Below are 230,686 nucleotides of genomic sequence, written 5' to 3'. Positions count from 1 at the left end.
GTACGCGGCATGCCCGCGCCCAAGGAGAACACCCGAGCCAGGCTCCTGCTCCGCCGCCACTGGCAGCCCCCGGAGGAGATCCCCGCCGAGGTCGGCGGCGGTGGCCACGGCGGCGGGGACAGCGCCATGCTCACCTCCCTGTTCGGCGGGGCCGACGACGGCATCCGCCCCGACCACGCCGACGGCGGCAACGCCCTGCTCACCGGACTGGCCGCCAACGCCTCCATGGCCTCCGGCTCACCCGTACGCGTGGCTGACCTGCTCTCCGGGAACTCCTGATGGCCCGTCCCCTGACGAACCGCCCCCTGAAGGACCGCACCGGCGACACCGCGCCGCTGCCCCTGCTGCTCGTGGGCGTCCACGGGCACGGTCGCTCCCACCTGCGCACTCTCCTGCCCCTGGCCAAGGCCGGAGCGATCCGGCTCGTCGGCGTCTGCGACCGCAGGCCCCCCGCGCCCGACGACGACCTGGAGGGCCACGGGGCCGTCCCCTACTTCGACGACCTGGCGAGCGCCCTGAAACGGACCGGGGCCCGCCTGACCGTCCTGGTCACCCCGATCCACACCCACCTGCCCCTGGCCACCGTGGCCCTGGAGCACGGCTCCCACCTGCTGCTCGAAAAGCCCACCACCCCCTCCCTGGCCCAGCTCACCCAGCTGGAGGAGGCGGTCAGCGCCTCCGGCCTGGCCTGCCAGATCGGGTTCCAGAGCCTGGGGTCGCAAGCCATCGGCGAGGTCGACCGGCTGGTGCGCGAAGGCGCCCTGGGCGAGCTGCGCGGGATCGGGGCGGCAGGCGCTTGGAAACGCGCCTCCGCCTACTACGACCGCGCGCCCTGGGCCGGGCGGCGCAGGATGGACGGGCACGAGGTGGTGGACGGTGCGCTCACCAACCCCTTCGCCCACGCCGTGGCCACCTCCCTGGCCCTGGCCGGGGCCGAGTCGGGCGCGCCCCGCTCCCTGGAGCTGGAGATGTACCGCGCCCACCCCATCGAGAGCGACGACACCTCCTCCCTGCGCCTGCGCACCTCCGGCGGCACCACCCTCACCGTCGCCGTCACCCTGTGCGCGCCCCACAGCCAACCCCCGGCCATCACCCTCCACGGCGACCGGGCCAGCCTGACCCTGGAGTACACCCTGGACCGGCTCACCCTGCGCCAGCCGGGACAGGAACCGCGCACCACCACCCACGGGCGCACCGACCTCATGGAAAACCTGGTCGCGCACGTGCGCGAAGGGGTCCCGCTCCTGGTCCCGCCCGAACGGACCCGGGGCTTCACCCACGTCCTGGACTCCGTGCGCACCGCACCCGATCCCAGGCCCATCGCCGCCGAACACCAGGAGGTGGAACGGCTGGAGGGGGTCACCCACCGGAGCGTCCCCGGCATCACCTCCCTCGTGCACGAGAGCGCGCGCTCCCTCACGCTGTACTCCGAACTCGGCGCCCCCTGGGCGCGCCCCGCCCGGACCAGCCCGGCCAGCACGACCAACACGGAGGCACACCAGTGAACCTGTCGGTCGGCCGCACCCCCGTGGCCACCCACGACAGCGGAGACCGCGTACCCGCCGAGCTCTCCCCGCGCCCCTACCTGCACCCGGTTCGCACCCTGGCGGGCACCGAGGTCACCGAGGCCTTCCCGGACGACCACCGGCACCACCTGGGGGTCAGCGTGACCCTGGCCGACGTCGCCGGGACCAGCTTCTGGGGCGGGCGCACCTTCACGCGCGAGCACGGCTCGGTCATGCTCGACAACCACGGCCGCCAGGAGCACCTGGCCTGGGACGACCGCTCCGCCGGATGGACCACCGAACTGCTCTCCTGGGTCAGCCCCGAAGGCACCGAGCTGCTCCGGGAGGAGCGCACGACCCGGGCCCTGCCGCTGGACTCCACGACCTGGGTCCTGGACCTGCGGTCGTCACTGCGCAATACCTCGGGCCGCGAACTGGGCATCGGCAGCCCCGCCACCAACGGCCGCCCCGGCGCCGGGTACGGCGGGGTGTTCTGGCGGGCGCCGATCGGGGACCAGCCGCCCACGGTCACCGGACCCGACGGGATGTCGGGGGAGGAGGCCCTGCACGGCTCACGGGCCCGGTGGCTCGCGCTGTCCTCGACAACCGCTCGGGGTTCGGTGTGGACACTGCTCTTCCTCCAGCCCGGCCCGCGCACCGACCCCTGGTTCCTCCGGGCGAAGGAGTACCCGGGCCTGTGCCCGGCCCCCGCCTGGGACACCCGACTGGACCTGGCCGCGGGCCAGACCCTGGAACTGGGACTGCGCACCGCCGTCACCGAGGGCCCGGTGAGCGACCACGAAGCACTGGCCAAAGCCTGCGCGGCCCTGGTCTGACCGCTCACAACACCACGCACACCCCGCACCGGGGACTGGAAAGGAACCGCACACATGCGCGTGCTCGTCACCGGAGGCTCCGGACGGCTGGGGCGAAGCGTCGTGGCCGTGCTCGCCGCACGCGGACACGACGTGACCTCGGTGGACACCGCCGAACACCCGTGGCCCGAAGGGATCACCCCGGCCGTCTGCGACCTGCTGGACAGCGAGGCCCGAACCGAGCTGTTCGCCCGCGCGGCCCCGGAGTCGGTGGTGCACCTGGCCGGGATCGCGGTCCCCTTCGCCCGGCCCGACGCCGAGACCCTGCGGGTCAACACCACCCTGGCCTGGGAGGTGCTGACCGCCGCCGTCCGGGCCGGGGCCCACAGCGCGGTCGCCGCATCCAGCCCCACCGTCTACGGGTACAACACGCCTTCCTGGAAACCGCGTTACCTACCCCTGGACGAGGACCACCCGGTCGCGCCCTGGCACGCCTACGGCCTGAGCAAGGCGGTGGTGGAGGAGACCGTCCGGGCCCTGGCCCGCACCGCCGACAGCTGTGTGCTGTCCGCGGTGCGCCCGGGCTACGTGGTCTCCCCGGAGGAGTGGCGGGGGGCCACCACCCAGCAGGGGCACACCATCGCCGAGCGCTTGGACGATCCGGCCCTGGCCGCGGGCTCCCTGTTCAACTACGTGGACGCCCACGACGCCGCCGAACTGTTCGCGCTGATCGTGGAGAACCCCGAGCGCGTCCCCGGCGGCAGCGTCTACAACGCCGTCGCCCCCGACCCCCTCTCCCACGGTCCGGTCGACGCCGACCTGGCCCGGCTGCACCCCGCCACCGCCGAACTCGCCCCGGCGCTGGCCGACGGACGGGCGGTGTTCTCCTCGGCAAGAGCCCACCGCGACCTGGGCTGGAAGCCCAAGCGCACCTGGCGCGACCACGTCGACCCCGGTGAACGCCCCGACCACAGCGAGCGCGGCGATCACACGGAAGGGATCTAGGTGGGCACGCAGGGAAACCCCCTCCCCTCCGCTACGCTGGGAAAGAGTTTTCCCAGCGGCGGCAGGAGGGGCAGGGGAGTGGATCCCGGTTACGTGACTCTGGAACAGGTCGCCGAGCACGCAGGAGTCTCCCTGGCGACCGCCTCGCGCGTGATCAACGGGAGCACACGCCAGGTGAGCCAGCGGCTCAGGGAGAAAGTCGAGGCCAGCGCCCACGAACTCGGCTACCTGGCCAACGCCTCGGCCCAGACCCTGGCCCGCAACAGCAGCTCGCTGATGGGACTGGTCGTGCACGACATCGCCGACCCCTACTTCTCCCAGATCGCCGCCGGGGTCACCCGGTACGCCGAGGAGCTGGGACTGGTCCTCGTGCTGGGCACCACCAACCGCTCACCCCAGGCGGAGACCCGCATCCTCTCCGCGTTGCGCTCCCACCGCGCCAAGGCGATCGTGATCGCCGGTTCGCGTACCACCAGCGAGGGGACCGACTCCCGCCTGGCCAAGGAGATCGAGGCCTTCGGACGCCAGGGCGGCCGGGTCGCCCTCGTCTCGCAGGCCACCCTGCCGGCCGACACCGTCAGCCCGGACAACCACGCCGGGGCCGCGGCCCTGGCGCAGCACCTGGTCGGCCAGGGGCACCGGCGCTTCGCGATCCTGGCCGGGCCCACCAATCTGCGGACCGCTCGCGAACGCCTGGACGGCTTCCACTCCGCGCTCTCGGCCGCCGGTCTCGAACTCGCCCACCACAACGTCGTGCACGGTGACTTCACCCGCGACGGCGGCTACGAGTCCACACAGCGGTTGACGGCCCTGGGCACCGACGCCACCTGCCTGTTCGCGGTCAACGACGTCATGGCCACCGGTGCCATCGCCGCGCTCCGCGACATGGGCAAGAGCGTCCCGGACGACCTGTCCGTCGCGGGCTTCGACGACATCCCCACCCTGCGCGACCTCACCCCCGCCCTGACCACGGTGCGCCTGCCCCTGGAGGAGATGGGCGAGCGCGCCGCCGCGCTCGCCCTGGACACCGAATACCAGGGGGAACCGCGGGTGATCAGCGTCGAGGGCACGGTCATGTCCCGGGAGAGTACCGCCCCGCCCAAGAGCTGAAAGGTCTGAGCTGACCGGTGGGCCCGGCCCACCGGAACCGAAGCCGCGGCGGCGGCCCCGCACCGGGGCCGCCGCCGTCTCTCGCCCCACCGGCGAACCCGGTGCTAGGGGAGCGGGGCGAGGTCGTCCGCGAACACCAGACCGTGGCCGGGCCCGGTCCGCGCGGACAGGTGGTCGCCCGCGAACTCCACCCCGCTGGGGGCGGCCAACGCCCCCAGGGCGGCGAAGGAGGCGTGGTCGATGTCCTCGACCATGGCGACCCGGGGCAGGCACAGGGCCAGTTGGCCGGACAGCTCCGGCAGCAGGTGGGGCGCGACCGGTACTCCGCGCCGGGCCACGGACTCGGCGATCCGCAGGAACGGGGTGATGCCCCCGACCCGCACCACGTTGGGCTGGGCCACGTCGCACACGCCCTCGTCCACGAACCGCTCGAACTCCGCCACCGAGCGCAGGTTCTCACCCAGCGCGAACGGCAGACCGGTGCGTGCGCGCAGCCGGACATGGGCCGCCAGATCCTGGGCGGGCAGCGGCTCCTCCACGAAGTGCGGGTCGAAGGGCTCCAACCGGGCCAGCGCCCGGGCCGCCTGCGGGACGTCCCAGCGCTGGTTGGCGTCGACCATCAGCAGCCGTTCCGGGCCCAGGAGGTCGCGCACCGCGCCCACCCGTTCCACGTCGCGCTCGACCGGGGCCGAACCCACCTTGATCTTCACCGCGCGGTGCCCCCGGTCCACCCAGCCCCGGACCTGGTCCAGCAGGGCCGGGAGGTCGTAGTCCAGGTTCACGCCGCTGCCGTAGGAGGTCACCCACTCGCGGCGCCGCCCGAGCAGATCCACCAGGGGCACGCCCAGGGAGCGGGCGTGCACGTCCCACAGAGCGATGTCGACCCCGGCCAGGGCCATCAGGGTCAGCCCGGTCGTACCGGCCTCGCGCAGGTGCCAGAGCGACTCGTCCCACAGGGCGGGGTGCGCCTCCCGGCCCAGCAGGAACGGGGCGAGGTCATCGTTGACCAGCGCCTCCACGGCCCGCGCCCCGATCAGCGGGGTCCAGGAGAACCCCGTCCCCACCAGGCCCTCGTCGGTGCTGACCCGGACCACGACGATGTCGTTGCGGTCGACCCCGCCGTCCCAAGCCCTCCGCAGCGGGAGCCGGTGGGCGCGGGCCGTCACCGCGGTGATCCTCACAACACACACTCCACGTGGCGGCGGGCCATCGTGGCGATGACCTCGTCGCCGTCAGCTGACCACACGTCCTCGTTGAAGACCTCCCACTCCACGTCTGCCTCGTAGCCGGCGGCCAGTACGGCCCGGTGCAGTGAGCGCACGTCGATGTGCCCGTCACCGACCATGCCGCGGCCCAGCAGGGAGTCCACCGGCAGCGGGGTGATCCAGTCGCAGACCTGGAAGGAGGCGATCCGGCCCGCCGCCCCGGCGCGGGCGATCTGCGCGCGCACGTGCGGGTCCCACCACACGTGGTAGGTGTCCACGACCACGCCCACGGCATCGGGGTCGAAGCGTTCGGCCAGGTCGAGCGCCTGTCCCAGGGTGGACAGCACCGCGCGGTCGGCGCAGAACAGCGGGTGGAGGGGTTCGAGCCCGAGCCGCACGCCGCGCTCGGCGGCGTAGGGGGCCAGTGCCCCGATCCCCGCCGCGAACCGCTCCCGGGCGCCGTCCAGGTCCCGGTCGCCCTCGGGCAGCCCGCCCGCGACCATGACCAGGACCGGCGCGCCGAGTTCGGCGGCCTCGTCCACGGCGCGCCGGTTGTCGTCCAGGGCATCGGTGCGCGCCGGGTCGGTCAGGAAGCCGCCCCGGCAGTAGGAGGACACCCGGAGCCCGGCCCGGCGGATCAGGCGCGCGGAGTGTTCCAGTCCCATCTCCTGGACGGGTTCGCGCCACAGGCCGATGGCGGGCACCCCCGCGCGCAGGCAGCCGTCCACCGCCTGGGTGAGGCTCCAGCGTTTGACGGTGGCCTGGTTGAGCGAGAGCCGGGCCAGCCGGGGGTCGCCCGGGGCCGGGGTGTCCGACGCGGCGGGGCGGCCGGAGGGGACGTCCACCGGGGCCGGGGCCACGGCGGCGTGAGGACCGCTGGCGGTGGTGCTCACTGCGCCACCCCCGAGACCTCGAGCAGGGCGCGCATCCGCCGCGCGGCCAGGTCGGGGTCGGACAGCACCCCCGCGGTGTCCGCCAGGCGCAGGGTGTGCGCCAGGTGGGGGAGGTCGCGGGCGCTGTGCAGGCCGCCCACCATGTGGAACCCCTTCTGGTGGCCGTTGAGCCAGGCCAGGAAGGCGATCCCGGTCTTGTAGTAGTAGGTGGGCTCGGAGAACAGGTGGCGGGCCAGCGGCACGGTGGGCTCCATCAGCGCCAGGTAGCCGTCGGTGTCGCCCCGGTCCAGGGCCGCGAGCGCCCGGGCGGCGGCCGGGGCGATGGCGGCGAAGACCCCGAGGAGGGCGTGCGAGAAACCCTCCTCGTCCCCGAGTACGAGTTCGGGGTAGTGGAAGTCGTCCCCGGTGTACAGTCGGACGCCGTCCGGAAGCAGGCGCCGCAGGCGTACCTCCAGTGCGGTGTCCAGCAGGGAGACCTTGATCCCCTCGACCCGGTCGGCGTGCTCGGCGATCAGCTCCGCGACCGGTTCCACCGCGTCGGCGGGGGAGTCGTAGCCCCAGTAGCCCGCGAGGGCGGGGTCGAAGGCGGTGCCCAGCCAGTGCAGGATCACCGGGCGGTCGGCCCGTTCCAGGACGGCGGAGTAGACGCGGGCGTAGTCCTCGGGCCCGGATGCCGCCGCGGCCAGGGCGCGCGAGGCCATCACGATGGGCGTGGCCCCGGCCTCGCTCACCGCTTCCAGCTGTTCGCCGTAGGCGGTGATAGCGCTTTCCAGGTCGACACGCGAAGAATCGAGCTGATCGGTGTTGACCCCGCAGGCCAGGAGGGCGCCACGGCTCCTGGCCTCGGCGCCGGTACGGCTGATCAGTTCGGCGGTGGCGGCCCAGTCCAGGCCCATGCCCCGCTGGGCGGTGTCCATGGCCTCGGCCACGCCCAGGCCCTGGTCCCACAGGTGGTGGCGGAAGGCCAGGGTGGCCTCCCAGTCCAGGACGGCCGAGGCGCCCGGCGCGTTGGGGGCCAGGGGATCGGCGACCACGTGCGCGGCCGCGTAGGCGGTTCGGGCCGTGGCGGGGGGCAGCGGCGCGGCGTCGGCCGCGGCCCCGCTGAGCGCGTAGGGGGCGACGGTACCGTCACCGGAGGGAAGGTTCAGGGTGTTCACGTGCTCGAGACCTCGCCGAGTTCGACGGTGCGGCCGGTGCGGGAGGAGAGCAGCCCCGCCTCGGCCATCTGGATACCGCGCGCGCCGGAGAGGAGGTCGTGGTGGAAGGGCGTGCCCAGGACCACGTGGCGCAGGTAGTCCTCCCACTGGGCGCGGAAGCCGTTGGTGAACTCCCCGTTGTCGGGGACGTGCGACCAGTCCTCGCGGTAGCGGACCGGGTCGGCGGCGTCGGGGTCCCAGACGCCCTTGGGGGTGACGCTGCGGTGCTGCACGCGGCATGAGCGCAGCCCGGCCACGGCGCTGCCGTGGGTGCCGTCCACCTGGAACTCCACCAGCTCGTCGCGGTCCACGCGCACGCTCCAGGAGGAGTTGATCTGGGCGATGATCCCGTCGCCGACCTCGAAGATGCCGTAGGCGGCGTCGTCGGCGGTGGCCTCGTAGGGCTCGCCGTGCTCGTCCCAGCGCCGCGGGATGTGGGTGGCGGTGCGCGCGGTGACCGTGCGCACCGGACCGAAGAGGTGCTCCAGGACGTAGTGCCAGTGCGGGAACATGTCCAGGACGATGCCGCCGCCGTCCTCGGCGCGGTAGTTCCAGCTGGGGCGCTGGGCGGGCTGTCCGTCTCCTTCGAAGACCCAGTAACCGAACTCCCCGCGGATGGAAAGGACTTTTCCGAAGAAGCCGCTGTCCAGGAGCCGACGGAGTTTGATCAGGCCCGGCAGGAAGAGTTTGTCCTGCACCACGCCGTTGCGCACCCCGGCCTGCTCGGCGAGCTTGGCCAGCTCCAGGGCGGCGTCCAGGGTGCTGGCCGTGGGCTTCTCGACGTAGATGTGTCGGCCCGCGGCGATCGCGGAGCGGACCGCGGCCTCCCTGGCGTGCGTGATCTGGGCGTCGAAGTAGACGGGGACGCCGTCGTCGGACAGCACCGAGTCCAGGTCCGTGGTCCAGCGTTCGATGCCGTGCTTTTCGGCGATGTCCCGCAGCTTGCGCTCCGAGCGCCCCACCAGTACCGGTTCAGGTATGACGCGCGAGCCGTCGGGCAGCTCCACGCCTCCGGCGTCCCGGATGGCCAGCACCGATCTGGTCAGATGCTGCCTGTACCCCATGCGTCCGGTGACGCCGTTCATGGCGATGCCCAGTACTCGATCACCCATGGATCGTTACCACCCTTTCTGTGAAAGCGCTTTCCAGCGTAGAGCAAAGCTACCCCGCCACGCCAGAGGCAGTGCGGGGCAGAGTGGCAGAATCTGGCCCCCGCCCAGGCAGATCAACCCAGCGTGACCTCCTCCAGCGGCGGCAGGTCAGCCAGCGCGGCCACCTCGTGAAGATGGTGGACCCCGGCTGGCAGGTTCTCGGTCAACCCGGTGGCCCAGGCGCTCACCACCGCCGTACCCCGGGACTGGTTGCGCCCGCGTGCCCAGCGGCGCCGCCCGGCCGAGGTCGCGACCAGCACCCACTCCTCGGAGCCGGGCAGGCGCGGCACCCGGCGCACCCCGCGCAGCGCCCCGGTTCCGGGCAGGCGGGCGAGCACGCTCAGGGCGCGGGTCGCCGCAACCGAGTCCAGTCCGAGGTGCGTGCGCACCGGCCGCCCCAGGTCCCGGGTGAGCGTGTGCTGGTCACTGAAGTCGGCCCGGTACAGGCGCCGCCGTCCGTCGGGCAGGTCCAGGACGCGCCCCCGGGTGAGGTTGCGGACGGCCTCTCCGGTCGCCGGGTCGGCGAAGGAGCGGCCGAGCAGGCCCAGGGACCAGGCGGTGGCCGCCGCCCCGTGCCGCTCCCCCGAGCCCAGGACCACCCCGAGATCGATCGGCTCCCTCCCGGGCAGGTCGGCGGCGAGCAGGTTGGTCAACCCGGGAGCCAGGCCGACGCTGAGCAGGACCGGGGCGCGCGGCTCCAGCTGTTCGATTCGTTTGACGTATCCGGGGGTGGCGGTGGGGTCGACGAAGGCCTTCGCCTGGCCGGTGGCGGCCGTGACCAGATCCGGGTCCTCGGCGCCGGAGGCGTTGACCACCGCGTCCACTCCGTCCAGCGCTTCCCGGTAGCCGAGGAGCCCCGGCTCGGCCAGGTCGACCACCCGCTCCGCACGCCGGGGGTCGCGTCCGGCGACCACACAGCTGTGCCCGTCCGCCCGCAGCGCAGCCACCGTCGGCGCCCCCACGGCTCCGTATCCGCCCAGCACGAGTACCCGCATTCCCGCCCACCTTTCTGTAGTGACACTCAAATTAGATATGTGTAGTGGCACTACAGTCAAGGCGTAGGATCGTGAGCATGGACGCACAGCCCGCCGACGGCCGCACCGCCCGCTCCCTCGCCACCCGCGCCCGGATCGCCCGTGCCGCGACCCGCCTGTTCACCACCGACGGCTACGCCGCGACCAGCATCACCAGTGTCGCCAAGGAGGCGGGGGTGGCCGCGCAGACCGTCTACAACACCTGCGGCACCAAGGCGGGGCTCCTCAAGGAGGCCTTGGACCAGGCCGTCGCCGGAGACGCCGAACCCGTCGCCACCCTGGACCGCCCCTGGGTCCGTGAGGCCCTGTCCGCCGAGGACCCCCATGAGCTGATCCGGCTCCAGGTGCGGGGCACCGCCCAGGTCATGGCCCGCGTCGCCGCCCTGATCGAGGTCCTGCGCGGAGCGGCCGCCTCCGACCCCGAGCTGGCCGCGCTGTGGCGCATCAACACCGAGCAGCGCCGCACCGTCCACACGGTCTTCGCCCAAACCCTGTCCGACCGGGGCACCCTGCGCCCGAACCTGAGCCCGGAGGAGGCAGCCGACACCCTGCTCGGCCTGCTCAGCCCCGAGCTGTACACCCTCTACACGGCCCAGCTCGGCTGGAGCCCTGAGCGCTGGACGCAGTGGGCCGCGGACGCGGTCACCCGCCAGCTCCTCGAGGGCTGAGGATGAAGGAACCCGTCAGGCGGAGGCCATGCCCAGGCGGGCCACCAGTTCGGCCTCGGTGATGATGTCGATGCTCTGGCCCTTGGCGATGTAGGTCTCCGCCTGCTTGTGTTTGGAGGTCTTGCCGCCGTGGTCGCTGTCGCCCACGACCAGGACGTCCGTCTTCTTGGTGACGTTCTTGGCGGGTCGGCCCCCGGCTTCGGCGATGCGCTTCCACACCTCGGGCTTGTCCATCGCGCGCAGGTCACCCGAGACGCACACCGTGCGTCCGAAGAGCGGACCGGCCGGGTCGGCGTCGGGGGAGGGCTCGGGCAGCGGGGACTGGGCGGCGCGCTGCCAGCGCCCGTAGCGGTCCTGCGGGGCGGGGGCCGCCGGAGCCACGGGGGCGGCCACCGGGACGGCGACCGGCTGGATCGCCTCCAGGCGGCCCAGGCGCAGGCCCGCGGCGCGGGAGAGCTCGGGCAGTGAGCTGGTGCCGTAGCGGAGCATGGCCGCGATCATGATGTGCGCGGCAGCCTCGGCGTCGGCGTCGGCCCGGTGGTGCTGGGTGATCTGGTGGCCCAGGTGCGCGCACACCGTGGGCAGCCGGTGGTCGGGCAGGTCCCAGGTGCGGCGGGACAGTGCCAGGGTGCAGGCGTAGTCGAAGGCGGGCAGCGCCTGGCCGGTGTGGGCACAGGCCTGGCGCAGCGCACCCATGTCGAAGGGGGCGTTGTGCGCCACCAGCGCACCGCCCTGGACGAAGTCCACCACCTGCTCGCGCACCTTCTCCCAGGTGGGAGCCCCGGTGACATCGGCGGCGGTGATTCCGTGCACGGCGGTGTTGTGCCGGGAGAAGAAGGACACCGGCTCCGGCGGGCGGATGAGGGTGCTGAAACGGTCGACCACACGCCCTTCGCTCACCTTGACCAGACCGACGGCGCACACGCTGCCGCGGTCCTGGTTGGCGGTCTCGAAGTCGATCGCGGTCCAGGTGAGGGACACCCCGGCTACCTCCGTTGTGCTGGTGCGGAACGGGTCGAGCGTACCGGTGCGCTCACACCGCCGAGGTCAAAACGGGTCGAAGGAACCGATCGCGTGGTCGCGCCACCGCGCGTCACCGGCCCAGTGCTCCTCGCTGGAACTCCAGGCCAGCGTGTAGTAGTCGCCCGCGGTGACGGCGATGTTGCGCGCCAACAGGCGCCAGGTGCCCGCGCCCCGGTCCCAGCTGAACTCCCAGTCGGCGGCGGAGGCGAAGGAGGTCTGGTCGGTGACGTCCTCCAGCCGGATCCGCTGGTATCCGGGCAGCCGGTTCTCCGCGATGGAGTTGCTCTCCTGCTCCAACACGTGCGCGTACTCGTCGTCGGTGGAGTGCGGGGTGCGGTCGATCTGCAGGTAGGCGTTGCTGGTGGGGGAGTCGTAGTAGACGCTGGCGCCGTCGACGCGGCGGACCCAGCCGTCGGGGACCAGCATCGCGAACCCCTCGGGGTCCTCGGTCCAGGTCATGCCCTCGGCGACGGGTTGCTCGACCGCTTGCTCCTCCGGCCCCTGTTCCGAACCCTGCCCTGTGGCCTCCGGCCCGGGGGAGTGCTCCGGCCCGGGGGAGTGCTCAGGGGCGGGGGAGGTGTCCGCCTGGGTCTGCGGCCCCGCCTGATCGGTCTCCTCCCCTCCCTCGGCCCAGGGGTTGACGATGACGAGGGCGCCGGCCACCAGCAGGGCGGACAGCCCCAGGGTGAGTGCCACGAACGGCCATGAGAGGCGCAGGGGGCGCCACGGCTCGGTGTGGACGGCGGTGGCCCCGGCGATGGGGGCGAGCGGCGGACCGGCGGAGGCCGCCCCCGGAGGGACCGCTCCTGTCGGAGGATTCACCCCTGTCCGGAGGGGCGCTCCTGTTCGCGGGGGCGTTCTCCCCGGTGCGGTGGGCGGCAGGTGCGATCCGGTCGCCTGTCCGCCCCGGGCCGCCTCGCCCAGGAGTTCCCGACAGCCTCGGGCGTCCAGGCGCTGGAGCGGATCCTTCACGAGCATGCCGCTGATCGCCGCTCCCAGCGGCCCGGGCAGGCTCTGGGGCGGGTCGAGGCTGAGTACCGCGTGCAGGGTGGCCGGGACGCCCTCGCGCTGGAACGGGGACACTCCGGTCACCGCGTGGTACAGGGTGGCGCCCAGCGACCACAGGTCGCTGGCGGGGGTGGCCGGCTGGGAAGCGAGCCGTTCGGGGGCCACGTAGGCGGCCGAACCCATGACGCCGGCGGTCTGGGTGACCGCGGCGGTGTCGACGATGGTGGCGATCCCGAAGTCGGTCAGCACCACCCGCCCCGAACGGGTGACCATGACGTTCTCGGGTTTGACGTCGCGGTGGGTGATGCCCTGCTCGTGCGCGGTGGTGAGCGCGTCAAGTAGGTCCAGCCCCCAGGCCGCGGCCCGCTCGGCCGGGACCGGGCCCCGGTCGCGCATCAATCGGAGCAGGGAGTCCCCGTCGAGGAGTTCCATGACGATCCAGGGGCGGCCGTCGTCCTCGACGATGTCGTAGACCGTGACGATGTTGGGGTGCTGGCCCATCGCGGTGGCCTGCGCCTCGCGGCGGGCGCGGGCGGCCATCCGGTCGCGGTCCCCTTCGTCCATGCCCGGCCCCAGGAGGATCTCCTTGACCGCCACCGTGCGGTTGAGGTGCGTGTCGTGGGCATGCCAGACCCGGCCCATACCGCCGTGGCCCAGCTCGGCGTGGAGTTGGTAGCGCCCGCACAGGGTGCGCAGAGGTTCGACCTCCATGGACGTCCTCCGAGGAGAGGGCCGCACCGGACCGCGGTACAGCGATGCCGGTCACCGTGCGCGGGAAACCGTGCACAGGCCGGGGCACTCATTCTAGGAAGGGGAGGGTTGGAGCGGACAAAGAACAGGTCAGGAGCCAGATGACCCGGTGGACCGAAGGCGCGGGAAGCGAATCCGGCGGGGGTGGTGGGAGCGGCGCCGGATCGAGCGGGGTCCCAGGCCGGCGCGTGCCCCAGAGGGAGTCCTCCGCCGGACCCGCATCTCGCCCCGGGTGCCGGGCATCATGCGAGGACACCGTGGCGCCGAGGCACTCCCGGCGCTGGTCGCGCTCACGGGCGTCCCAGGCCCGGCCGCCGGAGGTGGGAACGCGGGCGCCGACCGGCCTCCGCGCAAGTACTCCAATGCGCAGTTTGGCCCTCTTGTGGTAAAAAGTTAGGCGTGCCGAACTTTATAGATGGGTCCTCTTCAAACACCTGGCCGAAGGTGATCCCGGCTCTCGCCCTCACCCTCGCTCTCAGCGCCTGCTCCACCTCGGCCGGACAGACCCGCGACGACGCCGACCGTGACTCCGACCGCCTCCTCGTCCTGACCACGTTCACCGTCATCGCCGACATGGCCGAGAACGTGGCCGCCGACCGCGTGGACGTCGCCTCCCTCACCAGGCCCGGCGCCGAGATCCACGGCTACGAGCCCACCCCCGACGACCTCGTCCGCGGCCAGGGCGCCGACCTCATCCTGGAGAACGGCCTGGGCCTGGAGGCCTGGTTCCAGCAGTTCACCGACCGCGTGGACGCCCACACCGCCGTCCTGACCGAGGGCATCGACACCATTCCCGTGGCCTCGGGCGGCTACGAGGGCGCACCCAACCCGCACGCCTGGATGTCCCCCGACAACGCCCTGGTCTACGTGGACAACATCCGCGACGCCCTCACCGAACTCGACCCCGAGGGCGAGGCCGAGTTCGCCGAGGCAGCCGAGGCCTACAAGGAGGAGATCACCGAGGTCGGCGCCTACCTGGAGGCCGAACTCGCCGAGGTCCCCGAGCCCGCCCGCGCCCTGGTCACCTGTGAGGGCGCCTTCTCCTACCTGGCCCGCGACGCCGGGCTGACCGAGCAGTACCTGTGGCCGGTCAACGCCGAGCGCGAGGGCACACCCCAGCAGATCGCCGCGGTCTCCGAGTTCGTCCGCGACAACGACGTACCCGCCGTGTTCTGCGAGAGCACCGTCAACGACAGCGCCCAGCGGTCGGTGATCCGTGAGACCGGCGCCGCCATGGGCGAGACCCTCTACGTCGACTCCCTCTCCGAACCCGACGGCCCCGTGCCCACCTACCTGGACCTGCTCCGCCACGACGCGGAGGCCATCGTCGCCGGACTGACCGGCGCGTGAGGACCACCGGCATGACACAGGACAGCGCGTGAGGGCGCCCGACAGGAAGGGGGACCTGGCATGACAGCGGCCATCGAGGTCACCGGAGCCACCGTCCGCTACGGCGACGTGCTCGCCCTGGACGACGTCCACCTTTCCCTGGAACCCGGGCGCGTGTGCGGACTGCTCGGCATGAACGGCTCGGGCAAGTCCACCCTGTTCAAGACCGTGCTCGGCCTGGTCCCCGTCGACCGCGGCCAGGTCCGGATCCTGGGCATGCCCAACACCGCCGCCCGCCGCAAGGGGCTGGTCGGCTACGTACCCCAGTCCGAACAGGTCGACTGGGCCTTCCCCGTGCGCGTGCGCGACGTGGTCATGATGGGCCGCTACGGGCACATGGGGCGCAGACGCCGCCCCCGCCCCGCCGACCGCGAGGCCGTCGAGCACGCCCTGACGCGCACCGACCTCACCGAACTGGCCGACCGGCAGATCGGCGCGCTCTCCGGCGGCCAGCGCAAACGCGCCTTCGTGGCGCGCGCCATCGCCCAGGACGCCGACGTGCTCCTGCTGGACGAGCCCTTCGCGGGCGTGGACAAACGCTCCGAGGCCACCATCACCGATCTGCTCCTGCAACTGCGTCAGGCCGGGCACACCCTGCTGGTGTCCACCCACGACCTGGCCCAGGTGCCCAAGCTGTGCGACGAGGCCGTGCTGCTGCAGCGCCGGGTGATCGCGCAAGGCGCACCCGAGGAGGTGCTGGAACCAGACGTGCTCCTGGAGGCGTTCGGTATCCACCCCAGTGAGGAAGGACGCTCGTGGACAGCCTGATCGCGCTCGTCGAGTGGTTCACCGTGCCCATGCAGTTCGAGTTCGTCCAGCGCGCGCTCCTGGTGAGTGTGGTCGCGGGCGTGGTCTGCGCGGTGCTCTCCTGCTGGATGACCCTGGTGGGCTGGTCGCTGATGGGTGACGCGGTCTCGCACGCGGTCCTGCCCGGCGTGGTGCTCTCCTACATGTTCGGGCTGCCCTTCGCCCTGGGCGCCCTGGTGTTCGGCGCCGGTTCGGTGGCGCTGATCGGCGTGGTCAACCGCACCTCCAGGGTCAAGGAGGACGCGGTGATCGGCGTGGTCTTCACCGCCATGTTCGCCCTGGGCCTGGTGATGGTCTCGCGGGTGCCCAGCCAGACCGACCTCAGCCACATCCTGTTCGGCAACGTCCTGGGGGTCTCCGACTCCGACATCCTCCAGGTGCTGATCCTGGCCGCCGTGGTGCTGGTGGTGGTCTGGTACAAGCACCGCGACCTGACCATGTACGCCTTCGACCCGGTCCACGCCCACGCCATCGGCGTCAACCCGCGCCTGCTGGAGACCCTGCTGCTGGGTCTGCTGTCGGTGACGGTGGTGGTGGCGCTGCAGGCCGTGGGCATCATCCTGGTCGTGGCCATGGTGATCATCCCGGGTGCCACCGCCTACCTGCTCACCGACCGCTTCGAGCGGATGCTGATGATCTCCGCGGCGGTCGCCTTCTTCGCCGCGGTGGCGGGGGTGTTCACCAGCTTCCACCTGAACGTGTCCACCGGTGGCTGCATCGTGCTGGCCCAGGCGTTCGCGTTCACCCTGGCCTACCTGTTCTCGCCCCGCCAGGGCGTGCTCTGGAAGGGGCGTGCCGTCCGGGCCTTCAGGGCCCGCGGGAGTCGCGGGACCCGCGCCATCGGCTGAGGTCGCGGCCCGCGCTCGCCCGGGAAAGGGCACACTCCAGTGTTTGAATGACTTGTTTGCTTTAATTTGTTGACAACACAGAGTTGGGAATGCACGGTGGGGTCATGACGCAGACACACAATCCCTTCACCCGGCCCGACCCCGAGAAGGCCCGGCGCCAGCGCGCTCACGAGGCCCTCTTCCGCATCACCGAGCGCCACGCCACCGGCCAGGCCCGCACCCGATGGGCGGAACGGCGCATGCCGATGCCCCCGCACGAGGCGATCGCCCGCGTCTGCGACCTGGCCGCGGGCAGCGCCCTGCCCGACGAGGGGGCGCCCGACGTCGACCAGGGCGACCTGACCGCGGCACTGACCCTGGTGCCGTGGGCCCGCGCGGAGTTCGACCAGATGGAGGCGGGTCTGCTCACCATGGCCAAGGGCCGCGGTATGACCTGGCAGGAACTCGCCTTCGGCCTGGGCCTGGGCACCGCCCAGGCCGCCCGCCAGCGCCACGAACGCCTGGTCAAACGCACCGGCGACGAAAGCTGACCCTGGCCCGAAGCCGATTGGGGAGAGCGGCGCCCACCGGGGCGGAGCAAGCCAGGGCCGGTGGGATCAGGGGACTTTGGGTACCGCCCGAAGACCGCCACCCCGGCGTCAGGAAGCAGGCGCAGCCAGGAACGCTGGGAGATCGACGAGCCGTCACGCCCCGAAACCCGCCGCGCCTGCCCAGCCGTGCGGCGCCCAACTCAAGCACCACTCCGCGGCGTCCAAGCCCCAGTGGTCCGCCACCCTGCCGTGAGGCTCGCGCATCGCGGCGACGGCCCGTGTGGCTGGCACCCGGGTCCCCTTCCCCACACCTGAGCACAGGGTGCCAGCATGGTCATATGGCCGATCTGCCCTGGGATGACGTGAAGGACCTGTTCGACCCGCGCACCATGGGCTCGTTGCCGGACCTGCGGGTCCCCGGCACCGCGGTGAACGACTGGCAGACTCTCCTTCACCTGGTCGTCGAGCGCGGGTGGAGGCACCGGTACTCCGAAGGTGATGTCGTGGCGCCCCTGCCACAGGCACAGGACGTGCTGTCCCGCCCTGCTGGCGCCGAGTGCCCCGAGTTACGGGTGTGGCCGAGTGAGAAGGTGCTCGCGATCTTCCGCTTCTACGCTCCGGAGGAGATCGACTTCGATGTGGACCTGCGTGAACTCCAGGGACAGGAGCGGCTGGACGTCCTGTGCGGCTTCCTCGCAGAGATCGGGCGACGCCTGGGCAAACCTGTCCTGATGGATCCCGAAGGCGACTACGGTCATCCGGTCCTGGCGTTCGACGTTCGCGCCGACCGCGTCATCCGCCTGGCCGAATCGCAGTGACCGGGCCGTCCTGTTGACCTCCTCCTCGTGAACGAGAAGGATTTCCACCTGAGACGCCCCCGCACGAGCTCATCCGGCAGCATCCCGCCATCGTCGGCGTGTTGGCCGGGCACGCCCGCACCGGAGCGGCGGGCCAGCTCGCCGGACGCCCCGTGTTCCTGGTCCCCGGCCTCACCTCCAGGCTGAACATGACCTGGGAGAGCGCGACCGGCCTCACCCGACCCCAGCCCCCGGGCGTGGCCTTCCGCGTCTGACCGAGGACGCCTCCCTGACCACCCGCTTCCGCACGGTGCCCTGAGCCACTCGTAGTCGCCCCGCGCCCGTCTGTAGGCTGCCCGGCAGCTGGCGCAGGGTGCGTCATCGGATCGAAAGGGACTTCATGAGTGTCGCCCCAGCCCGGATCACGGCCGAGGCAGTGGTCGACGGGGTTATGCCCCTGGACCCGGTGGTCTCCCCGGACGGGCGCTGGGTCGCCTACGCCGCCACCGCGCTGAGCGGTGACGGCCCCCGGCCGACAAGCACCCTCTGGGTGACCGCCGCGGACGGAACCAGCCCACCGAGACAGCTGTCCGACGGAGCCTGCCGGGAGCACCGGCCGCGCTGGGCCGCGGACTCACGACGGCTGTACTTCCTCTCCGACCGGGCCGAGGCTGGCGAGTCGGGTTCGGTCGCCGAAGACAGCACAGCCCAGCTGCACCAGATCAACGCCGACGGCTCCGGACACCGGGTACTGACCGGTGTCGAAGGCGGGGTGGTGGATCACCTGCCGCTGACTGGTCAGGCGCTGGTGGCGGTGGTGATCTCCGATCCCGATCACCGGGGCAGCGCTCCGCGGGTGTGGGGAGGGCCCGAACCCCGCGACCGGATGGCCTTGCTCGACACGGGCACCGCCTCCCGGCCCGCCGACCAGCCGATCCCGATCACCGGCCTGGGTGAGCGCCACGTCCAGGAGATATCCGCACGCCCCGACGGCCTGGTGCTGGCGGTGATCACCCGGCCGAGCCCGCACCTGGACCCGGTCCACCCCCGCTGGGAGCTGCACCTGGTGGACACCGGCACCGGAAAGGTCCAGGACTTGGGCGCTCTCGGCTGGGACGCCCACTCACCCGCCTGGTGGCATGACCGCCAGCGCTGGCACCTGTCCTACCTGGCGATGCAACCGGGCCCGGACGGCGGCCAGGCCGTCTTCGACCTGATACCCGGCAGCGGGCAGGCGGCCCCCGCCGATCTCACCGAGGGCCTGGACCGTTGTCCCCTCGAACTCGCCCAGGTGGCGCAGGGCCCGCCGCTGGCGCTGTTCGCGCACGGACTCGACACCGAGATCCACCGTTTGGACCCCCGCACCCGAAGCTTCACCCGGCTCGCCACGTCCCCGGGCCTCCTTGAGTCCCTGACCTCGGGCCACACCGGAGCCCGCGTCGCGGTTCAGGCCGCCAACGCCACCCACCCCAGGGAGGTGTACTCCGCGGACGTCGGGGACCCCGCCTGCCCGCTCACCCGGTTGACCCGGCTGCGCCCCGAACTCGAACGCTTCGACTGGGGTGCTCGGGAACGCCTCTCCTACCGGGCCCGGGACGGCCTCACCCTCGACGGGCTCCTGGTGACCCCGATAGGAGCAACGCCCGAAGACGGCCCCTTCCCCCTGGTCACCTGGGTGCACGGGGGACCCTACGGCCGCTACATGGACCAGTTCACCCTCGACCCGCACGCGCCCGCCCAGTGGCTGGCCCACTCGGGGTACGCGGTGTTCCTGCCCAATCCGCGCGGTGGTGAGGGGCACGGTCAGGCATTCGCCGAGCAGGTGGTGGGCGCGCTCGGGGCGGGGGAGTGGGACGATATCTCCGACGGCATCGACCTGCTGGTCGAGCGCGGCGTGGCCGACCCCGACCGGCTCGGGATCGGCGGGTGGAGCCACGGCGGAACCATGGCGGCCTGGGCGGTGGGGCACACCGATCGGTTCCGCGCGGCCGTCGTGGGCGCGGGCGTCACCGACTGGGGCATGTTGGCGGCCACCGGCGAGTACGGCGCCAGCGAGGCGGGGCTCAGCGGGAGCGTCGGTTGGGAGGGCCCGGGGCCGCACCCGCACGACGCGGTCAGCCCGATCTCCTTCGCTTCGCGTATGTCCACACCGGTGCTGATCGTGCACGGTGAGTCGGACACCAACGTTCCCCTGAGCCAGGCGGTGTACCTGCACCGGGCTCTGCGCCACTACGGCGTGGAGCAGGAGTTCGTGGTCTACCCGGGCGCCGGGCACGGCTTGGCCCGCCGCGACCACCAGATCGACCTGCTCGAACGTACCCGCGCCTGGTTCGGCCGCTGGCTGGGGAGCGGCCAGTGGGCGAGTGAGCGCTGAGAACCGCTTCCGGTTCCGCGCCCCTCGGCTTCTTCCGAAGCTCCGTGCTGTTGATTCCTCCGGGCGGATGGAGCGTGCTGCTCAGATGATGTGGTGCCGTAGGGCGAATCCGATGCGTACTACTTTTCGGACTTAAAGGGCTAGTGCGACTTTTTGGCCCTGTGGGTTGTTTTTCTCGTGTGCGTATTCGAGAGAAAGCCCGGCGAACTCTTGTTCGTATCGCTAGTTTGGATCGCGACAAGAAAAACCCGACCCGGTGTTGACAGCACCTGGTCGGGTTGTGGCCGACGCCTGCACAAACAGGTTTGTCGACTCTGCCACCTCCCTGCACTCACCAGGAAAGCGACTCGTCATGGAGTCTAACGCCTCGACCCCCTCCAGCGCAGCCGAAACCCCGAATCCGGCCGGGTTCTCGGCGCCCCGCAAGCGCCCCAAGGGCGCACTCAAGGGCATCGGGTTCATTCTGGCCATCTGGGTCCATCAGGTCTTCAGCAAGGGCCTGTTGACCAAGCCTCGTTCGGTTTTGGCCCTGATGGCCATCGCCGATGCGGTGGACTCCGACGGGCGCTGGTGCTACTTCCGGTTGGAGAGCCTGGCCAAGAGTATGGGCTGGCTCCTCAGTATCAGCAGCCTCAAGCGCGCCATCGACGACCTGGTCGAGGCGGGCATCGTGCGCAAGCTGACCCGCTCGGAGACCATCGGGTTCTTCGCCGAGGACATCGATCAGGGCCGCTCCGCCTATCAGTTGCCGTGCGTGTTGGAGCTGCTCGTTCCGGCTCAGGACTATCCCGAGCCGGTGTTGGCCGACATCAACGCCTGCCGTGCGCAGCTGGGGGAGGAGCCCCTCACCGTGCACAACCGGCCCCCGTTGAAGCGCCGCCCGACCCCAGTTCACGTTGAACCCGCCCCCAGGTCAGATCGACCTACAGACTGTTTCCCTGGGGACTGTTCTGAGAGCGAGGTGGATAGTTCCGTCCGTGACACCTCAAGTACAGGAGAGCAAAACCGGCAAAAGCTACGGAGCGGAATCTTTAGCCTCATCAATCGCATACCCAACTCATTCCTGGCCTCCCCGGAGGCAGACCGGAACCTGTTGGCACTGGCGGTGGAGAAACTCCTGCGCCAAGGGCTGAGCGAAACCGACGTGCGCGCTTTGTTCGCGGGGATGGACCGGGTGCGCCGGCCATTCCCGGTGCTCATGCTGCGACTGCGTAACCTGAAGTGCGCCCTGGACTTCCTGAACGGCTCGCTGGGTCGAGGCATCCACATATCGCCCCCGCGGACAGCCCCGTGGCCCGACCCGTCGGACGGGGGCGAGGCATCCGCCCCGCCCGAGGGCTTCCGGACGGACAGTCTCGGGCAGGCCACCGGCACCTGCCCCGAGCACGAGAACACGCGCAACATCCCCGGTGGCAACTGCAGGATCTGCGGTGAGCTGTGCCGCTCGGAGCCCGGCCAGGTCATGGAGCGGCCCGACACGGAAGCCGGTACACCAGCCCAGGGCGGCCCCGAGAGCGCGCCTGCACCGGAGCCATCCGATCCCCCTCCTGGCCTGGAAGAGAACCTGAACCCGAAGCTGCGGGCGCGGATACTCGACTCTCTCAACGGTGACGACCGCGCACCCGACGCCGAACCGGAGTCGAAGAGCGAGGTCCGGCCCGCCCACGGCTCGGGGGTCTCACCCAGAACCCGGGCGCTCCTCGACCAGTTGCACGAGCGACTCAAGCGCCCCCGGCGACCCAACGGCACAGACCAGAAGCATCATTCGCCGTCATTCGGGTGAACAGAGGACCTCTCGTCGACTACCCCGGACCGGGACGGAAAAAGCGCGACGGGCCGCGACCCGCTGGGAGCCGCGACCCGGAGAGGGTGCGATGGAACCGAACAGGTCAGAGCAGCATGGCCAGCTGGCGGGCCTGGGCGACCAGGGTGCCCTGGCTGTCCCAGATCTCCATGTCCTCCTCGTGGAGGCTGTTGGAGACGTGCTTGGTGAAGACCCGGCATGCCAGCCAGCCGGGGGCGGGCCTGGCGCGGACGTGGGTGGTCAGCTCCACCGTGATGGTGCTGAACTCGCCGATCTCCAGGACCGCCGGGACGGCGAAGTCCACCATGGCGGGCAGGGAGTGCACGTCGGCGTCGCGGCCGTCGGCGAAGCGCATCCAGAAGTCGGTCTGGGGGCGACCGTCCTTGTGGCCGTCCAGCCATCCGGGACGCTGGGGGTAGCGGTACTCGATGCGGTGGGCGATGGTCACGCCCTCCGGCCTTCCGGCGAACTCCGGGGGCACGTGGCAGTCCTCGGGGGCGGGCAGCTCCGGCGGGCCCTCCAGGTGCAGCTCCCGACCTTCGGTGGTGAGGTCGCCGTAGGTGGCGGTGGCGCGCACGATCTCCTTGCCGCCCTGTTCCATCACGACGGCGCCGGTGGCTGTGCGGCGGCCCTCGCGGATGGTCTCGGTGCGCAGCAGCGCCTGGCCGGGGGCGGCGGGGCGCAGGTAGAAGGCGGAGACCACGAGCGGGTCGGGCTGGGTGAGGGTCTGGCCCAGGGCGTTGAGCGCCGCCCCCAGGACGTAACCGCCGTTGGGGTGCGAGGTGAACGTGGTCCAGCCGTCGGTGAGGGTGGCTGTGAACTCGCCGTCGGCTCGCTTCTCGACCCGGGTGTCCTGGTCGAACTCGTAGCCCTCGGCGGGGTGGTCAAGGCTCATACAGTCATGTTACTGACCAGTAGACACGTCGGCTACCGCAAAACAGAATCTCATTCGGTTTTGTGAGCGCGAACACACGCCGCCCCGGCCACCGGAACCTCCCGAACCTCCGCTTGACTCTGACGCGACGTCAGGGGCTAGCGTCGTCAGCGCGACACCGAGACCGTCCCCCACGACGGGCCCGCAACCCGGCACCAGACCCGCATCCGAATCCGCCTCCGCGACCGAACCGTCCGACAAACGGGCCACCGACAAGAACGAAGGACCAACCGTGGGCCACACCGTCGGCGAGAGCGCGCGGCTCACCGGACAGACCGTGCGCACCCTGCACCACTACGACCGCATCGGGCTCCTCGTCCCGGCCGAACGCACACCCTGAGGGACAAGGGCTCCGGTAGCACGCGCGGTCCTCAACAGTGGAAGGGGCGGCAGAGCAGCCGGGAGTCCGTGGTCAGTCCCACCAGAAGATCCCATCACCCGCCGGCCGGCTGCTCGGCGTCGACCTCCAACGGGTGGTCAGCGTCGCGCTGCCAGGCGTTGTCCGGGCAGGACGCGAAGTGCTCTGCCGCCACCCGCGAAGCCCCCGGACCTGCTGGCGGGCAGCACACTGCTCCGGGGGCGGCTGTCGTCCTCGTCGGCCACGCTGTACTGACGCCACCAGCCAGTGAGCGCCCCCGGGGGGGGGGCGTGCTGCGCAAGGGGACCCATCCCTTCGAGCACGAGCTCACCCGGCTCCCAGGGGCACAGCCCTTCCCCGGAGGCGACCGTCCGCCCGGGGCAGAAGTTGCGTGTCCAGCTGGTCCTGGGGATTCCTCGGGGCTTCCTCCGCCGGTGTGGATACGGGCTGCCTGCGCCCCCTGAGACCACGCGGCCGAGGTTACGGACCACCCCTGACAATCGGACACCGCCGCACCGGCTTCCGGCCCCGATCCACCCCACCGGGTTGCACCCGAGGGGCACCCGCCCTGACACAATGAGGCGCCGCCACTCCCTCCCGGCGGCCGCTGTACAACACCCCCTTTTTCCGCCCCTCGGCCCTGTCCTCAACAGATCCGAGGTGCCCAGCCGTGCCCTGCCCTCTCGACCCTCTCCTGGCTGCCACCATGCACGTCCTCCGCCATGCCTACGACACCTACCTGCGCGGTCATCTGCCGGTCCCGCCCAAGGCCGGAGCGGTTCACCTCCAGGATCCGTACCTGACCAGTGCCCGCCTGGTCCGCTCCCACTTCGGCACCCACGGCAGTGTCGACCACGGCCCCCTGCCCCCGGAGACGGACCTGTCCGCCCTGGTAGCACGCCAACAGGAACGGTTCGAGGCGCACACCGAACCCGCCCGCTGGCCGGTGCACGCCCACGACCCGCCCGCGCTGGCCCCCGCCCTGCACGCGGCCGGGTTCGTCCCCGGGCCGGAGCGCTCCGTCCTGGTGGCCGAACTCGCCGACATCCCCTCTGCTCATCTCGCCGCCGAAGAGCGCTTGCGGGAGAACGACCGGGTCACCAGCAGCGCTGTCCGCCAGCTGGCCACGGCCTCCGGGCCGCACCGGCGCTCTCTGGTCGAGCACGAGTCCGACGGAACCACCTTCGAACACCGCACCCTGGCCCTCGTGCACCGGGCACAGGTGCGCGCGGCCAGCTGGGCCGTCCTGCGGACCGGAACCCCGTTCGTCGTCCTGGAGGGGATGACCGCACCCCGCCCAACGTTCCTCTGGGAGTGGGCCCACCGAGCGGGAACGGTCCGCCCCAAGTCCGGATGGTGGGTGTGGGACCAGGCCCAGGCCCGCCTCATGGCCGCCGAGGTCGACCCCCAGGCCCAACCCGACCTATACGAGATGCTCCTGGACTCGGGCTTCCACGAGATCACCACCGTGCGCACCCACACATGGGAGCCGTCCGGCGCCCCCGCCACAAGCCGCCCCGTCACCGAGCTCTTCGACGGCCCCGAGCACGACGACATCTGGGACCGGTTCACGTCGCGCTTCTTCTTCGCCCCCAGCACCACGCTCTTCCCCGGCATCGTCGAACCCGCCGCCTCGGTGACCTGGTCGCTCCACCGCGCCGACGAGGACCCCGAGCACCGGACCGAACTGGACCGGACGGTACGACAAGGCCTGGCCGCGAGCGTCCCGGAGGGGGAGTCCCTGTACACCCTGGACTGGCAGCACATCGGCCACCGCTACGACCCGCGCCGGGTCGGCGGCCCCGAGCAACCGCGCAACCCGGCGTTCGCCTTTCCCAACGGCGACTACTACATCAACCTCACCAAGGACCTGCGCCTGGGTACCTTCGGCCACCCCTGGGAGGAGGGACCGCACGGTCAGGGAACCCTGTGCGTGTTCGGCACAGAGCTGCTGGCCCGAGTCGAGGACCGTCTCACCCGGCTGCTGGGCCCTCCGATCCGCAGGTCCGGCCGTCCGGTGCGCTGACAAAAGCGGTTGCCCCGCCCATGGGCGGCTGGGATGGTCGGCCCATGCCCGATACCCGTGCCCGCGCCCTGGCCCTGTGGGAACACTTCGCCACCACCCGGGCCGAGGGGGCGCTGACCGTGGCGGTCGCCCCGGATTCCCGCCTGTGCCCGCCGGGCTGGTGCGGCATCGTCCGCCTGGACGGCACCACCCTGGCCACGGCGCCCACCACCGGACAGGCGAACCTCCTGCGCGCCGCGCTGGCCGGTGTCGAGGCGGCCGAACACACCAGTCCCCGGGCGCTGAAGGCAGCGCTCCCGATCACCGGCGCCCTGGGCCCGGCGACACTGGCCTACCTGACCGAAACCGACTTCCACCCCGTGCCCGCATCGGACGCGACCCGCCTACCAGCTGAGAGCGCCGCCGCCGAAGCGCTGTTGCGGAAGGCAGGCCCGGAGGAAGCCGAAGAGAGCGGCTTGGCCGGGCTGAGCATCCCCTTGTTCACGCTCACCGAGGGCAGCGAGGCCATCGCTGCCGCCGGCTACGAGGTCCTACCCGGGAACGTCGCCCACCTGAGCGTGCTCACCGCTCCCACGCACCGGGGTCGGGGCCTGGCAAAAAGGTCTCCTCCGCCGCCGTGAGCGACGCTCTCGCCCGGAACCTCCTACCCCAGTGGCGCGCCCGCCCAGAGGAGTCCCGCAGGGTTGCGCTAACCCTGGGGTTCAGGGAGCTGGGTTCTCAGCTGAGCCTCCACCTGAATTGAGCGGGTCGCGCGCCGGGGCCAGCGCTCCACCTCCGCTCAGCTCTTGCGGCGGCGGTCACCGTAGTCGTGCTGGGTGCCGATCACGTCGCCCTTGGCCTTGATGCCGCGCATGTCGATGTGGTCGCCCTCGTACTTGGTCTCGTGCTGGTGCACCCCGCCGTGGATGTTGCCTCCCTGAATCAGGATTCCGTGCACGTCACGGGCGATGTTCGTGACGTTCTGGGTTCCGCGCTCCGGGGCCACCCCGTCGAGGATCGCGCGCAGTTCGGCGGCGGCCCCGGGGTCCTCGCGCAGAAGGCGGCGCAGCTGGGTCTTCCAGTTCCGCTCGACCTCTTCGGCTGACAGGGCGTCCGCGCCGTCCGCGGTCAGCTCACGACGGGACTCCTCCAGTTCCTCCAGAGCCTTCTGCTTCTTGACCTCGTTGCCCTGGAAGACCTGGGTGATCCACCCCCGGACCACCGTCCAGCTTCCCTTGGCCACCTCCTGGGTCAGGGTCTTGGCAGCTTCCTCGACCAGATCCACCGAACCGTCCTCCACGCCGTCGCACCGCCTTGTCCGCAGGGCTTCCCGGACTTCGGAAAGCCCATGGATGAGACACCCTAGCCAGCGGTACGGTTCCCACAGGAGGTCCGGGCAACACGAATCCGGAGTGAACGCTCCCACCTCGGGGAACACCCAGGTTCCTGATAGCGTTGGCCCTCGCGGAGCCGGGAGTCGGCCGCGTGGACCCACCTGGGGTGAGTTGATGACTGTCAATACCGGCGCTGCCGTGAGCAGCGCCCTCGGTCCTTCCCACCTTCGGGTCCCGGCCCAGAACGCTCAACGGGACCCCTGAGATCCAAAGGTCCTTGACGTTGTCCACTTCCGCTCACGCCTGGTCCACCCGACCCGAGACCAGCGCTGACACCGCCACCATCCACGCCGTCAACAGCGCCGCCTTCGGGACCCCGGCCGAAGCCGACCTCGTCGACGCCCTGCGTGCCGACACCGAAGCGTGGATCGAGGGCCTGTCCGTCGTCACCGAGTCCGCTGACGGCGCCCTCGTCGGGCACGCGCTCTTCACCCGTTGCCACGTCGACGGCCACCCGGCCCTGGCGCTGGCTCCGTGCGCGGTGCTACCCGAATACCAGGGCACCGGCGCCGGTTCGGCCGCCATCCGCGCCGGGTTGGAGTCCGCCCGCGCCATGGGTGAGAACCTCGTCCTGGTGCTGGGGCACGCCGACTACTACCCGAGGTTCGGGTTCGCCCCGGCCTCCGGGTTCGGGGTGCGCGCCCCGTTCGAGGTTCCGGACGAGGCCATGATGGCTCTTTCCCTGGACCCCTCGCGCGAGACCCCGCGCGGCACCATCCAGTACCCGGCCGCCTTCGGTATCTGAACGCTGATCCGCTCTTCCGGGTGGAACGGCGCCCCCGCCACGCGAGTTGGCGGCGGGGGCGCTTCGTCGTACCGGCCCGTGCCGGGCCCGCTCAGCCGGCCAGGGACAGCCTCCCGGTCAGCTTGTTGACGTCCTTCTTCGGGCCGAACACCGCCAGCCCCACGTACTCCAGCTGTTCCGGGGCGGTCTGCGCGAGCCGGTCCAGGTAGTCCACGTAGGTGCGTGAGCCGCGAGCGACCTCGTTGAAGCCCACCACCGTCAGGTCGCGCTCATCAGCCAGGGCCTTGATCCGGCGCAGCTGCTCTCCGGTGGCGGCCAGGGTCGGCACCGGGTGCGGGTTGATCCCGGCGTGCAGGTGTCCCCGCGCGTCTTTACCGTCGGCCCCCAACGAGTTCTCCAACCGTGCTCCCAGGGCGAGCCCGAGCACCGCACTGGCGTTGGCGGCCACCGCGAGCTCCAGGTCCGAGCGCAGGACGACGACCAGCTTGGTGGACATGCTCATGAATTTCTCCCCGTTCATATGTCGTGCGAACCAGGAAGAAAGTAGCTGGAGAAGCAGCTCTATGGGTGGTTTGCCGAACACTATTCTGCCATGACACCAAACTGGCCACCATGGGTGAACGTGGTTCGGTGATCGTGCGGGACCTCCGACAGGATGCGCGGGGCGAGGAAGCCGCCGCGGTCAGGGAACCCGAGGAATGTTCAGCACGTCCGATGACGGACGGCAGGCACAAGGCGCCGAGGAACACAGGGGAGAAGGCGGATGGGCGAGAAACCAAGCCAGGGCACCGGGATCGCGCTCGGGTTGGGCTTCGGAGTCGTCTTCGGGGCGGCTTTGGACAACCTGGCCCTGGGCATCGCGCTCGGGCTGATCTTCGGTCTGGCCTTCGGCGCCCGGGAGCCCCGCGAAGGCGAGGAGTAGCCCCGCCCTGGGGCCCGGGCCCCAGGCCTCGGGCGCCTCAACGCCCGGTCAGGTCCTCCTCGACCAGGTAACGCCCGCCAGCCAGCTCGTAACGCAGTGCCCTGTTGAGCTCCAGCATCGCCGTGTTCCCCTCGTCCACGGCCACCGCCATCCTTCTGACGTGTGGGAACAGGTCGTGTACCCGCAGTGTCTGATTGGCCTTGACCCGGGTGGCCAGTCCCCGGCGCCGATGGTCCGGCGACACCGCGGTCACGTACTGCCTGGCGACCAGCGACTGACCCACCGTGGTGGCCGTGGCCGCGACCACCTGGTCCGAGGTGCGGTCCAGGGCAGCGCACACCACCAGCTGCGACCCGTCCTGGACGACCTCGCGTTCCCATTCGCGTACCTGCTGCGGGGCCCATGCCCGCTCAACCAGGGGCCGTGCACCCTCGATCGCGTCGATCGAGTACACGGCCACCTGCCCGAAGGAGGCCACCAGGTTCTCGGGTGCCGTGCCCTCCCAGTGGGTGACCAGGTAGCCGCGCGCGGGGCGTGCCGCCAGGTGCCAGCAGTGTTCCAGGGTCTCCTCGTCCAGCTGCTGCTCCTGCACCCTGAACGGGATCAGGGTGCGCGGGCGCCCGTCGGAGCGGGCGAAGGCCTCCATCTCCGGTCCGGTCAGGGTGTGGCTGCGCAGACGCTCCATTCCCAGGGCGCGGGCCCGCTCCACCGCGGCCTCGCGCAATCGGGTCCCCATGCCCCGTCGGCGGGCCGGTTCGGCAACGTACAGGCGCAGCAGCCCGACCTTCGGGTTGTAGGGCTGCCTGCGCAGCTCGGCCACGCCCTGGATGGGCTCGCCCGGCGCGCTCCGGGCCGACCAACACCAGTTCTGGCCCGCGCGTTTGGTACGCAGCTGGTCGGCCAGGTCCTGGGGGCGGGGCGCGCTGCCCATCAATTCGTTCATACCGTGGCTGTGCAGCGCGGTCCAGGCGGCCAGCTCCTCGGCCGGGGCCGTGCTGGGTTCGAGAACTTCCACCACTGAGCTCACGACACCACGTTGCCACACCTGGGCCCGGACTGTCTCCCACCACACAGTTCAAATCCATGCCGATTCACCCCGGCTCTCACCAGCGGAGACAGCCCATGAGCCAGGTCCTCCTCCGCTTGCACGGGCATGAGCCGCCCCTGCTGTTCAGGGCCGCGACCGCAGCGGTCGGACCGGCCGGTGGCATAGGCCACAACGCAGGCCGCCAGGTCGGGGATCGCGGTCGTGACAGGATCAAAGGCCTCGAAGGTGAGGGCTCACCCCGCAACCGTGTCGCACCAGGGCGTTCCCATCCCCGAACCGTGACGCCTCAGGGCCTCCCGTCCCCCGTACGGGCACGCCCGCTCCGGCACCGGAGCTCATCTCACCGTGCCCGCACCCGCCGGGTGAGACAGGTGTTTCCCGTGTGTTACGGCCCGACACATTCAGGCAACGACCCCTGCCTACCTTCGGTTATGTCAGCACCCGTCGAGCAGGAAGGCCTGGTCGTGACCTCCGAGACCGGAACACGCGTGCCACGCACCGGACCGAGCTGGATCTCCCGTTGGGACCCCGAGGACCGGGAATTCTGGGAGAGCACCGGACGCCCGGTAGCCCGCCGCAACCTGTGGGCCTCCATCGCCTCCGAGCACATCGGTTTCTCGGTGTGGTCGATCTGGTCCGTGCTGGTGCTCTTCATGATCCCCGAGCACGGTTTCTCCACCACACCCGAGCAGAAGTTCCTGCTGTTGTCGGTGGTCACCCTGGTCGGGGCCGTGCTGAGGGTGCCCTACACCCTGGCGGTACCGATCTTCGGCGGCCGCAACTGGACGATCATCTCCACCTTCCTGCTGCTGGTACCCACCGCGGCCGCGTTCTTCCTGGTGCAAAACCCCGACACCCCGTTCTGGCTGATGATGGTGCTGGCCGCCACCGCCGGCCTGGGCGGCGGCAACTTCTCCTCCTCGATGGCCAACATCAACTCCTACTTCCCCGAACGGGAGAAGGGGTGGGCGCTGGGGCTCAACGCGGGCGGCGGCAACATCGGCGTGGCCACCGTCCAGCTGGTGGGCCTGGCCGTGATCGCCCTGTTCACCACCTCGGCCGGATACCTGGTCCCGCTGTTCTACGCCCCGCTGATCCTGCTCGCCGCCTGGTGGGCGACGCGTTCGATGAACAACCTGGTCAACGTTGGCAGCGACATCCCCGCGCAGCTCTCGGCCACCAGGGACCGCCACTTCTGGATCATGTCGGTGCTCTACATCGGTACCTTCGGCTCCTTCATCGGCACCGGCTTCGCCTTCGGTCTCCTGCTGCAGTCCCAGTTCGGGCTGGTGCCCATCCAGGCTGCCGCCATCGCCGTCCTGGGCCCGGTGATCGGCTCCCTGATCCGCCCGGTCGGCGGCCGGATGGCCGACGCCCTGGGCGGTGCCCGCGTGACCCTGTGGGTGTTCCTGGCGATGGCCGTGTGCGCCACGGTCCTGGTGCTGGCGGTCCAGGCCGCACAGCTGGTGCTGTTCGTGGGCGCGTTCGCGGTGATGTTCACGCTCACCGGGTTGGGCAACGGCTCCACCTACAAGATGATCCCCTCCATCTACGCGGCCAAGGCCGAGGACGCGATCGCCGCTGGTGAGCCCCGTGAGCAGGCGCTGGCCCGTACCAAGCGCACCGCCTCCTCCATGCTCGGGCTGATCGGCGCGGTCGGCGCGCTGGGCGGGGTGGGCATCAACGTCACCTTCCGTGAGGCCTTCGCCGCCACCGGCTCCACGGCGCCCGCCTTCGCTGCCTTCGGGGTCTTCTACCTGGTTTGCGCGGCCATCACCTACCTGGTGTACCTTCGTCGCCCGGCCACCGCCGCACCCTCCACCGCCACCGGTGCCGGGACCACCCCGGGCGCCGCCCAGGAAACGGCCACCCGATGAACCCGCCCAGCGCCTCGACCCGCACCCACTGCCCCTACTGCGCCCTGCAGTGCGCCATGCACCTGGACACCGGGGCCGACGGACGCCTGTCCGCCCGCCCCGCCGACTTCCCCACCAACCGGGGCGGGCTGTGCCGCAAGGGCTGGACCTCCGCCGACGTCCTCACCGTCCCCGACCGCCTCAACCGCCCCCTGCTCCGCAAGGACCGCGACTCCGACCTGGTCGAGGTCGACTGGGACACCGCCCTGGACCACATCGCCGAACGCCTGCTGGCCCTGCGCGCAGAGTCCGGCCCCGACACCGTCTCGGTCTTCGGCAGCGGCGGGCTCACCAACGAGAAGTCCTACGCCCTGGGCAAGTTCGCCCGCCTGGCCCTGGGCACCTCCCAGATCGACTACAACGGCCGCTTCTGTATGTCCTCCGCGGCGGCCGCGGGCATGCGCGCCTTCGGACTGGACCGGGGCATGCCCTTCCCGCTCACCGACGTCGGCTCGGCCGAAGTGGTCCTGCTGGCCGGGGCCAACCCCGCCGAGACCATGCCGCCGATGATGGGCCACCTGTCCGCACCCGCACTCATCGTCATCGACCCCCGCCGCACCGCCACCGCCCGGGTCGCACTCGACAACGGCGGCCTGCACCTGGCCCCGCGCCCGGGCACCGACCTGGCCCTGGCCCTGAGCCTGCTGCACGCCGTCCGCGTCCAGGGCTGGGTGGACACCGACTACGTCGCCGCACGCACCAGCGGGTTCGAACCGGCATGGGAACACGCCGCGGCCTGGTGGCCCGAGCAGACCGAACTCCTCACCGGGGTGCCCGCCGAGCAGATCCGCGCCGCCGCCGACCTGCTCGGAAAAGCCGCCCGCAACCACTCGGCCTACATCCTGACCGGGCGCGGCACCGAACAGCACGCCAAGGGCACCGACACCGTCTCGGCCTGGATCAACCTGGCCCTGGCCCTGGGACTGCCCGGCCGCGCGGGTTCGGGCTACGGGTGCATCACCGGGCAGGGCAACGGCCAGGGCGGACGCGAACACGGCCAAAAGGCCGACCAGCTGCCCGGGTACCGCAAGATCGACGACCCCGCCGCCCGCGACCACGTGGCCCGGGTGTGGGGCGTGGACCCCGACTCCCTGCCCGGACCCGGACGCAGCGCCTTCGAACTCCTGGACGCCCTGGGCACCCCCGGCGGTCCGCGCGCCATGCTGCTGTTCGGCTCCAACCCGGTGGTCTCGGCCCCCGACGCCGGGCGGGTGCGTGAGCGCCTGGTCGGCCTGGACCTGCTGGTGGCCGCCGACTTCGTGCTCTCGGAGACCGCCGCCCTGGCCGACGTGGTCCTGCCGGTGGCTCAGTGGGCCGAGGAGTCGGGCACCATGACCAACCTGGAGGGGCGAGTGCTGCGCCGCCGCCGCGCGATCCCGCCGCCCGAAGGCGTACGCACCGACCTGGAGGTGCTCTCGGCCCTGGCGGTGCGCCTGGGCCAGCCCGCCGAACGCTTTCCCACCGAACCCGACACCGTGCTGGCCGAGCTGGGCGCGGCCTCGGCCGGGGGAGCCGCCGACTACTCCGGCGTCACCCCCGAACGCCTGGCGGCGGGGGAGGCCCTGCACTGGCCGGTACGCGCGGGCCAGGAGCCCACGCCCCGCCTGTTCCTGGACTCCTTCGCCCACCCCGACGGCCGCGCCCGGTTCACGGCCGTGGCCCACCGCCCCGCCGCCGAGGAACCCGACACCGAGTTCCCGCTGATCGCCACCACCGGGCGGCTCATGGGCCACTACCAGTCCGGGGCCCAGACCCGCCGGGTCCCCGAACTCAACAGCGCCGAACCCGAGGTGTACGTGGAGGTGCACCCCGACACCGCCGCCCGCGCGGGGCTGGCCGCCGGTGACCTGGCCCGGCTCACCTCCCGCCGGGGCCACACCAGCGCCCGGGTGCGCCTGGAGCCCACCGCCCGCCTGGACACGGTGTTCATGCCCTTCCACTACGCGGGGGCCCAGGCCGCCAACAACCTCACCCACCCAGCCCTGGACCCCACCAGCCGCATGCCGGAGTTCAAGGTCAGCGCCGTGCGGTTGGAACCCGAACCCGACCACGACCCCGCCACCGCAGCGGGCCGCTAGGGCGGCACAGCCGACTCCCCACGACAGCTTCACCCGGCCGACGCCGCCCGGGCAGGTACCACCCCACAGCAGGAGGCAGTAGTTGAGCACCGATCAGCGTGTGAGCGAGCAGAGCGTGTCAGCGCGTCGGATCGTGGTCGTGGGCAACGGCATGGTCGGGGCCCGCTTCGCCGAGGAGGTAGCCCGGCTGGACCCCGAGGGTGAACGCGTCCACGTCACCGTGGTGGGCACCGAACACCACCCGGCCTACAACCGCGTCCTGCTCTCGGGGGTGGTCGCGGGCGACTACACACCCGACCAGATCAACCTTCCGGTACCGCGCACCCCCGGGGTGAGCGTGCGCACGGGGGTGAGCGCCACCGCCCTGGACACGACCGAACGCCGGGTGGACCTGGACGACGGCACCCATCTGCCCTACGACGAGCTGGTCCTGGCCACCGGCGCCCGCGCCGCCTTCCCGCCCATCCCCGGGGTCAGCGCCTCCGACGGCGTACCAGGGGAAGGGGTGAGCGCTCTGCGCGACCTCGCCGACTGCGAGCGCCTGCTCTCCCTGGTCCGTCCCGGCGCCCCCGTGGTGGTCCTGGGCGGCGGTGTCCTGGGTTTGGAAGCCGCCCGCGGACTGGTCGGGCGCGGGGCCCGGGTGTGCGTGGTGGAGTCCTCGCCCTGGATCATGCGCCGGCAGATCGACCAGAGCGCGGCCAAGGTACTGGCCAGCTGCTACGAGGACCTGGGGGTGAGCGTCCACTCCTGGCGGGTGGCCTCGCGGTGGATCCCGGGTACCGGTCTGGAGCTGGATGACGGCCGGGTCCTGCCGGGTGACGCCCTGGTGGTCACCGCTGGTGTGCGCGCCAACGTCGAGCTGGCCAAGGCGGCCGGGATCGAGGCTGAGCACGGGGTGCTCGTGGACGACGCCCTGGCCACCTCCGACGCCCGCGTGCACGCCATCGGTGACTGCGCCCAGCACCCCGGAGGCGGGGCCGGGCTGGTCCAGCCCGGGTGGGAGCAGGCCTCGGTTCTGGCTCGGCGGCTCACCGGGGCCGCGCCCCAGGCCCGTTACTCGGGGGCGCGTCCGCTCACCCGGCTCAAGGCCCAGGGCATCGAACTCACCTCGTTCGGTCTGGTGCAGGAGGACGACTTGGGGCCCGAGATGGAGACGGTGACGGTCAGCGACCCCTACGGGCGCCGCTACGCCAAGCTCACGGTGAGCGAGGAACGGGTGGTGGGCGCGGTCCTGCTCGGGTTCGCGCAGGCGGCGGCCACCCTGTCCCAGCTCTACGACACCGGCGCCCCGGTGCCCGCCGACCGGCTGGCCCTGCTGCAGGGACTGCCCACCGCCCCACCGGTGGATCAGGCGGGCCAGGGCACGGGCGCCCCGGCCCTGGTGTGCCGGTGCAACGCGGTCAGCCGCGAGGACATCGAGCAGGCCTGGCTGGACGGTGCGCGCACCCGCGAAGGCATCGCCGAGCGCACCCGCGCCACCACCGGCTGCGGGGGTTGCGTGCGGGACGTGAACGCCTTGCTGTCGGGGATGGAGAGCGGCCGCAGCGCCGAACCGGTGGGCTGACCGCCCTGGTGCGGGCCCGTCCCGAACCAGGGCAAGGGGCGCCCCGGCACCCGGGCCGCCCGGCAGTCCGGGCCGCCTGTACGCCACCGGGGTCAGCCGGTGACCAGGGCCACCACCGCGCAGACCAGAGCCGCCGCCGAGGCCAGCGAACGCAGGTGGTTCCACCGCACCCACACCGGCTCGAAGGCGGCGCGCACCGCCGCCGGATCCTGGATCCGTGCCGGAGCGCCGGCCCGCTCCAAGGCGTCGTTGCGGGGCACGTTCACCGCGAAGGTGACCACCACCGTGGCCGCCATCAGCACCAGCGCCGCCCCCGACCACACCGCGGAGCCATGCGCTCCGGCCGCGAAGAACAACGCCGTCGAACCCAGCGCCGCCACCGGGGCACCCACGAACACCAGGGCGAACACGGGGTTGAGGATGGCGGTGTTCATCCCCCGCATGGCCTCGACCATCACCCGGTCACCGGCGCGCGCCAGCCCGGGCATCACCGCCATCGAAAAGGCCAGGAACAGCCCCGCGAACAGCCCTGCCAGCACGGCGGCCAACACCGGCACGACCCCCAACACCATCTCCGCCATCGGAACGTGCCCTCCCCCCCCCGGCCGTGCCGCCCACGCGGCACGTCACGCCTCCCACCGAAGCACCACCGGGGCCCGGACGCCATACGCCGGAGTCCACCGCACCTACGGCACCGTCTGCGCCCGACCGGCGACCCGTTGAACGGCCCGTCCGAAACCGGTCACCAACGAAGCCGATACGTAACTTCTCTCCCTCTACCGCGAAGCCCACCGTGCCTATACCGTGACCGCGTGTGCTCCCCCCCACTCGTCGGGCGCGACACGGAACGACGGCAGCTGCGCAAGGCAGCGGTTCCCGGCACCATCGTCCTGTTGTCAGGGACAGCCGGAACAGGCAAGACCCGCCTGGTCCAGGAACTGCACGAGGCCACCGACAGCACCGTACTGACCGGACACTGCCCGCCCCGCACCGACCCCTTCCCCTACGCGCCCGTCGTCGAGGCCCTGCGCCACGCCCCGATCCCGGCCGGGCTCAGCCCGCTGTGCGGCGCGCTGGCCCTCCTGATGCCCGAGCACGGCGACCTGCTGCCCCCACCGCCGCCCCCGGCGGACCGGGCCGCCGAACACCACCGCACCTACCGCGCCCTGACCGAGCTCCTGAGCGCCCTGGGGCCCACCACCCTGATCCTGGAGGACGCGCAGTGGATCGACCCGGCCACCCGTGACCTGCTCACCTACCTGACGCCCCGGCTGCCCGCCAACCTCACACTGGTTCTGACCTACCGCCCCGAGGAACTCCCGCGCGCCTTCCCCGCGGCCGCGCTGGCCGCCCGCACCCCGCCAGGCACCGAGCACCACGAAATCACCCTGGGCCCCCTGCCACCCGAACACGTCCACACCCTGGCCCAGCGCCTGCTCACCGCCGAGGCCTCCCGCGAGGACGCCGAGCACCTGCACGCCTGGACCGGCGGCCTTCCCCTGGCCGTGGTGGAGACCCTGCGCCACCTGGCCCAGCCCCGCGGTGCCCCGGGCGAGGCGGTCGTGCCCGCCACCCCGCCGATCCCCGCCCCCCTGCGCGACTGGCTCCTGGACCGCCTGCGCTCGGTGGACCGCAACACCCGCCGACTGGTCCGCGCCGCCTGCGTCCTGGACCAGCCCGCCACCGACACCCAACTGGCCCGCGTGGCCGCACTGTCCACCGCCCGCGCCGAAAAGGCCCTGGCCCGAGCCCACCAACGCGGCCTGCTGCGCTCCCTGGGCCCGGCCACCCTGGAACCCCACACCCCGCTGCTACGCCAGGCCTGCTACACCTCCCTGCCCCGCGACAAACGCCGCCAGCTGCACCGGGCCGCCCTCCAGGTCCTGGGCGAACAGACCGAACCACCGCACGCCCGCATGGCCCACCACGCCCGCGAAGCCGGGCTGCTGGACGCCTGGACCGACCACGCCGAACTCGCCGCGGACCAGGCCCTGGCCCGCGGTGAGGACACCACCGCCGTCGCCCTGCTGCGCGACGCCCTCACCCGCCGCTGCCTGCCCCCGCGCCGCCGCTGCGACCTCGCACTCAAACTCGGCCGCGCCGCCCTGACCGGTATCTCCGCCGAACACACCATCGCCCTGCTGCGCGACGTCCTGGACACCCCCGGCCTGTGCTCTGCCGAACGCGGCGAACTACGCATGGAACTGGGCCTGCTCCTGCTCAACCAGGCCTCCCGCAACCGCTCCGCCCGCGGCGAGCTCGTCCGCGCCGCCGCCGAACTCTCCTCCCGCCCCGCCCTGGCCGCCCGCGTCATGTGCGCCCTGGCCGTGCCCCGCTCCACCCCCGACTCGGTGGCCACCCACCGGCGCTGGATGGAACAGGCAGTCCAGGCCGCCCAGCGCAGCCAGGACCCCGCGGTGGACCAGACCGTGCGCGTCAACCAGGCCACCCTTCTCGCCCAGATCGGTGACCCGGCCGCCTGGGACGTGGCCCTGCCCCGCCCCGACGACACCCCGCCCCACCGCAACCCCCAGGCCCTGGCCCGGCGCCGCGAGTTCTCCCGCGCCTCACTGAACCTGGCCGACGCCGCCGTCATCCTGGGCCACTACGACCGGGCCGACCGCCACCTGGCCGATGTCACCGGCGCCTGCGACCCCTACATCCGCGAGAGCGCGCGGGTGCTGCGCCTGATCCTGGACTGGAACCGCGGCCACTGGTCCGACCTGGCCGAACGCACCGAACACGACCTGCGCTCGGGGCGACTGGCCCACCTGCACTCGGTCACCGCCGAACTCGCCGTGGTGCGTGCCGCCCTGGCCCTGGCCCACGGCGACCCGGCCACCACACGCACCCACCTGGACCGGATCCTGCCCGGCCCCGCCAACCCCGGGCCCACCACCACTCACCACAGCCCCACCGACCGTGCCGGACACATCAACCACACCGGCCCCACCGGCACCGCGACCAACCACGTACCCCCCGACCACGCGACCCCTGACTACACCGTGCCCGTGCGCGCCTTCGCCGCCGGACTACTGGCCCGCATGGCCCTGGCCCAAGGCGACGCCAACGCCGCCTGGCAGCGGGTGGAAGGCCTGGTCTCCCTCGTGGCCAGCAAGGGCATCTGGGTCTGGGCCGCCGACCTGGTGCCGGGCATCGAGGCCCTCCTGCTGTGCCGAAGACGCGCGGTGGCCCAGGACCTGAGCACCCGCTTCCGCGCCGGACTGCGGGGCACCAGCGCACCGGCCGCCCAGGCCGCCCTCATCCGCCTCGAAGCCGCCCTGGCCCACCACAACGGCCAGCACGACCGCGCCCTGCACCTGTACACCGAGGCCGAGGCCGCCTACCGGGACATGCCCCGCCCCTACGACGCCGCCCAGGTCCGCGAGGCCTCCGCCCACACCCACCTGGCCGCTGCCAGCGGCCAGGGCCCCGGACTGGGGGTGACCACACTCCAGGCCGCCCTGGAGCAGTACACCGAACTCGGCGCCACCTGGGACGCCGCCCGCGTACGCCGCCTGCTACGCGAGCACGGCCTCAACCCGCCCCCGGCCAGAACAGGGGGTTCGGGCAACGAGCGCCTCTCACCCCGGGAGAACGAGATCACCGCCCTGGCCGGGCGCGGACACACCAACCGCGAGATCGCCGCGCTCCTGCACCTGTCCCCGCGCACTGTGGAGACCCACGTGGCCAACGCCCTGGCCAAACTCGGCCTGCGCTCACGCCGCGACCTGACCCCGCCCGCCGACCCCTGAGAACGCCACAGAACCGCACGCGCCCCTGGGCCCCAGGGCACACCCGGCCCCTGGACCACCCCTGCGGCACTACGTAGTCGCCACCCCCGGCCCGAACTACGTAGTGACTACGTATTGCCTGGCTCCACCGAGCGACACATCATGACTCTCGGGTGGCCACCCTTCCACAATCCCCCAACCCCCCGCAGTTCCCCGCCACAGAAGGGTCCCCGCACACATGCGCAAGTTCGGTGCAGTGATCGCCGCCGCGGCCTTACTGCCGATCCTGGCCGTAGGCCCCGCCGCAGCCGACCCCGACCTCCCCTCCTTCCTCGACACCACCGACCCCGCCGAGCGCACCTACATCGTCGTCCTGGACGAGAGCGCCGACCCCGAAACCGTCGCCGAACGCCACGGGGACGACCCCCTGGGCGTGTACGAGCACGCCCTGACCGGCTACGCCGCGGACATGACCGCCGCCGACGCCGCCGAACTGCTCCAGGACAGCGACGTGGCCTACGTCCAGGAGGACCAGGTCGTCGAAGCCTTCGACCAGGACATCCCCAACGGCATCGCCCGGGTCTTCGCCCCCGACAACCCCAACCTCCAGATCGACGGCCAGGAGAACTACGTCCCCGACGTGGCCATCGCCGTCCTGGACACCGGGGTCGACGGCAACCACCCCGACCTGAACGTGGTGGACTCGGTCAACTGCACCAGCGGCACCTGTGTGCCCAACAGCGCCACCGACGGCAACGGCCACGGCACCCACGTGGCCGGCAGCGCCGCCGCCATCGACAACGACCTGGGCGTGGTGGGCGTGGCCCCCGGCGCCGACGTGTGGAACGTCCAGGTCCTGACCGCGAGCGGCAGCGGCAGCCTCGCCGGGATCGCCGCGGGCGTGGACTACGTCACCGCCAACGCCGGCCAGATCGGCGTGGCCAACATGAGCCTGGGCTGCCAGGGCTGCACCGACCAGGCCCTGACCCAGGCCATCACCAACTCCGTCGCCGAGGGCGTCGCCTACGCCGTGGCCGCGGGCAACAGCGCACGCGACGCGGCCAACTTCTTCCCGGCCAACCACCCCGACGTGCTCACCGTCTCCTCCATGGCCGACTCCGACGGCGCCCCCGGCGGTATCGGCGGCCCGCTCACCTGCCGCGCCGACCAGGACGACACCCTGTCCACGTTCTCCAACTTCGGCGCCACCATCGACATCGCCGCCCCCGGCTCCTGCATCACCTCCACCATGCCCGGCGGCGGGTACGGCACCATGAGCGGCACCTCCATGGCCGCCCCGCACGCGGCCGGCGGCCTGGCCCTGCTCGCGGTCGGCGACGCCAAGCCCACCGACCGCGCCGGTGTCCTGGCCATCTACGACACCCTGACCAGCGCGGGCAACTACGACTGGAACGACACCTCCGGCGACGGCATCCACGAGCCCCTGCTCGACGTGGGCGACCCCGACGTCTTCCCCGCCGACGGTGAGACCACCCCGCCCCAGGGCCCGGTCGCCTCACTCGCCCACTCCTGCGACGACACCACCCTGACCTGCTCCTTCGACGGCTCCGGCAGCGCCGGTGAGGTCACCGACTGGACCTGGGAGTTCGGCGACGGCAACGGTGGCACCGGCACCACCACCGAGCACACCTACGCCGCCGAGGGCGACTACACCGTCACCCTGACCGTCACCGACGACGAGGGCCGCACCGACTCCGCCCAGGCCGAGATCTCCGTGGGCGCCCCCGACCACGTCGCGCCCACCGCCGACTTCAGCGGCTACTGCTACACGTTCTTCTACTTCTGCGAGGTGGACGCCTCCGGCTCCAGCGCCGGGGACGCCCCCATCACCTCCTACCGGTGGGACTTCGGTGACGGCGGTACCGCCAGCGGCTCCAGCGCCTGGCACTTCTACTCCGGACCGGGCACCTACACCATCACCCTGACCGTCACCGACGAGACCGGCGCGACCGGCTCGCTCAGCAAGACCGTCAGGCTGTAGCACCCGTAGATAGCCACCACACATCCCCCAGCGGCCCCCGCCCGATCCCCTCGGCGCGGGGGCCGCATCCGTGCCACAGTTAGACTCCCCGAACCAGCCGGCCACGCCAGGCGTCTGAGCCGCTGACGAACCATCCCGGCACCCCAGCCGGAACACGGCACCACCGCGAGGGAGTCCCCCGACCATGTCCCAACGAGCCCTTGGCGTGACCAGCGCGGTCCTCGCGCTGAGTATGGCCCTCAGCTCCTGCGGTCTCATCCGCGACCTGACCTCCGAAGAGGGCGAGGAGGGGAGCCCCACGGCAGAGACCGTGGAGGAGGTCTCCGCCGAGGACGTCGAACTCCCCTTCGTACGCACGGGCCGCATGTTCGTCGAGGGCGGCAACGACGTCGCCGTCGAGATGACCATCGACGCCCTGGAGCACAACGGCGAGTACCTGATGCTCGACATCAGCCGCAACATCCTGGAGTTCATCACCGGCGAGGAACTCAAGTACGCCGGCGCGCCCCTGCGCCTGGTCGACCCCGTCTCCGGCGAGGTGCTGGAACCCATCACCAGCGAAGAGCACGGCGAGCCCTACGGCACCTACTTCATCGAGGGCAGCGACCTGGACCCCATCCACGAGACCCTGCCCCAGCCCATCCGCCGGTACTTCCCCGCCCCCAGCGAGGACGTGGAGTTCCTGACCCTGACCGGTGCCACCGCCGGCCACGTGCCCGGCATCCCGGTCAGCTACGTCGACGAGTTCACCCCGTTGCCCGAACCCGACGTCCACGACTACATCGACCCCGAAACCTGGGTGATCATCCGGGACCTGCCCGAGGACGAGATCGTCTACCCCGAGAGCCCGCCGGAGCCGGGCCTGGAGACCGACGGGTTCGTCATGTCCATGGAGAGCTTCGTGGACAGCCCCACCGCCTCCACCACCCGCGCGGGCGACGAGGAGGTCATCGCCCTGCACGCGGACAACATGTTCGAGTTCGACGAGTCCGACCCCACCGACGAAGCCGTGGACACCATTCAGGAGGCGGCCCAGTCCATGCGGGAGAACCTGGGCGAGGGCACCGAGATCACCGTCATCGGCCACACCGACGGCAAGGGCGCGGACGACTACAACCAGGGCCTGTCCCAAGAGCGCGCCGAGGCCGTACGCGATCTGCTGGAGGAGGAGCTGGGTGCGGACTTCACCCTGACCACCGAGGGCCGGGGCAGCGACGAACCGGTCGCCGAGGAGGGCGGGGACGACGACGAGGAGGCCCGCGCCCGCAACCGCCGAGTGGAGTTCCAGTACGAGGTCCCCATGTCCGACACCGACTCCGAGGAGGGCGAGTCGGGTCTGGACGCGGCCAAGCGCCACGTGGGGCCGCCCGCGCCCTACTTCGAGGAACTGGACCCGTTCACCACGGTCACCCATGAGGACCTGGACCTGAACGTCTACCCGATGGTGCGCGACGGCGCCTACCTGTTCCAGATGGTGGGCTTCCAGAACTCCACCCTGTCCGACCTCGAAGCCGACCTGGAGGGCGACGAGGCCTCCCTGCCCGGCAGCCCCCAGCAGTACACCGAGGGCACCATGGGCGGTTTCCGCCTGGAGGAGCCGGGCAACGGCCTGATCCGCTACGTGATCCGCATCCGCGACGGTGAAGGCGAGTACGAGGACTTCGCCGACGAGATCTTCACCCTCTCCCCGGGCGAGGAGTACCTGGCGCTGTCGGTCTTCCCCGCCCCCGGCCCGGAGGTCGAGGAGATGACCCTGTACGCGGGTGCCTTCGGCGAGATCCCCGGGGTCCCCCTCCAGTAGGTCCCACAGCTCCCCTCAGGTAGAGCCAGCACACGGCAGAACGGGGGCGGCGCCCCTTCCCCCGCGGGGGAGCGGGCGCCGCCCCCGTGTCGCGCCGGAGCGGTGTCGGGCAGCCGGTCAGCGCTTGCGGGGCAGGAGGGGAGGCGCCGCCACCGGCCAGGCCTCGGGCAGGCCCCGCCCACACGCTCCGCACTCGGCGCGGCGGCGCACCGCGTAGGCCGCGGTCGCCACCGCCAGAGCCGCGCCCCACAGCGGCATCGCGCCGAACGCCACCGCGTGCGAACCCATTCCGGGTTCGACCCCGCCCAGCTGCCAGAACTGCACCAGGACGCTGCGCCCCATCCCCACCAGGGCCATCGCCACCAGCGTCGCGGGCAGCACCGCCAAGGTCACCGGCACCCGGCGACCGGCCAGCCCCACCATCCACCGGGGGAAGCGCACACCCCACCCCTGGACCAGGCCCAGCATGAGCACGGCGCCCAGCACACCGGCCGCCCCCAGTCCCAGCCCGGTCATCATCGCGGTCGGGTCCGAGGAGACCGCGGCGAAAGCCTCCTCCGCCATCCCCATGGAGTATCCGAACAGCCACGGCAACCGCAGCGCCGGGTAGAACAGGGCCAGGACGAGGGCGCCGACCACCGCGACCCTGCCCGTGCGCAGCGCCCGCCCCCGCAGCGCGCGTTCGGCGTCGGGGGTCCAGGCCGTGGTGCGTGCGCACCGCACGCATCCGCCGAGTCGCCGTCTGCGGTGGGTCAGCGACGCCCACGCCCAGATCCCCGCTCCCGCGGTGAAGTACAGCGTCTGGAGCAGGTGCGCGGACAGGGTCAGGGCGACGTAGTCCACCCCCAGGGCAGGTTCGACCCACACCAGCACCGGCATGGCCAGGCCGTAACCCAACCACACCAGCAGGGTGGAATCGATGTAGGCCAGCAGCAGTACGGCGAACACGGTCCAGGCCGAGGCCTCCAGCAGGCGCGGCGCGCGAGAGCGCGGCAGGAGCAGGGCGATCACCACTCCCAGGGCGCCGACCAGGAAGGTGACCGAGGCAGCCACCCCCAGGTGGCCGGTGGTGAGCAGGGCCCCGAAGGCGCTGGCCTCGGACAGCCCCGGGGGCACCACCCCGGTCAGCCAGCCCAACGCCATGCCCAGGGCCGCGGCCGACCAGGCCAGCGCGGCCCCGTAGGGCAGGGACCAGGCGGGCGGGTGACGGGTGCCGGGGGAGTGGTCGCGGCCGCGGGGAGCGGAACGCGGGTCGCAACCCACCGGTCCAGTAGCAGCAGCGGCGGTAGCGGACTGTCCAGCAGCAGCCGGAGTGGAACCGGTCGGGTCGGTACTGCGCGGGGCGGACATGAGCGGCTCCTTCGCGGGTGGGCGAACCTTCACCTCCACCCTGGCTCCAAAGACCGCCGGGTACCTCCCCAACAGGGGTGGTTCGGCCCCCTCGGCCTCCCCCGCAGGGGGGAGCCGGGCTCACCCCGAGTAGATGCTGTTGGCGAATCCGGGTGGGGGTCCGGGCTGTAGTCACCGTTTCCCACCGCTCGATGGCTGCCGTTTCCTCCGCGGGCGTCGAGGTCGTCGCCGTCGCGGCTTCGCCGAGCCATCAGGCGCTCCGGCTTGCCCCGCTTCGCTGCGACGGCGGTGGGCGGCTATAGGGAAACGGGCAGGAGTGGTCGGGTAGCAGACGGGCCCCAAGAGGCCCAAAAGCCAACGGCAACTGCCAACTGCGCGGCCTTGGGCCGGAGCCCTCCACCGGCCCGGCGGGAACCCCCTACCCGGCCCGGTGAACAGACCGATCGAAGCGCCACCCCGGCCGGTTTCGGCCCCTCCTTCCAGCGTGATCTTGCTACCAGGAGCGAGTTCGGCGCCGAACTTGCTCCTGGTAGCAAGATCACCGGGGACCTGACGGTTACGGAAGCAACGGACACGTGCCAGTCCGGGTTCCGGACACCTCCACCCACCCCCAAGCCCTCGAACCCGCTGCCGGAAACCACCCCCGGACCCCACCCGGATTCGCCAACAGCATCCGAGTACTGTTTCGTGCCGGGTGTGATGGAGGCTCTCAAACCTGGGAAGGATGAGAGACATGCCAGCACCGAGGAAATACCCCGATGAGCTGAGGCAACGTGCCACCCGCATGGCCGTGGACGCTCGCCGGGACCCGGCCAGCCGCAGCGGTGCCATCGCCCGTATCGCCGACCAGCTGGGCATCAACCGCGAGACCCTGCGCAACTGGGTCACCCAGGCCGAGGTCGACGCCGGAGACCGCCCCGGCACCACCACCGACCAGGCCCAACGCCTGGCCGAACTTGAACGCGAAGTGCACGAGTTGCGGCGAGCCAACGCCATCCTCAAGTCCGCGTCGGCTTTTTTCGCGGCGGAGCTCGACCGCCCACACATCAGATAGTCGCGTTCATCGACATCCACCAGCAGGAGTTCGGGGTCGAGCCGATCTGCCGCGTCTTGCAGGTCGCCCCGTCCACCTACTACGCCGCCAAGAACCGGGCCCCGTCACTGCGCTCACGCACCGATGAGGTCACCACCGCCAAGATCCACCAGGTACACGCCGACAACTACGCCGTGTACGGGGCCCGCAAGGTCCACGCAGAGCTGAACCGCCAAGGCCACCGGGTAGCCCGCTGCACGGTCCAACGCCTGATGAAACGGGCCGGGCTACGCGGCATCTCCCGCACCAAGGGACCCCGCACCACGGTCGGGACTACAGCCTCGGACACCCGCCCTGACCTGGTAGAACGCGCGTTCACCGCTGATGCTCCCAACCAGCTGTGGGTTGCCGACATCACCTACATCCGCACCTTCGCGGGCTGGGTCTACGCCGCGTTCGTCATCGACGTGCACTCGCGCCGGGTGGTGGGCTGGCAGGTGGCGAGGTCGCTGCACACCAGCCTGGCCCTGGACGCGTTGGAAATGGCCGTGTGGAACCGGTCCCATGTCGGTCGGCGCATCGACGGTCTGGTCCACCACTCCGACCGCGGCGTGCAATATCTCGCGGTGCGCTACACCCAACGCCTGGCCGAGGCGGGGGCGGTGGCCTCGGTCGGTACCACCGGCGATTCCTACGACAACGCTCTGGCCGAGGCGTTCCACTCGCTGTTCAAGGCCGAGTTGATCCGTAACCGCGGGCCCTGGAAGGGGTTGGACGAGGTCGAGATCGCGGTGGCCGAGTACATCGACTGGTTCAACCACCGCCGTCTGCACGGCGAGATCGGGCTGGTGCCGCCAGCGGAGTTCGAGGACCACTTCTACCCCCGGCTATTCAGCGGAATTGGGAGGACCGACCCCTGACAGCACGAAAGGTGCCCCTACCTGCAAAGATGTGACTGTCTAGGAAACATCACAGCAGAATCAGGAGCACCTTTCTGGTGCACGAGCCTACCTGGGACCACCGCCTGTCCGTGACCGCCAACAGCACCAACCTCGTCGGGCATGCCGGAGCCGTCCTGCTCCGCCAGCTCGCCGACCGCACCGGCCTCACCCGGGCCCTCGCCACAGCCTTGCCCACCAGCACCGCCAACGGCTGGCGGGACCGGGCCACCACCCTGGTCCACCTGGTCATCGCCATCGTGCTCGGCGCCCGCAACCTCTCCGAAGCCGAACGCCTGGGCCTGCACCACCGGCCCGTGTTCGGCCCACCCACTTCCGACTCCACCCTGCGCCGCGCCCTGAACGTCCTCGACGAGAGGGCCCTGGCGGCGATCGCCAAGGCCCGGCGGCAGATCCGCCGCCACGTGTGGACGCTGCTGCACCTGCGCCCCGGCGGGTTCCCCCAAGTGAAGGTCGCGGGCAAACCCCTGAAGGGATGGATCGTGCTGGACGCCGACGCCACGATCATCACCACCACCTCCAACAAGGAAGGGGCCGCACCCACCTTCAAGTCCAGTTTCGGGTTCCACCCCCTGGCCGCCTGGTGCGCCAACACCGGCGAGTGCCTGGCCATGCTGCTGCGCCCCGGCAACGCCGGAGCCAACACCGCGAGCGACCACATCAACGTGCTCACCTGGGCCCTGGATCAGGTCCCCGGCTCTTCCCGGGCCAAGATCCTCGTCCGTATCGACGGAGCCGGCGCCACCCACGACCTCCTCGAGTACCTGGAGAAGCTGAACACCAGCCGCAGGACGGTGCGCTTCACCGTCGGGTGGAAGATCACCACCGCGGACGAGGAGGCGATCGCGAAGATCCCCGAGAGCGCGTGGGAGAGCGCCGTGGACCAGAAAGGCGACCTCCAAGAGGGCTATGAGGTCGCCGAACTGACCGGGCTCAACACCCGCGAAGGCTGGCCCAAGGGGATGCGGCTCATCGTCCGCCGGGTACGCCCCTCCCGCCGCCACACCGCCAAGCTCACCGCCATGGAGAGGAAGACCGGTTGGCGCTACGCCATCTGCGCGACCAACATCAAGCGGATGCATCGGGTGCCGGGCTCCCACCAGGCCCAGTTTCTGGACGCGCTGCACCGAGACCACGCCGAGGTCGAGGATCGGGTGCGCACGAACAAGGCGATGGGGCTCGCGTTGTTGCCGTCATCGTCCTGGCAGGTCAACCAGGCGTGGGTGCTCGCGGCCAACCTGGCCGCGGATCTGGACGCCTGGCTGCGGTTGCTCACCCTGCACGATGCGGAGGACCTCGCGGATGCCGAGCCTGAGAGCATGCGGTTTCGGATCTACCACCTGCCCGCCCGTCTGGCCCGCCACGCCCGCCGCCGCTTCCTGCGTATCGAACGGTCCTGGCCCTGGGCGGAGGCGTTCACTACCTGCTGGCAGCGGTTGACCGCTCTGCCGACCCTCACCTGAGGATCGGGACCTGATCCGACGAGCAGCAGGAAGGAGGGAGCACGCAGTTCCGGGGTTCGTGGAGCCCGGCGCGCACCGCGGCGTCACGCGAGGGCTCGTTCCTGCCCGGACCAGGGACACCATGGGCGAAGTGCCGGATCAGAAGACGCGATCAGACCCCTGACGAATCCGGGCTACCGGCAGGAATCGGTGTCAGCACACGACGAAGCGTTGGTTCCGAGCCTCTAAAGAACCCGGCACGAAACATACTCCGGGCACACGAAAGGGACCGGCGCCCGCACGCGGCGCAAGGCCGGTCCCTGAGTCGGTTCCCGGGTCTGCCAGAGCCCCTGGCCGTTCCCTGGGCGGTCAAGCCTTCTGGGCGTAGGCCTTCTCCAGGGCCGCGGTGAAGACCTCGAGCGGTTGGGCCCCCGAGACACCGAAGGCCCGGTCCATCACGAAGAACGGCACCCCGGTGGCGCCCAGCTGCTGGGCGGTGCGGATGTCGCTGTGGACCTCGGCGGTGTAGGCGTCACCGGTCAGGACGGTGCGGGCCTCCTCGGTGTCCAGGCCGATCTCCCCGGCCAGCTCCACCAGGGTGTCCACGTCGTCCAGGACGCGGGCCTGCACCAGCTGGGCGCGCATCAGGCGCTCATGGGCCTGGTCGCCCAGCCCCTTCTCCTTGGCCAGGTGGGTGAGCCGGTGGGCGTCGAAGGTGTTGACCATGACGGCGTTCTCGAACTCGTAGTGCAGCCCCTCCCGCGCCGCCACCTGCTCGACCTGTTCGGTCATCTGCCTGACCTGGTCGGGGGTGGCGTTCATCTTCTTGGCCAGGGAGTCATAGACCGGCTCGCGAACCCCCTGGGGGAAGGCGGGGTCGAGCTGGAAGCTGCGCCAGAGGAGTTCGACCTCGTCGGCGTGCTCGAAGCTCGCCAGGGCCTTCTCCAGGCGCCGCTTGCCGATGTAGCACCACGGGCACACGATGTCGGACCACACTTCGATCTGCACTGCCGTTCCCCTCACAAGCAGATTCCGTCCGAGCACGCGGGCGCGTCCTCGGATCCCAACGCCACCAGGCCCCTGACCGCGGGCAGGGGCTCCTGGCCCCCGCTCGCCCCAGGACCGCCCTCAGGTGCGTGCACCGTCCGCGGTTCCAATTCCCGCGCTCTGTCCGGCTCCGAGCCGCTCACACTGACCACCGACCCTTACATACTTATTGTGCGTAACCCTATTATCAGTGAGTATGTAGGGAGGAAAGGCTGGCCACAAGGAGGAACTTTCATGTCAGAAACGAACACCCGTGTTCCCCTGACCGAACGCCAGCTCACCCAGAACCCCGAGGACTGCCCGGTTCGCGAGGTCCTGGACCGGGTCGGCGACAAGTGGAGCGTGCTCATCATCGTCATGCTCGGCCAGCGCACCCACCGCTACAGCGAGCTGGACCGCGCCATCGACGGCATCAGCCAGCGCATGCTCACCCTGACCCTGCGCGCCCTGGTCCGGGACGGCCTGGTCGAGCGCACCGTACACGCCAGCGTCCCGCCGCGAGTGGACTACACACTGACCGAACTCGGGCACACCCTGCTGGAGCCGCTCACCGCCCTGGACCGCTGGGCCAACGAACACCGCGACGACATCCGCGCCGCCCGGGAACGCCACGACCGTCAGGAACAGGGCTGAACCAGCCCTGGACACAGCGCTCCGAACACGGCACGGCCCCCGTGACGACACCGGGGACCGTGCCCCTGCTCCCGCCCCCGCTGAGCCGGAATCGCGATGAAGGGCCGCATCACCGCTCCGGTGGGCGGTGGCGGGCGGCGGCCCGATCCCTGGCCAGGGACAGCAGCTCACACACCCGCTCGGAGGTTCGCGAACCCGGGTTGAGTACCGCCACCCACCCCTGGGCGGCATAGACCGGGTGCGGCAGGAGACGGTCCAGCCCGGTGTAGTCCAAGCCCTCGCGGTGCCCGGCGTGCGCCGCCGGAGTGTGGCCTACCACCTCCTCGAACAGAGCGCGGCCCACCGCGATGTTGACCCGGAACACCCCGGGCCGATCAAGGTCGCAGTCGCTGTCGAAACCCGGGTAGTCCTTGGTCACCAGGGTCGCGAACGGGGTGAAACCACTGCGCTCACGCGCCCGCCCGTCAGGGTCGTACAGGAAGAAGGAGTCGCCCCAGGCGATCTCGGGTGCCCCGCTCTCCCGACTCGCGGTCATCACATCCACCTGGCCCAGCCCGGCCACGAAGTGGATGATCTCGTCCTCGGTCATCGCGCCCCCTGAAGTCGTTGGGGTGTCCTTCCTGGTCACCCCCGCTTCAAGTGTGTCATTGGACTGCTTTGTGAGACTTCACCCGAAAGGATCCCCGTGGGTGCGCTTTCTCGAGCAGCAACCCTCAAATCCCACCCGTACACTCAACCACCGGACCCAGGAACACCACCGCGACCCGTTGCACACCCGGGGCCAAGCCCCGGCACCGCCGAACACCCCGCCCGGGTCGCCGAACCCACCGCCTGAGGGCACAAGGTTGGACAACACACCTCCAAACCTGCGCCAAGGACGCGTGTCCTGGCCACCGGACCGTGCGACACTCACCGCATGGCCGCACCATACCCGGGCCCCTACGGGCCACCGCCCCAGCCAGACCCCCGTGAGCTGCGCCCCTCCCGCATCTGGTTCTGGATAGGCGGCGCGCTCATCCCGATCTCGATCGTCCTGGGCGTCGTGCTGTTCGTCGTACTGCTGTTGCGGGGCCTGGCCCTGCCCGAGTTCGAGGCCCTCACCCAGGGCACCCAAAGCACGACCTTCACGGTCAACGCCCAGGAACACCCCGAGTCGGGGTGGCTGCTGTACGGCTCACCCCCGAACGTGGACCACACCGCCTGCGCCCTGACCGGCCCCGACGACCAGATCCTGAGCTTCGCCTACCCCACCTTCAACCACGAGGCGCAAGGGCAGGACGGCGCCTGGGCGATGGTCGGTATGGCCGACCTGACCGAACCGGGCGAGTACACCCTCACCTGCCAGGCCCCCGACAGCGTCCGCTTCGGGATCGCCTACGCGGGCGACACCACCGGCAACATCGCCACCGGCGTGCTCGGGGCTCTGGGCTCCCTGCTGTTCATCCCGTTCCTGGGCGTGGTGGGCGGCATCATCCTGATCGTCGTCACGGCGGTACGCCGGAACCGACACCGCCAGCAGCTCACCAACGAACGCACCGCCCAGGGCCCGCAGCCCGGGCAGTACCCCGGCCCGTACCCGGGGCAGCGACAGCCACCCCCGCCGGGCGGCTACCCGGGCCAACCGCCCTACCCACCGCAGGACGGCCCGCCATCAGGCCCGCAGGGCCCGGGATCACCACCGGGCCCCGGCCCCCAGCAAACCTGACCGGCACGAGCACCTGACCCTCGGCGCCCGCACACACCAGGCGCGGGCGCCGAGGCACATCATCAGGAGGCGGCGGCCAGCGCCCAACCGGGCAATGACTCGGTGCGCCCGGACCACTCCCGCGGGATCGCCCCTTCCGGCAGGCCCGCCCCCAGGATGCCCGCCACGATCGCGCAGGTGGTGTCCATATCCCCGCCCGGGACCACCGTGGCCCACAGCGCCGCGGCCAGCCCCGACCGGTACCGGGCCGCCGCCCACAACGCGAAGGGCACCGTGTCCAGGGCGCTGACCCCGGACCCGTTTCCCAGCTCCGCGGCCACCCCCAGCGGGTTGGAGGTGATCAGCAGGGCCCGGGCGTCGCGCACCGCCTCACGCACCCGACCCTGGGGCAAGTGCTCCACCACCCGGTCCAGGAACGATCCGGCGCCCATCGTCTCGCGTCGCGCCACCAAGGCCGCTGCCACCGCCACCGCGACCGCGCCGTCCACCGCCTCGGGGTGGGTGTGCGTGACGCGCGCGCTCACAGCGGCCTGCTCGACCACCTCGTCCAGGTCCTCGGCGTACCAGGCACCCAACGGCGCCACCCGCATCGCCGCCCCGTTACCGAAGGAACCCGCCCCCTCGAACGGCTCCGAGGCCAACGACCGCCAGTCACCGCCCTCACGCACCAGCCGCAGCATCCGACCGGTCGCGGGCCCATACCCGCGGTCGAAGTCGTGGTGGCGGGCGAAGGAAGCCGCCAGGCGATCGGGATCCACAGCCCCGCCGCGCACGACCTCGGCGTAGACCGACGCCGCCATCTCGGTGTCGTCGGTCCACTGCCATGGGCCGGGCGGCAGCTCCCGCCCGGTCAGGAAAGGGCGGTTGCCGGGAACGAAGAACTGGGAGCCGAAGGCGTCGCCCACGGCCAGAGCGGACAGGGAGGCAAGAGCGCGCACCGGGCGCGCGATGGCGATGGTGTGCATATCGCCTCCCATCCTGGACAACCCGACCCCGGCTGTCCATGCCCCCATGCCCCGCCTGTGCGCGCCCCCAGCCCCCGCCACCGCCCCCTTGGCACCCCAGACCGGGCACCGATTCCACGCCACCCCACACCGATCACGCGCTTTTCACCTGCGGTGACAGCACAACGAAACATCCCCGACACCTACCCCCAACCCACGGGTAACACCCTGCCGGTTACCTGAAAAGCGTCCGACCCCGCAGCCCGCAGGAGGAGCCGCCCCATGGAAGAACTCGTCGTCATCGGTAACGGCATGGTCGGCCACCGGCTCGTCGAGGCGCTCCGCGACCGCGACACCGCCCACCACTGGCACATCACCGTGGTGGGCGAAGAACCCCGCACCGCCTACGACCGGGTGGCCCTGTCCACCTACCTCGACGGCGCCAGCGCCCAGGACCTGTCCCTGGGCGACCTGCGCGGCCCCGGCGTGGACGTGCACGTCTGCGAACAGGCCACCGCCATCGACCGCGCCGCGCGCACCGTCACCACCGCCTCCGGCCGCGTCCTGCCCTACGACCGCCTGGTCCTGGCCACCGGATCCACCCCCTTCGTGCCCCCCATCCCCGGCCACGACCTGCCCGGCTGCCACGTCTACCGCACCATCGAGGACCTGGACGGCCTGACCGCCGACGCAGAGAACGCCAAGACCGGCGTGGTCATCGGCGGCGGACTCCTCGGACTGGAAGCGGCCAACGCCCTGCGCCTGCTGGGTGTGAGCGCCCACGTCGTCGAACTCGCACCCCACCTGATGCCCGCCCAGATCGACCAGGGCGCCGGAGCGCTGCTGCAGAACCTGGTCACCGACCTGGGCGTGAACGTGCACACCGGCACCGCCTCCACCGCCGTCCAAGCAGGCCCCGACGGTCGCGCCGCCCGCCTGGCCCTGGCCGACGGCAACCACCTGGACGCCGACATGGTCGTCTTCTCCGTGGGCATCCGCCCCCGCGACGACCTGGCCCGCGACGCCGGACTCACCGTCGGCGAACGCGGCGGCATCGTCATCGACGACACCTGCACCACCAGCGACGCCCACATCCACGCCATCGGCGAAGCCGCCCACCACCGCGGCACCGTCTACGGGCTCATCGCCCCAGGCAACGCCATGGCCGAGGTCCTGGCCGACCGACTGGTGGGCGGAGCCGCCACCTTCACCGGCGCCGACACCTCCACCAAGCTCAAGCTCCTGGGCGTGGACGTGGCCAGCTTCGGCGACGCCCACGGCCGCGCCCCCGGCGCCCTGGACGTGGTCGTCAACGACGCCGCCAGCGGCCGCTACGCCAAACTCGTACTCTCCGACGACGCCACCACCCTGCTGGGCGGCATCCTGGTCGGCGACGCCTCGGCCTACGCCACCCTGCGCCCCCTGGTGGGCTCACCCCTGCCCGGCGACCCCCTGGCCCTGATCACCCCCGACGGTGAAGGGCTCAGCACCGACGCCCTGCCCGACTCCGCGCAGATCTGCTCGTGCAACGCCGTCACCAAGGGCGAGGTCAGCGAGGCCATCTCCTGCGGCGCCCACGACGTGGCCGAACTCAAGTCCTGCACCCGGGCCGGCACCACCTGCGGCTCGTGCGTGCCCATGCTCAAGCAGATCCTCACCCAGGCCGGCATCACCCAGTCCAAGGCCCTGTGCGAACACTTCACCCAATCACGCACCGAACTGCTGGAGATCATCCGCGCCACCGGCACCACGACCTTCTCCGCGCTGATCGACGCACACGGCACCGGACACGGCTGCGACATCTGCAAGCCCGCGGTGGCCTCGATCCTGGCCTCCCTGGGCGGCGGCCACATCCTGGACGGCGAAACCGCCACCCTGCAGGACACCAACGACCGCTACCTCGCCAACCTCCAGCGCAACGGCACCTACTCGGTGGTGCCGCGCATCCCCGGCGGAGAGATCACCCCCGACAAACTCATCGTGATCGGAGAGGTCGCCCGCGACTTCGACCTCTACACCAAGATCACCGGCGGCCAGCGCATCGACCTGTTCGGCGCCCGCCTGGAACAGCTGCCCGCCATCTGGACCCGCCTGGTCGAGGCCGGGTTCGAGTCCGGCCACGCCTACGGAAAGTCCCTGCGCACGGTGAAGTCGTGCGTGGGCACCACCTGGTGCCGCTACGGCGTCCAGGACTCCGTCGGACTGGCCATCCGCCTGGAGGAGCGCTACCGGGGCCTGCGCTCACCCCACAAACTCAAGTCCGCCGTCTCCGGATGCGCCCGCGAATGCGCCGAGGCCCGCGGCAAGGACTTCGGCATCATCGCCACCGAGACCGGCTGGAACCTGTACGTGGGCGGCAACGGCGGCTTCACCCCCCGCCACGCCCAGCTACTCGCCGGTGACCTGGACGAGGACACCCTCATCCGCTACATCGACCGCTTCCTGATGTTCTACATCCGCACCGCCGACCGCCTGCAGCGCACCGCCCCCTGGATCGAGGCCATGGAGGGCGGCCTGGACCACCTGCGCGAGGTCGTGGTCAACGACAGCCTGGGCATCGCCCAGGAGCTGGAGGAGGCCATGGCCCAGCACGTGGACTCCTACACCGACGAATGGGCGGCCGTGCTGAACGACCCCGACAAGCTCGCCCGCTTCGAGTCCTTCACCAACGCCCCCACCACCCCCGACCCCACCATCAGCTTCACCACCACCCGCGACCAGCCCGTGCCCGGCGCACCCACCCCACTGGGCATGCCCACCCCCCGCACCAGCAAGGAGAGCACCCGATGAGCGTCCTCACCCACACCGCCACCGCCCAGGAGCCGAGCGAACCCACCACCGGCTGGATCCACGCCTGCCCGAAGCACCGCCTCGAACCCGGCATCGGCCTGGCCGTCCTCCTGCCCGACGGCCACCAGGTCGCCCTCTTCACCACCCGCGACCACCACCTGTACGCCGTGGACAACCTCGACCCGCACACCGGCGCCACCGTCATCTCCCGCGGCATCGTCGGCGACCGCGCCGGAGAGCCCACCGTGGCCTCACCCATGCTCAAGCACGTGTTCTCCCTGACCACCGGCCAGAGCCTGGACGCCCCCGACGTGCGCCTGAACACCTGGCCGGTACGCGTGGACGGCGAGAACGTACAGATCGCCACCACCCCGCACCCCACCCAGAACGCTTGCGCCCCCGCCCAGAGCACCACACGCGCCGAACAGGGGACCCCATGACCACTGCCGTGCCCGCCTCACCGCCCACCGGCGAGGCCACCACCGCACCCCTGGCCGGGTTCACCGTCGCCGTCACCGCCGCCCGCCGCGCCGAGGAACTCACCGCCCTGCTCCACCGCAAGGGCGCCCAGGTCATCGCCGCACCCGCCCTGCGCATCGTCCCCCTGAGCGACGACCAACGCCTGGCCTCGGTCTCCGAACAACTCACCCGCACCCCCGCCGACGTCGTCATCGCCACCACCGGCATCGGCTTCCGCGGCTGGGTCGAGGCCTGCGAAACCTGGGGCATGGCCGAACCCCTCCTGAACAGCATGAAATCCTCACGCCTGCTCGCCCGCGGCCCCAAAGCCAAAGGCGCCATCCGCGCCGCCGGACTCACCGAGGAATGGTCCCCGCCCTCCGAATCCTCCGCCGAGGTCCTGGACTACCTCCTCGAACGCGGCGTCCAAGGCCTGCGCGTGGCCATCCAACTCCACGGCGAACCCCTGCCCGACTTCACCGCCGCCCTGCGCCTGGCCGGAGCCGAAGTCATCGAGGTCCCCGTCTACCGCTGGACCCAACCCGAACAGACCGAACCCCTGGACCGCCTCATCGAGGCCGTCACCACCGGGGGAGTGGACGCCGTCACCTTCACCAGCGCCCCGGCCGCCGCCGGACTCCTCGCCCGCGCCCACACCATCGGCCAGCAACACGCCCTCATCGGCGCCCTGCGCGGCCACGTGCTCTGCCTGTGCGTGGGACCGGTCACCGCACGCCCCCTGATGGCCCGCGACATCCCCACCGTGTGGCCCGGCCGCGCCCGCATCGGCGCCCAGGTCCGCAAACTCACCGAAGAACTCCCCGCCCGCTTCCCCACCCTCAACGTCGCCGGACACCGCCTACGGCTGCGCGGCCACGCCGTCCTGGTCGACGGCACCGTCCACACCCTCTCGCCCACCCTGATGCGCCTGATGCGCGCCCTGGCCCACCGCCCCGGCCAGGTCCGCGACCGCGCCCACCTGCTCACCTGCCTGGGCGAGGACGCCGACGCCCACGCCGTCGAAACGGCCGTGGCCCGCCTGCGCACCGCCCTGGGCGACCCCAAGATCATCCAAACGGTCGTCAAACGCGGCTACCGCCTGGCCCTGGACACCCACCCATGCTGAACCCGACCCGCGTACCCACCCTGCTGCTGGTCCTGCATGGCACCCGTTCACCCCGCGGCACCGCCATCGCCCACTCCCTGGCCCTGCGCGTGGCCGAGGTGGCCCAGCGCCCCACCCGCCTGGCCTTCGCCGACGTCACCCACCCCAACGTCACCGAGGTCGCCGCCCACACCCCCGGCCCTTTGGTCGTGGTGCCCGCCTTCCTGGCCTCGGGCTACCACGTGCGCACCGACATCCCCGACCAACTCCTCCAGGCGGGCCGTACCGACGCCGTCATCACCCCGGCCCTGGGCGACCACCCCGCCCTGCTGGCCACCGCCCTGCGCCGCCTCACCCAGGCCGGGTACCAGAGCGGCGACGCCCTGGTCCTGGCGTGCGCGGGCACCTCCGACCCGCACGCCCAGGCCGAACTCGACCAGGCCGCCCAGCGCCTGTCCCAACGCACGGGCCAGCCCGTCCACCTGGCCTACGCCGCCACCAGCAGCCCTTCGGTGGCCGACAAGGTCGCCGAGCTGCGCGCGGCGGGGGGTGTGTCAAGTTAAGGGTGTAACTGTTGTTCTTGGTCAGCGGCGTGTCGCGGTCAACCGGCCATCAAAGGTCAGATCGAACGCGTTCAGCGCCTTCTTCCAGCGCGCGCTCCACTTGGCCCGCCCGGTCCCCTTCGGATCCAGAGCCATCAACGCCATGTAGACGCACTTGAGCGCGGCCTGCTCGTTGGGGAAGTGCCCCCGAGCCTTGACCGCGCGGCGGATCCGGGCGTTGATCGACTCGATCGCGTTCGTGGTGCAGATGATCTTGCGGATCTCCACATCGAAGGCCAGGAACGGCACCATCTCCGCCCAGGCGTTCTCCCACAACCGCACGATCGCCGGGTACTTGTCCCCCCACTCCTCGCAGAACTCGGAGAACCGCTCCAGAGCGGCCTCCTCGGTGGCGGCGGTGTAGACGGGCTTGAGCGCCTTGGCGACCTTCTCCCAGTCGGCCCGGGAGGCGTAGCGGAAGCTGTTGCGCAGCAGGTGCACGATGCAGGTCTGCACCACCGTGCGCGGCCACACCGACTCCACCGCCTCGCTCATGCCCTTGATCCCGTCGGCCACGAGCATGAGCACGTCGGCCACACCACGGTTCTTGAGTTCGGTGAACACGTGCGCCCAGTACTTGGCGCCCTCCGACCGAGAGTTGGGCAAGGGGCATCTGGCCCGAATCTGGGAAGAGCTGACCGGCGATGGCCGTGAGGCATGGAAGCGGGAAGTCGCCGAGCTGATTGATGCTGCCACCGCCGTCTACGAGTACCTGGTGCTCGTGTGGCCGGCCCACCTCCAGACGGAGGCGTAAGCGCACGCTCTCATCAGATATGGCGCCCAGTGGCTATCGGCGGATGAGGTCCGTTCCCGGGCGCGGGACAGAGCGGTGCACGCGCAGCGGCTCACGGATACAGAGCAACCGCGACTGTGGCTGGTCGCTGACGAGGCACTTCTGTACCGGCGCTACGGCGGGTCGGAAACCACGCGCGAACAGCTGTCGCTTGTCACTGGATTGGTGGAGAGTGGCAGGGTCACCTTGCAGCTGACCCCATGGACGCACCCCCACACCCCAAGGCCTCTGGTCCCTTTAAGCTGATCACCACGAAGTCTCTCCCGGATGTCATGTTTGCCGAAAGCGCTCGTGAGGGCCAGCTCGTCACCAACACCACGGAGACAGCGAACCGGCGGATGCAGTTCGCCGTCCTACAGAGAACGGCGATGGGTCCTGAAGCCACCTTGACGAGGCTGAAGGCGGAGCTTAGGAAGTTGGACGATGAGTAAATCCACCTGGCATAAGAGCACCTACTCTGACGGTGGGGCCAACTGTGTGGAGGCTCGGCAGGGCACTGCCGGTGCGGATGTTCGTGACACCCAGAACCGTGAGGCCGGGCATCTGAGCTTCGCTTCGCAGGAGTGGGCGGCTCTGCTCGGCGGGGTGCGTTCCCAGACCCGTTGACCTCAGATCCCCCGGCGGTCCTTCGTTTCGACGGAGGGCCGTTTTGTGCGGAAGGGGCGCTTTCGCACAACGGGCCGAGTGGGGCGAGTCCCGCGTTTTGGGCTTGCGGATTGTTCCTCGGATCTCTCGCGTGAGCGGATTTGAAAGAAAGCCCTGCGAACTCTTGTTCGGCTCGCTAGGTTGAACCGCCACAAGAAAAAACCCGAACCGGTGCTGACAACACCTGGTCGGGTTGTGGTCGGCGCCTGCGTAAACAGGTCTGTCGACTATGACTATCTGCCTGCCCAAAGCAGGAAGGCGACTGGTCATGGAGTCCAACGCTTCAACCCTCTCCAGCGCAGCCCGAACCCCGAATCCGATCGGGTTTTCTCCGGCCCGAAGCTGGCACCCAACGCCCAAGCCCTGGCCGCCTGGGCCCGTGAGCGGATCAAGCAGGCCCCCAAAGCCACCGGCCCCCACGCCCCCGCAGGAGAGCTGGTTATCCACAGCCCGGCCCGCCCACGGTGGCGGAACGACCCGGTTCTGGTGTCTCCTTGATTTCGGGAAAAGCTCCGTTGGCGCCCGCCTCAGCATGCCCCAAGCGCCCCCGCCAGCCCGGAGCCCGGATGGAAATCAGGGGCGCGCACCCGCTTCAGGACAACGAACGCAGAACCCCGAAGTCCGGCACCCGGGGAACATCGAGCGCGCATCCACCCCACGGCCCCACCCCTTCCAAGAACCAGAACCCCAGGAGAAGCCATTGCGCCCACCCCCCTCACCCCGACCCGCCCCTCCCGCCCTCGCGCGCACCGGCGACGCCCCCGCCATCCACGCCCTGCGTGAGTCCCTGGCCCGCTGGCAGCAGAACCAGGGCATCACCCAGTGGGTTGCGGGGGAGGTGGACCAGGCACAGATCACCGAACAGGTCCGCAGCGCCCAGTGGTGGGTGCTGCGCCCGGTGGCCCCCTGCTGGCAGCACTCCGCCTGCTCACCGAAGACCCGCAGATCTGGCCCGACTCGGACTCAGTGCGCGCCACCTACGTGCACGGGCTCATGGTCGACAGATCCGCCTCCGGCCAGGGCCTTGGCGCTCACCTGCTGGCCTGGGCCGAGAGCAGGGCCAGCGACCACCACCACACCTGCGTGCGCCTGGACTGCGTGTCCACCAACCACCGGCTGCGCGCCTACTACGAACAACGCGGCTACCACCCGCGCGGGCAGGCCACTTTCGGCCCGGGTTGCACCTGGCACCCGGTCACCCGATACGAAAAACCGTTGCCATAGGAAACCCAGGCGGCCCGGTGGACGCTGTCCGTACTCACAGCGCGTGGGGCTCCTGCCCTGCGACCTACCCCGCCGTTGGCACCGGGGCCCCGAGGGCAGGGGCGTGGCGAGCGGGCGGTGCCCGCTGGGACCGCCGAGTGCACACCTATGGCCACAATCGGCAACAATCAGCCATCCACGGGCAAAATCCACCTCTACAGGGAAGACCACCGGTGGGCCCGGCCCGGCCCCGCCCCGGTCGGCCCCTCCCCACCCGGTCTCACCCCCTTCGTAGAGGACAGCCGTGCTCTCAGCACCCACCCCCTCGCGCCCTGTCGAGGAGCCCACCCACGACCGCGCCGTCGGCGCCCTGCTGGGTGCGGTGGCCGCCGCGGCCCTGGTCGGCGCCCCCACCGCCCTGGCCCACCGTTTCACCGCCGCCGCCCTCGCCCCGGGCACCCCCGGTCGGGACGAAGCCGCGCTGCTGGCCCACCTGACCCGCACCGCTCTCACCGCCACCGCCCCGGCGACCAACCCGCCCACCGCCTTGACCACCACCGCGGCCGCCCCACCCCTGACCCCGGCCAACGGCCCCGATGCCGGTGTGGCCGACCCGGTGCACCGCGCCTGGGTAGGGGTGCTGGGCTCGCTGGTGCTCACCGCCACCGCGCCCGCCACCCAACCCGAGCTGGAACACACCACCACCAACGACCCCCTGGGCGCCTCCTGGCAGGCCCTGACCCGCACCCCCCAGCCCGCGCACGATCCCGCCCAGAGCTCTTTTGCCTGCACGCACCTGGTGGAGGCCGTCTGGTCGGCCTACCACGCCCGCGGTGACCTAGCCGCGATGTACACCGGAGCCCTGGCCGGGGCGCGGTGGGGGTGCTCGGCCCTTCCTCTGCAGGCCCTGCGCAGGCTGAGCGAACACACCGATCCGCACGCGCTGACCAGCGCCGCCCTGGTCGCTTTGCAGGGCCCTCATCCCGACCGGTGGCCCCAGCGGCCCATCCGGGACCGGCCCGAGCAGCGCCTTCCGCCCTTCGCCGTGCCCCACCCGTTGGACCCCCAGGTGCTGCTCGGAAACCTGGACTACCTACGCACCCACCCAGGCAGTGTGGACGCGGCCGTCTCGCTGTGCCGCACCCACCCCGGCGACGCACCCCACCTGGCCGGACCGGACTGGGTTCGGGTGTGGCTGCACGACACCCCCGGCAAGAACTCCAACCTGCACTTCACCCTGGACGAGGCCGCCGCGGCGGTGGCGGGACTGCGGGCGGAGGGCAAGCGGGTGCTGCTGCACTGCTGGGCGGGCGCCTCGCGCACCCCGGCCGTGGCCGCCCGCTATGCCAGCGCCGCCCTGGGAGCGCCGCCCCTGGCCAGCATGACCACGCTCATCCACGCCGTGGGCGGGCACCTGGACAACCCCACCCTGTCCAGGGCGGTGGCCGAGCTCAGCGGTCTGGAGCTGCCCGATCCGGCGGCGGTCCTGTTCCCCCAAGGGATTCCCCCGCGCCGCCCTGAGCTGCGCAAAGTCAAGGTCAGCGGGTGACAAGTTACACAAAGCGGCACTTTCCGGTACCGTTACTCTCGCGTTACCCCTAGGCTCTGCGCTCAGACCCCGTGCGATGCCACCGGCGGTCCCAACTCCGGCGCGCCCGGCCCCACCCTTCACACGGGGCCCGCACCACCTGGCGCACCACGCCCTGCCCGGCACCACGCCGGGAGGCGACCGCCACGCCCCTGTTCCCGTTCGAAGGACTGTGTTGTGGGCAAACACGAGCCCCAGATCCCACCCGCTGACGGCCCCCAGGCCCACTACGAAGGCGACCACGAGGCCGAGTACGCGGCCGAGTACGAAGCGGCCACCGAGGCCGCTCACGCCGTGGGCCCGCGCCAGGCCGCGGCGCGCTCACGCTCGCGCAAGAAGCGCGCCCTGGTCGTGGCCTCGGCCGCCAGCCTGACCCTGGTCGTGGGCGGCACCGCGGCGGCGGCCGTCATCGTCTCGGGCGGCGATCCGCAAAGCGCCACCAGCGCAGCCGGGATCCCGCAGGCCCAGACCCAGACCCTGAGCGTGCAGGACATCGAGGAGGCCCCCGAGCCGGCCGAGGGCACCGAGGAACGCTCCCAGGCCGCGGCGCCCCAGGCCCTGACCGCCTCGGGCTCAGGCATCCACGAGGAACCCGAAGAAGAGCAGGAGCCCGAACCCGAGGCCCCCTCCAACGACTCGGGCACCTCCGAGGGCGCATCCGAGGGCACCGGCCAGGGCGGCACCTGTGAGGCCTCCTTCTACGGCGACGGCTTCCACGGCGCCACCACCGCCAACGGCGAAACCTTCGACACCTACGGCATGACGGCCGCGCACAAGACGCTGCCCTTCAACACCATGGTCAAGGTGACCAACCCCAACAACGGCAAGTCGGTGACGGTACGCATCAACGACCGCGGCCCCTTCATCGCCGGTCGTTGCCTGGACCTGTCCACCGCCGCCTTCGACGAGATCATCGGCACCGGCGCCGGTGTGGGCACCGTCGCCTGGGAGGTCGTGGGTTAGCCACCCGCACACCACGTACGCGCACGCGCCCCGGACCACCCGGTCCGGGGCGCGTCGTCCTCTCCTGCACCTGCCCTCCGCACCACCCCCGGCCCACGGGCGAGACACCGCCGGGTGGGTCGACCCGCTGTTCCACGAGGCACCGCCCCCCCTGCGCGGGCCCAACACCTTGCCCCGCCCCGATCCCACCTGCGCCGATCAGCCACCACCTCCCGCACAGCCCGCGTAGAATCCAGCCCCAAGGCCCACACCCGCACCCCACACCACCCCCTGCCCACCCGCGTGTGTGAGCCCCCGCACGTCACCCGGGCGTGGCACAATCCCCACCCATCACCACCGCCACAGGCCAAGCAGCCTCCGCGACCACCACACAACCAAGGGGAGTCGGGCGTTGTTCCGCACCACCACCGGCTGGGTCGTCTCGCCCACCGACCTCGTCGACACACTGGAGTGCGACCACCGCAGCGCCCTCAAGAGCGCCCTGGCCGCGAACCTGACCGGGGCACCCCGCCCCGAGAAGGTCGACGACCTCATCGCCCGCCACGGCGACCTGCACGAGAAAGCCGAACTCGAACGCCTCACCGCCCTGTTCGGCGACGACCTGATCCGCGTCGAGGAACCCCGACCCGACGACCACTCCCTGGCCCGCGCCGCACACCAGACCGCCCAGGCCATGAACGCCGGCGCCCCCGTCATCTACCAGGCCTCCTTCCACCACCCCCTCACCGACGGTGTGGCCTTCCACGGGCGCGCCGACTTCCTCATCCGCTCCGATGTGGACCCCGCCACCGGCGACCCCCGCTCCCCAGCCCCCACCCCCTTCACCTACGAACCCTGGGACACCAAACTCGCCCGCCGCCCCGGCCCCTCCGCCGTGGTTCAACTAGCCGCCTACGCCCAGGCCGTGGCCGTCCTGCACGGGCGCACCCCCCAGCACATGCACCTGCTCACCGGCGACAGCCGCACCCACACCCTGCCCACCGCCGAGTTCACCCCCATCCTCACCACCATCACCGACCGCCTGCTGGCCCACCTGGCGACCGAACCGGCACTGCCCACCCCCACCTGGGGCCAACCCCGCCCCGCCTGTGAGGGCTGCGGCTACAACACCTGGTGCTCCCAGGGACGCACCGCCGCCCGCCACCTGTCCCTGGTCGCAGGGCTGCGCACCGACCAGGCCGCCAAACTCACCGACGCCGGCCTGACCACCATCGACGCCCTGGCCTGCGCCCCCGACCAGGCCCGCCCCGCCACCCTGCCGCGCCGCTCCTTCGACCAGCTACGCGCCCAGGCCGCCCTGCAGGTGCGCCAGGACACCACCCGCACCCCCGCCAACCCCCAGGGCACCGTCACCGCCGAGGTCTTCGCCCCCGACGGGCTGGCCGCCCTGCCCGCCCCCAGCCCGGGCGATGTCTTCTTCGATATGGAGGGCTACCCCTACCACTCCCGCCAGGGCGAGCGCGGCCTGGAGTACCTGTTCGGCGCCACCACCGAGGACACGAGCGGCCACGAAACCTTCCACGCCTTCTGGGCCCACGACCGCGCCCAGGAGAAAAAGGCCCTGGAGGACTTCGTCGACTTCGCCACCGCACGCATCGACGCCGACGAGAACGCGCACATCTACCACTACGCCTCCTACGAGGTGGACCGGCTCAAGCACCTGAGCTCGGAGTTCGACACCCGCACCGAGCAGGTCGACCGGCTACTGCGGGAGAACCGCCTCATCGACCTGTTCACCGTGGTCAAGAAGAGCCTGCGCGTGTCCCAGCGCTCCTACTCCATCAAGTACCTGGAACCCCTCTACCTGGACACCTCACGCCAGGGCGGGGTGACCACCGCCACCTCCAGCATCGACGCCTACGCCGCCTACCTGGCCGCCCGCGAGGCCAACGACATCCGGGCCGCCGCCCAGGTGCTGGCCGACATCGCCGACTACAACCGCGACGACTGCCGCTCCACCGCACGCCTGCGCGACTGGTTGGAGGACAGGCGCACCGAGCAGGGCATCACCGACCGGCCCCTGATCCAGTTCGAACTCTCCGAGGAGGAGGCCGAGCGCGCCCAACGGCGCGCGGACAAGGCCGCACGCCACGCCGCCCTGACCGAACCCCTCCTGGACCAGGTGCCCCAGGACCCGGCCCAGCGCACCCCCGAGGACCACCCCCGAGCCGCGCTAGCCGCCCTGGTCGGCTACTACCAGCGCGAGAACACCCCGCCCTGGCGCGAACACTTCCAACGCCAGAGCGCACCCCTGACCGACCTGGAGACCGACAGCAACTGCGCGGTGCCCTGGCAGGTCCACGTGGGCGAGTGGGAAGAACCCACCGGCCGGCGCAAGAACGCCCGCCGCGAGGTGGCCATGCGCCTGGACCGCGCCCACCCCAACCCCTTCACCCTGGGCGAGAGCGTGCACCTGCTCCACCCCGGCGCCCCCGGCCAGGGGGCCACCACCCGCCCCGCCAAGGTCACCAAGGCCGAACCCGACTCCCTGACCCTGCTGGAGACCGCAGCCCCCGAGGACGTCTCCTCCCGCGCCCCCGTCGCGGTGCTGCCCGGCTCACCGGTGGACCCCAAACCCAAGGACGGCGCCCTGGAAACGGTCGCCCACACCGCCGTGGCCGAGCTACCCACCTGGCCCCGCCACCCGGGCCTTGACGCCCTGCGCCGCATCCCGCCCCGCCTGAACCCGCCCGGCCCGCTCCCCGAAGCCGCCGAGGGCGACCTGATCGGCGCCGCCATCAGCGCCGTGGACCGCCTGGACCACTCCTACCTGGCCGTCCAAGGCCCACCCGGAGCCGGAAAGACCTACCTGGCCGCCCAGCTCATCACCCACCTGATCAAGGAAGGCCGCAGCGTGGGCGTGTGCTCCACCGGCCACAAGGCCGTGGAGAACGTCATGAGCGCCGCCCTGCGCGCCGCCGGGCAGCAAGGCCTGAACGTGGCCGCCGCCAAACGCCCCCGCGGCGGCAAGAAGGACCCCGACGCCCCCTGGTACCAGCCCTCCAGCCAACAGGTCCTGGCCAACTGGCGCACCAAGAACGCCGCCCAGGGACAGCCCGTACTGATCGGCGGCACCGCCTGGGGCATGTCCGGCGCCGACACCATCGCCGACCCCCTGGACGTGATGATCATCGACGAGGCCGGACAGTTCGCCCTGGCCGACACCCTGGCCGTGTCCGCCTCGGCCCACAACCTCGTCCTGCTCGGCGACCCCCAACAACTGCCCCAGGTCGTCCAGGGCGTGCACTCCGAGGGCGCCGACGCCTCGGCCCTGCAACACCTGATGGGCCAAGCAGCCATCATCGACCCCGCCCTGGGCTACTTCCTGGACCAGACCCGGCGCATGCACCCTGCCGTGTGCGCCCCGGTCTCGGCCCTGTCCTACCAGGGCCGCCTGCAAGCCCACCCCTCCACCGCCCACCGCACCCTGTCCACCCTGACCCCGGGCGTGTACACCGACCCCGTCCACCACAGCGGCCGCACCACCCACAGCCCCGAGGAGGTCGAGCAGGTGGTGGCCGCGGCCCGCCGCCTGGTCGCCGAACACCTCACCACCGACCCCGAACAGGGCCCGCGCCCGCTGACCGGCCAGGACATCCTGGTGGTGGCCCCCTACAACCTGCAGGTGCGCACCCTGCGCCAGGCCCTGGCCCGCGCCCAGCAGGACACCCCCGCCCTGGAGGGGGTACGGGTGGGCACCGTGGACAAATTCCAGGGCCAGGAAGCAGCCGCCGTCATCTGCTCCATGACCACCTCCAACGCCGCCGAGACCAGCCGCGGCCCCTCCTTCGTCCTGGACCGCAACCGCCTCAACGTCGCCCTCTCCCGCGCCCAACTCCTAGCCCTGGTGGTGCACTCACCCGACCTGCTCACCACCGCCCCGCGCACCATCGACGAACTCCGCCTGCTGGCCTCCTTCACCGGGCTGGTCAGCTCCGCCCGGCCCTGGCCCGACCACTGACCCGAGCACGGGCAACCACGCCTGGCCCACCCCCTCCCAGGGTTTCGGACACCTCCCAGGTGGAGTACGTTTTAGGGAGCACCAAACGCCCGACCGCGAGCGCCCGCGCGCCTTTCGCGAGCGGGCTGTGCCCTGCCCCACAAGGCCCGCCCCGCACCCGAAGAGCGGGGCCAGGCCGCCCTGGTCCGCCACCCGTTCTCGAAAGGCACCACGGCCCCCGTGTCTGAACGTCCCTCCCCGCCCGGCGGTGGCCGCAACACCCGCCACCCCACCGGAATCCGTGTCGTCGTCGCCATCCTGGCCCTGTTCGCCCTGGTCCTGGGCCCCCTCGGTTACCTGATGGGGATCGACGCCGACTCCCATGCCGGCTCGGCCGCCGAATGGTTCACCCTGGCCTTCGGCGCTGCCGTGGGCATCCCCTTCCTGGCCGCGGCCGTGGCCACCGTGGCGGGCGACCGCAAGGCCGCCCTGTGGGCGCTGGCCCTGCTGGTCTGGCCCGTGGTGTTCGTGGTGGTCATCCACCTGTTCGGGCTGGCCGGGTAGGCTCCCGGGCGTGTCACCCAAGAAACGCAACCGCCGCAAACCCCAGCAGGGGACCCCAAGGCCCGCTCCGGGCGCCGAGCACCAGGGCGACCCCCCGCAGGCGGGCCGCCTCGAACCCGGGCAGACACCGAAGAAACGGCCGGTGAGCCGTACCCCGGTCGCCCTCACCGAACCGCCCGACCGGCGCGTCACCGTGCTGTGGGTGACCCTGTGGGTGCTGTGGGCCCTGGGGAGCCCGCTGGCGCTGACCGCCCTGCTCTTCACCGCGCTCAACGCCTTCGAGATGGCCGCCGACCCGGCCATCATGGAGCCGGGCGCGATGGTCGACCCGGCCCTGCTCGCCGAACAGCAGGCCGAGGCCGTGCGCGCCATCGGCACCGCCCTGGTCTGGTTCCTGATCATGGCCTGGCTCGTCCCGGCCGTGGGCGCCGTCACCGCCGCCGTGCTCCGCCGCAAGATGGCCGCGATCGCCTTCACCGTGGCCCTGGCCCTGTCGGTGGGACTACTGCTCCTGGTGGTGCCACCCGTGGAACTGTGGGAAGCGCTCAGCGCCCACCTGCTCGGTACCGTCGCACCCGCCCCGGACTGATCCGGCCGCTCCGACCGCAGCCGCGGCACGCAACCCGCACCGGACACCGGTACCGCACAGCACCTGCGGGGCCGCACCAGAGCCCACCCGAGTACGCCCCGCCCGCCCCGCCTGCCACTCGCGGGCGCGGGCACCGGTCACAATGGAACCCGTGGACACCACCGACCCCGACGACCCCGCAGCGCCCCGGGCCCAGCTCGCCCTGCCCGCACCCGTACGCGCCCGCCTGGAGCACCTGGATCACAGCGTGCTCGTGGACACCCGCGCCCTGGCCAGGGTCCGCGAACGCTTCGACACCGAGCAGGCCCAGACCCTGGGCCGATTCTTGACCAACGCCCAGTCACCGGCGACCCTGCGCGCCTACCGCGCCGACTGGACCTCCTTCAGCGCCTGGTGCCTGAGCGAGGAGCGCACCTCCCTGCCGGCCGACGCGGTGGACGTAGCCGTCTACCTGGCCGCCTGCGCCGAACAGCGCACCGAGGACGGCGCCCGCTGGGCCCTGTCCCCGGCCACCCTCAAACGCCGGGCGGCGGCGATCGCCGCGGTCCACGGCGCCCACGGCCTGGACTCGCCCACCCGCGCCGAGGTGGTACGTATGACCCTGCGCGGCATCGCGCGCACCCGCAAGGCACGCCCGCACCGCAAGGCCCCTGTGGTACTCAGCACACTGGAGACGCTGCTCGCGGTGCGCCCGGCCGAGGGGTACCCCGGGGGAGTGGCCCGCAGGCGCGACGCCCTGCTGCTGCTGACCGGGTTCGCCGGGGCGCTGCGCCGCTCGGAACTGGCGGGGCTCAGCTTCGACGACCTTCAGCTGCGGATCGACCCCGACTCCGGAGCGCCTACCCTGGTGATCTCACTGTGGGCCACCAAAACCGACCAGGAGGGGCGGGCCAACCACCGGGTGGCCCTGCCACGCGGCCGCCACCGCGCCACCTGCCCGGTGTGCGCCCTGGCCGACTGGTCGCAGCTGGTGGTGGTGCACCGCGACGGGGGAGCGGGAGCGGTGCGCGAGTGGTTGCAGAACCTGCCCGCGCCCGAGGCCGCACCCGCGCACTCCTGCCAAAGCCTGGGGCGCCTGGAGCTGTCAGATGGAACCGGACGCCCCCTGCTACCGGGGGTGGACCGGCACGGACGCCTGGCCGAGCGCCCCATGTCCGCCAAGGCCGTGGGGGACCTGGTCAAACGCTACGCACAGCGGGCCGGGCTGGACCCCAAGGACTTCGGCGGGCACTCGCTGCGCGCCGGTTTCGCCACCCAGGCCGCCCTGGGCGGGGCCACCGACCGCGAGATCATGCGCCAGGGCAGATGGACCAACGCCCAGACCGTCCACGACTACATCCGCACCGCCAACCCCCTGGAGGACAACGCGGTCACCCGACTGGGGCTGTGAGCCCCCGCCAGGGGAGGTGGTCCGGCAACTCACCGGCAACCGCCCCATCTCGAATCACCAACAAACACACCAGTAACACCTGATACAGCCAGTTAAAGTGCGATCCTTCCCTGATGAGACATTAGGTTGGTTGCGTGAGAAAGGGGACGGACCCATGGTCGACGAGTTTCGCGCGGCTTTCCAAGAACTGATCGACGCCTCCGTCGCCACGGACCCCCAACAGTTCCCACCAGCCGTCCACAAGGTCTACCTCCTGGCCTCCCAGATCCCCGCCTCCGAACGGGAACTGGCCCTGGAGGCCCTCACCCCCCTGCTCTCCGGAGACCACGCCGCCCCCGGCATCATCGCCGACCTGTCCGTGGTCGCCGGCGCCCTAGTCGAAATGGGCACCGACCCCGGCCCCGCCGGCATCGAGACCCTGCACCGCCTACGCACCATGGGCAAGGGCGCCATCGTCTTCGTCCGCGCCTGGGAACGCACCGGCGGCGGCACCCCGCCCGACCCCGACGCCGTCACCGCCGACGCCGAAGCGCGCGTGGCCGCCGACCTGGGCCCCGACGCCCCAGCCGCCACCATGTGCTGGTGGACCATCCGCCGCCACGGCCTGGCCGCCCGCACCATGCTCAGCGAATCCAGCGTGCGCGCCCACATCCGCCGCGACCCCTCCCTGCACGCCGAACTCGTGGCCATCGCCAACCAGCTCAGCGACCTGCTCACCGAGTTCGACGAGGTCCGCGCCCTGCTACGCATGGCCGAGGCCACCTCGGCCCTGGTCATGGACCGCGCCTCCAGCCGCGCCTTCCGGGTGCTCTTCGACGGCATCGGCGACAACTTCCAGCTGCACACCCTGCTGGCCGACGCCCTCATCGGCCCCAACGGCCAGGGCCTGAGCGGCGAGGCACCCGACCCGCGCTGGACCGCCTCCTTCCGCGACGGCCCCGTGGACCCCACCGCCCAAACCGTGTGGGGCTGGTGGAACATGGTCGCCCACGACGGCTCCTGGGTGTGGAACGAGGGCGTGCCCGCCGAGATCCCCACCGTCGACGGCGAACACGTCCTGGTCCTGGACGAACAGCCCTACCCCCGCTCCTGGACCGCTGGCCGACGCCACATGCACGTGCGCGGCTGGCTGGAAGTGGAATCCGAACTCAGCCGCGAGGAAGCCGAGCTGTGGTGGAAGCGGGTGGCCCCGGCCGAGCCCGCCATCCCCGACCCCGAGGACCACACGCCCCTGCCCGAACCGGTGGTGCTCCAGCCCCCCGGACCGGCCCCCGACGCCCAGCGCGTGCGCGGCTTCCTACCCGAGGCCAAGGCCCAGGCCGCGCAGGACCCCCAGAGCGCGAGCGAGGCGGCAGGCCCGGCACCGGCGACACCCGAGGCCCTCAACCCTGATGCGGTCAGCTCCGCCACGGCGGGTTCCGCCCAGGCCAGCGCCGAGCACGCTGAGGACCAGGCACCGCTCCAGACTCCACAACCCCTTGTCGAGCCGCCCGCGGCCGAGCAGACCCCCGCGCCCGAAGGGGCCGGGGACGCCCCACCCCAGCCCGAGCCCGAGCCCGACATCGCGGCGCCTGCCCCGGTCACCACCGGCCCCGAGTTCACGTTCGAGGACCGCGCCCGCCCCCAGAACCCCTTCGAAGCCGCTCACGAGACCGGTGGGCAGCCAGGCGACGGACTGACCGCCCAGATCCCCGTGGTGGCCGATACCGAACCGGACCCTGACACCGCAGAGGCCGAGGAACCCGAAGGGCCCGAAGGCCCCGACCCCGAGGACACCGGCGCTCAGGCCCCGCCCGCCGCCAACCCGAACACGACCTCCACCGGGCTGCCGCGGATGCCGCGCGGGGTCTCCCAGAGCTCGGCCTGGGGCCCCACCTGGCGCTGAGCCCAGCACCACGGGCACCCGCACCTCACAGGTGAGGGGCCCGGGAGCAGTTCACGGTGCTGTGGCGGATCCGCGGCGTTGGGGCCCGGAGAAGTGACGGTCCCGGTCTCCCCAGGCCCGCGGGGATCGGGGCGGGTGTCGCGGCCGGTCATGCGTGCTGGCGAACACCACCAGCGGCCCGGCCGGGCCCCTGGGCCCGGTTTCGGCCCTCTTTTCGAAGATGATCTTGCTACCAGGGGCAAGTTCGGTGCCGAACTTGCCCCTGGTAGCAAGATCACCGGGGGTGAGGGGGGGTTTGGAAGCAGCGGACACCCCCAGGTGTGGGTGACGGACACCCCGGCTGGCCCGGGGCCAGGGCCCCAGCGCTGAACTCCACCCTCGCCACCGGCTGGTCCGATGGCACGCGTGACCGGCCGCGACACGCGACCCGGTCCCCGCGCAGGTGAGGAGCCCGCTGCCGTCGCTGCCGCTTTCCCGTCCGGGGTAGTGAGCGGCCGCGACACGGCCAGCCGCTGGGCACCGGGCTGGGGAGGGCACCGGCCGAAGTCCGGGGCAGTTACCGTTGCCGTTGGTAGTTACCGTTGGGCCCCTTTGGGGGCCCGTTGGCCACCCCGGATCGCACCTGTCCCGTTTCCCGACAGCCGCCCACCACCGTCGCAGCGAAGCGGGTCAAGAAGGTGGAGCGCCCCACCGCAGCACCGCAGTTCACCCCCGGGCCCCTCGCCTGTGAGGCGGGATCAGTGGTCATCCTCCAGCCGGTGACGCGGCTCGTGGTGGGCCGGGACCGGCTCGGCCCGGGTGGAGCTGCGGGGACGGGCCCCGCCCTCATCGTCCTCGTCGTAGAGGCCGTCGAAGTAGTCCTCATCCGTAGGGCCCTCCTCCTCACGGACCCAGCGGGTGCCCACGAACAAGGGGGCCAACAGCACCAGCGTCAGGGGCACGAACACACCCAGGGGCAACAGCGTCAGGGCGCCCTCCGTCCCGGGCAGGACCGGCAACCGCTCCAACAGGTGCATACGAACCAGAGCGGTCCCACTCGCCCCGCCCAGAACCAGCGCGGCGGCGAAGGGCAGCATCGGGGTCATCCGCGGCGGAACCGTGACCAGGGCCACCAACAGGCCCAGGCCCACCAGGCCGGCCAGCGCCACCGGGCCGCTGCCCTGCAGCACACTCGTACCAGCCGCGTGCAGGCCCCGCAGGTGAGCGAACGCCCAGCCGGTCACCAGTAGCAGCATTGGACCCAGGATCAGGCCCGACAGGAAGCCGACAACATGTCGCACGGGGGTGCTCCTCTCAGGGGTTGCGCAGAACCTTAGCGACAAAAACCAAGATCAGCACTATGAGCCCCACATCGGCCATCTCGGACACCAGTGTGCGGCACGCCCGCACCACCCGCCTGGCAAACCCCCGGAACCGCACTAGGCTGCCCAGCGTGAGCCAACCAGAACACGACCCCGAGGTCATCGAACTCGCCACCCGCCTGTTCGGCCACGCCCGCGCAGGCCACGCCCCGAAACTGGCCCCCTATCTCCAGGCAGGGCTGCCCGCCAACCTGGCCAACGACCACGGCGACACCCTGCTGATGCTGGCCGCCTACCACGGCCACCTGCCCGTGGTGGAACTGTTGCTGGAGCACGGCGCCGACCCCGACCGGCTCAACGACCGCGGCCAGTCACCCCTGGCCGGGGCGGTCTTCAAGGGCGAGGACGAGATCGTGCGGGCCCTGGTGCGAGCAGGCGCCGACCCCGACACAGGCACCCCCTCGGCGCGCGAGAGCGCCCGCATGTTCGGCCAGCGGGAGCTGTTGGAGCTGTTCGGCAACGACGTGCCCGCCAGGCGCGCGCACCGCGACCCTGAACCGGGCGCCTGAAAGGTCACCGGACTCGCGTTGAACGCACCGTGGCGCCGCCCCCGGGTGGGGGACGGCGCCACGGGTGTCCGTCAGGGCTCTGGGAGGTGTTTCCTCCCCTGGCTGTGGGAGCCCTTGGTTGTGGGAGCCCCTGGTGGGGGAGCGGCCCCGGTGGGTGGGGCCGGGGGGTGTTGCCCTAGCGGTCGGGGGAGTGCCCGGCCCCCTCACCGTCCGGGCCGCCGCTGTGGCCACCGTCGGCGGCCGGGGCCGCCACGGCTGCGGCCCCGGTTCCGGCGATGCGGTCCAGTTCCTCGGGGGTGGCCCGACCCTCCACACCCAGCACGTGGCGGCTGGGCCTGGTGGATCCGAACAGGCGGCGTGCCTCGTAGGCCAGCACCGCGATCACGATGGAGGCGATGGTCGCCCACAGGGCCTGGCGGTGTTCGGGCAGGGTGGCCATGGCCAGGAAGATCGCCGCCAGCCCCAGCAGAGTGGCCCAGGTCAGGTAGGGGAAGCCCCACATGCGCAGGGTGATCCGCTCGGGGGCGTTGCGGCGCACCCGGGAGCCCACCACCAGCTGCGAGGCGCAGATGGTCAAGAACAACACCAGCAGGATCGCGCCGATGGAGGCGACCAGGAACGGGAAGACCTGGCCGGGGAAGAGGTAGTCGGCGACCACCGCGGCGTAGCCGACCACGGTGCCCAGCAAGATGGCGCGCACCGGCACCCCGCGCCGGTTGGTGCCCTTGAGCACGCGCGGGGCGTCGCCCTGGCGGGTGAGCATGAACAGCATCCGCGAGGAGGTGTACATGGCGGCGTTGAGCACGCTCAGCACCGCGATCAGGACCACGATCTCCATGATCAGTGCGGCACCGGGGATACCCACGGTCTCCATGACCACCACGAAGGGGCTGCGGTTGAGCTCGGTGGAGTTCCACGGCACGACCATGACCACGACCAGGATGGAGGCGACGTAGAACAGGCCGATGCGCCACAGGACGTTGGTGATGGCCGAGGCCACCCCGCGCTCGGGTTCAGCGCTCTCACCGGCGGCGATGGTGATGATCTCCACGCCGCCGAAGGCGAACAGGACGACCACGGTGGCGCCCAGGACCGCGATCCATCCGTTGGGGGCGAACCCGCCCAGCTCCCACAGGTTGGTGACCGTGGAGCCATCGGAACCGGCCCACAGGCCGAAGGCGTACAGGCCGCCCACCAGCAGGAAGGCCACGATGGTGGCGACCTTGACCAGGGAGAACAGGGATTCGGTCTCAGCGAAGACCTTGACCGAGATCAGGTTGGCCACGGTCATGGTCAAGAGCACGGTCAATGCCAGGGCCCAGCCGGGCACATCCACCCACTGGCTCAGGATGGCGGCTCCGGCCACCGACTCCGCGGCCACCAGGACCGCGTACATCCACCAGTAGACCCAGCCGATGGTGAACCCGGCCCGGGGCCCGAACGCCAGGCGGGCGTAGTCGGAGAAGGAGCCTCCGGCCGGAACCGACACGACCATCTCGCCCAGAGCCCGCAGTGTCAAGAAGACCAGGGCTCCAGCCAACGCGTAGGAGAGAACCGCCGCGGGTCCCGCGGTCTGGATCACCGCGCCTGAGCCGATGAACAGCCCGGCGCCCACCGATCCGCCGATCGCGATCAGTGCCATGTGTCGGCGGCGTAGCGAGTGTGCCAGCCCCGACCCGTTTTCTGTTGGGGTCGTCTCTTCGGACGACGTTTCACTGCGTGTCACGGGCCCCACCATAGGACGAAAGGTTCATCACATTTTTCACTGGCCCCAGCAAAAAGCCCATGAACCTACGAATGTGAGCTAGGTCATCCACCACACCCGGGGGCAGAAAACACCATGAAAACCCCAAGTGTGTGTCGCGCCTGGTGCAACACCACACCACCCCCACCCCATCCCCAAGGTGACCAAACCCATCCGCCGCCACGCCCTCCCACCCCAGGGGGAGGCGCACACCCACCCGCCCGTGCCACGATCCACCCATGCGCCACCTCACCACCCCCCTGACCAGAACACTCCACCCCCTGGTCAGCGCCCACACCTACCAACGCTGGGCCTACCTGATCATCGGCGGCGCACTCCTGATCCCCTACCTCATGGCCGCCCTGGTCCTGAGCACCCTGCTCACCAGCCCCAACCCCACCACCGCAGCCCAAGCCACCGCCGACCCCACCCTCTGGGCCCTGACCCTGCTCATCGGCACCACCCTCATCACCGCCACCGCCCTGATCACCGCCACCCGCACCGGCCAACTCCACCTGGCCCGCGCCCTCCTCACCCCCCTGGACCCCACCCCCACCACCAGCCGATGGCGCACCACCGTCTGGCTCCACCTCCACCTGACCCTGGGCATGGCCGCCTGCCTGGCCACCATGGTCGCCCTCACCGAAGCCGCCCTGTTGGCCATCGCACCCCTGGCCCCCCAACCCCACCCCATCGCCCAAGGCCCCTTCACCCTCTTCGGCTACGGCCACCTCACCCACCCCCTGTGGGGCCCACCCCTAGCCCTGACCTGGGTCCTCGCCCTGATCTACACCATCGCCCTGACCGGCCACCTACTCACCAAAGCAGCACCCCACCTCCTCGGCCCCACCCCCACCGACCGCCTGGCCGCCGCCCACACCCACGCCCACCGCCTGGCCGAACGCAACCGCCTGGCCCGCGAACTCCACGACTCCCTGGGCCACGCCCTGTCCGTGGTCACCCTCCAAGCCGCCACCGCCGCCCGCCTGATCGACACCAACCCCGACTTCGCCCGCCAAGCCCTGACCCACATCGCCGACACCGCACGCACCGCCACCGCCGACCTCGACCACGCCCTGGGACTCCTACGCCAAGACACCCCCACCCCCACCGCACCCCCACCCGACCTGGGCGACCTCACCCACCTGACCCAAGCCACCCAACACACCGGCACCGACCTGACCTGCCACATCCACGGCGACGCAACCCGAGTACCCGCCCTGCTCTCACGCGAGACCTACCGCATCGCCCAAGAAGCCCTCACCAACGCCCTACGCCACGCACCCCACCAACCCCTCACCCTCACCCTGCACACCACCCCCGGGCAACTCACCCTCACCATCACCAACCCCCTCCCACCCCGCACCACCAAACCCCACCGGCGCCGCCGCACCGGCGGCCGCGGCATCCAGGGCATGCAAGAGCGCGCCCACCTGATCGGCGGCACCCTCACCACCCGCCCCACCACCACCCACTTCCACACCACACTCCACCTGACCTGGAAAGAGACCCCGTGATCAGGATCAACCTCGTCGACGACGAAGCCCTCATCCGCGCCGGCCTAGCCGCCCTCATCAACGCCGAAGACGACATGCAAGTCACCGGACAAGCAGCAGACGGCGCCGACGTACCCGACCTGGTCCGCCGCACCCGCCCCGACCTGATCCTCATGGACGTGCGCATGCCCGGCCTGGACGGCATCCAAGCCACCCACACCCTCCAACGCTCACCCCATCCACCCCGCGTCATCGTCGTCACCACCTTCGACAACGACGACTACGTCTGGGGCGCACTCCGCGCCGGAGCCCACGGCTTCCTCCTCAAACGCACCCCACCCGAAAACATCCTGGCCGCCATCCGCCTGGTCCACCGCGGCGACACCCTGCTCTTCCCCACAGCCCTACGCACCATGGCCGCCACCCAACCCACCCAACCCACCCCCGCCGCCCAAGCCGTGGCCACCCTCACCGAACGCGAAGCCCAAACCCTCACCCTCATCGCCCAAGGCCTAACCAACGCCGAAATCGCCACCCACCTGCACCTGGGCCTCCAAACCGTCAAAACCCACGTGTCCAACACCCTCACCAAACTCGGTGTCCGCGACCGCACCCAAGCCGTCATCGCCGCCTACGACTCCGGCCTCATCCGCCCCGGCAACCCCCACCACCCCTCCTGAAAACCACGACACACCCACCAAAGCACCAACACACAGCAACCACACTGTTACGTTCAGCACTCAAAGGCGGTTCAGACCAGCACATCCGGGGGAGAACACCATGTCCACCGCGCCCACAGCCATCGACCTCGACCTCATCCGCACCCTCTACCGCACCCACCGAGACGACCTGGCCAAAGTGCGCGACCAACAACGCAGGCTCCACGCCGACGCCGACCCCGCCATGACCCCCCAACTCGACGACCTCGAAGCCGAGATCACCTACTTGCTCCTACGCCACCACCAACCCGCCAACGTCGTCGAAATCGGCACCTACTACGGCTGGTCCACCTCCTGGATCCTCTCCGCCCTCCGCGACAACGGCACCGGCCACCTCCACTCCTTCGACATCGTCGACCACGCCACCACCCACGTCCCCGAACACCTGGCCGCCGACCGCTGGACCTTCACCAAAGGCGACGTCCGCGCCAAGATCACCCACATCCCCACCGACACCGACTACCTGTTCATCGACGCCGCCCACAACGGCTGGTTCGCCCGCTGGTACATCCACCACCTGCTGCCCACCCTGCCCGCCCACATCCCCGTCAGCGTCCACGACGTCTTCCACCAGCGCTACGCCCTGCCCTTCACCGAAGGAGCCGTGGTCCTCAAGTGGCTGACCAACAACACCACCGACTACTTCACCGCCTCAGCCGCCCGCGCACCCCACCACCACCAAGCCCTGAACGACCTCAAAACCGAACTCGGCCTGGACACCCCCGTACGCACCTCCCCCCACAACCCCATGATCTTCTTCCGCCTGCCCGAACGCCCCCGCCCCGGACAGGCCATCGCCGCCCCACCCCGCCCCCGCACCCACACCGACGACCCCACCCACCAACCCTGAACCCCACCCACCACAAAAAAAGGGGGCGGCGGGCCCCACGGCCCACCGCCCCCTCATCGTCCATCCGCCCCCGCATGCCCCAGGCACCGACCGGTCAGGGCCCCTCAGGATCCACCGTGGCCACCGAGTCCACCCCGGCCGCCACCTCATCCTCCACATCCGAGGGCGGCGAATCCACCACACCCGGCACCTGAGCGCCCGGCTCCAACCCGGCCCTCGCCTCACGCACCCCCACCACGTCAGCCGCGTCGGAGACGATCCGCGAGAAGTTCACCGGCTGGTCCAGACTCACCATGTGCCCGGCCCGCGGCACATTCACCAACCGCCCCTCAGCACACGCGTCAAAGAACGCCTTCTCATGGATCCGAAAGTGGTCCCGCGCCCCGTTGATCAACCACACCGGCCCCGGATAGGCCGACAACGCCGACAACGCATCGATCGTGGCCAGCTCATCGATCACCGCCGTCGCCGACTCCACCGCCAACCCGCCATCAACCACCGCGTCAGCCGCACCATCACGCAACGTCAACCGGTGAAAACGCTCATTGACGGCCGCACCCTTGTCCGGCAACCGCTCCATCAACACCGACGGGATCCGGTACACCTGCGCCAACGACTGGTCGGGCTGAGCCGTGCAACTGGCCGCCACCAGCCCCGCGATCCGCCCCGGGGCCGCACCGGCCGCCGCGATCGAGACCAGACCACCCATGCTCAACCCCACCAACAGGGCCCGCCCACCCACCGAGTCGATGGCCTCCAGCACGGTATCCACCGCGCGCCCCACCGAGAACTCCTCACCCCGACGCGACCCGTGCGCGGGAAGGTCAGGGGCCACCACCGTGCGCCCCTGCGCCTCCAAGAACTCCACCTGCGGCCGCCACATACTCGACGAGGACCGCAACCCGTGAGCCAAAACGATCGGAACACCCATGACCTGCCCCCTACTTCCCGATCCCGTAGGCCACCGTCACCGGGGCGTGGTCGGACCAACGCCCCTCACGGCTGGGATAACGCTCCACCCCACCCGACAGCGCCCGCCCCGCCAACCCAGGCGTGGCCACCTGGTAGTCGATACGCCAACCCGTGTCGTTGTCGAAGGCCTTACCCCGGTAGGACCACCACGAGTACGGGCCCTCCTGGTCCGGAAACAGCGAACGCACCACGTCCACATACCCCGCCTCATCGAAGACCCGCGACAACCACGCACGCTCCTCGGGCAAAAACCCCGAGTTCTTCTTGTTACCGCGCCAGTTCTTCAGATCCGCCTCGGTGTGCGCGATATTCCAGTCCCCGCACACCACCAGAGACCGCCCCCGCTCCTCCACCTGAGCGCGCCGCTTGACCAGATAGGGCAAGAACGCCTCCATGAAGCGCTCCTTCTCCTCCTGACGCGGAGTGCCCACCTCACCCGAGGGCAGGTACAGGCTGGCCACCGTCACCTCACCGAAGTCCGCCTCCACATACCGGCCCGCGTCCGCGAACTCCTGCTCACCGAACCCGATCCGCACCTCATCCGGCTCAGCACGCGCATAGATCGCCACCCCCGCACGCCCCTTCGCCTGCGCCGGACACAACACCACATGCCACCCCTGGGGTGCGAGCACCTCCGCGGAAAGCTGATCAGGCTCAGCGCGCGTCTCCTGCAAACACACCACGTCCGCCTCCGTGGACGACAACCAGGAAACGAACCCCGGCTCCTTCTTCGCGGCCGCCCGCAACCCGTTGACGTTGACGCTGGACACTACAAAACTCGACTGGTTCACGCCCCTCAGCGTAACCACCACAGCACCCACACCAACCCCCAGCCGCCGCTCACCCCCGCTCACCCACCACCCTGGCCCGCCGACCCCTCACCACCCACACCATCAGCCGCCAGACGCCGCAACACCCCATAGGTCCGATTCGACGAAGCCGCCTCCCGCTGCGCCCTGGCCGTCACCTCGATATAGGCCTGCGACGACGTCACCGACGAATGCCCCAACAAATGCATGATCTCGGTGACCGAAGCACCATCCTCCGCCAACCGCGTGGCAAACGTGTGCCGCAACGCGTGCACCAACGTCCCCCGCGCCACCCGGTCATTGACCCCCGCATACCGGTAACACTGCTTCACCAGATACTGCAACCCACCCCGACGCAACCCCTCACCCCGGTTGTCCACCAACAACGGATCCGCACCCCGCACCGGCGCGTCAAAACGCACCCGACGCGAAGCCAGATACGCCTCCAACAAAGCCTCCAACGGCACCTCGATCGGCAAGACCCGCTCACCACCGCCCTTACCCACCACCCGAATCCGCCGCTCCCCGGGCCGCCCACCCAACGACTCCACCCGCAACGACAACATCTCCGCCGACCGCATCCCCGTCAACAACGCCAACGCCAACACCGCAAGATCGCGCTCGGGCCACGGATCCCGCGCCCGCCGCGCCCCCCGCGCCAACGCCTCCAACAACCGCTCAGGAGTGTCCTCACCCATCAACGGCTTGGGACCCGAAGGCTTCACCCGCGGACGCGGCACCGCCGACATCGGATTACCGGCCACCACCCGCTCCGAGACCCAGAACGCGAAAAACCCGTTCCACGTCGACCAGGCCCGCAACACACTGGAAGCCGCCCGCTCCTCAGCGAACTCCGCGAACGCCTCCCGCAACACCCCCGCCTCCAACTCACCCAACCCCACCCCGGCAGGCTCACGCCCCAACACCTGGCCCACACACCCCAAAACCCCCACCAGGTCACGCCGATAGGCCGCCACCGTGTGCGGCGACGGCTTAGCCGCCCGCCTGGCCACCAGATACCGCTCGATCGCCTGCTCCACCGACACACCATCACCACTCATACCCCCAGCATTCCCGATCCCGGCCCCCACCGCGCGCACCCGGGCACATCGAAAGGCTCACCAGAACAGCGGGGGAGCGGCCCACACTCGAAAACACCGAAAAATCCCACCCCAGGCGCTAACGTGCGCCCATGACCCTGCTCATCGTCGGCGCCACCGGCCTACTCGGCACCGAACTCCTGCGCCACACCACCGCCCCCACACACCCAACGCCCACGCCCCGCAGGAACACCCCACCCGACCCCCGACCCCACAAAAAAAAGGGGGGCGCCACCCCCTCGGGCAGCACCCCCAGGCACCGGATCCACCAACGACAGACCCCGGACCCTACCGCTCCCCGGACAACACCGACCGCACCCCCCGGGCGATCTCCACGTCCTCACGCGCCCGCACCACCACGGTGCGCACCCGCGCCCCCGCAGCCGTGATCTCACCCTCACCCTCAAGACCCTCGTTCAACGCCTCGTCCACCCCCACACCCAAGAACCCCAACCCGTCCGCCGCCCGCCCCCTGATCTGCGCCGAACCCTCACCCACCCCACCGGTGAACACCAACGCCTCCACCCCACCCAAGGACGCCACCATCGACGCCGTCAACGCCCGCAACCGGTGCAGATAAACCCCCACCGCCACCCGGGCCACCTCATCACCGGCAGCCTCACGCTCGAGCACCGTGCGCATGTCCGCCGACCCGGCCAACCCCAACAACCCCGAATCGTGCTCCAACGACCACCCCACATCGGCCATCGCCACCCCCGCGTGCTCGTGCACCCACAGCACCAACCCCGGATCCACACTCCCCGAACGGGTAGCCATCACCAACCCCTCCAAGGGGGTGAACCCCATCGTGGTGTCCACCGACCGCCCACCCAGCACCGCCGACAACGACGCCCCCGCACCCAGATGCGCCACCACCACCCGCTCCGCCCCCGTCCATTGCCCAGCCCTACGCGAGGCATAGGCGTGCGAAAGCCCGTGAAACCCATACCGGCGCACCCCGAACTCCTCACGCCAACGCGCGGGCACCGCGTAGGTGGAGGCCTCCACCGGCATCCGGGCGTGGAAGGCGGTGTCAAAGCACGCCACCGCGGGCACCCGCGGCAGCGCCTGCTCCAACGCCTCGATGCCCGCCAACGACTTGGGCTGGTGCAAGGGCGCCAAACCGCCCAGGGCCCGCAGCCGCCCCACCACGAAGGCGTCCAACCGCACCGGCTCCACGAACTCCCGACCCCCGTGCACCACCCGGTGCCCCACCGCGTCCACGGCCGGGAACCGGCCCAGCGCCTCCTCCAGGGCAGAGCGCTCCCACACATCACGCTCCACCGGGATGTTGCACTCGTCCAGCACCGCGTCATCAGGATCGAGCACACTCAGCTTCAGACTGCTCGAGCCCGCGTTGACCACCAGAACCCGCATCAGTAGGGCCACACCCACTCACGTACCGACGCGGGGTCCTCACCGAACTCCCGCGTGTGGGCCCGGTGCCGCGACCGCTCGTCCACCATCCGCTGCCGCACGTGCGCCGCCCGCTGCGCCAACCCCGGCACCCGGTCGATCACGTCGATCACCAGATGGAACCGGTCCAGGTCGTTCAACATCACCATGTCGAACGGCGTGGTCGTGGTCCCCTTCTCCTTGAACCCCCGAACGTGCAGGTTCTCATGGCCCCTGCGCCGATACGTCAACCGGTGCACCAGCCACGGGTACCCGTGGAAAGCGAAGATCACCGGCCTGTCGGTGGTGAACAACGCCTCGTACTCGGCGTCGGGCAGCCCGTGCGGATGCTCACCGGCCGGCTGCAACCGCATCAGGTCCACCACGTTCACCACCCGCACCCCCAGCTCGGGAAAGAACTGCCGCAACAGGTCAGCGGCGGCCACCGTCTCCAACGTGGGCACATCACCCGCACACGCCAACACCACGTCCGGATCGGCCCCGCCCCCGGTACTGGCCCACTCCCAGATCCCGATCCCACGCGTACAGTGCGCCACCGCCTCATCCATCGACAGGTAGTCCAGAGCGGGCTGCTTGCCAGCCACCACCACGTTCACGTAATCACGCGAACGCAGACAGTGGTCGGCCACCGACAGCAACGAGTTCGCGTCCGGCGGCAGGTACACCCGCACCAGCTCCGCGGGCTTGTTCATCACCACATCCAGGAACCCCGGATCCTGGTGCGTGAACCCGTTGTGGTCCTGACGCCACACATGCGAGGACAACACATAGTTCAGCGACGCGATCGGCCACCTCCACGCCAGGTGACGGCTCACCTTCAACCACTTGGCGTGCTGGTTGAACATCGCGTCCACGATGTGCACGAACGCCTCATAGCTGTTGAACACCCCGTGCCGCCCGGTCAGCAGATACCCCTCCAACCACCCCTGGCACAGGTGCTCACTGAGCACCTCCATCACCTGACCGTGCCGACCCAGGTGCTCGTCAGTGGACAGCACCTCCTCCTGCCACACCTTGTCCGTTGCCTCATACACCTCCGAAAACCGGTTCGAAGCCGTCTCGTCAGGGCCCATGATCCGGAAATTGTCCGGGTTGGAACGCACCACATCACGCAGGAAACACCCCAGCACCCGTGTGGCCTGACTGGTGTGCGTCCCGTGCCCGTCGAACTCCACCGCGTAGCGCCGAAAATCAGGCAACACCAGGTCCCGCAACAACACACCACCGTTGGCGTGCGGGTTCGCACCCATCCGCCGCTCACCCTCGGGCGCCAACGCCACCAGCTCCGCCACCGGCGCACCCGAGTCCCCGAACAACTCCTGCGGCCGGTAGGAGCGCATCCACTCCTCCAACTGCCGCAGATGCCCGGGATCGGACCGCACCCCCGAAAGCGGCACCTGGTGCGAGCGCCAAGTCCCCTCCACCGGCAGCCCGTCCACCTCCCGCGGCCCCGTCCACCCCTTGGGGGAGCGCAGCACCACCATCGGCCACACCGCACGCTCAAAGGACCGGCCCGCGCGCCCCGCCCGCTGACGCGCCTGCCTTTGGATGGCGGCGATCCGGTCCATCGCCTCGTCCAGGGCCCGGGCCATACGCTGGTGCATGGAGGCGGGCTCGGAGCCGCTGACGATCAGCGGCTGGTACCCCATGCCCTCCAGCATCTTGACCAGTTCCTCCTCGGGGATTCGGGCCAGCACCGTGGGGTTGGCGATCTTGTACCCGTTCAGGTGCAGGATCGGCAGCACCGCGCCGTCGCGCACCGGGTCCAGGAACTTGGTGGAGTGCCAGCTGGCCGCCAGGGGACCGGTCTCGGCCTCACCGTCACCCACCACACAGCTGACCACCAGGTCGGGGTTGTCGAAGGCCGCACCGAAGGCGTGCGCCAAGGAGTACCCCAGCTCTCCGCCCTCGTGGATGGAGCCGGGTGTCTCGGGCGCCACGTGGCTGGGGATCCCGCCGGGGAAGGAGAACTGCCGGAACAGGCGGCGCATGCCCTCCTCGTCCTGGGACACATCCGGGTAGACCTGGCTGTAGCTGCCCTCCAACCAGGAGTTGGCCACCGCCGCCGGACCGCCGTGGCCCGGCCCCATCACGTAGATCATGTCCGCATCGCGCGCCCGGATCACCCGGTTCAGGTGCGCGTAGCAGAAGTTCAGCCCCGGGGTGGGGAGTGTAAAGGTAGGGGTGTAACTCCAAGGGGGTAGGAGTGCACCATGAGTGACAAGACGCAGGTCAAGGCCGATACTGGCAGGTCGGACGAAGAGTTCGTCCAGGAACTGAAGACCAAGGCCGAGGCCGAGGGCATCGAGCTGGTCGGCGAGAACGGGCTACTGGCCCGCCTGACCAAGACCGCCCTGGAGAACGTCCTGGCCGCCGAGATGGACACCCACCTGGGCTACGCCAAGCACGAACGCTCCACCGAGCCCGGCGGCAACACCCGCAACGGCACCCGGTCCAAGACCCTGACCACCGAGGCCGGACCCGTCGAGCTCGACGTGCCCCGCGACCGCGACGGCTCCTTCGAGCCCCAGATCGTCCGCAAGCGCCAGAGGCGGTTGAACGGGGTCAACGGCATCGTCCTCTCACTCTCAGCCCGCGGCCTGACCCACGGCGAGATCTGCGCCCACCTGGCCGAGGTCTACGACGCCAACGTGTCCAAGCAGACCATCTCCAACATCACCGAGGCGGCCATGGAGCGCATGGCCGAGTGGCAGAACCGGCCCCTGGACCAGGTCTACCCGGTGCTGTTCGTGGACGCCATCAACGTCAAGATCCGCGATGGCCAGGTCGCCAACCGGCCCATCTACGTCGTGCTCGGCGTCACGGCCGAGGGTGAGCGCGACATCCTCGGTCTGTGGGCCGGCGATGGGAACGAGGGCGCCAAGTACTGGGCGCACGTGTTCACCGAACTCAAGAACCGTGGTGTGGCCGACGTGCTCATGCTCGTGGCCGACGGGATCAAGGGCATGAGCGAGGCGGTGGAGTCGGTGTGGCCGCGCACGGTGGTGCAGACCTGCATCGTGCACCTGCTGCGCAACAGCTTCCGCTACGCCTCCCGGGCCGACTGGGAGAAGGTCGCCAAGGCGCTCAAGCCCGTCTACACCGCCGCCACCGAGGAGGCCGCTCTGGAGCGGTTCTCCGAGTTCTGCTCCGAGTGGGGGGACAAGTACCCGGCGATCGTGCGGTTGTGGGAGAACGCCTGGGCGGAGATGGTGCCGTTCCTGGCCTTCGATGTGGAGATCCGCAAGATCATCTGCACCACGAACGCGATCGAGTCGATCAACGCCCGGATCCGCCGCGCGGTCAAGGCTCGGGGGCACTTCCCCAACGAGCAGGCCGCGCTCAAGTGCGTCTACATGGCGTTGATGGCTCTGGATCCGAAGGGGACCGGGCGGGCCAAGTGGAGCGCGCGCTGGAAGAAGGCGCTGAACGCGTTCGATCTGACCTTTGATGGCCGGTTGACCGCGACACGCCGCTGACCAAGAACAACAGTTACACCCTTAACTTGACACACCCCCGGGGTGGTGCCCCAGTGTCCGAGCAGGCGCGGCTTGATGTGCTCGGGTTGGAGGGGCTGGCGTAGCAAGGGGTTGTCCAGCAGGTAGATCTGCCCCACCGACAGGTAGTTGGCCGCCCTCCAGTAGGCGTCCAGCAGTTCCAGTTCGGTCTGGTCCAACCGGTCCGGGGCCATGAGCCCACTCTCCTTAGGCCGAGAACGTTCCCGTATGCGCCGCGGGGCCGACCGACCGCACCGGGCCTGGGCCAGGTGGCGGACCAGGCCGGGGGAGGGCACACCCGGTCCAGGCCACCGTAACCGCCCGCCCCCGGGCCTTTCACGGCCATTGGTCCCGTGTCTTGGTGCCACTGCGCCCGCGTTGCTGTTACGCACAGTGATTGCCGTGGGGTGTTCGTGGCCCTTCGTGCTGGCTCGGGTAGGGGAGTGGTCCCAGCGGACGGTTTCCAGGGGAGCGGTGTGATGCGTACAGGCATTCGACGCGCATCCCGACGGCCGTCTCCGCGAACTGGTGTTCGACTCAAGGGCGGGTGCGCCGGGGTCGCGGGGCGAGGGTCCACGCCGCGCGGACGACACCGGTGCGGCCAGACCCGCATGAGAAAACAGTCATGTGTTGCCAAACAACCACAAAAAGATGCATAACACCGTTTATGCATGAAACATGGAGACACCAGCGCCCGGAAGGGGCCCGGCCCCCACCCGCCAGCCCCGGTGGAAACCCCAGCCCAAAGCACCCGAGCCCGCCAAAGACACCCTGGGGGGCGCCCCGCGGGCTTCCCACAGCCCAGCTTCCCGCGCCCCGGGGGAGCATCGACCGCCCGCCAAGGACCGAGGAGCCCCGGGGCCCGAGGAGCGCCAGAGCACCAACGACCCGAGAAACGCCACCCACAGGCACTGAACCCGACCCCGCCGTTCGCGACTCCGGCGGGACAGGCTCGGCCCCGGGGACCCCAGGTATCGCCGGCGGACACGCACATCACCCGCGCAGCGACGCCGACCCGACGCCGCCCGCCAACACCCGACCCGCCAGACCAAGCCCCTCCGACACCGCGGCCGCGCCTGCGAGAGGCACACCGGCGAGCCCCTTGGCCTGCCAGCCCCCGGCGAGCCACACGCCCCGGGGGCGCCTCACACACCAACCACGACCCGCCCAAAGCGCGAGAACCCCTTCCCCACAGGCCCTCCCGAAACGCCGATAATGCACATTATGTCAAGTAGATCATTCGGAGGCCTCCCCTCAACCACCAACACACCCCCACGCCCCACCCGCGATCAGTCGAACACCACCCGCACCCGCACCACTCCTAGACTGGGAGCACAGCCCTCGAACCCGAAACAGCACCCGCACGGCCCCACCACACACCAGTCCCACCCCCGGGCCCGCAGAACAACGACAGGTGACGACAGGTCATGGACCAGAGCCCGCACACCGGCCAGCACCGCTTCCTCGCGACGCTGTCGCTGCGCCGCACCCTGAACGCCCTCCACTCCCTGACCGACGGCGCGCACTCCCCCAACTCCCCCGACTCCCCGCCTCACCAGCGCAACCGAGGGCTGCCCCTGCCCCTGATCGTGCTGGGAGCGGCCATCGCCGTGGTCGCGGCGAGCACCACGGTGTGGGCCCTGAGCCCGTGGCTGGAGCTGTGGCCCCTGCTCGCCCTGGCGCTGACCATGGCCGGGGCGGCCATGGTCAGCGGAATCATCGCCATGACCCCGTTCATGGTGTCCATGACCTGGTCAGCCCAGGGCTCCCCCACCGGACGGGCCTGGGTTCCACCAACAGCTCTGACGTTCGCGGCCTGTGCCCTGCCACTGCTCTCCCCGTCGCCACCGTGGTGGAACGCCCTGGGTTTCTGGGTCCTGCTGCTGAGCGCGGCCCTGGCCAGCGCCTACCTGGCGCTGCCCGCGCTGGGCCGTGACATCGAACTGGACCAGGCCCGAAGCAACTGGGAGGCCCACCAGGGCTGACCCCCAGCCCCACCACGAGCACCCGCCCGCCACACGCCACCCCGGCACGTTCCGGTCCCCGGCGGCACCCCGACCCCGACGACACCGAATTGACCTCCGGGTAAGTTACCAGTGAGTCAATTCGGTGGCTAGACTCCCCCCGTGGCCACCACCAAGAACCACCGCACCGGAACCAAGGGCGTCCCCCGCGCCCAACGCGAACAACTCATCCTGGACGCCGCCGCCCACGAGTTCGCCCACCACGGCTACGCCACCGCCTCCGTCGCCGCCATCGCCCAACGCTCAGACATCTCCAAACCCCTGGTCTACGCCTACTTCAACTCCAAAGAAGGCCTCTCCCAAGCCTGCCTGCACCGCGCCGGAAAACCCCTGGTCCAAGCCGTCACCGACGCCCAACTCCCCGCACCCGCCCACATCCGCGCCGCCGCCACCCTCCAGGCCATCTTCACCACCCTGCAACCACGCCCCCACGACTGGTCCGTGCTCTACGACCCCACCCTGCCGCCCGGTACCCCCACCACCACCGCACAGCACTACCGCCAACGCCTCAACGCCCTGGGCGCCACCGGCATCAGCCAAATCCTCAACCACCACGGCGACCACGACCCCCACGACCACGACCTCCTCACCCAGGTGTGGTTCTCCACCGTCACCACCGCCGTCACCTGGTGGCTGGCCCACCCCGAACACAGCGCCCAGGACATGACCCACCGCTGCCAACGCCTCCTGAACACCCTGCTCACCCACCCCACCTAAAACACCGAACAGGACCCAACCAGCCCACCCCGCTCACCCCGGGGCACCGAACCTGGCCACGTAGTGCCACACCCGCTTCAACGACTGCGAACCCCACTCCCCCGAGCGCGCCGCATCACCCAAGACCTTCGGCGTCAACCACCCACCCACCGCCAACCGCTCCCCCAGCTCCACGAACTCCCGCCCCCGATAGGTGGGATGACGCCGCAACTCCCCCACCGACAACCGAAAACCCCCGTGCCAGGACAGCGCACACCCCAACCCCCGAGCGGCCTCCTCCACCGCAGTACCGCGAAAACTCGGATCCAGCACCAACTCGTCCACGTCCACGCCCCAGCGGACGGGCCCGTGCACCTGAGCCTCCACGTACTCATCCAGGACGTCCCGGCCCGCACCACCCTTGACCGCCCCGCGGGCCAGTTCCACCAGCCCCATGCGCTCACCCACCCCAAAATCACAGGGCTCGAAAGTGCTGTCGGGGTAACAGAACGTGCTGCGCCGGGCCACCTGCGGCCCCAACCGGAAGAAACACGACCCGAACCGGGGCGCCGCACCCACCTGGCTGCCCGCCCAGTCCAAAGCCCCGTACACCGGCCGAGAACACACCGGAGCCCGGTCATAGGCCCCACCGAACATGCGGCTCTCCCACCGCCACCGGTCCCCGCCCTGGAACGCGGTCAACCCGCCGTTGCTGATCCCGGTCACGAACTGGGACCGGTACACACCCTCCAGGGCCATGCGCTCGACCACGGTGTGCCCACCCACCCGCCGGTCGGGGTGGAAGTTCAGCGTCACCGACCACCCGGACTCGAACCCGCCGCCCCAAGAACGCCTGCGCACCCACTCCAGCGCCCGTTGGGCCGCCAGCTGCCCCCGGGCCCCGTCACAGCTGCCACCGCACCCGCACCCGTGTGCGCTCAACTCGTGCATGGCCCCGATCCTGCACCACCACCCGGACCCGAACCCACCCGTTTTCCACCCCGCCCCGTGCCCGAAGCCCGGCCCCAACCACTCCCCCAGCCCTGCGGGGGGCGCACCAGCCAGACCTCGACCACACCCCACCACCCATCAACCCCGCCAACCTCACCCGATCCACCCCCACCACCCACCCCACACCCGTACCCTGCCCCCATGCTCATCCGCGCCCTGTGCCGAGGCTGTCTGGGCAGCGGCACACAGATCCAGATCCTGCCCTACACGCCCCGACACCTCCCACCAGCCCAGACCCTCATCCCGCGCCCCTGCCCCCACTGCGCGGGCAACGGCCACCACCACCTGGCCGCCACCCACCGCCCCACCCCTGACACAGACGGGATTTAACCCACACACCGGATACCGACATGTATACGTAACGGTCGGGCACGCCACGCGAAACACCCCGCCCCCAGCCTCCTAGGTGCACCCCCGAACAGCACCCGACCCAAGGAGGTGGGCATGGCCCGCTCCCGCCCGAGCGCCCTACCCCAAACCCTGGCCGCCGCCCTGGCCCTCACCCTGGCCGCCACCGCCTGCACAGGCAGCCAAACCGCCGGGGCCGACGACGACACCGTCACCGTGGGCATGCTCCACTCCCTGTCCGGCACCATGGCCATCAGCGAAGTGACCGTCCGCGACTCCGTCCAGCTGGCCATCGACGAGATCAACACCAACGGCGGCGTCCTGGGCCGCCAGATCCAACCCGTCCTCGAAGACGGCGCCTCCGACGAGGCCACCTTCGCCGAACGCGCCCAAAAACTCCTCCAGTCCGACAACGCCGTCGCGGTCTTCGGCGGCTGGACCTCCGCCTCCCGCAAAGCCATGCTGCCCGTCTTCGAACGCAACAACGGCCTGCTGTTCTACCCCGTCCAGTACGAAGGCCTCGAAGCCAGCGACAACATCGTCTACACCGGCGCCACCACCAACCAGCAGATCATCCCCGCCCTGGACTACCTGCGCGAAGAAGGCCACACCAGCATCTACCTCGTCGGCTCCGACTACGTCTTCCCCCGCACCGCCAACCAGATCATCACCGCCTACGCCGACCACCACGACATGCAGATCACCGCCGAGGAATACACCCCCCTGGGCCACACCGAGTACTCCACCATCACCAACGACATCGCCCGCACCCAGCCCGACGCGGTCTTCAACACCCTCAACGGCGACTCCAACGTCAGCTTCTTCCAACAGCTGCGCTCAGCCGGAGTCGAGCCCGACGACGTCCCCGTACTCAGCGTCAGCGTCGCCGAAGAAGAAGTCGAGGGCATCGGCGCCGCCAACATCGCCGGTCACCTCACGGCCTGGAACTACTACCAGACCACCGAAACCGACACCAACACCGGTTTCGTACAGGCCTTCACCGACACCTACGGCGCCGACCGCGTCACCTCCGACCCCATGCAGTCGGCCTACAACGGCGTCTACCTGTGGAAGGAAGCCGTGGAAGCCGCAGACAGCTTCGAGGTCGACCACGTGCGCGCCGCACTGGAGGGCATCAGCATCGACGCCCCCGAGGGCCCCATCACGGTGGACGGCCAAACCCAGCACGTGGTCAAGACCGCCCGCATCGGCCAAGTCAACGACCAGGGGCTGATCGACGAGATCTGGGCCTCCCCCGACCCCATCGTCCCCGACCCCTACCTCGAGGGCTACGACTGGGCCGCCGACCTTACCGGCTGAAAGCGCGCACACCCACCCCAGCAACACCCCGACAGCACGGGTGCGGCCGATCCCACCCGCACACGACCCACCAACCCCAGGCACCCCACCCCACACACGCCTGCCCGCAGCCACCCCGCACAGGAGCCGGCCGCACCCGCCACCGCGCAGCCCCCACCCACACAGAAAGGAGCAGCGATGGACGCCATCATCAGCCAACTCCCCACCGGCCTGGCCATCGGCGCCGTCCTCCTCCTAGCCGCCCTGGGCCTGAACTTCACCTTCGGCCAAATGGGCGTCATCAACATGGCCCACGGCGAACTCATCATGATCGGCGCCTACACCGCCTACGTCCTGCACGCCTGGGTCGGCCTCAACCCCGCCTACTCACTCCTGATCGCCCTCCCCGTCGCCTTCACCGTCACCGGAACCCTGGGCTGGCTCCTCGAACTCGGCCTCATCCGCCACTTCTACGGACGCCCCCTGGACACCCTGCTCCTCACCTTCGGCATCGGCATGATCCTCCAACAAGCCGCCCGCGACACCTTCGGCGCACCCAACGTCGACGTCCCTGCACCCGCCTGGCTCACCAGCGGCATCACCCTGGCCGACGGCATCCGCATCCACTACTCACGCCTGTTCATCCTCACCCTGGCCCTCGTGTGCGTGGCAGCCATCGCCTACTACCTCAACCGCTCCCGCCAAGGCCGACAGATGCGCGCGGTCATCCACAACCGCGACCTGGCCGCCATCAGCGGCATCAACACCCGCAAAGTCGACGCCACCACCTTCTTCATCGGCTCCGGCCTAGCCGGCATCGCCGGAGTCGCCCTCACCCTCATCGGCCCCACCGGACCCACCCTGGGCACCAACTACATCGTCGACGCCTTCCTGGTGGTGGTCGTGGGCGGCCTGGGCCAACTACGCGGCACCATCCTGGCCGCCTTCGCCCTGGGAATCCTCAACGCCACCGTCGAAGCCTGGGCCGACGCCTCCCTGGCCAAACTCATCGTCTTCGCCACCATCGTCGCCTTCCTCCAGGCCCGCCCCCAGGGACTGTTCACCGTCAAGACCAGGGCCCTCACATGACCCCCACCACCGCCACCGAAACCGCACCCACCCTGCTCACCCGCCTGCGCGGCCCCGCCACCTTCGCAGCCCTACTGGCCGCCGCCCTGCTCGTGGCACCCCTGGTACTGGAACCCTTCCGCCTCAACCTGCTCGCCCAATACCTGTGCTACGCCATCGTCGCCCTAGGCATCGCCCTGGCCTGGGGCCGCGGCGGCATGCTCACCCTGGGCCACGGCGTCTACTTCGGACTGGGCGCCTACGCCATGGCCATGCACCTGACCCTGGCCCGCGCCGAACAAGACCCCCTCAACCCCAGCGGCCTCCCCCCATTCATGGTCTGGTCCGGGCTCACCGAACTCCCCTGGTTCTGGCAACCCTTCACCAGCCCCACCGTGGCCGTGCTGGCCGCCATCCTCATACCCGCAACCCTCGCCGCGCTCCTGGGCTGGTCCGTCTTCCGCCAACGCGTACGCGGCGCCTACTTCGCCATCCTCAACCAGGCCCTGGCCGCCGCCTTCGTCATCCTCCTCATCGGCCAACAACACCTCACCGGCGGCTCCAACGGCCTCACCGACTTCCCCGTCTTCGCCGGACACAGCCTCTACACCCCCACCGCCCAAACCACCCTGTACGCCATCACCGTCCTCACCCTGGCCGGCGTCTACCTGCTCTTCCGCCACATCACCCGCAGCCGCTACGGACAACTCCTCATCGCCATCCGCGACGGCGAAGACCGCGTCCGCTACCTGGGATACGACCCCACCTGGGCCAAAACCCTCGCCTACGCCCTCTCCGCCATGGCCGCAGGCCTAGGCGGAGCACTCTTCGTCCCCATCATGGGCATCATCTCCCCCTCCCTCATCGGCGTCATCCCCTCGATCATGATGGTCCTGGCCGTAGCCATCGGCGGCCGCTACTCCCTGGCCGGAGCCGCCCTGGGCGCCATCCTCGTCAACGCCGCCCAAACCACCTTCTCCGAAAACTTCGCCAGCGGCTGGACCTACCTCCAAGGCGCCCTGTTCATCATCGTCATCGCCCTGGCACCCCAAGGCCTGGCCGGACTCACCCAACAGATCAGCGACGCCCTGCACACCCGCCGCCAACGCACCCGCGACCGCTCACCCCAGCAGACCACCACCGGGAGCACCCCATGAGCCTGCTGCACATCCACGGCCTCACCGTCACCTTCGGCGACTTCACCGCCCTGGACCACATCGACCTCACCCTGACCGAAGGCGAACTACGCTTCCTCATCGGCCCCAACGGCGCAGGCAAGACCACCCTCATCGACGCCATCACCGGGCGCACCCGACCCACCTCAGGCACCATCACCTTCAACAACCAGACCCTCAACGGCAAAGCCGAACACCGCATCGTCCGCGCCGGCATCGGCCGCACCTTCCAAACCAGCGTCGTCTTCGACGAACTCACCGTCGCCGACAACGTCGACCTGGCCGCCTCCCACCGCCTCCACCCCTGGCAGCTCCTACGCCGACGCCGCACCCTGCCCCCAGCCCTCACCCACATCCTGGACCGGGTCGGACTCACAGCCCACACCCACACCAAGGCCGCCACCCTCTCCCACGGCCAACGCCAATGGCTGGAAATCGCCATGCTCCTGGCCCAACAACCCCGCCTGCTCCTCCTAGACGAACCCGTCGCCGGAATGAACACCCAAGAACGCACCCGCACCGGCGACCTGCTCACCGAGATCGCCACCGACCACACCATCATCGTCATCGAACACGACATGGACTTCCTACGCCGCTACGCCAGACAGGTCACCGTCCTCCACGAAGGACGCATCCTCACCCACGGCGACGTCCACACCGTCCAGAACGACCCCCGCGTCCAAGAGGTCTACCTGGGCCACACCCCCCAGAAAGCCACCCCATGACCACCACCCCCACCACACCCCACCTGAGCGTCCACAACCTCCACGCCGGCTACGGCCGCGCCCGCGTCCTATTCGACATCAACCTCACCATCCACACCGGCACCATCGCCTGCATCATGGGCCGCAACGGCGTCGGCAAAACCACCCTGCTCAACACCATCACCGGACTCATCACCCCCACCCAAGGCACCATCACCCACACCACCACCGACATCACCCACCTACCACCCCACCAACGCACCCGCCGCGGCATCGCCTACGCCCCCCAAGGCCACGACACCTTCGCACCCCTGACCGTCGCAGAAAACCTCCACGTCGCCCACCAAGCCACCCAACGCGGCGGCCCCCACCTCATCGAAACCGCCCTCGAACGCTTCCCCCGCCTCAAACCACTCCTGAACCGCAAAGCCGGACTCCTCTCCGGCGGCCAAGCCCAACAACTGGCCATCGCCCGCGCCCTGGTCACCAACCCCACCCTGCTCATCCTGGACGAGCCCACCGAAGGCATCCAACCCAACATCGTCGCCGAGATCGAAACCGCCATCACCGCCACCGCCGCCCAAGGCATCACCATCCTGCTCGTCGAGCAGTACCTGGACGTGGCCCTTCGCCTGGCCGACACCATCACCGTCATCGACGCCGGACGCATCGTCCACACCGGCCCACGCACCGAACTCACCCACGCCAGCGCCCACGCCCTCATGGCCATCTGAGCCCAGCGGCCCGGAAAGGCCACGGCAACCGCACCGGCACCGACACAAAAAAAGGGGGCCGCCCACCCGGGCAGACCCCCTTCGCCACACCCCCTTCGCCACACCCAAGGTCAGGGCAAACGCAACCACCCCGTGCACACCTTCAACCCCTGCCCCGACTCCAACCGTTCCACAGCCGCACGCTCCAACCGGGTACGCCGAGGAGCCCGCTCCACCTCCACCCGCGGCATCCCGAACACGAACCGGAACACGTCCCCCTCACCCGGCGACCCCTCACCCACCAAGGTGAACCTGCGCTGGAACCGCACGATGTTGGACTCCTCCCCCAACGCCTGCCCCCACCAGGGATCCAACAACCACGAGGTACACGTGGCCACCACCGCGTCCACCCCCAGCTGCTCACGCGCGAAAGGCCGGGCCCGCTCCAACGCATCCTGCACCGACTCCGGCCCCAACCCCCCGGACGGAATGTGCAGCCGCAGCACCGGATCCCCCACCGCGAACCCCGCACCCAACGCCCGCGCCTCCTCGGGCGGGTACCAACCCACCGGACCCTGATCCCCGAGCAGCGCGGGCTCCAGCTGCAAACCCCCCACCCAGAACAACCGGTCCCGAAACTGCGCCGCCACCCACGCCGACGTCTCCACGCTCAAGTGCCCGAACAACCGCCGCGACCGCAACACCTGCACACCCACATCGGCCAAAGTCGCCACCGTCACCGAACGGTCGATCCCCCGCCGGGCGTGCCGCCGCAACTGCTCGGGCACCATCGCCGCGAACGCCCACAACGACGCCGCCCGCACCCGCGCATCCTCGGCCTGCACCAACTCCGGCCAGGGCCGCCACACCCCCGCGGGCAGATCCACATCCGCCCACAACCGCCGGTACATACACCCCACCAGGTGCCACAACTCCTGCGGCCACTCACCCCCAGGACCGTCCGCGCCCGGCCACAGCGCCTCCAACTCCGCGCGATCATCCTCGGCCAGCACGAACATGTCGAGCACCTCGGCCGCCGCCGACCCCGTGGGCACCTCCAACGCGACCCCCGGCTCAGGCAACCCCTCACAGGCCGCCAACCACTCCCCCACACCCGCATCCAGCCCGAACCGCTCCACCACACGCGCACTATCCATGCGCACATCCTGGCGCCCCCACCCGCCCCAAGGGAAGAACCACACCACACACAAACACCACAAAGCCAACAAAAACCACACTCAGGCGGTCCAAACCCACCCACCGCCCAGTGAGACCAGATCCACAGGTGGGCATAGTGTTAAAAGCAACCCGCCACCCACCGAAAAAGAGGAACACCACCGATGTCCGACCCAGCGCAGAACCTGCGCGACTGGATCGCCACCTACAACTCCCCCACCACGTCGGTGGCCCACCTCCTCTGCGACCGCCACGACCCCAACACCACCGCCACCACCGAAATCGGCCCCACCCTCGAACCCACCACCCTCACCTACGGCCAACTCAAAGAACGCTCCCAAACCCTCGCCACCGGCCTCGCCCACCAAGGCATCCAACCCGGCGACCGCATCGCCACCCTCATCCCCAAAGGCATCGACCTCACCATCACCGCCCTGGCCACCTGGCGCCTAGGCGCAGTCCTGGTCCCCCTCCTCACCTCCCTCGCCCCCTCCGCCATCACCCAACGCCTCACCGACTCCGGCGCCCGCATCGTCATCACCGCCGACGAATACCGCACCAAACTCGACCCCACACCCCACACCCCCACCCCACCCACCTGGAAAATCGCCACCACCGGAACCCAACCCCTACGCGAAGACGACCACACCCTCGCCACCCTCAGCCAACACCCCCCACACACCACCCCCCACACCACCACCGGAAACGGCGACATCGCCACCGTCTACGTCTCCAACCTCATCGGCCCACCCCGCGGCGTCCGCGTCCCCGCCCGCGCCCTAGCCGCCATGCACGCCTACCACCACTACGGCCTCGGCGTCCAAGACGACGACGTCTACTGGAACACCGCCGACCCCGGCTCCGCCTACGGCCTCTACCACGGCCTCATCTCCCCCCTCCTCGCCGGCCACAACTCCCTCGCCCTGCGCGCCGGATTCTTCGACCCCGAACTCACCCTCGACGTCCTCGGCCTCTACCAAGTCACCAACTTCGCCACCGACCCCACCACCTACCGCACCCTGCGCGCAGCCACCAAGACCCTGCCCCCCGAAATCATCGTCCAACGCCTCGCCAGCGCCGGAGAACCCCTCTCCCCCGACGTCATCGACTGGGCCACCGACCTCTTCGGCATCCCCATCCGCGACCACTACGGCCAAACCGAACTCGGCTGGTGCGCAGGCCTGCCCAACGGCGACCTCCAAGACGCGCCCACCACCACACCCCCCGGCGCCATCGGCCCAGCCCTCCCCGGCTGGAACATCCAAGTCCTCGAAGCCATCACCGACGAACCCGCACCCCTGGGCGCCTACGGCCGCATCGCCATCGACCGCGCCCAAAGCCCCCTCGACTGGTTCGACGGCTACCTCGGCTACGAAAACACCATCGACATCCGCTTCACCCCCGAACGCACCTACCACCTCACCGGCGACACCGGAATCATGGACCGCCAAGGCAACCTCCACTTCTCCACCCGCGACAACGGCGCCATCATCACCCGCAGCTACCGCATCGGCCCCACCGAAGTCGAAGCCACCCTCGCCACCCACCCCGCCGTCGACGAATGCGGCGTCTACGCCATCCCCGACGAACTCGCCGGACACCTCGTCGGCGCCCGAATCGTCCTCAACCCAGGCCACACCGGCACCCCCGAACTCGCCGAAGAACTCCGCGACTGGGTCAGCACCCACTTCGCACCCCACGCCGCACCCCACACCGTCGACTTCATCGACGAACTCCCCCGCACCGCCTCCGGAAAAATGCGCCGAGCCCGACTACGATGACCCCCTCGCCTGGCCCGACTACGACCCACAACGCCAACCGGACCCCACCACCGGAACCGACCAAGGCCTGACCCACGCCCTCACCCGACTCATCGTCGAACACGCCCCACCGCACCCGCCCTCGCCCACGGGTGCACCACGACCGTGCACCAACGCGACCCAACCCGCGCCCAACGGCTCCTGGCCGCCCACCCCATGCCTGCGCCTGCTCGCACCGACCGCTCCGCAGCTCCGCATCGGCCCCGGATCCAGAACCGGCGGCAGGGGTGTCCGACACGAGGATCCCTCACACCCAGGCAGGGCACGGTCGAAAGCGCCGTTGTCCGAGCGCCCCGCCGTGCCCCTCGACATCCCGCGAACGAACCGGGCCCCGCCTGGCCGCGAGCCGGACCAGTAGCCCCCGGCCACCTCACTCCAGGGTCTGCGCCGTCGCCGCGACCAGCTCGTCCACCCGGGCCGCCAACGCCATGTCCTTGTCGGTCACCGCGCCCTCCGAATGCGTACTCAACGCCAACCGCACCGTGTTGTACCGGATGTCGATATCGGGGTGGTGGTCCGCCTGCTCAGCCGCCTGCGCGACCTCGTTCACCAACGCCACGGCCGCCAGAAAGTCCGGCAACCGCACCGTACGGTGAATCAACACCGCCTCCGGATCCCACTCCCATCCGTCGAGCCGCCCCAACCCCTCACGGACCTGCTCCCCGCTCAAACCGGCCATGGCTACCCCTCCGCTCACACGAATGCTCCTCCCCCGCCCCTACCCACTCGCCCGCGGCACAAAGGTGCCGCCGGCCAGCACGGACCGAGGAACCGCTGGTCACCACCAGTCCCTCAGCTGCAGGTTGTTGTTGAAGAACTCCACCAGCAACAGCTCGGCGCCCTCCCCAGTCGTACCGGTCAAGCTGGCCCGAGGTAAGCAGCGCGCACCTGGCGACCGCCAGCGGGGGCTCCTGTAGCACCCGAAGAGTCCACCTCCGCGTCCGCGAGCACGCTCACCAAGGAACCGCTCCACCCTGGGGCGAGGGACCTGGGCTGGACGGGGACGCGCTGCCCCCAGCGACGGCCGCGAGCAGCAAATGGTGGCGAGGACCGCTGAGCCGGGCGGCCCCTCCCATCCCAGCGCCCCTTGCCGAGAACCCGCCGCGGGACCGGGGCGATCCATGTTCGAGCCAGTTTCAGTACCAATTCGTGATTGGCCGGTTCCGGCCGCCCAGCAGAGCCCCGAACAGCCAACACCACGGTCATACGTGCTCGATTCACCACGCACAGCATCTCCCCCGAAGGAGCACAGGTGTCATCGGTGCGGCGTAAGCCGCTCCACTATGTCGTTTACCTGCTGTTTTTCTTGAAAAGACACGGCGCCTTTACATCGTAGATTTATAAGTCGAACAGGACACCGGGCCCATCAGCTCGAAAAGACGCCCCCGCCACTCCCGCCCCAACCGGATCCGAGCACCACCAAAGCCTTGCAAATCCCCGCACGGAACGATTAGCTCTGTGGAACTCCGGCCCCCATCCCCCACCGGCGGCCCCCACCAGTCACCCCCGCCACTCCCCCCCGGAAGCGAACCCATGCCCCACGAGAAGCGCACCTCGCTTCGCGCCCGCATGATCACCCTGGTGCTCATCCCCAGCACCGCCCTGCTGGCCCTGTGGGCGGTCTTCACCACCGTCCTGGCCTTCGACATCCGCGACCTGCGCGCCACCACCACTCTCATCGACGAGGTCGGCGCCCCCGTCGTGGACGCGATCACCCAGCTCCAGCGCGAACGACACGCCACCATGGCAGCCATCGACGGGCCCAGCACCGGGGACACCGAACGCCTCGAGACCGCCCGCGCCGCAACCGACCAGGCCAACGAAGACCTCACTCTGGCACTGGCCCAGTACGACCGCGACGAGCTCCCCCCGCAGGTCCTGGCCTTCCAGCGCCAACTCAACCTGATCAACCGCCACCGGGAGGAGGTCCTCACCGACCTCTCCCCCGAAGTCGACACCCTCCAGGTGGCCGGCTACCCCTTCACCCGCACCATCGAGACCGGCCTGGAGATCTGGGACGCCCAGGTCGACCACGCCGACATCGCGATCTCCCCCCAGCTGCGCTCCCTGGCCTCAGTCCTGCGCACCCGCGAGTTCCTCAGCCGCCAGGACGCCATCCTGGCCCACTCCACGGCCACCGACACCTTCACCCCCGACGCGCACACCCAGTTCGCCGCCGCCGCGGGCGCCCAGCGGCACACCTGGGCCCAGGTGGAATCCGCACCCGGAAGCCGGCGCAGCCCCGACTCGCGCAACCTCACCGGCTCATCCTGGATGAACTCGGTCCACCGCCTCCAGGACATCGTCATCAGCAACCCCGGCGGCCCCGACACCCGAGTACCCGTCGACGCCCAGACCTGGAGCGAAGCCAACGCCGCCCTGGACGAACGCATGCGCGAGGTCGAACAGGGACGCATGGCCCAGATCGTCGAACTGGGCCACGCCCAGACCCGGGACCTGCTCATCAGCGCCCTGGTGATCAGCGTCATCGCCCTGGCCGCCGCGCTGGCATCGGTCGTGATCGCCGTCACCGGCTCCCAGCGCCTGGGCCGACGCCTGCAAGCCCTGCGCAGCCACACCCTGCACCACGCGCGCTTCAGGCTCCCCCAGGTCACCGCGCGCCTGCGCGCGGGCCACAGCGTGGACGTGGACGCCGAGACACCCCGGTTCGCCGAGGTCCAGAACGACGAACTCGGCCAGGTGGCCGAAGCCTTCAACGACGCCCAGCGCGCCGCGGTGGTCTCCGCCGTCGAGGAGGCCCAGGTGCGGGCCGGAGTGCGCAACATGTTCCGCAACATCGCCCGGCGCACCCAGTCGCTGGTGCACCGGCAGCTGGCGCTGCTGGACCGGTTGGAGCGCACCGAGACCGACCCCGAGGTCCTGGAGTCGCTGTTTCGGATCGACCACTTCAGCACCCAGATGCGACGCAACGCCGAGAACCTCATGCTGCTCAGCGGCGACAGGCCCACCCGCCGCGAAGCGTCCCCGGTGGGCCTGCACGAGGCGGTGCGGGCCGCGGCCAGTGAGATCGAGGACTACGCCCGGGTGCAGGTGCTCGTACTGCCCCAGGTGGCGCTGTCAGGCGCCGCCGGGTCGGACCTGGTGCGGCTGATCGCCGAACTGCTGGAGAACGCGGCCTCCTTCTCCCCGCCGGGCACGGAGGTGATCGTGAGCGGTCGGACGCTGGAGAGCGGAGAACACGCGGGCGAGCACGTGGTGCAGGTCCAGGACAGCGGTCTGGGGATGACCGCCGGTCAGCTGGAGAACGCCAACGCGCTGCTGGGTGATCCGCCGCGGTTCGACCTGGGCCGGATGCGGGAGGACTCCCAGCTGGGGTTGTACGTGGTCGCCACGATCGCCTCCCGGCACGGGTTCGGGGTGGAGCTGCGGGCCTCGCCCTACGAGGGCACACGTGCGCTGGTGCGGATCCCGGCGTCGGCGGTGGTGGAGCAGGTCCGGCAGACCGGGCCGATGCGCCGGGTCGGTCTGGCGGGTCCGGGCGGCGGGCAGGACTCGCCTGTGCCCTCCTCCCCCACCGTGAACCCCGTTGCGGGTCCGGCTTCGGCTCCGGGTCCGGCCCCGGGTCAGGTTGGGTCCGTGGTCGAGCGTGTGCGCCCCGGACGGCACCGGGCGGCGGAGAACACCAGGCTGCCCAGCGGGCCGGACCCCGATGAGGGCAACCGGACCAGCGCGGGTCTACCGGCCCGGACCGCCGGAGCGACCTACCCCGGGCACGCCGCGGCGCCGGTGGGGACCCCCGGGCCCCCCGAAGGTCCACGTGGCGGATCGCCGGGTGCCCCCGACGGACCGAACGGGTCGGGCGCACAGTCCCAGGCGGGCGGGAGCGGCCGGTGGAACACTCCGGGAGGGCCCGCGGGTGCGCGCCCCGGTGTCCCCGAGGCGTTCGCGACTCCGAGCGGATCCTGGTTCCCTGCTGAGCGGTTCCCTGCTGAGGATGGGGGCGAATCCGGTGTCCCGACCCCCTCTCCCGCCGACACGGGCGACACCTACAAGGGCCTGCCGCGGCGTCGGCGCCGCAGGGTACCTGCCGTCCCGCCGCAGAGCGGTGCGCACAACAACCAGGCCACCGGTGGGCAGCGTCCGCTGTCGGAGATCCGGTCGATGATGAGCGCCTTCCAGGCCGGGACGGAGCGCGGACGCGCCGAGTCCCTCGGTGTGGAGCGCGCGCAGGGTGGGCTCGAGCAGGGGTCGCACCACGATGAGAGTTCGGAAAGGTGATGTCGATGTCGGCTGAGGCCACGGCCGAGGGCTGGAGCTCCGGGGACGGCGTGGACGGGGTGTCCGCGGGACAGAGGCTGAACTGGCTGATGGGTGACCTGGTGGAGCGGGTGGCGGGGGCGCGGCAGGCGCTGTTGCTATCGGCGGACGGGTTGCTGTTGTCGCGTTCGCCCGGTGTGGACCGGGAGGAGGGTGAGCGGTTGGCGGCGATCGCGTCGGGGTTCTCGAGTCTGGCCCGGGGCGCGCGTGCGCAGTTGGGCGCTTCCGAAGTGCGGCAGAGCGTGGTGGAGATGGACAGTGTGTTCTTCTTCGTGCTGCCGGCCGGTCAGGGGGCGCAGTTGGCTCTGGTGGCTGATTCCTCCTGTGACATGGGGCAGGCGGCGTTCGAGGTGAACCGGTTGGTGCGGCAGGTGGGTCCGTACCTGTCGGCACTGCCCCGGGGGCGGGGAGGGCAGGGGTGAGTTCGCCGCCTCCGCGGGGCGGGGGGTGGTCGGCGGAGTCGAGTCTGATCCGTCCGTACTCGTTGACGGGGGGTCGTACACGGCCTTCGCGGACGGATTTCTCGATGACCTCGCAGGTGGTCGCGGTTGCGGCGGTGGAGCGCTCGGAGGTGGACGCGGAGCTGGAGCTGATTCTGTCGGTGTGTGTGCGTCCGGTGTCGGTGGCGGAGGTGGCCTCGTATTCGGGGTTTCCGTTGGGGGTGTTGCGGGTTCTGTTGGCGGATCTGCTGGATCAGGGGTTGGTGATGGTGCATACCTCGGACTGGGAGCGTCGTCGGCCGGACGCGCGGACGTTGCGTTCGGTGTTGGAACGCATCCGGGAGTTGTGAGGTGGTGGTGATGGAGGGCTCGTTGGCCCCAGACGGTGGTCCCGTTCCGGACACGTTGAAGATCGTGGTCGCGGGTGGTTTCGGGGCGGGTAAGACGACGCTGGTCTCGGCGTTGAGCGAGGTGGAGTCGTTGCACACCGAGGAGGTGATGACCTCCGAGAGTGTGGGTGTGGACGATCTGAACGGGGTGGAGTCCAAGTCCACGACGACGGTGGCGTTGGACTTCGGCCGGATCACGTTGGACGCCTCGACGGTGGTGTACCTGTTCGGGACGCCGGGTCAGCGGCGGTTCTCGTTCATGTGGGAGGAGTTGGCGCAGGGGGCGTTGGGCGCTGTGGTGCTGGCTGACACGCGCCGGTTGGCGGATTCCTTCGACGCGATCGATTTCTTCGAGTCGCGGGGGGTGCCGTTCGTGGTGGCGGTGAACTGCTTCGATGGTCAGCTGACCCACCGTGCGGAGGACGTGCGGGTGGCGTTGGACGTGGCCGAAGGGGTGCCGGTGCTGTTGTGCGATGCCCGTGAGCGTGAGTCGGTCAAGGAGGTCGTGGTGGAGCTGGTGTCACTGGTGCTGCGCCTGGAGCTGTCGGGTGCCTAGCTGAGTGGTTTCAGTCGGTGACGGGGGTGTGCCCCAGGCGTGCGCGCATGAGGCGGTACGCCTCCCGTTCCCGCTCGTTTCGCGGTTCGCCGTTGCAGTCGTAGCCGGTGAGCCAGCGCAGCCCGCGCTGGCCCCGTTGGTCGGTCTCGACCAGGGCCAGCGCCCGCAATCGCTCGGGTGAGGCCTTGCCCAAGGTGTCGACGGTGCGGTTCTACGAGCGCCGGAAGCTGCTGCCCGTACCGCTGCGCTCGTCCAACGGTTACCGGCTCTACGAGGCGCAGGACGTGCGGCGGGTGCGGTTCCTGCGGCGGGGTCGGGAGCTGGGGTTCACGCTGAACGAGCTGGCCGGGTTCGTCGCCCTGTCGGACCGTTCCCGTGACGGTGTGGTCCTGGCCGGGGAGGTCAGGGAGCGCGGGGCCGCCAAGGTGGCGGAGATCGACGCACGTATCGAGGACCTGCGCCGGATGCGGGAAGCTCTGGTCGGTGTGCTGGACGCGCCGTGTGTGGAACCCGGTGCGGTGTGCCCGGTGGTTGCTGCCCTGGCTGGTGGGGATCAGCGGTCCCCGGCTGGACTCCGATCCTCTACTCCTTCAAGCCAGAGCTTCAATCTCCCTTGGAGACTTTCTCTGTCTAGAACCGGACCTGAAGCCAAGAAGTCTCAAATGCCTGATTCTCTATGAGTGCAGGGCGCGGTCAAGATCGCGCAGGTGGCCGGAGACCGGGCCCAGGGTGAGCATGCCGGTCTGCGCCCCGGCGAGTTCATCCGCCGCGGGGGCGAGCGTCTCCCGGGCCCGGCGCATCACTGACCGGTCCCCCAAGGCCAGAGCGGCCCGGGCGGTCAGGCACCAATGTGTTTCCATGAGCAGGCCGCGGGGTGGCTCGGGCAGGCGCGCCACGGCCTCAGCGGCCGCCGCCGGCCGGTTCTGGGCCAGCAGCACGTGCGGACGCGCCCAGGGCTCGTGGGGGCCGTAGTCGACACCGGGCCCGGTGGGCGCGGCGCGGCCGCGCCCCAGGTGCAGGCACAGCACCGCCAGGGGCTCCAGACCGTGTGCGAGCCCGGGCATGCCCGCAGCGCCCAGCACAGCTCCGGCGTCGCGGTAGGCCGCCTCGGCCTCCCCGAACGGCGTGGCCGGGTCGGCTCCGACGCGTAGTGCCCGGTACCAGCGGACGAAGACCTCGGCCAGCGGACGCTCGTGCAGCCGGGCCAGCCCTTGGGCGGCCTGTGCGTGCTGGTCGGCCCGCGCCCAGTCGGCCAGGGCACAGCGCGACTGCAACCGGATGAGGTGGCCCAGGATCTGGAAGGTGACCAGGTCGTGCCGGGTGGCCAGGGCGAGGAGCTCGACCCCCAGCGCGTCGCGCTCGGGCGCCAGCCCCGTGCGGTGGAAGGTCTGCATGTACCCGGCGTTGAGCGCGAAGGCCAGCAGCACGGGGTCGCCCAGATCGCGGGCGATCCGCTCCGCCGCCCGGGCCGCCTCGGGGCCGCGCGGCTCACGAGTGCCGCGTGACTCCAACGCCACGGTGGCCAGCAGCCGGGCGCGGACGGCGTCGTACCCCGCCGCGGGCAGGGCGTTCAGGGTGCGCTCGGCCGCGGCGATGACCTGAACGGCCTGTTCCGGGTCGTCCACCCGGGTCCAGTTGGCGGGAACGTCGTAGGCTCCGATCACCCGGGCCGTGAGGTGGGCGTCGCCCAGCTCCTCGGCCGCGTCGATGGCGGCCACCCGCTGGGACCGGGCCGCCTTGAGCCCCTCGGGCCCGGTGACGGCCAGGTCGCGCAGCAGGCTCACGGTGGATTCGAGCCGGACCCGCGACCCCGGGGTGACGGTCCGCTGGTAGGCGTCGGCTGCCCGGTCCCACACCCGGGTGCCACCGCTCCCAAGACTCTCGGAAGCGACCCGGTCCGAGGGCGGGTCCGGGAACTCACCTGAGGCGAGATCCACGGCTGGGGGTTGGGTGATCTGTCCGGGTGCCGGGCTCCGCTCCGGGTCACGAGAACCGTGCGGCCCGACGGTCCCGGTCGCGGGTTCGCCGCCCCCACGGGAGAAATGGCCTGCTTCGCCGGGCAGCTGCTCTTCGGGGGTGATGCGGGCGGCCTGGTGGAGGATGTCGTGCTCCAGGCGGCGCAGGGCCGGGCCGGGGTCCACGCCCAGGTCTTCGACGAGCAGGGCGCGGGCGCGACGCAGGACGGCCAGCGCCTCGCCCTGGCGGCCGCTGCGGTACAGGGCCAGGGCGAGCAGACGCCAGCCGTCCTCGCGCCAGGGGTGTTCGCTCACGTGTGCGTCCAGGTCGGGGACGGCTCGGGCTGCCTGCCCCAGGTCCAGGCGGGCCCGGGCCAGGTGTTCGAGGGCGTGCAGGCGCAGTTCGGCCAGGCGCGCGCGTTCGGTGCGGGCCCAGGGCGCGTCGGGGAAGTCGGCGTAGGCGGGTCCGCGCCAGGGTTCCAGGGCCTGTTGGAGCCGGTGCAGGGCCTGCTCGGGCTCCAGGTCGGCGGCCTGCTGGAGGCGGTGTTCGAAGAGCCAGGCGTCGACGGTTTCAGGGGCCGCGTCCAGTGCGTATCCGGGGCCCTGGGTGATGAGCAGGGATGCGGCGGTCCGGGGCGGGCGGTCCGGTTCCAGGGCACGGCGCAGGGCGGCGACGAAGGTGCGCACCGCACTGGTGGCCCCGGCTGGCGGGGCGCCCTCCCACAGGTCGTCGATGAGCAGGTCGACGGGGACGACGCGGCGGCGGGCCACGATCAGCCGGGCCAGAACGGCGCGGTGGCGCGGTCCGCGCAGCGCGAGCGGCTGTGCGTGCTCGTCCCAGGCCGTGACGGGGCCGAGCACCCCGAAACCCACCCACATCGGCACCCCCTCCCCTGCGTCCGTGTGGTCCGTGCTCAACGTACAGCCTGGTAGGCGGCCAGGCGACGCGCTGGCCGGCGGGCCCGGCCGGGCTGCTCATCGGTTGCTCATCGGGGCGCGACAGGCTGGGATCACATCCCAGCGGGGAAGGCCCCACGAGAGAAAGCAGGGCGTGAGCATGGCTCCGGTCATCGAGGGTTTCGGGTACGAGCGGGTGCGGGTGGCACCGGACGTGTCGTTGAACGTGGCGGTCGGGGGTTCGGGGCCGCCCCTGGTGCTGCTGCACGGGTTCCCCCAGACCCACCTGATGTGGCGGCACGTGGCCGCTGACCTGGCGGCGGACCACACGGTCATCTGCCCTGACCTGCGCGGGTACGGGGACAGCGACAAACCGCTCGAGTCAGGGCCGCGGGTGTACTCCAAGCGGACCATGGGCGCCGACGTGGTGGAGCTGGCCCGGGCCCTGGGGCACGAGCGGTTCGCCCTGGCCGGGCACGACCGCGGGGCGCTGGTGGCGGTGCGCACCGGACTGGACCACCCCGGGTCGGTCACGCACCTGGCCAGCCTGGACGTGCTGCCGACCCTGGACATGTGGGAGGCGCTGCGCGGGGTACGGGGCGCGGTGGGCTTCCACCTGTACCTGATGGCGCAGCCTCCGGGGTTGCCCGAGCAGATGATCGCCGCCAGCGCGGAGACGTTCTTCGGGTACTTCCTGGACGCCTGGTCCACCGGTTCGGAGGCGATCCCGGCCCAGGTGCGCCGGGCCTACCTGGAGGCCAGCGCCGGGGCGGTTCCCTCGATCGTGGCCGACTACCGGGCCTCGGCCGGGATCGACATCGAACACGACGCGGCCGACCGGGCCGCGGGGCGGCGCTTGGGGATGCCAGTGACGGTGCTCCAGCAGGACTGGGGCGCGGCACTGGGCTACGACGCCGCAGCGCTGTGGGGCGCGTGGGCCTCAGACCTGCGGCACGCCACGGTGACGTCGGGACACTTCATGGCCGAGCAGGACCCGGCCGGAGTCGTCAGGGAACTACGGGATCTCCTGGAACGCTGACCCGCGTTCGTGTGCGGGGCCGCGCCCCGCACACGGCTGCCCCTCACAACAGGAGGAACCCGATCGCGCTGGCCGCCGGCACAACGGCCCAGGCCGGGGCCCGCCACACCGCCAGGGCCACGAACACCACCGCGGCCAGGGCCATCGTCGCGGGTGAGACCACGCCCTGGACGAAGACCGGGTCGTACAGGGCCGCGGCGAGGATCCCCACCACCGCCGCCCCGGCACCGGCGGCCGCGCGGCGCACGCGCGCGTCGGCGCGCAACCGCTCCCAGAACGGCAGCGCGCCCGCGACCAGCAGCGCCGAAGGCACGAAGACCGCGACCAGGGCGATCGTCGCCCCCAGCAGAGGGCTGCCCGCCACGGGCATGAGGGCGCCCAGGTAGGCGGCGAAGGTGAACAGCGGGCCGGGTACGGCCTGGGCCGCGCCGTATCCGGCCAGGAACGACTCGTGGTCCACCGCCCCGGCTCCCACCACCTCGGCCTCCAGCAGCGGCAGCACCACGTGCCCGCCGCCGAAGACCAGTGACCCGGCGCGGTAGAAGCTGTCCGCCGTCCCCAGGGCCGTGTTCCCGGTCAGGGCGGCCAGGACCGGCAGGGCCGCGAGCAGAGCGGCGAACACGGCCAGACACGCCAGGGCGGTTCGGCGACGCACACCGGTCCCCGAGCCGTGCGTGGCGAAGTCCGCCGGGCCGGCGTCGGGCTGGGAGGTGAGCCAGAGCGCTCCGGCCAGGGCACCCAGGGCGATGGCCGTGACCTGGCTCAGTGCCGAGGGCAGCAACAGGACCAGGACCAGCGCCGCCACCGCGATCGTGGCCTGGCGCGTGCCCGAGGCCAGGCTGGTGGCCATGCCCGCCACCGCGTGGGCGACCACGGCCACGGCGGCGGCTTTGAGTCCGAGCAGCCATCCGGCGCCGGGTTCGGCCCCCAGCGCCCGCACGCCCAGGGCGAAGGCCGCCAGCAGCAGTGCCGAGGGGAGTGTGAAGGCGACCCAAGCGGCCGCCATGCCGGCGTACCCGGCGCGGCGCAGGCCGATGGCCATGCCGACCTGGCTGGAGGCGGGGCCGGGCAGGAACTGGCACAGCGCCACCAGGTCGGCGTAGGCGGCTTCGGTGAGCCAGCCCCTGCGTACCACGAAGGCGTCGCGGAAGTAGCCCAGGTGGGCCACCGGTCCCCCGAACGAGGTCAGCCCCAGCAACAGGAAGGCCCAGAACACCTCACCGGGGGTCCCGCACGTTCTCGGGCCGCTCACCGGTGCGCCCTCCCCGGAGGGCTCCGGCGCAGGGCTCATGGTCGTGCTCCTTGGTGGGCGGGGAGGGCGGGGTCGTGTACCGGCGCAGTGGGTTCGGGGGAACGATAGCGGGGGCCCGGGCGGGTCCTGCGTTCGGGGCGCCCCGGTCAGGCCGGTCGGCGGCCGGATGGCCGCGGCCCGCTCGGCTGGTGTTCGCTCAGTCGTGGTCGCGGCGGGTGCCGCGGCGGTCGACGGGGACGATCATCGGAGTGTGGGTCTCGGGGTCGGGGATGATCCGCACCGGCAGGCCGAACACCTTCTCCACCAGGTCGGCGGTGACCACCGTGGCGGGCTCGCCCTCGGCGATGATCGCGCCGTCCTTCATCACGATCAGGTGGGTGGCGTAGCGGCAGGCGTGGTTGAGGTCGTGCAGGACCGCGACCAGGGTGTGCCCCTGCTCGGCGTGCAGGTCGGCGCACAGGTCGAGCATGTCCATCTGGTGGGCGATGTCCAGGTAGGTGGTGGGCTCGTCCAGCAGCAGCAGCGGGGTCTGCTGGGCCAGGACCATGGCAAGCCACACGCGCTGGCGCTGGCCGCCGGAGAGTTCGTCCACCGAGCGCTCGGCCAGGGCGCTGACCCCGGTGGCGGCCATGGCCTCGGCGACCACCGCCTCGTCCTGGGCCGACCACTGGCGCAGGAAGCTCTGGTGGGGGAATCGGCCGCGGGCGACCAGGTCGGCCACGCCGATGCCGTCGGGGGCGATGGAGGACTGCGGCAGCAGGCCCAGGCGGCGGGCGACCTCCTTGGCCGGGTAGGAGCTGATCACCTGCCCGTCCAGGAGCACGTTGCCCTGGGCGGGCTTGAGGGTGCGCGAGAGGGCGCGCAGCAGGGTGGACTTGCCGCAGGCGTTGGGTCCGACGATGACGGTGAAGGAGTTGTCGGGGATGCGTACGGCCAGGTCGCGGGAGATGACGCGCTGGTCGTAGGACAGGGTGAGGTCCTGTCCGGTGAGGCGGGTGCTGGCGTCGTCGGTCATTGTTCTCTTTCGGGTGTGGCTCGGTGGTGGCTCGTCCTCGGCCGCTGGTCCGGGCCGCGGCTCGGGCGGGTGCGGGTCAGGCTCGGCCGCCGCGCCACTCGGTGTAGAGCAGCCAGATGAGGTAGCTGCCGCCGATGACGGCGGTGACCACGCCCACGGGCAGCTGGGTGGGTGCCATCAGACGCATGGCGGCCAGGTCGGCCACGACCAGGAGCGCGGCACCCATGAGGGCCGCGCCGACCAGCGTGGTGCCGCCGGTACGGGTCAGGCGTCGGGCCAGTTGTGGTGCGGCCAGGGCCACGAAGCCGATGGGGCCGGCCACGGCGATGGCGGCGCCGGTCAGGGCGCTGGCGGCGGCCAGCGCGATGATCTGGGTGGACTGTGCGGACACGCCCAGGCCGCGGGCGGTGTCCTCGCCCAGTTCCAGGAAGCGCAGGCGCTGGCCGATGGCGAAGATGACCGGGGCCAGCAGGGCCAGTCCGATCCACACGGCGGCCGCCTCGGTCCAGCCGCGGCTGTTGAGGCTGCCGATCATCCAGATCTGGGCGCCCAGGGCGTCGGTGAGGTCGGCGCGGGTCATCAGGTAGTCGCGGACCGAGGCGAGCATGGCGCTGACGCCGATGCCGACCAGGACCAGCCGGTACCCCTGGACGCCGTTCTTCATGGCCAGCAGGTAGACCACACCGGCGGTGACCAGGCCGCCGGTGATGGCGCCCAGGGAGACCACCAGGCGTCCGGCGCCCAGGATGAGGATGGCGGCCACGGCGCCGGTGGCGGCGCCGGAGGTGAAGCCGATGATGTCGGGGCTGCCCAGGGCGTTGCGGGACAGACTCTGGAAGACCGCTCCGGCGATGCCCAGGGCCGCGCCCACGCCGATGGCGGTCAGGGCGCGGGGCAGGCGCACCCCCTGGACGAAGAACACGTCCAGGCGTTCGCCGTACCCCATCAGGGCGGAGGGCACGGCCGAGAGGGCGATCTCGTAGTCGCCGACCGAGACCGAAACGACCAGGGTCGCCAGGCTGACGGCGATCAGGACCAGGCTGACCACCAGGGTGCGCGGGCGCACTAGGAAGGAGACGCGGCCGCCCGGGGAGCGCCAGGCCCGGGTGCCCCGGGGTGTGAGTGGCACGGGCGCGCTGGTGCGGGGGCGGGGTGTCAGGGTGTCGCTCACAGCTGGGCCATCTTTCTGCTGCGGACCAGGGCGATGAACAGGGGCGCCCCGACGAGTGCGGTGATGATGCCGACCTCCAGTTCGGAGCTGGGCAGGATGACGCGTCCGAGGGTGTCGGCGGCGGTGAGCAGGATCGCGCCCAGGACCGCGGCGTAGGGAAGCAGCCAGCGCTGGTCGGGGCCGGTGATCACGCGTGCGGCGTGCGGGATGATCAGGCCCACGAACCAGATGGGTCCGGCGGCGGCGGTGGCGGCGCCGCACAGCAGGATGACACCCACGGCCGTCCCGGCGCGGATGAGGGGGATCTTCGCGCCCAGGGTGGCGGCCAGGTCGTCGCCCAGGGCCATGGCGTTGAGGGAGGGGCCCAGAGCCAGGGTGACCAGGATGCCGATGACCAGGAAGGGGGCGACCTGGAGGAAGATGTCGAGGTCGCGTCCGGTCAGGGAGCCGACCTGCCAGAACCGGATCCGGTCGAAGACGAAGTCGTTGAGGACGATGACGCCGTAGATGAGCCCTTGGAGGACGGCGGCCAGGGCGGTTCCGGCCAGGGCCAGGCGCACGGGGGTGGCGCTGGCGCGGCCGCGCGAGCCCAGGGCGTAGACGGCTACGGCGGCCAGGGCGGCGCCGATGAAGGCGGGCCAGACCAGGCCGGCTCCGGTGGCGCCGAAGACGAAGACGGCCACGACCACGGCCGCGGCGGCACCGGAGTTGATGCCCAGGATGCCGGGTTCGGCCAGGGGGTTGCGGGTCAGGGCCTGCATGAGGGCGCCGGCCAGGCCGAGGGCGGCGCCGACGAAGATGCCGATGACGGTGCGGGGCACGCGTAGGCTGCGGATGACGTCGTGGTCATAGGAGCCGTTGTAGTCGGTCAGGGCGGCCCACACGTCGGCGGCGGGGATGGGTTTGGCTCCGACGGTGACGCTCAGGAGCGCGCAGACGGCGAGGACGCCCACGGCGATGATCAGGCCGATGGGGCGGATGACGCGTCTGGTCAGGGTGGGGCGCGTTGGTGTGGGCGCGCGCAGGGCCACGGCTTCCCCGTTCGTCTTACTGGGCATGCGGGTGAATGGCTGGGGCCCGGTCGGAATCAACCGAATCCCACCCGGACAGGTTAGCCTTACCTACATCCTGTTCGCACGAAAGGGTCCCCACACATGCCCGAATTCATACGTTCCGCACGCTCGTTGAGTGTGTTCGCCCTGGCCGGGGCCCTGGCGCTGAGCGCCTGCGGCACCGACGGCGGTGCCGAGAGCGGCGGTTCCGCCTCCGAGGAAGGCGCCCAGACCCGCACGGTGGAGGGCGCCAACGGGAGCGTGGAGGTCCCCGCCTCCCCCGAGCGGATCGCCGTACTGTGGCGGCCCACTCTGGCCGCCGTCACCCAGCTGGGCCACGACGTGGTCGGCACCATGGGCAGCCCCGGCGAGGCCGACCAGGGCCTCGCGCCCTTCCTGCCCGAGGGCGTGGACGGCGCGGACCTGACGCTGGTGACCAGTTCTCCGGCCGAGGACGACATCAACATCGAGGAACTGGCCAACACCGAGCCCGACCTCATCATCGGGGTGAGCACCGCGGTGGGCGCCCAGACCGAGCTCCTGGACAGCCTGGAGGCGATCGCGCCCACGGTTCTGCTGGAGTGGGAGGGCACCGGTTCCTGGCGCGGTCACCTTGAGGAGGTCGCCGAGCTCCTGGACGCTCAGGCCGAGGCCGAGGAGGAGGTGGCCGCCTACGACGCCGCCGTCGAGCAGGCCCGCACCGACCTGGCCGAGGCCGATGTGGACCCGGCCCGGACCGAGCTGTCCCTGGTGCGGTTGCAGAGCGAGAGCGAGATCCGGCTGGAGACGCCCGCGTCCTTCCCCGGGCAGATCGTGGACGACCTGGGTTTCGCGCGCCCGGACACCCAGGTGGAGGCCGACGGGGACACCGACTTCATCCCGCACAGCTACGAGAACCTGGACCAGGCCGACGGAGACGCGGTCTTCGTGCTGGCCGGTTCGGGCTACCCGGACGCCCCCGACACCTTCTCCGAGGGCCTGTGGTCCAACCTGGGCGCGGTCCAGGACGAGCGGCTGTACCGGATGGACTACGACTTCTGGGGTTCGGCCAACTACCACGGCGCCCACCGGATCATCGAGGACGTCACCGCGGCGCTGACCGGGGAGACGGCCCCGGCGGTGTAGGAGCCGCACCCGTTCCCAGGCAAGGCCCGGGAGTGACGGCTGATGCCGTTGCCCGGTATCGCGAAGCTGAACAGATGACGGCCCCCGCGGGGTGGGGACGCCCTGCCCCGCGGGCGCTCAGGCGAAGACGTCCCAACCCATCCGGACGAGCAGGGCCAGGACGACGACGAGCAGCACCGCCCTGACGAACCCCGACCCCCGCTGCAGAGCCATGCGGGCGCCGACCTGGGCGCCCAGGATCGTGCACACGGCCAGGCCCAGGCCCAACAGCCAGTCGACGTGGCCGCCCAGGGCGAAGACCACCAGGGCGCCGATGTTGGTGCACACGTTGACGATCTTGGCCGAGGCCGAGGCGTGCAGGAAGTCCATGCCCAGCACCGCGGTGAAGGCGATGATCAGGAACACGCCCGTGCCGGGGCCGATGATGCCGTCGTAGAAGCTCACCCCGAGCCCGGCCAGGGCCAGCGCCGCCAGGACGCGGTTGCGGGTGCGCATGGCCGGGTCGGGCGAGGTGCCCATGGCGGGCCGGAAGACCACCATCAGGGCCACCCCGGCCAGGACGACCATGATGATCGGTTTGAGCACGTCCGCGGTCAGGGCGGTGGCCAGGGCGGCGCCCAGTCCGGACCCGAGGAGAGCGAGCCCGGCGGTGGGTATCACGACCTTGCGGTCGATCCTCACCTTGCGGGCGTAGGCGATGGCGGCGGAGGTGGTGCCGAAGACCGCGCCGAGCTTGTTGGTGCCCAGCAGGGTGGCCAGCGGCATGTGCGGAGCGGCGACCATCAGGGCGGGGAGCAGTAGCAGGCCCCCTCCCCCGACGACGGCGTCGATCCAGCCCGCGGCGACGGCGGCCAGCAACAGCAGGCCGAGGATTTCGGGGTCCATCACCGGGGGTTCTCGGCGAGGGCGGACAGAGAGGGGATCATCGGTTCTCTTCAGGGCCGGGGAACGGGACGCGAGCCAATCTAGCCAGCCGAACCGACCGCTTCGTCAGGGGACCGGAGCATTGATCCCCTTACAAGACACGGAGCGCTGGCGTTCGTGTGCGATACGGATGTGTGCGTTTCAGAGAAGGCACAGCTTTACGAAGTAGATTCGCAGTAGCGTGAAGGAAAGCGGTGGCGCCCGAGCGCAAGGGGCGCCACCGCCGTTCGGTGGGGAGGGGACCGCGCTCAGAACTTCGCGCGCTCGAACCACTCCCTGGCCTGGGTCAACACGTCGGGGGTCAACTGGTGTCCCCCGGGGTGCTCACGGGCCTCCACGTCCGCGCCCCGCTGCCCCAGTTGGGCGGCGACCAGGCGGGCCTGGTCGATGGTGGTGATCGGGTCGGCCACACCGTTGCCCAGGAACACCTGCACTCCCGAGAGGTCCACCGGGTCGGGTTCGCGCCCCTGAAGAGGAGCGCCCCCAGCGAAGAGCGCCGCACCCGCGACCAGCCCCGGGTGGAGCAGCAGCAGACCCGCGCCCGTGTTGGCCCCGTTGGAGAACCCGCTGACCACGATCCGCTCGGGATCCAGGTCATAGGCGAGGATGGCGGCCCGGACGAACGCGGCCAGCTCGGCGGTGCGCGCGATCAGGTCGTCGACGTCGAAGACACCCTCCCGCAGACGACGGAACCAGCGGTTCATACCGTTCTCGGTGACCTTGCCGCGCGGCGAGAGCAGGGCCGCGCCCGGAGCCAGCGCACGACCCAGCGGCAACAGGTCGTGCTCGTCGGCGCCGGTTCCGTGCAGCAACAGCAGCGCTGGGGCGCCGGAGGCGGTCGCCGGTTCGAAGACGTGCGTGAAGTCCTCGACGCCGACCTCGGGCGCGGTCACTGGTTGACCTCCACCCGCGGCAGGCTGGCGGCGATCTGGTCGTGGTCGGGCTGCAGCCACGGCGGCAGCTTCAGTGAGCGCCCCAGCTCCAGCAGCGGTTCGTCGTAGTCGAAGCCGGGGCCGTCGGTGGCGATCTCCAGCAGCACCCCGCCGGGCTCACGGAAGTAGATCGAGGTGAAGTAGGTGCGGTCGCGGATCTCGGTGACCCCCACCCCGTCCTGCTCCAGGCGCTGACGCCAGGCGTCCTGCACCGGAGTGTCCGGGGCGCGGTAGGCGACGTGGTGCACGGTCCCGGCGGCGACCAGGCCCCGCTCGGCCCTGGGGTCGGCAAGCACGTCGACGATAGTGCCCACCCCGTCACCGGTGTCGTTGGTGCGGAACCGCATCCGGTTGCCGTCCTCGCTGTGCAGGTGGAAGCCCAGCTGACCGCCGAGCATCTGTGCGGTGCCCTCGGCGTCCTGCTCGGTGAGGGTGACCGCGCGGATGCCCCGGATGGCGTGGTCGGCGGGCACCACTCCCCCGTCCCAGGGGTCGGTGTCGTGGTGGTCGGCGCTGGCGGCCAACTCGATGATCAGCCCGTCCGGGTCGCGCAGGGAGAGGACGTCCTCCTCGCCGCGCGTACGCGGACGCGTGGTCTCCACGTTGAGCCCGGCCAGGTGCTCGGCCCACCAGCCCAGGGACCCCTCCGGCACGGAGAAGGTCGTGGTGGTGGCCTGACCCGCGCCGATCTTGCCCTTGGGCGCGTCGGGCCAGGGGAAGAAGGTCATAATCGTGCCGGGGTTGCCCGCGCGGTCGCCGTAGTAGAAGTGGTAGGTGTCGGGGGAGTCGAAGTTGACCGTCCGCTTCACCATGCGCATGCCCAGCGCGTTCAGGTAGAAGTCGGCGTTGGCCTGGGGGTCGCTCGCGATCGCGGTCACATGATGAATCCCCGAGGGGCGCACGTCCATGTCCTTCATCCTTCCTTGGTGCGGCTGGTCACTGACACCAACAAGTTGAATCTTAAACTATTCCCGTGCGACAGTCGCCCCTCCCCCGCCCAGGAACCGGTCTAGCTTCCGTCAAGACCAGCAGTGTCGGAGCACCCCTTCCCGCCCCACCACCCGTGTCACACCCGCTCCCATACCGTGACGTTCTGCCGGAGGCCTTCCCCGGCCTCGGTTCTCGCGGCTACGGTGTCATTCATGAGCACGAGCGACCCCACCCGTATTCATCCTTCCGGGATCTGCCGCCGCGGCCATCACGAGTGGCGGCACGACCCGCCGGGTGGGAAGCGCCTGGTGTGCGTTCGCTGTAAATCCATGAGCATGAACAACTTCGACGCCCCCTGCCGCACCGACTGCACGGACTGCGACCGCACCCCTGCACGCCAGGTCCGAGCTCAGTGAAGTCTCCCCCGCGTGAACGCGGGGGCTTCCAGCTCAGGGTTTCCCATACGGGTCGCCCTTTCGCTTCGATTGACGCTTCCCGGGCCGTGAACGGCCTCCACGTCCTGCCACGCCTCTTCCTTGCGCGGGATCTCGTTTGGCCGCCTGTTCGGCGGCATGGTGGATGTTGTGGGCGGCGTTGGTGTCAGCATTCCCGACCCATCCGCAGGTGGGGTTCCGGCAGGCAAAGACCGCTTGGTTCTTGCGGTTCTTCACATCCGAGAACCCGCACCGGTGGCACCTGAGGGAGGTGTGCGGGGCGGGGACGACAATGACGGTGCCGCCGCGTTCGGTGGTCTTGTAGGCCAGTTGGGTGTGCAGCTGATGCCACGCCTCTCCCTGGATGGACCGGTTCAGCCCGGCCTTCTGGGCGGCACTGCGCCCCGGGGCCTCGACAGTGCCTTTCGCGGATCGGACCATCCCGGCGACGTTGAGGTCCTCCAACCCGATAAGGCTGTAGGTGTCGGCGAGGGTGCGGGTGGTCTGGTGCTGCCAGTCGGAGCGCCGTCGCACGAGGCGGGCACGCAGGGCGGCGATCGTGTCGTAGGTGGCCTTGAGCCGGTTGCTGATCTGCTCGCCCCGGGTGTGGTGGGGCGTTGCCGTGCGGCCTTGCGTTCCAGGCGAAGGAGCCGTTCGGCTTCCTTGGGGCGCTCCCACAGGGTGTGGGTGTGGTTGGTGCCGTCCGACAGGGCCAGGGGCACCGCGATGCCCCGGTCGATACCGACCGTGGGGCCGGTGTGGGGTGCGGGGTCGGACTGTTCCCAGTGGGTGCGCAGCACGATGTGCCAGCCGTTGGCCTCGCGCACCAGACGGGCGCCGGTCACGGTCCCGGGGACGGCCCGGTGGGCACGGAACCGGACCGTGCCGACTTTGGGGATCTTGACGGTGGACCAGCGGCGGGACAGACAGGTGATGTTCAGGTCCCGGCCCTGAGGGATGTCCACGCTCATCTTCGCTCGGACACGGGACTTGAACCGGGGTGCTTCGGCACGGCCCTCCCAGCAGTTCACCCACGCTCGGTGGTACTGCTTCAACACCTGTTGGGCGGCTTGGGCGGGCAGGGCGGCAAGGAAATCGATCTCCTTGCGGGCCTGCTTGATCGCCGCGTCGGCGTCCTTCAAGGACACCCGTCGGTTCTGCGAGGCCATGGTCCACCAGTCGTGGAGTGCGTTCCACAGGGCGCGGGCGGCATGCCCCTGCCCGTCCAGGGTCTCGGCCTGTTCGGGGGTCGGGCACAGTCGGTACTTGATGCCGCGCTGAATCTCCACACCCACCCCCTTCACCCAATTCTCTGCGGACGGTCTACTACTACGCCCGGGACTACGACGACTTCCCCGAACCGGACCGATTCGGCCGCACCCTCATGTGGCTGGGCGATCCGTTGGAGGAATGGCGCCGCAGACACCCCCTCAAGGAGCAACGCGATTCACCCCCGGCCTGAGGGCCGGGGCACTCTCGCTACATCAAGGTAGTTCCTGGACCGGATCGCCCCGCAGTTCGAGCACTGCTCGGTACCGCCGTTGGGCCCGGCACTCCAGTTGTGATCGCATGTGGCCATGGAACCTCCTTGTGTCAGAGGAGGGCCTACCCCTGCGATGCCGATCTCGACCGCGCCCGGGGACGCGCGCTCCGGCGGACAGATCTGCCCGGGGCCGCGCATCTGGTCGATCGGTGTTCGGGTCGGGCAAGGAGCTCTCCTCCCGCTCGAACCTGGCGTCGAAGTCCGGGGCGAGGCCGAGCCCGACAGCGCAGGCCAGACCCCCTCACCAACACAGGTGAAGCCGCTGGGTTCGGAAAACCCTTGGTCACCGTGTCGGGAACCGGCCCCGTGGCCACCGGATCACTACATTCGGTGCATGGCGCGAATACGCAGGCTGGCCGGGTGGGCGATCGGTGAACGGGTCCGGGAGTCGTTCGTCCTGGTTCCGCTGCTGGGAATGGCGCTGTTCGCCCTCCTGGTGCCCGTCACCGTCATGGTGGACAGCCTTGTCGGCGAGGTGCTGGTCCAACTCGGTGAGGGGGCCCCGGATCAGACCCGTCAGGGCTACTCCGAGCTCGTGGAGAGCGGCCGGAGGGTCATCCAGACCATCGGTCCGGCGACGCTCACGGTGATGGGTGTGGTCTTCAGCATCACCCTGGTGGCCCTGCAGACGGCCACGGACAAACTCTCGCCGCGCATCATCTACCTGTTCACCCGCAGCTGGACCACGAAGCTCACCCTGACCGTCTTCCTCGGCACCTTCGTCTACACCGTCGGGGTCCTGTACCTGAGTGGGCTCTTCGCTGGCGAGGAGCGCCCCTTCGTACCGCTGTTGTCCACCTCGCTGTCGGTGTTCCTTCTGGTGCTGTGCCTGCTGATCTTCCTGTGCTTCGTGGGCAACTCGGTCAACCTGATGCGCGTCACCATCGTGATGGACCGGATCGCCGGCAGGACGCTGGAGCAGATCCGCTACCTGGCCCGCAGCGCTCCCCCGGACTCGGAAGACCCGTCCTCCGGCACCGTGTCCCACCCCGTCGGGGCGAAGGTGACCCATGTGCGTTCCCGTGCCGATTCCGGGGTGCTGACCTGGTTGGACGAGCGCGCGCTGGCCTGGTGGGCCCGGCGCAACGACGCCTTCGTCCGGGTGATCCCCTCCATCGGGGACTACGTTCCCGGCAACAGCGTGGTCCTGACCGTGCACTCCTCCCGTGCGGTGCGAGCCCCCGAGCGGGCCGCGCGAACGCTGCGTACTGGCCGGGAACGGTCCACTTTCCAGGATCCCGCCTTCGGGCTGCGCCAGATCGTTGACATCGGAGTGCGCGCCCAGTCCCCCGGGGTGAACGATCCGACCACGGTGGTGCAGTGCATCGACCGGGTCCAGCCCCTGGTCGAGGCTTTCGCCGAGGTTTCGGTACGCGAGTGGACGATCCACGATCGCAAGGGCGCCCCCCGGGCACAGCTGCCGATACCCGCCTGGGAGGGCTTCGTGGACCTGGCCTTCGGTGAGCTGATGCTGCAGAGCGGGGAACACGTCCAGGTGACCCGGCGCCTGTCCGCGGCTCTGCGGGACCTGGAGGAGACGGTCGCGGACGACCGCCGCCCGGCGCTGCGCCGCCACCGGCGGGAACTGCGCCGGGCGTGCGAGCGCCACCTGCCCGAGCACCTGTGGGAATTCGCCCTGACCCCCGACCGCCAGGGCCTGGGCGGCGGAACCGGGGAGGCCGGTGGAGCCCGGTGACCGCTGGAAGCTCAGCAGACCGGTTGTCGGCCGGATAACCCGCTAGAAGGCACGGGTGGCCGGTTCGGGGGCGGGCAGCTTGCGCAGCCGCAGGGCGAACAGGCCCGCCAGTACGGTCAGCCCCAGCGCCAGGGCAACGGTGCCGTTCCAGCCGACCGCGTCGTAGACCACCCCGCCGAGCCAGCCGAAGAGGCTGGCACCCAGGTAGTAGGCGAGGGTGTAGACGGCGGCGGCCTGGGCGCGGCCGGTGACGGCTTGGGAGCCCACCCAGGCCGAGGCGGTGGCGTGGGCGCAGAAGAAGGCGAAGGTCAGCAGGAGCAGGGTGGCCAGCAGCAGCCAGACCGAGGTGGTGAACAGCCCGCCCAGGCCGAGAAGTAGGAGCAGGGTGGCGGTGGTGAGCACCCCGTAGCGGCCCCAGCGCAGGGTGGCGTTTCCGGCCATGGCCGAGCCGAGCATGCCCGCGGTGTAGGACAGGAAGAGCAGTGAGGCGACCGCCTGGGACAGGCCGAAGGGCTGGTCGGTGAGGCGGAAGCCGAGGACGTTGTAGACGGCCATGAAGGCGCCCATGAGCAGGAGTGCCTGGGCGTACAGGGGGATGAGTCCGCGGGTGGTCATCGCGGCTTTGAGGCGTTGGCCCATGCTGAGGCCGTCGTCAGAACCGAAACGGCGGGCGGGGGCGCCGGTGCCGGTCTTGTGGCGGGGCAGGACCAGGACGAAGACCAGGAGGGCGGCAAGGCCGAGGAGGGTGTTGGCGGCCACGCCCCACTGCCAGCCGCCGTGTTCGGCGGCGAAGCCGGCCAGGAGGCGGCCGCCCATGCCGCCCAGCGGGTTTCCGGCGATGTACAGGCCGGTGGCCTTAGGTGCGTCGCGGGGGTGGATCTCCTCGGCGAGGTAGGCCACGGCCGCGGCGGAGACCCCGCCCAGGGCGGCGCCCTGGAGGGTGCGCAGCACCAGCAGCGTCCAGAGTTCGGCGGAGAAGGGGATGGCTGCGCCCAGCACGATGGCCAGGAGCAGGGAGAGGGCGATGACGCGGGCGCGGCCGATCCGGTCGGCGGCCCCGCTCCAGATGAGGGTGAACCCGGCCAGGCCGCCGGTGGCCAGGGAGACGGCGAGGGCGGCCTGGCCCGCGGAGGTGTCGAAGCCGGTGGCGATGGCGGGCAGGATCGGCTGGACCGACCACAGTTGGGCGAAGGTGGCCACGGCGGCGGCGACCAGGGCGATGACCGTGCGCCGGTAGGCGGCCGTGCCAGCGCGCGGGCGCGGATCGTGGGTGGCGGGGGAAGTGCTGGTCACGGTCATGGTTCAACGCTAGAAAGCGTGTTTTCATACGTCCAATACATGGTTTCACGTTGTTGCATACTGTTTCGTATGAATGACCCTGACGTGGAGTCTTTGACCCGAATCCTGGCGCCCCGGTTGCGGATGCTGGCGGAGGTCGCCAGGACCGAGCACGTCACCCACGCCGCCGAGGCCTTGGACATGCCCCAACCCACGCTGAGCAGGGCTTTGGCCCGGTTTCAGGAGGAGCTGGGGATGGCGTTGGTGGAACGCACCGGACGGGGAATCCGGCTGACCCGGGCCGGTCGGCTGCTGCTGCCGCACGTGGAGCGGGCACTGGACGACCTTCGCCAGGGGGTGGCCGAACTCACGGGCGCCGAGGAGGGCCGGGTGGCGCTGACCTTCCTGCCCACCCTGGGCGTGGAGGTGGTACCGGTCCTGCTGCGGGGGTTTCGGGCCGAGCATCCGGGGGTGCGGTTCACCCTGACCCAGGAGGCGTGGGCCGACTCCCTGCGCCGGTTGGCCTCGGGCGGAGCGGACCTGGCGCTGACATCGCCGCTGCCCTCGGGCGCAGGGCTGGTCTCGGCGGTGCTGCACACCCAGTCGCTGCGGTTGGTGGTGCCCGAGCACCACCCGCTGGCCGCTCAGGGGCCGGTGTCCCTGGCGTCGGTCCGGGACGAGTTCATCCTGCTCAAACCGGGGCGCGGGGTGCGGCACCTGACCGACCGGCTCAGCGACCGGGCCGGGTTCACCCCTCGGGTGGCGTTCGAGGCCGACGACATCGCCACCGCGCGCGGTCTGGTGGCCGCGGGCCTGGGGGTGTCGGTGCTGCCCGCCCGGCCCAGGGGGCCGCTGGGCGGAACGGTGGAGCTGCGGTTGCGGAACGGGGACGCCACCCGGCCGGTGGGGTTGGTCTGGCCGCAGGAGGGGTCGGGCGGCGGCTACGAACCCCCGGCGGTGGCGCTGTTTCGCGACTACGTGCGCCGGGTGGGCCCCGAGGTCATCCCCGACCTCACCGGCTGAGCGGGGCGGGCTCGCCGGGCCCCTCGAGCCCCTGCGGGCCCTCCGGGGCCTTCAGCGGCCGGGGCCGGTAGACGAAGGTCACCAGGACCACGGAGATGTTCATCAACAGGAACCAGGCGACCAGCTTGGACAGCGGCACCAGTTCCCACCCCTCGGCCTGGTTGGGGTAGATCCAGGCGCCCGCGAAGGTGGCGATGTTCTCCGCCACCCAGATGAAGAAGGCCACGCCGAGGAAGGACGCCAGGATCGGCATCCGCCGCCAGGGCCGGGAGCGGTGGTTGCGAAAGTGCATGACGCAGCGGATGTTCAGTGCCACGACCAGGGCGAGCAGTATCCAGCGCGAATCGACCACGTAGTGGTGTCCGAAGAAGTTGGCGTAGACGGCCACCGCGAGCAGCGCGGTCGCCCAACGGGGCGGGTAGCGGTCGAAGCGCAGGTCGAACAGGCGGAAGACCCGGACCATGTAGGAGCCCACCGCCGCGTACATGAAACCGCTGTAGAGCGGTACGCCGGCGATCCAGAACAGCCCGTCGCCGCCGTAGTGCCAGGAGCCGACGGCGGTCTTAAAGATCTCCATGGCGGTGCCGACCAGGTGGAACAGGACGATCACCCACAGCTCACGGCCGCTCTCCAGCCGGGCCAGGAGCATGAAGGCCTGGATCGCCACCGCCCCGAGGACCAGGGCGTCGCTGCGGGAGAGCGCGACGCCCTCGGGGTACCACAGGTGGGTGCCCAGCAGCAGGGCCAGCATCAGGGCACCGAAGACACAGGCCCAGGCCTGCTTGACCGTGAACACGGCGAACTCCAGCAGGTACCCGCGCGCCCTCCCCCTTCCGCCCAGGGAGGCCAGGCGCCGGTGGGCCCAGGCGTCCAGGCGCAGCTCAAGGGAGGTCAGGGCCCACTGCTGTCCACTTGTCATGCGGCCGATGGTACGAATCATCCTTATTTCGACCGAATCCGGGCGGCCCACCGCACGGCGAAAACCAGTTGTGGGAGCGATTCCGGCGGATCAGGATGGGTCCCCATGAACGCTCAGCACAGCTCGGCCGAACCCCCCGCGCCCGCCACCGAACGCCCCGTCGCCCTCATCACCGGAGTGGGCCGCACCGTCGGGATCGGCGCGGCCATCGCACGTCAGCTGGCCGAGTCGGGCTGGAACGTGGCCCGTACCCAGTGGACCCCCTACGACGACCGCATGCCCTGGGGCGCGGAGGAAGCCGCCACCGACACCATCGGGGCCGAGCTCGCCGAACGCGGCGCAGCCACGCTCGCCGTCGAGGCCGACATGGCCGACCCCGCCTCCCCCGCGCGCGTCTTCGACGAGGTCGAACAGCGCCTGGGCCCGGTGCGCGCCCTGGTGGTCTGCCACTGCGAGTCGGTCGACTCGGGGATCCTGGACACCACCGTGGAGAGCTTCGACCGCCATTTCGCCGTGAACACCCGCGCACCCTGGCTGCTGGTGCGCGAGTTCGGGCTGCGCTTTGCCGGGGAGCACGACGGTGGCCGGATCATCGCCCTGACCAGCGACCACGTGGTACACAACCTGCCCTACGGAGCCAGTAAGGGCGCGCTGGACCGGATCGTGCTGGCCTCGGCGCGCGAGCTCGCCCACCTGGGAGTGACCGCCAACGTGATCAACCCGGGCCCGGTGGACACCGGCTGGATGCCCGACCAGGTGCGCGAGCACTGCACCGAACACACCCCGCTGGGCCGCCTGGGCACCCCGCGCGACACCGCGCACCTGGTCGACTTCCTGTGCTCACCGCAGGGCGGCTGGGTCAACGGCCAACTCCTGAAGAGTGACGGCGGCATCTCCGCCTGACTCTCACCCACACCTCCTCCGCCCCTCCCCACCCGGATGATCTTGCTACCAGGAGCACGTTCGGCGCCTTGGGTCTCAGTGGCTCAGCGCTTCTGGTAGCAAGAAGCGTCACGGGGGTTAGAAGGGGTAGCGGGCCGGGTCGGCCTGCATGGTGATCCACTGGGTCTCGGTGAAGGCCTCCAGGTTGGCGCGGGTGCCGCCGAAGCGCGAACCCGTGCCCGAGTAGCCCACGCCGCCGAAGGGCGCCACCGCCTCGTCGTCCACGGTCTGGTCGTTGATGTGCACGATCCCGCTGGGGATGCGGTCGGCGATCTCCATACCGCGCATCGGGTTGGTGGTGACCACGCCCAGGGACAGCCCGTACTCGGTGGAGTTGGCCAGCTCCACCAGCTCGTCCACCGAGGAGAAGCGCACCACCGGGGCGACCGGGCCGAAGACCTCCTCGGCGTAGGCGGGGGTCTCGGGGTTCACCCGGTCCAGGACGGTGGGCCGGTAGTACAGGTCCTGGTAGGTGCCGCCAGCGCGCAATCGGGCGCCGTGCTGGACGCTGCTGGTGACCAGGTGGTGGATCTTGTCGCGCTGGCCGGCGTCGATGATCGGCCCGAGCGCGGCGCCGTCCTCCTCCGTGCTGCCCACGACCAGCGCCTCGGCCTTGGCGGCCAGGCGCTCCACGTAGTCGTCGGCGACCGACTCGTGCACCAGGTGGCGGCCGGTGGTCATGCAGATCTGCCCCTGGTGCAGGAAGGAGCCCCAGGCGCCGATCGAGGCGGCCGAGTCCAGGGCCGCGTCGTCCAGGACGACCAGCGGGGAGTTGCCGCCCAGCTCCAGGTGGGCGCGCTTGAGGTGGCGGGCGGCGGCCTCGCCCACCTTGCGTCCGGCCGGGGTGGAGCCGGTGAAGGAGATGACGCGCACGTGCGGGTCGGCGACCAGGGCCTCGCCCGCCTCGATGCCGCCGGGCAGGACCTGCAGGACCCCCTCGGGCACCCCGGCCTGGCGGAAGGCCTCGGCCAGGACGGCGCCGCCGCAGATGGCGGTGCGCGGGTCGGGCTTGAGGATCACGGCGTTGCCCAGGGCCAGAGCCGGGGCGACCGAGCGGATACCCAGGATGAGGGGGACGTTGAACGGGGCGATCACCCCGACCACGCCCGCCGGGACCTGGCGGGAGAAGCTGAGGCGGGGCTTGGCGGTGCGCAGGATCTCGCCGTGCGGCTGGGAGGCCAGGGCGGCGGCCTCGAAGCACTCGCTGGCGGCCACGTGCACCTGGAAACCGGCCATCCCGGCGGCCGCCCCGCCCTCACGGCGCAGCCAGCCGGTGATCTCCTGCTCGTGGGCCTCCAGCAGGTCGCCGGCCCGGCGCATGACGGCGGCGCGCTGCTCGTAGGAGGTGGCCGCCCAGTCGCGCTGGGCCTTGGCGGCGCGGGCGGCGGCCTCGCGCACGTCCTCGGCGTCGGCGATGCCGGTGCGGCCCAGGACGGCGCCGGAGGAGGGCGAGACGACCTCGGCGTCACCGCCCCGGGCCGGGGTCCAGGTCCCGGTGAAGACGGCGCTGGTGAAATCCTCGGCGGCGAGCAGGCTCACGGTGTGGCTCCTTACGAGTGCGAATGCGGTACTTCGGGTTGCGGCCCGTGCGGCGCGCGGGCGCGGGCGCGGGCGCGGGCGCGGTTCAGGCGACCGGTTGGCCGGTTCCGCGTTTGGCGCGTTGGATCTGGGCGTAGACGCGGGCGCGCAGGTCGGTGAAGCGCTCGTCCTGGCGGGTGGTGAGCTGGTCGCGTTCGGTCGGCAGGTCCACGGTGATGTCGTCCTGGACCACGGTGGGTGAGTTGGACAGCACCAGCACCCGCTCGCCCAGGTAGACGGCCTCGTCGATGTCGTGGGTGACGAACAGGACGGTCACCCCCAGGCGCTGCCAGATCTGGCGGACCAGGTCCTCCAGGTCGGCGCGGGTCTGGGCGTCCACGGCGGCGAAGGGCTCGTCCATGAGCAGGACCTGGGGTTCGTAGGCGATGGCCCGGGCGATGGCCACGCGCTGCTGCATGCCGCCGGAGAGCTGCCAGGGGTAGGAGTCGGCGAACTCGGCCAGGCCGACCGCCTCCAGGGATTCGGCGACCAGTTCGGCCCGGCGGGCCTTGGGCAGCTTCTTCTCCTTGAGCGGGAGTTCCACGTTCTCGCGCACGCTCATCCACGCGAACAGGCTGCGCCCGTACTCCTGGAAGACCACGGCCATGCCGGGCGGCGGGGCCAGCACCGGCTGGTCAGCCAGTTCCACGGTGCCGCTGGTGGGCGCCATGAGTCCGGCGATGCACTTGAGCAGGGTGGTCTTGCCGCAGCCGGAGGGCCCGACCAGGCAGACCAGCTCGCCCTCGGCGAGTTCGAAGGTGAGGTCGCGGACGGCCTCCACGGCCGCGGCGCCGCCGTTGTAGATCTTCTGCAGGCCGGTGACCTTGAGCATGGCGGGTCGTTCCCCCTGGTTGTCGCTGTGGTTCATGGTGCCTCACTCCCCCCGGTTGGCGGCGCGCAGGCCGCGGTACCAGCCCAGGACGCGGCCCTCGACGAGCTCGAACAGGGACGAGAGCAGGAAGCCGATCACGCCGAGCAGGACCATTCCGGCCCACATCTCGGGGATGGCGAAGGTGCGCTGGAACTGCACGATGGCAAAACCCAGGCCGCTGGAGCTGGCGAACATCTCGCTGATCACCATGAGGATGATGGCCAGGGCCAGGGCCAGGCGCAGGCCGGCCATGATCTGCGGGCTGGCCGAGCGCAGCACCAGCACCCGCAGCCGGGTCAGTCCGGAGACGCCGTAGCAGCGGGCGGTGTCGGACAGGACCGGGTCGACCGCGCGCACGCCCTCGACGGTGTTGAGCAGGACGGGCCACACGCAGCCGAAGACGATCACCATGATCTTCATCGAGTCGTCGATCCCGGCGAGCATGATCATCAGCGGGACGAGCACGGGTGGCGGGATGGCGCGCAGGAACTCCAGGACTGGTTCGATGGTGGCGCGCACCCGCGCGTCCAGGCCGAGCAGGACGCCCAGTCCGACGCCGATCACCGCGGCGATCGCGAACCCGGCGAGCAGTCGGCCCAGGCTGGGCAACACGTCCACGAAGAAGCGTTCGGAGAACCACAGGTCGGCGAAGGCCGAGGCGATGGCGGCGGGGGTGGGCGTGTAGAAGCTGGCGCCGGGCTGGGCGGTGACCGCCCAGTAAACGCCGACGATCAGCGTCGGCAGGGCCAGTACGTGCAGCAGGCGCAGGCCGATCCCGGGGGCTCCGGGGCGGCGGCGCCGGCTCGCGGTGGAGCCGGCGGCACGGCCGGGGGCGCGGCCCTGGGGGCCCTGTTCGGGTCCTTCGTGGTCGCTCGGCCCCGTGGCGCCGGGTTGGACGGTGGTGGGCTGGCTCATGCGGCGACCTCCCCGCGGACGGACGTGTGCCAGCGCAGGACGCGCCGTTCCAGGGCGCGCACGCCGATGTTGATGACCACGCCGAGGACGCCTGTGGCGACGATCCAGGCGTAGACCAGGGCGACGGCGCCGCCCTGCTGGGCGTTGGTGATCTGGTCCCCGATACCCGGGGAGCCGATGATCAGCTGGGCGGTGATGGACAGGATCAGGCCGACGGCGGCGGCCAGGCGCAGGCCGGTCATCAGGTAGGGCAGGGTGGTGGGCCACACGACGTAGCGGATGCGGGCCAGGCGGCCCAGACCGTAGGAGCGGGCGGTCTGTTCGGCGACGGGGTCCACGTCGGCCACCCCGTAGAGCACCTGGATGTAGATCAGCCAGAAACAGGCGTACACGACCAGGAGCAGGGTGGAGCGGATGTCGGTGCCGTACATCAGCACGGCCAGCGGGATGAGCGCCACCGAGGGGATGGGCCGCAGGAAGTCCACCGTGGAGGTGGTGAAGGCGCGCAGCCGGGGTGTGGCGCCCAGGGCGAATCCGAGCAGGACGGCGGCGGCCAGGGCGATGGCCAGTCCCAGCGCCCACCCGTACAGGGTGTGGCCGATGGCCTCCCAGAAGGGTGCGGTGGTGGCGCGCCGGGCCAGGGTGGTCAGGACTTCGGAGACCGGCGGGAAGTAGCGTTCGGGCACCGCGCCCAGGCGGGGCGCGAGTTCCCACAGGGCGAGCAGGCCGATGATGCCCAGGGAGCCCAGCAGGGGCCGGTTGGGCGCGGAGCGGCTGAGCACCGGGCGTCGAGGCGCGGAGCGGCCGGGTCGGGCGCGGTTGAGTGTGGCGGTCATCGGATCAGCGTTTCCAGGTCGGGGTCGGCGTCGATGATGCCGTCGGTGACCATCAGGTCGGCCAGGGTCCGCACGGCCTCGGTGTCGATCCGGGCGGGGAAGCGCGGCCAGCGCAGCTGGTCGAACAGGTCCGGGTCGATCTCGGTGTAGGCGGTGAGGGTCTGGGTGGTCTCCTCGGGGTGGTCCTGGGCGTAGGCCAGGGACTCGTTCATCGCCTCGGTGAAGGCGTCGACGGTGTCGGGGTGCTGGGCGATGAGTTCGTCGGAGGTGAAGTAGGTGGCGATGGACAGCTCGGGGTGCAGGTCCACGAAGTTGCCCGCGATCTCGGTGGCGCCCTGTTCGAGGGCGACGGTGAGGAAGGGTTCGACCACCCAGGCGGCGTCGACCTGGCCGTTGTCCAGGGCGCCGGGCATGTCGGGGAAGGCGAGTTCGATGAAGTCGAGGTCGGTGGGGTCTCCGCCCGCCACGCGCACGGAGTTGCGCACCGACGTGTCCCCGATGTTGTTGAGGTTGTCGATCGCCACGGTGGCCCCGTCCAGGTCGGCGGGTCCGGTGACGTCGCTGTCGGCGGGCACGACCAGGGCGCTGTAGTCGGTGTCGGCGTCGCCGGTGGTGGTCATGCCGTTGGCGACCACGGTCAGGGGCAGGCCCTGCTCGCGGGCGATGAGCAGGGAGGCGACGTTGCCGAAGGCGAAGTCGAGCTCTCCGCTGACCACGCGGGGGACGGTGGTGGCGCCGCCCCCGCCGGTCTCGATGGTCACGTCCAGGCCCCGCTCGGAGAAGAAGCCCTGTTCCACGCCGAGGTAGAGGGGCGCGACCGCGGTGATGGGCAGGACGCCCACACTGACGGGGGTGAGCCCGTCCCCGGAGTCGGCGGTGTCGCCGGAACCGCAGGCGGTGGCGGTCAGGGTGAGTGCGGCGCCTGCGGCGAGCACGCCCAGGGCGTTCTTCGTGGCGGTCATGTGTTCTCTCCTGGGGACGGGCAGACGGGAGGGGGCGGGACGGGACGCGGGGCTGTGCGGGGGGTCGGGGGGCGGGGGGTCGGGCGCGGGTCAGTTCAGCAGCGGGTCGAGGTCGGGTCCTGTGTTCAGGAGGCCGTCGGTGACCATCAGGTCGGCGAGCACCCGCACGGACTCCTCGTTGACCTGTCCGGGGAAGCGCGGCAGGGCCATCAGCTCGATGAGGTCGGGGTCGATCTCGGTGTAGGTGGCCAGGATGCGGCGGACCTCGTCGGGGTTGTCCTCGGCGTAGGCCAGGGACTCCTGGAGTGCCTCGGTGACCCCCTCGAAGAGTTCGGGGTCCTCGGCCAGCCGGTCCTCGGCGGTGAAGTAGACGGCCACGGACAGGTCGGGATGGGTGTCCACGAAGTTGGAGGCGATCTCGCGGTGCCCGGCCTCACGGATGGTGGAGGCGAAGGGCTCCACGGCCCAGACGGCGTCGATCTGGCCGGTCTCCAGGGCGGCGGGCATGTCCGGGAAGGGCAGTTCGACGAAGTCGACCTGGGCCGGGTCCCCGCCCGCCTCGCGCACGGACTGGCGGACGGTGGTGTCGCCGATGTTGTTGAGGTTGTTGGCGGCCACGGTCAGGCCCTCCAGCTCGGCGGCGCTGGTGACGTCGCTGTCGGAGAGGACGAACACCCCGCCGAAGTCGGCGCCCTGTTCGCCCGCGCTGGTGACGCCGTTGGTGAGGGTGGTCAGGGGCAGGCCCTGCTCGCGGGCGATGACGAGCGAGACCACGTTGCTGAAGGCGAAGTCGAACTCGCCGCTGATCACCCCGGGGACGATCGCGGCCCCGCCGGAGCCGGACTCCAACTGGAGGTCGATGCCGTGTTCGGCGAAGAAGCCCTGTTCCACGCCGAGGTAGACGGGGGCCACGTCGACGATGGGGATGACCCCGGCGGTGACGGTGGTCAGGCCGTCGGGGTGGTCGTCGGCGGGGCTACCGCAGGCGGTGGCGGCCAGCAGCGCAACCGCCGCGGTCAGGGCGGCCGGGGTGGGGCGCATCGCAACTCCAACTGGTGAGGGGGGCGGGGTGGGAGGCGGCCACCCAGATTTGTACGTGTAGCGAACACGTGTTCTGAGAGTGAACATAGGTGATGCGCATCACCGGGTCAAGGTGTGCGCGGGGCACATTTCGAAGACGTGAACAGCGGAGGATCGGATGACCACGCCTGGTCAGGGCCTTTTGCGCGTGCATTGAATCCCGGGCGGCCCCACCCGCACCCCGACTCCTCGGGCTGCGCACGAACAAGATAGGGTTGCCTAACCAAACCGCCACGTGAGGTGTACGCCCGCATCGACGGCGTCCTCGCGTGTGCCCAGCAGTGAGCACCACCCGATTGGACGTGGACCCGTGCGGCTTCCCACCGCCCCGGACGGCCGCCGAGGCTGTTCGGCTCTGGCCCGCTACACCGACGAGCAGATCGCGGGCACCGCGGGCCTCAGCAGCGGCTGGCTCCTGGTCGAGCACAACGGCCCCTGGCGCCACCCGGCCTTCGCCAGCCCCGGCCTGGACAAGGCGGTCGTCTCCCGGTTGGCCGAACGCATCGTCGGCAGCGATGTGCGGCCCCAGCTGATCAAACGCCCCGGGGCCGGCGAACGCGCCCCCGCCGAGGGCCCCCTGCGCGCCTACCTCGTCCATGCCAGCCGCACCAGCCCCTGGGTGCGCCGGATCGACTTCCAGGACCTGGCCGAGCTGCTGGAGATCGACCTCACCGCCGCCGAGCGCCCGGAGCCGCCCTCCTTCGGCGCCGCTGTGGACCACACCCTCTACCTGGTGTGCACCCACGCCAAGAAGGACCCCTGCTGCGCGATGCTGGGCCGCCCGGTCGCCGCCGCGCTGGCCGGGGGCGAGGCCGAGGTCTGGGAGACCACCCACGTGGGCGGGGACCGCTTCGCCGCCAACCTGGTGGCCCTGCCCCAGGGCGTGTACTTCGGCCGCCTGGACCCGGAGTCGGCACCGCCGACCGTGGCCGCCTTCGAGCGGGGGCTGGTCCTACCGGAGAACTACCGGGGCCGCTGCACCGACTCCGGGGCCGCCCAGGCCGCCGAGGCCGCGCTGCGCGCCCGCATCGGCCGCCCCGTGGGCGTCAACGACATCACCCGCCTGGCCGAGGAGGAGACCGGGGGCGGGGTCCGGCTCACCCTGGGCCACGACGGCGGCCTGTACTCGGTTTCGGTGGAGACCGTGGAGGGTCAGGAGTGCCCCACCACCTGCTCGGTGGTCTCCCCCACCCGACCGGTCCACCACCGGGTGCGCCAGATCACCGGAACACCGCTTGGCGGCGGTCTGCCCGGGAGCGCCTCGGTGTAACGCCGCTCCCGGCCCTCGAAGGCCGAGGGACCGGCCCCGTGGCGCGGGGCCGGTCCCTCCTCGCCCGCGGCGCGGCACCGGATCCGATCGGCACCGCGCCGGGGTCACTGGAAACCCGGTCTACTGGAAGACGACGTCGGAGCAGTTGTAGAAGGCCTCGGGGCTGTCGGAGCGCTCCCAGACCACGTAGACGATGTGCTGGCCCGAGCGCTCGGGCAGGTCCACGTCCCAGCGGTACTCCGCGCCCTCGACGCCGCCCTCGGTCAGCGGCGGGTCGGTGACCTCGCTGATGAGCTCGAGGTCGGACCAGTTCAGCGGGGAGTCGGGGGACCAGCCCGCGTCGGTGACGTAGGTGAAGAAGGTGCCGGGGTGGTGGGCCCAGGCGTTGTGGTGGAACTCCACTGTCTGGCCGGAGGGCAGCGCGGTGGTGGGCCAGTCGTCGCGTACGGCGTTGAACGCGGCGAAGTCGTCGCTGGGGCCGCACAGCTCGCCGTCGGCCACGACCTCCTGGTGACGGCCGTCGGCGTCACTGATCAGGTTGCCGAACCAGTTCCAGAAGGGGTAGCTGCCGCCCTCGGCCAGGGCGTCGGCGCAGGCGGGGTTGGTCGGCTCGACGTTCCCGCCGCTACCGCCCTCCAGCCCGTTGACGTAGCAGGCGTAGGTGCGGCTGGCGGGGTAGGTGAAAGCACCGTGGGCCTCGGCGGCCTCGGGGCTCACGGTGAGCGCGACCCCGCCGACGAGGGCGGCGGTAGCGGTCAGGGCCGCGGTTCTGGCCGCTGCGGAGGTTCTGGTGGAGGTCCTGGCGGTTCCGGTGGGGGTTCCCATGAGGGGGTCCTTCGGGGTAGCGGGGTGAGTTCGTGTATCTGAGTACCATTCGTTCTCGACGGCGCCTGGGAGCGTTCCCACGCGCCCTTGCCCGGCAAGTTAACAAAACCGAAACCCAATGACAACAGGGGATCTGAGGACGTTTTTCGAACCGGATCACCGGAGACGCACACGCACTGGTCACACCAATGAGGGGGCGGGCCCGGCCGGGCCCGCCCCCTCGTGGTCGTTCGTGTGCCGTCGTCCGTGTCGGTCCCGGCCGGTCAGGCCCAGAAACCGAAGTTGTACAGCAGGAAGTTGGTGGCGGCGATGGCGCTCAGCGCCAGCACCGAACCGGTGACGAACGAGGTCCGCAGCGATCGCACCAGGAACTCCAACGACAACAGGTTGTTGAGGATGAAGTACCCCAGCATCATCCCGTGCCAGAACGAGTCCATGCTCCACGGCTCGAAGAAGTAGGCCGCCCCGGTCCACACGTCGGTCTCGGTGGTGAACCACGACCACGCCAGCGCCGCACCGTACCCCAGCGGGATCTGGATGATCGGGATGATCATCCACGGCAGCAGCTTGACGAAGCCCCACAGGCCCGGCTGATCGGCCCGGCGCGCCTCGGACTGGGCCCGCCGCGCGGCGTCCTGCTCGGCGCGCACCCGCTCGCGGTGGGCTCGCTCAGCCTCCTGACGGCGCCGCTGCTCCTCCTGCTGCTCCTGAGCCCTGCGCTGCTGCTCCATCTGCCGCCGGCGCTGTTCCTCGGCCTGACGGTACTGCTGCTCCTGCTGCTGCCGGGGGTCGGACCGCGGACCGCGGCGCTCACCGTACAGATCGGCGTAGGGGTCGTCGTCGACCGGACGGCCCTGGCCCTGGCCGAACTGCTGGGTGGGCTGGTACCCGCCCTGGTTCGGCGGCTGCTGGTACTGGGACGTGGGCGGGACCTGCCCCTGCCCCGGCTGCCCCGGCGCCTGGGTTCCGGGCCGTGTCTCTTGAAACCCATGAGCCGTGGGCTGGTAGGGAGCGCCCTGCTGGTTGCCCAGCACCGAGGTCGCACCCGCCGAGGGGTCCTGGGTACCGTAACCGCCCGACGGCGCCACCTGGGTGGACTGGTCGTCGCCGAGGGCGCCCGCGGCCGCGGCGCCGGCCACCGCACCAGCGGCGCCGCCCAGCGCCGCCGCACCGCCCGCGCCCAGCACCTCGGTCCGCTGGTGGCCACCGGTCGCCCCGGGGTCGCCCGCCGAGGTCGCCAGGGCCTTGTTGACCTTGGCCACCTGCTCCTGCACGCCCATCATCACCGCCGGGGGCAACCAGGAGGCGCCGGCGTGCACGTCGCCCAGGTAGTCCAGGATCTCGCCCGGACCCGGCCGCCCCTGCACGTCCTTCGAAAGACAGGCCGCGATCAGGTGCCGCAGCGGCTCCGGGACCGCGGACAGGTCCGGTTCCTTGCTGATGATGCGCATGACCATCGTGGGCATGTTGCCCTCGCCGAAAGGCCCGGTGCCCGCCGCCGCGAACGCGAGCACCGCACCGTAGGCGAACAGGTCGCTGGCGGGCGTGAGCTCGGCCCCCTGCACCTGCTCGGGGCTCATGAACCCCGGGGTGCCGATCACCGACTGCGTGGCCGCGGTGCCGTCGGTGGCCCGCGCGATACCGAAGTCGATCACCCGCGGCCCGTCCTCGGACAACAGCACGTTGCCCGGCTTGAGGTCGCGGTGGATCAGCCCGACCCGGTGGATCTCGCCCAATGCCTCGGCCAGACCGGCCGCCAGCACCATCACGCTGGCCTCGGGCAGCGGGCCGTGCGCCTGCACCGCCTCGTCCAGCGGCAGGGAGGGCACGTAGGAGGTGACCAGCCAGGGCACCTCGTCATCGGGCCCGGCGTCGATGACCGGGGCGGTGAACGCGCCGCTGACCTGCCGGGCCGCGTTGACCTCCCGGGCGAACCGCTGTCTGAAGGAAGGGTCCGTGGCCAGGTGCGGATGGATGCGCTTGATCGCGACCGCGCGGCCACCGGCCGAGCGCCCGAAGAACACCTGACCCATGCCACCGGCGCCCAAGCGCCCGATCAGCCGATACCGACCGACCCGCTCCGGATCAGTGCTCTCTAGCGGCCCCAACGTCCTCAACCTCCGGCTCTGCGGCGTGTTCCTACCGAACGGGGCCCCAGTCTAGGGCCCCGGTTCCCCGTACGGACCAACGTGACCATGTGTGATCCGCGCCGGTGCGCCGGGGCTCACGGAAAGGCGGCGGAGGCTTCCTGAAGAGGGGGCGGCGTGAGGTCGCAACGTCCGGACCCGGGCACAGAGTTCCCGACTGGCCACAGACGGCCAACTCGGCGCTCCGACCAGGCAGGAGGGGAAGGGCCCCCTAGGGTCGGAAACGCCACCGAGAGGATTCCACGCCCATGCAGATTCTCGACACCCTCCGCATCGACACCCGACTGCGGGTGGCCCACGGCGTGTCGTGGCTCACCGCGCAGAGCGGTGACCATCCCAGCCGCCTCCTACACTGGCCCTGGCGGGAGAACCCCTACCCCACCTACCGCAGGCTGCGGGAACAGGGCCCGTTGGTCTCCAGCCGTCTGCCCTTCCAGACCGCCACCACCCGCGCCGCCGTCGACCAGGTCCTGCGCTCCCGCGACTTCGGCGTCGAACCCCCCGGCGACCTGGAGATCGCCGAGCAGTTCAACGCCGTCGAACTGTCCTTCCTCCAGAAGGACCCGCCCGACCACACCCGGCTGCGCAAACTCGCCCGCCCCGCGTTCAGTCCCCGGCGGATGGCCGAGTACCGCACCGAGATCGAGAAGATCACCGCCGAACTCCTGGACACGGCCCTGGCGCACGGGGAGTTCGACCTCATGCGCGACTTCGCCCAACCCCTGCCCATCACGGTCATCAGTCGGCTGCTTGGGGTCCCCGAACGCGACAACGCCGACTTCGTCCGCATCGGATACGTGGTCGGCGGGGCCCTGGACGGGGCCGGTTCGGCGCGTCACCTGCGGGAAATCAGGGACGCGACGGCAGAATTGGACCTGTTGTTCGAGCGTTTGATGGCCGAACGCCGCACCAACCCGCGCGGGGACGTGGTCTCCACCCTGGTCAAGCAGTCCGACGACGGGGAGCTGACCGCGTCCGAGCTGGGTTCGATGTGCCGTCTGTTGCTGCTCGCCGGGTTCGAGACCACGGTGAACCTGATCGGGAACGGAGTGATGGCCCTGCTGCGCCACCGGGAACAGTGGGAGCGGCTGACCGCCGACCCCGATCTGGTCACCGGAGCGGTGGAGGAGGTCCTGCGCTTCGACTCCCCAGTCCAGATCACCGGGCGCTGGGCCCAACGGGACACCGAGGTGGAGGGCGTCCGGGTCCGCGCCGGTGAGCAGGTGATGTGCCTGATCGGATCGGCCAACCGGGACCCCGGGCACTTCGGGGACCCGGACCGGTTCGACATCACCCGGCCCGACTCCGGAGAGCATCTGTCCTTCTCCAGCGGCGCCCACTACTGCCTGGGGGCGCCACTGGCCAGGCTGGAAGGGGAGATCGCCTTCCAGGCCCTGGCGCAGCGGGCCCCGGGGCTGCGCCCCACGGCGATGCCCACCCGGCGAGGCACCCTGACGGTACGGTCCCTGTCCGCGTTCCCGGTCACCGCCGGGCGCCGGTAGAGGGCGGGGCCGCAAGGGTGCGAGAAGCTGTCCAGGACGGCTGGCGCTCGGCCACGCGCGGGCGGGGTGTTCTTCTGTCAGCGGGGGCGGTATGCGTGGTCATCTTCGTGGTGGTAACAGTTCTGGTGCTGCTCCTTCCGGGGCCGGTCGAGGAACCCTCGAGTGAGCTTCCCGGCCTGGCCGAGGCCCACGGGATCAAGCTGGGCGTGGCGGTGGCGGTCAACCCGCTGGCGCACGATGCCGTGTACCGGGACCTGGTCACCGACCACTACACGTCGGTGACGGCCGAGAACACGATGAAGTGGCAGCACGTCCAGCCCGAGAGGTACGAGTTCGACTGGAGCGGACCGGACCTGGTGGTGGACTTCGCCGAGGACAACGGGCTGTCCGTCCGCGGGCACACACTGCTGTGGCACAACCAGCAGCCCGACTGGCTGGCGCAGGGGTTCTTCGACGCCGACGAGCTGCGCGCGGTCATGCGCGAGCACACCGAGGCTCTGCTGGGCCGCTACGAGGGCCGGATCGACTCCTGGGACGTGATCAACGAACCCTTCGAGGAGAACTCCCCCGAGTTGCGCGAGAACCTGTGGTACCAGACCCTGGGCGAGGACTACATCGCCGAGGCCCTGTGGCTGGCGCACGAGGTGGACCCCGAGGCCAAGCTGTACATCAACGAGTTCAACACCGAGGGCGGCGGGGAGAAGGCCGACGCCCTGTACGAGCTCTCCTCGAGCCTGCTGGAGCGCGGTGTGCCCCTGCACGGCATCGGTTTCCAGGGGCACTTCGTACACGGCAACGTGCCCGACGACCTGGCCGAGAACATGCAGCGCTTCGCCGACCTGGGCCTGGACGTGGAGATCAGCGAGCTGGACGTGCGCATCCCCGAACCGGTCACCCCGGAGGACCTGGCCGCCCAGGCCGACGAGTACCAGTACGTCCTGGAGTCCTGCCTGGCGGTCTCGCGCTGCGTCGGGGTGTCGGTGTGGGGTGTGACCGACGCGCACTCCTGGATCCCGGAGTGGTTCCCCGGCTACACCGCCGCGCTGCCCTTCGACGAGGACTACGCCCCCAAACCCGCGTTGGGCGGAATGGTGGAGGCGCTCAGCCGCAACAGCCGCCGCGCCAAGCGCTGAGCTGGAGAGCTGACGCGAAAAACCGGGTGCGGGCCCCGGCCCGCACCCGCCATCCTGGGCACTTGCGCACCTGCTCCCTTCCACCCAGGAGTCCAGCCATGGACGACAGCAGTGTCCACCCGGTCACCGTGCCGCGGGGCCTGATCGAGTCCGTCAGCGGATTCTTCGGCCCGGCCTGGGCCCGGGAGCTGCCCGCTTTGGCCGTGCGCCAACTCGACCTGTGGGACCTGACCGTGGCCGGTGAGTCCATGCACGGGGCGGTGGCCCTGGTGGTCCCGGTCCGTCGCCGCGACGGCACCCCGGCCGTGCTCAAACTCCAGCCGCAGGATTCCGAGACCGAGGGTGAGCCCGTGGCGCTGCACGCCTGGGGCGGTGACGGGGCGGTACGCCTGCTGGAGCACGATCCCGGCACCGGGGCGATGCTGTTGGAGTCCCTCGACGCCGGACGCAGGTTGGACGAGGAGCCCCTGGAGGAGGCGCTGACGGTGATCGGCGGTCTTATCGCACGGCTGAGTTCCCACCCCGCGCCGGAGGGGATGCGCGGCCTGGGGCCCATGGCACTCGACATCGCCGAGCGGGGCCGGGCCAAGATCGAGCGGGTCGGGAGCGAGTGGCGCCCGGTGTACGAACGCTGGGCCGCCGTCGCCGAGGAGATGGCCGCCCAGCCCGGCGACCGCCTGCTGCACTGGGATCTGCACTTCGAGAACGTGCTGGCCCCGCTGGACGGTTCGTCCGCCTCCGGGCGCGGCACCTGGCTGGCCATCGACCCCAAGCCGCTGGCGGGTGATCCGGGGTTCGAGCTGCTGTCCGCGCTGCGCAACCGCTGGGCGGATGCCGAGGAGACCGGTGACCCGGTCCGCGCCGCGCGGCGCCGCTTCGACCTGCTCACCGAGGCCGCCGGGATCGAGCGGGACCGGGCACGGGCCTGGACCCGGGTACGCCTCCTCCAGGACTGCCTGTGGATGGAGGCCGCCCGCCACGGGGTCCCCCGCTTCCACGCCCTGATGGACCACGCCATGGGGGAATGAGGCCCCGGAGGGGGTGCCGGTCCAGAGGCCCGCGAGCCGGAATGGGGATGCCGGGAGGCCTCAAGCCCTGGAGTTCCGTGCCCGGCCAGGGGCATGATGGGCCTGCACCGCGCCCCCACCCCCTTTCGGAGGCCATCGTGTCCGTACCCCCGCGTCCCCCCTTCGATCCCGAACTCGCCGCCGCGCTGGCCGAGATCGGCAGGGAGGTCCCGCCCGCCATCACCCCGGAGATGATCCCGGTCCTGCGCTCGGAGGGCGCAAGACGCGCGCCGGGCGCCGACGTGGACATGACCCTGGGCGGGATGTTCCGGGAGGAGGAGCACACCGCCCTGGGCGCGGACGGCACCGAGGTCCCGCTACTGGTGTGGCGGCCGGAGCGGACCACGGCGGCCACCGGGGCGCTGTACTGGGTCCACGGCGGTGGAATGGTCGCGGGCACCCACCGCGGCTGGGAGGTCCCCCGGTTGCTGGAGTTCGCCCGGGATCTGGATCTGGTGCTGGTCTCGGTCGACTACCGCCTGGCCCCGGAGCACCCGTACCCCGCCCCGGTGGAGGACTGCTACTCCGGTCTGCTGTGGTTGGCTGATCAGGCCGGGGAGCTGGGCGTGGCACCGGACCGGTTGGTCATCGGCGGGGTCAGTGCCGGGGGCGGGCTGGCGGCCGCCACCTGTCTGCTGGTCCGGGACCGGGGCGGGCCCTCGCTGCTGGGTCAGCTGCTGCTGTGCCCGATGCTGGACGACCGCAACGACTCGGTTTCCGCGCGGCAGATGGCGGGGGTCGGGGTGTGGGACCGGGTGTCCAACGCGACCGGTTGGGGCGCGCTGCTGGGCGCGGACCGGGGCGGGCCCGACGTGTCGCCCTACGCCGCCCCGGCGCGGGCCGAGGACCTGTCCGGTCTGCCCCCGGCGTTCCTGGACGTGGGTTCGGCCGAGACCTTCAGGGACGAGGTCGTGGAGTACGCGTCACGGATCTGGCGGGCGGGCGGGGCGGCGGAGCTGCACGTGTGGCCGGGCGGGTTCCATTCCTTCGACGGCTTCGTGCGGGAGGCCGCGCTCAGTCTGGACGCCTCGGCCCAGCGACTGCCATGGCTGCGTCGGATCCTGGCGGGTTGAGATCGGCCCGGTCGGGGCCGGTCGCGCTGGGGCCGGTCGGGGCGGAGCCGCAGCGGTGGCCGGTGGGGGTGGTGCCGCGCAGCCGTTTGAAGGCGCTGCTCAGGGCGAAGGCGTTGGAGTACCCGACACGGCGGGCGATCGCCTCGACGGTGGTGTCGGTCTCGCGGAGCAGGTCGGCGGCCCGGCCCACCCGCCAGTCGGCCAGGTAGGTCATGGGCGGCACGCCGACCAGAGCGCGGAAGTCGCGGGCCAGGGTGGCCCGGGAGACCCCGCAGCGCTCGGCCAGCAGCGCCACGGTCCAGGGGTGGGCGGGCTGGTTGTGCAGCAGGCGCAGCGCCTGGCCCACCACCGGGTCGGCCATGGCGGAGTACCAGGCCGGCGGGGTGGCGCCGGGGCGGTCGAACCAGGCCCGGAGCTTGGTGATCAGGGCCAGGTCCAGCAGCCGGTCCAGGACCAGTTGCTGGCCGGGGGCCGGGCAGTCGATCTCTGCCGCGATCATCTCCTCGAGCCGCCCGTGGCACTCGTCCGCCGGGACGACCAGGGCCGGGGGCAGCGCCGCGATCAGGCGCTGGCCGAGATCCCCGGAGACCTCGTAGGAGCCGCTCAGCAGCAGGTCCTGCGAGTCCAGGGAGTCACCGTAGGTACGCAGGCCCAGGGTGGCCTCCTCGGTCAGGAGCTCACCGTCCGGGCCCAGGCACCGGTCGCCGTCCAGGACGGTGCAACTGACCGGGGCGTCGGCTGGGTCGGCGATGACCTGGGGGCCGGGGCCGCGCAGGATCGCGGTGTCCCCGGCCACCAGGGGCAGGGGATCACCCTGCTCGGGGACGATCCACGCCCGCCCCCGCACCATGGTGACCAGGGTCAAAGGGGCGTCCTGGGCGAAGCGGATCGCCCACGGCGGGTTCATGACGGACCTGCTGAAGAGCGCCCCTCGGGCGCGGACCCCCTCCAGGAGGTCGGCGAGTGCGTCCATGCCGACAACTGTAGACGATCGGATATTCATATGAGCTTCCTGGCCATGGATCGTCTCAGGCCTGGGCGGTTGAATCGGGGCCATGACAGAGAACAACGTGATTGCGCGACCGGTCCTGGTGACCGGCGCGACGGGAATGACCGGCAGCCGGGTCCTGGCACAGCTGCGCGAGCTGGGGGTGCCGACCCGGGCGGCCTCGCGTTCCTCGGAGTGGCGGTTCGACTGGAGCGAGCCGCAGACCTGGGAGAAGGTGCTGGAGGGCGCCGGGTCGGTCTACCTGATCCAGGACGACACCAACCCGCGGACCCCGGAGTTCGTGGAGCGCGCGGTGGCCCACGGGGTGGAGCGGATCGTGCGGCTGTCCGCGCGCGGGGTCGATCAGCCGGGCTACTTCGAGGGCGTGGACGGTATCCCGTCACACCTGGAGGGTGAGGAGGCGCTGAGGTCCAGCGGGCTGGAGTGGACCGTGCTGCGCCCGGGGTGGTTCGCGCAGAACTTCAGTGAGGGGTTCCTGACGGAGGGAGCGCGCACGGGGGTGCTGCGACTGCCGACCGGAGACGGTGCCGCCACCTGGATCGACGTCGAGGACATCGCCGCCGTGGCGGTGGCCGCGCTCACCGGGCCCGGCCACCACGGGCGCACCTACGAGCTGAGCGGGCCCCGGGCGCTGACCGTGGCGGAGGCCCTGACGGAGATCTCCGAGGCCCTGGGGCGCCCCATCCGCTACGAGGCGGTTCCGGTGGACGAGTACGTGAACGATCTCCTGGAGCAGGGCTGGCCCAAGGAGGGAGCCCAAGAGCTGGTCTCGGCGCTCTCGGCCATCCGCCGCGGTCTGGAGGCCAAGGTCTCCCCCGGCGTCAAGGAGGCGCTGGGACGCGAGCCGCGCGACTTCACGGAGTTCGTCATCCGGACTTTCGACGCCCAGTGGGCGTAGTCGTGACCGGCAAGGTGTGAGAAGCCAAAGCCACGGCTTTACGAAGTAGATTCGCAGTGGGGTCGGGTGTCGCGGGGAACGCGGCATCCGGCCCCGGTCGCTTCCAGGTGTCTACTCGGCCACGGTGATGCCCAGCGACCCCAGGATCAGCCCGGCCTGGGCGGGGCCGATGGTGGCCCCGCGCAGGTAACCGGCCTGCTGGAGCTCCAACTCCCCCAAATCCGCGCCGCGCAGGTCCGCCCCGGCGAACTCGGCGTTGACCAGGTTGGCACCGCGCAGGCGCGACTCCGTCCACACGGTCTCGCGCAGGTCGGCCGAGGCCAGGTCCGCCTCGTCCATGCGCAGCCCTTCCAGGGTCTGGCCGCGTAGGACCAGCCCCTTGCAGCGGGCCAGCATCAGGTTGCACTGGGAGAAGGTGTAGCCGATCCCCCGCAGCGAGGTGAGGCCCGCGCCGGTCATCCGGCAGCCGGTGAAGGCGGTGTCGGTGAGCAGGGCGCCCTGCCAGCGGGTGTTGGCCAGGTCCGTGCGCTCGAAGCGGGTGTCGGTGCACTCGGCGTGCGCGAAGCTCGCCCCCGGCGCCCCTCCCCGGGTGAACACCGCGCCCTCCAGGACCGCCCGGTCCAGGCGGGCCCCGTCCAGGCGGCAGTCGACCAGCCGGGCGTCCACCAGGTGGGCGTCGCGCAGGTCGGCACCGCTCAGGTCGCAGCGGGTCAGCACGCGCGGGGCGCCCGGGTCCTTGGCCAGGGCGTCACGCAGGTCGAGTTCGGACAGGTCGGCGTCGGTGATCTCGCCCTGGGCGAGGAGGTCGGTGCTCACGTCCCGGACCCTAGCGGTCAGCACCGACAAAGCGCGTCCGGCTCCCGGCTCAGTCCCGCAGCTTCAGGGCCAGGAAGAGGTCGACGCGGTGTTCGAGGCTGCTCAGGTCGCGGCCGGTGAGCTCCTCGACCCGGCCGATGCGGTAGCGCAGGGTGTTGACGTGTACGTGCATGGAGGCGGCGCAGCGCTGCCAGGACCCCGAGTGGGCCAGGAACTGCTCCAGGGTGTCCACGAGCTCGGAGCGGTGGTCGCGGTCGTAGTCCACCAACGGTCCGAGCAGGCGCTCGCGGTAGGAGGTCTGCACCTCCTCGGGTACCGAGGCCAGCAGGAGTTCGTGTGAGTCGATCTCGGCCCCGGCGATCACCCGGGAGCGGCCGCCGCGCAGCTCGGCCAGGCGGCGGGCGTGCCGGGCCTCCACGGCGGCGCCGCGCAGTTCGGGGATCCCGCGGGCAGCCGAGCTCAGGCCCACGGCCAGGCGGTAGTCGAGCAGGCCGCCCTCCAGGACGCGTGCGCGGTGGACCAGCTCAGCGCGGATCTTCTCGGCCCTGCCGCGTGCCTGTTCCTCGGTTCCCTCCACCGGAATGACGGCCAGGGCGTCGTTGTCGCCGGTGACCACGGCGCCGGGGTGGTCGGCGACGAGTTCGGCGATCACCCGGCGCGCCAGGTCGGGCACGCGCGGCTCGGGGAGCATCATGGCACTGACCACCACGTGCGCGCGCTCGTCCGGTTCGGCGGTCTCCCCGTCTCCGGTACCGCGCATCAGGGCGGTGACCTCGTCGAAGCGCTGGGCCGCCAGCAGGCGGGGCAGCCCTTCCAGGTGGCGGGCGGTGGTCAGGGAGCGTTCCTCGTCGCGGCTGCGCGCCAGGACGCTGACGGAGACGAGTTCGGCGACGGCCTCGTGCTCCTCCTCGCTCCAGGCGTTGTGGTCGCCGCCACAGACCAGTAGCCAGTTGGAGAGCGGGTGCGACTCCTTGGTCTGGACGGGAACGATGGTCATGACCCGCCCCTCCCCGCCGGAGTGCAGGCGGGTGGTCCGCGGGAAGGCCGACCAGGTCAGGGCCTTGGCGGCAAGGTTCTCCCGTTCCTCGGCGGACAGCGGGGCACCGGAGGAGGCGACGTGGCGACCGCAGGCGGAGATCACCCAGGCGGTGACTCCGGCCTGTCTGGCGGCCGAGGCGAAGGCCTCGGGGAAGTCGGCACCGGAGGCGACCTCGGCCATGAGTCGGCGCTGGCGGTCACGGGTCTCGGCGATCGTGGTGAAGCGGCGCTGGGTGAGGGAGCGCAGCACCTCCTCGGTGACCACACCGAAGGACGTCTCGGGCGGGATCTCGACCAAGGGGACGTCGTGCGCCTGGCAGGCGTCGACCAGGTCCTCGGGGACCTCGCCCAGGGCGGTACCCGCGCCGATGGCCAGGGCCCCGGCACTGACCGCGGAGGACACGAAGACCTCGGAGTCCTCCGGGCGGGTGCGCCACATCATCCCGGTCAGGACGAGTTCCCCGCCGCGCAGGTACCGGGCGGGTTCGAGCAGGTCAGTGGTGTAGGCCCACCGGATGTCGCGATGGGCGTGCTCCGCGCCCGCCAGGAACCGCAGGTGCAGTCGCTTGACGGCGATCAGCTCACTGATCTGCATGAACGTCCCTCTGTTGGTCGGGTGGGGCACTGCCCACCAGTGGTGGCCGGTGTGGGTGTCGGTGTGTTCGTACCAGGACAGTGTGCCCTGATCAGACAGCCCGGAATGACAGTGCCGACGGTCCCGGAGTTTGTCTCCGACGACACTTGTAGGAAACGCCCAACACCTGCCGTTCGTTCCATGATCACTTCATGTCTTCACTCGCTGGTTAAGGAGGCCTTTCGAGTGTTGTACTTCACAGGATCGCCCTACTAACGAGGGACCGCGCCGGATTCGACGCGACCAGACCGCACTGCCAGGACGAGGACGAGCATGGAATTCCTGAGGCCATCCACACTGGTGGAGGCCCTAGAGGCCAGGAGCGCCCACCCCGACGGGGTGCCCATCATGGGCGGCACCGACGTGATGGTGGAGCTGAACTTCGACAAGCGCCGCCCCTCGGCGCTGATCGACCTGACCCGGGTCCCCGAGCTGACCGAGTGGGGGGTGGACGACGGCTGGACGCGACTGGGCGCCGGCGTCCCCTACACCCGGATCATCGAGCACCTGTCGGGGCGCGCCCCCGCTCTGGCCAAGGCCTCCCGGTCGGTGGCATCCCCCCAGATCCGCAATCGCGGCACCGTCGGCGGCAACCTGGGCGGGGCCTCCCCCGCCGGTGAGTCCCACCCGCCGCTGCTGGCCACGGACGCCGAGATCGAGCTCGCCTCCGTCCGCGGCACCCGCAGGGTGAGGGCACGCGACTTCTACCTGTCCTTGCGCACCACCGCGCTGCGCGAGGACGAGCTGATCACCGCGGTCCTGCTGCCAGAGGCCACCGGCCCGCAGCAGTTCGCCAAGATCGGCACCCGCAACGCCATGGTCATCGCGGTGACCTCGTTCAGCCTGGCACTGGACACCGACAAGCGGGCGGTGGGCACCGGGATCGGTTCGGCCGGTCCGACTCCGCTGCGCTCGGAGGCCGCCGAGGAGTTCCTGGCGAACGAGTTCGACTGGGAGGACGGCCGCCCGCTCGCCGAATCCGTGGTCCGCCGCTTCGGCGACCTCGTGGCCGCGGCCGCCCGCCCCATCGACGACCAGCGCGGCACCGCCGAGTACCGCAAGCACGCTCTGTCGGTCATGGCTCGCCGTGCGCTGAGCTGGTCCGTCACCGACTACCGGAAGGGGTCCACGCGATGCGCGTGAACATGAACGTCAACGGCGAGGACGTCAGCGCCGACAACGTGTGGCCGGGCGAGAGCCTGCTGTACGTGCTGCGTGAGCGGCTGGGTCTGCCGGGCAGCAAGAACGCCTGTGAGCAGGGCGAATGCGGTTCGTGCACAGTCTACTTCGACGGCGTGACCGCGTGTTCGTGCATGATCGCCGCAGGGCAGGCCGAGGGCCGCGAGATCCGCACCGTGGAGGGGCTGGCCGAGGGCACCGGCAAGGGCGGCGACCGCGCTCTGGGCGTGGTGCAGGAGGCGTTCGTCGAGGCGGGCGCGGTCCAGTGCGGGTTCTGCACGCCGGGTCTGCTGGTGCAGACCGACGACCTGCTGGAGCGCACGGTGGGCTGCGGCAAGGCCGCCCCCGGTGACGCCGAGATCCGTGAGGCCCTGGCGGGCAACCTGTGCCGCTGCACGGGGTACGAGAAGATCATCGACGCCGTCCACCTGGCCGCCGAGCGGCGCGCCGAGGCAGCCGGGAGCAACTCATGAGCCGGACCGTCATCATCGAGGGCGCCCACGTGGTGACCGTGGACGGCGCCGAGTACGCCGACGGTCACGTGGTCTCCCGCGACGGTGTGATCACCGCGGTGGGCGCGGGTCCCGCCCCCGAGGCCCAGGGTGAGGTCGAGCGGATCGACGGCCGCGGCTGCGTGGCCACGCCGGGCCTGGTCAACACCCACAACCACCTCTACCAGTGGGCGACCCAGGGGCTCTTCGCCGACGGCACGCTCTTCGAGTGGCTGGTCGGCTCCTACGAGATCTGGCACCGGCTGGACGCCGACGTGGTGTCCGGGACGACCTCGGCCGGGCTGTCCCACCTGGCGCTGTCCGGGTGCACCACCGCCTCGGACCACCACTACATCTACCCGGCCGGGCGCGGTGACATCGTCGCCGCCGAGGTCGAGGCCGCCCGCGAGGTCGGCGTCCGCCTGGACCTGGCGCGCGGTTCGATGGACCGCGGGCACAGCCAGGGCGGCCTGCCGCCGGACAGCGTGGTGGAGACCCTGGAGGGCGCGCTGGCCGGAACGGCCGCGGCGATCGACGCCCACCACGACGCCTCCGCCTCCTCGATGACACGCATCGCGGTGGCCCCCTGCTCGCCGTTCTCGGTCTCCCGGGACCTGATGACGCAAGGCGCGGCGCTCGCCCGGGACAGGGGCGTGAACCTGCACACCCACCTCGCCGAGACCCTCGACGAGGAGGAGAAGTGCCTGGCCGAGTTCGGCTGCACCCCGGTGGAGTACGCCGAGAAGCTCGGCTGGCTGGGCGATGACGTGTGGTTCGCGCACGCCGTGCACCTGTCGGACTCCGCGATCGGCCGGATCGCGGCGACCGGTACCGGAATCGCGCACTGCCCGACCTCCAACGCCCGCCTGGGCGCCGGTATCTGCCGAGTACCCGAGCTCTTGGCGGCCGGTGTGAACGTCGGCCTGGGTGTGGACGGCCCCGCCTCCAGCGAGCTGTCCACCATGGCCGGCGAGATGCACCAGGCCCTGCTGATGGCCCGTGCCCGCAAGGGCCCGCAGGCGCTGACCGCCCGGCAGTCCCTGGAACTGGCCACCCTGGGCGGGGCCCGGGTCCTGGGCCGCGACGCGGAGCTGGGCTCGCTCACGGTCGGCAAGCAGGCCGACGTGGCCCTGTGGCGCGTGGACGGCTTCGGCTTCGACGTGATCGCCGACCCGGTGGTGGCGCTGACCTTCGGTCCCGTCCCGCCCCTGGAGCGGCTCCTGGTCGGCGGGAACACCGTCGTCGACCGCGGTGAGCTGCGCACCCTGTCCGCCGAGACCGCCGCCGCGCGGGGCCGCGCGGCGCACCGATCCCTCATGCAGGAGGCGAACCACTGATGACGGCGACCACCAAGACCGTGACCACGGACCTGTCCAGCACCACCAAGGACGGACTGGGCGCGAGCCCGCGCCGACCCGACGGCACACTGAAGGTCACCGGCGAGTTCGCCTACTCCTCGGACCTGTGGATGGAGGGGATGCTGTGGGGCGCGACCCTGCGCAGCCCCCACCCGCACGCGAACATCCTGGGCATCGACATCACCGAGGCGCTCAAGGTGCCCGGGGTGGAGGCGGTGCTCACCCACGAGGACGTACCCGGCAACAAGCGGTACGGGCTGGAGTACCAGGACCAGCCGGTGCTCGCCTACGGCAAGGTGCGGTACAAGGGCGAGGCGGTGGCGATCGTGGCCGCCGACCACCCCGAGACCGCGCGCCGGGCGATGGAGCGCGTCAAGGTCGACTACGAGGTGCTGGAGCCGGTGAGCGACCCGGTGCGGGCCGCCCACGACCCCGACTACCCGCTCGTGCACGAGGAGGGCTCCCTCAAGATCCACGAGGAGTACCGCCAGTCCGGAAACCGGGTGCGCCACCAGCCGATCCGCACCGGCGACTTCGTCGGGGTGGCCGAGTCCGGCGAGGGCCAGCGGCAGGTGCTGGAGCGCCTGCGCGGCCAAGCCGACGCGATCGTGGCCGAGGAGTACGAGGTCGGTATGCAGGACCAGGCCTTCCTCGGCCCGGAGTCCGGCATGGCGGTGCCCGCCGAGGACGGCGGCGTGGACCTGTACGTGGCCACCCAGTGGCTGCACGTGGACCAGAAGCAGATCGCCCCGGCCCTGGGGCTGCCCCAGGACAAGGTGCGGCTGACCCTGGCCGGCGTGGGCGGCGCGTTCGGTGCCCGCGAGGACCTGTCCATGCAGATCCACGCGGCGCTGCTGGCGCTGCGCACCGGCAAGCCGGTCAAGTTCGTGTACAACCGCGAGGAGTCCTTCTACGGCCACGTGCACCGGCACCCGGCCAAGATGAAGTTCGAGCACGGCGCCAAGGCGGACGGCACCCTGCTGTACGTCAAGATGGAGATCATCGTCGACGGCGGCGCCTACGCCTCGGCGACGCCCGCCGTGGTGGGTGTGGCCTCCTCGCTGGGCGTGGGCCCCTACGAGGTGCCGAACGTACTGGTGGACGCCTACGGCGTGTACACCACCAATCCGCCGTGCGGTGCCATGCGCGGCTTCGGAGCGGTGCAGGCCTGCTTCGGCTACGAGTCGCAGATGGACAGGCTCGCGGAGAAGCTGGGCATGCACCCGGTGGCGCTGCGGGTCAAGAACGCCATGGCGCAGGGCTCCCGGATCATCACCGGCCAGGAGATCGACATGCCGCTGCCGATGGCGGAGATGCTCGAGCGCGCCCGCGACCTGCCGATGCCGGTGGAGCGCACCGGCCTGGAGGACCCCTCCGACCAGCGCACCCTGCCGGGCGGCGTGGCCGGGACCACCCGCGGCGAGGGCGTGGTGCGCGGTGTGGGTTACGGCGTGGGTCTGAAGAACCTGTGCTTCTCGGAGGGCTTCGACGACTACTCCACGGCCCGGGTCCGGATGGAGATCGTGGGCGGTGAGCCGGTGGTGCTGGTGCACACGGCCGCCGCCGAGGTCGGCCAGGGCCTGGTGACCGTCAAGGGGCAGATCGCCCGGACCGAGCTGGGCGTGGAGAAGGTGGCCATCGCCCCCGCCGACACCCAGGTGGGTTCGGCCGGTTCGTCCTCGGCCTCGCGGCAGTCGTACATGACCGGCGGCGCGGTGAAGATGGCCTGCGAGGCGGTGCGCGAGGCGGTGTTCGCGCTGGCCCGCGAGCGCGGCGTGATCCCGGAGGGCGTCGCCGACGCCGAGCTGTCGCTGGTCGGCGGCAAGATCGAGTCCGAGACCGCCGGGGCCCTGGTGTCCCTGGCCGACCTGCTGGGCGAGTCCGCCAGCGGCGGCACGGTCGTGGAGGAGACCCGCGAGCACCACCACCGGCCCACCGAGATGCTCGACCCCACGCTGGGCCAGGGCTCCTCGCACACCCAGTTCGGCATGTGCGTGCACCGCGCCGTGGTGGACGTGGACGTGGATCTGGGCCTGGTGAAGGTGGTGGCCCTGGACGCCGTCCAGGACGTGGGCAAGGTGCTCCACCCGCAGCAGCTGGCCGGACAGATCCAGGGTGCCTCCGCCCAGGGTCTGGGGCTGGCGCTGATGGAGGAGATCCAGGTCAAGGACAGCGTGATCCGCAACCCGTCCTTCACCGACTACCTGATCCCGACCATCCTGGACATGCCGCCGATGCGCATCGACGTGCTGGAGCACCCGGACCCGCACGCCCCGTACGGGCTGCGCGGCGCGGGCGAGCCGCCGACGCTGTCGTCGACCCCCGCGGTCGTGGCTGCGGTGCGCGACGCCACCAAGCGTCCGCTGACGCACGCGCCGGTGCGCCCGGAGGACATCGTGGGCATCGACCTGTGATCTCGGGTTGGTGGCTCCGGCTTGGTGATTCCAGGTTGATCCAGGGCGCCTTGGCCGTGTAGCGGCCGGTTCCACGTAGTAAGTACCCCCTGAACCGGTGGGGCGGCGGCAGCACCCGTCGCCGTCCCCGCCCCCAGACACCCGCCCCGGACATCCGACGCCCTCGGCCCCGGGGCGGGCCGTCAGGACAGTGCCGTCCTGGCATCACCCAAGTTTGACTACGCAAAGTAGCAAACCCCCCACACATGGCGATATTCGCCGTGCTCATATCCCTCCAGGAGGGGACGTGACCAAACTCAACGACACCGGTTCGCGGCCGCGGCCGCAGGCCGGTACGGATCGATCCTGGCTCGACCGCTTCTTCTTCATCAGCGAGCGGAACTCCACCTTCGGGCGGGAGATCCGCGGCGGCCTGACCACCTTCATGGCGATGGCCTACATCATCGTCCTGAACCCGATCATCCTCAGCGGCGTGGCCGACGTGAACGGCGACCACCTCTCCGCCGGCCAACTGACCACGATGACCGCCCTGGCCGCCGGGCTGGTCACCATCATGATGGGCGTGGTCGGCCGCGCCCCGATCGCCTGCGCCGCGGCCCTGGGCGTGATGGCGGTGGTCGCCTACCAGGCGGCCCCGGTGATGTCCTGGCCCGAGGTGATGGGCCTGGTCATCTGGCAGGGCATCGCCATCATCCTGATGGTGGTCACCGGCGTGCGCACCGCGGTGATGAACGCGCTTCCGCACAACCTCAAGCTGGCCATCGGCGTCGGTATCGGCATGTTCGTGTCACTGATCGGCCTGGCCAACGCCGGGTTCGTCAGTGCCAGCGAGGGCGGCAGCCTGCTGCAGCTCGGCGCCGAAGGCGGCGGCGGGCACCTCAACGGCTGGCCGATCCTGGTGTTCGTGGCCGGGCTGGTCCTGGCCAGCGTACTGCTGGCCCGCAACGTGCCCGGCGCGATCTTCTACGGGATCATCGGCGCGACCGTGCTCGCGGTGACCCTGCACTTCGTGTTCCGGCTGGACGCCGGGGCCTGGGGCGGCGGCGTCCCCGAACTGCCCTCCAGCCCGGTGGCCACACCCGACTTCGGCCTGCTGTTCCAGGTGGACCTGTTCGGCGCCTGGACGAGCGCGGGACCCACCACGGCCGGGGTCATCCTGTTCACGCTGGTGCTGGCCGGGTTCTTCGACGCGCTGGGCACCATCCTGGCGATCGGCACCAAGGCCAACATCGCCGACGAGAACGGGCAGATGCCCCGGGTCAACCAGATCCTGGTCACCGACGGCGCCGGTGCGGTGACCGGCGGTCTGACCAGCTCCTCGGCGACACTGGTGTTCGTGGAGTCCACCGCGGGGGTGAGCGAGGGGGCGCGAACCGGCCTGGCCAGCGTGGTGACCGGCCTGCTGTTCCTGAGCGCGATCTTCTTCGCCCCGGTCTTCGGCATGGTGCCCGCCGAGGCGGCGTCCGTGGCGATGGTGCTGGTGGGCGCCATGATGATGATGCACGTGGGTCAGATCGCCTGGACGGACGTCTCGGTGGCCATCCCCGCGTTCCTGACCATCGCGATCATGCCGTTCGCCTACGACATCGCCAGCGGAATCGGGATCGGGATCATCGCGCACACCCTCATCAAGTCGGCGCAGGGCCGCTTCCGCGAGGTCGGCTGGCTGATGTGGATCCTGAGCGCGGTGTTCGCCTTCCACTTCGCGATGCACGCCTTCGGATTGTAGAGCAAGGGTCGTCACCGGCACCGGGTTTGCAGTTCCTTCACTCGCAGGTGACAGCCAGGGGAGGCCGATTGCACACATTTGTCCTTCGGCCTCCCCTCCTGTCGGGAAAAAAGGAGGAGAATCTTACCTGTAGGCAAGGCCCGTTCCTGTCCCCCGCGGCGTCATAGTCCATGACGGAGCACGCAACCGGCGACTCCCTCCCGATGGGGCGCAACCATGACCACTCCTCTGACCAGTACCGACCCGGAACAGATCGGCCCGTTCACCCTGGCCGCTCGGATCGACAGCGGAGGGCAGGGGGTCGTCTACCTCGGGCACGGGGAGGACGGGTCCCCCGCCGCGATCAAGGTGCTCGCCGGGCTCTGGGACGACGACCAGCGCCAGCGCGAGCGCTTCGCCCGGGAGCTGTCGGCGGCACGCAAGGTCGCCCCCTTCTGCACCGCGGCGGTCCTGGCCGCGGACATGGACGCCGACGTTCCCTACATCGCCAGCGAGTACGTTCCCGGCCCCACCCTGCGCACCGCGGTCACGGATGAAGGGCCTCGGACCGGAGCCGCGCTGGACCGACTGGCGATCGCCACCGTCACCGCGCTGGCCGCCGTCCACGAGGCCGGGGTCGTCCACCGCGACCTCAAACCCGGCAACGTCATCCTGGGACCGGACGGACCGCGGGTCATCGACTTCGGTATCGCGCGCTTCACCGACGCCACCCACCAGACCACTGCGGTGACCGGCACCCCCGCCTACATGTCACCGGAACAGATCCGCGGCGACGCGGCCGCGGCCTCCGGCGACATGTTCTCCTGGGCCGCCGTGATGGCCTACGCGGCCTCGGGCCGACACGCCTTCCCCGGCGAGACCACCGTGGCCGTGATCGACAAGGTGCTCTCGGACCCACCTGACCTGACCGGCGTGCCCGAGCGGCTGCTGCCCGTACTGGAGCACTGCCTGGCCAAGGACCCGGCGGACCGGCCCACCGCGGTGGAGGTCCTGGACCGCCTGATCGGACGCGTCCCGACGGCCTCGAAGACGGAGCCGACCACCGTGCTGGAACAGGCGTCCGCGACCGTGGTCCAGGGCACCGCCCGCATCCGCGTCCTGCCGGTCGCGGGCTACGTGCCCTCGCAGAGGGGCGGCGCGTGGGGATCGACCGACCCGGCGGCTTCGGAGGTGTCCGTGGACACGCCCGTGGCCGGTGTCCCCGCCCAGGCTCCCCCGCCCCTACCGCCAGCCAACACGGTCCCCGCCCAGAGCCGGGAACCGGGCGTGGGCGCTATCCACTCGGGCGCTTTCGGAGGCACGGGCGAAGAACAGACCGGTGCTCCGTGGCAGACCGGCGACTACCCGCCCACGGACAACCCCGCTTCGTTCGCTCGGAACCCGCTCCCGGGCAGGGGCGGCGTCGCTCCAGACGCGCGAGGCCCGCTCCCGGGTGAGGGCATCGGAGCAGCCGGGTTCAGGGAGAACACCGGCGCTCCGTGGCAGACCGGCGACTACCCGCCCACGGACAGCACCGCACCGGACGTACGGGGCACGCTTCCGGGAGAGGGCACCGCCGGGGCCGGGGAGCAGACCGGCGACTACCCGCCCGTGGGCGGCACCGTCCCGGAGGTACCGCCGCACCCCTCCCCGGGCCCGGGCGGGCGGAGCCGTGCTCGGCGGCGTTCGAAGGCGGGGCTGCTCACCGTGGGTGCCGTGGCGTTCCTGGGGCTGCTCGGCGCGCTGCTGATCTGGGCCACCGGGCAGGGAGCACCGAACCAGGTGGAGCCCGCCCGTTCCGTACCCGCCAGCGAACCCGCGGAGCCGGTCACCGAACCGGAACAAGGGCAGGAGCCCGAGGTCCGGGAGGAGGAGCCGGCCGGAGGCGACGGAGGCGGAACCGAGGACCCCGTGGGAGAGGAGGGCGTCCCGACGGAATGGACTCCCCCCGAAACGGAGTGGACGCCTCCCGAGGTGGACTGCCACACCGATCCGCACGCCCCCGGCTGCGCACCGGTCGAGCCTGACGTGTGCGACTACGACCCGCAGGCCTGCGAGCCCGAGGGTGCCGGTGGCGGCGACGGCGGTCACGGTGGCGAGGGCGGTAACGGCGGCGGTGGCGGCGGTGCTGGTAACGGCGCCGGCACGGACGAGAGCGGTGGCGACGGAGGCGCGGACCCGCATCCAGAGGGCGGCGCGGAGACCGAGTGACCTCTCCTGCACGCCGCGCGGCCGGCGGGCCCCGCGGGTTCAGGCGGAGCTGTCGTTCGTCGCGGACCGCAGGCAGTCGGCCAGGGCCTCGCGCAGGTTGACGTCGCGCGGGTCATCCCAGATCCGCAGACCCATCCGGTTGGGCACGTACCCGTACCCGGTCCCGGTGGCCGGGTCGGCGAACCCGAAGGAGCCACCTGCGCCGGGTGTGCCGTAGGCGCGGCCGTCACTGCCGAACCGCCATCCGGGGAAGGGCTTCCACAGGCCCAGCGAGTAGCGGGTGCGCACCTTGAGGTTGACGTCGCGCTCACCGCCGGAGGGCTCGGTGGGCTGCTCCTCCAGGGCGCGCAGGCTGTCCTGGCCCACCCCGAGCACCGGTGAGCCCTGGGCGAACTCGCCGTAGAGCACGGCCAAGGAGCGGGCGGTGGCGAACCCGTTGCCGTGCGGCAGTTCCACGGACCGGTAGTCCGGCCCGGCCAGCTGGTTGGCGGACTTCAGCGGTGGGTTGGCGAAGGTGCGGGCGGCGGTGGTCCAGGGCAGGGAGCGGGCCAGTACGTGTCCCAGGGGCACGGCGGTGGGGTCGGCGGCCAGGTCGCGCCAGGTGCCCCCGGCCATCGGGGCCAGCCGGTCGGGGTCGATGTCCTCGGGCAGCCCCACGTGAAGGTCCAGGCCCAGCGGCCCGGCCAGTTCCTCGGCGAGGTAGGTACCGACGGTGCGCCCGTCCACCCGCCGGAGCAGTTCGCCCGCGTACAGGCCGATGGTCACGCTGTGATAGCCGTGCCGGGTGCCCGGTGCCCAGGCCGGCGGCTGGGCGGCCAGGGCGTCGGCGAGGCGGTCGTGGTCGGCCAGCAGGGCGGGGCTGAGTTCGGAGTCCAGGTAGGGCAGGCCCGCGCGGTGGGAGAGGAGTTCGCGGACGGTGACGTGTTCCTTGCCGTGCTGGGCGAACTCGGGCCAGTAGTCGGCGACCGGGCGTTCGTAGCAGAACAGCCCGCGGGAGTGGGCGTGCGCCAGGACCATCGAGGTCACGCCCTTGGTGGCGGAGAAGACGATGGCCAGGGTGTCCGACTCCCAGGGGGCGCCGGTGCTCTGGTCGCGTACCCCCGCCCACAGGTCCACCACCAGTCGGCCGCGATGGTGGACGGCCACGGCGGCGCCCAGCTCACCGTGTTCGGTGAAGTTGCGTTGGAAGGCCTCGCGGACGGGCGCGAAGGCCGGTTCTGTCCAGCCGTGAACGCGGGGCTGTAAGGCGACGTGCATGAGATCCTCGGGGTCCTTTGGGAAGGGGGAGGAGGAAGAAGTAGCGTCAGCGGTGCCCAGGGTAACCCAGGGCAGGTAAAACCCGACGGGACGCACGTACGTCCCACAGGGCGGGCCCACCCCCGGGCCCCGCCGGAAAACACAAGGAAGAGGCCCCGTGTCCCCCACATCCGCGCCCGTCGAGGTCGGCGGCTACCGTCTGCTCAAGGAGGTCGGCCGGGGCGGTTTCGGCTCGGTCCACCTCGGTGAGGACGCCCGGGGCAGGCGGGTCGCGGTCAAACTGCTGCACGTCGGACCCGGCACCGACCCGCGGTTCTTCGACCTGTTCGCCCGCGAGGTCGAGGCGGCCCGGCGGGTCAGACCGTTCTGTGTGGCCCAGGTTCTGGACGCCGACCCCAAGGCGGCACAGCCGTGGATCGTCAGCGAGCTCGTCGACGGGCCCACGCTCTCCCAGGACGTGCGGGAGAACGGACCCAGGACGGGGACTGACCTGGACCGGTTGGCAGTGTCCACGGCCACGGCTCTCTCGGCGATCCACGCGGCCGGGGTGGTGCACCGCGACCTGAAGCCGGGCAACATCATGCTGGCCGCCGACGGTCCGCGGGTGATCGACTTCGGGATCGCGCGGCCCTTCGAGGAGGCCACCTCCCTGACCGCCAGCGCGGTGATCGGAACCCTGCAGTACATGGCCCCGGAGCAGTTGGAGGACGGGGCGCGGCTGACCCCGGCCCTGGACGTGTACGCCTGGGGCGCGGTGATGGTCTACGCCGCCACCGGGCGGCCGGTCTTCGGCGCCGGAAGCCAGCGGGCGCTGGTCAAGAGCGTCCTGGTCGACACCCCGGACTGTTCGGCCCTGCCCGACCGGCTGCGCGGGATCGTGGAGCGCTGTCTGAGCAAGGAGCCCGAGGAACGCCCCGGTGCGCGGGAGCTCATCGACCTACTCACCGGTGCGTCCGAAGCTCCGGCCGTAACACAGGCGGTCTCGCCAGCTCCGGTTGCGAAACTGGTACCGGCGCCGGTAACGGCCCGGACGGCGGGTGGTCCGCCGCTGTGGTTCGACGGTTCCGGTTTCTCCGACCCGGACGAGCTTGCCGAGGCGATGCGTGAGCGCTGGGGGGCAGCGGTGGCGTTCCTGGCCCAGCCCCGGCAGTGCCGGGTGCTGGGTTCGTGGCTGATCGACCTGCACGGTCGGGAACAGGCCGGGTCCCTGGTGGCCGCCGACGCCCGGGCCGACCCCGAGCTGGCTCTGGTGCGGCTGCTGGCGCGGCTGCGCCCGGACCTGCCCCCGCTGCTCCGCGGCCGGGACATGACCCTGACCGCGTTGACCGGCCGGATCCGAGCGGCGCAGGGCCTCTTCCTCGAGGAGGGGGTGACCGTCGAGGTGGTCGAAGCGCTGTCCGGGCACCACTGCTCCGAACCCGGTCACGACTGTCATGGGTTCCCCTGCCAGGGGTACCGCGAGTTCGCCTCTGACCTGGGTACCGCGGCCAGGAGCGCCGAGCGCGCGGCCCAGAGGTACAACCCCTGGCTGAGCGGGCTGGACTGGATCGGATCAGGCCCGGTGGATCCGACCTCAGCGGGGCTCATGGGCCAGCTGTTGACCGCGCTGCTCGCCCCCCAGCTGTGGCGCGGGCGCATGCGTCGCTCCAGTCACGTGGTGGGGCGGTGGGCCGAGCTGGCCCCCGCGACGAAGGTGTCGGGAGACCCGGCCGAGGCCGCCGGGGTGGAGGCGGTCCATATCCAGGTGTCCCTGGCCCTGACCGAACTGAGCGAACGAGAGGCTCTGACCCGTCCTCGGCTGGAGGAGCTGCGCCGCTTCGGGCGGGCTGGAACCCGGGAGGCCATGTCCGTGGTGGTCGCCCTGGTGGTGGGACTGACTCTGTCGTCCCTGCTGAACCTGAGCGAAGCGAACACGCCCGACGAACTGTTGTGGGGGTTGGTGCTGGCGCCCCTGGTCCTGCAACAGGTGGTTTCCTGGTCGCTACGCGGCTGGCGCAGACGCAGGCCGCCGGAGTGGGTGGTGGTCGAGGCGGACGGTGTGCAGGCCACGGTGCTGCGGCTCACCGAGCAGTTGGAGCATGCCCAGGCTCAGCTGGACTTGTCGTACCAGAGCGCGTTCGGCAGGTGACACCGGTACCGGGAACGAGTACCGGCCCACGGGAAAACCTTTGACACTGGGCTTTCCGGAACCGTAAGTTGTCAATGACAACTTCCACCTCCACCCAGGAAGCCGCCCATGGACACGCGCGTCAACGGCGCACCCTCCCCCGCACCCGACGCCCCAGGCCTCAGCGCCGCCGACCACCTGCGCGACCGGCTCGGGCTGACCGGCACCAAGGTCGCCTGCGGCTCCGGGGTGTGCGGGGCCTGCACGATCCTGGTGGACGGAGCGCCCACCGCCTCCTGTCTGCTGCCCGCCGACCACCTGGCCGGTCGCTCCGTGACCACCGTCGAGGGGCTGGACGGCGCCCATCCCGCGCAGCGTGCCCTGGCCGCCCATGACGGCCTCCAGTGCGGCTACTGCACGCCCGGCTTCGCCGTGGAGGCCTCGGTGTTCGTGGACGCCTGGCGCGCCGAACACGGGGACACCCGCCCCGGGCGCGGCGAGATCGCCGACGCCCTGGCCGGTCACCTGTGCCGCTGCGGCGCCTACGAGGGGATCTTCTCGGCCGTGGCCGCCGCCTGCGCCGGTGAGTTCGACACCGAACCCGACCAGGCCCCGCCGCGCGCCGACGCCCCCGCCAAGGTGACCGGGAGCGCCCGGTTCAGCGCGGACTTCGCCCCGCCCGGCACCTGGGAGGGCGTGATCGTGCGTTCCACCGTGCCGCACGCCCGCGTACTCAAGGTGAGCGTCGACCCCGGCCCCGGCGGGGCCGCACCGCCGCTGGTGGACCTGCTCGGTGAGGACCGTGTGGTGCGCTACGTCGGGCAACCGATCGCCGCGGTGGCCGCGCCCACCCGGGCGGCGGCCCGGGAGCTGGCCGGGGCGGTGCGGGTGGACCTCGAACCTCTGCCCGCGGTGACCGACCCCGAGGCGGCCCGCGCCCCGGGCGCCCCCGTGCTCTACCCCACCAAGGAGGAGCGCGCCGCCGCGCCCACCTACGGTGAGGCGCCCACTCCCGCGGCGCCCTGGAACGGCAACGTGCGCGGCCCCGGGGTGCTCCTTGGGTTCTAGTGGTGGTCGCAACACCCTGACTTTGGGGAGGTTGCGACCACCGTGTCGTTTTCCAAGCAAGAACTGGCCCGGCTGCGGGAGCGGTTCCTGGAGCTGATGACCGAGTCCGGGAACGTCACCGAGGTAGCCCGAAAGCTCGGTATCAACCCCAACACCGCGTTCACCTGGGCACGCAAAGCCGGACTACGCTCCAGGCGCCAGCAGCGCCGCCACCCAGCACGAGACGAGTACCACCGCCTGCGTCAGAGCGCTGTGCCCCGCCGAGAGGCCGCCCGGCGGGTCGGGATCAACGAGCGCACCGCCAAAGACTGGGACCGCGGGGTACGCAAGTCCGGCAACTCAAGGATCTATGCCGATGGCCGCCGGGTGAACTACTCCACCGGACAGACCACCATAGAGCCCATGACCAGCCCCCAACCAGCGTTGGACGCACTCGAACGGCAGGTGCATCCACGCTTTTTGACCCTGCACGAGCGGGAGAGGATCGCTGACCTTCACCGGGCCGGGTGGAGCCTGCGAGCGATCGGCCGCGACCTGGGGCGACCCGCCTCGACGATCAAGCGTGAACTCGACCACCACCGTGGCCAGGACGGCTCCTACGGCGCCTATACGGCCCAACGCCGGGCCATCGCACAGCGGGCGCGTCCCAAACCCGCCAAGCTCGCCTGCCCCGGCCCCTTGCGCGACTACGTCGCCCAAGGGTTGGAGGAACAATGGTCCCCCGAGCAGATCAGCAACCGGATCGTTGAGGACCATCCTGATGACCAGGACATGCGTGTGAGCCACGAAACGATCTACCAGGCGCTCTACGTCCAGGCCCGGGGCGGGCTCAAACGCGAGGTCGCCGCCGCGCTGCGCACCGGACGCATCCGACGCAAGCCCCGCCGTTCCTCCGAGCACAGGCAGAGCCGGTTCGTTGATCCGATGGTGATGATCAGCGAGCGCCCCGCCGAGGTCGAAGACCGTGCTGTTCCAGGGCATTGGGAGGGCGATTTGATCACGGGGGCGCATAACAAGTCCGCGATCATCACCTTGGTCGAGCGGTCGAGCAGGTATGTGATGCTCGGGCACCTGCCCGGCGAGCACACCGCCGAGGCGGTGGGAGGCGTTCTGAGCGCTCTGGTCCAGACGCTGCCCGAGCATCTGCGCGGGTCCTTGACCTGGGACCAGGGCAGCGAGATGGCCGGTCACAGAAGGTTCTCGGTGGATACGGGGGTGCCGGTGTTCTTCTGCGACCCGGCCTCGCCCTGGCAGCGCGGGTCGAACGAGAACACCAACGGGCTGTTGCGCCAGTACTTTCCCAAGGGCACCGATCTGTCGGTGCACGGCCCGCTGGACCTGGAGCACGTGGCTCAGAAGCTGAACGGTCGGCCACGCAAAACGCTCGGCTGGAAAACTCCAGCCGAGCGTTTGCATACACTCGTGTGATCAACGAGGTGTTGCGATGACCCCTTGAATCCACCCTCAGCTGGCGCGGGCCCACCGCCGTGGCCCGGCTGCGGGCGGCCTCCCGCCGACGGGACCCGCTGCTGGTGGCCGAGGAGTACACCACCGCCACCCAGGTGCACAGCCCGCTGGAGCCGCATGTGAGCGTGGCTCGGTGGGAGCGGGGCGACCTGCACCTGTACGTGTCCACACAGTCGGTCAGCAAGATCGCCGCCAAGGCGGCCAAGCGCTGGGACCTGCCCCGGGAGCGGGTCCACCTGGTGACCGAGTACGTCGGCGGCGGGTTCGGGGCCAAGAACTCGCTGTCCGCGGACGTCGTGGCCGCCGTGGAGCTGTCCCGGCTGACCGGCACCCCGGTGCGGGTGGGCCTGGAGCGGGCCGAGGAGCTGACCGACGCCGGGCACCGGCCCGGGACCCGCACCCGGGTGGCGCTACTGGCCGGTCAGGACGGTTCCCTACGGGCGATGAGCGTGGACTCCCACGGCGACGGCGGGGTTTCGGTGGGTTCCAACGCCGCCGTGCTGGCCGCGCTGATGTACGGCCGCTCGCCGCGCCGGGTGCGCGACTTCGACGTGGTGACCAACCGGCCGCCGGGTGAGCCCATGCGCGGGCCCGGCGGGCCGCCGATGGCCTGGGCCCTGGAGCAGGCGGTGGACACCATGGCCGAGCGGCTCGGCGAGGACCCGCTGACCCTGCGACGCCGCTGGGACGGCAACCCCAAGCGGCAGGCCCTGTACGAGCGGGTCGCCGACCTCGCGCTGTGGCGGGACCGTCCGCGCGGCGGGCGCACCGGCCGGTTCCGGCGCGGGGTGGGGCTGGCCGCAGCGGGCTGGCCCTACCTGCTGGCGCCCGACGCCCGGGTCGAGCTGGTGGTGGAGGGCGGCGCCCTGGTGGTGCGCTCGGCCACCCAGGACATCGGCACCGGTATCCGGACCCTGCTCGGCGAGGTGGTCGCCGACCGCTTCGGGGTGAACGCCACGGACCTGCGGGTGGAGATCGGGCAGAGCTCCTCGGTGCACGGGACCGGTTCCTTCGGCAGCCGCACCACCACCTCCATGGGCCCGGCCGCCGCCGACGCCGCCGACCGGCTGCGCGAGGCCCTGCGCGAGCTCTCCCCCGACGTGCCCGCCGCGGGTCCCGTCCCCGAGCACGTGTTCAAGGAGGCGCTGGCCGCCGCCGAGGGCGTGAGCGTGGTCGGTGAGCGCCGTTCGGACCGCTGGGGTCAGCTGACCCCGAACATGGACGACCTGGCCGTCGGGCGCGGTATGAGCGGCGCCGTCCACGTGATGGAGGTGGAGGTGGACACCCTGCTCGGCCGGGTGCGGCCCACCCGCTGCTGGGCGGGGATCGCCGCCGGGCGCGTCTACAACGAGCGGTTGGCCCGCAACCAGTGCGAGGGCGCGGTGGTGCAGGGCGTGGGCTACGCGCTCTTCGAGGAGCGGCGCGACGACCTCGCCACCGGGGTGGTGCTGTCGGACAACCTGGAGGACTACCGCATCCCGGGGATGGGCGACGTGCCCGAGACCGAGGTGTACTTCCACGAGGAGGGGTTCGAGCACGTCGTGGGCGGCGGGGTCGGCCTGGGAGAGGTGTCGGTGGTGGGTGTGGCGGCGGCCCTGGGCAACGCCGTGTACGACGCCACCGGCCGGCGCCCGCACGACCTTCCGCTCCGCCCGGACCGACTGATCAGCTCCAACCGACCGAAGGGGGGCCAGCGTTGACCGCGGCGCCACAGCCCATGTTGACCGTCGCCCGTCCCACGAGCGCCGCCGAGGCGGCCCGGGAACTGTCCGGGGGCGGTGCGCGCCCCCGCGCCGGGGGTACGGACCTGGCCGCCTGCCTGGAGGTCGGCGCGCTCGCGCCCGGCCCGCTGGTGGATCTGCTGCACGTGCCCGAACTGCGTGGAGTGCGATGGGCCGGGGACGGCGCGGCGCGCATCGGCGCGATGACCACCGTCGCCGAGCTGGCCTCCGACCCCGGCCTGGTCGGGGCCTACCCGGGGCTGTCCGTCGCGGCGCGGGCGCTGGCCACCCCGCAGATCCGGGGTACGGCCACGGTGGGCGGCAACCTGTTGCAGCGCAACCGCTGTTCCTACCTGCGCAATCCCGCCTTCGACTGCTTCCAGACCGGGGGTGACTCGTGCCCCTCCCGCACCGGTGACCACCTGCGCGGTGTGGTCGTGGACCAGGGGCCGTGCGTGGCCCCGCACCCGTCGTCGCTGGCGGTCGCGCTGCTGGCCTACGACGCGACCGTGCGGGTCCGGCACGGCTCCGGGCGGGATTCGGATACGGAGACCGAAAGAGGGGTGGCGGAGCTGTACGAGGGTGCTGACCCCACCCGTGACCACGTGCTCGGCACCCGGGATCTGCTGGTCTCGGTCGGCCTGCCCGCCCCCGTGGCCGGGGAACGGGCGGCCCACCTGCGCGCGGCGGGGCGTTCGCGCGCGGAGTGGCCGCTGGTGGAGGCGGTGGCCCGGCTGGAGTGTGCCGACGGCGGCACCGGCCCGGTCGCCCGGGCCTGGGTGGCGGTGGGCGGGGTGGCCCGTACCCCGCTGCGGCTCACCGGGGTGGAGCGGGCCCTGGTGGGTTCGGTTCCGGGCCGGGATCCGGGTACGGCGGTGGCGAAGGCGTTGGACGCTCTCGCCGAAATCTGCTCCCCGTTGCCCGCCACCGGGTACAAGGTCCCCTTGCTCCGGGCGACCGTACGGGGTGTAATCGAACGGTCCCTGGACGCTCCGAACCGGTGACACGGGCTCGGAGCGCGTGATCCGGGGTAGGGCCGGGTGGGCCGCCGTGGCGTGGCGGCCCACCCGCCCCGGCGTGCTGTGTCCTCTACCGGCCATGCTCTCGTCCGGTCATGGCCGCAGGAGTACGATCGGATTGTCGGTAGGGGTGTCATCCCAGTTCAACGGGGTTTTTGACACTGGGGTCCCCAGCTTCGGCGCGCGGGAGACGACGATGGGCACGACACGGTGGACGGGTGCGGGCTTGTTGGTGCTGGCCCTGGTGCTGTTGGTGGGAACGACGTTCGCCGACCCAGGAACGGAGGCCGGGACGGCCGACGCCTTCTCCTCGGAAGTGGTGGCCGTCCACGACAGGGTGCCGTTGATCGTGGTGGCCCAGGCGGTCCAGGTGTCGACGGTCGTGGTCGCCGCGCTCACCGGGGCGGGGTTGTTCACGCTGGTCCGGCGGTCCTCACCGGGGCTGGGTCTGGTCGGTCTGCTGATGCTGGTGCTGAGCGGCCTGGTCGCGGCTCTGCAGGGCATGGTGGGCATGGGGATGGTCACGGCCGCCGCGGAGTACGCCGAAGGCGGCCTGGTGTCTGCCGGCAGCGAGTACCTGCTGGGGACGGTCGTGGTTCTGAGCACCCTGCACTGGGCGACCTGGCTCCTCGGGTGGACGCTGCTGGGAGCGGCGGTGGCTGCCTTCGGGTATGCCCTGTCCGGGGGAAGCGACCTCACTCCCCGGTGGCTGGGCAGGGTCGCCCTGGCCGCCGGCGGGTTGTTGGTGCTCACGCCCCTGATGGCGCTCCTGTGGCCGTTCTTCTTCGTCTGGGCACTCGGGTTCCTGACCTTGCTGGTCTGGCTCCTCGCCGCGGGGATCGTGGTGCTGGCCCGGGCGCCTCGGGTGGAGGCCGCCTCGTCGACCGCCGGGCACCCGGGCGGAACCTGAGTACCGAACCTCCGCCCGGTCCCTCACTCCGAGGCGGTCACCGAGACCGGGACTCCGTTCAGGACGGCGTTGCCGGAAAGCGGGTCCACCAGGGAGGGGTCCGTGACGGCGTTGACGTTCACGCCCGGGTTCCGGGCGGCGACCGACAACCGGGTGCCCCGTACCCCGTGTCCCCAACCGTGCGGCAGGCTCACCACTCCCGGTGCGACGGTGTCGGTGTGTTCCACGACGGCTTCGACGGCGCCCGCGCCGCTGCGCACCGTGGCCGTCACACCGTCCGGCAGACCCAGGCGGGCCGCGTCCTGGGGGTGCACGTGCAGGGTGCAGGTGTTGCTGCCTCCGTTCAGCCGGGGCACGTTGTGTCCCCAGCTGTTGTTGGAGCGCAGGTGCCGCCGTCCCACCAGCACCAGGGACTCGCGGCGTTCGGCGAGTCCGGCCCGCAGCCGGGCGACGTCCCCGGCGATCGGCGGCGGGCAGATCTCGACGCGGCCGGAGGCGGTGGCCAGGACAGCGGGCACGCGCGGGCGCAGCGCTCCGAGATCGATGCCGTGCGGCGCGTCCAGCAGGGAACGCAGGGACAGGCCCCCGGGGCGGGCCCCGAAGCCGTCGCCGTAGGCGCCCAGGCGCAGGAACAGGTCGACGCGGCGTTCGGCCCAGCCGCCGGGGTGCAGGCGGTCCGCCAGTTCGGCGGGGTCTCGCCCGTGCACGGGGGAGTTCGGGTCGGCCACGGCTCGGGACAGCAGTCGTGCGATCTCGGCCTCGTCGACGGCGTCGGGGTCGGCGTGGGGCCCCTGCCCGGCGGCGATCTGCACGAGGCGGCGCAGAATCTCGCCCTCGTCGGCCTCTCCTTCGCCCAGCGGCAGGGCCGGAGGCGAGTATCGGACGTTGTTGCGTACCGCCAGCTCGTTGAAGGCCAGATCGAAGTGGCTGGAGCGGCTGGGCGGTGCGGGCGGCAGGATGACGTGCGCGTGGCGTGTGGTCTCGTTGAGGTAGGGGTCCACGCTCACCATGAACTCCAGGTCCGGCAGCACCTCGGCGAGGCGCTCTCCGCCCGGGGTGGACAGCACCGGGTTTCCGGCGACGGTGACCAGGGCCCTGACCTGCCCGGGGCCGGGGGTGGCGATCTCGTCCACCAGGGTCACGGCGGGGAACTCGCCCTTGGCCTCGGGCAGGTTCCGCACCCGGCTGTGCCAGCGCCCGATCTGGAAGGGGCGGCTGCGGTTGGAGACGGGACCGCGGTGCGCGGGTTGGGGGAACATCGCCCCGCCGGGCCGGTCCAGGTTCCCGGTGAGCAGGTTGAGCACGTCCACCAGCCAACTGGTCAGTGTGCCGAACTGGACGGCGGTCGTTCCCAGGCGCCCGTAGACCGCGGCGGCCGGTGCCGCTGCCAGGTCCCGGGCCAGGGCGCGGATGTGCTCGGCCTCGATCCCGCACACCGGGGCGACGATCTCAGGAGCGAAGTCCCCGGCCAGTGCGCGGAGTTCGTCGAGGCCGCGGGTGTGCTCCGCGAGCCTTCCGAGGTCGGCGAGGTTCTCGGACAGCAGGGTGTGCACCATGGCGAAGAGCAGGAAGGCGTCCCCGCCAGGGCGCACGGGGACGTGCTCGTCGGCGAGGTCGGCGGTCCGGGTGCGCCGGGGGTCGACCACGACCAGACGGCCTCCCCTGGCACGCAGTGCCTTGAGTCTGCCGGGGAAGTCCGGGGCGGTGCACAGGCTGCCGTTGGACTCCAGTGGATTGGCGCCGAGCATCAGCAGGTGGTCGGTGCGGTCCAGGTCGGGAACGGGGATGGCGAACGGATCGCCGAACATCAGCCCGCAGGAGACGTGCTTGGGCATCTGGTCGACCGTGCTGGCGCTGTAGACGTTGGTACTGCCGATGGTGCGCGCCAGCAGACCCGAGTAGAGCTGTCCTGCCAGTGTGTGCACGTTCGGGTTGCCCAGGTAACTGGCCACGGCCTGGCGGCCGTGCCGTTCGACCGCTCCGGTGAGCCCGGCGTCGACGGCGGCGAATGCCTCGGGCCAGTCCACCTCGCGCCAGTGCTCTCCGTCGCGGATCATGGGCCGCCGCAGCCGGTCGGGGTCGTTGTCCAGAGCGGGGAGGGTGGCGCCCTTGGGGCAGACGAACCCCGCGCTGAACACGTCCTGGCGATCGCCGCGCGCACCGGTGAGCCGTCCCGCGTCGATGGTCAGGGTGAGGCCGCAGGTGGCCTCGCACAGCGGGCAGATCCGCAGGGCCGTTTGCATGAGGGAGACCTTTCACATACCGAACAGTCGGTTTGTGATGGATCCTACCCTTCGCACCTTCCTTCCAGCAGGCCGGGTCCCTTGTCGGACGGGTCGGCGGAGAAGAGGGGGACCAGCGGCACCGGCTCCCGCCGGTGCCGCTGGTCCTGCCGTTGCGGGGCGGCGCTCAGCCGCGCAGGTAGGCCTGGTGGGCGAGCTCGCGGCACACGACCGCGAAGTCCAGCCCCGCGGCCGCGGCGGCCATCGGGAACGTGGAGGTCTCGGTCAGGCCGGGGGCGACGTTGGTCTCCAGGAAAATGGCCTCGCCGTCGGCGTCGACGATGATGTCGGTCCGGGAGAAGTCGCGCAGTCCCAGGGTGCGGTGGGCGGTCAGGGCCACCTCGGTGGCGGCCGCGGCCACGGACTCGTCCAGGCGGGCCGGGCAGAAGAACTCGGTGCGACCGGCGGTGTAGCGGGCCGCGTAGTCGTAGACCCCGCCGTCCGGGACGATCTCCACCGGCGGCAGGGCCACGGGGCCGTCGCCGGTGTCCAGGACGCCGATGGCCAGTTCGGTGCCCTGCACCTGCTCCTCCACGAGCGCGGAGTCGCTGTAGGCGAAGCAGGAGACCAGGGCGGCGGAAAGGTCGCTGACCGAGGCCACCGGGGTCGCGCCGAAGGCCGATCCGCCGCGGTCGGGCTTGACGAACAGCGGCAGGCCGAGCCGGTCCGCGAGGCGGTCCAGCAGCGCCGGGGCGCCCAGGTCGTGGAAGGCCGACTTGGGCAGGGTGGCGCCGCGCGGCACGCGTACGCCCTTCTCGGCCAGCAGCGCCTTGGCGGCGGGCTTGGTGTAGGCGAGGCGGCAGGAGTCGGGACGGGCACCCACGTAGGGCACCCCGACCAGTTCCAGGACCTCGCGGATCGCGCCGTCCTCACCGGCGGACCCGTGCAGGACGGGGAAGACCACCTGGGGCGGGTCGGCGGCGAGGCGGTTCAACAGACCGGAGTCGACATCCGTGACCTGCACCTCGACGCCGAGTCGGCGCAAGGCCTCGGCGACGCTGCGGCCGGAGTGGACGCTCACCTCGTGTTCGGGGGACAGGCCTCCGGCGAGAACGAGAACCCGGTCAAGGTCAGCCACGGCGCGAACCTCCTTCTGTACTGCTGTCATGGTGCGTTTGCCCTTACGAGGGAATGTCAGGGCAGGTCAGGGGTGGGTGCCTGGCTGCCTTCGGTGGGCGGGGCGATGGTGCTACCGAACGTGTCGCGCAGATCGATCTCCCCCTCGATCGCGGCCACGAGGCGGCGTACGCCCTCGCGGATCTGTTCGGGGGTGGGGTAGCAGAAGCTCAGGCGCATGCTGTCCCGGCCGCGACCGTCGGCGTAGAAGCCGGTACCTGGCACGTAGGCCACGCGCTCGTTGACGGCGCGCGGCAGCATGGCCTTGGCGTCGATGCCCTCGGGCAGGGTGGCCCAGACGAAGAACCCGCCCTCGGGTTTGGTCCAGGTGCACCCGTCGGGCATCATCGCCGCCAGGGATCCGAGCATCGCGTCGCGGCGCTCGCTGTACATGGAGTTGAACGCCTTGATCTGTTCCTTCCAGGGGAAGGTGTTCAGATAGCGGCGGACCACGAGCTGGTTGAACGTGGAGTGGCTGAGCATCGCCGACTCCGCGGCCAGGACCAGCTTGGCGCGCACGGCCGAGGGGGCCAGGGCCCAGCCGATGCGCAGGCCCGGGGAGAGGGTCTTGGAGAGCGAGCCGAGGTAGATGACGTTGCCGTTGCCCTGGGAGTACAGGGTGGGCTCGGCCTCGCCGTCGTAGCGGAGCAGCCCGTAGGGGTTGTCCTCGATCACGAGCACGTCGTGGCGCTCGCAGGCCTCCATGACCTGGGCGCGGCGCTCGGCGGTCATGGTGATGCCCGCGGGGTTCTGGAAGTTGGGGATCGTGTAGAAGAACTTGGCCGGCTTCCCGTCCAGTTCGGCGCGGACCAGCGCCTCCTCCAGCTCCTCGGGGATGACGCCCTGCTCGTCCAGGCCGACGTGGCGGATGTCGGCCTGGAAGGCGGCGAAGGTGTTGATCGCGGTGACGTAGGTGGGCGCCTCGGTGAGGACGACGTCGCCGGGGTCGACGAAGACCCGGGTGAGCAGGTCCAGGGCCTGCTGGGAGCCGACGGTGACGATGACGTCCTCGGGGCTGGCGTGGACGCCCTCGAGCGTCATGTAGTCGCAGATCTGTTCGCGCAGGACGGGGTCGCCCTGGGCCGACCCGTACTGGAGGGCGGTGGCGCCCTCCTCGGAGACGACGTCCTTGACCAGGTCGCCGAGCTGTTCCAGGGGCAGGGCGGCGACGTTGGGCATACCGCCCGCCAGGGAGACGATCTCCGGCCGGGACGCGACCGCGAAGAGTGCCCTGACCTCCGATGCGACCATGCCCTTTGCTCGGAGTGCGTAACGGCCGACGTGCGGGTCGATACGCGAACCCTGTTGACTGGGCTGCTGCTCTCGGTGGTCAGCGGACACGATCCACCTCCGAAGGAAGGACGGTCTGTGGGGCCGTCGGCGCGGGATGATCCAGGATCATCGTTGATGCCTGGTTCGACGCTTCGAGCGGTCCCCTGGTTCACCGGACTCTCCTGGTTCGGCTGGGCCGTGTGAGGAGTCCGGTGCTGCGTTCGGTCTGTGTGAACCATGCCAGAGCACGGTTCGGGAAATGCCCCGAGTGTAGCCCAGTGGCTGTGTTCGCGCGCTTCAGCAGGGCTTACCCTCCCGTCCCCGCTCCGCCGAACACCCTGGGCACCCCGAGGCCCCACCGGGCACGGTACCCAGCCAGGTGTTCCGACTCACACATGGATGACCAGAACATGACTCACTTTTCACTCTTTAACCCCGAGTCGGACATTGGTTACTTAGAGGTCATCCAGGACGTTGGGGCAGTGGACCCGCGTTCGCCGTGCACGGCGACACCACCATCCCGAGGGGGAAGTCATGGGAGTCCGCTCGACCACCGTCACCGCCACCGCCTCACTGGCACTGCTGCTGTGCGTCTCGCTCACCTCGTGCACGGCCGACGGGGCGCCCGAGGAGGAGGTCGACGCCGCATTGCTGGAGCTGGAGCTCGCCGCCGACGCGCTGTCGGTGACGATCCTGCGCCCCGGCGCCGAACGCGCCTTCGCCCGCAAGGGGCACCCAGTGGCGGCCCCGCTCACCTGTACCGCGGTTTCCGGCGACGCGTCCTCGGAGGAGCTGGCCGAAGGCGGGGAGGAGTCGGTGACCGCGGGCGGGACCGAAGCCGGGCAGGATCCGGTCGCGGACGATACCGACGCGGACGGTCACCGCGAGGACGGCCCCGGCGAGGACACACAGGAGGAGCGCGGCGGCCGACTGGCCGTGCTCTGCACCGGACACAGCCGCGACGGTGAGGAACTGCGCTTCGAGGGTCAGCTGCTGCGCGAGGCCCTGGCCGGACGCGAGGTGGGCGACGACAGCCTGCGCGGCGCCTTCACCGGGCTGGTCGGGGAGGAGGAGGTCTTCACCATGAACTGCTTCCAGTGCTCCCCGGTCAACGCCGGGCCCGCCGAGCCGGAGTCACCCGGGGGCCAGGACGACGAACCCCCGGAGTCTGCCGCCGACACGGACTGACCAACCGGCCACGGGTGCGGGCCGACCGGCCGAGCGGGCAACGGTACGGCCCGAAGGCGTCAGTGTCTTCGGGCCGTACCGTCGTGCGCGCGATGGCCCCGGAGGTTCCCCCGATCCTCACGGGGCACCAGCCCGCGGACGCGTCCGCTCTCATCCCCCGTCACCCCCCTCAAGGCGCGAAGGTCGCGGACGCGTCCCGCACCGGTGAGCAGCCGCCGTGCCCTCTCTTGCCCGGAGGCCGCCCACCGGTAGGCGGGCCGCGCAGCACCAGTTGATCCCATCCAGGCCAGAGCGGCAACGGTTGCAACAGGTTGCGATGTCATCACCCAGTGAAATCGAACAGGTCCTCTGCGCGCGTACGGTCCCGCAGAGCCCGCACTCCTGGCGCCAGTGAACCGGGCAGCAGGTTCAGCGGTGACTCGGGGGCCAGGACCCGCACCCGCACTTCGTCGGAGAACCGGTAGGGGCGGCTCTCGATCACCCCGCCCAGGTTGCGCCGGACCCGGGACAACTCCGCCCGCACGGTCACCACGTGCTTGTCGGAGCCGAACACGTCGCGGGACAGCTGTACCGCCGAACGCCCGCCCCGGTGTACCGCCAGCAGCAGGAGGAGTTCGGTGTGGCGCGGGGACAGGTGCTGGACCCACTCCCCGCTGTCCCCGGCAACCGTCACCGAGGCCGCACCGGGGCGGGCCAGGTCCAGGGTCACGGTGGAGGGCGCGGCCTGTTCCTCGGGTCGGGGCCGGACCAACCAGCCGCCGGGCAGCGGTTCCAGGGCACACTCCCCCAGCGCCGGAATCCAGGTGGTCCCGCTCTCGCACTGCTTGGGCAGCAGGACACGCCGGACCGCTTCCATGTGGACGGCGGCCGCGGTCCAGCCGTTGTCGTCCACGACCAGGGCGGGCCGGGTGAGCCCGGCGAGCAGCGGCGCGGCCACCGAGCGCAGCCGCTCCAGATGGGTGTGGTGGATGCCCTGCAGGTGTGCCTCGGCCAGCTGGGCGACCGCGCTGACCAGGGCCAGGGTCGCCGGGTGGATGGTGGAGACCGGGCCGGTGACGTCGATGGCGCCGAGCAGCCGCCCGTCCCGGGGGTCGTGCACGGGGGCGCAGGCACAGGTGAGGGTGTGCAGGTTCCGCACGTAGTGCTCGGCCGAGTAGACCTGGACCGGCCGTCCCACCACGAGCGCGGTCCCGATGGCGTTGGTACCGGTACTGCCCTCGTTCCAGTAGGCGCCCTCGACCAGGCCTACCCGGTCGCCGACCGTACGCATCCGATGGGAGCCTTCCCGCCACAGAACCTGCCCGGCGGCGTCCGTCACCAGCATGATGTGCTCGGCCTCGTCGGCCACCGAGACCAGGGAGCGGCGGATCAGCGGCAGGACCTCGGCGATCGGTGAGGCGTCCCGGTAGCGCTGGAGCTCGTCCAACCGGGCCACCTTGGGCGGCGGAGCGCTGTCCGGGTCGATGCCGAAGCCGCGCATCCTCCCCCAGGAGTCCTCGATCACCGGGCGCAGCGGTGCGGGCGCGGGGCGCCCGCTGAGCTGTGCGTCGTGAGCACGGCGGAGCAGGACGGCGTGTTCACGTGCGTCCGTCCCGGAGGGGAGAGCCGTGTCCAACGGCGGAAACGTCATCGCTTTGTCGGGCGTGGAAACCCGGTCCCTCAGGACCGAGGGGAAACGCCCTTCTCCTTCCTGACGGTGTAGGAATAGCCATCGGCCCGCTGAAGCAACCGGACATGCCGGTGGTCAATGCCCTGAACGGTGCCCTGGGCGGTGGTGATGTCGAAGCGCTTGGTGGCGCGAACCGCGACCCGGCCGCAGGACCGGCACAAGAACCGCGCCGCGAGCGTCCGTAAGAGGCAAGCGCCGCACGCGAAGCGTGTCTGTTGAGGGTGGTGGGAGACGGGAGGGCGGTGGCGGGCGACGGGTGGGCTGAGGAAGCACAGCTTGGTGGGTCTGTAGTGCTGTGCGGAACGTAGCCATCGAGGTCACCTCCTCGTGGTGATGGCTGGTCTGGCAAAGGCGGCCCTCCACCACAGGGGTTGAAGGCCCGGTCCCTCAGGGCCGGGATCCCTTTACCGGTCCCCCAAGATCACATGCGCGTCACGGAGTCCCCAAGTTTCCTGCCTCGGCTTCGGCAGCGCCAACAGAACCGGGAGAAGCGTTCTTTTCGGAAGGTCTTTCCGGCGAGCCCTTCCGTTTCCTGTGGGGATCGGCGTCCCTGGTGGTGCAGCGTTCCCAGAATTCGACGGGTGCCCGGGGCGAACATGGATGTGGCCGGTAGCAGCCACCGGCACCGCGGAGCGGGATGGCTCTGGTATCGGCGCCCCTCAGGGGCGAACCCTCAGGGGCGAAACGGTCAGCGGGGTCCTGCTTCAGTGCGGGTCAGGGCCGCGGGTGAGAGCGAACCACAGGCGCATGCGCTGTTCGGCGTCGGCCAGATCCACCCCCAGGTCCCGTTCGATCCGGCCGATCCGGTAGCGGACACTGTTGCGGTGCACGCCCAGGTCCGCGGCGGCACGGTCCCAGTTCCCGTGGCGGGCCAGCCAGACGCGCAGCGTCTCGCGCAGGGTGCGGGCCGCCCCGGTGTCGCGGGCCAGCGGACCCAGCAGTTCGCGCCTGAGGCCGCTGGTGCCGGCGGGGTCCAGCAGGACCGCGAAGGGGTCGGTGCCCTCGCTCCACAGCAGAGGTTCGCCCGAGGCGCGGGCGCGGACCAGCAGGGCGGCCGCTCGGCGATCGGCCTCGGGCAGCTCCGGCGCGGGCACGGGCTCGCTGAGCGCGGCGATCCACCCGTGGGCCCGGAGCAGGTCCAGGTGCTCGCGATGGACCTGTTCGCCCCGGTCCGCGAGAACGGCGCGTACGCCCTCCCCCGCATCCGTCTCCGTGTCGGTCGCGGCCCGGTCGACCAGGTGGGTGCCCAGGGGGAGGTCGCCCGGGGCGGTGTGGCGGTCCCGGGTCAGCGGCCTGGCCCGCAGGACGCGGTAGGCGCCGGCCGCGCCGGTCCGGCCGCGGGTGTCGGCGAGTTCGGCGAGCAGGGGAGCGGTCGCCTCGTCCAGGCCGCCGTCCAGGAGGAGTCCGGTGAGCAGCCGCCCCGGGACCGGCGGGGCGTCCTCGACCGTGCGGGAGAGCAGGTCGAGTAGGGCGGTGGCGGTGCGCAGGACCGCGCGGTCGGTGATGCCGAGCGGTTCGGGGCGGCCCACCAGGACCACGCCGCGTTCCTGGGGCGGAACGCCGACGGTGTGCAGGAAGACCTCGTCGCTACCGCTGGGGGCCTTGGCGCCGCGCGGCCCGGCGGGGTCGGTGAGCTTGGCGATCAGGGGGCGCAGTTCGGGGTCGGTGGAGCGGGGCGCTCCGGTGGTGCGGTGGGCGGGGGTACCGGGGTCGGAGGGTTCCAGGACGGCCCAGGCGCCGAGGGAGTCGGCCAGCACCGACAGGACCCGTTGCACGGGTGCGGTGGCGGTGACGGCGCGGGCCAGTGCCTGGTGGGCCTCGCCCAGGCGGCGCACGTCGCGCAGGTGGCGTTCCTCGAGTTCCTCGCCGACCGCGCGGCTGACCGCGGCGAAGGGGGTGGTCTGGGGGACCTCCAACAGCGGCAGACCCTGGCTGTGGCACTGTTCGATGAGCCGTTCGGGGATGCTGTCGTACACCGGCGCCACCCCGAAGCCGATGGCGCCGACCCCGGTGCGCACCAGGGAGTCCACGTACGCGCGCACACCGGCGGCGGTGGCGGGCAGGTTGACGCCCGCGGTGAGCAGGAGTTCACCGCCGCGCAGATAGGCGGCGGGTTCGACCATCTCGCTGGCCACCGCCCAGGTGATCGCCGGGTCGCCCGCCGCGACCACGGTGGTCAGGGCGAGGTCGCGGCGCCCGGTGACCACGCTCAGGGGTACGTCGTGGCTGTCCGCCCCGCCGGTGCCGTCGACCATGTTCTCCCCCGCCTCGCCATCGCTTCGCCGCTGAACCCGCGCTTGCCACTACGTGTCCTGGACATTGCGTACACGGGTACGCCAGGCGCACCTCGTGGATGATTCGGCCAAAAAACGGCGCCGACTCGTGCGGTTCGGCCACTGGAACGGAGCTTATCGGCTGCTTACGCTGACCGAAGCACTGTGACCTGCGTCAACGTCGCCGCGGTCGGCCACCACCCAGTCCGCACGCCCTCCCCCGAGCGCGTTCCCCTCGTAAGGAGCACCATGCTCATCGACCTCGCGGTGATCGCCGCCTACCTCCTGGGCATGATCGCCCTGGGCTGGTGGGGGATGCGCCGTACGCGGAACAAGTCCGACTACCTGGTGGCGGGGCGCCGGCTCGGCCCCCTGATGTACGCGGGCACGATGGCGGCCGTGGTCCTGGGCGGCGCGTCCACCGTCGGCGGTATCGGTCTGGGCTACACCTACAGCGTCTCCGGAGCCTGGCTGGTGGTCGCGATCGGTGTCGGCATCCTCGTTCTGCACCTGTTCTTCGCCAAGCGCATCTCCCGGCTGCGGGTCTACACCGTCTCGGAGATGCTGGACCTGCGCTACGGCGGCAACTCCCGGGTGATCTCCGGCCTGGTCATGTGGGGTTACACCTTCATGCTGATCGTGCCCTCCACCCTGGCCTTCTCCACCATCTTCAGCGGCCTGTTCGGGCTGCCGCGCGTGGCCGCGATCATCATCGGCGGCTCCATCGTGGTGCTGTACTCCACGATGGGCGGCATGTGGTCGGTGACCATGACGGACATGGCGCAGTTCGCGATCAAGACCGTCGGCCTGGTCATGATCCTCACCCCCGTGGCGATCTGGTCGGCGGGCGGCTTCTCGGGGATGCGCGAGTCCCTGGACCCCGCCTACTTCAGCCCCACCAACATCGGTGGCGAGACGATCCTGACCTACTTCGTCATCTACTCGCTGGGGCTGCTCATCGGCCAGGACATCTGGCAGCGGGTCTTCACCGGCCGCAACGACCGGATCGCCAAGGTCGGCGGTCTCGGCGCGGGCGTGTACTGCCTGATCTACGGCGTGTGCGGGGCGCTCATCGGTACCGCCGCAGCCGTCATGTTCCCCAACCTGGCCAACCCCGACGACTCCTTCACCCTCATGGTGGAGGCCACCCTGCCCGTGGGCCTGGCCGGTCTGGTCATCGCCGCCGCGCTGTCGGCCGTGATGTCCACCGCCAGCGGTGCCCTCATCGCCTGCTCCGCGGTGACCTCCACCGACCTGTGGCCGCAGGTGCGCCGTCTCTTCGGGCGCGGCCCGGGCACCGGGACCAGGGGCGGCGACGAGGTCGCCGCCAACCGGATCTTCACCCTGGTCCTGGGTGTGGCAAGCATCTGCGTGGCGCTGGCCGTCGACAACGTGGTCGCCGCGCTCACCCTGGCCTACAACATCCTCGTGGGCGGTCTGCTCGTCGCGATCCTCGGCGGACTGGTCTGGCGGCGCGGCACCCGTGCGGGCGCGCTCGCCTCCATGTTGGCTGGGTCCGTGGCCGTCATCATCACCATGGCGATCACCGGCCTGCTCGCCAATGAACCCGTCTACGTGGGGTTGGGCACCGCGCTGGTGGTCTACGTGGTCGTCAGCCTGATGACCGAGCCCACCGACCCGGCCGTCCTCGGCCTCTGGCAGCGGCGCCTGCGCGGCCAGGACGTCCCCGAGAACGAGGCCCAGAACGAAGCCGCCGCGGCCACCACCGGCAGCGCTGACAGCGCGGCCCCGGCTCAGACCGAGGCCGACCGAACCAACTGAACCGACAGCACCGACAGCACCGACAGCACCGACAGCACCGACGACAGGAAACGGACCAGATGAACAGCCCGATCGGACCCACCGACTCCAGCCTCGTCCCGCGCTTCGCGGGCCCGGCGACCTTCGCCCGGCTGCCCCGCATCGACCAGGTCGAGCGCGCCGACGTCGCCGTCATCGGCGTGCCCTTCGACACCGGGGTGTCCTACCGGCCCGGCGCCCGCTTCGGCCCCTCCGCGATCCGCGAGGCCAGCCGCCTGCTGCGCCCCTACCACCCGGGTCTGGACGTGGCCCCGTTCGAGCGCCTGCAGGTGGTCGACGGCGGCGACATCGCCGTGAACCCGTTCTCCATCGGCGACGCCGTGGAGACCCTGGACCAGGGCGCCTCGAAGTTCGTCGAGTCCGGGACCCGGCTGGTCACCCTGGGCGGCGACCACACGATCGCGCTGCCGCTGCTGCGTTCGCTGTACCGCAAACACGGTCCGATCGCCCTGCTGCACTTCGACGCCCACCTGGACACCTGGGACACCTACTTCGGTGAGCCCTACACACACGGCACCCCGTTCCGCCGGGCCGTGGAGGAGGGCATCCTCGACACCGAGGCGATCGCGCACGTGGGCACCCGCGGCCCCCTGTACGGCAAGCGCGATCTGGAGGAGGACCGCCGCTTCGGGTTCGGCATCGTCACCGCCGCCGACGTCCTGCGCAAGGGCGTGGACGAGATCGCCGACTCCCTGCGCCAACGCATCGGGAACCGTCCGCTGTACGTGTCCGTGGACATCGACGTCCTGGACCCGGCGCACGCCCCCGGTACCGGCACCCCGGAGGCGGGCGGTATCACCAGCCGCGAGCTCCTGGAGATCCTGCGCGGGCTGGCCGACCTGAACCTGGTCGGCGCCGACGTGGTGGAGGTCGCCCCGGCCTACGACCACGCACAGATCACCTCCACGGCCGCCTCGCACGTGGCCTACGACCTGGTCAGCCTGCTGGCCCTGAACCACCAGCGGAAGACGGGGAACTAGACACATGGGTGGGAGCGCACCGCGCAACGGCGGTGACCTGGTGACGGAGACCCTGACCGCGTTGGGAGCCGGGGTGGCCTTCGGCATCCCCGGTCAGCACGCACTGGGGTTGTTCGACGCGCTGCGTCGGGCCCCGGAGTTGCGGTTCGTGTCGAGCCGGGTGGAGAACAACGCGGCCTTCGCCGCCGACGGGCACGCCCGGCTGACCGGGGAGGTCACACCGCTGCTGGTCTCCACCGGACCCGGTGCGCTGCTCACCCTGGCCTCGTTGCAGGAGTCGCGGGCGGCCGGCGCCCCGGTACTGGTGATCAGCAGCCAGATCCCGCGTGCGGGGCTGGGCGGGGGCCGCCACGGCTACCTGCACGAGCTGCCGGAGCAGTCGGCGAGCTTCGCCAACGTCACGAAGTCGGCGGTCACCGTCCGGCACGCCTCGCAGATCCCGTCCGCGCTGGCCGAGGCCTGGCGGACCGCCGCGGCGGCGCCCGCGGGCCCGGTTCTGGTGGAGATCCCGCAGGACGTGCTGCTGGAGCCGACCGTCGTGCCGCCGGTCACGGACGTGGACGCGATGCCCGCGCCGCTGGCGCCGCGTGCGGAGATGGTCGACGAGGCGGCCCGGCTGCTGGACGAGGCCCGGCGTCCGGTGGTGCTCGCAGGCGGCGGGGTGAGTCGTTCGGGCGGGCAGAAGGCGCTGCTGGAGCTGGCCGAGGCGCTGCAGGCGCCGGTGGCCACCACCTTCGGCGGTAAGGACGCCTTCCCGTGGGAGCACCCGCTCTCACTGCAGTCGTGGATCGAGGACCGGCACACCACCGACTACCTGGAGGGCGCCGACGTCCTCCTGGTGGTGGGTTCGGGGCTGGGCGAGCTGTCCAGCAACTACCACACCTTCGCGCCCAAGGGCCGGGTGGTGCAGGTCGAGGCCGACCTCGGCAAGCTGGAGGCCAACGTCCCGGCGCTGGGGATCCACGGCGACGCGGCGCTGACCCTGGCCGCCCTGGCCGAGCGGGTGAGCCCGCGCGACCGGAACCCGGAGGTCGCGGCCGAGGTCGCCGGGGTCAAGGCGCGGGTGGCCAAGAGGCTGGTCGGGCAGGACCTGGCAGCCGAACAGACCCTGCTGGCTTCGGTGCGCGCGGCCCTGCCGGACGACGCTCCGAGCTTCTGGGACATGACCGTACTGGCCTACTGGGCGTGGTCGGCCTGGGACCCGCGCGACGGTCAGATGCACTCCGCCCAGGGTTCGGGCGGTCTGGGGTACGGCTTCCCGGCGGCGCTGGGCGCGGCGGCGACCGGCCGCGGCCCGGTCCTGGCGGTCTCCGGTGACGGCGGCGCCATGTACTCGATCGCGGAGCTGGCCACCGCCCGCCAGCACGACCTGGACGTGACCTGGCTGATCGTGGACGACGGCGGCTACGGCATCCTCCGCGAGTACATGCAGGGCGCCTTCGGCGAGGCCACGCACACCGAGCTCACCCGCCCGGACTTCGTGGCGCTGGCCGCCTCCTTCGGGGTTCCGGCCACCCTGACCTCGCCCGAGAGGGTCGAGGAGGACCTGGCGGTGGCGCTGTCGGAGCCGGGGCCGAGCGTGGTGGTTCTTCCGATGCACGTGGGTTTGTTCGCCGCAACCCACCTGGACGGCTGACCTCAGCCGTCCTTTCCGGGGGTGCGCGTCAACGGCGCCGCGCACCCCCGCCCCCTTCCCCTCCCACTCCGTTCTGATCCCCTCAGGAGTCCAGCCGTGTCCCAGTCATACCCCACACCACTTATTGGCAACTGACTTCCAGTTGATCTGGTGCGCACAATGTGAGGGAACACCCACGCGGAGACGTCTTGCGGCGCTACGCTCTCGAACATGGGTGCGGCAAGTGTGAGCAAACGACAGGTCGGGTTTCCCTTCCAACTCGCGCACTCACCTGCCTAAGACTCGAAGTTGGACCATGGTCGTTGAGAACGGCACCTCGTTAATCCGCCACGAGCCGGTCGGGGTGTGCGTTGGCATCACACCGTGGAACTACCCGCTGGTAAAGGGATCCCGGCCCTGAAGGCCGAGACTTCAACCCCCGTGATCGAAGGCTGCCTTTACCAGACCCAGCCATCACCTGTCAGGAGGTGACCTTGATGGCTACGTTCCGCACAGGACAGCAGACCCACCAGGCCGTGCTTCCTCAGCGGCCTGCTCTGGAATCCGTGCCAGCAGACACTCCCCGGATCGGGAACGAAACGGGGCACGGACACCGCGCAATTGCGGTACCCGGTGTGGAACATGGTCGAGGGGAGACCACCAGCACCTCACCTGGTGCCGGTGGCGTCACCCCCGGACCCTCCGGGGCCGGGGAGCAGCACCGTGAGGTGCGCACCACCCACCCGTCCGTGTTCGTCCTCGACAAACACGGCCTCCCGTTACAACCTTGCCCGTCCGCCAGAGCTCGCAAGCTCCTGACCAAAGGCCGGGCCGTTGTCGCCCGCCACACCCCGTTCACCATCCGAGTCAAAGACCGCACCGTCGCTGAGTCTGAAGTCGATGGCGTCGAAGTCGGCATCGATCCGGGTTCCAAGCACACTGGCATCGCCGTGTTCACTACCCAAGCAGGCGAGCGTCGAAGTCGCTTCAGCCTCCAGCTTGACCACCGGGGCGCGCGGATCAAGAAGAAGCTCGACCAGCGCGCAAACTATCGTCGTCGGCGCCGGAGCACGAACCTGCGCTACCGGGCACCTCGGTTCGACAACCGCGCCCGCCCTCAGGGGTGGTTTCCGCCGTCCCTGAAGCACCGGGTGGACACGACTATCGCGTGGGTAGACCGGCTCAGCCGATGGGCGCCGGTGCGGGCAGTGCATGTGGAGCGGGTCGCCTTCGACACCCACGCCCTCTCCGTAGGACGTCCGTTGGAGGGGCTGGAGTATCAGCACGGCACACTACACGGGTTCGAGGTGCGGGAATACCTGCTAGCCAAGTTCGACCGCACCTGCGTCTACTGCGGGGCGACCAACACCCCGCTCAACCTCGACCACGTCCACCCCCGTTCCCGAGGCGGCTCAGACCGGGTCGCCAACCTGGTCCTGGCCTGCATCCCCTGCAACCAGGCCAAGGACAACAAGCCCGTCGAAGAGTTCGTCACCAACACACGCACCCTGAACCGAATCCTCGCCCAGGCAAAGGCCCCACTACGTGACGCCGCTGCCGTCAACACCACCCGGCGGGCGCTCTGGCGAGCCCTGGACGCAAGATTGCCCACCCGTGTTTCCTCGGGTGGGCGCACCAAATGGAACCGCACCCGCAACCAACTTCCCAAGTCCCACACCCTGGACGCCTTGGCCGTGGGCAAGCTCGACACCATCACTCAAACGGTCAAAACGATCCTGGTGGCCGGGTGCACCGGGCGAGGCTCCTATTCCCGCACCCGAACCGACAAACACGGGTTCCCCCGGCTCCGGCTACCCCGCACCAAGCACTTCTTCTCCTTCGCCACCGGTGACCTGGTCCGTGCCGTCGTCCCCAGAGGGAAGAAGGCAGGTACATACATCGGGCGGGTCGCGGTACGCGCCACCGGAAGTTTTAATATCGCCACCAACCAGAGCAGCGTTCAGGGCATCAGCCACCGGCATGTTCGGTTGCTCCAGAGGGCCGATGGCTACGCCTACACCACCAGGAAAGAGCAGAGCGTTTTTTCCCGGTTGTGAGAAGCCGGATTTCCATGCCCAACAAATCGATGATGGCCGTGTGGAAGATCAGTCCGGTGCTGGCCGCGGGCAACACCGTGGTGCTCAAGCCCGCCGAGTCCACGCCGACCACCACGGTCCTGCTCGCCGAGATCGCCGCCGAGGTACTGCCCGCGGGCGTGCTCAACACGGTGGTGGGCGACCGCGACACCGGACGCGCCCTGGTGGAACACCCGGCCGCGCGCCTGGTGTCGGTCACCGGTTCCACCCGCGCCGGCGCGCAGGTGGCCAAGAGCGCCTCCGACGACCTCAAGCGCCTGCACCTGGAGCTGGGCGGCAACGCCCCGGTGCTGGTCTTCGACGACGCCGACGTGGCCGACAGCGCCGCCGGAGTGGTCGCGGCGGGCTTCCTCAACGCCGGGCAGGACTGCACCGCCGCCACCCGCGTGATCGTGCACGACTCCGTCCACGACGCGTTCGTCACCGAGCTGTCCCGCCTGGCCGCCGAACAGGTGACCGGGCGCCCCTCAGCGGAGGCGAGCGACTTCGGGCCGCTCAACAACGCCGACCAGTTCGCCCGGGTCACCGGGCTGCTGGAGCGCCTGCCCGCGCACGCGAAGGTGGAGACCGGCGGGCACCGGGTCGGCGAGAGGGGGTACTTCCTGGCCCCCACGGTCGTCTCCGGGCTGCGCGCCGACGACGAGATCGTCCTGGAGGAGGTGTTCGGACCGGTGGTCACCGTGCAGCGGTTCACCGACGAGGCCGAGGCCGTGGAGCTGGCCAACGGCGTCGAGCAGGGCCTGGCGTCCTCGGTGTGGACCCGCGACCACGCGCGTGCGCTGCGGGTCTCCGGCGGACTGGACTTCGGTGCGGTGTGGGTGAACACCCACGGCGACCTGCTGTCGGAGATGCCGCACGGCGGGTTCAAGCGTTCGGGTTACGGCAAGGACCTGTCCGCCTACAGCCTGGAGGACTACACGCGCGTCAAGCACGTGATGAGCTCCCTGGACTAGCGTCCGGCTGCCCGGCCGGGCCGGTTCAGACCCCGGCCGGGCGACGCGCTCTCAGATGGGACCAGGTCAGTTCGGTGACGTGTCCGGCCATGGTGTCGGGGGTCTCGTCCGGGTTCTCCAGCAGCCAGTCCACGAAGGCGTCCGCGGTGCTCACCGCGACCCGGGCCAGCAGTTGGGCGTCCCTGGGGTCGAGGGCGCCGAAGTCCCCGCTGGTGCAGGCGGTGATGAGCTCGGCCATCTCCTCGGTGACGCGGTCGCGCATGCGGGTGGTCTCGCCCGCGAAGGGCTCTCCCTGCACGGCCGCGCGCCGGTACAGAACGGTCCAGCTCTCCTGGTTGTCCACCACGAAGGTGAAGAAGGCCTGCATCCCGCGGTGCAGCGGGTCGTCGCCGAGCGGGGCGGCGGGGTCGTGCACGGCGGCCCGGATGGTCTCGACGAGCCGTTCCATCTCCCTGCGCACGCAGGCGGTGAAGATCCCTTCCTTCGAACCCAGGTAGTGGTACACCGTCGGCTTGGACGTCCCGGCGACCTCGGCGATCTCCTCAACGCTGACCGTGTGGTAGTCACCACGGGAGAACGCTGTGACGGCGGCGTCGATCAGCTGTCGTTCCCTGACATGACGTGGAAGTCTGCGCTGTTTGGTCTTCACGGAAACCGACCCTAGCTTGGCGTTTAACCTGCTTGCTTGGCTCCGGGGTGCCCCCTAGTGCCCGTTTTGTTCTTCTTGGGAACCCCGTATCGGGGAGCTGGACGCTTGTTCTGGCTCCCCACCGGACGCCCCGGACCAGGCCCGCAGGATTTCGGTGCACCCACACACACCGGCAGGTCAGCGCGAATGTACCGAAACCCCCGACGCACCCGCGCCGGACTCATCCGGTCCGCTTCCACCAGCCGATGCCAGGGCAATCTGACCTGACGCGCCAACAACCGGGCCAGACGTAGCTGGGTATAGGCCACCACGACCAGCCAGGACCACCGGTCCGCCGATCGCGGGTCCCGTAGCCGGGGTGCGTTCCACCCCAACGACTGTTTGAGGAAGCGGAAGGTGTGCTCGATGTCGAACCGGCGCAAATAAGCCCACCACATCTGACTGACCTGCTCTGAGCGCGGGCTCGAGGTTAAACGCCAAGCTAGTGGGATCGGCGGCTTTGGCCAGAGGCCGCCGGACATGAGTTTCCCCGTCCGATCCACGGGTTCGGCACCCCGGTGTACGTGACCTGTGGGGCCGCGACCGAGGCGAATTCGGAACGTGGCGCATCCCACACCCAGAGTTGTTTAGGCGGGCGGATTCCGCACGGGGGTGCGCGGAACCCGCCCGCGGTTTGTCACTCCGATGCGCCCCTCAGCTCGAGGGTGCAGCACTTGGCCCCGCCGCCGGCCTTACGCAGTTCGTCGAGCTCCACGGGGTGGACCTCCAAGCCCAGAGCGCGCAGCCGCCCGGCGAGCGCGGTCGCCTCGGCGGCGATGACCACGTTGCGGCCGTCGCAGACCGCGTTGAGCCCGAGCACCGCCGCGTCCTCCTCCGTGGCCAGGAGCGCGTCGGGGTACAGGGCGCGCAGCACCCTGCAGCTGCCCTCGGAGAATGCGCCGGGGTAGTAGGCGACCTGGTCGCCGGAGAGTGCGAACAGCGCGGTGTCCAGGTGGTAGAAGCGCGGGTCGACCAGCTGCAGGGTGACGACCGGGCGGCCCAGGAGACGCTCGGCCTCCTGGTGGGCGGCGGCCTCGGTACGGAACCCGGTGGCGGCCAGGACCACGTCGTCGAGGGTGATGAAGTCGCCCTCGCCCTCGTTGACGTGCTTGGGCTCCCGGACCTCGGTGTAGCCCGCCTTGCGGAACCAGTCCAGGTAGGCCGGGCCCTCCGGGGTGCGTTCGGCACTGGCGAACCGGGCACCGTAGACGCGCCCGTCCACGACCAGTGCGCCGTTGGCCGCGAAGACCATGTCGGGCAGCCCCTCGATCGGCGCGATCTCGCTGACCCTGTGACCCAGGGACCGGTACAGGTCCCGCAGCCCCTCCCACTGACGGACGGCGCGCGCCCGGTCGACGCCCGCCGCCGGATCCATCCACGGATTGATCGCGTATTCCACCGCGAAGTAGGTGGGTCTGCACATCAGGTAGTGCCGCGGTGTCACCGCGGCCGCCGAGTCGACAGGTCGAGCCATGAAACCTCCCCGTTGAGGTGCACCGGAGGCCGTACGGCCCGCAGTGGTACAGGCATTTACCACACCGCGTTATCCGGCGGACAAAAGTGAGATACCCGCACTGAAGGCCCGCCAATATAAGCTTTTGCATAAAGTCGACCAATGTCCGCCGAAACCGTGCGGCCCTGCCTGGCGGAGGGCGCCCCGCACCACCGACCGACCGGCCGGTATTGCTAAGGTCTCCGCAGTTCCGCGATTGGAGACCTCCTCATGAGTACGACCGTCAAGGCAGCCGTCTTCCACGAGACCGACGCTCCCCCCGAGATCCGCGACGTCGTCCTGCCCGACCCCGGCCCGGGCCAGGTCCGGGTCCGGATGGTCGCGGCCGGCGTGTGCCACTCCGATCTCTCCCTGTCGAACGGGACGCTGGCCCAGCCCCTGCCCGCGGTCCTGGGCCACGAGGGCACGGGCACCGTCGAGGCGGTCGGCCCCGGTGTGACCGAGGTGATGCCGGGCCAGCAGGTCATCCTGAACTGGGCGCCGCCCTGCCGCGCGTGCTGGTTCTGCGAACAGGGCGAACCCCACCTGTGCGAGCACGCCCTCGACCGCATGCTCACCCCCTACGCCGAGCTCACCGACGGCACCCCGGTACACCCGGGACTGAACACCGGCGCCTTCGCCGAGGCCACGGTCGTCCCGGTCGGTGCTCTCGTCCCGCTGCCGGACGGGGTCGACCTGGCGGTCGCGGCGATGCTGGGCTGCGCGGCGCTCACCGGATGGGGCGCCGTCAACAACGCCGCCAAGCTGCGGGCGGGCCAGTCCGCCCTGGTGCTGGGGCTGGGCGGAGTGGGCCTGTCCCTCCTCCAAGCCGCTCGGATGGCGGGGGCCGACCCGCTGATCGCGGTCGACGTCTCCACCGAGAAGGAGCAGTTGGCCCGTTCCCTGGGCGCCACCGAATTCCTGGTCTCCGACCCGAAGGTGCACAAGTCGGTGCGCAAGCTGACCGGCGGGCGGGGGGTCGACCACGCCTTCGAGGTGGTCGGCAAGGCGCAGGTGGTGCGTACCGCGTGGAACTCCTCCCGCCGGGGCGGCACCGTGACGGTGGTGGGGCTGGGCTCGAAGCAGGACGAGGTGTCCTTCAACGCCCTGGAACTGTTCCACCAGGCACGCACCCTCCAGGGCTGCGTCTACGGCTCCAGCGACCCGGCCCGGGACATCCCGGTGCTCGCCGAGGCGGTCCGGGCGGGAGAGCTGAAGCTCGCCGCGATGATCACCGACGAGATCTCCCTGGAGGGTCTGCCCGACGCCTTCGAGCGCATGCGCCAGGGCAAGGGCGGCCGGTCCCTGGTCCGCTTCGGCGCCTGAGCACGGCCACAGGGTTCAACAGGTTCGGGCCTCAGCGGTCGAGCGCTCCCTGCCCGGGGCGCTCGACCGGGTTGCCGTCGGCGTCGAGCATCGTCACCTCGACCGGGTGCCGGGGGCGGGAGTTCTGCGGGATCGGCAGCCGGGCGAGGGCGATGGCGACCCCCGTCACGACCGCGTAGTAGCTGACCCAGAGCAGCACGGGAACCAGTAGGGATCCGGGGAGGAGCAGCGCGTAGACGAGCAGTCCGGCGGTGCTCAGCACCGCCATCGTCCCGATCATGCCGCCGCCCTGGCCCACGTACTGCCAGCCGCCCAGCAGGCCCAGCACGAGTGCGGCGAGCAGGGCGGAGCCGAAGACCTGCGCCAGCACCGGGAACAGGACCGTGTAGACCACCAGGACCTGGGAGAGCACGGTCACGGCGCAGCAACCGGCCATGAACCCGAGCTCACGCCGGTCCCGTGGCGAGGGGAGGAGATCCTCCCTGCGCACACCACTCGGCAGTGCTCCGGCGCGGACGTGGGCCAGGAGCTTGAGGTGGGACCGGGCGAGGGCCAGGACCAAGAGCACGAAGACGGCCAGGCCGCCCGCCCCCGCCAGGAGATGGCCGAGCGGTTCCGGGTCGGCGACAGCTGGCGCGGCCCAACCGATGTCGGCGGGAAAGACCGCGGTCGCGGTGCCGAGGAAGGCCATCACCAGCAGGGCCTCGACGGGGAGGCACCACGTGCCGAGGCGGAACTCACTGGCCATGGGCGTGGGGTCCGGCTCGGTTCGGCGCCGGTCCCTCCTCGTCCGCAACCGCCACAGCAGCGGGGGTGAGACCACGTGGTAGGCCAGTAGGACCAGGGCGATGGCGGTGGCGACCGGACCGGGGACGAAGGTCGGCAGAGGGAAGTGCACGGGGGATCTTTCTCAGCGGAGCGCGCTGTGACCTGCGATGGCCCTGAGGATCGGGACCACGGGAGCGCGACAGCGAGATTCTGTCCGATCGGCACGTGTTTGTCACACCCTGACAAATGATGTGGCGCGGGACACACGCTGGTCTTGTCCCGCGGGCCGGACCGGGGCACAGTCGTCACCATCGCGCACTCTGTGCCGCCAAAAGGACACCGTGCCCGTAAAGACCGAGTCCTCCGGGGCACGGACGACCCCCCGAGGAGAACCGCATGAGTACCGGAGTCGACCAGGCCGACGCCATCGTCGTCGGGGCAGGGCTGGCCGGACTGGCCGCGGCCGCCGAACTCGCCGACGCCGGGAAACGGGTGATCCTGCTGGACCAGGAGCCCGAGCAGTCCCTGGGCGGGCAGGCGTTCTGGTCCTTCGGCGGGCTGTTCTTCGTGAACTCCCCCGAGCAGCGCCGCATGGGCATCAAGGACTCCAAGGAGCTGGCCCTCCAGGACTGGATGGGCACCGCCGCCTTCGACCGCCCCGAGGACGAGTGGCCGCGCAAGTGGGCCGAGGCCTACGTGGACTTCGCCGCCGGGGAGAAGTACTCCTGGCTGCGCCAGCAGGGGCTCAAGGTCTTCCCGATCGTGGGCTGGGCCGAGCGCGGCGGCTACCTCGCCGACGGGCACGGCAACTCGGTCCCCCGCTTCCACATCACCTGGGGCACCGGCCCGGGGGTGGTCGCGCCCTTCGAACGCCGGGTGCGCGCGGCCGCCGAACGCGGGCTCATCTCCCTGCGGTTCCGCCACCGGGTGGACGAGCTCGTGGTGACCAACGGGACGGTCACCGGGGTGCGCGGCACGGTGCTGGCCCCCAGCGACATCAAGCGGGGGCAGGCCAGCAACCGGGACGAGGCCGGTGAGTTCGAGGTGGGCGCGCAGGCGGTCATCGTGACCGCGGGCGGGATCGGCGGCAACCACGACCTGGTCCGGCAGAACTGGCCCGAGCGGCTGGGCACCGCGCCCGAGCACATGCTGTCGGGGGTGCCCGCCCACGTGGACGGCCGGATGCTCGGCATCACCGAGAAGGCCGGCGGTGAGATCATCAACCGCGACCGGATGTGGCACTACACCGAGGGCATCCAGAACTGGGACCCGATCTGGAACAAGCACGGTATCCGCATCCTGCCCGGACCGTCGTCCCTGTGGCTGGACGCGACCGGCAAGCGGCTGCCCGCCCCGTACTTCCCGGGCTTCGACACCCTGGGCACCCTGGACCACATCATGAGGAGCGGCCACGAGTACACGTGGTTCGTGCTCTCACAGAAGATCATCGAGAAGGAGTTCGGCCTCTCCGGCTCCGAGCAGAACCCGGACCTGACCGACAAGGACCTCAAGCTGGTCCTCAAGCGGGTCCTGCCGGGCGCGCCCGGCCCGGTGGAGGCGTTCAAGCGCAACGGCGCCGACTTCGTGGTCGCGGACAAGCTGCCCGAGCTGATCCGCAAGATGAGCGAGGTCTCCGGCGACGACGTCCTGGACGCCGACACCGTGACCCGCGAGGTGGTGGCCCGCGACCGGGAGATGGTCAACACCTTCACCAAGGACCTCCAGGTCATGGCGATCCACGGGGCCCGCAACTACAGGGGCGACAAGCTCGCCCGGGTGGCGACCCCGCACCAGATCCTCGACCCAAAGTCGGGTCCGCTGATCGCGGTGCGCCTGCACATCCTCACCCGCAAGACCCTGGGCGGCCTGCACACCGACCTGGACGCGCGTGTGCTGCGCTCTGACGGTGCCCCGCTTCCGGGCGTGTACGCGGCCGGTGAGGTCGCGGGCTTCGGCGGCGGCGGCGTGCACGGCTACCGCTCCCTGGAGGGCACCTTCCTGGGCGGCTGCATCTTCTCGGGACGTACCGCGGGAAGGGCCGCGGCGGCCGCCCTGGGTTAGGCAGACGGTCGTGCAGGGGCGGGCACGAACGCGTGTCCTGCCCCTACCCAGTTCCGGGCAGCCCCAGGAGGCGAATGATGTGGTCACTTACTCGCGAATTCCGCGATTCGCGCCTGGGCGCCCAAAGGTTCCGACACGCTGGTCTCCATGCGATCGAGGAGGCATCATGAGTGTCATGACTACCGGCAAGACGGATCTGGGACCGGCACCGCTCACCGTGGACGACCTGCAACGCATGCCGGACGACGGGCGGCGCTACGAGCTGGTCGACGGGAGGCTTGACGTGTCTCCCGCACCCGTCTTCCTGCACAGTCGCGTCGAATCCCGACTTGGCTTTCACCTGAGCAATCTGGCGCCGGTGGAATGTGAGGTCATCACCGGCCCCGGCATCAACTTCAACGGGGACAGGACACATCACCGCATCCCGGACCTGGTGGTCATCAGCGCCGACGAGGCGGAGAGTCCGTACTTGACCCAACCTCCGCTCCTGGCGGTGGAGGTGGTCTCCCCCGAGAGCGTCCTTCGGGATCACCACACCAAGAAGCACGAGTACGCGGCCTTCGGCATCCCCTCGTACTGGGTGATCACCCCCGACCCCGACGGGCCGAGCATCATCGAGATGCGGTTGAAGGACGGTGAGTACACCGAGGTGGCCGCGGCCTTCGACAAGGAAGTGCTGGACACCGAGCTGCCCTTCCCCGTGAAGGTCGTGCCCCAGTGGCTGCTGCGTGCCGACGGTGACTGGCGTCTGCACATCGGCGGACCGAAGGAGGCGGACGATGCGAAGACGGCGGAGGAAACGAAGAAGTCGGAGAGCGACGCGTAGCTCTCACCTCGACGGCGCGGAGCCGGGTGTCCCCCTCGGGCACCCGGCTCCGTCATGTCTGCTCTGGTTCTTCCGACGAACCCTCGCCGTCGCTCCCGGCGGCGGGTCCGTCGGCCTCGGGTTTGCGGGGTCGCCCCCTCCTGGGGATGTCCCCGGCCTCCTTGGGCATCCGCCCCGCCTCGTCCAGGGCGCGGCGCAGAAGGAACTCGATCTGGGCGTTGGTGCTGCGTAGCTCCTGCCCTGCCCAGCGCGCGAGCGCGTCGTGGACGGCGGGGTCGAGCCGCAACAGCACCTTCTTGCGCTCGGGCACGGCAACCTCACCCGGATCTACTGGTAGAGCGTCCCGGTGTTCACGACCGGACTGGCGGGGCGGTCGGAGCACAGCACCACGAGCAGGTTGCTGACCATGGCGGCCTTGCGCTCCTCGTCCAGGTCCACCACGTCCTCGTCCGACAGGCGCGCGAGGGCGCGGTCGACCAGGGTGACGGCGCCCTCGACGATCTCCGCGCGGGCGGCGATCATGGCGCTGGCCTGCTGGCGCTGCAGCATGGCCTGGGCGATCTCGGGCGCGTAGGCCAGGTGGGTGAAGCGGGACTCCACGATCTTCACGCCCGCGGCGTCGACGCGTTCGGCGACCTCCTTGGACAGCTGCTCGGTGATGGCGTCGGCGCTGTCGCGCAGGGACGGGACGGCGTCGTCTCCGTAGGAGTCGTAGGGGTACTTGCCCGCGATGTGGCGCACGGCCGCCTCGGTCTGGGTGGAGACGAACTGGATGAAGTCGTCCACCTCGAAGGAGGCCCGCGCGGTGTCCTCCACCTGCCAGACGACGACGGCGGCGATCTCGATGGGGCTGCCCGCGGCGTCGTTGACCTTCATGACGGAGGTCTCGTGGTTGCGGATGCGGGTGGAGATCGCGTTGCGCACGGTCAGCGGGTTGACCCAGCGCAGGCCGTCGGTGCGGATCGTGCCGACGTAGCGTCCGAAGAACTGGACGACCTGGGCCTCGTTGGGCGCGACCATCGTCAGTCCGACGGCCAGGACCACTCCGGCGGCGGCGACCACGATCCCGACCGCGACCAGTGACGCGTGCAGGCCGATCAGGGGCAGGCAGGCGATTCCGGCACCGGCGAGGAACAGCACGACGGACACCACGAACATCGGAATCCCGCTGGAGCCGAAGGCCTCGCGTTCCCGGTACTGCGGCGCCGGCCTGGTGACACTCGGTGTCTCACTCATCTGTGTTCCGTCCTCTTGTCTTCCATGCTCTGGGGCGCCCGTCCTTTGAGGTGATGACTTGAGAATAGCATTGTGATATCACTTTTAACAGACGGCCCGCCCCCGGGGCCACCGACTGAGAGGAGACGTGGACGCGATGAGCACCGACGCTCTGCGACTGCGACCGCCCCACCACCGCGTGGACCGGCGTGCCATCTGGTGGTGGACGACCAGGTCCCTCGCGGTGACGGTCGTCCTCACGGTCATCCCCGTGATCCCCGCCCTGATCTGGGAGCCGGTGCGCTTCTGGTTCCTGGTCGCCGCCGGGGTCCTCGGCGGGGTCGGGCTGCTGATCACGGTGGTGATGCCGCAGTGGCGCTACCGCGTGCACCGATGGGAGGTCACCGAGACCGCCGTCTACACCTCCAGCGGGTGGATCTGGCAGGAGTGGCGGGTGGCCCCGATGTCGCGCATCCAGACCGTGGACACCGCGCGCGGACCGCTGCAGAGGGCCTTCGGTCTTTCCAGCGTGACGGTGACGACCGCTTCGGCGGCCGGGCCCATCGAGATCAGCGGCCTGGACCACGAGTTGGCGACCGAGGTGGCCGACCAGCTCACAGACAGCACCGAGGCGGTTCCGGGGGATGCGACATGACCTCCCACGACGACCACCGCCCGGACCAGGAGCCGCGTGAGGCCCCCGACGGGGAGCCGCACCAGGCGCCGGACCAGGGCCCGAAGGACGAGCTGAACCCGGAACCGAACCCCGCACCGGACGTGCGGCCGAACGCCGAGCCGGACGGGACTCCGCAGCCAGTGGAGCAAACGGAGGGCCAGAGCGAGGGGCAGACCGAGGAACGGGAGGAGGAGCACGCCCGGGAACAAGCGGAGGAGCACGCAACCGAGCAGCGGGACGAGGAGGACGGTTGGCAGGGCCTGAGCACGCTCAGCGTGTGGGCCAACACCGCCCTCGTGACGCTGTTCATGGTGCCCGGTGCCGTCGTCGCGACCCTCGCGCTGTTCTTCACCGACGCCCCGAACCCGTGGGCGCTCCTTCCCGTCCCCGCCGCGCTCGCCTTCATCGGGCTGATGACCTACATCGACCTGGTCCGGCTGCGCGCCGTCCGGTACCGGGTCACCGCCGAGCGCATGGAGATGCGTTCGGGCGTCATCGCCAAGGCCTTCCGCTCCATCCCCCGCGAACGCGTGCGCAGCGTGGACGTGGCCGCCCCCGTCTACGTGCGGATCTTCGGTCTGTGCTCGGTGACCGTGGGGACCGGCGAGTCGGCCGGCGCCGGCGGTACCGACCAGCTTCAACTGCTGTTCGTGACGGCGGAGCAGGGCGAGAGCCTGCGCCGCGAACTGCTGCGCCGGGCCGCCCCGGCCACGGGCTCCGCCGAGGGCTCCGAGGGCACCGGGGATGAGGCGGCGGACGCGGAGGAGACCGAGCTGGTCCGGCTGAACCCGCGCTGGTTCGCCTACGCCCCCGCCACCATGGCGACCTTCGGTATCGGGCTCGGTGTGATCGCGGCCCTGATCGGCATCAACGCCCAGAGCGGCGGCCACGGCTGGCGGTGGATCTCCGAGCAGACCGACATGCCCAGCTCCCAGGAGATGTCCAGCTTCGTGATGGGCCAGCTGCTGCTGGTCGTCCCGATCGCGCTGCTCTCGCTGATGCTGTCCGGCGTGGTCATCCTGGTCCTCATCGCGGTGGAGACCTGGTGGGACTACCGGCTGGTCCGCGAGGCCGACGGTACGGTGCGGCTGCGCCGGGGCCTGCTGACCAGTGTGTCGCTGTCGGTGGAGGGCCGCCGTCTCAACGGTGTCGTCCTGCACGAACCCTTCGTGTTGCGCTCGGTGCGCGGCGCCTCCATCCGTGCCGTGGCGACCGGCCTGTCCGCCGGTGACGCCCAGAAGACCGAGGCCAAGAGCCGCCTGTCCCCCGCGATGCCCCGGGCGCGTGCCCGTGAGCTGGGGGCCGCCCTGATGCGTGAGCCCGATTCCGCGTTGGACGCGCCGCTGGCCGAGCACCCGCGGGCGGCACTGCGCCGCCGGTTCACCCGGGCCGCGGTCTGCTCGGTGGTGGCGATCGCCCTGGCCGCCGGGCTCGCCCGGCTGCAGCAGGTGGCCACCCAGGCCTGGTGGGACGGGCTGCAGGTGGCGGAGGAACAGTTCATGCCGTTCCCGCTGGCCGGCCCGACCATTCAGGCCACCCCGGGCTGGGGCTGGTTCGCGGTGGCGGCGGTGTTCGCGCTGGCGGCGTTCTGGTACGCGGTCGGCTCCTACCGGGGCCTGGGCCACGGCCTGCACCCGAAGTACCTGGTGGTGCGCCAGGGAATGGCGGTGCGCGACACCGTCACCCTGGAGCGTTCCGCGGTGATCGGCTGGCGGATCACGCGTTCGCCGTTCCAACGCAGGGTCGGCCTGGCGAGCGTGTCGGCGACCACGGCCTCCGGCGAGGGGATGTACACCGCCGGGGACGTGGGTCTGGGCCAGGGCCTGGCGTGGGCGGACGAGGCGGTACCGGAGCTGCTCGCCCCGTTCCTCGTCCGAGAGGAGGGTGGGAGCGGGCCCGCCGAACCCAAGCCCTCGGTGCTGCCCTAGGTGTACTGACCTGAGAGGTTAGGAACACGAGAAGCGGGAGGGCCGCCAACGGCGGTGTGGAACCGGTGGTGATTGTACTCGTGCAACCACCCACCGAACGCCTCCCGCTTCTCGGTCTCTGATCGATAGGGGCGGGCGTAGGCCCATTCGTCGACCAGGGTGCGGTTGAACCGCTCGACCTTGCCGTTGGTCTGAGGCCGGTAAGGGCGGGTGCGTTTGTGCTTGATCCCGGCCTTGACCAGGGCGTCGCGCCACAGGTGGGACTTGTAGCAGGACCCGTTATCGGTCAGTACCCGCTCCACGGTGATCCCGACCGAGGCGAAGTAGGAGTTGGCTCGTTCCCAGAACCCGACAGCGGTCTCCTTTTTCTCGTCGGCCAGGATCTCGGTGTAGGCCAGCCGCGAGTGATCGTCCACGGCGTTGTGGAGGAAGGCATAGCCAACGTTGGCGCGGTTCTTGCGGCCTTGGGGCCGCCCCAGCGTCTTGTGGCCGCCGCCGTCGGGGATGTTGCCGAGCTTCTTGATGTCCACGTGCACGAGTTCACCGGGCCGCTCGCGTTCGTAGCGGCGCACGGTGCGGCCGGTGGCGCGGTCCAGGTGGGACAGGCGGGCGCACTTGTAGCGGGTCAGGACGCGGTGCACGGTCGAGGCGCACATGCCCAGGTGCCCGGCGATGCGGGCTGGTCCCCAGCGTTTGAGGCAGCGCAGTTTGATGACGCGGCGCTCACGGTGGGTGGGGGTACGCCGGGGTGAGTGGTGCGGGCGGCTGGAGGCATCGACCATGCCCGCCTCGCCATGGGCGCGGTAGCGGTCGGCCCAGCGTTTGGTGGTGCTCACGCTGGCCTGGAAGCGTTCCGCGGCCCTACGCAGTGTCCAGCCGTCTTCGACCACGCAGCGGGCCAACTCCAGGCGTCCGGGCGGGTGTGAGACGGGCGTTGGCATGGGTAGTGTGGGCCACGGAGGGCCTCCTGACCTACTTCAGGTGTTGATCTAGACAATCCACACCTATGTCGGAGGCCCTCTCTTGCTGTCAAATCACTGCCGGGCCGTACTCAACCTCTGTGGTCAGTACACCTAGGCACGTCGACCCGCTCGGACCGGTGTCCCGGTGCCCCACTTCCCCGGGGCACCGGGACACCGGGACACACGCGTTCTTCCGGGTTTCTTCCGGACTTGCGACCATCCCGAAACCCGGGACGGGTTCGGGACGGAAGCCGGCCCGAATCGGCTAGGGTACGGGGTTGTCGAAGATGGGTTCCCCGTCGACCCGAAGGCCGCTGGTGTGGGTGAGCGCCATCTCCACCATCGGGTAGACCTCGAACAGGCGCCGCATCCCGAGGGCTTCGAGCACCCGGTCGGCGATGGGCGAGGGCTCGGCCAGGACCACGTGTCGGCCCTGGCGGGTCAGCTCCCGGTAGACGGCCACCAGGGCGCGCACACCGCTGGCGTCGAAGAAGCCGAGCCCGGACATGTCCACGACCAGGCAGTCGCACCGTGAGGCACTCGCGGCCTTGAGCAGCCGATCCCGGAGGAGATCGGCGGTGGCCAGGTCCACCTCACCGTGGACGCGCACCACCGTCACTCCTGTACATGGAAAACGTTCCTGGGCCGAGAACAGGGCATCCATCGCCACTCGGGCCACCTCTCACCGGACGTAACCTTTCCACTACGCAACCGCGTACGAGATCGTAACCTCTCCAGTGAGGTTCTGGGAGGGTTTCCATGAGAAAACCCGCCAGAATCTCGCTGATGCGGCTTCCCCGTCACACAGGTGTCACCGCCCGGCGTGGTTGGGCCACGATCTCGCGGGGCCCGGCACAGCACAGGCCCCCACACTTCTCTCTCGGACACTCCTCATCCCTCTCGGACACTCCCGAACAGGCACCCGCACCGTGCTTTCCGCGCGCCCGTGCGGTAAAAGCGGTACTTGGACACCCGTGTGACGGCCGGTGGCCCTGTTCCCCGCGCGGGGAGGGCCCCTGACCGCCCTCATGGACACGAAGAGAGCGAAGGGAGGGAGCGGCCGGGACCGCCCCGCGCAGTCCCGCGACCGCGAACCCGATGACCGAAACCGCTGACACCCAGCCCGGCTGGTTCTCCTCCGACGAGTTGGAGAGCGTCCGCGCCCGCATGCCCGTGCTCTACGTCCAGGCGGTACCCGTGCGGGTGGACGAGTCCGGATCGGTGACCCACGTGGGGCTGCTCATGCGCGCCGACCCCGACGGCAGCTTCAACCGTTCGGTGGTCTCCGGGCGGGTGCTGTACCACGAGCGAGTCCGGGACGCCCTCCTACGCCACCTGGAGAAGGACCTGGGCCCGGTGGCCCTCCCCCGGATCCCCAGTTCACCGCAGCCCTTCACCGTCGCCGAGTACTTCCCCACCCCGGGCGTCACCCCCTTCCACGACCCCCGCCAGCACGCCGTGGCCATGGCCTACGTGGTGCCGGTGAGCGGTGACTGCCAGCCCCGCCAGGACGCGCTGGACCTGGTGTGGTTCACCCCCGAGGAGGCGACCAGCCCGCAGGTGCGCGCGGAGATGCCCGGCGGGCAGGGTGTGCTGGTCCGCCAGGCGCTGGCCTATGTCGGCCACGCCCCCTGACCCCTCCCGCCCGACGCACGGGCCACACAGGCCGGATCGCTCCGGCACGACCCCGCTGACCTGAGCACACGGGTCTGACCGCACGGGCCCCGTATCCGAACCCGGATGCGGGGCCCAACCACCGAAAATCCACCGGGACGCCCACGCACCACGGGGTCTAGGCTGGCAACCATGCTCGAATCGCTTGTCGCCGACGCCCTCGCCCTGGTCCCGGAGGGGACCTCCGCGGGCCCCGTACGGGTGGTACTCGGCCTGACCGGCGCGCCCGCGGCCGGAAAGTCCACCCTGGCGCGCTACCTGGTGCACGCGGTCGACGAGCAGGCCGGGCCCGGCACCGCCGGTTACCTGCCCATGGACGGCTTCCACCTGTCCAACGCCCAGCTGGACCGGCTGGGCCGCAGGGACCGCAAGGGCGCCCCGGACACCTTCGACGCGCACGGTTACCTGGCGATGGTGCGGCGTCTCCTGGCGGAGACCGCCAACCCGGTCTACGTGCCCGACTACGACCGCAGGCTGCACGAGCCGATCGCCGCCCAGCACGTGGTCGAGCCGCGCACCCGGCTGGTCGTGACCGAGGGCAACTACCTGGCCTTTGACGAGGAGCCGTGGGCGGGGGTCCGCGGGCTGTTGGCGGAGCTGTGGTACGTGGAAACCGACGACCAGGTGCGTGAGCGCCGTCTGCACCGGCGACAGGTGGCGGGCGGGGCGAGCGCGAACGCGGCCCAGGAGTGGGTCGAGCGCAGCGACCGCCCCAACGGCGAGCTGGTGAAGGGCCTGCGGGACAACTGCACGAGGATCGTTCGGGTCAGCGGGGTCCCCCGGCTCGGGTCGAAGGACCGCTACTCCGCACGCTGAGCCCCGTCCCGACCCGGCCCGCACGAATCGAGAACCGCTCCCGAGCAGCGCGCGTCTGTCCGGCGGCTCAGACGGACCCGGCGACCTCGGCACCCCGGCTCCGGGAAACGTGCCGCTTCAACCAGTGCCGGGCGGCCCAGCGGACCAGCATCAGGTACTGGTCGGGCCGCCTCTGGCCGCCGTTCAGCACGCCGTAGGCGTAGGCGACGATGTACTCCTTGTACAGCGCGGCCAGCCGCCCGGTCAGGACGAAGCGGGCCGGGGAGTCGTCGCCGCGCACGAACTGGACCAGACCGTCCCGCCGCCCCAGGCTCACGCACTGGAAAAGGTCGGCGAACGGCGGGAGCTCCGGTGCGTCCCCGCGCACCCGCGCGGTGACCGCGTCGGCTGCGGTCCAGCCCATGGGCAGCCCCATCGCGCAGGACATCCGCTGGGGATCGCCGTGCACGCCGACCGCGTGCGCGGCGTCCCCACCACGTACACGTCGGGGTGGGAGACCGAGCGCTGGTCGGTGCCGACCACCGCGCGGCCGTCCCGGTCCACCGTGAGCCCGGCCTCGGCGGCCAGAGGCGCCACCCCGAAGCCCGCGTTGCAGACCACGAGGTCCGCGTCCACCCGTGATCCGTCGGCCAGGCGCAGACCGGCCGAGTCCACCCCGGCCACGCAGACGCCTTCGCGGGCGCTCACCCCCAGACAGCTCAGGACGCGGTGGACGTGGGCGCGGCCGCGCGGGCTGAGGCCGTCGGCGACCCGGCCCCGGGTCAGGAGTTCCACGCGTAGTCCGGGGTGGCTCTCGGCGACCTCGGTGGCCACCTCCAAGCCGGTGAGTCCGCCGCCGACCACGGCGACGCTGCGCGGGGCGTCCTCACGGATGCGTCGGGCCAGGGCCCGCGCGGATCCCAACGAGGCCGCGTTGTGGGCGTGTCCGGCGGCTCCGGGGACCCCGCCCGACCCGGCGTCGCTGCCGAGGGCGTACACCAGCGTGTCGTAGCTGATCTCGCGCTCCGGCTCGGTTCGCCCTTCCCGTCCCTCCTGCCCTCCCGCGCGTACCCGGACGGTGCGCCGCCCGGTGTCCACGTGCTCGACCCGGCCGAGGACCAGGTCGACCCCGGTGCCGTCGAGTGAGGCGGACAGGGGATGCACGCCGACGTCCTGCCCGGCGGCCACCTGGTGCAGCCGGACGCGTTCGACGAAGTCGGGGGCGGCGTTGACCAGGGTGATGCGGGCGTCGAGCGCGTCGCGGCGGATGTTGTGGGCGGCCCTGGAGGCCGCGGCCAGTCCGGCGTAGCCCGCGCCGAGCACCAGGATCTCGTGGGTCATGGATTCTCCTCCAGCTTTCGAGCGGTGGTGAACCACATGACGGGACGGGAGCCCGGGAACGTGACACGACGATCCCGTGGCAGGGATCACAGAGAAGCACAAAACACCGAGGCGGTAAGGATTTCCGGTTTCCGCCCCAGCGTCACGCGATGACCACAATCACCCCGCAAGTCCATATCCTGAGACAGAAGTTCCACATAGTGTCCACGGGGGCTAGCATCCATCCATCACACCGCGCTGACCTGGAAAGAACTTCCAATGACGGACGTCGCCGAAGACACTCCGGCACCGAAACGGCCACAAGCCGAGACGGCCGAGCCACCGACCAACCCGAAGCGGAAGGTCCTCACGGCGAGCCTCGTGGGCACGTCCATCGAGTTCTACGACTTCTACATCTACGCGACCGCCGCGGTCCTGGTCTTCCCCTACCTGTTCTTCCCCGAGGGCGACATGACGGCGGCTCGCCTGCAGTCGCTGGCGACCTTCGCCATCGCCTTCGTGGCCCGCCCGATCGGCTCCTGGGTGTTCGGCCACTTCGGTGACCGGATCGGCCGCAAGGCGACCCTGGTGGCCTCCCTGCTGACCATGGGCATCGCCACCATCGCGATCGGCCTGCTGCCCACCTACGCCCAGATCGGCGTGGCCGCCCCGCTGCTGCTGGCACTGTGCCGGTTCGGCCAGGGCCTGGGCCTGGGCGGCGAGTGGGGCGGCGCGGCACTGCTGGCCACCGAGAACGCCCCCGCGGGCAAACGCGGCTTCTACGGCACCTTCCCGCAGCTGGGCGCACCGATCGGCTTCTTCCTCGCTAACGGCGTCTTCCTGATCCTGAGCCAGGCGATGAGCGACGAGGCCTTCCTGGCCTACGGCTGGCGCATCCCGTTCCTGCTCTCGACCGTGCTGATCATCGTCGGCCTGTGGGTCCGGTTGACCCTGCACGAGACCCCGGCCTTCGCCAAGGTGATCGCCTCCGGCGAGCGCGTCAAGACCCCCATCGTCGAGGTCTTCCGCCACAACTGGCCCGCCGTGGTCATCGGCACCCTCATCATGCTGGCCACGTACGTGCTCTTCTACCTGATGACCGTGTTCTCCCTGGGCTTCGGCACCGACCCCGAGACCGGCCTGGGTTACGCCCGCACCGACTTCCTGGTCTTCCTGCTCATAGGTGTGGTGTTCTTCGGAGTCTTCACTCCGATCTCCGGACTGCTCGCCGACAAGTTCGGCCGCAAGCCCGTCCTGATCACGGTCACCAGTGCGATCATCGTGTTCGGCTTCGCCATGGGACCACTCCTGGGCAGCGGCAGCACCGTCGGGGTGCTGGCCTTCCTCGTCATCGGCCTGTCCCTGATGGGGCTGACCTTCGGCCCGATGGCCGCGGTCCTGCCGGAGCTGTTCCCGACCAAGGTGCGCTACACCGGCGCCTCGGCCGCCTACAACCTGGCCAGCCTGCTGGGCGCCTCGTTCGCCCCCTACATCGCGACCTGGCTCGCGGCCACCTTCGGCCTGGCCTGGGTCGGCGGCTACCTGATCCTGGTCGCCACGATCACCCTGGGCGCGCTGATCGTCAGCAGGGAGACCAGCAACGACGACCTGGACACCATTTCCGCCAAGGTGACCAAGTGACCGGTTGACCGTCGGCGGTCGACCCTCCAGGAGCCCTCGCTCCCCCCCCACTCCCCGAGGACGGGCCGGGGACGGCACACGCCGTCCCCGGCCCGTCCGCCTTTTCGTCCTCTCCTCCCGACCTCCTTGACTTGGCGTATGTCAGAAACTGAGGCCGGTTCAGGCTGTGGGCACCGCCCGAACCGGCCTTCGCCGTCCTAGGGTTGGAAATGGCCCCCTGTTTCTCCTACCTCCCGGAGTACCCCTCGTGTACGAAGCCGCGCTCAAACTGGGCGTCGCGGTCGTCAAGGCCGCCTGTGGGATCTGGATAGGCAACCCGATGGCGGAGAACGCCGCGACCACCGTCGTGGACCTGGTCCAGGAGAAGGTCACCGGTAAACGCGACCAGCGCAGGCTGGAGCGCAAGTTCGCCGAAATCGAGGAGAGCATCGCCGAGAGGGTGCTCGGCTACCTCGACCACGAGTTCCGCGGGCTGCCGGAGAACGAGCGCGAAGCGGCGGTGCTGGCCGTCGCGGACACCTTCGAACGGGCCGGTCTGACCGACCGCGTCCTCTTCGAACAGGACCTGGACCCGCTGTACCTGGAGGGCTACGTCCGCGACAAGGTGCCCCGAGCTACCCGAGACCTGAATGACGCTGCCGTGGCCCTGTACGACCGGGTACTCCCGGAGTCCTGCGCCTACGTGATGGCGACTCTGAGAACCCTGCCCCGCTTCCAGGCGGGGGCCTTCACCGAGCTGTTGCGCCGGGAAAGCCTCATCCTGGGCAAGCTGGACGAGCTCCTGGACCGCATCCCGAAGGATGTGGGCCGACAGGAGGACACCGGAGCGGCGTTCGAGACGGCCTACCGGAGAAAGGCAGCGGAGCGCTGGGACGTCCTGGAGTTGTTCGGCACGGAGGCGCATACCCGCAGCTACCCGCTGACCCTGGCCTACCTGAGCCTGCGGGTGGCCTGGGCTCAGCAGGAACGGGACAGGTTGATCAGCGAAATCCAATCACTTCCCAGCGGTGATCTGCGAGTAGAGCAGGCCCTGGCCCAGCACCGGCGCACCTTCCTGCGAGGCCCGGCGGGAACAGGGAAGACCACCCTGCTGCGCTGGGTAGGGGTTCGAGCCAGCCGTGGTGACTTCCCCGAAGCGATGTCCTCCTGGAATGGGCTCATTCCATTCATGGTGCCGCTGCGCCAGTACGTGGGCGAGCAGCTCCCCGAACCCGCCGACTTCGTTCGGCACACCGGTCGGCACCTGGCCGACCAGGCACCCGAGGGATGGGTGACCGGCGTTCTGGAAGCGGGGAGGGGGATCGTTCTGGTAGACGGGGTGGACGAACTTCCCCAGGGCCAGCGTGAGGTGGCCCGGCGGTGGCTGCGGGATCTGATGGCCGATTTCCCCGACTGCCGGTACGTGGTCACGACCAGACCAGGTGCGGCCAAGGAGTCCTGGCTGGAGACGGACGGGTTCATCAGTGCGGAACTCCAACCGCTCACCGACAAGGATGTGCGCTCCTTCATCCATCACTGGCATGAGGCGGTCCGTAGCGAGATCGTTGATGAAACCGAGCGGGCGCTCCTCACCACCTATGAACATGACCTGGCCCGAAAGGTGATGGGACAAAGGCACCTGAGTGTGATCGCGTCAACCCCACTCCTGTGCGCGCTGCTGTGCGCCCTGCACCGAGACCGGCAGACAGCGCTGCCTCGGGACCGCATGGAGGTGTACGAGGCGGCTCTGGCGATGCTACTCAAGGATCGCGACCAGGAACGCGGAATAGAGGGAGTGGAGCTATCTCGCAAGGAACTGGTGCTGCTCCTCCAAGAGCTGGCGAAGTGGCTGGTCATCAACGGCAGCTCGGACGCACCAACGAATACTGCTCAACGCCAGGTCACCAGGGTGCTGGCCAGCATGCATCGTGTGGAGGACAACCCTGAGGAGGTCTTCACCCACCTGATCGTCCGTAGCGGGCTGCTCCAGTGCCCCACGGCAGACCGAGTGAGTTTCCTGCATCGCACCTTCGAGGAGTACCTGGCTGCGAAAGCGATCGTCGAGGAGGACAGTTTCCCCCTACTGGTCAGCAAGGCCCATGACGATCAGTGGCACGAGGTGGTGATGATGGCCGCCGGTCACGCCACGCCTGCCCAGCGAGAGGAGATGGTCACCAGGCTGCTAGACAAGGCCGACGAGGTGAAGAAGCATCATGATCGATTGCTACTCGTGGCCTTCGCCTGCTTGGAGACCTCCCCTCACCTGCCCCAGCACCTTCGGGAAGAGGTAGAGAAACGAGTCCGGAGCATCCTGCCACCGAGAACGAAGGAACACGTTCATACTTTGAGTATGGTCGGCGAATCCGTGCTTCCGCTGCTCGCCAAAACTCCGCCGAAAAACGCTCGCCAAGCTGCGAAGACCATCGAGGCGGCCGCTTTAATCGGCGGTTCAAGGTCCACACCTGTGATCAAGCAGGCCTTGCCCTTCCGAAGCAGAGATGTTTTCTTCGCAGCCCAGGACGCCTGGGAACGTGGGGCCTCTCCAGAACTAGCCGAGGTGTTATTGGAGGATGCGATAAACTCCTATCACTACACCTTCCCCATTCGGACCGTGCATCTGGAATTACTGTCCCGCTATGCCCCCAGAGCACGCACTGCTGTGATACAGGGAGAGGGCAGTGACACCATCGAAGCGCTCGCTGGCATGCCCGATCTAGGAAAAGTCATTCTGCATGCCGACACCCCAAAGCCATGGCGCGAAATCGATCTCTCCCCTCTTCGTGATTCAACAGCTCTGAGAACGTTCATGAACGGTGGTCGGACCTCTGTCGCCAGGATCGAACCGCTGCTTGGCAGCCCGCTTACGAACTTTGTCCTCACTTCCCCAACACAGGTCTGCGATCTCCACCTCATCGCCTCGTTCCGTGAACTCAAACGATTGCAGTTCGACTGGGAACTCCCCGTACAACCGTTCAGCGATATCCTACAAGCAGAGAATCAGCCCTTAGAACTGACACTCCGATACCAGAGGGCCATACACGACCTGGACTTCCTGCGCGTAGCTCCTCACTCTCTAGACCACATCAGAATCATTACCTGCCCCCAGCTCAAGGACTTAACGGGTCTGCTGAGCCAGGCTGAATCCCTGGCCGGCTTCTCCTACCAGGGTGGCGCCAATCATATAATGGACATTTCTGTTCTCAAGGAACTACCCAACCTCGACAGCATCGATATGAATCTGAGGCACGCCAACACCGAAGAGTTCACACGAGTGATCACCAGCCTGCCTTCTCTGCGTAGTGTCAGGCTCAGTTACAACGTGGCGCATGTTGAGGCCCCCGCATGGCTCCGTGAGCTACCCGAGCTACACACCCTGCGGATGCACGGTCGCGGACCCGTGGACCTGACCCCGCTGGCGGGGGTCACCAACCTGACCGTGGAGCTGCCCCGGTTCCGATCACTCAAAGCAACCGGATCTGAGTTGCTTGGAGAGGGGTCCCGGGTGGTGCGGTACAACCCTTTTCTTCCCCGAAGAACCTGACACGGCTCGTGGACGCGTTAGGAGCCGGGGCCTTCCGTCTGTTCTGCGGGGGCGAAGAAAACTGGCGCAAGGGGGACCTTGAACTCTTGTCGGATGTGGTGGCACAGATGGAAGACGTAGCTTTCGGGGAGGGTGACTCGGGGCACGGTGGAGTTGTGGAGCCAGCCGCAGAGGCACGGAACTCGGGCCTAGACTCGGGGGCAGCCCTTAGACAGCAGCCGGAAAGAGTCCCCACATGCGTGAGACAGACGGCGATCCGAACGACCACCTCGGGCAGGACCGTCTGTCGCTGCCGCAGGTGCGCCTGGACGACCTGCTCGACGAGGTCCGGTCCCGGATGTCCGAGATCTCCCGGACCCAGGAGCGCATCCACTCGCTGTTGGAGGCCGTCGTCTCCATCGGGGAGGGCCTGGAACTCGACCCCCTGCTGATGCGGATCACCGAGACCGCCACCAGTCTGGTCAAGGCCAGGTACGGGGCGCTCGGGGTGATCGGGCCTGAGGGGAACATGAGCCGGTTCATCCCCGTGGGCCTGGAACCGCACGAGATCGCGTGCATCGACCACTGGCCCAAGGGCGAGGGCATTCTCGGGCTGCTCATCAAGGAACCCGAACCCCTGCGTTTGCGGGACGTGCGCGACCACCCCGAGTCGCGCGGGTTCCCCGAGGGGCACCCCCCGATGCACACCTTTCTGGGCGTGCCCATCCGGATCCGCGACCAGGTCTTCGGCAACCTGTACATGACCGACAAGACCGACGGCGCGGAGTTCACCGGCGACGACGAACTCCTGCTGCGGGCGCTGGCCACCGCGGCGGGCACCGCGATCGAGAACGCGCAGCTCTTCGCGCAGACCCAGAGCCGGGAGACCTGGCTGGACGCCTCCGGGCAGATCACCACCCGCCTGCTGTCCGGCGCGGCCCCCGAGGAGGTCCTGCGGCTGGTCGCGCGGCGGGCGCGGCTGATGGCGCACGCCGACATCGCCGTGATCGCCATGCCCGGCGAGGATCCCGAGACGCTCACCGTGCGCGTGTGGGACGGCCCAGAGGACCAGTGCGAATCATTGGCCACCGGGGCGCGGGGCGCCACCCTGACCCGGGAGGCCGACACCCTGCTCGGCCGGGTCTACTTGAGCGGCACCCCGGTGCGCACCGACGTGTCCGAGTTCGAGCACCTCGGCGTCGGCTTCCTGACCAGGATGGGAGTGGGCCCGGTGCTGGTACTTCCCTTCGGTCCGCCCGACGGCGCCCGGGGCGTACTGGTGCTGGCCCGCGACCGGGACCGGGAGCCCTTCCAGAGCAGCTGGCTGAGCATGCTGTCGTCGTTCGCCAACCAGGCCGCGGTCGCCCTGGAGCTGGCCGAGGCGCGGCTGGACTCCGAGCGGCTGAGCGTTCTGGAGGACCGGGACCGGATCGCCCGGGACCTGCACGACACGGTCATCCAGCGTCTGTACGCCACGGCCATCACCCTGATGGGTACCGTGCGACGCATCGACGACTCCACCTCGTCCCGGCGCGTGCAGGGCGCGGTGGACGACCTGGACGACACCATCCGGCAGATCCGGTCCACGATCTTCGCCCTGCAGAGCTCCGCGGAGGACGACTCGTCGTGGCTGCGCTCCCAGGTGCTGGAGGTGGTCAACACGGCCGCGGAGACCTTGGGGTTCGCTCCGCGCCTGCTCACCCAGGGCCCGGTGGACAACGCGGTGGACGAGCGGACCGGCGAGCACCTGGTCGCGGTGCTGCGTGAGCTGTTGTCCAACACGGCCCGCCATTCCGGGGCCACCTCGGTGGACGTGGAGCTGTCGGTCGGCGACGGCAAGGCGGTCCTGCGGGTCTCCGACAACGGCCGCGGCATCCCGGAGGGGGTGAACCGCAGTGGTCTGCGCAACACCGCCTCACGCGCCGAGGAGTTGGGCGGGGCGGTGTCGGTGGTCTCGGGCCCCGGTGAGGGCACCGTGGTGGAGTGGTCGGTGCCGATGCGGCACTCCGAAAAGGACGAGACGGTTTAGACCCGTGGAGCCTCGCCGCCCCGCCCGGGGCAGGAGAGGCTCTAAAACGTGAACAGGGTGAGGACGACGGCGAGGGCGGGGACGGCTCCCTGGGCCAGGGCGGCGCGCATCTTCCTGCTGTCCCGGGTGACCAGGACGAGAGCGGCGGCGGCCATGGAGCCGGTGCCCGCCAGGATCAGGGCGACACCCGCTGCGGGGACCGCCGGCCACAGGGCCAGGCCGACCACGGTGACGATCGCCAGGAACAGGTTGTAGAAGCCCTGGTTGTAGGCGAGTTCGCGGGTGCTCTCGGCAGCCTGCTCGGAGAAGCCGAAGATCCTGCGCGTACCGGGCGCGGTCCAGCGGAACGACTCCAGGACAAAGATGTAGACGTGGGTCAGCGCGGCGATCGCGGCCAGAAGGCCGATGACCAGGTTCATGGGTGCCTCGGATCTCACTTTGCAGGCGGGACCCGCCCACTCTGCCCCGTCCGCCTCCGGTTCACCACTGCGACACGTGCCGGGTCGCTGTCGTGGATCTCGCGCACCCGTGGTCTCCCGACACGACGACCGGGGTGTTTCGCGCAACGCCCCGGCCGGCCGGTGGGCAGATCAGGCGGTCTGGTTCATGGACAGCCGCACGGCGTAGGCGGCCGCCTGGGTACGGCGGGCCATGCCGAGTTTGGCCAGGACGCGGGAGACGTAGTTCTTCACGGTCTTCTCCGCCAGGTACATCCTGGCGCCGATCTCCCGGTTGGTCAGCCCCTCGCCGATGAGCTCCAGGACGCGCTTCTCCTGATCGGTGAGCTCGCCCAGCGGATCCTTGCGCCCGGCCTCGTCCCGCAGGCGCTTGAGCATGCGCGCGGTGGACTCGGGGTCGAGCAGGGAGCGCCCCTGGGCGACCGTGCGGACGGCGCCGACCAGGTCGGTTCCGTGGATCTGCTTGAGGATGTAGCCGGAGGCCCCCGCCATGACGGCGCCGTAGAGCGCTTCGTCGTCGGAGTAGGAGGTGAGCATGAGCATGCGGGTGTCCGGGAGCATCGAGCGTATGTCCCGGCAGACCGTGACGCCGTCCCCGTCGGGGAGACGCACGTCGAGCACGACCACGTCGGGTTCGAGTGCGGGCACCCGGGCCATGGCCTGCGCGGCGGTTCCGGCCTCGCCGACCACCTCGATGCCGTCCTCGTCGTCCAGGAGGGAACCGACCCCTCGTCGGACGATCTCGTGGTCGTCCACCAGGAACACCCTGATCGCTTTGTCGCCGCCCATCAGGTGCGCACCTCCTCAGCGCTGGATGTGGTGACCTGAGGCGGCCTGGCCGCCCTGGGTTGTGGGTAACCCGTCCCTGCCCATTGTGAGGCAACTGAGAACGGGCCGCGGCACGTCCCCGGGGTCGTCGGGCCCCGCGGCCTCCGCTGTGCGCCTTGACGGTGCACCTCCAGCCTAGGTGTCGATACCTGCCACCGTATGAGGCGAACGTCCCTTTCTGTTTGAGGCGAGTGTCCCGGCGGGTAATGCGCAAGGGAGGACCTTCGCCACCGGTTCGGGGACTCGTGTCTGCTGCCTTCGCGGCCGCGACCAGCGAGGATGGCGAGGGCAGGAACAGAAGGCACCAATCTTCGGGGGGCTTGTGATGGCTGGAACAAGCGGTGCCGACGCGTCGGCGCACGGGCGGGACTGGGTCGTGGGGCCGACCTCGCCCCCGGAGCAGCGGCAGTCCGCCGAGGCGGCGGAGGGCGCCGAGCGGCTCGGCGAGGACGAGCGGCTGCTGATCGGTACCGACCTGGCTGACAACGAGCGGGCGAGGTTCACCGTTCTGGAGCGTCAGACCTGCTTCAACCTGATGTCCACACGGGACATCGGCCGGGTGGCTTTCACCATCGAGGGGGACGCCGCACCGACAGTGCTCCCGGTCAACTACACCCTGCTCAACGACACCGTCATCTTCCGGTCCACGCTGGCCGGGACCATCATGCGTTACGCGCGCGGGTACGCGGCCTTCCAGGTCGACCACTTCGACGACGAGCGCAGGGAGGGGTGGAGCGTGCTGGCCTCCGGGCGCTGCCGGTGGGTCCGTGACTCCGGCGAGCTGGAACGCATCCCCCAGGGCCGGCTGCCCCAGCCCTGGGTGGAGGGCCCGCGCGACCAGGTTCTGAAGATCACCCCGGCCAGGCTGACCGGGCGGGAGATCCACCGGTCCTGACCGGTTCCCGCCAGTTCCTGTCACAGGTCTGGATGAGGTCCGGCGGCCGCAGCGGCCCGCGCCGTGGACGAACGGCGCGGTGGACGGATGTGGTCACCGGGCCTTTGGTGTTTTTGTCCGCGATCGGGGTATCGGTGGCGGCATGGGAGCGCAAAGCCCGTCTCATCGCCGGTGTGTCCCCCACTCCTGCTCATGCCAGGCGGAGAACATCACCCCGTGCGACAGCGGTCACCAGCACCACCAAAGTCCCGAGCCCTGCACGAGGGCAGGTTCACCGGCGGGCCCGGCGGACGCCTGGTGAGGCCCGGCTGGGGCCGGATGGCCCTGGGGGTGGCGGCAGCGGTCACCGCCACCGCCTTCACCGTGTCCGGCGCTCCACTGCTCCAGCAGGCCACGGCACTGACGCTGCCCCCGTCCGCCGCTCCCATGCAGCCTCCAGAGGCCGAGTCCCCCGACGAACTGGACCTGAGCGTGCTGTCCTCGCGCCCGGACACCGTCATGGGCGGAACCGTCCTGGTCCGGGTGGCTCTTCCTGCTCCGATCGAGCCCCACCAGGTGCGACTGCAAGCGGACGGCACCGACGTCACCGAGTCCCTGCGACCCGTCTACCTGCCCGGCGACGGCCACGTGCTGGAGGGTCTGGTCAAGGACCTGCCCGAAGGAAAGAGCACGCTGACGGCCTGGATCCCCGATACCGTCGCCGGGGCCGAGAGCCCCGACCCACCCGAACCCGCCCGGGTCGTGGTCACCAACCACCCGGGCACCGGCCCGGTGTTCTCCGGCCCGCACCAGGAACCGTTCATCTGTCAGACCGAGGACTTCCGACTCGCCTGGGAAGGCCGACTGGGCGCGCCGACCGACGAACACTGCTCGGTGGAGACCGTGGTGGGGTACGTGTACCGCACCACCGGCGGCGGCTTCGCCCCGCTACCCGAGGGCGGCCGCCTGCCCTCGGACGTGGCCACCACCGTCACCTCCACCGGCGAGGAGGTGCCGTACACGGTGCGGGTGGAGACCGGAACCGCCAACCGGGCCGTGTACGAGACGGCCGTCCTGCACGACCCGCGCGAGCCCGGACCCGACCCGTGGATCTCGCCCGAGGGCTGGAACCGGCGCCTGGTGTACAAGTTCGGCGGCGGCTGCCCGGGCGGCTGGTTCGTCCAGGGGAACCGCACCGCCGGGGTGCTGGACCACGGCATGCTCGCCCAGGGGTACGCGGTGGCCTCCGCCTCGCTGAACGTGTTCGGCACCAACTGCGACGACCTGCTGGCGGCCGAGACCATGAACGCGGTCAAGGAGCGGTTCGCCCTCTCCCACGGGGTCCCCGACCACACCCTGGGCTGGGGCGCCTCCGGCGGCGCGTACCAGTCACACCAGATCGCCGACAACTACCCGGGGCTGCTCGACGGGATCGTGGTCTCCCAGAGCTACCCGGACGTGGGGTTCTCGACCGTGCCCGCGGTCAGCGACGCCCTCCTGTTGCGCTCCTACGCCGAGGCGCACCCGGGCGCCCTGACCAGGGAGCAGCAGCGCGCGGTATCCGGGTTCGGCACCTGGGAGGGCATCGGCGCGATGGCCGACGCCGCGGCCCGGATCGACCCGCGGGGCGTGTGCCCGGCCGCGCTGCCCGCCGAACAGCGCTACCACTCCGAGGACAACCCCGGCGGGGCCCGCTGCGACGTCTTCTCCCACGCCCGCAACGTCTACGGCACGGACCCGGACACCGGCCTGCCCCGGCGCCCGCTGGACAACGTGGGAATCCAGTACGGACTGGCGGCGCTGCTGGACGGCATCCTGGACGTCGACGAGTTCCTGCACCTGAACGAGCACGTGGGCGGGTTCGACCAGGACGGCCGGGTCGTCCCCGAACGCACCGCGGGCGACGCGGAGGCGATTGCGGCCGCCTACGACAGCGGGCGGCTGCTGCACACCGGCGGCGGGCTCGCCGACATCCCGATCGTGGACCACCGCCCCTACCAGGACCACGCCGCGAACGGCGACATCCACATGCGCTACCACTCCTTCAGCACCCGCGAGCGGCTACTGTCCGCCAACGGCACCGCCGACAACCACGTGATGCTGGTGGAGGCGCACCGGAGCGGCGTGTTCTCCGCCGACCAGCCGGTGGCCGGGCGCGCCCTGACCGAACTGGACGCCTGGGTGACCGCAGCCGCCGAGAGCGCCCGCGCCTACCCGGGCGGGGCACCGATCGAGTATCTGCGCCAGGCCCGCCCGGAGTGGCTCGCGGACTCCTGCTGGATCGGGGACGAACGGGTGGTCACCCCACAGCTGCCGCTGCCGGGCGGGCAGGGCGACCGCTGCGCGGACGCCTTCCCCACGTACGGGTCACCGAGGATCGCGGCGGGCGGCCCGCTCGCCTCCGACATCGTCAAGTGCCGCCTGACCGACTTCGACGAGACCGCCTATCCGATGGTGTTCGACGAGGATCAGACCGAGCGCGCCCGAGAGGTGTTCTCGGCGGGGGTGTGCGACTGGTCCGAGCCGGGCGAGGGCCAACGGCCCCCGAAGGGACCGTGGCAGTTCTTCTGAGGTACCGCGCCTTGTGAAACACCGCGCCTTCTGAAGCAGCTCCGGGCACAGCCTCCGGGGACGAGTAGAGCCTGGAGTCGTTCGTGGTGCCCCGCTGGCCCGGCGGCCCCGTCCCCGGGGCCCCATCACCCTCATCAGTCCCGCATGGCAGCTGTCTCGGGAAGGCGAGTCGATCGACTTTCGCTGATCGATTGAATTTTCTCAATCCATCTGCCAATCTCAATTCATGGTCGACAACCAAGGATCCGCCCCTCACGACGACACCACGACCGCCCCCGGCCCTCTGGGTGGTGACTACTGGCGACTGTGGACCGCCTCCGGACTCTCCAACCTCGCCGACGGCGTCCTGAAGGTGGCCCTGCCCCTGCTGGCGCTGCGTTTCACCGACTCCCCACTGCTGATCGGCGGGGTCGGCGTCGCCCTGAGCCTGCCCTGGCTCCTGTTCGCCCTGCCCGCCGGGGCCCTGGCCGACCGCTTGGACCGGCGGTGGGCGATGCTCAGCGCCAACACCGTGCGCGGCTCCCTGGTCCTCGCCCTGTTCCTCGGCCTGAGTCTGGACCTCGGGTCGATCTGGCTGATCTACGCGGTCGCCTTCCTCCTGGGCACCACCGAGACCCTCTACGACACCACCGCGCAGTCGATACTGCCCCAGCTCGTCCGCCGCGACCAGCTCTCCCGGGCCAACGGCCGCCTGTACGGAATGGAGATGGCCGCGAACGAGTTCATCGGCCCTCCCCTGGGCAGCACCCTGGTCGCGGTGGGTCTGGCCCTGGCCCTGCTCACCCCCGGAGCGCTGTGGCTCGCCGCCGTGGGCGCCCTGTTCCTGGTCCGCGGCCGGTTCCGAGTCAGCCGCACCGGCCCGCCCACCAGCATGCGCGCCGACATCGCCGAGGGGGTGCGGTTCCTGTGGTCCCACCGCGTCCTGCGTACCTTCGCCGTGCTGGCCGGGGTCTCCAACTTCGCTCTGAGCGCGGTGTTCACCCTGCTCGTGGTGTACGCGGTGGGCCCGGGCTCCCCGTTGGGCCTCACCGAGGCCGCCTTCGGCCTGCTGTTCTCCGCGTTCGCCGCGGGCAGTCTGGTCGGAGCGTTCGTCGCCCCGTGGTGCGAGCGGGTACTGGGCCGGTCCCGCGTCCTGTGGCTGTCGGTCCTGCCGTTCGCGCTGCTGGCTCTGACCCCGGGGCTGACCGCCAACGTGTGGCTGGTGGGACCGGGTTTCGTGATCGGCGGGATCGGGATCATGGTGTGGAACGTGATCACCGTGTCCCTGCGCCAACGTATGGCCCCGGGCGCCCTGCTGGGCCGGGTGAACAGCGTCTACCGGCTGCTGGCCTGGGGCACCCGGCCGTTGGGCGCGGGCGTGGGCGGTCTGCTCGCGCAGTTCCTCGGCACGCAGACCATGTTCTTCGTCATGGGGCTGCTGATCCTCACCCTGCTGGTCCCGCTGCTGCGGATCGACGACACCGCCCTCGACGCCGCCGAGAGCTCCGGAGATCCCTCAACTCACTAGGTGGGAGCCTTTTTGGGGAACTCCTGCGCCCACGCCGAAGGACGTCGAGGATCGGTGGGTGCGGGCGCGGGGCGACACCCCCGCGGACCGAAACCCGACCGGTAGCCTGTCCGGTGCCTCCGAAACCCCCATATTCCCCGTGATCTTGCTACCAGAGGCTAGTTCGGCGTCGAACTAGCCTCTGGTAGCAAGATCATCCCGGGAGAGGGGGCTAAGTGTCCGGGGAGCGGTACAGCAGGAACGCGCCGCCGTGGACGGGGCGGTCCAGGCGCTGGTCGTCGGTGGCCACGTACTCGTCGAGGACGGCGAGGATGCGCCGGTCAAGCTCGGCCACCTCCTCGTCGTTCAGGTGCAGGGCGAACCTGGCGTAGGTGCGCACCGCCTCCGGCCCGGCCTCGTCCAGTTCATCGGTCAGGGCGGTGATCGGGGACGTCCGTTCCTCCGATGGCAGGTCCTGGAGCGGACCGTCGAGCCACCAGGACTCGTCGGTGGCGCGGTAGGGCTTCTCCAGGGCTCCGCTGGCCCCGGTACGGACCGGGGCGGCCGTGAGCAGGCCCGCGTTCAGCAGTGTGCGCACGTGGTGGAGCACGGTTCCGGGGTTGGTGTCGAGCCGGTCGGCGAGCTCGCGGTTGGTGAGCTCTCTGGTCAGGCACAGCCGCAGGATGCGCAGGCGCAGCGGGTGGCCGAGAGCCTTGGCCTCGCGCGCGGTGGCCGGGCGGCGTTTGCGGGGGGCGGAGGCGGGTTCCCGCTGGGGTTCCTGATCGGCCGGTTCTGCCATGGGACCAGGCTAACCGATCGACCAATCGATTGAAGGTCCTCGTGCCGGAAAACGGTGGACGCGGCCGCGCCGGGCGGTGAGGATGGCCGCGTGACACACTCCGACCGCTCCCCCGCCGCCCCCTCCGCTGCCTCCGAGAACGATTACGACGACGTCGAGGTCCTGGAGGGCGGGAACGTCTCCGATCAGGTCCTGCGGATCGGTGCCACCGTGCGCAAACCCTGGCTGCGGTCCTCCCCCGCCGTGACCTCCCTGCTGCGCCACCTGCACCTGCGCGGGTACTCCGGTTCTCCGATCACCTACGGCGAGCGGCCCCGGGGCTATCAGCGGCTGGCCTTCGTCCCCGGCACCCTGGCTGACCGGATGCCGCCCATGACCACCGACGAACTCCGCGAGCTGGGCGCGATGGTCCGTCGGCTGCACGACCTCACCGCCGACTACCGCCCCGCGGCCGACGCGCAGTGGGAATCGGTCTTCCCGCCGGAGGAGCCCGAGGTCATCTGCCACAACGACCTCGCCCCGTGGAACCTGGTCCGTGACCCCGGGGGCGGCCCGGAGTCCTGGTGCCTCATCGACTGGGACGGCGCCGGACCGGCCAGCCGGATGGGCGACCTCGGCTACGCCGCGCACGGGTTCGTCCCCCTGCACGAGGGCGGGGACCCCGAGGCGGACGGGCGGCGGCTGCGGGCGCTGGCCGAGGGCTACGGCTGTGACGCCGACCAGCGCCGCACGCTCCCCGGGGCCGCCCTTCGGCGGGTGCGCGGCATGTTCGAGGTCCTGGAGGAGGGTGCGCGGACCGGACAGCAGCCCTGGGCCCGTCTGTACACCGAGGGGCACGCCGACCACTGGGGCGCGGCCGCCGCCTACATCGCACGCCACCAGGAGCGATGGGGTCAGATGCTGGCCGATCAGGCGGGGCGGACCCACACGAACGCGGCCGAGATGGGGTAGCCGCGGAAGCGTTCCCACTTGGGTTTGGCCGCCACCCAGCCCTCGTCCACGACCGCCTCGTTCAGCTCCTCCAGCCGCCAGCCGCTAGCCAGGGCGGCGCGCACGTGGTCGCCGATCAGGTGCACGTGGGTGGTGATGGCGACCTCCTCGCCCGAGGCGTCGGTGAAGTGGGTGGGCATGCCGGAGGCCATGATGAACTGCGGGTGATAGGCGACCAGCACGCAGCGCCCGCCCGGTTTGGTCAGCCGCCGGGCCTCGGTGTAGAAGGGTGCCAGGTCGGGCAGGTGCTCGTCGATGAGCGAGGCGATGACCAGGTCGTAGGTGTTGCCCGGCAGGCCGGTGGCGCGGACGTCGCCCTGGGTGAGGGTGTCGTGGGCGCCCCGTTTCTCGGCCAGGGCGAGCATCCCGGCGCTCAGGTCCACCCCGTCGACGTGCTCCAGCCCCCGGCCCCGCAGCCAGGCTCCGGTTCGGCCGGTGCCGCAACCCAGGTCGGCGGCACGGCGCGCCTGGGACCAGTCGGGGGCGGTGAGCCCGTCCAGGAGCGCGAGGTCCATGGCGTCGAGCACGGAGTCCTCGTAGGTGCTGGACCAGCCGTCGTAGCCGGTGGCCACGTCGACGGTCCGGTAGTGGCGGGTGTCGAAGTCGGAGAAGTTCGGCATGGGGCCGAGTATCGCGTGGCCGATGGCGGGCACGCGACCGGTTTTCCCAGGAACGCGGGGTGGTCGGGGCAGCCGGAAAACCCGTTGCCCCACCGGTGGCGGCTGGCCTAGCGTTCTGCCCATGGCAGCTTTCGCGGCGATCTTCGAGGGCCAGCACGCCTGGTCCGGGGTCGCTTACCCGTACACGCGTCTCCGGCCCGCCCCGCTGGGCCGGTAACCGAGCCCCCTCCGAGCGCACCGCCGTTTCCGTGCCCCGTTTCCCGGGCGCGACGTCGGCGGTGCCAGGGGCTCGTGCCAGACGTGACTTCGTAGACGCGTACCGGTCCAGGTTCCGCCGACGTCCTCTTTCTCTTCGGACGGGCGACCAGGGGCCTGTCATAGCACACGCGCACCCTCACCGGGTGAGGCGCCCCTTCGTGCTGCCCGTCCGCGTCAGCCGCCCCTCGGGGTGACAGAACGGACCACACATGGCACGCCGCACTCACCGAAACCATGGCTCAGCCTCCCGCGACGATCTCTCGGGCAACCGCTCGGGTAACCGGCGCAGCGGCAACCGTCGGCGCCTGTCGCAGAACTTCCTCAACGACCCCGGTACCGCCCGCTGGGTGGTGCGACTGGCCGAGGTGGACCCCGACGACCTCGTGGTGGAGGTCGGTCCCGGTGACGGCGCCATCACCCGGTTCCTCGCCCCGGAAGCCAGGAGGGTGCTCGCCCACGAACTCGACCCCCGGCTGGCCGCGCGGCTCGCCGACCGCTACCGGGACCCGGCCCTGGGCGTACGGGTGGTGCACGGCGACTTCACCCGCGCGCGTCCGCCGCGCGAGCCGTTCGCGGTGGTCGGCAACATCCCCTACTCGAGAACCGCTGACATCGTCCGCTGGTGTCTGGACGCCCCGGAACTCACCTCGGCCACCCTGGTCACCCAGCTGGAGTACGCGCGCAAGCGCACCGGCGCCTATGGAAGGTGGAGCAGGTTGACCGTGCTGACCTGGCCGTGGTGGTCCTGGCGGCTGGCCGGACGGATCGGCCGGGACCGCTTCCGGCCGGAGCCCCGGGTGGACGCCGGGGTGCTGGTACTGCGCAGGCGAGCCGAAGCCCTGGTGCCATGGGAGCGCCGGGGCGAGTACCGGCGCATGGTCGAACTCGGCTTCGGCGGGGTGGGCGGTTCACTCTCCGCGTCGCTGCGCCGGGTCTATCCGGCCGGTCGGGTGGTGGCCGCGCTTGGGGTGGCGGGGGTCGCTCCGAGCACGCCGGTGGGGCTGGTCAACCCGAACCAGTGGGTGGCGGTGTTCCGGGCCCTGGCCGGATGAGGCCCCGCTGGGGACAGGGAAAGCGGTGCGCCTCGCCTAGCGTGGGGATATGAGACGGATATTCCCTTACACGCTGGTTCTTCCGATCCTGCTCGCCGTCGCGTGCGGCACCACCGAAGAGGTGGTCCTGGACCCGCCGAACGCGGACGGGGGCGCCACGGAAACGGAGAGCGCAACGCAGGACCCCGCCGATGAGGACTCCCCGGAGGGGGAAGGCGTCGAGGACCCACCGGAAACGGCTGGTCCCGGACACGAGTACGACTTCGGGGAGGGTGCCGCCTTCCCGTACCCGGTGGGCGCCTACGAACACGAGTACCAGGACGGGGTCGAGGAGGACGTCGTCTACACGGTGGACGACGTCGCCCTCGGCGCCCCCGGGCAGGTGGAGTTCACCCTGACAGTGGAGGTGCCGGACCTGGGCCGGGTCTTCGGAACCGCGTTCCTGGAGGCGCGGTGCTCCCACGGCGAGCACACGGTCTCCGCCACCGCAGGGGAGCCGTTCGGGGAGCTGGAGGCCGGGACCCACACCAGGGACATGGTGTGCGACCTGCCCGAGTCCCCTGACTCCGTGCTCGTCTCCGTGGCCAACGGTTTGGACGAGGCGCACTTCCGGGGGCCGGTGGAGTAAGCGGTTCCGGCACCTCACACCCGCAGCACCGCGAAGGACTCCCCCGCGACGCTGACCGCGGTGCCGTCCACTCTCGGGACGCCGCTGGCGAGCAGGAGCTCCCGGGGTGCCGCCTCCAGTTCCGTCCGAGTCTCTTCGAGGCCGAGGTTGCAGACCAGGCGCAGCGAACCGCGGGTCAGCACCAGCGTGCGGCCGTCCTGGCTGGAGCTGACGGCGAACCGGTCCAGGCGCGGGTCGCAGAGTTCGGGTTCGGCCCGGCGCAGGGCGATCAGGGCGCGGTAGGTGTCCAGGACCGGTTTTCGGGACTCGTGCTCGGGCTCGGACCAGTCCAGGACCGCGCTGTCGCGGGTGGCCGGGTCCATGGGGTCGGGGATGTCCTCCTCGGCCCAGCCCAGGGCGGCGAACTCGCGGCGGCGGCCCCGGCGCACCCCCTCGACGAGTTCGGGGTCGGTGAACGAGGCGAAGAACGGCCAGGGGGTGGTGGCCCCCCACTCCTCCCCCATGAAGATCATCGGGGTGTAGGGCGAGCACAGGACGAGGGCGGCGCCGCAGGTGAGCAGGCCGGGTGAGAGGTGCTCGCCCATGCGGTCGCCGCGGGCCCGGTTGCCGATCTGGTCGTGGGTGCTGAGGTAGCCGAGGAAGCGGCTGCCCGGGATCAGTGCGGTGTCCACCCGGGCCCCGTGCCTCCTGCCGCGGAAGGTGGAGAACGTGCCCTCGTGCCAGAAGACGCGCCGCAGGGTCTCGGCGAGCACCTGGGGGCCGTCGAAGTCGGCGTAGTAGCCGTGTTTCTCGCCGGTGAGGGCGACGTGCAGGGCGTGGTGGAGGTCGTCGGACCACTGTGCGCTCATCCCGAGCCCGCCCGCCTCCCGGGGCAGGACGGTGCGCGGGTCGTTGCGGTCGGACTCCGCGACCAGGGCGAGCGGGCGGCCCAGGCCGGCGGACAGGGCGTCGACGTCGGCGGAGAGCTCGGCGAGGATCGGCGCGGCCCGGTCGTCGCGCAGGGCGTGCACCGCGTCCAGGCGGAGTCCGTCCAGGTGGTAGTGGCGCAGCCAGTCCAGGGCGCCGTCGACGACCAGTCGCCGGACGGGGTCGGAATCGGGGCCGTCCAGGTTGAGCGAGGGCCCCCAGGCGTTCTCTCCGGAGAAGTAGGGACCGAAGCGCGGCAGGTAGGCGCCGGAGGGGCCGAGGTGGTTGTAGACCACGTCCAGCAGGACCGCGAGGCCCCGGCGGTGGCAGGCGTCGACGAACACCTTGAGCGCGTCGGGGCCGCCGTAGGGTTCGTGGACTGCGGCCCACAGGACGCCGTCGTAACCCCAGCCGTGGGTGCCGTCGAAGGCGTTGAGCGGCATCAGCTCCACGTGGGTGACACCGAGGTCGACCAGGTGGTCGAGGCGGTCGACGGCGGAGTCCAGGGTGCCCTCGGGGGTGAAGGTACCGACGTGGAGTTCGTAGACCACGCCTCCGGCGAGCGGGCGCCCGGTCCAGTCGCCGTCCGCCCAGGCGTGGGCGGCGTGGTCGTACACCCGGCTGGGTGCGTGCACCCCCTCGGGTTGGTGCAGGGAGCGCGGGTCGGGCAGGGGCTGGGGATCCTCGTCGAGGAGGTAGGCGTAGTCCGAGCCCGGTCCGGCGCCCGCCACCCGGGCGTGCCACCAGCCGTCGGGGGCGCGTTCCATGGGGTGGTCGGTCCCGTCGACGCGGACCCGTACGCGGCGGGCCCGGGGAGCCCACACGGAGAAGTCCCCGCGGACCCCCCGGCCGGGTGAGCTGGACAGGGTCGATTCCATCGCCAATTCGTTCACGCGGGGTGGCCTACCCCGGGTGCACCGGGACCGAACCTTGCGTCACCGCACCCCTTCAGCGGCCCGCGGGATCGCCTCCCGTCACTCAAGAGAGCGGGCCGTCGCTGAACTTGGAGCAGCAGGTAGCCAGTCGGCGTGGTGCCTCGTTGCTGACCGCGCAGGAGACGACTAGCTGGTCTTCGTGGCTGACGCCGCGGGGTGCCGACAGAGCCTGCAGGCTCGGGTATGGACGAGGCAGGGGTGGAAGACCTGGTCCCACTTCGGCCCCGCCCTGGACTTACCGGCAGGGCGACCTTGCTGGCCCCTGATCTGCTAAGGCTGTGGCCTGGGGTTTTGTGGCGCACTCGGCAGGATTCGAAGCTGCGACCGTCGGATTAGAAGCGGCGCCCGGGTTCCGCCACGTGTCACTTCGTGCCGTTGTGTCCCGCACCATCCGAATCAGGATGCCGCCCTGTGCCACGTCGTGCCGCCCGGTGACGTCCCGGTGCAAAACTGCGGAGCACCAACGGAGCACACACGGGTGTTGACGGCGTCCGATGACACCTCGCAAGGTACCCGTGAATTGTTCCCGCTGGTGCGCGAGAGCGTGGTTCCTTCCTGTACCACCGACTGATGTACCCACCGTGGTCTTGTGCCAGGGTTCTCGGTTATGAGCGCACCCCCTGACCCCGCCGAACCGTCCTTGGCCGCGTTGGGCGCCCTGCTGGGCCGCTCCCTGCACCAGATCGCCGACGCCGCCCGCGACGCACGCACCTTCGACCGGGAAACCATCAGAGCCCTCTGCGACGCCTGGGACAACACCACCTTCCCCCTGCTGCGTGCCGCGACCGGCCGAACCCCTCGCGCGCGGGAACGACGTGCCCGAGCGGCCCTGGCGTGGATGGCGCGTCTGGGGCCGACCTGTTGGGACTGGATGGCGGAGCAGGGCGCGATCGCCGGCCGACGGGCCGCCGCTGGCTCTGGACGACCGCACCCTCAACACGCTCCAACGGGGTATGCACTGTCTGGGCGAGCGCGGGTTCGCACTGCTCACCCAGCGGTGGCGGCTGCTACAGCACATCACCACCAGCCCCAGCAAGATCGGGGACATCGCCAGAGCCGCCCTCGTCCTCACGCACTTCGAACACGGGCGCCTGACATGAAACTCGCTGGGATTACCTCATCAGGGTCTCTCGACCTTCTTGGGCAGCGGACGCGTACGCACACATGAGCCTCACCTAACGGGACACCTGCTGTGTTCTTCGAGTCGAGAGGTTGCTGCTCCTCGAGGAGATGTCCAACTGGCATCGAGTGCCCTCCTGTGACACGGAACGTTCACAAACCCAGTACCGCCATGGCGATCATGAAGTAGAGGATCAGTCCGGTCGCGTCGATGAGTGTGGTGATCAGGGGGGCGGAGACCACGGCCGGGTCGATCCCCACCCGCTGGGCCAGCATGGGGAGCAGGCCTCCGACGAAGGAGGCCCACAGACAGATCACCGCGATCGTGGAAGCGATGATGGTGGCGAACTGCACATCGAAGAACAGCCACACGGCTGGGAAAGCGACCACCGCCAGCATCAGGCCCAGCATGAACCCAACCCTGGCCTCACGCCACACGACCGTGGGCAGGTCCCGGAAACGCACCTCGCCCACCGACATCGCACGGATGACGACCGTGGCGGCCTGGGACCCGGAGTTCCCCCCAGTGTCGATCAGCAACGGAATGAACAGGGCCAGCGCCACCACCGATTCCAGGGTGCCCTCGAAAGCGGCCAGCACGTTGACCGTCAGCACGGCCGCAACGCCCAGCAACAGCAACCACACGGCCCGCTTGCGTGCCAGATGGAAGGCACTGGAGCCCAGGTAGGGGCGCCCCAGAGGTTCGGAACCACCCGTACGGGCGAGGTCCTCGGTCATCTCCTCATCCAGTACCCGCATCGCGTCGTCGACCGTGATGACGCCGAGCAGACGGTCCTCGGCGTCGACCACCGGCAGCTCCACCAGATCGGCGGTACGCATCAGGCGTGCCGCTTCTTCCTGGTCGGTGCCAGCCGTCACCGAGTACACCTCCCCGCCCACCAGGTCACCGATACGGGTGGAGGAGGGCGCGGAGACCAGATGACGCAGGTCCACCATGCCCTTCAAACGACGCTGGTCGTCGGTGACCGGCAGGACGTGCAACACGGCCGGATCCACGTCGGCGCGACGGACCTTGGACAACGCGTCAGCGGCGGTCATGGACGAGCGCACGCTCACGAAGGAGGGCGTCATCACGCGCCCCGCCGATTCGGTCGGGTAGCCGAGCAGTGACGCGGTGGCCTCACGTTCACTGGGGCTCAGCCCGGCCTGGATCCGCGTGACGACGGTGGCGGGCATCTCGTCGAACAGGCGAACCCGGTCATCCGGCTCCATCTCCTCGACGAGTGACCTCACCTGGGCATCGCGCAGCCCATCCAACAGCTCCTGCTGGTAGAGGGGCTCCAGCGCCTCGAAGACCGCCAGGGCACGGTCCTTCGCCAAGAGCCGGAAGGCGATAGCCCGTTCAGCCGGGGGGACCCTGGTCAGCCCCTCGGCGATGTCGAGTGTGCCGTGCTCGCCGAGCCAGTTCCTGAGCGCTCCCAGGTCCTTGTCCCGGGTCAGCTCTCGCAGTCCGTCCACGGTTGCTCTCCTCCGTCGTCGCGGCGGCGGCCATCTTGACAGGAGCGCCAGTTGAGGGCGAATCCCCTGTAAGGGTGCCCGGCTGCCGACCCGGAAACCACACCTCGGTCGAGTGCGCTCGATTCGTTCTGGTGCTGGAGGGCTTGCCTTGGTTTGGCACGGGTGTACCGCTCCGCTCACCGGTGGCTTGGAAACGCTGCGAACGGGAGAAGGGAAAGTCGAGGCGCGGCTCCTACTGTTTGTGTGGTGCGGACTGATGGTGCTCTGGTGGGCTGCTGCAGGACACACTCTGTTCGCGGGACGAGGTCAGGCCCCGGTAAAGCACTCCGGGAGGTCGCCCCACCGGCACTCACCTTGTACTGGGGAGCACACGAGGAGCACACAAGCCCCGAAAACGCCGTGAGGGCCTCTCCCGAGGCCCTCACGCACCCGATCTGAACTGGGGTTTTGTGGCGCACCCGGCAGGATTCGAACCTGCGACCGTCGGATTAGAAGTCCGATGTCTCATCTTCCCTGACAGGGCGCAGAACACGCCCTCCTCCCCTACCTAGCCCGGTAGGTCTGGAGGCGGACGGAGGCGGTGACGGCGACTGGGTCGGGAAGTTCCCCGATGCGGTTGCGCAGTTCCCCCGGCGTGACGTGGCGGGCGCTGGGGCCCATGCCCACCACGGTCAGGACGTCCTCGTGCGCGAGTTCCATGGTGAAGCGCAGGTCCCGGCCCGACTCCAGGGCGAAGTGGTCCTTGAGCCCCTCGGCCAGGCGCTCGTCCTTGCGGGGGTCCACGTCCAGCAGGCCCAGCGCCTCGCGGGGTTCGGCGAGGTGGTCGGCGGCCGGGGTGACGACCAGCAGGACGCCCCCGGCTTTGAGGACGCGGTGGAACTCGGCGGCGTTGCGCGGGGCGAAGACGTTGAGCAGCGCGTCGGCGGTGTCGTCGGCCAGGGGCAGGCGGCGCCAGGAGTCGGCGGTGACGGCTCCGCTGCGGGGATGGGCCCTGGCGGCCTTGCGGGCGGCGAACTTGGAGACGTCGGTGGTGAGGCCGACCGCCTCGGGGATCCGGTCCAGGACCTGGTTCAGGTAGTGGCCGGTGCCGCCGCCCACGTCGACGATGACGCCCCCGTTCGCGAACCCGGCCGCGCCCCCGGCCGCGAGCTGCTCCGCCAGGGCCAGGCCGATGGGGTCGTAGTGCCCCTCGGCCTGGAAGCGCAGGCGGGCGGCGACCATGTCCTTGCTGTCCCCGGCCCCGGGCGGGGTCGCCCCGGTGAGCAGGCCCGCGTAGCCCTCGCGGGCGATGTTGAAGCTGTGCCCGCTCGCGCAGGAGAGCCCGCGCGGCCCCTGTATCAGGGGGTTCCCGCAGACAGGACAGGTCAGGGCGGCCGCGACGGAGGCGGGCATACGCAGCTCGGGGCCGCTGTGGGTACCGGTACGGGTGTTCGTCATGATCGCGGTCAGCCTACCGGCGCCCACCCGCACCGCTCACCGGCACCGACCCCGGTACTCACCTCCTGACCAGGACCGCCACCGGGTAGCGGTCGAGCAGCTCGGCCAGATGGGCGGTGACCAGGCCGTCCATGCGCTCAGGCGCCAGGGTGCGGCCGGTGAGGCGGTCGGTCCACTCCCCCGGCGGCAGCGGCAGTACCGTCTCACCCCAGCCGCCCGCGTCGGCCAGGGTCACCGGCAGCCGGGTGGCCACCACCGCCAGCGCGGGTTCGCGCGAACCCCGGGCGGTGCGGGCGAAGGCCAGGGCGTGTTCGGCGCCGGCCCCCTCGGCGGCCAGCGGCAGGTAGCCGCTGGGGCGCAGTTCGGCGCGGGCGCGCAGGCAGGTGCGGACCAGGTGGAGTTTGGCGGCTCCGCTGGCGTCCACCGGCGGGCGCCAGCCCCGCTCGATCCGGTCCAGGAGTTCGGCGCGCCTGCCGTGGTCGACCGGCCTGCGGTTGTCCGGGTCGACCAGGGACAGGTCCCACAGTTCGGTGCCCTGGTAGACGTCGGGCACGCCCGGGCCCAGCAGTTGGACGGCCTTCTGGCCCAGGGAGTTGCTCCACCCCGGCCGGTCCAGGGACTCGGCCACCGCCCTGATCTCGGCGTACAGGTCGGCGTCGGCGCGCAGCTGTCCGGGCCAGGCGCGGATACGGTCCTCGAAGTCGGGGTCCTGTGCGGTCCAGGAGGTGCCCAGGCGGGCCTCCCTGGCGGCTTTGAGCAGGTACTCCACCAGGCGCTCGTCGCTGATCGGCCAGGCGCCCAGGAGGGTCTGCCAGCCGAGCAGGTCCAGTGACGGTTCGGGCAGCGGGACCCGTGCGCTCCAGCGGCGCACGGCATCGGCGAAGTCTCCGGGGATCTCGGAGAGCACCGCCAGGCGGGCGCGCACGTCCTCGGAGCGTTTGGTGTCGTGGGTGGACAGCGCGGTCATGGTGTGCGGTTCGGCCGCCTCGCGGTGCAGGTTGGCCTCGTGGAAGGCGGACACGCCCACCCCGAACTCCGCGGGGTCGCCGCCCACCTCGTTGAGCGCCGTGTAGCGGGTGTTGCGGTAGAAGGCGGTGTTCTCGGTACCCATGGCCACGACCATGCCGCTGGTCTGCTGGACGCGGCGGGCGAGTTCGCCGTGCGGGTCCTCGCGGACGGTGCGGTCGAGGGTCTTGAGGGTCGCCTCCAGGTCGGGGCGGCGTTCGGCGGCGGTGCGCACCGCGCGCGCCCAGGCGGGTTCGGCCTCGGGCAGGTAGGACCGGTAGACGTCGAAGGAGGCGAGGAGTTCGGCCACGGCCTCCTCGGTGTGCTCCGATGCGGGCAGCAGCGCGGCGATCCGGCGCACCTCGGCGCGCAGCAGTTCGTTGGCGGCGTGTGAGCGGGCCTGGTGGTCGACGGCGGCGATGTCGGTGGGCACTCCGTGTTCGCGGGCCAGGGCGGTCAGGACGGGTTCGGCGTCGGGGTCGACGAAGACCCCGCAGACGGTGCGCAGGGCGTCGTAGCCGGTGGTTCCGGCGACCGGCCAGGAGGCGGGCAGGGTCTCGCCGGGGGCGAGGATCTTCTCGACCACGATCCATCCGGGGAAGCGTTCGGCGAGGCGGCGCAGGTAGCCGCCGGGGTCGCTGAGTCCGTCGACGTGGTCCACCCGCAGCCCGTCGGCGCGGCCCTCCTCGGCCCAGCGCAGGATCTCGGCGTGGGCGGCGTCGAAGACCCCGGGCTCCTCGACCCGTACGGCGGCGAGGTGGTCGACGTCGAAGAAGCGGCGGTAGTTGAGTTGGCTGTCGCCGCGCCGCCAGGAGACCAGCCGGTAGTGCTGGCGTTCGTGCACCTGGGCCGCGCTGTCGCCGGGGGTGAAGGTGCCCGGGGCCAGGGGGAAGCGTTTGTCGAAGTAGACCAGGTGGCCGTCGGCTAGGGTGAGCTCGCCCAGGGCCGCGCGTCCGTCGTCGCCGTCGTCGCCCAGGACCGGCACCAGGACGGGTCCGGAGTCGAAGTCCACGTCGAAGCAGCGCGCGTAGACGGAGTCGCGGCCGTGTTCGAGGACGTCCCACCACCAGGGGTTGGCGTCGGGGCGGGCCACGGACATGTGGTTGGGCACGATGTCGACGACCACCCCCATGCCGAGGGCGTGCGCGCGTGCGGCGAGGTCGGCGTGGGCCCGTTCCCCGCCCAGCGCCTCGGAGACCCGTGTGGGATCGGCCACGTCGTAGCCGTGGTCGGAGCCCGGGGTCGCGGTGAGGATCGGTGACAGGTACACGGCACCCACCCCCAGCCGGTGCAGGTGGTCGAGCAGATCGGCCGCCTCGGCCAAGCCGAAACCGGGTCGTAGCTGCAGCCGGTAGGTCGACGTGGGCGGCTGGGGGCCGTTCGCGGAGATAGTGTGCGCACTCATCACGCAGGGTCCGTGCCCGCCGGTTCGGCGTGTCATGCATGGGCCGGGCCACTCGTGCGCGACCGTCTCCGACCCGCCGCCGGCCGACCCTCCCGGCAACCTTCACCGGCGGAAAACTCCTCGTTCACCTGCTGTCCACCTGACGTCCCCCGGTGCGCCACGGACGCGTCCGGTTCCGCACACACCCGCGTTGGGGAAGGTCGTCCGGTAATGGTTAAATTCTTCGGCGGTGTTCCATTACCAGCGACAACGCGCCGGAAACAGGTGGCGAGCGCCGAAGACAATGAGGACCACCGACACCGACGAAGGGGATAGAAGCAGCGTGCTCCCGTCCAACAAGCACACCCGCACCAAGGACCGCTCGAGCGCCTACCGGGGTGCGGCCTCGGCCGCGCTGGCCGGGCTTCTGCTGGCGACCACGGCCTGTGGCAGCGACGACGCCGTCCAGGGCTCGGGCCCGGCCGTCCCCGACGACCTGGAGTGCTTCTCGGGCAGCCTGCACGGCTCCGGGTCCAGCGCGCAGGAGAACGCGATGACGACGTGGATCGCGGGCTACCAGTCGGCCTGCGATGACGCGCGCATCTACTACGACTCGATCGGTTCGGGCGGTGGCCGCAACCAGTTCATCGACGGTGCGGTGACCTTCGCCGGAACCGACGCGGCGATGGATCCCGAGGAGAACGCCGACGCCCTGGCGCGTTGCGACGGCTCCGACACCATCAACCTGCCCGCCTACATCGTGGCGATCGCGGTGGTGTTCAACCTGGAGGGCGTCGAGCAGCTCAACCTGCGCCCGGACACCCTGGCGCGGATCTTCGGCCAGGACATCACCCGCTGGGACGATCCGGAGATCGCCGAGGACAACCCCGAACTGGACCTGCCGGACCTGGCGATCACACCGGTCAACCGGGCCGACGACTCCGGCACGACGAAGAACTTCACCCAGTACCTGGCCGAGGCCGCCCCCGACTCCTGGCCGCACGAGTCCGACGGGCAGTGGCCGATCACCCCGCGTGAGTCCGCGCAGGGCAACAGCGGTATCGCCGACACGGTCTCGCGGGCCGAGGGCGCCATCGGATACGTGGAGATGTCCCACCTGCACGGTCTGTCGACCGCGAGCATCGGCGTGGGCGGGGAGTTCGTCGACATCTCCCCCGAAGCGGCCGCCAGGGTCGTGGCAGACTCCCCGCGCCGCGAGGAGAACACCAACGAGTTCGACCTGGCCCTGGAGCTGGACTACGGCACCACCGAGCCGGGCAGCTACCCGATGGTGCTGGTCAGCTACGAGACGGTGTGCCTGGACTACCCGGAGGAGAAGGAGGCCGAGCGGGTCAAGGCGTTCCTGAAGTACGTGGTGAGCGAGGAGGGCCAGGCCGAGGTCTCCGAGGAGACCGACTCGACCCCGGTCAACGACGCCCTGCGCGCCGAGCTGCTGGCCTCCATCGAGGCGATCGGTTCCTGATGCGGCTCCGGCGGGGGTGAATCACCCGCCGGAGGCAGGATCTTCGGGCGCGTCACAGCGGTGGCGCGCCCGTTTCACGCTTGCGATCGAGTACCTTACGCACTGACCGCGTCGCGCTCGGTGCTGTTCTCCCGGCGCGTGCCGTGCTGCGTGGCGGGGTCCGCCCGCAGTGGTCGGTGTCTTCCGTTGCTGGGTCTGTCGTCTAACATCGGCATCCCGAACATTTCTGCCCGGAAGGTCCGTGCTGGTGTCACCACAACCTCGGTTGGGTGCCCCGAGGACGGTCTCCCGCTTCCTTCCGCTTGCGCGGTGTCGCACCACCAGCCCGCCCCACCCCGGTCTTACGACCAGGGCGGGTGGTGCGGGTCCTACGGTCGGCTCCACGGGGTTTCGGAGCTCGCGCTCCCCGGTCTCCGGCCACTCCGGTACCGGTATTACTCATGCTCTGCGCCAGTTGGGCGAGGTTGCGTGCGGCGTTGACGTCCCGGTCCAACACCAGGGGACACGCGTCGCAGTCGAACCCCCGGACGTGCAGGCCCAGCTTGGCTTTCACCGCGCCGCACCCCGAGCAGGTCTTACTGCTGGCGAACCACCGGTCCGCCACGATCAAACACCCACCACCCCAGCGGGACTTGTAGTCCAGCTGACGGCGGATCTGGCCGAAACCGGCGTCGGCGATATGTTGGGCCAGACGCCGGTTCCTGACCATCCCGGCCACGTTCAGATCCTCCACCGCCACCGTCCCGTACTCCCGGGCCAGGCTGGTGGTGAGCTGGTGGAGGGCGTCCTCGCGTAGGTTCGCCCTCCAACCGGATGGCCCCGGTGGTGAACCGGCAGGCCAGCAGGGAGCGATGCTTGGGCTTACGGCGCGGCTTGCCCATCCGGGGCCCTGGCGTTCGCCCCGTTTGGACTGGGTGTAGGCGTCGAACGCCGCGGCCGCGCTGGCCAGGCCGGTGTTGTAGGCCACCTTGGAGTGCTCCGCCCACCACCCGGCGAACCTGGGGTCGGTGTGCTTGGTCGCGTTGAACGCCTTGCGCGGGCTCGGCAGCGACCACGAACGCCAGGGGGGTGAGGTCGTCCTCGGCGATGCCGTAGGAGGCCTCGGCCCTGCGCTGCTCCCAAGAGGCGAGCACGTGGGAGATAGCCCAGGCATAGGCCGCCCGAGCAGCCCCGCAGTGCGAGCGCGACCGCTGCTCGGTTCGGGCTCCGGGGTCCAGAGCGAACACGAACGCCTGGACCACGTGCCCGGGGCGGGGCTCGAACCCTCGCCTGACCCGCTTCTTCTGCTTCTTCTCAGGTTCTGGCTGCTGCTCGGGGTGCGGTTCGATGGTCGTGTTCACAGGGTTCACCCCCTCCCCGACACTGGTCGCTCAGGTGTTCGAGATCAAACGCTGGCGGGCCGGTCGGGGGCGTGCGCGCCGAATACGACAACCCGCCGACCTTTTCTCCCCGGGCCGAGGGCCCAGGTCTCCACCCTTGGTCTCGGCGGGCACGCACGGCGGTGATCCGCGATGATCAGGAGTAGATGTTCGTCGATGAACCACGGAACAGCTCACAACCCCCACCTGCCCGTCAGCGGTCGGACCCCCAGGTCCGGCTCTGCCCGTCCGCCTCGTCGGGCATCTCCCGCCCGCAGGCCCGGCAGGCGCGGTGCCACAGTGAACGCAGCCGGGCGCGCAGTCCCCGCCGCCGCGGCCGTGCCTCCTGATCGGCACTTTCGTCAGCGCCTTCGACAGAGCCCCGCGTGAAACCGTTCTCCTCGGATCGGGCGCCCTCGTGCCGGACACCCTCGGTGCCCGGCACGGCCCGTTCAGAGTTCTCCGACCTGAGTGCCGCGCGGGGCGGAGGCGGGACCGAACGGTGCAGGGTGAGGTCGATGAGCGTGCCCTCGCCACCGTGGATCCGGTAGCGGCCGTGCAGCTCGGCGACCACGTCGGCCAGGTCCTCCTCGTCCCCGCACACCCGCATGGCGCGGGCCAGGGCACGGGTGCGCCACAGCCGGACCCCGGCGTCGCGGGTGGGCGAGGCCGCGAGGAAGAGTTCGGTGAGCCCGGCCCGGGCGCGTTCGGCGCTGGCCAGCAGGCGGGACAGGGCCAGTTCGCCCACCCCCCAGGCGACCGGGACCTGGAGGAGGAAGGGTGAGGGGAAGCCGGTCCTGGGCGCGGCGGAGGCGAAGGAGATTCGGGGTTCGCGCAGGTAGTTGGCCTGAACCAGGCGCAGGTCGAGCTTCGGTCCCTCGCATCCCCCGGCGGCCGCCTCGACGCCCTCCCAGTCGGCGACCAGGGTCACGGTCAGATCGGTCTCGGTTCCGCCCAACAGCCGATCCACACAGCCGCGGACCAAGTTGTAGGGAGCTCCGGACACGTCCACCACGGCGTGCACCAGCGGGGTGCGACGGCGCGGTTCGGGGACCCGTTCGCGATAGGCGTGCGGGTGCGGCATGAGTTCGGCCAGGACCTCGGTACGGAAGCGTTCCGAGGGTAGGCGGGTGCGGGCGGTCGAGGCCGGGCCCACGTGCCAGGCGGTGGCGGCGCGCTCGGGGACCATGACGGCCCCGGCCTGCCAGAGCCGGTAGCCGAACTCGGTGTCCTGCCCCAGGTCCAGGTCGGGGTCCACACCCCCGGCGGCCTCGTAGAGGCTGCGCCGCACGGCGGCCGCGGCACCCAGGTAGGCGTGGAAGCCGAGGTGGTCGGCGTCGCGCAGGTAGTCGCTCTGGGCGAGGAGGCGCTCGATCCAGTTGTGGCGCCCTCCGGTGTCCAGGTCGCGGTACAGGTCGCCGGAGCGGGCAGCGGCCAGGAGCTCCTCGGGCCCTCGGGGTTCGGTGGCGGAGAAGCGGACGCGGCCGAGGGTGACGCACTCGGCGTGGACGTGGTGCCAGCGGGCCTGGGCCTCGACGAACTCGGGGCAGGCGATCATGTCGGCGTCCATCCACATCAGGATGTCGCCGGTACTGGAGTGCGCGCCGTAGGCGCGGGCGTATCCGGCGCCCCAGCCGCCGTCGGGCGCACTGACCACTCGGCAGCGCCGTGGTCGGTGTTCGGGGAGTGTCAGGGCGGGCACGGAGTGGTCGTCGACGACCACGACCTCGAAGAGCTGCTCGGGGTAGGTCTGGGCGGACAGCGAGGCCAGGGCCAGGTTCAGCCGGTCCTGGCCGCCGCGGGCGGGGATGATGACGCTGACGCTGAGCTCCGGCGTCCAGCGTCCGGTGGCGGGGGGTGTCAGCGCGCTCCAGTCGTTGCGGAAGACGCGGGCGGTGACCCGTTCCACCCGGCCACGGTGCGACACCCCGTCAACATGAGACCCTACGTGCTTATTCAGTGACACAGAGTCACTATAGCGATGTTTCCCCACAGAGAGTGAGTTCCGCCCCGCTGGATCCGCGTGGCGCGCCCGAAGCCTCGTCACCGCGACGCCCTACAGGAGCGCCGGGCCAGCAGGGCCAACCCGGCGGCGGCAGCCGACATCACCGCCCCCAGGACCGCCCAGCCCGCGATACCGGCGAACAGGATCAGGGGCAGTACCAGCGCCGAGCCCAGGATGCGCGCCAGGGCACCCGCCATGCCGAACACCGACTGGTACCGGCCCTGGAGCTCGACCGGCGCCTCGCGCAGCGCCAGGTGCCAGGCGGGCGGGCCGACCGCGACCTCACCCAGGGTGAGCAGGACGATGCCCGCCAGTACGACGGCCGCCGCCGCGCCCGGGCCACCGAGTGCCCCGGCACCGAACATCACGCAGGCCACCGGCAGGACCGCAGCGGCCACCCAGGCCGAACGGGCCGCCGAGGCGTCCGAGTCCACCCGTGCCGACCACGGCCGTTGCGCCAGGAGCACCAGAACGGTGTTGAGCCCCAGCGCCACCGCCACCACCCAGATCGGGACCTGGGTGCGGGTGGCCAGCCAGAGCAGCAGCACCACGGACAGCACGGGCATGCTCAACTGCAGAAGCGAGGTCAGCGCGGTGACGGCGACCAGGCGACCGTCGGCCAGCGCGGCCAGCACCCGCCGGTCTCGGGCTTGGCCACCGCGCCGGTCGAGCTCGCTGGGCAGCCCGGCCAGAAGCACAGCACAGCCGAACGCCACCAGCGCGCCCGCACCGTACAGGGCCAGATAGCCCGCCCGCACGTCCAGCGCCATCACCAGGGCGCCGACCACCGTGCCCGCGCCCATCCCGGCGTTGAGCAGCGTGTGCATGAGCGCCCGGGCGGCCACCCTGCGCTCGGGGGCCGCCTGCGCCGCGACCAGGGCGTGCCGGGCCGCGCCGAGCCCGGTCTGGGCCACCACGAAACCCACGGCGCCCACCGCGTACGGCCAAGGCCCGTCCGCGCCCAGGTAGACGAGGAGGAAGACGTGTGCGCCGAGGCCGCCGGACGCGGTCTGGCCGTGGAGGGGATCTCCGCCTTTCGGGAAGGCGTCGGCGACGACAGGGCTGCGCTGGTCATCGGGTACGGAGCGCCTAGACCGCATCTGTTTCGGACAGCGCTACGGGCGGCCGTGGACTCCGTGGCCGCCCGTATCTCCTGAAAACCCTGCCTCCTGCACATCCGGGCAGCGGTCAGCGGCCGGAGGACTCCGAATCGAGCATCCGGACGCCGAGGAAGACGACCCCGACGACCAGGGCGATCATGACGACCCACACCAGCAGGCCGATGATCACCGACAGCAGCCAGAAGAGGGCGATAACGGCCGCGACACCCGCAGCGACCCTGAGCAGAAGACGTCCCATGCGCCGAAGAATACGCGGCCTTCTCCACTGGTGGAACCCCGGCCCGCACTCCACGCACCGGATGCGGGCCGGGGGCAGATGACCCGGGTCGGTTAGCCCGGGCGGACCGCGCTGGTGAAGACACCGTCCCAGTACGCGGCCAGGTTGACCTCTTCCAGCGGCTTCGACGGGTTCGAGCCGTGGATCATGTTGCCGTTGCCGGAGTAGATGCCCACGTGGCTCGGGGCCGAGACACTGTAGAAGAACAGCAGGTCGCCGGGCTGGAGCTGGTCGCGCGAGACCGGGGTCCCCGCGTTGACCTGGTCGTAGGTGGTGCGCGGCAGGCTCACCCCGGCCTGGGCCCAGGCGGCCTGGGTCAGGCCGGAGCAGTCGTAGCCGTTCGGGCCGGTGCCGCCCCACACATAGGGCTTGCCGATCTGGGCGCGGGCGAAGTCCAGGACGGCCTGGACGTTACCGGAGACGGCCGCGGTGCCGCCGGAGGAGGCGCCGGCACCGGCCGCGCCGTTGTCGTCGGCGGCCTCGGTGGCCTCCCCCGCGGTGGGGTCGACCCCGCCCAGGCTCTCCAGGACCTCGGCCTGCTCCTCCAGGGCGGTCTCGCTCCGGGTCACGGCCGCTTCGGCTGCCTCCAGGGACTCGGCCGCGGCCTGCTCGGTGGCCTCGGCGGCGCTGTGGAGCTGCTCGGTGTGGTCGACCTCGGTCACGTAGTCGGCCAGGGTCGTCTGCTGGCCCTCGGAGATGAAGTCGAGGTCGGCGATGTTCTGCAGTGCGCTGTCGGCGTCACCGCCGAACAGGACGTCCATCGGGTTGTGGGTGGCACCGGTGTAGGCGCCCTGCACGATCACCGAGATCTGGCCGGACTTGGCTTCCAGTTCCTGCTGGGCCTGCTCCAGCTGCTCCTGGAGGTCTTCCAGCTCGGCCTCGGCCGCCGCGTGGTCCTCCTGGGCCTCGTTGTAGACCGCGTTCAGCTCCGAAAGCTCCTCCTGGAGCTCCTCGTAGCGCTCACGGGCCTCCGACTCGGTCGGGTCGGCCAGCGCCACACCGGAGGACAGCATCACGGCGCCGAGGGCGACGAAGCCGACCGTGGTCATACGACGCGTGGGTTCGGGGTTGCGAGTCAAAGCACCGACTGCCTTTCTCCCACACCCGTTTACCGGCACTTGGGCATCCCGAAGGCACACCGAGGGACGGCGCGGGGATGCGCGGCGAGGGGGATCCGGCGGCGACGAGAAGGGTCGCGAGAAGACACCGGGCGTTGTGACGGCCTCTGCTCATGGGAAAAGGACAGCTGTTGAGCAGAGTGCAACGGCAAGCCGGACGCTGTCACCCTGGTGGCGACGAACTGGGGCGTTCCGACCTGGGGGAACACTAATTCATCCCTTGGACCGCACGCGACCCTTTCGTTACTTCCCGGTGGGCAACCCGCCCGCCGCGCGCGGAGCGCGTCACGCCCGGGAAACCCGCCGTGGGCGCGGGTGGCGAATGTTCGTTCCCGACCAGATGGCACCAAAACCACACCAAGCACCGACTTGACCGTGATGCGTATCACATCAAAGGAGGGAAGGGGCCGGGCAGCGATGGCCCCGGCCCCTCGGCCTCACCGACCCGAGGTCACAGGTAGCGGGCCCACCAGTCCAGAACCGCCTCGAACCGGGCCACCCGGTGGCTGGGCAGGCCCGAACGCGACAGCTCGTGCCCCTCACCCGGGAACAGCAGCATCTCGGTCTCGTGCCCGCGCCGCTTGAGCGCCACGTACTGGCGCTGTGCCTGTTCCAGCGGGCAGCGCCAGTCCTGTTCGGAGTGGATGATCAGGAACGGCTTGTCGATCTGGTCCGCATAGGTGAGCGGGCTCTCCTTGGCCCAGTTCTGCGGCGGACCGTACAACGGCTCCGGGAAGAAGAAGCCGATGTCGGACGCCCCGTGGAAGCTCTCGATCGCGTTGACCGCGCGCTCGCTGATGGCCGCGCGGAAGCGCTCACCGTGGTGGGCGGCGATCCACGAGGTCATGAACCCGCCGTGCGAGCCGCCCATGACACCCACCCGGGAGGCGTCCAGACGGTCGTCCTCGAGCGCCTTGTCCAGGAAGGCCAGGACGTCGACGGAGGTGACCGCGCCCACAGAACCGATGACCGCCCGCCCGTGCTCCTGCCCGTAGCCCGACGAACCGCGAGGGTTGCAGTAGAGGACCGCGTACCCGGCCGCCGCGTAGACCTGGGTCTCGTCGAAGAGCTGCCAGCCGTACTGGGCGAAGGGGCCGCCGTGGATCATGAGCACCACCGGGTGCGGGCCCTCGCCCTCGGGCACCACCAGCCAGCCGTGGACCTCGTTGCCGTCCGCGGTGCGGGTGGTCAGCTCGGTCGGCGTCAGCGGGCTCAGCGCCTCATCGGCGAAGGAGGTCAGCGCACGGGTACCGTCCTCGGTGATCACGTACAGCTCACCGCTGTCGTGCACCCCGCTGGCCACCGCGACGGTGACACCGCCCGCGTGGTCGAAGCCCTGGACCTCCACATGGCCGCCCAGCAGGGTGGTGCGCACCCCACCGGGGCTGATCAGGTACAGCTCGACCGCGCCCCGGTTCTCACCCGCGACCAGCACGCCCCGCGCTGTCGACTGCGGGCCTACTCCCAGCCGGGGGTCCTCGGTGGCGGTCATGCGCCGGGGCTCCTCCGATCCGTCGAAGGGCACCGACCACAGACCGGTCACCCGGCCCGCGAAGTCGACGAGCTCCGGGCCCAGTTCGTCACCCAGGAAATACACGGTCGCGCCGTCCTCGGACAGGCTCACCGCCCCCACGGACAGCACGCCCCGGGTGATCCGGCGCGGCTCGGCCCCGGCCTCGGGGGCGCAGGCCCACACGTCACTGGCCAGGTCGGTGTCACGGCCCTCGTGCAGAGCCGCCTCGAACACCAGGGCGGTGCCGTCCGGAGTCCAGACCGGCCGACCGTGGTCGTAGTCCCCGTCGGTGACCTGGACCGGCTCCCCGGCCTCGCCCGACGGGTCGATGGGCGCGCTCACGAAGACGTGCTGGCGCCGGTCGTTGGTGAAGCCGAGGTTGTCGACCCGGTACTTCAGCGCGGTGATCCGGCGCGGCGGCTCCTGGTCCGGCGTGCCGTCCACATAACGCTTCTCCTCGGGGACCCGCGCGTTGTAGGCCAGGCGGGCGGAGTCGGGGCTCCAGCTGAAGGCGCCCGCCCCGAGGGGGTGGTCGGTGATCTTCCACGGCTCGCCGCCGTCGGCGGGCAGGACGTGGATCTGGGGGCGCTTGTCCTCGTCGGGGCGCAGGAACGCGATCCAGCGGCCGTCGGGCGAGTAGGCGGGCGCGTTGTCCCGGTCACCGCGGGTGAGCTTGCGGGGCTGTTCGGAGCCGTCGGTGGGCACACTCCACAGGGAGCCGAGGTAGGCGTCCTCCTCCAGGTCCGGCCGGGTCACGGCGAAGACCGCCCGGTCACCGTCGGGGGACAGTGACGGTGCGCTGATGCTGTGCAGGTGAGCGATGTCAGCGGGTTTCATACACGAGTGGCGGCCACGCGGTGGCGCGGTCCGCCGTCTCCTTCCCTTGGCTACGGAGGTGCCCCTGGCCGGAGTAGCCCCGGCGAGGGACATCACATCCGGACCCTATCGACGCCCGACCGGACGCATCTATACCTTTCAGACTTTTCGGGCACTACCAGGGGCGGTTCGGCACAGCGCGGCGGGGACGAACAGCACCCGCCCGGGAACCGTCATACTTCAGAGTGTGACTCACGCGTACCTTTCCTCCCCCGTGCCTGTCGCCCTCGCCCACCGGGGCGGGTGGCTCACCGACGACCAGGGCGTGCGCCGCACCGAGTTGGAGAACACGGCGGTGGCCTTCCAACACGCCGTCGACCTCGGCTACACGTACCTGGAGACGGACGTGCACGCCACCAGCGACGGCGTGCTCATGGCCTTCCACGACGACACCCTGGGCCGCACCACCGACCGGGACGGCGCCATCCGCGCGCTGCCCTACCGGGAGGTAGCCCGCGCCAGGGTCGCGGGCAAGGAACCGGTCCCCCTGCTGGAGGACCTGCTCGCCGCCTGGCCCGAGGCCCGCTTCAACATCGACCTCAAGGCCGACGGCGCCGTCCTGCCGCTGCTGGAGGTGCTCCGCCGCACCAACGCCTGGGACCGGGTGTGCGTGGGCTCCTTCGACCAGGACCGCCTGGACCGGGCCCGCCACCTGTACGGGCCCCGCGTGGCCACCTCCTGCGGCCCGGTGGACGTGGCCCGGCTCCGGTTGGCCTCGCTGTCGCCGATCCTGCGCCCCGCCGCCAGCCGCGCCCCCGTGTGCGCCCAGATCCCGCTGAGCCACAACGGTTTCCCGCTGCTCAGCCGGGACGTGATCCGCACCGCCCACCGGCTCGGCATGCAGGTCCACGTGTGGACCATCAACGAGACCGAGGTGATGGAGCGCCTGCTCGACGCGGGTGTGGACGGCATCGTCACCGACAACACCGCCGGCCTGCGCGAGGTGCTCCGCCGCCGCGGCCGCTGGAACCAGGGCGGGCGGCAGGGCAGGACCCCGGGCAGCACGAGAACCCCGAAGAACGGATAGCCCCCTCACAT

The 230,686-nt window shown here is 70.8% G+C and carries 186 protein-coding genes, 1 tRNA gene, 10 pseudogenes and 1 other annotated feature (2 of these 198 cut by a window edge); of the genes and pseudogenes, 114 read left to right on the top strand and 83 right to left on the bottom strand.

Going from position 1 to position 230,686, the window contains the following annotated elements; translation table 11 throughout:
* The 5 genes from HNR07_RS06975 to HNR07_RS06955 form a co-directional block, all read left to right on the top strand.
* Positions 1-279, top strand: partial view of a Gfo/Idh/MocA family protein gene (locus HNR07_RS06975; RefSeq protein ID WP_184363434.1) — the 3' end only. Its footprint begins 1,032 nt before the window's first position; only the last 279 of its 1,311 coding nucleotides appear in the window; its start codon lies off the left edge, out of view; it ends in the stop codon at positions 277-279.
* Positions 279-1,505, top strand: a complete 1,227-nt coding sequence (locus tag HNR07_RS06970; protein WP_184363431.1) for a Gfo/Idh/MocA family protein — start codon at positions 279-281, stop codon at positions 1,503-1,505. The genes HNR07_RS06975 and HNR07_RS06970 overlap by 1 nt, the downstream gene beginning before the upstream one ends.
* Positions 1,502-2,341 carry a DUF6807 domain-containing protein gene (locus HNR07_RS06965; RefSeq protein WP_184363428.1) on the top strand — a complete coding sequence of 280 codons (840 nt, stop codon included), beginning with the start codon at positions 1,502-1,504 and terminating at the stop codon, positions 2,339-2,341. The genes HNR07_RS06970 and HNR07_RS06965 overlap by 4 nt, the downstream gene beginning before the upstream one ends.
* 54 nt (positions 2,342-2,395) lie before the next feature.
* Positions 2,396-3,325 (top strand): NAD-dependent epimerase/dehydratase family protein, encoded by a 930-nt coding sequence (locus tag HNR07_RS06960; RefSeq protein WP_184363426.1) that lies wholly within the window; start codon positions 2,396-2,398, stop codon positions 3,323-3,325.
* A 78-nt stretch (positions 3,326-3,403) separates the two neighbouring features.
* Positions 3,404-4,435: a LacI family DNA-binding transcriptional regulator gene (locus tag HNR07_RS06955; protein WP_184363423.1), complete on the top strand. Its 1,032-nt coding sequence runs from the start codon at positions 3,404-3,406 to the stop codon at positions 4,433-4,435.
* Positions 4,436-4,539: 104 nt separating this feature from the next.
* On the opposite strand, the gene HNR07_RS06950 is transcribed toward HNR07_RS06955, so the two are convergent.
* The 5 genes from HNR07_RS06950 to HNR07_RS06930 all read right to left on the bottom strand — a co-directional run bounded on the left by HNR07_RS06950 (position 4,540) and on the right by HNR07_RS06930 (position 9,875).
* Positions 4,540-5,616 carry a mandelate racemase/muconate lactonizing enzyme family protein gene (locus tag HNR07_RS06950; protein WP_184363420.1) on the bottom strand — a complete coding sequence of 359 codons (1,077 nt, stop codon included), beginning with the start codon at positions 5,614-5,616 and terminating at the stop codon, positions 4,540-4,542.
* Complete coding sequence (locus HNR07_RS06945; RefSeq protein ID WP_184363417.1) at positions 5,613-6,533, bottom strand: sugar phosphate isomerase/epimerase family protein; 921 nt, start codon at positions 6,531-6,533, stop codon at positions 5,613-5,615. Before HNR07_RS06945 ends, HNR07_RS06950 begins: the two co-directional genes overlap by 4 nt.
* Entirely contained in the window at positions 6,530-7,690 is a 1,161-nt protein-coding gene (locus HNR07_RS06940; protein ID WP_184363414.1) for a dihydrodipicolinate synthase family protein, read from the bottom strand. Before HNR07_RS06940 ends, HNR07_RS06945 begins: the two co-directional genes overlap by 4 nt.
* The gene (locus HNR07_RS06935; protein WP_184363411.1) at positions 7,687-8,841 is read right to left on the bottom strand and encodes a Gfo/Idh/MocA family protein; all 1,155 of its coding nucleotides are present in this window, start codon (positions 8,839-8,841) and stop codon (positions 7,687-7,689) included. Before HNR07_RS06935 ends, HNR07_RS06940 begins: the two co-directional genes overlap by 4 nt.
* Before the next feature lie 113 nt (positions 8,842-8,954).
* Complete coding sequence (locus HNR07_RS06930; protein ID WP_184363409.1) at positions 8,955-9,875, bottom strand: saccharopine dehydrogenase family protein; 921 nt, start codon at positions 9,873-9,875, stop codon at positions 8,955-8,957.
* Between the two features lie 77 nt (positions 9,876-9,952).
* Between HNR07_RS06930 and HNR07_RS06925 the strand changes: the two genes are divergently transcribed.
* On the top strand, positions 9,953-10,582 hold the full coding sequence (locus tag HNR07_RS06925) for a TetR/AcrR family transcriptional regulator (protein WP_184363407.1): 630 nt from the start codon (positions 9,953-9,955) through the stop codon (positions 10,580-10,582).
* Positions 10,583-10,597: 15 nt separating this feature from the next.
* Here the strand turns inward: HNR07_RS06925 and HNR07_RS06920 are convergent, their stop codons facing one another.
* A complete protein-coding gene (locus HNR07_RS06920) occupies positions 10,598-11,563 on the bottom strand; it encodes an exonuclease domain-containing protein (protein ID WP_184363405.1) in 966 nt (321 codons plus the stop codon).
* Between the two features lie 66 nt (positions 11,564-11,629).
* Entirely contained in the window at positions 11,630-13,324 is a 1,695-nt protein-coding gene (locus HNR07_RS06915; protein ID WP_184363403.1) for a serine/threonine-protein kinase, read from the bottom strand.
* Positions 13,325-13,762: 438 nt separating this feature from the next.
* Between HNR07_RS06915 and HNR07_RS06910 the strand changes: the two genes are divergently transcribed.
* From HNR07_RS06910 to HNR07_RS06875, 8 genes are all read left to right on the top strand, one after another.
* The gene (locus tag HNR07_RS06910) at positions 13,763-14,713 is read left to right on the top strand and encodes a metal ABC transporter substrate-binding protein (RefSeq protein WP_184363401.1); all 951 of its coding nucleotides are present in this window, start codon (positions 13,763-13,765) and stop codon (positions 14,711-14,713) included.
* Between the two features lie 60 nt (positions 14,714-14,773).
* The gene (locus HNR07_RS06905; protein WP_184363399.1) at positions 14,774-15,520 is read left to right on the top strand and encodes a metal ABC transporter ATP-binding protein; all 747 of its coding nucleotides are present in this window, start codon (positions 14,774-14,776) and stop codon (positions 15,518-15,520) included.
* The gene (locus HNR07_RS06900; protein ID WP_184363398.1) at positions 15,508-16,407 is read left to right on the top strand and encodes a metal ABC transporter permease; all 900 of its coding nucleotides are present in this window, start codon (positions 15,508-15,510) and stop codon (positions 16,405-16,407) included. The genes HNR07_RS06905 and HNR07_RS06900 overlap by 13 nt, the downstream gene beginning before the upstream one ends.
* 104 nt (positions 16,408-16,511) lie before the next feature.
* A complete protein-coding gene (locus HNR07_RS06895) occupies positions 16,512-16,937 on the top strand; it encodes a DNA-binding protein (RefSeq protein ID WP_184363395.1) in 426 nt (141 codons plus the stop codon).
* A 338-nt stretch (positions 16,938-17,275) separates the two neighbouring features.
* On the top strand, positions 17,276-17,755 hold the full coding sequence (locus tag HNR07_RS06890) for a hypothetical protein (protein WP_184363392.1): 480 nt from the start codon (positions 17,276-17,278) through the stop codon (positions 17,753-17,755).
* Positions 17,756-17,856: 101 nt separating this feature from the next.
* Positions 17,857-18,009 carry a hypothetical protein gene (locus tag HNR07_RS06885; protein ID WP_184363389.1) on the top strand — a complete coding sequence of 51 codons (153 nt, stop codon included), beginning with the start codon at positions 17,857-17,859 and terminating at the stop codon, positions 18,007-18,009.
* Between the two features lie 125 nt (positions 18,010-18,134).
* Positions 18,135-20,108 (top strand): S9 family peptidase, encoded by a 1,974-nt coding sequence (locus tag HNR07_RS06880; protein WP_184363386.1) that lies wholly within the window; start codon positions 18,135-18,137, stop codon positions 20,106-20,108.
* Between the two features lie 280 nt (positions 20,109-20,388).
* Positions 20,389-21,891: a hypothetical protein gene (locus HNR07_RS06875; RefSeq protein WP_312893649.1), complete on the top strand. Its 1,503-nt coding sequence runs from the start codon at positions 20,389-20,391 to the stop codon at positions 21,889-21,891.
* A 106-nt stretch (positions 21,892-21,997) separates the two neighbouring features.
* Here the strand turns inward: HNR07_RS06875 and HNR07_RS06870 are convergent, their stop codons facing one another.
* The gene (locus tag HNR07_RS06870) at positions 21,998-22,807 is read right to left on the bottom strand and encodes a thioesterase family protein (RefSeq protein ID WP_184363384.1); all 810 of its coding nucleotides are present in this window, start codon (positions 22,805-22,807) and stop codon (positions 21,998-22,000) included.
* A 271-nt stretch (positions 22,808-23,078) separates the two neighbouring features.
* On the opposite strand from HNR07_RS06870, the pseudogene HNR07_RS06865 reads away from it, so the two are divergent.
* The 3 genes and pseudogenes from HNR07_RS06865 to HNR07_RS06855 form a co-directional block, all read left to right on the top strand.
* Positions 23,079-23,180 (top strand): annotated as a pseudogene (locus HNR07_RS06865) (MerR family DNA-binding transcriptional regulator); the annotation flags it as partial.
* A 694-nt stretch (positions 23,181-23,874) separates the two neighbouring features.
* Positions 23,875-25,230 (top strand): DUF2716 domain-containing protein, encoded by a 1,356-nt coding sequence (locus HNR07_RS06860; RefSeq protein WP_312893648.1) that lies wholly within the window; start codon positions 23,875-23,877, stop codon positions 25,228-25,230.
* Between the two features lie 44 nt (positions 25,231-25,274).
* On the top strand, positions 25,275-25,850 hold the full coding sequence (locus HNR07_RS06855) for a GNAT family N-acetyltransferase (RefSeq protein ID WP_246420173.1): 576 nt from the start codon (positions 25,275-25,277) through the stop codon (positions 25,848-25,850).
* Between the two features lie 158 nt (positions 25,851-26,008).
* On the opposite strand, the gene HNR07_RS06850 is transcribed toward HNR07_RS06855, so the two are convergent.
* Positions 26,009-26,494 (bottom strand): hypothetical protein, encoded by a 486-nt coding sequence (locus tag HNR07_RS06850; RefSeq protein WP_312893646.1) that lies wholly within the window; start codon positions 26,492-26,494, stop codon positions 26,009-26,011.
* Positions 26,495-26,826: 332 nt separating this feature from the next.
* On the opposite strand from HNR07_RS06850, the gene HNR07_RS06845 reads away from it, so the two are divergent.
* Positions 26,827-27,348, top strand: coding sequence for a GNAT family N-acetyltransferase (locus tag HNR07_RS06845; protein ID WP_184363379.1), 522 nt, complete (start codon positions 26,827-26,829; stop codon positions 27,346-27,348).
* Positions 27,349-27,439: 91 nt separating this feature from the next.
* On the opposite strand, the gene HNR07_RS06840 is transcribed toward HNR07_RS06845, so the two are convergent.
* On the bottom strand, positions 27,440-27,850 hold the full coding sequence (locus tag HNR07_RS06840) for a DUF2000 domain-containing protein (protein WP_184363376.1): 411 nt from the start codon (positions 27,848-27,850) through the stop codon (positions 27,440-27,442).
* A 261-nt stretch (positions 27,851-28,111) separates the two neighbouring features.
* Between HNR07_RS06840 and HNR07_RS06835 the strand changes: the two genes are divergently transcribed.
* Complete coding sequence (locus HNR07_RS06835; RefSeq protein ID WP_184363373.1) at positions 28,112-28,270, top strand: hypothetical protein; 159 nt, start codon at positions 28,112-28,114, stop codon at positions 28,268-28,270.
* 37 nt (positions 28,271-28,307) lie between these two features.
* Here HNR07_RS06835 and HNR07_RS06830 read toward each other — a convergent pair whose 3' ends face one another.
* Positions 28,308-29,297, bottom strand: coding sequence for a GNAT family N-acetyltransferase (locus HNR07_RS06830; protein ID WP_184363370.1), 990 nt, complete (start codon positions 29,295-29,297; stop codon positions 28,308-28,310).
* Between the two features lie 485 nt (positions 29,298-29,782).
* On the opposite strand from HNR07_RS06830, the gene HNR07_RS06825 reads away from it, so the two are divergent.
* The 3 genes from HNR07_RS06825 to HNR07_RS06815 all read left to right on the top strand — a co-directional run bounded on the left by HNR07_RS06825 (position 29,783) and on the right by HNR07_RS06815 (position 34,876).
* Complete coding sequence (locus HNR07_RS06825) at positions 29,783-31,195, top strand: MFS transporter (RefSeq protein WP_184371620.1); 1,413 nt, start codon at positions 29,783-29,785, stop codon at positions 31,193-31,195.
* On the top strand, positions 31,192-33,312 hold the full coding sequence (locus HNR07_RS06820; RefSeq protein ID WP_184363367.1) for a molybdopterin oxidoreductase family protein: 2,121 nt from the start codon (positions 31,192-31,194) through the stop codon (positions 33,310-33,312). The genes HNR07_RS06825 and HNR07_RS06820 overlap by 4 nt, the downstream gene beginning before the upstream one ends.
* 82 nt (positions 33,313-33,394) lie before the next feature.
* Positions 33,395-34,876 (top strand): FAD-dependent oxidoreductase, encoded by a 1,482-nt coding sequence (locus tag HNR07_RS06815; protein WP_184363364.1) that lies wholly within the window; start codon positions 33,395-33,397, stop codon positions 34,874-34,876.
* A 92-nt stretch (positions 34,877-34,968) separates the two neighbouring features.
* On the opposite strand, the gene HNR07_RS06810 is transcribed toward HNR07_RS06815, so the two are convergent.
* Entirely contained in the window at positions 34,969-35,457 is a 489-nt protein-coding gene (locus HNR07_RS06810) for an anthrone oxygenase family protein (protein ID WP_184363361.1), read from the bottom strand.
* A 231-nt stretch (positions 35,458-35,688) separates the two neighbouring features.
* Between HNR07_RS06810 and HNR07_RS06805 the strand changes: the two genes are divergently transcribed.
* The 3 genes from HNR07_RS06805 (at position 35,689) to HNR07_RS06795 (ending at position 42,413) form a co-directional block, all read left to right on the top strand.
* Positions 35,689-38,631, top strand: a complete 2,943-nt coding sequence (locus tag HNR07_RS06805; RefSeq protein ID WP_184363358.1) for a helix-turn-helix transcriptional regulator — start codon at positions 35,689-35,691, stop codon at positions 38,629-38,631.
* A gap of 217 nt (positions 38,632-38,848) precedes the next feature.
* Positions 38,849-40,612 (top strand): S8 family serine peptidase, encoded by a 1,764-nt coding sequence (locus HNR07_RS06800; protein WP_184363355.1) that lies wholly within the window; start codon positions 38,849-38,851, stop codon positions 40,610-40,612.
* Positions 40,613-40,796: 184 nt separating this feature from the next.
* On the top strand, positions 40,797-42,413 hold the full coding sequence (locus HNR07_RS06795) for an OmpA family protein (RefSeq protein WP_184363352.1): 1,617 nt from the start codon (positions 40,797-40,799) through the stop codon (positions 42,411-42,413).
* Between the two features lie 117 nt (positions 42,414-42,530).
* Here the strand turns inward: HNR07_RS06795 and HNR07_RS06790 are convergent, their stop codons facing one another.
* Positions 42,531-43,763 carry a hypothetical protein gene (locus HNR07_RS06790; RefSeq protein WP_246420171.1) on the bottom strand — a complete coding sequence of 411 codons (1,233 nt, stop codon included), beginning with the start codon at positions 43,761-43,763 and terminating at the stop codon, positions 42,531-42,533.
* 733 nt (positions 43,764-44,496) lie between these two features.
* Between HNR07_RS06790 and HNR07_RS06785 the strand changes: the two genes are divergently transcribed.
* Positions 44,497-45,716, top strand: a protein-coding gene (locus HNR07_RS06785) for an IS3 family transposase (protein WP_246420169.1) whose coding sequence is annotated in 2 segments (ribosomal slippage) — positions 44,497-44,782 and positions 44,782-45,716 — 1,221 coding nt in all. Because the reading frame shifts where the segments join, the coding sequence is not laid out codon by codon here.
* Positions 44,775-44,888, top strand: a sequence feature (AL1L pseudoknot). Its footprint overlaps the gene before it by 114 nt.
* A gap of 77 nt (positions 45,717-45,793) precedes the next feature.
* On the top strand, positions 45,794-47,218 hold the full coding sequence (locus HNR07_RS06780; protein WP_312893591.1) for an IS1380 family transposase: 1,425 nt from the start codon (positions 45,794-45,796) through the stop codon (positions 47,216-47,218).
* 348 nt (positions 47,219-47,566) lie between these two features.
* Here HNR07_RS06780 and HNR07_RS06775 read toward each other — a convergent pair whose 3' ends face one another.
* On the bottom strand, positions 47,567-48,205 hold the full coding sequence (locus HNR07_RS06775; RefSeq protein ID WP_184363349.1) for a DsbA family oxidoreductase: 639 nt from the start codon (positions 48,203-48,205) through the stop codon (positions 47,567-47,569).
* A 273-nt stretch (positions 48,206-48,478) separates the two neighbouring features.
* Between HNR07_RS06775 and HNR07_RS06770 the strand changes: the two genes are divergently transcribed.
* A complete protein-coding gene (locus HNR07_RS06770) occupies positions 48,479-48,877 on the top strand; it encodes a winged helix-turn-helix transcriptional regulator (RefSeq protein WP_184363346.1) in 399 nt (132 codons plus the stop codon).
* A 109-nt stretch (positions 48,878-48,986) separates the two neighbouring features.
* Here the strand turns inward: HNR07_RS06770 and HNR07_RS06765 are convergent, their stop codons facing one another.
* Positions 48,987-49,466, bottom strand: a complete 480-nt coding sequence (locus HNR07_RS06765) for a DUF6194 family protein (RefSeq protein WP_184363343.1) — start codon at positions 49,464-49,466, stop codon at positions 48,987-48,989.
* Positions 49,467-49,793: 327 nt separating this feature from the next.
* Here HNR07_RS06765 and HNR07_RS06760 point away from each other — a divergent pair, with 327 nt between their 5' ends.
* The gene (locus tag HNR07_RS06760; protein ID WP_184363340.1) at positions 49,794-50,582 is read left to right on the top strand and encodes a hypothetical protein; all 789 of its coding nucleotides are present in this window, start codon (positions 49,794-49,796) and stop codon (positions 50,580-50,582) included.
* A 62-nt stretch (positions 50,583-50,644) separates the two neighbouring features.
* On the opposite strand, the gene HNR07_RS06755 is transcribed toward HNR07_RS06760, so the two are convergent.
* The gene (locus HNR07_RS06755) at positions 50,645-51,547 is read right to left on the bottom strand and encodes an ADP-ribosylglycohydrolase family protein (protein ID WP_184363336.1); all 903 of its coding nucleotides are present in this window, start codon (positions 51,545-51,547) and stop codon (positions 50,645-50,647) included.
* A 261-nt stretch (positions 51,548-51,808) separates the two neighbouring features.
* Here HNR07_RS06755 and nirB point away from each other — a divergent pair, with 261 nt between their 5' ends.
* Genes nirB through HNR07_RS06735 form a run of 4 tightly spaced genes read left to right on the top strand, consistent with a single transcriptional unit; the run spans position 51,809 to position 56,443 of the window.
* Complete coding sequence (gene nirB, locus HNR07_RS06750; protein ID WP_184363333.1) at positions 51,809-54,316, top strand: nitrite reductase large subunit NirB; 2,508 nt, start codon at positions 51,809-51,811, stop codon at positions 54,314-54,316.
* Positions 54,313-54,756, top strand: a complete 444-nt coding sequence (gene nirD, locus HNR07_RS06745) for a nitrite reductase small subunit NirD (RefSeq protein ID WP_184363330.1) — start codon at positions 54,313-54,315, stop codon at positions 54,754-54,756. Before nirB ends, nirD begins: the two co-directional genes overlap by 4 nt.
* Positions 54,753-55,901: a uroporphyrinogen-III synthase gene (locus HNR07_RS06740; RefSeq protein ID WP_184363327.1), complete on the top strand. Its 1,149-nt coding sequence runs from the start codon at positions 54,753-54,755 to the stop codon at positions 55,899-55,901. The genes nirD and HNR07_RS06740 overlap by 4 nt, the downstream gene beginning before the upstream one ends.
* Positions 55,895-56,443, top strand: a complete 549-nt coding sequence (locus HNR07_RS06735) for a sirohydrochlorin chelatase (protein WP_246420166.1) — start codon at positions 55,895-55,897, stop codon at positions 56,441-56,443. Before HNR07_RS06740 ends, HNR07_RS06735 begins: the two co-directional genes overlap by 7 nt.
* A gap of 21 nt (positions 56,444-56,464) precedes the next feature.
* Here HNR07_RS06735 and HNR07_RS06730 read toward each other — a convergent pair.
* Positions 56,465-57,070 (bottom strand): annotated as a pseudogene (locus HNR07_RS06730) (IS256 family transposase); the annotation flags it as partial.
* 10 nt (positions 57,071-57,080) lie between these two features.
* On the opposite strand from HNR07_RS06730, the gene HNR07_RS34765 reads away from it, so the two are divergent.
* From HNR07_RS34765 to HNR07_RS06680, 11 genes and pseudogenes are all read left to right on the top strand, one after another.
* On the top strand, positions 57,081-57,236 hold the full coding sequence (locus tag HNR07_RS34765) for a hypothetical protein (protein WP_246420163.1): 156 nt from the start codon (positions 57,081-57,083) through the stop codon (positions 57,234-57,236).
* Between the two features lie 12 nt (positions 57,237-57,248).
* Positions 57,249-57,706: pseudogene (locus HNR07_RS36060) on the top strand (Scr1 family TA system antitoxin-like transcriptional regulator).
* Positions 57,699-57,881 (top strand): DUF397 domain-containing protein, encoded by a 183-nt coding sequence (locus HNR07_RS06720; protein ID WP_184363324.1) that lies wholly within the window; start codon positions 57,699-57,701, stop codon positions 57,879-57,881. Before HNR07_RS36060 ends, HNR07_RS06720 begins: the two are co-directional and overlap by 8 nt.
* Positions 57,882-58,802: 921 nt before the next feature.
* Complete coding sequence (locus HNR07_RS34750; RefSeq protein WP_312893641.1) at positions 58,803-59,144, top strand: GNAT family N-acetyltransferase; 342 nt, start codon at positions 58,803-58,805, stop codon at positions 59,142-59,144.
* Positions 59,145-59,427: 283 nt separating this feature from the next.
* Entirely contained in the window at positions 59,428-60,672 is a 1,245-nt protein-coding gene (locus tag HNR07_RS06710) for a protein-tyrosine phosphatase family protein (protein WP_184363320.1), read from the top strand.
* 216 nt (positions 60,673-60,888) lie between these two features.
* A complete protein-coding gene (locus HNR07_RS06705) occupies positions 60,889-61,674 on the top strand; it encodes a septal ring lytic transglycosylase RlpA family protein (RefSeq protein ID WP_184363317.1) in 786 nt (261 codons plus the stop codon).
* A gap of 391 nt (positions 61,675-62,065) precedes the next feature.
* On the top strand, positions 62,066-65,635 hold the full coding sequence (locus HNR07_RS06700; RefSeq protein WP_184363314.1) for a TM0106 family RecB-like putative nuclease: 3,570 nt from the start codon (positions 62,066-62,068) through the stop codon (positions 65,633-65,635).
* A gap of 219 nt (positions 65,636-65,854) precedes the next feature.
* Entirely contained in the window at positions 65,855-66,178 is a 324-nt protein-coding gene (locus tag HNR07_RS06695; RefSeq protein WP_184363311.1) for a hypothetical protein, read from the top strand.
* A 10-nt stretch (positions 66,179-66,188) separates the two neighbouring features.
* Positions 66,189-66,767, top strand: a complete 579-nt coding sequence (locus tag HNR07_RS06690; RefSeq protein ID WP_184363308.1) for a hypothetical protein — start codon at positions 66,189-66,191, stop codon at positions 66,765-66,767.
* Positions 66,768-66,909: 142 nt separating this feature from the next.
* On the top strand, positions 66,910-68,157 hold the full coding sequence (locus tag HNR07_RS06685; RefSeq protein ID WP_184363305.1) for a site-specific integrase: 1,248 nt from the start codon (positions 66,910-66,912) through the stop codon (positions 68,155-68,157).
* Between the two features lie 154 nt (positions 68,158-68,311).
* Positions 68,312-70,042: a hypothetical protein gene (locus tag HNR07_RS06680; RefSeq protein WP_184363302.1), complete on the top strand. Its 1,731-nt coding sequence runs from the start codon at positions 68,312-68,314 to the stop codon at positions 70,040-70,042.
* Between the two features lie 737 nt (positions 70,043-70,779).
* Here HNR07_RS06680 and HNR07_RS06675 read toward each other — a convergent pair.
* On the bottom strand, positions 70,780-71,322 hold the full coding sequence (locus HNR07_RS06675) for a hypothetical protein (RefSeq protein WP_184363299.1): 543 nt from the start codon (positions 71,320-71,322) through the stop codon (positions 70,780-70,782).
* Positions 71,323-71,474: 152 nt separating this feature from the next.
* Here HNR07_RS06675 and HNR07_RS06670 point away from each other — a divergent pair, with 152 nt between their 5' ends.
* Positions 71,475-71,912 carry an ankyrin repeat domain-containing protein gene (locus tag HNR07_RS06670; protein WP_312893640.1) on the top strand — a complete coding sequence of 146 codons (438 nt, stop codon included), beginning with the start codon at positions 71,475-71,477 and terminating at the stop codon, positions 71,910-71,912.
* A 175-nt stretch (positions 71,913-72,087) separates the two neighbouring features.
* Here HNR07_RS06670 and HNR07_RS06665 read toward each other — a convergent pair whose 3' ends face one another.
* Positions 72,088-73,554, bottom strand: coding sequence for an amino acid permease (locus HNR07_RS06665; protein WP_184363293.1), 1,467 nt, complete (start codon positions 73,552-73,554; stop codon positions 72,088-72,090).
* A gap of 341 nt (positions 73,555-73,895) precedes the next feature.
* Between HNR07_RS06665 and HNR07_RS06660 the strand changes: the two genes are divergently transcribed.
* From HNR07_RS06660 to HNR07_RS06650, 3 genes are all read left to right on the top strand, one after another.
* The gene (locus HNR07_RS06660) at positions 73,896-75,173 is read left to right on the top strand and encodes a sensor histidine kinase (protein WP_184363290.1); all 1,278 of its coding nucleotides are present in this window, start codon (positions 73,896-73,898) and stop codon (positions 75,171-75,173) included.
* On the top strand, positions 75,170-75,832 hold the full coding sequence (locus HNR07_RS35485) for a response regulator (RefSeq protein WP_184363288.1): 663 nt from the start codon (positions 75,170-75,172) through the stop codon (positions 75,830-75,832). The genes HNR07_RS06660 and HNR07_RS35485 overlap by 4 nt, the downstream gene beginning before the upstream one ends.
* 100 nt (positions 75,833-75,932) lie before the next feature.
* Positions 75,933-76,721: a class I SAM-dependent methyltransferase gene (locus tag HNR07_RS06650; protein ID WP_184363285.1), complete on the top strand. Its 789-nt coding sequence runs from the start codon at positions 75,933-75,935 to the stop codon at positions 76,719-76,721.
* Positions 76,722-76,815: 94 nt separating this feature from the next.
* Here HNR07_RS06650 and HNR07_RS06645 read toward each other — a convergent pair whose 3' ends face one another.
* The 5 genes and pseudogenes from HNR07_RS06645 to HNR07_RS06625 all read right to left on the bottom strand — a co-directional run.
* Positions 76,816-77,652, bottom strand: a complete 837-nt coding sequence (locus tag HNR07_RS06645) for an alpha/beta fold hydrolase (RefSeq protein ID WP_184363282.1) — start codon at positions 77,650-77,652, stop codon at positions 76,816-76,818.
* Between the two features lie 10 nt (positions 77,653-77,662).
* Positions 77,663-78,463 (bottom strand): exodeoxyribonuclease III, encoded by an 801-nt coding sequence (locus tag HNR07_RS06640; protein ID WP_312893639.1) that lies wholly within the window; start codon positions 78,461-78,463, stop codon positions 77,663-77,665.
* Positions 78,464-78,543: 80 nt separating this feature from the next.
* Positions 78,544-79,563 carry a tyrosine-type recombinase/integrase gene (locus HNR07_RS06635; protein WP_184363276.1) on the bottom strand — a complete coding sequence of 340 codons (1,020 nt, stop codon included), beginning with the start codon at positions 79,561-79,563 and terminating at the stop codon, positions 78,544-78,546.
* Between the two features lie 327 nt (positions 79,564-79,890).
* Complete coding sequence (locus HNR07_RS06630; protein ID WP_184363274.1) at positions 79,891-80,979, bottom strand: acetate/propionate family kinase; 1,089 nt, start codon at positions 80,977-80,979, stop codon at positions 79,891-79,893.
* Positions 80,979-83,183, bottom strand: a pseudogene (locus HNR07_RS06625) (phosphoketolase family protein); the annotation flags it as partial. The pseudogene HNR07_RS06625 and the gene HNR07_RS06630, both read right to left, overlap by 1 nt.
* A 48-nt stretch (positions 83,184-83,231) precedes the next feature.
* Between HNR07_RS06625 and HNR07_RS06620 the strand changes: the two are divergent.
* Positions 83,232-84,497 (top strand): IS256 family transposase, encoded by a 1,266-nt coding sequence (locus HNR07_RS06620; protein ID WP_184363271.1) that lies wholly within the window; start codon positions 83,232-83,234, stop codon positions 84,495-84,497.
* A gap of 32 nt (positions 84,498-84,529) precedes the next feature.
* On the opposite strand, the pseudogene HNR07_RS06615 reads toward HNR07_RS06620, so the two are convergent.
* Positions 84,530-84,709, bottom strand: a pseudogene (locus HNR07_RS06615) (phosphoketolase family protein); the annotation flags it as partial.
* Between the two features lie 1,233 nt (positions 84,710-85,942).
* Between HNR07_RS06615 and HNR07_RS06610 the strand changes: the two are divergent.
* On the top strand, positions 85,943-86,500 hold the full coding sequence (locus tag HNR07_RS06610; RefSeq protein ID WP_184363268.1) for a hypothetical protein: 558 nt from the start codon (positions 85,943-85,945) through the stop codon (positions 86,498-86,500).
* Positions 86,501-86,641: 141 nt separating this feature from the next.
* Positions 86,642-87,256, top strand: coding sequence for a TetR/AcrR family transcriptional regulator (locus HNR07_RS35480; RefSeq protein WP_184363265.1), 615 nt, complete (start codon positions 86,642-86,644; stop codon positions 87,254-87,256).
* Positions 87,257-87,289: 33 nt separating this feature from the next.
* Here the strand turns inward: HNR07_RS35480 and HNR07_RS06600 are convergent, their stop codons facing one another.
* Positions 87,290-88,186 (bottom strand): DUF3626 domain-containing protein, encoded by an 897-nt coding sequence (locus tag HNR07_RS06600; RefSeq protein WP_184363262.1) that lies wholly within the window; start codon positions 88,184-88,186, stop codon positions 87,290-87,292.
* Positions 88,187-88,387: 201 nt separating this feature from the next.
* Here HNR07_RS06600 and HNR07_RS06595 point away from each other — a divergent pair, with 201 nt between their 5' ends.
* From HNR07_RS06595 to HNR07_RS06570, 6 genes are all read left to right on the top strand, one after another.
* Positions 88,388-88,576 carry a hypothetical protein gene (locus HNR07_RS06595; protein WP_184363259.1) on the top strand — a complete coding sequence of 63 codons (189 nt, stop codon included), beginning with the start codon at positions 88,388-88,390 and terminating at the stop codon, positions 88,574-88,576.
* A 114-nt stretch (positions 88,577-88,690) separates the two neighbouring features.
* On the top strand, positions 88,691-89,914 hold the full coding sequence (gene urtA / locus HNR07_RS06590) for an urea ABC transporter substrate-binding protein (RefSeq protein WP_184363256.1): 1,224 nt from the start codon (positions 88,691-88,693) through the stop codon (positions 89,912-89,914).
* 177 nt (positions 89,915-90,091) lie between these two features.
* The gene (gene urtB / locus HNR07_RS06585) at positions 90,092-90,982 is read left to right on the top strand and encodes an urea ABC transporter permease subunit UrtB (RefSeq protein WP_184363253.1); all 891 of its coding nucleotides are present in this window, start codon (positions 90,092-90,094) and stop codon (positions 90,980-90,982) included.
* Positions 90,979-92,118 carry an urea ABC transporter permease subunit UrtC gene (gene urtC, locus HNR07_RS06580; protein WP_184363250.1) on the top strand — a complete coding sequence of 380 codons (1,140 nt, stop codon included), beginning with the start codon at positions 90,979-90,981 and terminating at the stop codon, positions 92,116-92,118. Before urtB ends, urtC begins: the two co-directional genes overlap by 4 nt.
* Positions 92,115-92,861: an urea ABC transporter ATP-binding protein UrtD gene (gene urtD, locus HNR07_RS06575; protein WP_184363247.1), complete on the top strand. Its 747-nt coding sequence runs from the start codon at positions 92,115-92,117 to the stop codon at positions 92,859-92,861. Before urtC ends, urtD begins: the two co-directional genes overlap by 4 nt.
* Positions 92,858-93,574, top strand: a complete 717-nt coding sequence (locus tag HNR07_RS06570; RefSeq protein ID WP_184363244.1) for an ATP-binding cassette domain-containing protein — start codon at positions 92,858-92,860, stop codon at positions 93,572-93,574. The genes urtD and HNR07_RS06570 overlap by 4 nt, the downstream gene beginning before the upstream one ends.
* A 110-nt stretch (positions 93,575-93,684) precedes the next feature.
* Here the strand turns inward: HNR07_RS06570 and HNR07_RS06565 are convergent, their stop codons facing one another.
* A complete protein-coding gene (locus HNR07_RS06565) occupies positions 93,685-94,710 on the bottom strand; it encodes an acyltransferase domain-containing protein (protein WP_184363241.1) in 1,026 nt (341 codons plus the stop codon).
* Between the two features lie 183 nt (positions 94,711-94,893).
* Between HNR07_RS06565 and HNR07_RS06560 the strand changes: the two genes are divergently transcribed.
* On the top strand, positions 94,894-96,510 hold the full coding sequence (locus tag HNR07_RS06560; protein WP_184363238.1) for an AMP-binding protein: 1,617 nt from the start codon (positions 94,894-94,896) through the stop codon (positions 96,508-96,510).
* Positions 96,511-96,919: 409 nt separating this feature from the next.
* Here HNR07_RS06560 and HNR07_RS06555 read toward each other — a convergent pair whose 3' ends face one another.
* On the bottom strand, positions 96,920-97,228 hold the full coding sequence (locus HNR07_RS06555) for a 4a-hydroxytetrahydrobiopterin dehydratase (protein ID WP_184371615.1): 309 nt from the start codon (positions 97,226-97,228) through the stop codon (positions 96,920-96,922).
* An 854-nt stretch (positions 97,229-98,082) separates the two neighbouring features.
* Between HNR07_RS06555 and HNR07_RS06550 the strand changes: the two genes are divergently transcribed.
* From HNR07_RS06550 to HNR07_RS06535, 4 genes are read left to right on the top strand one after another with little or no spacing between them, the layout of a single operon-like run.
* Positions 98,083-100,788, top strand: a complete 2,706-nt coding sequence (locus HNR07_RS06550) for a sensor histidine kinase (RefSeq protein WP_184363235.1) — start codon at positions 98,083-98,085, stop codon at positions 100,786-100,788.
* Positions 100,788-101,249: a roadblock/LC7 domain-containing protein gene (locus HNR07_RS06545; protein WP_184363231.1), complete on the top strand. Its 462-nt coding sequence runs from the start codon at positions 100,788-100,790 to the stop codon at positions 101,247-101,249. Before HNR07_RS06550 ends, HNR07_RS06545 begins: the two co-directional genes overlap by 1 nt.
* Positions 101,246-101,617: a DUF742 domain-containing protein gene (locus tag HNR07_RS06540; protein WP_184363228.1), complete on the top strand. Its 372-nt coding sequence runs from the start codon at positions 101,246-101,248 to the stop codon at positions 101,615-101,617. Before HNR07_RS06545 ends, HNR07_RS06540 begins: the two co-directional genes overlap by 4 nt.
* 10 nt (positions 101,618-101,627) lie before the next feature.
* On the top strand, positions 101,628-102,212 hold the full coding sequence (locus HNR07_RS06535) for a GTP-binding protein (protein ID WP_184363225.1): 585 nt from the start codon (positions 101,628-101,630) through the stop codon (positions 102,210-102,212).
* Between the two features lie 10 nt (positions 102,213-102,222).
* Here the strand turns inward: HNR07_RS06535 and HNR07_RS06530 are convergent, their stop codons facing one another.
* On the bottom strand, positions 102,223-102,405 hold the full coding sequence (locus tag HNR07_RS06530; protein ID WP_184363222.1) for a hypothetical protein: 183 nt from the start codon (positions 102,403-102,405) through the stop codon (positions 102,223-102,225).
* A 10-nt stretch (positions 102,406-102,415) separates the two neighbouring features.
* Between HNR07_RS06530 and HNR07_RS06525 the strand changes: the two genes are divergently transcribed.
* Positions 102,416-102,892: a MerR family DNA-binding protein gene (locus HNR07_RS06525; protein ID WP_312893636.1), complete on the top strand. Its 477-nt coding sequence runs from the start codon at positions 102,416-102,418 to the stop codon at positions 102,890-102,892.
* On the opposite strand, the gene HNR07_RS06520 is transcribed toward HNR07_RS06525, so the two are convergent.
* Positions 102,887-105,046 carry an AfsR/SARP family transcriptional regulator gene (locus HNR07_RS06520; protein WP_184371613.1) on the bottom strand — a complete coding sequence of 720 codons (2,160 nt, stop codon included), beginning with the start codon at positions 105,044-105,046 and terminating at the stop codon, positions 102,887-102,889. The genes HNR07_RS06525 and HNR07_RS06520 overlap by 6 nt on opposite strands.
* A gap of 178 nt (positions 105,047-105,224) precedes the next feature.
* Here HNR07_RS06520 and HNR07_RS06515 point away from each other — a divergent pair, with 178 nt between their 5' ends.
* Complete coding sequence (locus HNR07_RS06515) at positions 105,225-106,103, top strand: alpha/beta fold hydrolase (RefSeq protein WP_184371610.1); 879 nt, start codon at positions 105,225-105,227, stop codon at positions 106,101-106,103.
* Between the two features lie 43 nt (positions 106,104-106,146).
* Here HNR07_RS06515 and chrA read toward each other — a convergent pair whose 3' ends face one another.
* The 4 genes from chrA to HNR07_RS06495 form a co-directional block, all read right to left on the bottom strand.
* The gene (chrA, locus tag HNR07_RS06510) at positions 106,147-107,394 is read right to left on the bottom strand and encodes a chromate efflux transporter (protein ID WP_184363219.1); all 1,248 of its coding nucleotides are present in this window, start codon (positions 107,392-107,394) and stop codon (positions 106,147-106,149) included.
* A 157-nt stretch (positions 107,395-107,551) separates the two neighbouring features.
* Positions 107,552-108,370 carry an ABC transporter ATP-binding protein gene (locus HNR07_RS06505; protein WP_184363215.1) on the bottom strand — a complete coding sequence of 273 codons (819 nt, stop codon included), beginning with the start codon at positions 108,368-108,370 and terminating at the stop codon, positions 107,552-107,554.
* A gap of 76 nt (positions 108,371-108,446) precedes the next feature.
* Entirely contained in the window at positions 108,447-109,541 is a 1,095-nt protein-coding gene (locus HNR07_RS06500) for a FecCD family ABC transporter permease (RefSeq protein WP_184363211.1), read from the bottom strand.
* Positions 109,538-110,572: a FecCD family ABC transporter permease gene (locus HNR07_RS06495; protein WP_184371608.1), complete on the bottom strand. Its 1,035-nt coding sequence runs from the start codon at positions 110,570-110,572 to the stop codon at positions 109,538-109,540. The genes HNR07_RS06500 and HNR07_RS06495 overlap by 4 nt, the downstream gene beginning before the upstream one ends.
* 123 nt (positions 110,573-110,695) lie before the next feature.
* Here HNR07_RS06495 and HNR07_RS06490 point away from each other — a divergent pair, with 123 nt between their 5' ends.
* Positions 110,696-111,718, top strand: a complete 1,023-nt coding sequence (locus tag HNR07_RS06490) for an ABC transporter substrate-binding protein (RefSeq protein WP_184363206.1) — start codon at positions 110,696-110,698, stop codon at positions 111,716-111,718.
* 117 nt (positions 111,719-111,835) lie between these two features.
* Here the strand turns inward: HNR07_RS06490 and HNR07_RS06485 are convergent, their stop codons facing one another.
* The 3 genes from HNR07_RS06485 to HNR07_RS06475 form a co-directional block, all read right to left on the bottom strand.
* Positions 111,836-112,603, bottom strand: a complete 768-nt coding sequence (locus tag HNR07_RS06485; protein ID WP_184363203.1) for a sulfite exporter TauE/SafE family protein — start codon at positions 112,601-112,603, stop codon at positions 111,836-111,838.
* Between the two features lie 287 nt (positions 112,604-112,890).
* On the bottom strand, positions 112,891-113,535 hold the full coding sequence (locus HNR07_RS06480; RefSeq protein ID WP_184363200.1) for an alpha/beta hydrolase: 645 nt from the start codon (positions 113,533-113,535) through the stop codon (positions 112,891-112,893).
* Positions 113,532-114,482: a ring-cleaving dioxygenase gene (locus HNR07_RS06475; RefSeq protein ID WP_184363197.1), complete on the bottom strand. Its 951-nt coding sequence runs from the start codon at positions 114,480-114,482 to the stop codon at positions 113,532-113,534. The genes HNR07_RS06480 and HNR07_RS06475 overlap by 4 nt, the downstream gene beginning before the upstream one ends.
* A 234-nt stretch (positions 114,483-114,716) precedes the next feature.
* Between HNR07_RS06475 and HNR07_RS06470 the strand changes: the two genes are divergently transcribed.
* A complete protein-coding gene (locus HNR07_RS06470) occupies positions 114,717-114,920 on the top strand; it encodes a hypothetical protein (RefSeq protein ID WP_184363195.1) in 204 nt (67 codons plus the stop codon).
* Positions 114,921-114,953: 33 nt separating this feature from the next.
* Here HNR07_RS06470 and HNR07_RS35475 read toward each other — a convergent pair whose 3' ends face one another.
* The gene (locus HNR07_RS35475) at positions 114,954-115,472 is read right to left on the bottom strand and encodes an RNA-guided endonuclease InsQ/TnpB family protein (protein ID WP_312893634.1); all 519 of its coding nucleotides are present in this window, start codon (positions 115,470-115,472) and stop codon (positions 114,954-114,956) included.
* Positions 115,473-115,597: 125 nt separating this feature from the next.
* A pseudogene (locus tag HNR07_RS35470) lies at positions 115,598-116,227 on the bottom strand (RNA-guided endonuclease InsQ/TnpB family protein); the annotation flags it as partial.
* Positions 116,228-116,815: 588 nt separating this feature from the next.
* Here HNR07_RS35470 and HNR07_RS06460 point away from each other — a divergent pair.
* On the top strand, positions 116,816-118,177 hold the full coding sequence (locus tag HNR07_RS06460; RefSeq protein WP_184363191.1) for a DUF2254 domain-containing protein: 1,362 nt from the start codon (positions 116,816-116,818) through the stop codon (positions 118,175-118,177).
* A gap of 42 nt (positions 118,178-118,219) precedes the next feature.
* Here the strand turns inward: HNR07_RS06460 and HNR07_RS06455 are convergent, their stop codons facing one another.
* Complete coding sequence (locus tag HNR07_RS06455) at positions 118,220-119,476, bottom strand: MFS transporter (RefSeq protein WP_184363188.1); 1,257 nt, start codon at positions 119,474-119,476, stop codon at positions 118,220-118,222.
* 69 nt (positions 119,477-119,545) lie between these two features.
* Between HNR07_RS06455 and HNR07_RS06450 the strand changes: the two genes are divergently transcribed.
* The gene (locus HNR07_RS06450) at positions 119,546-120,478 is read left to right on the top strand and encodes a LysR family transcriptional regulator (protein ID WP_184363185.1); all 933 of its coding nucleotides are present in this window, start codon (positions 119,546-119,548) and stop codon (positions 120,476-120,478) included.
* Here HNR07_RS06450 and HNR07_RS06445 read toward each other — a convergent pair.
* Positions 120,468-121,397, bottom strand: coding sequence for a DUF817 domain-containing protein (locus HNR07_RS06445; protein WP_184363182.1), 930 nt, complete (start codon positions 121,395-121,397; stop codon positions 120,468-120,470). The genes HNR07_RS06450 and HNR07_RS06445 overlap by 11 nt on opposite strands.
* Before the next feature lie 105 nt (positions 121,398-121,502).
* Between HNR07_RS06445 and HNR07_RS06440 the strand changes: the two genes are divergently transcribed.
* Positions 121,503-122,300 carry an SDR family oxidoreductase gene (locus HNR07_RS06440; protein ID WP_184363179.1) on the top strand — a complete coding sequence of 266 codons (798 nt, stop codon included), beginning with the start codon at positions 121,503-121,505 and terminating at the stop codon, positions 122,298-122,300.
* A 117-nt stretch (positions 122,301-122,417) separates the two neighbouring features.
* Here the strand turns inward: HNR07_RS06440 and HNR07_RS06435 are convergent, their stop codons facing one another.
* From HNR07_RS06435 to HNR07_RS06410, 6 genes are all read right to left on the bottom strand, one after another.
* Positions 122,418-123,878, bottom strand: a complete 1,461-nt coding sequence (locus HNR07_RS06435; protein WP_184363176.1) for a benzaldehyde dehydrogenase — start codon at positions 123,876-123,878, stop codon at positions 122,418-122,420.
* Between the two features lie 85 nt (positions 123,879-123,963).
* The gene (locus HNR07_RS06430; RefSeq protein ID WP_246420154.1) at positions 123,964-124,785 is read right to left on the bottom strand and encodes an ABC transporter ATP-binding protein; all 822 of its coding nucleotides are present in this window, start codon (positions 124,783-124,785) and stop codon (positions 123,964-123,966) included.
* A 6-nt stretch (positions 124,786-124,791) separates the two neighbouring features.
* Positions 124,792-125,703: an ABC transporter permease gene (locus tag HNR07_RS06425; RefSeq protein ID WP_184363173.1), complete on the bottom strand. Its 912-nt coding sequence runs from the start codon at positions 125,701-125,703 to the stop codon at positions 124,792-124,794.
* Positions 125,700-126,539 (bottom strand): ABC transporter permease, encoded by an 840-nt coding sequence (locus HNR07_RS06420; RefSeq protein WP_184363170.1) that lies wholly within the window; start codon positions 126,537-126,539, stop codon positions 125,700-125,702. Before HNR07_RS06420 ends, HNR07_RS06425 begins: the two co-directional genes overlap by 4 nt.
* Positions 126,536-127,501 (bottom strand): ABC transporter substrate-binding protein, encoded by a 966-nt coding sequence (locus HNR07_RS06415; RefSeq protein ID WP_184363167.1) that lies wholly within the window; start codon positions 127,499-127,501, stop codon positions 126,536-126,538. Before HNR07_RS06415 ends, HNR07_RS06420 begins: the two co-directional genes overlap by 4 nt.
* Before the next feature lie 90 nt (positions 127,502-127,591).
* Entirely contained in the window at positions 127,592-128,542 is a 951-nt protein-coding gene (locus tag HNR07_RS06410; RefSeq protein WP_184363164.1) for an ABC transporter substrate-binding protein, read from the bottom strand.
* A gap of 349 nt (positions 128,543-128,891) precedes the next feature.
* Between HNR07_RS06410 and HNR07_RS06405 the strand changes: the two genes are divergently transcribed.
* The gene (locus tag HNR07_RS06405) at positions 128,892-129,851 is read left to right on the top strand and encodes a sucrase ferredoxin (protein WP_184363163.1); all 960 of its coding nucleotides are present in this window, start codon (positions 128,892-128,894) and stop codon (positions 129,849-129,851) included.
* A gap of 120 nt (positions 129,852-129,971) precedes the next feature.
* On the opposite strand, the gene HNR07_RS06400 is transcribed toward HNR07_RS06405, so the two are convergent.
* A complete protein-coding gene (locus HNR07_RS06400) occupies positions 129,972-130,676 on the bottom strand; it encodes a lytic polysaccharide monooxygenase auxiliary activity family 9 protein (RefSeq protein ID WP_246420152.1) in 705 nt (234 codons plus the stop codon).
* A 263-nt stretch (positions 130,677-130,939) separates the two neighbouring features.
* Positions 130,940-132,784: a serine/threonine protein kinase gene (locus tag HNR07_RS06395; protein WP_184363160.1), complete on the bottom strand. Its 1,845-nt coding sequence runs from the start codon at positions 132,782-132,784 to the stop codon at positions 130,940-130,942.
* Between the two features lie 287 nt (positions 132,785-133,071).
* Between HNR07_RS06395 and HNR07_RS06390 the strand changes: the two genes are divergently transcribed.
* The 4 genes from HNR07_RS06390 (at position 133,072) to HNR07_RS06375 (ending at position 137,598) form a co-directional block, all read left to right on the top strand.
* Positions 133,072-134,325, top strand: a complete 1,254-nt coding sequence (locus HNR07_RS06390; RefSeq protein WP_184363157.1) for a cytochrome P450 — start codon at positions 133,072-133,074, stop codon at positions 134,323-134,325.
* Between the two features lie 17 nt (positions 134,326-134,342).
* Positions 134,343-135,458 carry an endo-1,4-beta-xylanase gene (locus HNR07_RS06385; protein ID WP_376769906.1) on the top strand — a complete coding sequence of 372 codons (1,116 nt, stop codon included), beginning with the start codon at positions 134,343-134,345 and terminating at the stop codon, positions 135,456-135,458.
* 98 nt (positions 135,459-135,556) lie between these two features.
* On the top strand, positions 135,557-136,486 hold the full coding sequence (locus HNR07_RS06380; RefSeq protein WP_184363154.1) for an aminoglycoside phosphotransferase family protein: 930 nt from the start codon (positions 135,557-135,559) through the stop codon (positions 136,484-136,486).
* Positions 136,487-136,623: 137 nt separating this feature from the next.
* Complete coding sequence (locus HNR07_RS06375; RefSeq protein ID WP_184363151.1) at positions 136,624-137,598, top strand: alpha/beta hydrolase; 975 nt, start codon at positions 136,624-136,626, stop codon at positions 137,596-137,598.
* On the opposite strand, the gene HNR07_RS06370 is transcribed toward HNR07_RS06375, so the two are convergent.
* Positions 137,540-138,571, bottom strand: coding sequence for an AraC family transcriptional regulator (locus tag HNR07_RS06370; RefSeq protein ID WP_184363148.1), 1,032 nt, complete (start codon positions 138,569-138,571; stop codon positions 137,540-137,542). The two genes, HNR07_RS06375 and HNR07_RS06370, sit on opposite strands and share 59 nt — an antisense overlap.
* Positions 138,572-138,653: 82 nt before the next feature.
* Between HNR07_RS06370 and HNR07_RS06365 the strand changes: the two genes are divergently transcribed.
* A complete protein-coding gene (locus tag HNR07_RS06365) occupies positions 138,654-139,505 on the top strand; it encodes an SDR family oxidoreductase (protein ID WP_184363145.1) in 852 nt (283 codons plus the stop codon).
* A 111-nt stretch (positions 139,506-139,616) separates the two neighbouring features.
* On the opposite strand, the gene HNR07_RS06360 is transcribed toward HNR07_RS06365, so the two are convergent.
* Both HNR07_RS06360 and HNR07_RS06355 read right to left on the bottom strand, forming a co-directional pair.
* A complete protein-coding gene (locus HNR07_RS06360) occupies positions 139,617-140,321 on the bottom strand; it encodes a pentapeptide repeat-containing protein (RefSeq protein WP_184363143.1) in 705 nt (234 codons plus the stop codon).
* 49 nt (positions 140,322-140,370) lie between these two features.
* Positions 140,371-141,954: a PucR family transcriptional regulator gene (locus HNR07_RS06355; protein ID WP_184363140.1), complete on the bottom strand. Its 1,584-nt coding sequence runs from the start codon at positions 141,952-141,954 to the stop codon at positions 140,371-140,373.
* Between the two features lie 312 nt (positions 141,955-142,266).
* On the opposite strand from HNR07_RS06355, the gene HNR07_RS06350 reads away from it, so the two are divergent.
* The 6 genes from HNR07_RS06350 to HNR07_RS06325 all read left to right on the top strand — a co-directional run bounded on the left by HNR07_RS06350 (position 142,267) and on the right by HNR07_RS06325 (position 151,354).
* A complete protein-coding gene (locus HNR07_RS06350) occupies positions 142,267-143,136 on the top strand; it encodes an FAD binding domain-containing protein (protein WP_184363137.1) in 870 nt (289 codons plus the stop codon).
* Positions 143,127-143,645: a (2Fe-2S)-binding protein gene (locus HNR07_RS06345; RefSeq protein ID WP_184363132.1), complete on the top strand. Its 519-nt coding sequence runs from the start codon at positions 143,127-143,129 to the stop codon at positions 143,643-143,645. The genes HNR07_RS06350 and HNR07_RS06345 overlap by 10 nt, the downstream gene beginning before the upstream one ends.
* Positions 143,642-145,000, top strand: coding sequence for an 8-oxoguanine deaminase (locus tag HNR07_RS06340; RefSeq protein WP_184363129.1), 1,359 nt, complete (start codon positions 143,642-143,644; stop codon positions 144,998-145,000). The genes HNR07_RS06345 and HNR07_RS06340 overlap by 4 nt, the downstream gene beginning before the upstream one ends.
* On the top strand, positions 145,000-147,435 hold the full coding sequence (locus HNR07_RS06335) for a xanthine dehydrogenase family protein molybdopterin-binding subunit (RefSeq protein ID WP_184363126.1): 2,436 nt from the start codon (positions 145,000-145,002) through the stop codon (positions 147,433-147,435). Before HNR07_RS06340 ends, HNR07_RS06335 begins: the two co-directional genes overlap by 1 nt.
* A 286-nt stretch (positions 147,436-147,721) precedes the next feature.
* Entirely contained in the window at positions 147,722-149,164 is a 1,443-nt protein-coding gene (locus HNR07_RS06330; protein ID WP_184363123.1) for an NCS2 family permease, read from the top strand.
* A gap of 216 nt (positions 149,165-149,380) precedes the next feature.
* Entirely contained in the window at positions 149,381-151,354 is a 1,974-nt protein-coding gene (locus HNR07_RS06325; protein ID WP_184363119.1) for a serine/threonine-protein kinase, read from the top strand.
* 39 nt (positions 151,355-151,393) lie between these two features.
* Here the strand turns inward: HNR07_RS06325 and HNR07_RS06320 are convergent, their stop codons facing one another.
* Positions 151,394-152,611 carry a serine hydrolase domain-containing protein gene (locus HNR07_RS06320; RefSeq protein ID WP_184363115.1) on the bottom strand — a complete coding sequence of 406 codons (1,218 nt, stop codon included), beginning with the start codon at positions 152,609-152,611 and terminating at the stop codon, positions 151,394-151,396.
* Between the two features lie 157 nt (positions 152,612-152,768).
* Between HNR07_RS06320 and HNR07_RS06315 the strand changes: the two genes are divergently transcribed.
* The 6 genes and pseudogenes from HNR07_RS06315 (at position 152,769) to HNR07_RS06290 (ending at position 160,903) form a co-directional block, all read left to right on the top strand.
* Positions 152,769-154,739 carry a serine/threonine-protein kinase gene (locus HNR07_RS06315; protein ID WP_184363112.1) on the top strand — a complete coding sequence of 657 codons (1,971 nt, stop codon included), beginning with the start codon at positions 152,769-152,771 and terminating at the stop codon, positions 154,737-154,739.
* A 108-nt stretch (positions 154,740-154,847) separates the two neighbouring features.
* Positions 154,848-155,774, top strand: a pseudogene (locus HNR07_RS06310) (2Fe-2S iron-sulfur cluster-binding protein); the annotation flags it as partial.
* A gap of 54 nt (positions 155,775-155,828) precedes the next feature.
* A complete protein-coding gene (locus HNR07_RS06305; protein WP_449406846.1) occupies positions 155,829-157,214 on the top strand; it encodes an IS30 family transposase in 1,386 nt (461 codons plus the stop codon).
* 35 nt (positions 157,215-157,249) lie between these two features.
* Positions 157,250-158,953 (top strand): annotated as a pseudogene (locus HNR07_RS06300) (xanthine dehydrogenase family protein molybdopterin-binding subunit); the annotation flags it as partial.
* 17 nt (positions 158,954-158,970) lie between these two features.
* A complete protein-coding gene (locus HNR07_RS06295; protein ID WP_184371595.1) occupies positions 158,971-159,978 on the top strand; it encodes an FAD binding domain-containing protein in 1,008 nt (335 codons plus the stop codon).
* A gap of 211 nt (positions 159,979-160,189) precedes the next feature.
* On the top strand, positions 160,190-160,903 hold the full coding sequence (locus HNR07_RS06290) for a DUF4386 family protein (RefSeq protein WP_184363109.1): 714 nt from the start codon (positions 160,190-160,192) through the stop codon (positions 160,901-160,903).
* A 23-nt stretch (positions 160,904-160,926) separates the two neighbouring features.
* On the opposite strand, the gene HNR07_RS06285 is transcribed toward HNR07_RS06290, so the two are convergent.
* The 3 genes from HNR07_RS06285 to HNR07_RS06275 form a co-directional block, all read right to left on the bottom strand.
* The gene (locus HNR07_RS06285) at positions 160,927-163,146 is read right to left on the bottom strand and encodes a molybdopterin-dependent oxidoreductase (RefSeq protein ID WP_184363106.1); all 2,220 of its coding nucleotides are present in this window, start codon (positions 163,144-163,146) and stop codon (positions 160,927-160,929) included.
* Between the two features lie 166 nt (positions 163,147-163,312).
* Positions 163,313-164,263, bottom strand: coding sequence for a D-alanine--D-alanine ligase family protein (locus tag HNR07_RS06280; protein ID WP_184363103.1), 951 nt, complete (start codon positions 164,261-164,263; stop codon positions 163,313-163,315).
* Positions 164,264-164,319: 56 nt separating this feature from the next.
* Positions 164,320-165,552 carry an aminotransferase-like domain-containing protein gene (locus HNR07_RS06275; protein ID WP_184371592.1) on the bottom strand — a complete coding sequence of 411 codons (1,233 nt, stop codon included), beginning with the start codon at positions 165,550-165,552 and terminating at the stop codon, positions 164,320-164,322.
* A gap of 555 nt (positions 165,553-166,107) precedes the next feature.
* On the opposite strand from HNR07_RS06275, the gene HNR07_RS06270 reads away from it, so the two are divergent.
* On the top strand, positions 166,108-166,761 hold the full coding sequence (locus HNR07_RS06270; protein ID WP_184363101.1) for a hypothetical protein: 654 nt from the start codon (positions 166,108-166,110) through the stop codon (positions 166,759-166,761).
* Positions 166,762-167,083: 322 nt separating this feature from the next.
* Here the strand turns inward: HNR07_RS06270 and HNR07_RS06265 are convergent, their stop codons facing one another.
* Together HNR07_RS06265 and HNR07_RS06260 are read right to left on the bottom strand one after the other, a co-directional pair.
* Positions 167,084-168,391: a GAF domain-containing protein gene (locus tag HNR07_RS06265; RefSeq protein ID WP_184363097.1), complete on the bottom strand. Its 1,308-nt coding sequence runs from the start codon at positions 168,389-168,391 to the stop codon at positions 167,084-167,086.
* Between the two features lie 743 nt (positions 168,392-169,134).
* Positions 169,135-170,685: a PucR family transcriptional regulator gene (locus tag HNR07_RS06260; protein WP_184363094.1), complete on the bottom strand. Its 1,551-nt coding sequence runs from the start codon at positions 170,683-170,685 to the stop codon at positions 169,135-169,137.
* Positions 170,686-170,952: 267 nt separating this feature from the next.
* Between HNR07_RS06260 and HNR07_RS06255 the strand changes: the two genes are divergently transcribed.
* From HNR07_RS06255 to HNR07_RS06230, 6 genes and pseudogenes are all read left to right on the top strand, one after another.
* Positions 170,953-172,485 (top strand): sodium:solute symporter, encoded by a 1,533-nt coding sequence (locus HNR07_RS06255; protein WP_184363091.1) that lies wholly within the window; start codon positions 170,953-170,955, stop codon positions 172,483-172,485.
* Positions 172,486-172,544: 59 nt separating this feature from the next.
* On the top strand, positions 172,545-173,504 hold the full coding sequence (speB, locus tag HNR07_RS06250; RefSeq protein WP_184363088.1) for an agmatinase: 960 nt from the start codon (positions 172,545-172,547) through the stop codon (positions 173,502-173,504).
* 4 nt (positions 173,505-173,508) lie between these two features.
* Positions 173,509-175,140: a thiamine pyrophosphate-binding protein gene (locus tag HNR07_RS06245; RefSeq protein WP_184363085.1), complete on the top strand. Its 1,632-nt coding sequence runs from the start codon at positions 173,509-173,511 to the stop codon at positions 175,138-175,140.
* 295 nt (positions 175,141-175,435) lie between these two features.
* The gene (locus HNR07_RS35460; protein WP_281386373.1) at positions 175,436-175,540 is read left to right on the top strand and encodes an aldehyde dehydrogenase family protein; all 105 of its coding nucleotides are present in this window, start codon (positions 175,436-175,438) and stop codon (positions 175,538-175,540) included.
* Positions 175,541-175,847: 307 nt separating this feature from the next.
* Entirely contained in the window at positions 175,848-177,176 is a 1,329-nt protein-coding gene (gene iscB, locus HNR07_RS06235) for an RNA-guided endonuclease IscB (RefSeq protein ID WP_312893633.1), read from the top strand.
* A 32-nt stretch (positions 177,177-177,208) separates the two neighbouring features.
* A pseudogene (locus HNR07_RS06230) lies at positions 177,209-178,168 on the top strand (aldehyde dehydrogenase family protein); the annotation flags it as partial.
* Positions 178,169-178,193: 25 nt separating this feature from the next.
* On the opposite strand, the gene HNR07_RS06225 reads toward HNR07_RS06230, so the two are convergent.
* The 3 genes from HNR07_RS06225 to ddaH form a co-directional block, all read right to left on the bottom strand.
* Complete coding sequence (locus tag HNR07_RS06225) at positions 178,194-178,817, bottom strand: TetR/AcrR family transcriptional regulator (protein ID WP_184363082.1); 624 nt, start codon at positions 178,815-178,817, stop codon at positions 178,194-178,196.
* Positions 178,818-178,840: 23 nt separating this feature from the next.
* Complete coding sequence (locus tag HNR07_RS06220; protein ID WP_376769905.1) at positions 178,841-179,338, bottom strand: transposase; 498 nt, start codon at positions 179,336-179,338, stop codon at positions 178,841-178,843.
* A 155-nt stretch (positions 179,339-179,493) separates the two neighbouring features.
* The gene (gene ddaH, locus HNR07_RS06215) at positions 179,494-180,330 is read right to left on the bottom strand and encodes a dimethylargininase (RefSeq protein ID WP_184363075.1); all 837 of its coding nucleotides are present in this window, start codon (positions 180,328-180,330) and stop codon (positions 179,494-179,496) included.
* Positions 180,331-180,579: 249 nt separating this feature from the next.
* Here ddaH and HNR07_RS06210 point away from each other — a divergent pair, with 249 nt between their 5' ends.
* A complete protein-coding gene (locus tag HNR07_RS06210) occupies positions 180,580-181,674 on the top strand; it encodes an alcohol dehydrogenase catalytic domain-containing protein (RefSeq protein ID WP_184363072.1) in 1,095 nt (364 codons plus the stop codon).
* Positions 181,675-181,705: 31 nt separating this feature from the next.
* Here HNR07_RS06210 and HNR07_RS06205 read toward each other — a convergent pair whose 3' ends face one another.
* A complete protein-coding gene (locus tag HNR07_RS06205; RefSeq protein ID WP_184363069.1) occupies positions 181,706-182,572 on the bottom strand; it encodes a hypothetical protein in 867 nt (288 codons plus the stop codon).
* A 266-nt stretch (positions 182,573-182,838) separates the two neighbouring features.
* Here HNR07_RS06205 and HNR07_RS06200 point away from each other — a divergent pair, with 266 nt between their 5' ends.
* Together HNR07_RS06200 and HNR07_RS06195 are read left to right on the top strand one after the other, a co-directional pair.
* Complete coding sequence (locus tag HNR07_RS06200; RefSeq protein WP_184363067.1) at positions 182,839-184,503, top strand: FAD-binding dehydrogenase; 1,665 nt, start codon at positions 182,839-182,841, stop codon at positions 184,501-184,503.
* Positions 184,504-184,669: 166 nt separating this feature from the next.
* The gene (locus HNR07_RS06195; RefSeq protein ID WP_184363065.1) at positions 184,670-185,329 is read left to right on the top strand and encodes a Uma2 family endonuclease; all 660 of its coding nucleotides are present in this window, start codon (positions 184,670-184,672) and stop codon (positions 185,327-185,329) included.
* A gap of 52 nt (positions 185,330-185,381) precedes the next feature.
* Here the strand turns inward: HNR07_RS06195 and HNR07_RS06190 are convergent, their stop codons facing one another.
* A complete protein-coding gene (locus HNR07_RS06190) occupies positions 185,382-185,639 on the bottom strand; it encodes a hypothetical protein (protein ID WP_184363063.1) in 258 nt (85 codons plus the stop codon).
* Between the two features lie 17 nt (positions 185,640-185,656).
* The gene (locus tag HNR07_RS06185; RefSeq protein ID WP_184363061.1) at positions 185,657-186,565 is read right to left on the bottom strand and encodes an SPFH domain-containing protein; all 909 of its coding nucleotides are present in this window, start codon (positions 186,563-186,565) and stop codon (positions 185,657-185,659) included.
* A gap of 136 nt (positions 186,566-186,701) precedes the next feature.
* On the opposite strand from HNR07_RS06185, the gene HNR07_RS06180 reads away from it, so the two are divergent.
* Together HNR07_RS06180 and HNR07_RS06175 are read left to right on the top strand one after the other, a co-directional pair.
* On the top strand, positions 186,702-187,199 hold the full coding sequence (locus HNR07_RS06180) for a PH domain-containing protein (RefSeq protein WP_184363059.1): 498 nt from the start codon (positions 186,702-186,704) through the stop codon (positions 187,197-187,199).
* On the top strand, positions 187,196-189,148 hold the full coding sequence (locus HNR07_RS06175; RefSeq protein WP_184363057.1) for a PH domain-containing protein: 1,953 nt from the start codon (positions 187,196-187,198) through the stop codon (positions 189,146-189,148). The genes HNR07_RS06180 and HNR07_RS06175 overlap by 4 nt, the downstream gene beginning before the upstream one ends.
* On the opposite strand, the pseudogene HNR07_RS06170 reads toward HNR07_RS06175, so the two are convergent.
* Together HNR07_RS06170 and HNR07_RS06165 are read right to left on the bottom strand one after the other, a co-directional pair.
* Positions 189,145-190,105, bottom strand: a pseudogene (locus HNR07_RS06170) (IS481 family transposase). The gene HNR07_RS06175 and the pseudogene HNR07_RS06170 sit on opposite strands and share 4 nt — an antisense overlap.
* A gap of 270 nt (positions 190,106-190,375) precedes the next feature.
* A complete protein-coding gene (locus tag HNR07_RS06165; RefSeq protein ID WP_017580053.1) occupies positions 190,376-190,729 on the bottom strand; it encodes an STAS domain-containing protein in 354 nt (117 codons plus the stop codon).
* Between the two features lie 479 nt (positions 190,730-191,208).
* Between HNR07_RS06165 and HNR07_RS06160 the strand changes: the two genes are divergently transcribed.
* Positions 191,209-191,745: an NUDIX hydrolase family protein gene (locus HNR07_RS06160; protein ID WP_017580052.1), complete on the top strand. Its 537-nt coding sequence runs from the start codon at positions 191,209-191,211 to the stop codon at positions 191,743-191,745.
* Between the two features lie 171 nt (positions 191,746-191,916).
* The gene (locus HNR07_RS06155; protein WP_184363052.1) at positions 191,917-192,600 is read left to right on the top strand and encodes a nucleoside/nucleotide kinase family protein; all 684 of its coding nucleotides are present in this window, start codon (positions 191,917-191,919) and stop codon (positions 192,598-192,600) included.
* A gap of 67 nt (positions 192,601-192,667) precedes the next feature.
* Here the strand turns inward: HNR07_RS06155 and HNR07_RS34725 are convergent, their stop codons facing one another.
* The gene (locus HNR07_RS34725) at positions 192,668-192,916 is read right to left on the bottom strand and encodes a hypothetical protein (RefSeq protein WP_246420150.1); all 249 of its coding nucleotides are present in this window, start codon (positions 192,914-192,916) and stop codon (positions 192,668-192,670) included.
* Entirely contained in the window at positions 192,913-193,920 is a 1,008-nt protein-coding gene (locus HNR07_RS06150) for an NAD(P)/FAD-dependent oxidoreductase (protein WP_246420147.1), read from the bottom strand. The genes HNR07_RS34725 and HNR07_RS06150 overlap by 4 nt, the downstream gene beginning before the upstream one ends.
* A 258-nt stretch (positions 193,921-194,178) precedes the next feature.
* On the opposite strand from HNR07_RS06150, the gene HNR07_RS06145 reads away from it, so the two are divergent.
* The 3 genes from HNR07_RS06145 to HNR07_RS06135 all read left to right on the top strand — a co-directional run bounded on the left by HNR07_RS06145 (position 194,179) and on the right by HNR07_RS06135 (position 201,068).
* Positions 194,179-195,540, top strand: coding sequence for an MFS transporter (locus HNR07_RS06145; RefSeq protein WP_184363048.1), 1,362 nt, complete (start codon positions 194,179-194,181; stop codon positions 195,538-195,540).
* Between the two features lie 247 nt (positions 195,541-195,787).
* Positions 195,788-199,060, top strand: coding sequence for an NACHT domain-containing protein (locus HNR07_RS06140; RefSeq protein WP_184363045.1), 3,273 nt, complete (start codon positions 195,788-195,790; stop codon positions 199,058-199,060).
* A gap of 235 nt (positions 199,061-199,295) precedes the next feature.
* The gene (locus tag HNR07_RS06135; RefSeq protein WP_184363042.1) at positions 199,296-201,068 is read left to right on the top strand and encodes a sensor histidine kinase; all 1,773 of its coding nucleotides are present in this window, start codon (positions 199,296-199,298) and stop codon (positions 201,066-201,068) included.
* Between the two features lie 41 nt (positions 201,069-201,109).
* Here HNR07_RS06135 and HNR07_RS06130 read toward each other — a convergent pair whose 3' ends face one another.
* Positions 201,110-201,487 carry a DUF1304 domain-containing protein gene (locus HNR07_RS06130; RefSeq protein WP_184363038.1) on the bottom strand — a complete coding sequence of 126 codons (378 nt, stop codon included), beginning with the start codon at positions 201,485-201,487 and terminating at the stop codon, positions 201,110-201,112.
* 171 nt (positions 201,488-201,658) lie between these two features.
* Positions 201,659-202,315, bottom strand: a complete 657-nt coding sequence (locus HNR07_RS06125) for a response regulator (protein ID WP_184363035.1) — start codon at positions 202,313-202,315, stop codon at positions 201,659-201,661.
* A gap of 364 nt (positions 202,316-202,679) precedes the next feature.
* Between HNR07_RS06125 and HNR07_RS06120 the strand changes: the two genes are divergently transcribed.
* From HNR07_RS06120 to HNR07_RS06110, 3 genes are all read left to right on the top strand, one after another.
* A complete protein-coding gene (locus HNR07_RS06120; RefSeq protein ID WP_184363031.1) occupies positions 202,680-203,249 on the top strand; it encodes a pyridoxamine 5'-phosphate oxidase family protein in 570 nt (189 codons plus the stop codon).
* A gap of 216 nt (positions 203,250-203,465) precedes the next feature.
* Entirely contained in the window at positions 203,466-205,799 is a 2,334-nt protein-coding gene (locus HNR07_RS06115; RefSeq protein ID WP_312893630.1) for a DUF6351 family protein, read from the top strand.
* Positions 205,800-206,025: 226 nt separating this feature from the next.
* Positions 206,026-207,306 carry an MFS transporter gene (locus HNR07_RS06110; RefSeq protein ID WP_184363028.1) on the top strand — a complete coding sequence of 427 codons (1,281 nt, stop codon included), beginning with the start codon at positions 206,026-206,028 and terminating at the stop codon, positions 207,304-207,306.
* A gap of 211 nt (positions 207,307-207,517) precedes the next feature.
* On the opposite strand, the gene HNR07_RS06105 is transcribed toward HNR07_RS06110, so the two are convergent.
* Positions 207,518-208,084, bottom strand: a complete 567-nt coding sequence (locus tag HNR07_RS06105; protein WP_184363014.1) for a helix-turn-helix domain-containing protein — start codon at positions 208,082-208,084, stop codon at positions 207,518-207,520.
* 90 nt (positions 208,085-208,174) lie between these two features.
* Here HNR07_RS06105 and HNR07_RS06100 point away from each other — a divergent pair, with 90 nt between their 5' ends.
* The gene (locus HNR07_RS06100) at positions 208,175-209,035 is read left to right on the top strand and encodes a phosphotransferase (protein WP_184363012.1); all 861 of its coding nucleotides are present in this window, start codon (positions 208,175-208,177) and stop codon (positions 209,033-209,035) included.
* Here the strand turns inward: HNR07_RS06100 and HNR07_RS06095 are convergent.
* Entirely contained in the window at positions 208,993-209,694 is a 702-nt protein-coding gene (locus HNR07_RS06095; RefSeq protein WP_184363009.1) for a class I SAM-dependent DNA methyltransferase, read from the bottom strand. The two genes, HNR07_RS06100 and HNR07_RS06095, sit on opposite strands and share 43 nt — an antisense overlap.
* Before the next feature lie 467 nt (positions 209,695-210,161).
* Here HNR07_RS06095 and erm point away from each other — a divergent pair, with 467 nt between their 5' ends.
* Together erm and HNR07_RS06085 are read left to right on the top strand one after the other, a co-directional pair.
* The gene (gene erm, locus HNR07_RS06090; RefSeq protein ID WP_184363006.1) at positions 210,162-211,004 is read left to right on the top strand and encodes an ErmE/ErmH/ErmO/ErmR family 23S rRNA (adenine(2058)-N(6))-methyltransferase; all 843 of its coding nucleotides are present in this window, start codon (positions 210,162-210,164) and stop codon (positions 211,002-211,004) included.
* Between the two features lie 49 nt (positions 211,005-211,053).
* Positions 211,054-211,632, top strand: coding sequence for a hypothetical protein (locus tag HNR07_RS06085; RefSeq protein WP_184363003.1), 579 nt, complete (start codon positions 211,054-211,056; stop codon positions 211,630-211,632).
* A gap of 14 nt (positions 211,633-211,646) precedes the next feature.
* On the opposite strand, the gene treZ is transcribed toward HNR07_RS06085, so the two are convergent.
* Positions 211,647-213,416 (bottom strand): malto-oligosyltrehalose trehalohydrolase, encoded by a 1,770-nt coding sequence (gene treZ, locus HNR07_RS06080; RefSeq protein ID WP_184363000.1) that lies wholly within the window; start codon positions 213,414-213,416, stop codon positions 211,647-211,649.
* 1,010 nt (positions 213,417-214,426) lie between these two features.
* Here treZ and HNR07_RS06075 point away from each other — a divergent pair.
* A complete protein-coding gene (locus HNR07_RS06075; protein ID WP_246420144.1) occupies positions 214,427-214,573 on the top strand; it encodes a hypothetical protein in 147 nt (48 codons plus the stop codon).
* Between the two features lie 172 nt (positions 214,574-214,745).
* Here HNR07_RS06075 and mgtE read toward each other — a convergent pair whose 3' ends face one another.
* From mgtE to treY, 4 genes are all read right to left on the bottom strand, one after another.
* Entirely contained in the window at positions 214,746-216,071 is a 1,326-nt protein-coding gene (gene mgtE / locus HNR07_RS06070) for a magnesium transporter (RefSeq protein WP_184362997.1), read from the bottom strand.
* A gap of 450 nt (positions 216,072-216,521) precedes the next feature.
* A tRNA-Arg gene (locus tag HNR07_RS06065) sits at positions 216,522-216,596 on the bottom strand.
* Between the two features lie 18 nt (positions 216,597-216,614).
* A complete protein-coding gene (locus tag HNR07_RS06060) occupies positions 216,615-217,463 on the bottom strand; it encodes a putative RNA methyltransferase (protein WP_376769971.1) in 849 nt (282 codons plus the stop codon).
* A 103-nt stretch (positions 217,464-217,566) separates the two neighbouring features.
* Complete coding sequence (gene treY / locus HNR07_RS06055) at positions 217,567-219,918, bottom strand: malto-oligosyltrehalose synthase (protein ID WP_184362990.1); 2,352 nt, start codon at positions 219,916-219,918, stop codon at positions 217,567-217,569.
* Positions 219,919-220,240: 322 nt separating this feature from the next.
* On the opposite strand from treY, the gene pstS reads away from it, so the two are divergent.
* Positions 220,241-221,380 (top strand): phosphate ABC transporter substrate-binding protein PstS, encoded by a 1,140-nt coding sequence (gene pstS / locus HNR07_RS06050; protein ID WP_184362988.1) that lies wholly within the window; start codon positions 220,241-220,243, stop codon positions 221,378-221,380.
* Between the two features lie 250 nt (positions 221,381-221,630).
* On the opposite strand, the gene HNR07_RS06045 is transcribed toward pstS, so the two are convergent.
* The 6 genes from HNR07_RS06045 to HNR07_RS06020 all read right to left on the bottom strand — a co-directional run bounded on the left by HNR07_RS06045 (position 221,631) and on the right by HNR07_RS06020 (position 229,609).
* Positions 221,631-222,533 (bottom strand): transposase, encoded by a 903-nt coding sequence (locus tag HNR07_RS06045; RefSeq protein WP_246420142.1) that lies wholly within the window; start codon positions 222,531-222,533, stop codon positions 221,631-221,633.
* A 419-nt stretch (positions 222,534-222,952) separates the two neighbouring features.
* Entirely contained in the window at positions 222,953-224,647 is a 1,695-nt protein-coding gene (locus HNR07_RS06040; RefSeq protein WP_312893628.1) for a glycosyltransferase, read from the bottom strand.
* Positions 224,648-224,781: 134 nt separating this feature from the next.
* Entirely contained in the window at positions 224,782-225,843 is a 1,062-nt protein-coding gene (locus tag HNR07_RS06035; protein ID WP_184362982.1) for an MFS transporter, read from the bottom strand.
* Between the two features lie 88 nt (positions 225,844-225,931).
* Positions 225,932-226,102, bottom strand: coding sequence for a hypothetical protein (locus tag HNR07_RS06030; RefSeq protein ID WP_184362979.1), 171 nt, complete (start codon positions 226,100-226,102; stop codon positions 225,932-225,934).
* A gap of 92 nt (positions 226,103-226,194) precedes the next feature.
* A complete protein-coding gene (locus tag HNR07_RS06025; protein ID WP_184362977.1) occupies positions 226,195-227,220 on the bottom strand; it encodes a C40 family peptidase in 1,026 nt (341 codons plus the stop codon).
* Between the two features lie 490 nt (positions 227,221-227,710).
* Complete coding sequence (locus tag HNR07_RS06020; RefSeq protein ID WP_184362974.1) at positions 227,711-229,609, bottom strand: S9 family peptidase; 1,899 nt, start codon at positions 229,607-229,609, stop codon at positions 227,711-227,713.
* 226 nt (positions 229,610-229,835) lie between these two features.
* On the opposite strand from HNR07_RS06020, the gene HNR07_RS06015 reads away from it, so the two are divergent.
* Both HNR07_RS06015 and HNR07_RS06010 read left to right on the top strand, forming a co-directional pair.
* Entirely contained in the window at positions 229,836-230,675 is an 840-nt protein-coding gene (locus tag HNR07_RS06015; protein ID WP_184362971.1) for a glycerophosphodiester phosphodiesterase, read from the top strand.
* Between the two features lie 9 nt (positions 230,676-230,684).
* Positions 230,685-230,686, top strand: a 2-nt sliver of a protein-coding gene (locus HNR07_RS06010) for an MFS transporter (RefSeq protein WP_184362968.1). 1,396 nt of this gene lie beyond the right edge of the window; just 2 of its 1,398 coding nucleotides fall inside the window; the start codon is cut by the window's right edge — 2 of its three bases fall inside, at positions 230,685-230,686; its stop codon lies beyond the right edge, outside the window.

The sequence above is a fragment of the Nocardiopsis metallicus genome, from assembly GCF_014201115.1.
Lineage (GTDB): Bacteria > Actinomycetota > Actinomycetes > Streptosporangiales > Streptosporangiaceae > Nocardiopsis > Nocardiopsis metallicus.
The sequence above is the reverse complement of the archived record's forward strand: the minus strand, read 5'-3'. Positions and strand labels throughout refer to the sequence as shown.

Bases quoted from the DNA above. Each gene is read 5' to 3' on its own strand.
- HNR07_RS06970 (WP_184363431.1), top strand. From the start codon at position 279: ATGGCCCGTCCCCTGACGAACCGCCCCCTGAAGGACCGCACCGGCGAC.
- HNR07_RS06960 (WP_184363426.1), top strand. From the start codon at position 2,396: ATGCGCGTGCTCGTCACCGGAGGCTCCGGACGGCTGGGGCGAAGCGTC.
- HNR07_RS06935 (WP_184363411.1), bottom strand. From the start codon at position 8,841: ATGGGTGATCGAGTACTGGGCATCGCCATGAACGGCGTCACCGGACGC.
- HNR07_RS06930 (WP_184363409.1), bottom strand. From the start codon at position 9,875: ATGCGGGTACTCGTGCTGGGCGGATACGGAGCCGTGGGGGCGCCGACG.
- HNR07_RS06925 (WP_184363407.1), top strand. From the start codon at position 9,953: ATGGACGCACAGCCCGCCGACGGCCGCACCGCCCGCTCCCTCGCCACC.
- HNR07_RS06915 (WP_184363403.1), bottom strand. From the start codon at position 13,324: ATGGAGGTCGAACCTCTGCGCACCCTGTGCGGGCGCTACCAACTCCAC.
- HNR07_RS06905 (WP_184363399.1), top strand. From the start codon at position 14,774: ATGACAGCGGCCATCGAGGTCACCGGAGCCACCGTCCGCTACGGCGAC.
- HNR07_RS06895 (WP_184363395.1), top strand. From the start codon at position 16,512: ATGACGCAGACACACAATCCCTTCACCCGGCCCGACCCCGAGAAGGCC.
- HNR07_RS06890 (WP_184363392.1), top strand. From the start codon at position 17,276: ATGGCCGATCTGCCCTGGGATGACGTGAAGGACCTGTTCGACCCGCGC.
- HNR07_RS06880 (WP_184363386.1), top strand. From the start codon at position 18,135: ATGAGTGTCGCCCCAGCCCGGATCACGGCCGAGGCAGTGGTCGACGGG.
- HNR07_RS06870 (WP_184363384.1), bottom strand. From the start codon at position 22,807: ATGAGCCTTGACCACCCCGCCGAGGGCTACGAGTTCGACCAGGACACC.
- HNR07_RS06855 (WP_246420173.1), top strand. From the start codon at position 25,275: ATGCCCGATACCCGTGCCCGCGCCCTGGCCCTGTGGGAACACTTCGCC.
- HNR07_RS06840 (WP_184363376.1), bottom strand. From the start codon at position 27,850: ATGAGCATGTCCACCAAGCTGGTCGTCGTCCTGCGCTCGGACCTGGAG.
- HNR07_RS06835 (WP_184363373.1), top strand. From the start codon at position 28,112: ATGGGCGAGAAACCAAGCCAGGGCACCGGGATCGCGCTCGGGTTGGGC.
- HNR07_RS06820 (WP_184363367.1), top strand. From the start codon at position 31,192: ATGAACCCGCCCAGCGCCTCGACCCGCACCCACTGCCCCTACTGCGCC.
- HNR07_RS06810 (WP_184363361.1), bottom strand. From the start codon at position 35,457: ATGGCGGAGATGGTGTTGGGGGTCGTGCCGGTGTTGGCCGCCGTGCTG.
- HNR07_RS06800 (WP_184363355.1), top strand. From the start codon at position 38,849: ATGCGCAAGTTCGGTGCAGTGATCGCCGCCGCGGCCTTACTGCCGATC.
- HNR07_RS06795 (WP_184363352.1), top strand. From the start codon at position 40,797: ATGTCCCAACGAGCCCTTGGCGTGACCAGCGCGGTCCTCGCGCTGAGT.
- HNR07_RS06790 (WP_246420171.1), bottom strand. From the start codon at position 43,763: ATGTCCGCCCCGCGCAGTACCGACCCGACCGGTTCCACTCCGGCTGCT.
- HNR07_RS06770 (WP_184363346.1), top strand. From the start codon at position 48,479: ATGTCAGAAACGAACACCCGTGTTCCCCTGACCGAACGCCAGCTCACC.
- HNR07_RS06765 (WP_184363343.1), bottom strand. From the start codon at position 49,466: ATGACCGAGGACGAGATCATCCACTTCGTGGCCGGGCTGGGCCAGGTG.
- HNR07_RS06760 (WP_184363340.1), top strand. From the start codon at position 49,794: ATGGCCGCACCATACCCGGGCCCCTACGGGCCACCGCCCCAGCCAGAC.
- HNR07_RS06755 (WP_184363336.1), bottom strand. From the start codon at position 51,547: ATGCACACCATCGCCATCGCGCGCCCGGTGCGCGCTCTTGCCTCCCTG.
- nirB (WP_184363333.1), top strand. From the start codon at position 51,809: ATGGAAGAACTCGTCGTCATCGGTAACGGCATGGTCGGCCACCGGCTC.
- nirD (WP_184363330.1), top strand. From the start codon at position 54,313: ATGAGCGTCCTCACCCACACCGCCACCGCCCAGGAGCCGAGCGAACCC.
- HNR07_RS06740 (WP_184363327.1), top strand. From the start codon at position 54,753: ATGACCACTGCCGTGCCCGCCTCACCGCCCACCGGCGAGGCCACCACC.
- HNR07_RS06735 (WP_246420166.1), top strand. From the start codon at position 55,895: ATGCTGAACCCGACCCGCGTACCCACCCTGCTGCTGGTCCTGCATGGC.
- HNR07_RS06720 (WP_184363324.1), top strand. From the start codon at position 57,699: ATGAGTAAATCCACCTGGCATAAGAGCACCTACTCTGACGGTGGGGCC.
- HNR07_RS06685 (WP_184363305.1), top strand. From the start codon at position 66,910: ATGGAACCCGTGGACACCACCGACCCCGACGACCCCGCAGCGCCCCGG.
- HNR07_RS06680 (WP_184363302.1), top strand. From the start codon at position 68,312: ATGGTCGACGAGTTTCGCGCGGCTTTCCAAGAACTGATCGACGCCTCC.
- HNR07_RS06665 (WP_184363293.1), bottom strand. From the start codon at position 73,554: ATGGCACTGATCGCGATCGGCGGATCGGTGGGCGCCGGGCTGTTCATC.
- HNR07_RS06660 (WP_184363290.1), top strand. From the start codon at position 73,896: ATGCGCCACCTCACCACCCCCCTGACCAGAACACTCCACCCCCTGGTC.
- HNR07_RS06650 (WP_184363285.1), top strand. From the start codon at position 75,933: ATGTCCACCGCGCCCACAGCCATCGACCTCGACCTCATCCGCACCCTC.
- HNR07_RS06645 (WP_184363282.1), bottom strand. From the start codon at position 77,652: ATGGGTGTTCCGATCGTTTTGGCTCACGGGTTGCGGTCCTCGTCGAGT.
- HNR07_RS06635 (WP_184363276.1), bottom strand. From the start codon at position 79,563: ATGAGTGGTGATGGTGTGTCGGTGGAGCAGGCGATCGAGCGGTATCTG.
- HNR07_RS06630 (WP_184363274.1), bottom strand. From the start codon at position 80,979: ATGCGGGTTCTGGTGGTCAACGCGGGCTCGAGCAGTCTGAAGCTGAGT.
- HNR07_RS06620 (WP_184363271.1), top strand. From the start codon at position 83,232: ATGAGTGACAAGACGCAGGTCAAGGCCGATACTGGCAGGTCGGACGAA.
- HNR07_RS06610 (WP_184363268.1), top strand. From the start codon at position 85,943: ATGGACCAGAGCCCGCACACCGGCCAGCACCGCTTCCTCGCGACGCTG.
- HNR07_RS06600 (WP_184363262.1), bottom strand. From the start codon at position 88,186: ATGCACGAGTTGAGCGCACACGGGTGCGGGTGCGGTGGCAGCTGTGAC.
- HNR07_RS06595 (WP_184363259.1), top strand. From the start codon at position 88,388: ATGCTCATCCGCGCCCTGTGCCGAGGCTGTCTGGGCAGCGGCACACAG.
- urtA (WP_184363256.1), top strand. From the start codon at position 88,691: ATGGCCCGCTCCCGCCCGAGCGCCCTACCCCAAACCCTGGCCGCCGCC.
- urtB (WP_184363253.1), top strand. From the start codon at position 90,092: ATGGACGCCATCATCAGCCAACTCCCCACCGGCCTGGCCATCGGCGCC.
- urtC (WP_184363250.1), top strand. From the start codon at position 90,979: ATGACCCCCACCACCGCCACCGAAACCGCACCCACCCTGCTCACCCGC.
- urtD (WP_184363247.1), top strand. From the start codon at position 92,115: ATGAGCCTGCTGCACATCCACGGCCTCACCGTCACCTTCGGCGACTTC.
- HNR07_RS06570 (WP_184363244.1), top strand. From the start codon at position 92,858: ATGACCACCACCCCCACCACACCCCACCTGAGCGTCCACAACCTCCAC.
- HNR07_RS06565 (WP_184363241.1), bottom strand. From the start codon at position 94,710: ATGGATAGTGCGCGTGTGGTGGAGCGGTTCGGGCTGGATGCGGGTGTG.
- HNR07_RS06560 (WP_184363238.1), top strand. From the start codon at position 94,894: ATGTCCGACCCAGCGCAGAACCTGCGCGACTGGATCGCCACCTACAAC.
- HNR07_RS06555 (WP_184371615.1), bottom strand. From the start codon at position 97,228: ATGGCCGGTTTGAGCGGGGAGCAGGTCCGTGAGGGGTTGGGGCGGCTC.
- HNR07_RS06550 (WP_184363235.1), top strand. From the start codon at position 98,083: ATGCCCCACGAGAAGCGCACCTCGCTTCGCGCCCGCATGATCACCCTG.
- HNR07_RS06545 (WP_184363231.1), top strand. From the start codon at position 100,788: ATGTCGATGTCGGCTGAGGCCACGGCCGAGGGCTGGAGCTCCGGGGAC.
- HNR07_RS06535 (WP_184363225.1), top strand. From the start codon at position 101,628: ATGGAGGGCTCGTTGGCCCCAGACGGTGGTCCCGTTCCGGACACGTTG.
- HNR07_RS06520 (WP_184371613.1), bottom strand. From the start codon at position 105,046: ATGTGGGTGGGTTTCGGGGTGCTCGGCCCCGTCACGGCCTGGGACGAG.
- HNR07_RS06515 (WP_184371610.1), top strand. From the start codon at position 105,225: ATGGCTCCGGTCATCGAGGGTTTCGGGTACGAGCGGGTGCGGGTGGCA.
- chrA (WP_184363219.1), bottom strand. From the start codon at position 107,394: ATGAGCCCTGCGCCGGAGCCCTCCGGGGAGGGCGCACCGGTGAGCGGC.
- HNR07_RS06505 (WP_184363215.1), bottom strand. From the start codon at position 108,370: ATGACCGACGACGCCAGCACCCGCCTCACCGGACAGGACCTCACCCTG.
- HNR07_RS06490 (WP_184363206.1), top strand. From the start codon at position 110,696: ATGCCCGAATTCATACGTTCCGCACGCTCGTTGAGTGTGTTCGCCCTG.
- HNR07_RS06485 (WP_184363203.1), bottom strand. From the start codon at position 112,603: ATGGACCCCGAAATCCTCGGCCTGCTGTTGCTGGCCGCCGTCGCCGCG.
- HNR07_RS06475 (WP_184363197.1), bottom strand. From the start codon at position 114,482: ATGGACGTGCGCCCCTCGGGGATTCATCATGTGACCGCGATCGCGAGC.
- HNR07_RS06470 (WP_184363195.1), top strand. From the start codon at position 114,717: ATGAGCACGAGCGACCCCACCCGTATTCATCCTTCCGGGATCTGCCGC.
- HNR07_RS06460 (WP_184363191.1), top strand. From the start codon at position 116,816: ATGGCGCGAATACGCAGGCTGGCCGGGTGGGCGATCGGTGAACGGGTC.
- HNR07_RS06455 (WP_184363188.1), bottom strand. From the start codon at position 119,476: ATGACCGTGACCAGCACTTCCCCCGCCACCCACGATCCGCGCCCGCGC.
- HNR07_RS06450 (WP_184363185.1), top strand. From the start codon at position 119,546: ATGAATGACCCTGACGTGGAGTCTTTGACCCGAATCCTGGCGCCCCGG.
- HNR07_RS06445 (WP_184363182.1), bottom strand. From the start codon at position 121,397: ATGACAAGTGGACAGCAGTGGGCCCTGACCTCCCTTGAGCTGCGCCTG.
- HNR07_RS06440 (WP_184363179.1), top strand. From the start codon at position 121,503: ATGAACGCTCAGCACAGCTCGGCCGAACCCCCCGCGCCCGCCACCGAA.
- HNR07_RS06430 (WP_246420154.1), bottom strand. From the start codon at position 124,785: ATGAACCACAGCGACAACCAGGGGGAACGACCCGCCATGCTCAAGGTC.
- HNR07_RS06425 (WP_184363173.1), bottom strand. From the start codon at position 125,703: ATGAGCCAGCCCACCACCGTCCAACCCGGCGCCACGGGGCCGAGCGAC.
- HNR07_RS06420 (WP_184363170.1), bottom strand. From the start codon at position 126,539: ATGACCGCCACACTCAACCGCGCCCGACCCGGCCGCTCCGCGCCTCGA.
- HNR07_RS06415 (WP_184363167.1), bottom strand. From the start codon at position 127,501: ATGACCGCCACGAAGAACGCCCTGGGCGTGCTCGCCGCAGGCGCCGCA.
- HNR07_RS06410 (WP_184363164.1), bottom strand. From the start codon at position 128,542: ATGCGCCCCACCCCGGCCGCCCTGACCGCGGCGGTTGCGCTGCTGGCC.
- HNR07_RS06400 (WP_246420152.1), bottom strand. From the start codon at position 130,676: ATGGGAACCCCCACCGGAACCGCCAGGACCTCCACCAGAACCTCCGCA.
- HNR07_RS06390 (WP_184363157.1), top strand. From the start codon at position 133,072: ATGCAGATTCTCGACACCCTCCGCATCGACACCCGACTGCGGGTGGCC.
- HNR07_RS06380 (WP_184363154.1), top strand. From the start codon at position 135,557: ATGGACGACAGCAGTGTCCACCCGGTCACCGTGCCGCGGGGCCTGATC.
- HNR07_RS06370 (WP_184363148.1), bottom strand. From the start codon at position 138,571: ATGGACGCACTCGCCGACCTCCTGGAGGGGGTCCGCGCCCGAGGGGCG.
- HNR07_RS06365 (WP_184363145.1), top strand. From the start codon at position 138,654: ATGACAGAGAACAACGTGATTGCGCGACCGGTCCTGGTGACCGGCGCG.
- HNR07_RS06355 (WP_184363140.1), bottom strand. From the start codon at position 141,954: ATGCAGATCAGTGAGCTGATCGCCGTCAAGCGACTGCACCTGCGGTTC.
- HNR07_RS06350 (WP_184363137.1), top strand. From the start codon at position 142,267: ATGGAATTCCTGAGGCCATCCACACTGGTGGAGGCCCTAGAGGCCAGG.
- HNR07_RS06345 (WP_184363132.1), top strand. From the start codon at position 143,127: ATGCGCGTGAACATGAACGTCAACGGCGAGGACGTCAGCGCCGACAAC.
- HNR07_RS06340 (WP_184363129.1), top strand. From the start codon at position 143,642: ATGAGCCGGACCGTCATCATCGAGGGCGCCCACGTGGTGACCGTGGAC.
- HNR07_RS06335 (WP_184363126.1), top strand. From the start codon at position 145,000: ATGACGGCGACCACCAAGACCGTGACCACGGACCTGTCCAGCACCACC.
- HNR07_RS06325 (WP_184363119.1), top strand. From the start codon at position 149,381: ATGACCACTCCTCTGACCAGTACCGACCCGGAACAGATCGGCCCGTTC.
- HNR07_RS06320 (WP_184363115.1), bottom strand. From the start codon at position 152,611: ATGCACGTCGCCTTACAGCCCCGCGTTCACGGCTGGACAGAACCGGCC.
- HNR07_RS06295 (WP_184371595.1), top strand. From the start codon at position 158,971: ATGTTGACCGTCGCCCGTCCCACGAGCGCCGCCGAGGCGGCCCGGGAA.
- HNR07_RS06290 (WP_184363109.1), top strand. From the start codon at position 160,190: ATGGGCACGACACGGTGGACGGGTGCGGGCTTGTTGGTGCTGGCCCTG.
- HNR07_RS06285 (WP_184363106.1), bottom strand. From the start codon at position 163,146: ATGCAAACGGCCCTGCGGATCTGCCCGCTGTGCGAGGCCACCTGCGGC.
- HNR07_RS06275 (WP_184371592.1), bottom strand. From the start codon at position 165,552: ATGGTCGCATCGGAGGTCAGGGCACTCTTCGCGGTCGCGTCCCGGCCG.
- HNR07_RS06270 (WP_184363101.1), top strand. From the start codon at position 166,108: ATGGGAGTCCGCTCGACCACCGTCACCGCCACCGCCTCACTGGCACTG.
- HNR07_RS06265 (WP_184363097.1), bottom strand. From the start codon at position 168,391: ATGACGTTTCCGCCGTTGGACACGGCTCTCCCCTCCGGGACGGACGCA.
- HNR07_RS06260 (WP_184363094.1), bottom strand. From the start codon at position 170,685: ATGGTCGACGGCACCGGCGGGGCGGACAGCCACGACGTACCCCTGAGC.
- HNR07_RS06255 (WP_184363091.1), top strand. From the start codon at position 170,953: ATGCTCATCGACCTCGCGGTGATCGCCGCCTACCTCCTGGGCATGATC.
- speB (WP_184363088.1), top strand. From the start codon at position 172,545: ATGAACAGCCCGATCGGACCCACCGACTCCAGCCTCGTCCCGCGCTTC.
- HNR07_RS06245 (WP_184363085.1), top strand. From the start codon at position 173,509: ATGGGTGGGAGCGCACCGCGCAACGGCGGTGACCTGGTGACGGAGACC.
- HNR07_RS35460 (WP_281386373.1), top strand. From the start codon at position 175,436: ATGGTCGTTGAGAACGGCACCTCGTTAATCCGCCACGAGCCGGTCGGG.
- HNR07_RS06220 (WP_376769905.1), bottom strand. From the start codon at position 179,338: ATGTCCGGCGGCCTCTGGCCAAAGCCGCCGATCCCACTAGCTTGGCGT.
- ddaH (WP_184363075.1), bottom strand. From the start codon at position 180,330: ATGGCTCGACCTGTCGACTCGGCGGCCGCGGTGACACCGCGGCACTAC.
- HNR07_RS06210 (WP_184363072.1), top strand. From the start codon at position 180,580: ATGAGTACGACCGTCAAGGCAGCCGTCTTCCACGAGACCGACGCTCCC.
- HNR07_RS06200 (WP_184363067.1), top strand. From the start codon at position 182,839: ATGAGTACCGGAGTCGACCAGGCCGACGCCATCGTCGTCGGGGCAGGG.
- HNR07_RS06195 (WP_184363065.1), top strand. From the start codon at position 184,670: ATGAGTGTCATGACTACCGGCAAGACGGATCTGGGACCGGCACCGCTC.
- HNR07_RS06185 (WP_184363061.1), bottom strand. From the start codon at position 186,565: ATGAGTGAGACACCGAGTGTCACCAGGCCGGCGCCGCAGTACCGGGAA.
- HNR07_RS06180 (WP_184363059.1), top strand. From the start codon at position 186,702: ATGAGCACCGACGCTCTGCGACTGCGACCGCCCCACCACCGCGTGGAC.
- HNR07_RS06175 (WP_184363057.1), top strand. From the start codon at position 187,196: ATGACCTCCCACGACGACCACCGCCCGGACCAGGAGCCGCGTGAGGCC.
- HNR07_RS06160 (WP_017580052.1), top strand. From the start codon at position 191,209: ATGACCGAAACCGCTGACACCCAGCCCGGCTGGTTCTCCTCCGACGAG.
- HNR07_RS06155 (WP_184363052.1), top strand. From the start codon at position 191,917: ATGCTCGAATCGCTTGTCGCCGACGCCCTCGCCCTGGTCCCGGAGGGG.
- HNR07_RS06150 (WP_246420147.1), bottom strand. From the start codon at position 193,920: ATGACCCACGAGATCCTGGTGCTCGGCGCGGGCTACGCCGGACTGGCC.
- HNR07_RS06145 (WP_184363048.1), top strand. From the start codon at position 194,179: ATGACGGACGTCGCCGAAGACACTCCGGCACCGAAACGGCCACAAGCC.
- HNR07_RS06135 (WP_184363042.1), top strand. From the start codon at position 199,296: ATGCGTGAGACAGACGGCGATCCGAACGACCACCTCGGGCAGGACCGT.
- HNR07_RS06130 (WP_184363038.1), bottom strand. From the start codon at position 201,487: ATGAACCTGGTCATCGGCCTTCTGGCCGCGATCGCCGCGCTGACCCAC.
- HNR07_RS06125 (WP_184363035.1), bottom strand. From the start codon at position 202,315: ATGGGCGGCGACAAAGCGATCAGGGTGTTCCTGGTGGACGACCACGAG.
- HNR07_RS06120 (WP_184363031.1), top strand. From the start codon at position 202,680: ATGGCTGGAACAAGCGGTGCCGACGCGTCGGCGCACGGGCGGGACTGG.
- HNR07_RS06110 (WP_184363028.1), top strand. From the start codon at position 206,026: ATGGTCGACAACCAAGGATCCGCCCCTCACGACGACACCACGACCGCC.
- HNR07_RS06105 (WP_184363014.1), bottom strand. From the start codon at position 208,084: ATGGCAGAACCGGCCGATCAGGAACCCCAGCGGGAACCCGCCTCCGCC.
- HNR07_RS06095 (WP_184363009.1), bottom strand. From the start codon at position 209,694: ATGCCGAACTTCTCCGACTTCGACACCCGCCACTACCGGACCGTCGAC.
- erm (WP_184363006.1), top strand. From the start codon at position 210,162: ATGGCACGCCGCACTCACCGAAACCATGGCTCAGCCTCCCGCGACGAT.
- HNR07_RS06085 (WP_184363003.1), top strand. From the start codon at position 211,054: ATGAGACGGATATTCCCTTACACGCTGGTTCTTCCGATCCTGCTCGCC.
- treZ (WP_184363000.1), bottom strand. From the start codon at position 213,416: ATGGAATCGACCCTGTCCAGCTCACCCGGCCGGGGGGTCCGCGGGGAC.
- HNR07_RS06075 (WP_246420144.1), top strand. From the start codon at position 214,427: ATGCACTGTCTGGGCGAGCGCGGGTTCGCACTGCTCACCCAGCGGTGG.
- HNR07_RS06060 (WP_376769971.1), bottom strand. From the start codon at position 217,463: ATGCCCGCCTCCGTCGCGGCCGCCCTGACCTGTCCTGTCTGCGGGAAC.
- treY (WP_184362990.1), bottom strand. From the start codon at position 219,918: ATGAGTGCGCACACTATCTCCGCGAACGGCCCCCAGCCGCCCACGTCG.
- HNR07_RS06045 (WP_246420142.1), bottom strand. From the start codon at position 222,533: ATGCCTGGGCTATCTCCCACGTGCTCGCCTCTTGGGAGCAGCGCAGGG.
- HNR07_RS06035 (WP_184362982.1), bottom strand. From the start codon at position 225,843: ATGCGGTCTAGGCGCTCCGTACCCGATGACCAGCGCAGCCCTGTCGTC.
- HNR07_RS06030 (WP_184362979.1), bottom strand. From the start codon at position 226,102: ATGGGACGTCTTCTGCTCAGGGTCGCTGCGGGTGTCGCGGCCGTTATC.
- HNR07_RS06020 (WP_184362974.1), bottom strand. From the start codon at position 229,609: ATGAAACCCGCTGACATCGCTCACCTGCACAGCATCAGCGCACCGTCA.